The following is a 225,684-nucleotide window of genomic DNA, read 5'->3' as shown; positions in this document are numbered from 1 at the left end:
GCTGTCGCATTTGGCCTTCATAGCCCTCTCCCCCGCCAGCATTATTGCACTGGCTGTAATGATGAACTGCCAAACCGGGTCATTCCGGTAACCGGCTGACGGGCGCACTCTCTGTGTGCGGATCGGGATGGTCCCGGCCGGCATCGCAGGAGTCAGCCATGAAGCTCTATCATCACCCGCTGTCGGGCCACGCGCACCGCGCCCGCCTGTTCGTCTCCCTGCTCGGACTGCCGCACGAGCTGGTCGAGGTCGACCTGAAGGCGGGCGCGCACAAGACGCCCGAATTCCTGGCGCTGAACCCGTTCGGTCAGGTGCCCGTGCTGGAGGACGACGGCGTGGTCGTCTCGGACTCGAACGCCATCCTGGTCTATCTGGCGAAGAAGGCCGGGCGCACCGACTGGCTGCCCGAGGACGCCCGGAGTGCGGCGGCCGTCCAGCGCTGGCTGTCGGTCGCGGCCGGCGAGGTCGCCTACGGCCCGGCGGCGGCGCGGCTGGTCACGGTGTTCGGCGCCAGCTTCAATCCCGACGAGGTCATCGGCCGCGCCCACACCCTGCTGAAGAGGCTCGACAGCCACCTGTCCGGCCGCGACTGGCTGGTCGGCGTCCAGCCGACGGTCGCCGACGTCGCCATCTACAGCTACGTCGCCCGCGCCCCGGAAGGCAATGTCGATCTGTCGGGCTATCCGGCCGTCAACGCCTTCCTCCGCCGGGTCGAGGCGCTGCCGGGCTTCGTCCCCTTCGCCCAGACGCCGGCGGGGCTCACCGCCGCTTGACGCTGCGTCCGGGCGCGCACCCCGCGCGCCCGCTTCCTTCACCGAGGAGACCGGACATGGGCGAGACCGCGAAGACGCTGCCGATCTGGCATGAGGGCGAGACGTTCCTGCAGGAGAAGGTCGGAGCCGGCGTCGCCGAACGGATGGCGATGGTGGGGCAGCGGGTCATCCGCGACTTCATGCCCGACCAGCACCGCGACTTCTACGCCCAGCTCCCCTTCATCGTGATCGGCAGCGCCGACCCGGGCGGGGATGCCTGGGCCACCGTGCTGGAGGGCCGCCCCGGTTTCCTGTCCTCGCCGTCGCCGACCGTTCTCGACATCGCCGCGCGGCCGAACGCCGGCGATCCCGCGGCGGCCGGCCTGACCGACGGCCAACCGGTCGGCCTCCTCGGCATCGAGATGAACACGCGGCGGCGCAACCGCATGAACGGCGTCGCCACGACGACGCCCGCCGGATTCCGCGTCGATGTCGACCAGAGTTTCGGGAACTGCCCCCGCTACATCCAGCTGCGCGACGCGACGCTGGCCCGCGATCCCGCCCAGCCCTTCGGCGGCGCCGTCGAGGAGCTGACGGCCCTCGATCCGGCGGCGCGGGCGGTGATCGAGGCGGCGGACGCCTTCTTCGTCGCCTCCTACGCCGACCGTGGCGACCATCGGCAGGTCGACGTGTCGCATCGCGGCGGCAAGGCCGGGTTCGTCCGCGTGGCCGAAGACGGAACGCTCACCATTCCCGATTTCGACGGCAACCTCTTCTTCGCCACGCTCGGCAACATCCTGCTCAACGGACAGGCGGGGCTGCTCTTCGTCGATTTCGCCAGCGGCGATCTGCTGCAGATGACCGGCGACGCCGCCGTGGTCCTGGAGTCACCGGAGATCGCCGCCTTCCAGGGCGCCGAGCGGCTGTGGACGTTCAAGGCGCGCAAAGTCGTCCGCCGGCGCGGCGCCCTGGCCCTGCGCTGGACGTTGCGGGCGGACGGCTGGTCCCCCAGTTCCCTGATGACCGGCGACTGGCGCCAGACCGCCGACCGGCTGCGCGCGGAGGAAACGGCAACGCGCTGGCGGCCGATGACGGTGACGGACATCGTCGAGGAAAGCGCCACCATCCGCTCCTTCCATCTGCGGCCGAACGACGGCGCCGGGCTGTTGCCGCATCTGGCCGGACAGCATCTGCCCATCCGCGTCACCCCGGCGGGCGCCGACACGCCGGTCGTCCGGACCTACACGCTGTCCGTCGCCCCATCGGACGGAACCTATCGGATCAGCGTCAAGCGCGAGGGCCTGGTGTCGCGGCACCTGCACGACCATGTCCGGGTCGGCGACGTCATCGAGGCGCGCGGGCCGGCGGGCGGCTTCACCATCGACGCCCGCGCGACGCGGCCAGCGGTGCTGCTGGCCGGCGGCGTCGGCATCACGCCGCTGCTCGCCATGCTGCGCCACGTGGTCTATGAGGGGCTGCGCACGCAGCGCATCCGCCCGACGATCCTGGTCCACGCGGCGCGCTCAAAAGCGGAGCGTCCGTTCGACCGGGAAATCACCGACCTCGTCACGGCGGCGAACGGTGCCGTCCGGCTCGTCCGCGTCCTCAGCGATCCCGGCGATGCCGCACAGGGAGTCGATTACGACGCGGTGGGCCGCATCGACATGGCGCTGCTGACGCGCGTCCTCGGTTTCAACGATTACGACTTCTATCTCTGCGGGCCGCCCGCCTTCACCCAGGCCCTCTACGACGGCCTGCGCGGCGTCAACATCGCCGACGACCGGATTCACGCGGAAGCGTTCGGGCCGTCGTCCCTGAAGCGGACGGGCAGGACCACGGAAGCCGTCGCCGCACCGCCGCGCCGGCCGCCCGCGACCAGGCCGGTGCCGGTCGCCTTCATGGACACGCTCAAGGAGGCGCGCTGGACACCCGGTTCCGGCACGCTGCTCGACTTGGCCGAGGCGCGCGGCCTCGATCCCGCCTTCAGTTGCCGCGAGGGGACCTGCGGGACCTGCCGCACCAAGCTGCTCAGGGGTGCGGTGACCTACGTCAAGGAGCCGAGCGCGGCGGTCGCCGCGGACGAGGTGCTGCTGTGCTGCGCCGTCCCCGCCGAAGCGGAGACCGGCGAGAACGCTCCCCTTCAGCTCGCGCTCTGACCTGCCCCTTCACCCCTCCCCTCCCCCAAGAAACGACAGGAGTTCGCCATGTCCCGTCCCCCTCTGCCCCCCTTCAATGAAGAATCCGCCATCGAAAAGGTCCGCTTGGCGGAAGACGGCTGGAACAGCCGCGACCCCGCCAAGGTCGCGCTGGCCTACACCACGGATACGCGCTGGCGGAACCGCGCCGAGTTCGCCAACGGCCGTGCCGAGGTCGAAGCCTTCCTGACCCGCAAATGGAACCGCGAGCTGGACTACCGGCTGATCAAGGAGCTGTGGGCGTTCGGCGGCAACCGCATCGCCGTGCGCTACGCCTACGAGTACCACGACGACAGCGGCCAGTGGTTCCGCGCCTACGGCAACGAGAATTGGGAATTCGCCGAGGATGGGCTGATGCGCGTCCGCCACGCCAGCATCAACGAACACCCGATCGCCGAAGCCGACCGCAAGTTCCGTTGGCCGCTGGGCCGTCGTCCGGACGACCATCCGGGCCTCAGCCATTTCGGCTTCTAACCCGGCGGCGCAGGCGGAGGTTGCTATCCGGGGCGGGTTCGGCCACAGACTGTGACGGGGACGTGGCGAAACGGAGGGCGCATGGACCGGCTGCAGGCGATGCGGATCTTCGTGAAGGTCGCGGAAACGGAAAGCTTCGCCGAAACCGCCCGCCATCTGCATCTGAGCGCGCCCGCGGCAACGCGCGCCGTGGCGGCCCTCGAGGATCTCATCGGCGCCCGCCTGTTCGTCCGCACCACGCGCTCGGTCAAGGTGACCGAAGCCGGGGCGCGGTACCTCGAGGACTGCCGCCGCATCCTGTCGGACATCACCGAGGCGGAGGCCGCGGCGGGCGGCGTCTACGCCACCCCCACCGGGACGCTCGCGGTCACCGCCTCCGCGCTGTTCGGGCCGATGCATGTGCTGCCGATCGTGACCGAGTATCTGGACCGCTATCCCGGCATGCGCGCGCAGACCTTCTTCGTCGACCGCCCGGTGAACATCGTTGAGGAGGGCATCGACGTCGCGGTGCGCATCGGGCACCTTCCGGATTCCGGGTTCACGGCCATCCGGGTCGGCACGGTCCGGCGCGTGGTCTGCGGCGCCCCGGCCTATTTCGAGCGCCACGGCGTCCCGCAGACGCCGGCCGACCTCCGACACCACCGCATCGCCGTGTCGACCGGCGCCTGGGCCTCGCCGGAGTGGCGGTTCGCCCGCGACCAGCGGGTGACCATCGACCCGGTCCTGCAATGCAACACCAACGAGGCGGTGATCGCGACCGCCAGGGCGGGCTGGGGCCTCACCCGGGTGCTCCATTACCAGATCGGCCCGGCCCTGCTCGCCGGGGATCTTCGGATCGTGCTCGCCGACCATGAGGAACCGCCCCTGCCCATCCACGTCCTCCACCCCGAGGGACGCCACGCGCCGGCCAAGGTGAGGGCCTTCGTGGACCTCGCCGTGGCCCGCCTGCGCGAGAACCGCTTCCTCAATTAGGCCGGGAGACAGGTCAGGGGATGGTCGGCGCCGGCGTGCTCAGGCTCCACATCGCGTCGAACATGGACGCCTGGAAGGCCGCGAAATCGGCGCTGTCGAGGATCAGCCCGTAGCTCTCGCGCGCCGACGAGATGACCGAAACCTTGCTGCCGTGGATGAAGCAGGTCATCGCGAGGTTGTAGGTGGCGGGCGCGTAGCGCAGTTCGCGTCGCTCCTCCTGGCTCGACGGCCAGATCGGCGCGATGTCGCGCTCCTCCGAGCGGATCACCCGCAGCCAGATGCCGCGCCGCGCCCGCTCCTTGAGGTAGCGCTCCATCTCCTCCAGCCCCGGCTCGACCATCAGTTCCCGCATGGACAGGGTGGCGCGCAGCTCCTTCTCGTCGCCGCTCAGCGTCTCCCACAGGACGGTGCGGATGCCTTCGGGACCGGGGTGGAAGCGGACGTTCGGCTGGCCGTTCTCGTGATGGTACATCGACCGCAGCACCGGCATGACGTCTTCGAGCATCTGCCGCCGCGCCTCGCTGCGCTCCAGCAGGATGCCCGGGTCCTGGGCGACCACGAAGCGGCGCTTGCCGTGATCGACGAAACGAACAAGCCCCTCCGCCTCCAGCTTGGCGAGAGCGTCGTGCGCCGTGGTGCGGGCCATGCCGGCCCCCGCGGCCACCTCCGTGACGGAGCCGCCGCCGAGGCGGATCGTCGTCAGATAGAGCTTGTAGAGCGTCCCCGATATGCCGATCCGGGACAGCTTCTCCTCAAGATTCACCCACGTGCTCCCTTTTGAATCGCGTCGCAACATGCCCGATTTCGCGCCACCCGTCCATCGTCGGTTTTTGCCGATAAAATCCCGACATCCAGCGGCACCCATTTGGCGCAGAGACGATAAAATGGGCTTTTCTCCGGCCAAATGCCCGTTAAAACGGCAAGTTTAGGCCTGAGGAACGGCATTCATTTGTATTTTTCGAATTGACGGATTTTTCCGACACTGTCATCGTTTTGTCGTCGTCCAAGGACGCTGACGTCCCACGAGGCGGCGCCGAACGGTGGAACGAGGGAAGGTGATGGAAGCGAACACGAAAGCCCATGCGGCGGCACCGCCTTTCATGCAGAGGGCGCCGCGCCGCGCCGTGACCCCGCGCATTCTCACGGACCGGTCCTTCCGCGCGGCGATGGGCCTCACGGCCTTCTTCGCCGTCTGGCAGGCTCTGACCTCGCTCGGCATCATCGACGCCTTCCTTCTGCCCTCGCCGGTCGCGGTGGCGGGGGCGCTCTGGCAGATGGCGCTCGACGGCTCGCTGTGGGTCCATCTCGGCGCCAGCCTGCAGCGGGTGGCCGTCGGCTTCGCGCTGGCCTGCGTGGTCGGCATGGCGCTGGGGCTGATGTGCGGCTGGTGGCGCGGCGTCGCGGATTTCGTGCGGCCGGTGGTCGAGGCGCTTCGCCCCATCCCCCCGCTCGCCTGGATCCCGATCACCATCCTGTGGTTCGGGCTCGGCGACGCCGCGTCCTACTTCCTGGTCTTCCTGGGTGCCGTCTTCCCGGCCTTCGTCGCCACCTACACGGCGGTGCGGGGCCTCGACCGGAACCAGATGAACGCGGCGCTCTGCCTCGGCGCGACGCCCTGGCAGCTGTTCACCGACGTGCTGATCCCCGCCTCCCTGCCGATCATCCTGCCGGGCCTGCGGATCGCGCTGGGCGTGGGCTGGATGTGCGTGGTGACCGCCGAGCTGATCGCCGCGCAGACCGGCCTCGGCTACCTGATCCAGCAGTCGCGCATGCTTTTCCAGATCAACAACGTCGTCGCGGGCATGGTGGCCATCGGTCTCGTCGGCTTCGCCATGTCCGCCGTCCTCGAACGGATCGAGCGTCGGGTGAACGCCTGGGCGCCTTCCGAGCGCAACTGAGCAGGAGGCGAAGAACATGGCCGCCAACACCGCACTCAAGACCCCCCACCCGCCCTCCGGCGCGCCGCAGGCCCAGCCGGCCGACATCCAGATCGACATCCGGAATCTGGGCAAGGTCTATGGCGGAACCTCGTCCGACAACATGGTGGTCGCGCTCGACGGGGTCGATCTGCGCATCCGCCGCGGCGAGTTCATCTCGCTGCTCGGCCCCTCGGGCTGCGGGAAGTCGACCCTGCTCGGCATCGTCGCCGGCTTCCAGTCGGCGTCGAGCGGGACGCTCCTGCAGAACGGCCGCCCCATCGTCCGGCCGGACCCGTCGCGCACGGTGGTTTTCCAGGACTACGCGCTGTTCGGCTGGATGACCGTGCAGGAGAACGTGGAGTTCGGGCTGAAGGCCAAGGGCATGGCGAAGAAGCAGCGCGCGGAGATCGCCCGCTCGCTGATCGACATGGTCCGGCTGACCGGCTTCGAGGAGAAGTATCCGCACCAGATCTCCGGCGGCATGAAGCAGCGGGCGGCCATCGCCCGCGCGCTCGCCCCCGACCCCGACATCCTGCTGATGGACGAGCCGTTCGGCGCGCTGGACGCGCAGACCCGCGTGCTGCTGCAGGAGGAGATCGCCCGCATTTCGTCCGAGGCCGGCAAGACGGTGATCTTCGTCACCCACGGCATCGACGAGGCGGTGTTCCTGGCCGACCGCGTGGTGGTGATGAGCCCGCGCCCCGGCCGGGTGCGCGAGGAGGTCGCCGTGCCGCTGCCGCGGCCCCGCACGGCCGAGATGCGCTCCGATCCCTGGTTCGTCTCCACGGTCAACGACCTGTGGGAGACCCTGAAACCCGAATGGCAAAAAGGGGAATGAACGTGACCTCGACACTCTCTCGCCGTCGCTTCGGCCAGCTCGCCGCCGGCGTCGTCGCCGCCGCTACCCTCGCCAAGCCGGCGATCCTCCGCGCGCAGGGCGCGGACGTCGTCAAGATGGGCTGGTTCAACACCACCACCGTGTCGGCACAGATCGCCCATGTGCTGATGCGCACGGACATCGCGGCCCGCAACGGCCTGCGGATGAACATGATCCAGCTCAACGCCTCGCCGGCGGTGAACGAGGCGATCGTGTCGAACGCGGCCGACGTCGGCACGCTGTCCGACTTCGCCGCCGTCACCACCATGGCCGTCGGGGCGCCGGTCACCACCATCGCCTCGCAGGCGCGCTTCCGCTCGGCGGTGCTGGTGACCAAGAAGTCGGGGATCACCGACGTCGCCGGGCTGAAGGGCAAGCAGGTCTACGGCACCTTCGGCATCACCGCCTTCCAGAACGCCCAGGAGGCGATGATCAAGGCCGGCCTCACCCCCGGACGCGACATGACCTTCGTCAATGTCGGGCCGGCAGAGCTGGCCGACGCGGTGGGCGCGCAGCGCATCGACGCCTTCTTCACCTACGACCCGTTCGTGAGCTTCTTCGAGAACGCCGGCTTCGCCCAGGTCGTCTCGGAGAACCTGACCCCGGTCATCGTGCTGACCGCGAACAACCGCTTCTTCAAGGACCGGCCCGAGGTGGCGGAGCGCTTCCTGCTCGCCAACTCCCAGGCGCTGTACTTCGCCAGCCAGAACCACGACCTCGTCAACGGCTGGTTCCGGTCGCTGGAGCCGGCGAAGAACATCCCCGAGGCCGTGCTCGAAAAGGCATCGGGCTACGACCCCGCCTGGAACGCCAAGGCGCCCACCGACATCAGGGCGGCGCTCTCGGACGAGCAGATCCGGAAGCTGAACCAACTCGCCGAATGGGGCGTCGAGGCGAAGCTGCTGCCGCGCCTGCCGGACGTCTCGAAGTTCGTCGACACGACCATCGCCGGCAAGGTGGACGCCGCCTTCGCCGCTCAGGCTTTCGATCCGACGACGGTCAAGATCGCCGGCTGAGCGGCCGGCAATCCCGACGCATCGCGCAGGACGGGGCGGCGGCCGTGCCGGGCCGCGCCGAAGGAGACTTCATGACTCTACAACTTGACGACGCGGCACAACTTGACGACGCGGCCCGGCCGGGCACCGACGACGCCGCCATCCCTGCCTCCGCCATGCGCCATTTCGACTTCGCCACGCTTCCGGCGCCCGACCGTTACCGCCTTCTGACCGCCGCGGTCCTGCCGCGGCCGATCGCCTGGGCGGTCACCCGCTCGGCGGAGGGCCGGGTGAACGCGGCCCCCTACTCCTTCTTCAACGTCTTCGGCTCCGACCGGCCGGTGGTCTGTCTCGGCGTGCTCGCGCGCCCCGACCGGCCGAAGGACACGGCGGTCAACATCCGGGCGACGCGGGAGTTCGTGATCAACCTCGTCCCCTTCGCGCTCGCGGAGGCGATGAACCTCACCTGCGTCGAGGCGCCGCCCGAGGTGGACGAAACCCGGTTCGCCGGGCTCGCCACCCTGCCGAGCGTCGCGGTCCGGCCGCCGCGCATCGCTGCCTCGCCGGTCGCCTTCGAATGCCGTCTGATCCACGAGTTCGAAAGCGGTCCCGGACAGTGGCTGTTCGTAGGCGAGGTGCTGCACGCCCATGTCGCGACGCGCGTCCTGACCGGCAACCCCGAACGCCCCCGCATCGACCATGAGGCGCTCGACCTCGTCGCCCGCATGCACGGCCCCTCGGCCTATCTGCGCACCCGCGACGTCTTCGATCTGGCGAGGCCGGTCTGGGCCGACACCGCGCCCCGATCCAACGAACCACACTGCAAGGAACGACAAGCATGACCAAGGTTAAAGTGGCCGCGGTGCAGGCGGCGACGGTGCCGTTCGACGCCGCCGCGGCGACCGCGCGCACGGTCGACCTGATCGCCGAGGCGGCGGCCACCGGCGCGTCGCTCGCCGTCTTCCCGGAAGCCTTCATCGGCGGCTACCCGAAGGGGCTCGACTTCGGCTGCTCGATCGGCCGGCGCACGGCGGAGGGGCGCGCCGACTTCGCCCGCTACGTCCGCGGCGCGATCACGGTGCCGGGACCGGAGACCGAGACGCTGTCGGCGGCCTGCGCGCGGCACGGCATCCACGCGGTCGTCGGCGTCATCGAGCGCGACGGCGGCACGCTCTACTGCACGGTGCTCTACCTGTCGCCGGACGGCCGGATGGGCAAGCACCGCAAGGTGATGCCGACCGGGTCGGAGCGGCTGGTCTGGGGGTTCGGCGACGGCTCGACCCTCACCGTCATGGACACGCCGTTCGGCCGTGTCGGCGGCGCCATCTGCTGGGAGCATTACATGCCGCTGATGCGCGCGGCCTACTACGCCAAGGGTGTCCAGCTTTGGGCGGCGCCGACGGCGGACGACCGCGAGAGCTGGATCGCCACCATGCGCCACGTCGCCATGGAGGGCCGCTGCTTCGTGATCGGCGCCTGTCAGGTGATGCGCCGCTCCGACTTCCCGGAGGACTACGCCAGCCGCATCGACGCCGGGCCGGACGAGTGGATGATGCACGGCCGCTCGGTCATCGTCGGGCCGCTCGGCGAGATCCTGGCCGGCCCGCTGGTCGACGCGGAGGGCATCCTGACCGCCGAGGTGGACGTCGAGGATCTGATCGGCGCCAAGCTCGACTTCGATCCGGTGGGCCATTACGCGCGGCCGGACCTGTTCAGCATGCGCGTCGACGAGACCCCGCGCGCGCCGGTCGCCACGGTGCGCGAGGCCGCCCTTCCGGAGCGCAACGAGACGGTCGAAGAAGCGGCCTGACGGGCAGGGTGATCGCGTTTAAAATTCCCTCTCCCCTCTGGGGAGAGGGCTATAAAGGTCAAATGCGATTGCCCTGGCCCGCGCGGCGATTAATGCCGGTTAATGATCGGCACCTTGTAACTGATAATGCTTCTCATGATCATTTGCGGGAGATTTGGCCCTGTCCGGACGGGCCGACCACACCGCATCTTGTCAAGGGAAGCCCCCAATGCCCGACACCCGCCTGCCAATCGTCGATCCGATCCTGTCCACCCTCCCCGGCTGGGAGAACAGCGCCGCCGCCCGTCCGACGCGGCTCGAGGTGGACTGGACCGACGCCCTGAGGAAGCTGGACGTCCTGGGGACGGTCCGGGTCGTCACCGGCAACCGCAGCATCACCCACGGGAAGACCGGGCGCTTCGGCAACGTCGACGGCAACGGCCCGGCCCTGATCGTGCTGAACCGCGAGGTCGATCTGCGCGTCTTCCCGCGCCACTGGGCCATCACCGTCCACACGCCGGAAAGCGAAGGCGAGGCCGAGGCCATCCGTGTCTTCAACCGGCACGGCCGCGCCGTCCACGCCATCCACCGCACCGCCGAGACGAACGCCGCCGCCTGGGACGCCTTCCTGATCCTGCACCGCGCCGCCGACCAGGACGCGCCGGCCCTGGAGCCGCTGCCCGCCCCCGCCGCCGAGCGGCCCGACGCCGAGATCGACGTGGAGGGGCTGCGCGCCGCCTGGAGCGCGATGACCGACGTGCACGAGTTCTTCGGCATGCTGAAGACCTTCGGGGTCGGGCGCCGGCAGGCGCTGCGCCTCGCCGGGCCGGGCTTCGCGCGGGAGCTGCCGGCCGCCGTCGCCCTGCCGCTGCTGGAGGCGGCGCGCGACCGCCGTCTGGACATCATGATCTTCGTCGGCAACGCCGGCTGCATCCAGATCCACACCGGCACGGTGGACCATCCGGCGGCGGCCGACGGGCTGCTGCGCATCGACGATCCCGGCTTCACCCTGCGCGCCGTCCAGGGGCGGCTGTCCAGCGCCTGGATCGTCCACAAGCCGACCGACAAGGGCGGCATCACCACCGTCGAGCTGTACGACGACCGGGGCGACAACGCCGCCATCCTGTGCGGCCAGCGCGACGAGGACAAGCCGGAACGGGCGGAGTGGCGCGCGCTCGCCGCCGAGCTGCCGGCGCTCGCCGCGTCCCTGTGAGGGGCGGGGACCGGCCGATGAGACGCCTGCGTTTCCTTCCCGCGGCGGTCGCCGCCTCCCTCGCCCTCACCGCCGCCACCCTGGCCGGGGCGGCGGAGCGGCGCATCGTCACCGTCGGCCCGCCGGTGACCGAGCTGGTCTACGCGCTCGGCGACGGCGGCTCGGTCGTCGGGCGCGACACCAGCAGCCATTACCCGCAGCCCGTGAACGGCCTGCCCGATGTCGGCTACATGCGCGCCCTCTCGGCGGAGGGGGTGATGTCGCTGGCCCCGACCCACGTCCTGGCGATCCAGGGCGCCGGCCCCGAGACGACGCTCGACCAGCTGCGGGCGCTCGGCGTCACGGTGGAAGTCGTGCCGGAAACGCCGACTTTGACCGGGCTGCTCGACAAGGTGGAGCGGGTCGCCCGCCTGCTCGGCCGGGAGGCGGAGGGGCGGCGCCTGGCGGACTCGCTGAATCGCGACCTCGCCGCGCTGGCCGCCGTCGCCGCCAAGTCCGACGCCAAGTCCGGGACAAAGGACGGCGCACCGGTCGTGCTCGGCGTGGTCGGCGGCGGACCCGGCGGGCTGATGGCGGCAGGCAGCCGCTCCGTCCCCGCCGCGCTGATCGCCATGGCCGGCGGGCGCAACGCCCTGGCGGTGGAGCGCGACTATGTGCCGATGTCGTCGGAGGCGGTTTTGGCCGCAGCACCCGACGTGCTTCTGGTCAGCCGGTCGCTGATCGACCGTTCGGGCGGGCTCGACCCGTTCCTGGCGACGCCGCAGCTCGCCCTGTCCCCGGCGGCCAAGGCCCGGCGGGTGGCGGTGGTGGACGGCGCGCTGCTGATGGGGCTCGGCCCCCGCACGGCGGAGGCGGTCGCCGAACTCAGCCGCGTGCAGGGCACCTCTTCCCAAGGACAACCATGAGCCTCACCCTGACCATGCCGTCCTCCCGGAAACAAGACCGGGCGGCGCCGGCCGTCCGCCGCCCGCCGCTCGTCCCCGTGCTGGCGGCGCTGGCCGTGGCGCTGGCGCTGGCCGTGCTGACCGCCGTCGCGACGGGCGGCGTGTCCGTCCCGCTCGACCGCAGCCTGTCCCACCTCGCCTCCCTGCTCGGCCTGCCCGGCACGCCGCTGTCGGAGCGCGACTGGATGGTGCTGACCATGTTGCGCCTGCCGCGCATCGTCCTGGCCGCCGCGGTCGGGGTGACGCTGGGCGTGGCGGGGGTGGCGCTCCAGGCCGTCTTCCGCAACCCGCTGGCCGATCCGGGGCTGGTCGGCGTGTCGAGCGGCGCGGCGCTGGCCGGTTCCGCCGCCATGGTGCTGGGGGTGTCGGGGCTGGGGCTGGCGCGCAGCGGCCTGTCGCTCGCCACCGTGCTGCCGCTGGCCGCCTTCCTCGGCGCGCTGGCCGCCACCGTGCTGATCCTGGCGATCTCCCGCCGCGACGGGCGCAACTCCCCCGCCACCATGCTGCTGGCGGGCATCGCGGTGAACGCCATGGGCGGGGCCGGCATCGGGCTGTTCAGCTACCTCGGCGACGATCTGGCGCTGCGCCAGATGACCTTCTGGATGATGGGCGGCTTCGGCGGCTCGGGCTGGGCGCAGATCGGACCGGCGATGCTCCTGATGGGGCTGGCGACCGCCGGGCTGCTGGCCGGGGCGCGGCGGCTCGACCTGTTCGCCATGGGCGAGCGGGAGGCCTTCCTCCAGGGCCTCGACCCGCACCGCTTCGCCGTGCGCACGGTGCTGCTGGTGGCGCTGGGCGTCGGGGCGGCGGTGGCGGTGTCCGGCCTGATCGGCTTCGTCGGGCTGATCGTGCCGCACGTCATGCGGATTCTTCTGGGGCCGGTGCACCGCCGGCTGATGCCGGCGACGGCGCTGGCGGCGGCGGTCCTGCTGGTCCTGGCCGACACGGTGGCCCGCAGCATCGCCGCCCCGGCCGACGTGCCGGCCGGCCTGCTGCTGGGCGCCGTCGGCGGTCCCTTCTTCCTGTGGCTTCTGCGCCGCCGCGCCGGCGCGCTGGGAGGGGCCTGACCATGCTGGAAGCGATCGACGCCGGCCTGACCATCGGCCGCGCCCGCCTGCTCGACGGCGTGACCGCCGCGGTGCGGCCCGGCCGGGTCCTGGCCATCCTGGGCCCCAACGGGGCCGGCAAGTCCACCCTGCTCTCCCTCCTGTCCGGGGAGCGGCGGCCGACCGCCGGGCGCGCCCTGCTCGACGGAGTGGCAATGGCGGCCATCCCGGCGCCGCGGCTGGCCGTCCGCCGCGCCCTGGTGGCGCAGCACCAAGCGGTCGCCTTCGCCTTCTCGGTGGAGGAGGTGATGGAGCTGGCGACCGAGCCCTGGCTGATCCGCCCCGGCGACCGGCGGGCGCTGATCGCCGACTGCCTGATGCGCGCCGGGGCCGGGGGGCTGGCCGGCCGGTTGATGCCCCAGCTCTCCGGTGGCGAGCGCCAGCGCGTCGCCTTCGCCCGCGCGCTCGCGCAATTGGCCGCCGGTCGGCACGGGCGCGACGTGGCGGGGCCGTCCTATCTGCTGCTGGACGAGCCGACGGCCAGCCTCGACCCCGCCCACCAGCACCATCTGCTGCGGGCGGCGCGCGACTGGGTGGAGCGGACCGGCGGCGGCTGCGCGGTGATCCTGCACGACCTGACGCTGGCCGCGCGCTACGCCGACGACGGGCTGCTGCTGGCCGGCGGGCGCGTCGCCTGGACCGGGGCCATGACCGGCCTGCCGGTGCCGGTGCTGGAGCGCGTCTTCGGCACGGCCTTCGTCCGGCTCGACCTGCCGGAGGCGGAGGGCGTGGTCTACGCCGCCACGGGGCGCGCGGCGGCGTCTGGAAAAATCAATTGCGAATGATTATTAATAGCAAATAAGGGACGGGATGGGCGCCCGAGAGAGGCGCCCCGGAAAGGCGTTGGGGGAGGGGACGGTGCGTGTTCTGATCGTTGAGGACGACGCGGCGGTCAGCTACTGGATCGGGGCGAAGCTCGGCGGCTCCGGCCATTCCTGCCGCTTCGCCGGCGATGGCGAGGACGCGCTGCGCCTGCTGCGCGAGGAGGCGTTCGACGTGGTGGTGCTGGACCGCATGCTGCCCAAGCTGGACGGCATGGAGGTGCTGAGGCGCCTGCAGGGCACCCGCCACCCGCCGGTCCTTGTGCTGTCCGCCCTGGACGAGACGACGGAGCGGGTGGCCGGGCTGCGCGCCGGGGCCGACGACTATCTGGGCAAGCCCTTCGACTTCGCCGAGCTGCTGGTCCGGCTGGAGCATCTGGCGACCCGCCGCGCCGCCCTCGCCGGGGCCGGCGACGTGCTGGAGGTCGCCGATCTGGTGATGGACGTCACCCGCCGGCATGTGACCCGGCGCGGCGTGCCCATCGAGCTGACCGACAAGGAGTTCAAGCTCCTGCACATCCTGATGAGCAACCCCGGCCGCACCGTGACCCGCAGCATGCTGCTGGAGAAGGCCTGGGGCTACGGCTTCAACCCGCCGACCAATCTGGTGGAGGTCCATGTCTTCAAGCTGCGGGCGAAGATCGACAAGGATTTCGACCCGCCGCTTCTGAAGACCGTGCGGGCCATCGGCTATGTCCTGGGCTAAGCCGCGCGACGTTGGCCCATCCTGGGTCCGGAGAGTCCGCCGCCATCTCGACACGCGCAGCTTCCGTCAGGCCATGGCCATCGGCGCGGTCTTCCTGGTGGTGGCCGGCGCCGCCGTGCTGTGGAGCCGCGCCCTGCTGGTCGAGCTCGTCAACGAGCATGTCGGCGACCTGCTGGAGCGCGACCAGGAAACGCAGCGCCTGCACGGCGGCTTCGGCGACGCCGCCGCCCTGGTCGCGGAGCTGCGCCGCCGCGAGCGCTTCGCGCCGGAGGGCACGCGGCGGCGCATCGTGATCGACCGCGACGGCCGCGTGCTCTACGGCGACGAGGCGATGGCCCGGCGCCTGCTCGCCGTCATCGCCTGCGGCGGACCGGCCCCCTGCGAGACCGGCCGCATCGACCAGCGCGGCGACGGCTGGAAGGTGCGCGGGATGGTGGTGCGGCTGGGCGACGGCGGGCGCTACGTCAACGCCTACGACCTCCAGCCCATGCTCGACCAGCTCCGCGCCGTGCCGCTGGCGGCGGGCTGCGGCGTGCTGGTGTTCCTGCTGACCAGCGTCGCCTTCGGCATCCGCTTCAGCGCGGGCACGCTGCGCCGGGTGTCGGCCATCACCATGGCGCTGACCTCCTACGCGGCGGGCGACCGCGACCGCCGCGTCGCCATCACCGGCCCGGACGACGAGTTCGCACGGCTCGGCCGCGAGATCAACCGCACGCTCGACCGCGTGACCCGGCTGGTCGAGGAGGTCTCCAGCGTGTCGAGCAGCATCGCGCACGAGATGCGCACGCCGCTGACCCACCTGCACAACCGGCTGGTCACCATCGCCGAGAACTGCCCCGACGACGCCCTGCGCCGCGAGTTGGAGGAGGGGATCGAGGAGACGCGGCGCATCCAGCACCTGTTCCGCGCCATCATGCGGCTGGGCGAAATCGAGACCGGGCGCTGCACCCTGGCGGTGGAGCCGCTCGACGCCAAGGCGCTGCTGGACGAGGTGGCCGAATCCTACCTGCCGCTGGCCGAGGGCACCGGCACCGTCATCACCGTCGCCGTGGAGCGCGACCTCGATCTGCGCGGCGACCGCACGCTGCTGTTCCAGACCATCGCCAATCTGGTGGACAACGCCCTGAAATACGCGCCGGGCGAAGCGCTGCACCTGTCGGCCGGGCGGCGTGACGGCTGGAATGAGATCGTGGTGGCCGACCGCGGCCGGGGCTTGGCGCCCGGCCAGCGCGCGCTCGCCGTGCAGCGCTTCTGCCGGCTCGACCCGTCGGACCGGGTGCCCGGCCATGGGCTCGGCCTCGCCATCGTGGACGCCATCGCCCGGCTGCACGGCGGCGCCCTGCGGCTGGAGGACAACGGGCCGGGCCTGCGCGCCGTGGTCCGGCTGGAACGCCGGGGCCGCCCGGTGACCGCCCCTCCCCTGCCCCCGCCGTTCCCGGCGCCATCACCGTCCTTCTCCATTAAGCGAAATTAAGCGAAGGGCCGTTGAGCCGATTTGCGAATGCGAATTATTCTCAAACTAGTTCGCAACCGACGCTTCGGACCGCCTCCATGCCGCACAGCCCCCAAACCGCTCCATCCCCCGACACGCTCGCCGCCCTGCGCGGGCGCCTCGCCGCCGCGCCGAACGGCGTGCTGGAGGCGGTCGCGGCGGAGAACCGCGTCAGCCTGCTCACCGTCACCGAATGCCTGCCGGACGCCTTCCGCGCCTTCGCGCCGGGAGAAACCGCCGAGGCGGCGATGCTGGACATGGCGGAGTGGGGCACGGTCACCGTGCTGGTGCACAGCGCCGACCTCGTCCTGGAATGCAAGGGACCGCTGCCGCGCGGGCAGTTCGGGCGCGGCTTCTACAACCTTGCCGGCGGCAGCCCGATCGGCGGCCACATCCGGCTGGACCGCTGCCGCACCGTCGGCTTCGTCCGCCGGCCCTTCATGAGCAGCGCCGACAGCGCCTCCGTCGTCTTCTTCAACGGTGATGGGGAGGCGATGTTCAAGGTCTTCGTCGGCCGCGACGACGCCCGCCAGCTTCTGCCCGATCAGGTGGAGCGGTTCGAGTCCTTGAAGGCCCGCCTGTGTGGGGCGCCGGGCCAGACCGCCTGAATTGGCGCCGGGCCGCCCGGCGGCTTCAGCCGATCAATTGCGAATAATACGCAATCGCATTTCAGCAAAGAACAACGCGCCAAAAAAACCTCGTGCAGAGAGACAGAGATGATCGAGCCACCCGTGTCGCACCGCCCTCCCCTCCGCCCTCCTGCCCTCCGGCCTCCTGCCCTCCAACCGGCCCGCTCCCGCCTGCGCGCGGCGCTGTGGCTGTCGGCCTCCGCCCTGACGCTGCTGGCCCCCGCCGCCCAGGCGCAGCAGCAGAATCAGCAAACCGCCACCCAGACCGCGCAGGCGACCACGGCACCGGCCCCGACCATTCTCGACGCGGTGACGGTCTATGGCGAGCGCGGCCTGCGCAGCGTGGGCGAGAACACGGGCACGGTGTCGGTCATCCCGGATTACGAGCTTGAGAAGCGCGGCGTCCACCGCCTCCAGGACCTGCCGCGCTACGAGCCCGGCGTGACGGTCAGCAACTCCCCGTCCCGCGCCGGGGCCGGCGGCTACACCATCCGCGGCATCAGCAACAACCGCATCCTGATGCAGGTCGACGGCACGCGCCTGCCGGAATCGCCGGCCTCCGCCGCACCCTCCGCCGGCTACAACCGCGACGTGGTCGATCTGGACTCGGTCAAGCAGGTGGAGATCGTGCGCGGCCCGGCCTCGGCGCTCTACGGATCGGACGCGCTGGGCGGCGTGGTGACCTATGTGACCAAGGACCCGGCCGATTATCTGCGGCCCGGCCGCGACAGCTTCGTATCGCTGAAGACGACCTACGACAGCGTCGATTCCAGCCTGTCGGAAACCGGCACGGGCGTGCTGCGCTCCGGCGACTTCTCCCTGCTCGGCATCTACACGCGCCGCGACGGGGAGGAGTACAAGTCCAAGGACAAGGCCTTCCGCAACCCGCAGGACTATGAGGGCAACAACGGCCTCGCCAAGCTGGTCTGGGACCACGGGCCGGACAAGGTGACGCTGACCGGCGAGTATTTCCACCGCAGCACCGACACGACGCTGCGCAACGACGTCGGCGGCAGCGCCAGCTACATCTTCTCCATGGTGCCGATGCGGATGACGCGCGGCGCCTTCACCGGCTCCACGGCCGACGACACCGCGACCCGCTGGCGCGTCAGCCTGGAGCACGCGCACGACGCGCCCATCGGCTTCATCGACCACATCGACTGGCGCCTCTACGGCACCCAGTTCGACCGCGAGGAGAAGCGCACCCGCAACGCCCGCGTCGCCACCTCCACCAGCCCGCTGTTCACCGCCGGCAGCGCCCTGCGGGAATCCACCAGCAACGAATCCAAGCAGACGATCATCGGCGGCGCCGTCAACCTGCGCTCCGACACCCAGCTCTTCGGCCTGCGCAACAGCATCTCCTACGGCTTCGGCCTCGATTCCATCCGCACCGAGCGGATGCGCGACGTGACGCTGACCAACCTCGCGACCGGGGCCACCGCGAAGAGCTACAACGGCGACACCTACCCCAGCCGCACCTTCCCCAACACCGACACGCTCATGGCCTCGGCCTATGTGCAGGACGAGATCACCATCGACCGGCTGCGGCTGGTGCCGGCGCTGCGGCTCGACTATTACCGGATGGACCCGGACAAGGACGCCGCCTATTTCGCCGCCCGGCCGTCCACCCAGCCGGAGAAGCTGGACAAGCTGGCCCTGTCGCCGAAGTTCGGCGCCACCTACGACCTGACCAGGGAATACGCGCTGTTCGGCCAGTACGCGCACGGCTTCCGCGCGCCGCCCTACGACGACGCCAACCTCGGCTTCTCCAACCCGACCTACGGCTACGAGGTGCTGCCCAACGCCGACCTCAAGCCGGAGACCAGCGACGGCGTCGAGGCCGGCCTGCGCGGCAAATTCAGCGACGGGTCGAGCTTTCAGGTTTCCAGCTTCTACAACCGCTACAGCGATTTCATCCTGCAGAAGGCGGTCGGCACCGGCAGCGGCGGCATCCTGCGCTATCAGGCGATGAACGTCTCGAAGGTCGAGATCTTCGGCGCCGAGGGCAAGGGCGAGTGGCGGTTCCGGCCGGGCTGGGCGCTGTTCGGCGCGGCGGCCTTCGCCCGCGGTTTCGACATCGACGCCGGCACCGCCATCGACGAGGTGGCGCCCTTCACCGTCAACGCCGGCCTGTCCTACACCGCGCCGGATGATTTCTGGGGCGCCCAGGTCGCCACCACCCACGTGATGGCGAAGACGGCGAGCGACGTGAGCAACCCGACCTACCTGAAGGCCCCGGCCTACACCACGGTGGATCTGGCCGCCTACGTCAACCCGACGGAAAACATCAGCCTCGGCACCTCGGTCTACAACCTGTTCAACCAGGGCTATTACAACTACGTCAACGTCGTCGGCGTCAGCGAGACCTCGGCCGACCGCCGCCGCTATCTGGAGGCCGGCCGTTCCTTCCTGGTGCACGCCACGCTGAAATGGTGATGGTCCGTTCCTGACCCTTGCCGATCCGCGCCGGGATCGACCGGCGCGGCTCACGACATCTGGCTGATGGCCTTGCGGAAGCGCGCGAGCGACAGGCTGAACAGGATCACGCCGATCCCGATGAGCGCGAGGAATTGCGGCCAGACCACGTCGAGGCCGGCGCCGCGGTACAGGATGGCCTGGGCCAGCGTGACGAAGTGCGTCGTCGGCGCGGCGAGCATCACGTCCTGGACGAGGGCGGGCATGCTCTCGCGCGGCGTCATGCCGCCCGACAGCATCTGCAGCGGCACCATCACCAGGATCAGCAGCATGCCGAACTGCGGCATGCTGCGCGCCACCGTCCCCAGGAACACACCCATCGAGGTGGTGGCGAACAGGTGCAGGGCGGCGCCGGCGAGGAACAGGGCGACGGAGCCGCCGATGGGGACCGCCAGCAGCCCCTGGACGACGAAGACCAGGGAGACGGCGCAGGCAACGAGCACGACCAGGGCCATCGACCAGATCTTGCCCACCATGATCTCGGCGGGCGTGACCGGCATCACCAGCAGATGCTCGATGGTGCCGTGCTCGCGCTCCCGGATCAGGGCGGCGCCGGTCAGGATGATCGACAACATCGTCACCTGATTGATGACCTCGATCACCGATCCGAACCAGCCCTTGTTCATCTCGGGATTGAAGCGGACCCGCAGGGCGAGGTCGACCGGAAGCGCCGTCTCCCCCCGGTAGCGCTGCACGAAGGCGGTGACCTCCCCGCTGACGATCTGCTGGATGTAGCTGCTCCCTGTAAAGGCCTGGGTCATCCGGGTCGCATCGACGTTGAGCTGGATCGCCGGCTGGCGCCCGGCGAGGACGTCCCGCTGGAAGTCCGGCGGAATGTCGAGCGCGAAGGTGTCGAGCCCGGCGTCCATGCGGGCGTCCATCTCGGCGGGCGTGATGAGGACCGGCGGCAGGAAATAGGGAGGGTAGAAGGCGCCGACGATGCGGGCCGACAAGGGCGAGCGGTCCTCGTCGACGATGGCGATCGCCGCCTTGTTCAGCGTCTCCGGTATGGCGGTGGCCGCCGTGTAGATCGCCAGGGTGAAGGAGTAGACGATCAGGACCAGCAGCATCGGATCGCGGGCGAGGCTGCGCAGTTCCTTGATGCCGAGATTCAGGACGTTGGACGCCTGCATCGCTCAGCTCTCCTGCTTCTTCAGCAGCAGCGCGCTCGCCCCGATCAGGACCGGCACGGCGACCAGCAACGCGACGAAGGCGGCGTGCAGATCGCCGAAGCCCAGGGCTTTCGAGAAGACGCCCCGCGACATGGTCAGGAAGTGGGTGGTCGGGTAGATCTCCCCGATGACCGCCGCGGCGCCTCCCAGGGACGAGACCGGATCGATCATGCCGGAATACTGCGTCGCCGGGATCAGCGTCGCGATGGCGGTGCCGAAGATGGCGGCGATCTGGCTGCGCATGAAGCTGGACATCAGAAGCCCCATGGCCGTCGCCGCAACGGTGTAGAGCACGGCGCCGCTGGACAGGGCGAGCAGGTTCCCGGTCAGCGGCACGCCGAAGGCGGTGACCGCCAGCCCCACCATCAGAAGGAAGTTGAGCATGGCCAGCCCGACATAGGGCAGTTGCTTGCCGAGCAGGAACTCCAGTTTGGTGACCGGCGTGACGTAGAGGTTGATGATCGAGCCGAGTTCCTTCTCCCGCACGACGCTGAGCGCCGCCAGCATCGCCGGAATCAGCAGCAGCAGGATCGGGATGACCGCCGGCACGATGGCCTTCAGGCTCTCGACGTCCGGGTTGTAGCGGAAGCGCGTCTCGATGGTGGCGAGGCCGGGCGTCTGGCTTCGCGAGGCCAGCCACTGGCTGTGCATGCCCTGGACGTATCCGTTGACCGTCTCGGCCCGCGTCGGCATGGCGCCGTCGATCCACGCCCCGATCTGGACCGGACGCCCGCGGGCGACGTCGCGCCCGAAGCCCGGCGGGATTTCCAGCGCCAGCGAGAGGTCGCCCGCCCGCATGCGCCGGTCGAGATCCTCGTAGTCCGTGATCGGCGCCTGTTCGACGAAATAGCGGGAGCCCGCGAGGTTGAGCGTGTAGTCGCGGCTCACCGTCGTCTGGTCCCGGTCGAGGACGGCGAAGGACAGGTCCTCGACGTCCATGTTGATGCCGTAGCCCATGATGACCATCAGCAGGAGGCTGCCGACGAGGGCCAGCGTCGCCCGGATCGGATCGCGCCGCAACTCCAGCGCCTCCAGCAGTGTGTAGCTGAGCATGCGCCGCGGGTTGAAGAGCCGGCCCGCCGCGCGTTCGCCGGAAGGGGCGGCGGCGGGCGGCGGGGCCTGCCGGCGATCGTCGGGGACCGCCGCCGCATCGCTGTCCCGGCCCTCCGCCACGGCCTCCTCCAGATAACCGATGAAGGCCTCCTCCAGCGTCGCGGCGCCCCGCTTCGCGACGAGCGCCGCCGGCGTGTCGCTGACCAGCACGCGGCCGGCGTGCATCAGCGAGATGCGGTCGCAGCGTTCGGCCTCGTTCATGAAATGCGTCGAGATGAAGATCGTCACCCGGTCCCGGCGGGCCAGCCCGATCATGATCTCCCAGAACGCGTCGCGCGCGATCGGGTCGACGCCCGACGTCGGCTCGTCGAGGATCAGCAGGGCGGGCTCGTGGACCATCGCGACGGCGAGGGACAGGCGCTGGCGCTGGCCGAGCGGCAGCCGGTCCGGCAACGCCTCCATCGCGTCGGCGAGGCCGAAGCGCTCCGCCACCGCCGCGACCCGGCCGGGCAGGACGTCCTCGGGCACCTGGAACAGGCGGGCGTGCAGCTCCAGGTTCTGCCGGATCGTCAGTTCCGAGTAGAGCGAGAAGGCCTGCGACATGTAGCCGACGCGCCGCCGGGTCTCGATGTTCCGGGCGTCCACCGCCTCCCCGAACAGCCGGGCCTCGCCCTCGCTCGGCGGGAGAAGGCCGGTCAGCATCTTCATCGTCGTCGTCTTGCCGCAGCCGTTGGAGCCGAGAAAGCCGAAGATCTCGCCGCGCGGGATGCGGAAGCTGACATGGTCGACCGCCACGAAATCGCCGAACCGCATGGTCAGGCCCTTCGCCTCGATGGCGATGTCCCCCGCGTCCCCCGCGCGCGGCACGATCGCGACGGCCCTGTGCCCGCGGCGCTTCTCCTCGGGCATCAGCGCGACGAAGGCCGCCTCCAGCGTCGCGGTCCCGGTGCGGTCGAGCAGTTCCCGCGGACGGCCGGTGGCCAGCACGCGCCCCTCGTCCATGGCGACGAGCCAGTCGAAGCGCGCCGCCTCCTCCATGTAGGCGGTGGCCACCACCACGCTCATGCCGGGCCGGTCCGCCCGGATGCGGTCGATCAGCTCCCAGAACTGCCGCCGCGACAGCGGGTCCACGCCGGTGGTCGGCTCGTCGAGGATCAGCAGGTCCGGATCGTGGATGAGCGCGCAGCACAGGCCGAGCTTCTGCTTCATGCCGCCGGACAGCTTGCCGGCGGGCCGGTCGAGGAACGGCGCCAGACCGGTGCTGCTCGTCAGGTCGGCGATGCGCCTCCGGCGTTCGACGCGGCCCTGCCCGAACAGCCGTCCGAAGAAGTCGAGATTCTCGGCGATCGACAGCGTCGGATAGAGGTTCTTGCCGAGGCCCTGCGGCATGTAGGCGATGCGCGGGCACACGGCGCGGCGGTGGCGCGCCTGGGCCATGCTGCCGCCCAGCACCTCGACCGTTCCCTCCTGCAGGGCGCGCGCCCCCGACATCAGCGACAGCAGGCTCGACTTGCCGACGCCGTCGGGACCGATCAGGCCCGAGACGCGCCCGGCCGGAACGTCCAGGCTGACCCCGTCGATGGCCCGGACCTTTCCGTACAGCAGACGGACGTCCCGCAGACGGGCGACGGGCGGTCGCGCGACGGGTGGGGCGGCGGAGCGGTCGGCGGCGGCGCTCATGGCACGAGGTTTTGCAGGTTGGCCGGCCATTCGGTGTCCGGATCGATCCGCACATAGGCCACCCCCGGCAAGCCGGTCTTCACGTCGCGGATGTATTTCTTGAGCAGCGGAGGGGGAATCTGGGCCTTGATCCGGAACATCAGCTTCTGGCGTTCGCTGGCCGTCTCCACGGTCTTCGGGGTGAACTGGGCGACGTCGGCGACGAAGGTGGCCTTGGCGGGGATGACGTATTGCGGGAAGGCGTCGAGAGCGATCCGCACCTCCGTCCCGATCCGCACCCGCCCGGCAGCCTCCGTCGGCAGGAAGAAGGTCATGTAGACGTCGCTGAGATCGACCATGTTCAGCACCCGCCCGCCGGCGCCCAGCACCTCGCCCGGCTGCGCCACCCGGAACTGCACCCGGCCGTCGCGCGGCGAGCGGAGGGTGCTGTCCCGGATGTCGGCCTGGATGCGCTCGATGGTGGCCGCGGCGGCGTCGACCGCCGCCCCGGCGTTGACGACCTGGGCCTCGGCGGTGGCGATGGCGGCGTCGGCCGCGGCGACCTGGGCCTTCGCCGCGCTGACCGCGGCGTTCGCGCTTTCGAAGCGGGCGCGGTCGGTGTCGAGAACCTGACGCGACGTCGTGCCGCGCGCCTCCAGCTCCTCGGACCGGGCGAGCTGCTTCTGGGCGACGTCCCGCTCGGCCTCGCGCTGGGCGACCAGGGACAGCGCCGACTGGCGCTCGGCCCGACGCTGGAGCACCTGATGGCGGGCGGTCTCGACGCCGATGACCGCCTGCTGCTTCTGCGCCTCGGCCTGCTTGGCCTGGGCCTGGAGCACGTCGGTGTCCATGTGGGCGAGCACCTGGCCGGCGGTGACGAAATCGCCCTCGTCGACCAGGATGTCCTCGACCCGGCCGGCGGTTTTGGTGGCGATGTCGATCTCGACCGCCTCGATCCGGCCGTTGCCGCTGGCCAGACCGGCGGGCAGCCCCCTGGGCTGCAGGAACGACCACACGCCATAGAGGATCACGACGACGGTCAGCGCGGCTGCGGCCTTGAGCAGCCACCGGCTTGGCTTCTTCATCATCCACCAATCCATTCGCTTGCAGGCAACGCCTTCAAGGGCATCCAGCCTATCAGGCCACCCGCGCAGCGCCACCGGCTTTTCCAGCCCGACGTGGAAGGCGCTGCTTTTCGCCGCATCGGCTCAACCGCGCGCCTTTGCCTGGGAGGAATGTCGCCCGGCGACGTTCGCTCACTCCTCCTTGGCCGGGACGCCGCGGATGTGCCCGGCATTTCCCCAGTCGGCCGAGGATGCCCCTCCGGCGGGGGCCCGGCCGGGCGCCTCCGTGCCCGGGGCGGGGTGCTGGTTGACGGCCAGCGGCCCGCTGAACAGGCGGCGGATCACCGTGTAGAACACCGGGGTGAAGATCAGGCCGAACAGGGTGACTCCCAGCATTCCCATGAACACCGCGGTGCCCAGCGACTGGCGCATCTCCGCCCCCGCACCCTGCGCGATCATCAGCGGCACAACGCCCAGGATGAAGGCGAAGGACGTCATCAGGATCGGGCGAAGCCGGGTGCGCGCCGCCGCGACCGCGGCCTCGAAGCGGTCCTTGCCCTCGAACAGCTCGTTTTGGCGCGCGAACTCGACGATGAGGATGGCGTTCTTGGCGGCCAGCCCGACCAGCACGACGAACCCGACCTGCGCCAGGATGTCCACCGCCAGCCCGCGCATCAGCAGGCCGGTCACCGACGCCAGGAGGCACATCGGCACGATCAGGATGACTGACAGCGGCATCGCCCAGCTCTCGTACTGCGCCGCCAGCACCAGGAAGACGAAGACGACGGACAGCCCGAACACCAGCAGGCCGGTGTTGCCCGCGGCCTTCTCCTGATAGGCCAGCTCAGTCCATTCGAAGCCGAATCCGTCCGGCAGGGTGTCGGCCGCCGCCTTCTCCATCGCCGCCAGCGCGTAGCCGGTGGAGAAGCCGGGCAGCGTGTTGCCCTGAAGCTCCGCCGCCGGATAGAGGTTGTAGCGGGCGACGCGGTAGGGTCCGGTGATGTTCTGGAACTCCGCCACCGCGCCGATCGGAACCATGTCGCCCTGCGCGTTGCGGGTCTTCAGGTTGGCGATGTCGCGCGGGGTCTGGCGGAACCGCCCGTCGGCCTGCGCGGTCACCCGGTAGGTGCGGCCCAGCAGGTTGAACTCGTTGACGAAGGCGGAGCCGACATAGATCTGCAGCGCCTCGAACACCTGATCGGCGGTGACGCCCAGCATCTCCGCGCGCTGGCGGTCGATGTCCGCGAAGACCTTCGGCGTCTTGGTGTTGAACAGCGAGAACACGCCGACGAGGCCCGGAATGCGGTTCGCCGCGGCGGACAGCTCGTTCACCGACTCCTCCAGCGCGGGCAGGCCGCGGCCGCGCTTGTCCTCGATCATCATCTTGAAGCCGCCGGAATTGCCGATGCCGCGCACCGGCGGAGGCGGGATGGTGATGATGAAGGCGTCCTCGATGGCGCCCAGCCGGGTCCTCAGGTCGCCCAGGACGGAGTCGGCGGTCTGGCCCTTCGGGATGCGGTCCGCGAAGGGGGCGAGCGTCACGAAGATCGCTCCGGCGTTCGGCGCGTTGGTGAAGGTGGCGCCGTCGAAGCCGGCGAAGGGCACGGCGTGGATCACCCCCGGCGTCTTCAGCAGCGTGTCCACCGCGGTGCGCACCACCTCGTCCGTGCGGGCCAGCGACGAGCCGGGCGGCAGCTGCACCACCGTGATGAGATAGCCCTGGTCCTGGTTCGGGATGAAACCCGTCGGCGCCCGGCTGAACTGCCATGCCGTCAAAGCGAGCAGCACCCCGTAGACCGCCAGCACGATCACCGGCAGCCGCACCAGCCGCCCGGTCAGTCCGGCGTAGCCGTTGGACAGCCGGTCGAAGCCCCGGTTGAAGCCGCGGAAGAAGGCGTGGACCGGCCGCGTCAACGGCGACGGCTTGGGCGGGTTTTCCTCGTGCGGCTTGAACAGCAGCGCGCACAACGCCGGGCTGAGGGTCAGCGACACCAGACAGGAGATCACCGTGGCGGTGGCGATGGTCACCGCGAACTGGCGGAAGAACTGGCCGGAGATGCCGCTGACCAGGGCCGCCGGGATGAACACGGCGGTGAGCACCAGGGCGATGGCGATCAGCGCGCCGCCGACCTCGTTCATCGTCTCGTGCGCGGCGTCCTTGGGCTTCATGCCCTGGCGGATGAACCGCTCCACATTCTCCACGACGACGATGGCGTCGTCCACGACGATGCCGATGGCCAGCACCAGCCCGAACAGCGACAGCGTGTTCAGCGAATAGCCCAGCGCGGCCAGGACCGTGAAGGTGCCGATCAGCGAGACGGGAATCGCGGCGATCGGCACGATGGAGGCGCGCCACGTCTGCAGGAACAGGATGACGACGACGACGACCAGCGCCACGGCCTCGAAGATCGTCTTGTAGACCTCCTCCACGGACTGCGCGATGAACTCCGTCGGGTTGTAGACCACGTCGTAGCGCATGCCGCTGGGGAAGCTCCTGGAGAGATCCGCCATGGTCGCCAGGATGCGGTCGGCGGTTTCCAGCGCGTTGGAGCCCGGCCTCTGGAAGATGACCAGCGGCACCGCCTGCTGGCGGTCCAGATAGGCGTTCAGGTTGTAGTCCTGCGCGCCCAGCTCGACGCGCGCCACGTCGCGCAGGCGGGTGACCGCGGACCCGTCGGTCTTGACGATGATGTTGCCGAACTCGCGCGGGTCGGTCAGGCGGCCCAGCGTCTCGACGTTGAGCTGGAAGGCGCCGGGCGTCGGCACCGGCGGCTGGTTGATGACGCCGCCCGACACCTGGACGTTCTGCGCCTGGATCGCCCGCACCACATCGCCGGCGGTCAGGCCGCGCGCCGCCACCCGGTCGGGGTCGAGCCAGACGCGCATGGCGTAGTCGCGGGCGCCGAACACCTGGATGTCGCCCACCCCGTCCAGGCGCGCCAGCACGTCCTTGATCTGCAAGAGCGCGTAGTTGGACATGTAGAGCTGGTCGCGCGTCCCGTCCGGCGAGTTCAGGTGGATCACCATCAGCATGTCGGGCGAGTTCTTGCGCACGGTCACGCCGATGCGCCGCACGTCCTCCGGCAGGCGGGGCTCGGCCACGGCGAGGCGGTTCTGCACCAGCACCTGCGCGGTGTCGAGGTCGGTGCCCAGCTTGAAGGTGATGGTGAGCTGGAGCCGCCCGTCGCTGGTCGCCTGCGAGGACATGTAGAGCATCTCCTCGACGCCGTTGACCTCCTGCTCGATGGGGGCGGACACGGTGTCGGCGACCACCTGCGCCGACGCGCCGGGATAGGTCGCGTTGACCACGATGGTCGGCGGCGCGATCTCCGGATACTGCGCGACCGGCAGGGTCAGATAGGCGAAGACCCCGATGAGCGTGATGAAGATCGACAGGACCGCCGCGAAGATCGGCCGGTTGATGAAGAAATGCGAGATGTTCATGGCCCCGGCTCCGCTCAACCGGCCGGCGGCTTGGCTGGCTCGATCCGTCCGTCCTGCGGGGTCACCTTGGTTCCCGGCCGGGCCCGGACGAGGCCGTTGATGATGACCTTGTCCGTTTCCTCCAGACCGGAGCGCACGACGCGCAACCCGTCCTCGATGGGGCCGAGGCGCACCGGCTTCGGCACCACCGTACCGTCGTCGCCGACCGTCAGGACGATCTTGTTGGCTTGATCGCTGACCACCGCCTGATCGGGGATCAGCGTGGCGGTGTAGCGGTCCGACCCCGGCAGGCGCAGCCGTCCGAACTGGCCGGGCGTCAGCAGCAGCGACGGGTTGGGAAAGACGGCGCGGGCACGGATGGTGCCGGCACCGGGGCTCACCTGGTTGTCGATGAAGTTGAGCGTGCCCTTGAGGGGCCAGCTCTGCTCGTCGAACAGACGGCCCTCGACCGCGACGCCGCCGTCGCGTTGCGACTTCAGCACGCCGCGCGCCGCCGCCCGCTGGTAGGCGAGGTAGTCGGACTCGCTCATGTCGAAGATGAAATAGATCGGGTCGAGCGAGACGATGGTGGTCAGCAGGGTCGTCGTCCCGCTGTCCCCGCCGACGATGAGGTTGCCGACGCTGACCTCGCGCCGGCTGATGCGGCCGGCGATCGGGGCGGTGATGCGGGTGAAGTTCGCATTCAGCTCCGCCGTGCGGACGGCGGCCTTCGCCACCTCGACCCCGGCGGCGTCGACGCGGACCTGCTGCTGGCGCTCGTCGAACACGCTGGCCGCGACGTTGTCGCTGCGCCGCAGCTCCGACGCGCGGGCGAGCTGGCGGTTCGACAGGTCCAGCTTGGCCTCGGCCTGCTGCTGCTCCGCCCGCGCCGAGGCCAGCGCCGCCTCGAACGGGCGCGGGTCGATGACGAACAGCGGATCGCCCTGCTTGACGATCTGGCCGTCCTGGAAGGCGATGGAGTCGAGATAGCCGCTGACCCGCGCCCGGATCTCCACGAAGTCCACCGCCTGGAACTGGCCGGTGAACTCGTCCCATTCGACGATCTCCTTGCGCAGCGGCGGGCTGACCGTCACCGGCGGCGGAGCGTTCTGGGCATTCTGCGCGGTCTCGGCGGCGCGGGCGCCGTCGCCGGACGAACCGGCCACCGACAGGCCGCCGACCACCGCGATGGCGGCAAGCAACAGCACCAAGCCGGCCATCACCCGGCGAACGGATGCAGCCCTGCCTGTCCCAACCGCCATCATGACCGTCTCCGTTCCCGTTCCCGGAATACGGATGGTTGCATGGATCGGCAAAGTCCCACAGGACGCGAAGGTTGCAACCGCTAGCCCTTATAAAGGGGGAGAATCACCAAAACCGCTCGCAAAGCTGGCGAGGCGAACCGAGGGCCGGCGGTGCGGCGGAGCCGCGGAATCGGATCTCGCCGCGGCACCACTCCCCCGTCGATCTGTTCCCGCACTGTGTCACAGGCAGGAGGCCACCATGGCATCGCGCGCCGAGCGCTCCGACCCCGGTTTGTGGGAAAAGGTCAAGGCAAGCATTCAACACGGTGACAAAGGCGGCGAGCCCGGCCAGTGGTCCGCCCGCAAGGCCCAGATGGCCGTCCAGGAATACAAGCGGCGCGGCGGCGGCTACGAAGGGCCGAAGAGCGCCGGCATCAGCCTGAAGCAATGGACCGAGGAGGAGTGGGGCACGCGCTCCGGCAAGCCGAGCGCGGAAACCGGCGAACGCTACCTCCCCCGGCAAGCCCGCGAGCACCTGTCCAAAGCCGACTACCAGCGCACCAGCGACAAGAAGCGCGCCGACACCAGGAAGGGCAAACAGTTCTCCGAACAGCCGGACGACGTGGCCCGCAAGACGGCGCCCTTCCGGCACCACACCGACGGGGAATGGACCCGCGCCGCCCTCTACGAGAAGGCAAAGCAGCGGAACCTGCCCGGCCGGTCCCGCATGAGCAAGGAGGAGCTGCGCAAGGCGCTCTCCTGACCGAGCCCCCCGCAAGACAGCCCACGGCGGCACGGGCGGCGGCACGTCCCCAGACTGCCTGTGGGCTTGTACTTTTTGTCGACACCCTTGCCGGAAATTGGCGTTTGAGGTGAATCGCGACGCTGCCTAGCCTGCCACCTGTCCACGACGCGACGTGACCGCTCCACACCACATTGCGGGCTTGAATGATGAAGGAACTTCCGGTGGCAGGCACCGATTCGATCGCCGATCTCGTGATCCACGGGGGTGAGGTCGTCACCTCCGCGGCGCGCTTCCCGGCCAGCATCGCCATCAGCAACGGCCGGATCGCCGCCATCGGCGCGCCGGAGACGATGCCGCCCGCGGCCGAAACGCTGGACGCGACCGGCCTCGCCATCCTGCCCGGCGGGATCGACGTCCATGTGCATTTCCGCGATCCCGGCTACACCCACAAGGAGGACTGGGCCAGCGGCACCAGCGCCGCGGCCTTCGGCGGCGTGACGACCGTCTTCGACATGCCCAACACCATCCCGACCGTGGCCACGCCGGAGATCCTGGCCGCCAAGCACGCCATCGCGGACGAGAAGGCCTTCGTCGATTACGGCCTCTACGCGGTGCTGGGCGAGGAGTCGCTCGACCACGTCGAAGCGCTGGCCGAGGGCGGCGTCATCGGCTTCAAGCTCTACATGGGCAACACCTTCGGCCGCATCCCGTCGCCGGACACCGGCGCCATGCTCGAACTGTTCGAGCGCGTCGCGCCGACCGGCAAGCGCGTCAGCCTCCACGCCGAAACCAACACCATCATGGAACGGCGGGAGAAGCGCCTGCGCGAGGCCGGCCGCAACGACCCGCTCGCCCACCTCGACTCCCGCCCGGCCGTCGTGGCGGTGGAGGCGGTGGAGCGCGCCGCGACCCTGGCCGAATGGACCGGCGCGCGCATCCACATCCTGCACATCTCCTCCAAGGAGGAACTCCGGCCGCTCGCCGAGGCGAAGGCCCGCGGGGTGGACATCACCGGCGAGACCGGCCCGCATTACCTGATGCTGAGCACCGACGACTACGCGCGCTGCAAGGGCGTCATCCGCGTCAACCCGCCGGTGCGCGAGGCCGACTGCCACGAGCCGCTGTGGAACGCCCTGAAGGACGGCACGATCGACATGATCGCCACCGACCACGCGCCCCACACGCCGGAGGAGAAGACCCGCTCGGTGATCTGGAACTGCGACTGCGGCTTCCCCGGCGTCGAGACCCAGATGCCGCTGATGCTGACCGCCGTGGCGGAAGGCCGGATGGACCTGCGCGACTATGTCCGCGCCAGCTCGGAAGCCCCGGCCAAGAGCTTCGGCCTCTACCCGCAGAAGGGCGCCATCCTGCCCGGCGCCGACGCCGACCTCGCACTGTTCGACCTGTCGGAGGAATGGGTGATCGACGACTTCAAGCTGCACTCGCTGTCGCGCATCTCCCCCTGGCACGGGCGCACGGTGAAGGGAAAGCTGAAGCACACGCTGGTCCGCGGGGCCTTCGTGGTGCGCGACGGCGCCCTGGTCGAGACCATGAGGGGCCACGGCCGCTCCGTCCACACCATCCAGCGCATGCCGCCGGCCGAGCCGCGCAACACCCACAAGACCATCGCGGCGGTCACGGCCGCCACGCCGGAAGCGTGACATGAGCGACCTCCTCATCACCGCCGGCCCCTTCCGTTTCGACGCGCGCTTCGAGACGGACGGGGCGCCGAAGACGGTGGCCGCGCTCCGCGCGCGGCTTCCCTTCCGCAGCCAGATCGTGCATGTCCGCTGGAGCGGCGAGGGCGTGTGGGTGCCGCTGGGGGAGACCGACTTCGCCGTCCCCTACGAGAACCACACCAGCCACCCGGCGCCGGGGCAGATCATCCTGTACCCCGGCGGCCTCAGCGAGACGGAAATCCTGCTGGCCTACGGCGGCGTCAGCTTCTCCAGCAAGGTCGGCCAGCTCGCCGGCAACCACGTCATCACCCTGACGTCCGGGCTGGAGAATCTGCCGGAGCTGGGTCGCCTGGTCCTGTGGGAAGGGGCCAAGGAGTTCGAGATCGCCCTGCGCTGACCGCCCCGCCCTCTCCTCCGCCAGTGGGAGAGGGCGCGCCGGCCGGCTCAGGACGCGCCGGCCAGCGCCCAGCGCGGCAGCAGGGCGTGGATGCCCTTGTGCCGGTTCACCAGCTGCGTCACCCGCAGATCGGCGGCGACGCTGCACAGGCGGTAGGCCTCCTCGGCGGACAGGCCCGTGCGTTCGGAAATCAGACCGATCATGGCGCGGAGCGCGATCCGCGCCGCCTCGTCCAGGTCCGGGTCGAAGCCCATGGTGATGACGTGCTCCGCCGTCTCCGCCCAGGGCCCGGCCAGACCGGCCCCCTTCACCAGCTCGACGCGGAAGCGCCCGGTTAGGCCGGTCTCGACCGCGGTCAGGCAGACCTCGCCGTCGCCCTGCGCGGCGTGGCCGTCACCGACGGACAGCAGGGCGCCCGCGGTCCACACCGGCAGGTGAAGCACCGCACCCGCGGTCAGCTCCTTGTTGTCGATGTTGCCGCCGAAGGCGCCGGGCACAATGGAGGTCAGCCGCCCGTCGGACGGCGGCGGCGCCGTCCCGATGACACCGAAGAAGGGGCGGGCCGGAATCGCCAGACCCCAGGGCATCCGCACCGTGCCGAGCGCCCGGTCGATGGGCAGATGGATGCGGGCCCCCCCTGGCGCCAGATCGGGCACCAGATCGGGCAGCGCCCCGGCGCCGGGGCGGATCAGGTTGAACCCCCAGTCGTCGCGCAGCGACACCTCCAGGATCTCCACCCGCAGCGCGTCCCCCGGCTCCGCCCCGCGGACGGCGATCGGCCCGGTCATGATGTGCGGTCCCGGCCCCGGCGCCACGGCGGCGAGAATGCGCCGGTGCTCCGGCCGGACGGTCATGCCGATCCCGTCCGGCGGCAGATCCTCCGTCCCGCCGCTGACGGTGTGGATCGTCACGACGTCGCCGCTGGCGATCTCGGCGACCGGCGGCAGCGTTCCGTCGAAGAAGCCCCAATGCACGCATTCGGGAGTCGGGAATAGGTCGAGCGGCATGGGAGCGTCCTGGGAAAAAGCGGGCGTTCGGTCAACAGCAAGGGGTGGCGGCGTAGTAGCGCCGCATGGCGTCCTCAAGCGCCGGCAGGGCGGCCTGGAGCGCGGCGCTGCCGGCCATGCCGTGGCGCAGCCGGGCCAGCAGCTCCGCCTGAACCGCCGGGTGGTCGATGCCGGTGACCCGGCCCCGCCGCACGACGGTCCGCCCGGCAACCACCAGCTCGGCGATGTGGCCGGCGCCGGCGCGGGCGAACAGCAGGTCGCGCAGGCACAGCCCATCAAGCAGCCGGTCGGAATCGAGCGCGCCGGCGTCCAGCAGCAGCAGGTCGGCCGGCTGGCCGGGGGCGATGACGCCGCCCTCCTCCCGCCCGGTGACCGACGCCCGCCCGTTGGCGAGCGCGATGCGCAGCATTTGCGCCTCGTCCACCGCGCCCTCGAAGCCCCAGCCGCGGTGCAGCGCGTTGGCGAGGCGCATCTCGCACAACGCGTCGTCGTCCTCGTTCAAGGCAAGCCCGTCGAGGCCGAGCGCCACCCGGCAGCCCCGCGCCACCATCTCCGCCAGCGGCGCGATGCCCGACCGCAGGCCGAGGTTGGAGCCGGTGTTGACCGTCACGGTGACGCCCGTCTCGGCCAGGATGTCCATCTCCTCCGGCCTGATCCAGGTGCAGTGGGCCAGGGTGAGACGCGGCGACAGCAGGCCGATGCGCTTCAGATAGGGAAACAGCCCGTCGGGAAACGCGCGGTCCGCCCATTCCCGCTGGTAGCGTGTCTCCAGGCAGTGCATGTGGACACGCCGTCCCGTGCGGGCGGAGGCATCGGCCACCGCCTGCAACAGCTCCGGCGAGCACCACTGCACGCCGGTCGGGCCGTACTGCACGTCCACCAGTTCGCCCGCCGCGGCGGCGGCCACCTCCTCGACCAGCCGGATCTGCTCGGCGGGGGATGGCGGCGGCGCGGCGGTGCGGCGGGCGAACTCCCGCCGCGCCTCGTCGGGCAGCAGGGCCAGCAGCTCCTCGGACGGGCCGTAGACCAGCGGGTTGCGGTCCTTCAGCGCCACCGCGAAGGCGATCCGCAGCCCCACGTCGCGGGCGGCGCGGGCGACCTCCGCCGCTTCCTCCGGCAACGGAGTCAGCCCCTGGGTGCGGGTGTAATGCACCATGACGGCCCCGGCGCCGCCGAGCGCGCTGCGCCCCAGCGACGCGGCGGCGGCCAGATAGGGATCGACCGCCGGCAGCAGGGCCAGATAGTGCAGCCAGACCTCCAGCGGCTTGCCCGCCGCCCCGAAGGAGCTGGAGCGGACCGGCCGCCCGTGGTCGTGCGCGTTGACCGGCGCCGGCAGGGCGAACAGCGGCTCTCCGGCCTCCTCGACCCCATCCAGCGCCTCCACCGCCGCGATCCGCCCGTCGCGGAGCGTCAGCCGTCCCGGTCCCCGTGGCGTGTAGCCGGGCCCGTCGAGCCGGGCGGTGCAGGCGATGGAACGGACCGTCATGGCAACCTCATCCGGCGGTGGGAGCGATGCGCCGCTCCGTTTGGGGCGGCAGGAAGGAGCGGTCGAAGATCCGGCCGGGCGCCGGCTGGTTCGGCAGCTTGTAGGCCGCGGCCATCACCGCGATGGAGCGCGCCAGCCGGTCGTCCGACAGGTCGCCCAGCCCGATCTCGCGCGATTCCGGGGTGATCATCATGGCATCGAAGGCGAACCGCAAGCGGCGCTGCTCGCTTCCGGCGTCGATCAGCGGCTCGACCTTGACCAGCGTCTTCACGGCGGCGGCCGGGTCGGCCATCACGTCCAGGACGGCGCGGTTGATGGCCCGCACCAGCCCCTTCACCGCCTGCGGCTTGTCGCGCGCCAGCGCCTGGGACACCATCACGCCGTTGGAATAGAGGTCGAGACCGTGATCGGCGTAGCTGATCCAGCGGAAGCCGGTGTCGGGATTCTGCCCCTGCTGGATCAGGTTGACGTAGCTGGTGACGTTGAAGACCAGCGAGGCGGCGACCTCGCCGCGGATCAGCATCTGCTCCTGCAGGTTGGGCTGCATGTTCAGCACCTCGACGCCGGACGGGTCCAGGCCGTTGCGCTCCAGCAGGGCGGGCAGCAGGCGGGTGGCGGCGCTGCCGGCCGGACCGCCGACCTTCTTGCCGACGAGGTCCTTCAGCCCGGTGATGCCGCTGTCCGCCTTGGTCAGCACCGCGAAGGGCGGCTTGTTGTAGATGTGGTAGACCATCACCGGCGCCTCGGCGGGCTTCTGGGCCGCTTGCTGGATCACCGCGTTGATGTCGCCGAAGCCGGCGTCGTAGGCCCCCGACATGATGCGCGTGACGGTGGCGGAGGAGCCTTCGCCCTGGTCGATGGTGACGTCCAGCCCCTCCTCGCGGAAGTAGCCCTTCTCCTGGGCGACGAAGTACCAGGCGTGGATGCCCTGATACTTCCAGTCCAGCGTGAAGCGGATCGGCGTGCGCTCCTGCGCGGCGGCCGGGAAGAATGGAGCGGCCAGGGAGAGGCCGAGCCCGGCCAGAAGCGCGGCGCGGCGGGTGATGGTGAACATGCCTGTCTCCATACCGAGGATTTATGGGCGGAAGATGTGCGGGCCAGGGAGGTGCGGAGCCCGGTCAGCCGGCCGCGAACTCCGACTTGCGGTTGGCCCAGCCGGTGACGCGGCGCTCGATCAGCGAGAAGATCACGTAGAGGGCGACGCCCAGCCCGGCCAGGATGAACAGGCCGGCGAAGACCAGCGGGACGTTGAAGTTGGAGGAGGCGATCAGCATCATGTTGCCGACGCCGCGGTTGGAGGCCACCGTCTCGGAGATCACCGTCCCGACGAAGGACAGGGTGACGGCCACCTTCAGCGACGCGAAGAAATAGGGCATCGCGCGGGGCAGCCCGACGTTCAGCAGGATGTCGCGCTTCGACGCCTTCAGGGTGCGCAGCACGTCCTCCAGCTCCGGCTCGGTGGTGGCGAGACCGGTCGCCATGTTCACCACCACCGGGAAGACGCAGATGATCGCCGACGTCAGCACCGCCGGCACCGTGCCCGAGCCGAACCACAGGACGAAGATCGGCACCACCGCCACCTTGGGGATGGAGGAGAAGCCGACCAGCAGCGGGAAGGCGACGTTGTAGGCGAGGCGGGAGGAGCCGATCAGCAGCCCGATCACCACCCCGGCCCCGACGCCCAGCGCGAAGCCGACCAGCGTGGTGTAGAGCGTCTGCACCGCGTGCGGCATCAGCGCCGGCCAGCGGTCGATCAGCGTGGCGATGATCTGGCTGGGCCGCGGCAGGATGATCTCGCTGATGCCGAAGACCAGGCAGGAGACCTCCCACAGGACGAAGACGCCGACGATCAGGGCGGCGGAGGCGAGCTTCTCGCGGTTCACGGCTCTCATGAAAGTCCTCCAGCACCGCTCCGCGCGGCGACGATGAGGCTGCGCAGCGTGTGCGTCAGGCTGGTGAATTCCGGCTGGTAGGTGGTGTCCAGCGTGCGCGGCCGTGGGAAGTCCACCTGCTCGTCCACCAGGATGCGGCCGGGACGCGCGCTCATCACCATGATGCGGTTGGCCAGGAACGCGCTTTCCCGCAAGTCGTGGGTGACCAGGAGAACGGTCGGCCGACGCTCCATCCACAGCGTCTGCAGGGTGGCCCACAGCTCCTCGCGCGTGAACTGGTCCAGCGCGCCGAAGGGCTCGTCGAGCAGGAGCAGCGTCGGATCGTGGATCAGGGCGCGGCACAGCGAGGCGCGCTGCTGCATCCCGCCGGACAGCTGCCAGGGGAACTTGGTCGCGAAATCCTGAAGCCCGACCTTGGCGAGCAGGGCGTCGGCGCGGTCGCGGTACTCGGTCTTGCGCTTCTGCCGCCACTCCTCGCGGAAGGGCCGCGCGATCTTCAGCGGCAGCATCACGTTGTCGCGGATGCTGAGCCAGGGCAGCAGCGTCGGATTCTGGAAGGCCATGCCGATGCGCACGTCCTCCGCCCCGACCTCGCGCCGGGCGACGAAGACATGGCCGCTGGACGCCTTCAACAGCCCGCCCACCAGCTTCAGGATCGTGGATTTGCCGCAGCCGGAGGGGCCGACCAGGGCGATGAAGTCGCCGTGGTCGATGCGGAAGGTGCTTTCGGCGAGCGCCTGGGTCGCCGCGGCGTCCCGCCCGTAGGAGACCGTGACGCGCTCGAACTCGATGATGGGCCGCGCCCCGCCCGGCGGCTTGAGGCCGGTCGGGGTGGTCAGCTCGGCCGTTTCGGCCGGTGTGGCGTTCTGCAGGAACATGGTGTGCCCTTCCGTCTTCGGACCCGCCGGGAGCGCGGTCACAGCGCCGCCCATCCGCCGTCGACCGGAAGGTCCACGCCGGTGATCTGCCGCGAGGCGTCGCTCGCCAGGAACAGGCAGGCGTTGGCCACGTCCTCGCCCGTGGAGACGCGGCGCAGCGCGTAGTCGGCGGCGTGGCGCTCGGCGGCGGCCTCCTCGCTGATGCCCAGGCGGCGGGCCATCTCCGGCACGACCTTGCCGCGGAAGCGCGGCCCTTCGACCATGCCGGGGGCGACACAGTTGACGTTGACGTTGAAGGGGCCGGCCTCCAGCGCGAAGGACTTGGTGATGCCGCGCAGGCCCCACTTGGACGCCGAATAGGCCATCCGGCCCGCCCGCCCGCGCATCCCGAAGGTGCCGCCGACGTTGACGATCTTGCCGTAGCGCTGGGCGGCGAAGGTCGGCATGACGGCGCGCATGGTGTTGAAGCAGCCGGTCATGTTGAGGGTGACGATCTCGTTGAACTCCTTCTGGCTGGTCTCCCATCCCGTCTTGCCGATGGGGCCGGAGCCCCCGGCGACGTTGACCAGCACGTCGATGCGGCCATAGGCCGCCAGCGTGCGCTCCGCCGCGCCCTGGCACTGCCGCTCGTCGGTGATGTCGCAGGGGATGACGATGGCCTCCCCGCCCGCGGCGCGGACCCGCGCCGCGACCGGTTCGATGGCCGTGGTGTCGCGCCCGACCAGCGCCAGGCGGCAGCCCTCGTCGGCGAAGGCCATCGTCACCGCCTCGCCCATGCCCTTCGCCGGGCCGGTGATCAGGACGACCCGCCCCTTCAGTTCCAGATTCATCGTCATTGCTCGTCGTCTTGCTGTTGGGGCGGTGTTACGGGGCGACGCGGCTCGGCCGGTCGGCGCGGGGCGGCAGGTAGGCATCGGTGAAGACCTCCGACGCCTTCGGCGTCCGCTCCAGCCCGTTCGCCTTGACCACGATCTCGATGGAGCGCTGGAAACGCTCCGGATCGACGTCGCCCAGGCCGATCCGCGCGATCTCGGGGTGGTTCATCTCCTGCCGGATGGTCGCCTCGGTGCGCTCGATCTCGACCGCCTCGTTCAGCAGGGGTTCGCGCTTCATCACCGAGCCCACCGACTTCGCCGGGTCGGCGATCATGTCCTTGGTGGCGCGGTTGATGGCGCGCAGCAGGCCCTTCACCGCCTCGCCGTTCTCTTTCGCGAAGGCGCGCGAGACGACGATGGCGTTGGAGTAGAGGTCCATGCCGTAGTCGCCGTACTTGATGAAGCGGAAGTCCTTGTCGGGATTCATCCCGGCGGCCTTGGCGCCGAAGGTGATGGTGTTGACGTAGCCGAGCACGCCGTCCACCTGCCCGCGCATCAGCATCTGCTCGCGCAGGTTCGCCTGCATGTTGGTCAGCGTCACCTTGCCGGCGTCGATGCCGGCCATGGTGGCGAAGGCGGGGAACAGCTTCAGGGCGCCGTCGCTGGCCGGGCTGCCGATGGTCTTGCCCTCCAGGTCCTTGGGCGTGCGGATCGGCCCGTCGGCCTTCACGGCGACGGTGAAGGGCGGCGTGTTGTACATCATGTAGACGGCGATCGGCGCCTCGTCCGGCGACTTGGCGGCGAGCGTGATCAGGGAGTTGATGTCCCCGAAGCCGACGTCGTAGGAGCCGGTCGCCACCTTGGTGATCGACGCGCCGGAGCCCTCGCCCTGGTCGATGGTGACCTTCAGCCCCTCCGCCTTGAAGTAGCCGTTGTCCTCGGCCAGCAGGATCAGCGCCTGCGGACCCTGATACTTCCAGTTGAGCACCAGCTTGACCGGGGTTTCGGCCATCGCGGCGGTGGAGCCGCCGGCCACGCCGCCGACCGCGCCAAGGAGAACGCCCGCCAACGCCGCGGACCAAGTGTGCAACCGCTTGTCCATGAGGCCGTCAACTCCCGTAAGGTGTGACAGGAAGTCCGTCGCCCCCGCCGATCCGGCATGGCGCTTCCTGGTTACGGGAGGAGGCTAAGCGGGCGCGAACAGCACCTCAAACGCTGATTTTCTGTTAGGGTGGTGACGAAAAGTATACACCGGGGGATCGGCCGGCATGCGGCACATGCGGATTTGGCGCTACGTGGACGAGGCGGCCCGCTTCGGGTCCCTGCGCAAGGCGGCGGAGCATCTGAACATCACGCCCTCCGCCCTGCAGCGGCGCATCCAGGATGTGGAGGAGGATCTGGGGGCGACGATCTTCGAACGGTCGGCCCAGGGCATCCGCCTGACGGCGGCCGGCGAGAGCTTCATCCGCTGGGTGCGCGCCCAGTCCGCCGATCTGGAGCGCGTGCGGTCGCAGATCGAGGACCTGTCGGGCATGCGGCGCGGCCAGGTGCGGATCGCCTGCAGTCAGGCGCTGGTCAGCTCCTTCCTCGCGGAGGAGATCTCGTCCTTCCGCGAGAGCTTCCCGCTGGTCAGCTTCGAGATCCTGGTGGTCGACCAGGGCGCGGCGCTGAAGATGCTCGCCGACTTCGAGGCCGACATCGCCATCATCTTCAGCCCGCGCCGGACGGCGGAGTTCCAGCCCCTGATGACGCTCGGCCAACGCGTCGTCGCCATCATGGCCGCCGACCATCCCCTGGCGGGACGGCCGAGCCTGCGCCTGCGCGACTGCGCGCCCTACCCGATCGCCCTGCCGGACGCCAGTTTCGGGACCCGCAACATCCTGGACAAGGTGCTGGCGGTCAGCTCGACTAAGCTGTCGGTCGAGCTGGAATCGAATTCCTTCGAGATGCTGCGCAACCTCGCCCGCATGGGCCAGGTGGTCACCTTCCAGATCGAGATCGGGGCGCCCTCGCCGACCCTGGAGCCGGGCCTCGCCGTGATTCCCTTGAGCGATGTCGATCTCGCCCATGGCCCGCTGGTGCTTGGGCAGCAGAAAGGCCGCACCCTGCCGGTCGCCGCCGCCAAGTTCGCCGAGCAGCTGTCCCGCCGCCTCGACGAGATGCGCCGGACGCCGCAGTTCGCCTGACCCCAGCGGGCCGGCCGGATGTCAGGCCCCCGTGGGGCGCCGGCCCTCGGCGGGCACGGCGATCTGGGTGCGGTGCATGCGGCGGCGCTGGTCCTCGGGAAAGGGATCGCGGCGGTGCATGGTCCAGCGGTTGTCCCACATCACGAGGTCGCCGACCCGCCATCGGTGGTGCCAGGACAGCTCCGGACGCACCGCCGCCGCCCAGAGCGCGTCGAGCAGCGCCTCGCTCTCCGCCAGCGGCAGGCCGGGGATGCAGGCGTGCGGGCGGCGCCCGAGAAGCAGCGCCTTGCGCCCGCTCACCGGGTGGGCGATGACCAGCGGGTGCACCGTGCCCGGCGAGGTGGCGAGGTCGGTCGGCGGCGCGAAGCCCTGGCGCAGATAGCCGCCGCTGTTGGTCGTGCTGTCGTGCTTGATCGACAGCCCGTCGATCCGCCGCTTCAGACCCTCCGGCAGCGCGTCATAGGCCGCGAACATGCTGATGAACCCGGTGTCCCCGCCCTCCTCCGGCACCTCCAGTGCGTAGAGGCTGCTGGCGTAGGGCGGCGTCTCCAGATAGGTCATGTCGGCGTGCCAGACCGACTCCCCCGCCCCCAGCGCGCCGATGGGACGGCCCCGCTCGGTGACGTTGGAGATGACGTAGACCTCCTCGAAACCCGGCGCGTGCAGCCGGCCATGCTCGGTGATCGGCGCCTTGTCGAGCGGCCCGAAATGGCCGGACACCCGGACGAGGTCGGCGTCGGACAGGGTCTGGCCGCGGAACACCAGCACCAGATGGCGGTCCAGCGCCGCGGCCAGCGCGTCGGCGGCGGCGTCGAGGGGCTGCGAGAGGTCGATCCCGCGGATCTCGGCCCCCAGGGTGGGCGTGACCGGATGGATGGTGAAGGCGGGGTGGGTCATGCGATCGCCCTCAGCTTCCGGTGCGGTCGTGGATGTCGGCGAAGAACAGGTCGCGCCAGTCGGCGGGCCGGTTGCGGATCGAGCCGATGCGCGCCATGAAGTCGGTGAAGATGCCGATGCCGCGCGGGGCGAGGTCGTAGGACACCTCCGGATGCGCGATCATCGCCGCCACCTCCTCCTCGCCCAGCTTGGACTTTTCGATGCGGATGTAGGCGCGGGCGGCCTCCCTGGGGTCGGCCTTGATCAGGGCCACCGCGTCCTCCAGCGCCGCCAGCACCGCCTTGGTCAGCCGCGGGTTGGCGTCGTGGAAGGCGGCGGAGGTCCACAGCGCGCTGAAGGACGCCGGTCCGCCCAGCACGTCGTAACTGCTCAGCACCTTGTGGATCTTCGGGTCGCGGAGCTGCTGGTCCTGGAAGGGCGGGCTGGTGAAGTGGGCGGTGATCTCCGTCCGGCCGGACAGCAGGGCGGCGGTGCCGTCCGGGTGGGCCAGCGACACGGTCAGCGGGTCCAGCCGCGCGTGCTGGCCGGGGCCGAAAGCCTGCTCGGCGGCGATCTGGAGCACGATGGCCTGATAGGAGGCGCGGACCGACGGCACGACGATGCGGTCCTTGTCGGTGAAGTCCTTCAGGCCCTTCACCTCGGGCCGGTTGGTGTTGAGGTAGGCCGGCTGGGCGTTCAGCGCGGCCAGCCCGCGCAGGTTGGCGTTCCCCTTCGTCTTGTCCCAGGCGATGATGAAGGCCGGCACGCCCGCCGCCCCGAAATCGGCGTTGCCCGACAGGGTGGCCTCGGTGATCGTCGTCGGGTTGCCGAGCGGGGTGTAGCTGGCCGTCACCTCGCCCAGCCCGGCGGCGCGGGCGTGCTTCTCCACCAGCCCCTTGTCCTCCATGACGTAGAGCGGCAGGTAGCCGAGGCCGAGGTTGCGGGCGAAACGGACCTGCGTCGCCTCGGCCTTCGCGGCGGTCGGCGTCAGGCCGGCGAAGCCGGCGGCGAGCAGCAGCGCGGTGCCGAGCAGCGTCCGGCGGCCCAGCGTGGCGAAGCGCATGGAAAGGGTCATGGCGTGTCCCGTGATGAGGATCGTCAGATGACGCGGAAATTGTGGGCGCCGTCGCGCTTCAGCTCGTCCACCAGCTCAAGCTCCCAGTCGATGTAGCCCTGCATCGCGGCGGCGCTGTTGTCGGTGCCCTCATAGGGGCGCTTGTAGACGTCGTCCGGCTCCGGCCCCAGCCGCTCCAGACCGGCGCTGAGCGGCAACCCGGCCGCAACCCAGCCCTTCGTGCCGCCCTCCAGCAGCAGCGGGACCGCTCCGGGCGGGAAATCGGCGGCGGCGTAGCGGGTCAGCGTGCCCTCCCAGCAGGTCAGCACCGGGCGCACGCCCTTCGGCAGGCGGGCGATGGTGCCGCCCAGCCGGGCGCGGGTGGAGAACCAGGCCCCCGGAATGTGGCCGGCGCGGTAGCGCGGGCTGCGGGCGATGTCGATCACCGCCGCCTCGCCGTTCTCCAGCAGGGCCAGCAGGTCGCGCGGCGCCACGGTCTCCGCCCCGGCGTCCGGGACGGGGGGCAGGGGCCGGCGGTCGGGACCGCTCTCGCGGCCCAGCGACGCCACGTCGCCCTCCAGCACGTGCACCTCCCAGCCGAGTTGCGCCAGCCAGGAGGCCGTCATGTCGGCCCGTGGGCCGCCGCCGCCCGCCGGGTCGTCGGCCAGCACGATGCGGGCGCCGCGCACCGCCACATGCTCGTCCGTCGCCTGGACGAGCTGGCCGCCCGCCGCGTGGCGGAAGCCCGGCAGATGGCCCGCCTCGTACTCCTCCGGCGTGCGCACGTCGAAGAGGTGCAGGGTGCGCCGCTCGTCGCCGCGGAAGGCGTCCAGCGCCACAACGCCGATGCGCCCGACGCCGGCCCGGTCGGCCACCGCGCGGGCCGCCTTGCGGCCCTTGGCGTCGCCCTCCGGCGACACCGCCGGAAAGCGCCCGTCACGCCCGCGGTCCAGTTCCAGCCCGGCCAGCGTCCAGCCGATGGTGCCGTTGCGCAGCGCCGCCACCCGGTTGGGAATGCCGGCGTTCACCAGCGACTGGGCCCCGATGATCGAGCGGGTGCGCCCGGCGCAGTTGACGACCACCAGCGTCTCCGGCTTGGGCGCGATGTCGTGGACGCGCTTGACCAGCTCTGCCCCCGGCACGCTGATGCCGCCGGGAATCGCCATGGTTTGGAACTCCTCGTACCGGCGGGCGTCGAGGATGACCAGATCGGCCCCGGTGTCGATCAGCGTCGTCAGCTCGTCGGCGGACAGCGACGGGGTGTGGCGGTGATGCTCCACCCACTCGCCGAACGCCTTGCTGGGAACATTGACGTCCCGGTAAAGCTCGAACCCGGCGGCGGTCCAGCCCGCCAGCCCCCCCTCCAGCAGCGTCACGTCGCGGTAGCCCAGGGCCAGCAACCGCCGCGCCGCGGGCTCGGCGTAGCCTTCGCCGTTGTCGTAGACGGTGATCGGCACGCCGCGGCGCGGCAGCAGATCATAGGCCAGGAGTTCCAGCCGGCTGAGCGGCACCGACACCGCGAACAGCGGGTGGGCCAGCGAATAGGGCCCCTCCTCCCGCGCGTCGAGGAGGGCGACCTCCCTGCGGTCGATCCAGTCGCGGCGGATGTCCGCCGGTGTGCGGGTGGCGAGCGGTGCGCTGTCGGTCATGGTGGGCGTCCGTCCGGGAAGTGAGGTGCGGCCGAGGCCGGGCGCGGCGCATTAACAACGTCCGCACTGCGTATAAATAATCTCATTCCATACAGGAAAATAGGATTTAAGGTCGGCGTCAAGCGCGCGCTTCGGTGTGGACGAGGATTTTCCGTCCGCGGCGCTTGTCGCCTCCCCTCAGGGCGCGGGGGACGGCGCGCCGTCGGGCGTCAGGGCCGCCCGCGCACCGGCGAGGCGAGCACGTCCTTGACGACGTCGAGGAACGCCCGCAGCGCTGGCGGCACGCTGCGATGGCCGGGGTAATAGACCGCCGCCCTTTCCGGCTTGTGCATCCAGCCCGGCAGCACGCTCCGCAACCGCCCCTCCGCGAGGGCGGCTTCGGCGGCCCAGCTCGCCACATAGGCGATCCCCAGGCCCCGCAAGGCGGCCTGCACCATCAGTTCCTCGTCGTCGAGAACCACCGGCCCGTTGGTGTCGATGGTCAGTTCCTGCCCGGCCCGCTCGAACTCCCACCGGTACAGCCGGCCACCCGGCAGGCGGTGGCCGATGCAGCGATGACGCCGGAGATCGTCCGGCGTCGCCGGTTCGCCGGCGCGGTCGAGATAGGCGGGGGACGCGACGCAGACGAACCCGATCGGGACCGGGAAAGGCACCGCGATCATGTCCTTCGGAATGGAATCGAGCAGGCGGACACCGGCATCGAAGCCGCCGGACACGATGTCGATCAGCCGCCCCTCGACGACCAGATCCACCGTCACGTCGGGAAACCGCTCCGCCATGCGCGGGAGGACGTCGCGGACGAGCACGGTCGCGGCCACCCGCGGCGCGTTGATCCGAACCCTGCCCGCCACACGGCCGCGAAAGGCGGTGGCGGCGTCCAGCGCCTCGTCCAGGGAGGTCAAGGCAAGCTGCAGCCGGCCGAGCAGTTCAAGCCCCGCTTCGGTCGGCGACACGCTGCGGGTGGTGCGGTTGAGGAGGCGGACGCCCAGCCGTTCCTCCAGACCCCGCATCGCGTGGCTCAACGTGGAGGGCGCCGTTCCGAGTTCAACCGCCGCCCGCCGGAAGCTGCGATGGGTCGCGACGGCCACGAAGGCGGTGAGGTCGTTGAGGGAGGGGCGCGTCATTGATGGCGATCTTGCATCAGCCCGTGCCGATTTCAACGTCTAATCGCGCAGACGGCGGGCCGCTATCTCCTGCTCCGGTTCCAATCCGAACGGGAGACCCCGATGCCCAAACGCGACGCCATCCTTCCTGCCGGCCGGCAGGCGCTCTACGAGATCCACCGCTACTCCGCCGCCATCCGATCCGGTGATCTGCTCTTCGTCTCGGGGCAGGTCGGCAGCCGCGAGGACGGCTCCCCCGAGCCCGATTTCGCGAAGCAGGTTCAACTGGCGTTCGACAATCTTGGCGCGGTCCTCAAGGCGGCCGGCGCCACGTTCGACGACATCGTGGACGTGACGACGTTCCACACCGATCCGGAGGCCCAGTTCGAGACCGTCCTGTCCGTCAAGAACAAGGCGTTTCCCCACCAGCCCTATCCCAACTGGACGGCGGTCGGCGTGAACTGGCTCGCCGGCTTCGATTTCGAGATCAAGGTGATCGCACGGGTCCCGCAGACCCCTTAATCCGATTGCCTGAACCGACTGCCTAAACCGACTGCCGGCATGCCACGGCGGTTGTTTTCCGGTTTCCCTCGGGCCCGCACATGGCCGAAGGGAAACCGGCGGCACGCCGGGCGCGCTCCAGAGGGGCGCAGGGGCCTACAGGATCGGGCCGGGCACCGACAGGAAGCCATCCATGGCCAGCGCGATGCCCCCCATGGGGACGGCGTCCGGGCCGAGCGGCGAGACGAGGAGCCGCAGGTCGCGGCGCAGCGGTTCCAGCGCATGCTCGTCGAGGGCGGCGTTCAGCGTCGGCAGGACGAACTCCGCGACGATCGACAGGTTGCCGCCCAGCACCACCAGGCCCGGATTCGTCAGGTTGACCATGTGGGAGAGCGCGATGCCCAGATGCGCACCGGCGGCCTCCAGCAGGGTCCGCACCACCGGGTCGCCGTCACGCGCGGCGGCGGCGGCGGCCCAAAGGTCGGGCAGAGCGCGCCCCCGCTCGCCGGCCTGGGCGAGGATCGAGGTTTCGGAGACGTAGGTTTCCAGGCAGCCCCGCTTGCCGCACCCGCAGGGACGGCCGCCCGGCACGACGGTCAGGTGCCCGATCTCCCCGGCGAACCCCTGCGCGCCGCGGTAGAGCCGCCCGCCGAGGAACAGCCCGCCGCCGACGCCCGAATGGCCGGTCAGATAGACGAAGTCCTCCACCCCCCGGCAGGCGCCGAACAGCCGCTCGGCCATGGCGGCGGCCTTGGTGTCGTTGTCGACATGGACCGGCGCGCCCAGCGCCTCCTCCAGCAGCGGGCGGATCGGCGTGTCGCGCCAGCCCAGGTTGGGCGCCAGGACGAGCCGGCCCTCGCGGTCCATCAGCGCCGGAATGCCGATGCCGATGCCGCGCAAGGGCGGCGACGCCGCTCCGCCCTCCGGACGGCTCGCCGCCACGACCGCGTCGATGCCCTCGTGCAGCCGGCGCAGCGCCGTGGCGAGGTCGGTGCTGCCGGGGATCTGCGACTGCTCCACCACCGTGCCGGCCAGCGTGGTGGTGACGATGCGGATCGTCCCCGGCTCCAGCCGGGCGCCGACCAGCAGACCGGCCGACGGGGCGATGCCGAGCGCGGTTTCCGGCCGCCCGATGCGGCGCGCGCGCGGTGCCTCGGTCCGCTCGACCAGCCCCTCCTCGATCATCTGCGCCACGATGGCCGAGGTGGTCGCCTTGTCCAGGCCGGTCAGCCGGCTGAGATCGCGCTGCGCGCAGCTCGGGTTCTCCCGCAATGCGTGGAAGACACGGACGATGTTGAGGCGGCGGATCGCGGCCGAGTTCACCCTTGGCAGCATGCGGATTCCTGTCTCGCGCGTCTTGCGGCAATCGTTGGGCGCCGGGCGGGGCATACACCGAAAAGGTGGGGGATGTCGCCCCGACATGGCTTGACGCGGGCTGATTCGAATCATACGCTCCCATTTGTTAGACCGTCTATCTAATTCGCGGCCACACGAGAAGCCGCAATCCAGGGAGGGGGCGACCCCATGGCCGAGCCGCTTTTGGCAGCGTTCGGCGTCACGAAGAGCTTTGGGCCCGTCGAGGTCCTCCATGGGGTGGATTTCACCGTCCAGCACGGTGAGGTGCACGCCCTGGTCGGCGAGAACGGGGCCGGCAAATCGACGCTGATGAAGATCCTTTCCGGCTTTCACCAGCCGACATCGGGCGCCGTGCGCGTGGACGGGCGGCCGATGAGCTTCTCCGGCATCGGCGCCGCCGAGGCGTCGGGCGTCGTGCTGATCCACCAGGAATTCAACCTCGCCGAACATCTGACGGTGGAGGAGAACATCTTTCTCGGGCGCGAGCTGCGGCGCGGCCCGTTCCTCGACAAGCGCGCCATGAACGAGCGGTCCCGCGCCATCCTGGCCGAACTCGCCTGCCCGGTGGACCCGCGCGCGCGGGTGCGCGACCTCGCCGTGTCGGAGCGGCAGATGGTCGAGATCGCCAAGGCGATGTCGCGCGAGGTCCGCGTCCTGATCATGGACGAGCCCACGGCGGTGCTGACCGGCACCGAGTCCGCCGTGCTGTTCGGGCTGATCCGCCGGCTGCGCGACCAGGGGGTGGGGATCGTCTACACCTCCCACAAGCTGGACGAGGTGCGGGCCATCACCGACCGGGTGACCGTGCTGCGCGACGGCCATCACATCGCCACCCGCCCGACCGCCGAACTGACGGAGGACGGCATCGCCCAGCTCATGGTCGGGCGGGCGATCAGCGACCTGTTCCCGGCCAAGACGCCGCCGGCGCCGGACGCGCCGGTGGTGCTGGAGGTGCGGGGGATCGACGTTCCCGGCTGGGTGCGGGACGCCGGGTTCGACCTGCGCCGCGGCGAGATCCTGGGCTTCGCCGGGCTGATCGGCGCCGGGCGGACGGAACTGGCCGAGGGGCTGCTCGGACTGCGACGTCGCACCGCCGGCACGCTGTCCCGCAACGGGGAGCCGCTGCGCGTCCGCCGGCTGGAGGACGCCGTGGCCGCCGGGATCGCCTATCTGACCGAGGACCGCAAGGGCAAGGGCCTGCTCCTCGCCAAGGGCCTGCAGCCGAACCTGACGCTGCTGGCGCTGGACCGCTACGGCCGGGTCTTCGTCGACGAGCGGCGGGAGGCCGCGGCGCTGGAGCGCGCGGTGCAGGAGTTCGACATCCGCGTCCGGACGCTGGACGTGCCGGTCGGCAGCCTCAGCGGCGGCAACCAGCAGAAGCTGCTGCTCGCCAAGACCATGCAGGTCGATCCCGACATCCTGATCGTCGACGAGCCGACGCGCGGCATCGACATCGGGACCAAGCAGCAGATCTACCAGTTCCTGCACGACTTCGCCCGCCGGGGCGGGTCGGTGATCCTCATCTCCTCGGAAATGCCCGAGATCATCGGGCTGTCGCACCGGGTGGTGGTCATGCGCTCCGGCGTGGTGACCGGCATCCTGGAGGGGGCCGACGTCGAGGAGGGCGAGATCGTCCGCTACGCCACCGGCCTGAAAGGCCGCACGGTCAACAGCCTGAAAGGCCGCACACCAGAAGGAGACGCGCATGACGCCGTCGGTCATGCCTGAGGCCGCGCGGAAGCCCTCCTCCGGCTTCGATCTGAAACTCTACGGGCCGTTCCTGGCGCTGGCCGCGCTGATCGTGCTGGGCACCATCGTCAACCCGGTGTTCCTCAGCCCGGGCAACATCGGCAACGTGCTGACCCGCACCGCCTTCATCGGCATCATCGCGGTGGGCGCCACCTTCGTCATCACCGCCGGCGGGATCGACCTGTCGGTCGGTTCGCTGGCCGCTTTCGCGTCGGGCGTGATGATCGTGGTGATGAACGCGCTGGTCGGCTCCATGGGCGCCGGGCTGCCGGTCATCCTGGTCGGCGTCCTGGTGGCGCTGGGGCTCGGGCTGGCGGCGGGGCTGGTCAACGGGCTGCTGGTGACCAAAGGACGGATGGAGGCGTTCATCGTCACGCTGGGGACCATGGGCATCTTCCGATCCCTGGTCACCTACATCGCCGACGGCGGCACGCTGTCGCTGAATTCGGAGATCCGCACGATCTACCGGCCCGTCTATTACGGCGGCGTCTTCGGCATCTCCTACCCGATCCTGGCCTTCGCGGCGGTGGCGCTGATCGGCGCCCTGATCATGTACCGCACGCGCTTCGGCCGCTACTGCGCCGCCATCGGCTCCAGCGAGGACGTGGCGCGCTATTCGGCGATCAACGTGGACCGGGTCAAGCTGCTGGCCTTCGTGCTGCAAGGCATCTGCGTCGCCATCGCGGTGGTGATCTACGTGCCGCGCCTGGGCTCGGCCTCGGCCACCACGGGCCTGCTGTGGGAGCTGGAGGCCATCGCCGCCGTCATCATCGGCGGCACCATGCTGAAGGGCGGCTACGGCCGCATCTGGGGCACGGTGGTGGGCGCCGTCATGCTCACGCTGATCGACAACATCCTCAACCTGACCGGCGCCGTCAGCGTCTACCTGAACGGCACCATCCAGGGGGTGATCATCATCGTCGCGGTGCTCCTGCAACGGGGAACCGTGGCGCGTCGCTGAAATAATACGAAGAGGGAGGAATCGACCATGACGTTCCGTTTCGGTCTGGCCGCGGCGCTGGCCGCGGGCCTGATGGTGGCGCCGGTCGCCGGCTGGGCGCAGCAGAAGATCAAGATGGGCGTGTCCATCCCCGCCGCGACGCACGGCTGGGCAGGCGGCCTCAACTGGCACGCCCAGCAGGCCGAGAAGCGGCTGGAGAAGCAGTACCCGAACCTCGACGTGGTGATCGTCACCGCCCGCGACGTCGGCCGGCAGGCCAACGACCTGGAGGATCTGGTCTCGGTGCAGCGGATCGACGCGCTGGTCATCCTGCCCTTCGAATCCGCGCCGATGACCGATCCCGTGCGCGCCGTCAAGCAGGCCGGCAAGTTCGTCACGGTGGTGGACCGCGGCCTGACCGACCCGTCCATCCAGGACCTCTACGTCGCCGGCAACAACCCGCAGATGGGCGAGGTCTCCGCCCGGTTCATGAAGGAGAAGATGGGCGGCAAGGGCGACATCGTGGTGCTGCGCGGCATCCCGACCGTGATCGACAACCAGCGCGTCGACGCCTTCATGAAGGAGATCGAGGGCACCCAGATCAAGGTGCTGGGGATGCAGTACGCCAACTGGAACCGCGATGACGGCTTCAAGGTGATGCAGGACTTCCTGTCCCGCTTCCCGAAGATCGACGCGGTGTGGGCGCAGGACGACGACATCGCTCTCGGCGTCATCGAGGCGGTCAAGCAGGCCGGCCGCGAGAAGGAGATGTTCATCCTGGGCGGCGCCGGCATGAAGGACATGATCAAGCGCGTCATGGACAAGGACGTGCTGGTCCCCGCCGACGTCCTCTACCCGCCCGCGATGATCGCCGAGGCCATGGAGATCACCGCCAGGCATCTGGTGGAGAAGGCGCCGATCCAGAAGGAATACATCATCGAGGCGACGCTGGTGACGCCGGAGAACGCCGCGAAATACTACTACCCGGACTCGCCGTTCTAAGAACCTCTGCCCCCTCCCTGGCCCTCCCCCGCCTTTGGCGGTGGAGGGGACACCAGCACACTCATGGGGAGACCCATCATGAAAACGATCAAGGGGCCGGCGATCTTCCTCGCGCAGTTCGCGGGCGACGCGGCGCCGTTCAACAGCCTTCCGGCCATCGGCGCCTGGGCCGCCGGGCTGGGCTTCAAGGGCGTGCAGATCCCCTCCTGGGACGGCCGCCTGTTCGACCTCGCCCGGGCCGCGGAAAGCAAGGGCTACTGCGACGAGGTGAAGGGCGTGCTGGCCGAAGCCGGCGTGCAGATCACCGAGCTGTCCACCCATCTCCAGGGGCAGCTCGTCGCCGTGCACCCGGCCTATGACGAGGCCTTCGACGGCTTCGCGGCACCGGAGGTGCGCGGCAACCCGAAGGCCCGCCAGGAATGGGCGGTCAACCAGCTGCTGATGGCGGCCAGGGCCTCGGCCAACCTGGGGCTGACGGCGCACGTCACCTTCTCCGGCGCCTTGGCCTGGCCCTACGTCTATCCCTGGCCGCAGCGGCCGGCGGGGCTGATCGAAACCGCCTTCGACGAGCTGGCGCGGCGCTGGCGGCCGATCCTCGACGCCTTCGACGCGGCGGGGGTGGACCTCTGCTACGAGATCCATCCCGGCGAGGACCTGTTCGACGGAGCCACCTTCGAGATGTTCCTGGAGCGCGTCGGCAACCATCCGCGCTGCAACATCCTCTACGACCCCAGCCACTTCGTCCTGCAGCAGCTCGACTATCTCGGCTACATCGACGTCTATCACGAGCGGATCAGGATGTTCCACGTCAAGGACGCGGAGTTCAACCCGTCGCCGCGCCAGGGCGTCTATTCCGGCTACCAACCCTGGATCGGCCGGGCCGGGCGCTTCCGCTCGCTGGGCGACGGGCAGGTCGATTTCGGCGGCGTCTTCTCCAAGCTGACCCAGTACGGCTTCGACGGCTGGGCCGTGCTGGAGTGGGAATGCGCCATGAAGCACCCCGAGCAGGGAGCCGCCGAAGGCGCGCGGTTCATCGACGCGCACATCATCCGGGTGACCGAGAAGGCTTTCGATGACTTCGCCGGGGCCGGAACCGACGATTCGGCCAACCGGCGCATGCTCGGCATCGGCTGAGCGGGAGGAAGACATGACCATCGAAGGGAAAACGGCCTCCGGGCCGAACCGCCGGCTGCGCCTGGGCATGGTCGGCGGCGGGCGGGGCGCCTTCATCGGGGCGGTGCACCGCATCGCCGCGCGCCTCGACGACCGCTACGAGCTGAGGGCCGGGGCGCTGTCCTCCGATCCGGAGCGCTGCCACGCCAGCGGCGCCGACCTGTTCCTGCCGCCGGAGCGCTGTTACGCCAGCTTCGCCGAGATGGCGCGGGCCGAGGCGGCGCGCGACGACGGCATCGACGTGGTCAGCATCGTCACGCCCAACCACCTGCACCACGACGCCGCCAAGGCGTTCCTGGAGGCGGGCATCCACGTCATCTGCGACAAGCCGATGACCACCACGGTGGAGGACGCGGAGGATCTGGCGGCGGCGGTGGAGCGCAGCGGCCTCGTCTTCGCGCTGACCCACAACTACACCGGCTACCCGATGGTGCGGCAGGCCCGCGCCATGGTGGCGGCCGGCGATCTCGGCACCCTCCGTGTCGTGCAGGTCGAGTACCCGCAGGACTGGCTGAGCACCCGGCTGGAGGAGAGCGGGCAGAAGCAGGCGGAATGGCGGACCGACCCGGCGCGCAGCGGCATCGCCGGCTGCGTCGGCGACATCGGCACCCACGCCTTCCAGTTGGCGGAGTTCGTCACCGGCCTGCGCTGCACGCGGGTCGCCGCCGACCTGACCGCCTTCGTGGAGGGGCGCCGGCTCGACGACAACGCGCACATGATGCTGCGCTTCGGCAACGGCGCGCGGGGCATGCTGTGGGCCAGCCAGGTGGCGCCCGGCCACGAGAACGGGCTGCGCCTGCGCGTCTACGGCGACAAGGGCGGGCTGGAGTGGTTCCAGGAGCAGCCGAACCACCTGCGGTTCACCCCGCTCGGCGAGCCGCCGCGCACCATCACCCGCGGCGGCGCCGGGTCCGACGCGGCGGCAGCGCACGCCACGCGCATTCCGTCGGGCCATCCCGAAGGCTATCTGGAAGGCTTCGCCCAGATCTACCGCGACGCCGCCGACCTGATCACCGCCCGCATGGGCGGTGCCGCCGCCGGTGAGCAGGCCGCCCTTGTCCCCACTGTCCGGGACGGTGTGCGCGGCGTGCGCTTCATCCACGCCGCCGTGGAATCGAGCCGCCGGGACGCCGCCTGGGTCGAGATTTGAAAGGATTTGTCATGACCGAAGCCTATTTCACCGGCGTCGAGCGCGTCCGCTACGAAGGGCCGGACAGCGACAATCCGCTGGCCTACCGCTGGTACGACCCCGGCCGCATGGTCCTGGGAAAGCGCATGGCCGACCACCTGCGCGTCGCCGTCTGCTATTGGCACAGCTTCTGCTGGCCCGGTTCGGACCCGTTCGGCGGCGGCACGCTCGACCGGCCCTGGATGGGCGGCGGCGACCCGGTGGCGCTCGCCGAGGCGAAGATGGACGTGGCGTTCGAGCTGTTCGAAAAGCTCGGCGCGCCCTTCTTCACCTTCCACGACCGCGACGTGGCGCCCGAGATGGGCTCCTTGCGGGAAACGCAGGCGACCTTCGCCCGCCTGACCGAGCGGTTGCAGGGCTGCATCGAGCGCAGCGGCGTGAAGCTGCTGTGGGGCACCGCCAACCTGTTCTCGCACCCCCGCTACATGGCCGGCGCGGCCACCAACCCCGACCCGGAGGTCTTCGCCTGCGCCGCGGCCCAGGTGCGCGACGCGCTGGAGGCGACGCACCGGCTGGGCGGCGTCAATTACGTGCTGTGGGGCGGGCGCGAGGGCTACGACACGCTGCTCAACACCGACATGGCGCGCGAGCTGGACCAGCTCGGCCGCTTCCTGACGATGGTGGTCGAGCACAAGCACAAGATCGGCTTCACCGGCACCATCCTGATCGAGCCCAAGCCCATGGAGCCGACCAAGCACCAGTACGACCACGATGTGGCGACGGTCTACGGCTTCCTGAAGCGCTACGGGCTGGAGAAGGAGGTCGCCGTCAACATCGAGGTGAACCACGCCACGCTGGCCGGCCACAGCTTCGAGCACGAGGTGGCGACGGCGCTGGCGCTGGGCGTCTTCGGCTCCATCGACATGAACCGGGGCGACCCGCAGAACGGCTGGGACACCGACCAGTTCCCCAACGACCATGTGGAGCTGGCGCTGCCCATGGCCCGCATCCTGGAGGCCGGCGGCTTCACCACCGGCGGCTTCAACTTCGACGCCAAGATCCGGCGCCAGAGCGTCGCGCCGGACGACCTGCTGCACGCCCATGCCGGCGGCATCGACACGCTGGCCCGCGCGCTGCTGGCCGGCGCGCGCCTCGTCGAGGACGGCCGGCTGCACCGTCTGCGCGCGGAGCGCTACGCCGGCTGGACCGGCGATCTCGGCCAAAGACTGCTCGGCGGGCTGGATCTGGCCGGCGCGGCGGACGCCGGTCTCGGGCTCGATCCCCGGCCGCGGTCGGGCCGGCAGGAGATGCTGGAGAATCTGGTGAACCGCCTCGTCTGAGGCTGCCGGCTGATTGGGGGGGAGGGGCCATGTATCTCGGCATCGACCTGGGGACGTCCGGCGTCAAGGCGGTGCTGGTCGACGAAGCGCAGCGCCTCGTCGGCCAGTCCACCGCCCCGCTGGAGGTCAGCCGCCCGCAGCCGCTGTGGTCGGAGCAGGACCCGGAGGACTGGTGGGCCGCCACCGGGCGCGCCGTCGCCGGCCTGCGCGCCGCGCATCCCGACGCCATGGGAGCGGTGCGGGGGATCGGGCTGTCGGGACAGATGCACGGGGCGACTCTACTCGACCGGCAGGACCGTGTGCTGCGCCCGGCCATCCTGTGGAACGACGGGCGCAGCGGCGCCGAATGCGCGGAGCTGGAGCGCCGCGCCCCCACCCTGCGCGCCATCGCCGGCAACCGCGCCATGCCCGGCTTCACCGCGCCCAAACTGCTGTGGGTCGCGGCGCACGAGCCGGAGCTGTTCACGGCGACCGCCAAGGTGCTGCTGCCCAAGGACTGGCTGCGCCTGCGCATGACCGGCGACCACGCCTCGGACCTCTCGGATTCCGCCGGCACGCTGTGGCTGGACGTCGGCCGGCGCGCCTGGTCGGACGAGCTGCTGGCCGCCACGGGCCTCGGCGAGGCGCACATGCCGAGGCTGTACGAAGGGTGCCAGCCCACCGGCACCTTGCGGGCGGAGGTCGCCGCCGACTGGGGCGTTCCGCCGGGGACCGTGGTGGCGGCCGGGGCCGGGGACAACGCGGCAGGTGCGGTGGGGGTCGGCGTGGTGGCGCCGGGCAGCGCCTTCCTGTCGCTGGGCACCTCGGGCGTGCTGTTCGTCAGCGGCGAGCGCTTCGCCCCCAACCCGGAGCGCGGGGTGCACGCCTTCTGCCACGCCCTGCCCGGCCGCTGGCACCAGATGTCGGTGATGCTGAGCGCGGCGAGCTGCCTGTCCTTCGCCGCGCGCCTGACCGGCACCGGGGACGAGGCGGCGCTGCTGCGCGAGGCCGAGTCACACGGCGACGACCCTGGCGCCCTGGTCTTCCTGCCCTATCTGTCGGGGGAGCGCACCCCGCACAACGACCCGCACGCCAAGGGCGTCTTCTTCGGCCTGACCCACGACACCGATCGCGGAGCGCTCGCCCGCGCGGTGCTGGAGGGGGTGGCGTTCGCCTTCGCCGACGGGCTGGAAGCACTGGAGGAGGCGGGCGGACGCGTCGAGCGCTTCCTGGTGATCGGCGGCGGCGCGCGCAGCGCCCTGTGGGGCCGCATCCTGGCCGGCGCGCTCGACCGGCCGCTCGACTACCCGTCGGGGGGCGAGGTCGGCCCGGCCTTCGGCGCCGCCCGTCTGGCGCGCCTCGCGGTGACGGGCGAGGAGCCGGAAACCGTGTGCCGGCCCCTGGAGATCCGCCACACGGAGGAGCCGGACCCGGCCCTGGCCGCCGCCCTGGCGCCGCGCCGCCGCCTGTTCCGGCGCCTCTACACCGACCTCAACGCCGCCTTCCTGGAGTCCGATGGGCTGTGAGGCTTCTCAGCTCTTGGCGATCTCGCCGAGGACGTCCTTGGCGAGGCTGCGGATGTGCCCCTCCATGGCGGCGCGGGCCTGCGCCGGGTCGCCGGTTTCCAGGGCGGCGATGACGTCGAGATGCTCGTCGCAGTCGGGACGGATGCGCGACGGCAGGCCCGACAGCTCGAACAGGCGCGTGGTCACCCTCAGGTCGCGGATGATCTGGGCCAGCACGGCGTTGCCGGACGCCTCGGCGATCAGGGTGTGCAGTTCCTCGTCGGCCGCCCAATGGTCCTCGAAGCGGATCTTGGGCTCGTCGCGCAGCCGCAGCATCTCGGCCTTGATCGCCTGCAGGCGGACCGGGTCGATCCGCGACGCGGCGGCGGCGATCGCCTCCCCCTCCAGGATCTCGCGCAGGCGCATGCTCTGGAAATACTCGCGGTTGGAGACCTCGCGCACCCGGTAGGGGCGGTTGAACTCCTTGCGGATCAGCCCCTCGCTGGCCAGCCGGACCAGCGCCTCGCGGATCGGCGTGCGCGAGATGCTGAGCGCGGTGGCCAGCCGGTCCTCGACGATCACCTCTCCGCTGGGGATGCGGCGGTCGAGGATCATCTCCAGGATGGTCCGGTAGGCCATGCTCGCCAGATTCACGCCGGCGGTTGCCGGGCTCGCGGTTTTCGGGCCGTCCATGTCCGTGCTCATACCAAGTCCTGCCACCTGACGCTGATTTCTTCCTAACAAAGCAGACGAATCGTAGTCCTGCAAAGCTTCTCGACGATCCGTCCGGATGGCGGGATGCGGCGCTGCGCCCTTCTCAGTGCTGAAGGATCTTGGCGAGGAACTGGGTGGCGCGCTCCGAGCGCTGGGTCTCGAAGAACTCGGTCTTGGTGCAGTCCTCGATGATGCTGCCATGGTCCATGAAGATCACCCGGTGGGCGACCTTGCGGGCGAAGCCCATCTCGTGGGTGACGCAGATCATCGTCATGCCCTCGTTGGCCAGCTCGACCATGACGTCGAGCACCTCGTTGATCATCTCCGGGTCGAGCGCCGAGGTCGGCTCGTCGAACAGGATGGCGATCGGGTCCATCGCCAGGGCGCGGGCGATGGCGACGCGCTGCTGCTGCCCGCCGGAGAGCTGGCCGGGATACTTGTGCGCCTGGCTGGCCAGCCCGACCCGCGCCAGCAGCGCCTCGCCCTTGGCCTCGGCCTCCGCCGTCGCGCGGCCCAGCACCTTGCGCTGCGACAGGGTCAGGTTCTGCATGATGGTCAGGTGGGGGAACAGCTCGAAGTTCTGGAAGACCATGCCGACGCGGGCGCGCAGCGCCGTCATGTTGGTGCCGCGCCCACCGACGTCGATGCCATCCACCTGGATGCGGCCGGACTGGAAGGGCTCCAGCCCGTTGACGCACTTGATCAGCGTCGACTTGCCCGAGCCGGAGGGGCCGCAGACCACCACGACCTCCCCCTTCCGCACGGTGGTCGTGCAGTTCTTCAGGACCTGGAAGGTGCCGTAGTGCTTGCTGACGTTCTCGATGGCGATCATGCGGCTTCTCTTGCGGATGGGCGGCGCCGCTGCGGCGCCGGACGTTGGATGGGAAGGAGCGGTCAGCGAAACCGGTCGAGCAGGAAGGGCGTCGGGTCGATGTCGGTGCGGCCGTCGAGCAGCAGGTCGGCGGTCATGCGGGCGACGACCGGGGCCAGCGTGTAGCCGTTCGACGTCACCGTGTTGAAGAATCCGGGCAATCCCGGCACCGGGCCGAGGATCGGCGCGCCGTCGATGTTGATGTTCATCGCCGCCCAGGCGCGCACCACATGCAGCCCGGCGATCTGCGGCAGCACATGGCGGGCAACCCACAGGTTGCCCTCGATGCTGGAGCGCGACACCGTGTTGAAGCGGCGCGCCGGGTCGAACACGGCGGTCCAGGCGCCGCCGATGATCAGCCCGCCGGTGGCCGCCTGCTTCAGGCTGAGATGGCGGTCGGCGTGGGCGACGAGCTGGCTGACCAGCTTGGGCGCCGGCTCGGTGACGATCATCTGCAAGGGCGCGCTGTGCACCGGCACGTCGATGCCGACCAGCCGCCCGGTCTCGCGCGCCCAGGGGCCGCTGGCGTTGATGATCTGCTTGGCGCGGATGCGGCAGCGCGGGGTCTCCACCCGCCATCCACCGCCCTCGACCGCCGGAGCCGCGGCGATGCCGGTGACGTTGACCCCGCGCAGGAAGCGGGCGCCCTGGCGGCGCGCCTGCTCCAGCACGGCGTAGGTCGCGCGCAGCGGGTTGATCTTGCCCTCCTGCGGAGCGTATTCGGCGCCGACCAACTCCTCCGACAAAGCAGGGGCGAGGCGGCGCAGCTCGGCCGCGTCGATGATGGCGTTCTCGACGCCGTAGCGCCGCTCCAGCGCCGCCTTGGCGCGCAAGAAGTCCATGCCGGCCGGGCTGTCGGCGACCATCAGGCCACCGGTGACAGCCAGCTCGAAATCGACGCCGCAGGCGCGCTCCAGGTCGCGCCACAGCGCGATGGAGCGTGGGCCGAGCGCCAGCGTCGCCGCCGCCGGGCCGCCGCCCGCCTCGGCCTTGGCGCCGAAGTCGAAGGACAGGAGCTGGACGTGCAGGCTGCCGGCGTTGGCGCCCGACGCCTGCAGGTTGGTGTCGCCACGCTCGACCACCAGCACGTCGCGACCGGCCTGGGTCAGGTAGTAGGCGAGGCAGGCGCCGACCACGCCGCCGCCGACGATCAGGATCTCGGCCTCCTGGTCGGGCAGCGGGCCGTCCTCCAGCGGGCGGGCCAGGTTGGGGGTGATGGCGCGCTGGTGGCCGCCCCATTCCGGCTTCTCGAAGGCAAAGGCGCCAGCCGGGGTCGGCTTGGCCGGCAGGCGCGGCGCCAGATACTGCTCGGCGGCGCGCGGCCGGCCGGTGGCCTGCTCCAGCAGCAGGGCGGCGGTCGCGGCGCAGTAGCGGCCCTGGCAGCGGCCCATGCCGAGCCGGGTGTTGCGCTTCAGCGCGGCGAGGCTGTCATGGCCGGCGGCGATCTCGGCGCGGACCTGGCCGAAGGTGACCTCCTCGCAGCGGCACAGCACCGCCTCGTCCGGCACGGCGTCGAGGCGCGGCGGCGGTGCCTGGTAGATCGACCACAGCGCGGCCTGGAAGCCTTCGGCCCGCCGCAGGTCGGTCCGCGCCCGCCGGCCCTGCTCCGGGTCGCTGTCGGCGAAGCCGAGCTGGGTGGCGGCGGCGATCCCGGCGAGGGTTCCCCGCGCCTGCGCCACCTTCGACCCGCCGAGATCGACGCCGTCGCCGACCGCGAAGACGCCGGGCAGGCTGGTGGCGCCGTCCTCCGCCGTCTCGGTGGCGAGGTAGCCGAGATGGCGGTCGACCAGCCGGTGGGCGCAGCCGAGCGCGCGGGCGATCTCGGTCGAGGGGATGAAGCCGTAGCCCAGGCACAGCGCGTCGGCGGCAACGGTGACGGACTCGCCCAGCCGCGGCGCGCCGTCGGCGCCGAGCGGGGCATAGCGCACATGGTCCAGACGCTCCGCGCCCTCAGCCGCGCCCTCAGCCGCGCCCTCAGCCGCAACGACCCCGTGCGACCACAGGACCGGCACCCCGGCGCGGCGCAGCCGCAGCAGATAGCGGGCGCCGTCGCCGATCAGGCCGGGGGCCGAGCGCACGGCCGTCCACAGGGCGCGCCACTGGGCGGGCGACGGGCGCGGCGCGCTTTCCAGGACGGCGGCCACCGTGACGCCGCCCTCCACCAGTTCGCAGGCGAGTTGCAGGTTGAGCGGGCCGTTGCCGGCGATCACCACCCGGCGGCCGGGCGCCACGCGGTAGGCGCGCGCCAGGGTCTGCCCGGCCCCGGTGGTCATCACGCCGGGCAGCGTCCAGCCGGCGAAGGGCGCCGGCCGCTCGTAGGCGCCGCTGGCGATCACCAGCCGGCGCGGCCGGTAGACGGTCTCGCGCCCGGCGACGACGGCGACCACCTCGTCGGGGGCGTGGGCGCCCCACACCGTCGCCTCCTGGACGATCGTCGCGCCGGCCAGCCGCGCCGCGTCGACCAGGGCGCGGCCGGCGCGGAACTGGCGGTCGGTCGGCCGGTCGGCGTGGTGCGAGGGGGCGAGCGGCTTGAAATACTGGCCGCCGCTCTGCGGCCGCTCGTCGAGCACGACCACCTCGGCGCCGCGCCGCGCCGCCGCTTCCGCCGCCGCCAGACCGGCCGGGCCGGCGCCGAGCACCAGCAGGTCGGGTGTCCGCTCCTCCGGCGCCGCGCCCTGGGGCGGCGGCACCAGCGGGGCCAGCGGATCGGCGGCGGTGCCGGCCGGCGGCTGCGAGCGGACGACCTGCCCCTCGGCCACCTTGGTCAGGCAGGCGCGCTGGCTGGCCTTGCCGTCCACCGTCACCAGACACTCGAAGCAGGCGCCCATCCCGCAATAGAGGCCGCGCCGCCCGCCGTCGCGGGTGTGGCGGTAGGCGGCGACGCCGTGCGCCGCCAGGGCGGCCGCCACGGTCTCGCCGGCCAGCGCGGAAATCCGCTCGCCGTCGTAGGTGATCTCGATGGGGGCGCCGTCGCGGCGGACGCTGGGATGGTCGAGGCGCATGGGCGGGCGGCTGTGTCCGGATTGCGGTGGAAAGCGGCATTTCGAGGGTGCGTCAAAATGCGCTGGATTCCTGTATACAGATAGTATACGAGTAGTATTTAGGCAAGGTCAAAAATTAGGCAGGAGCTTGGGGGAACCCATGACGGCATTGCGCGGCACCTACACGGTTCTCATCACCCCCTTCACCGCCGACGGCGGCGCTGTGGACGTTCCGGCCTTGAAGAAGCTGGTGAACTGGCAGATCGAGCAGGGCATCCACGGGCTGATCCCGCTCGGCAGCACCGGCGAGTTCCTGTCGATGACCCCGGAGGAGCGGGCCCAGGTCATCGAGATCTGCGTGCAGGAGTCGGCGGGCCGCGTGCCCGTGCTGATCGGCACCGGCGCCGAATGGACCCGCGACGCCGTCGCCCACGCCAAGGAAGCGGAGCGGATGGGTGCCGACGGGATCATGGTGATCCCGCCCTATTACAGCTCCCCGACCCCCGACGAGCTGTTCGAGCATTACCGCCGCATCGGCGAGGCGATCTCGCTGCCGGTGATGATCTACAACAACCCGGCGACCGCCAACGTCGACCTCACCCCGCCGATCGTCGCGCGGCTGAGCGAGATCGACAACGTGCTCTACATCAAGGAATCGACGCTGGAGGTGACGCGGGTCCGCGACATCATCGAGCTGTGCGGCGACCGCATGACGGTGTTCGCCGGCATCCTCGGCTACGAATCCTTCTGGCTCGGCGCCCAGGGCTGGGTCGCCGTCTGCTCCAACCTGATCCCGCGCGATTCGGCCCGGCTGTTCGAGCTGGTGGCCGACCACAGCGACAAGGAGCAGGCGCTGGCGCTCTACAAGAAGATGCTGCCGATCGTCCGCTGGGTCGGCGGCCACCGCTACGTCGCCGCGTCGAAGACCGGGCTTGGCATGATGGGCCTTCCGGTCGGCGACCCGCGCGCGCCGCGCCTGCCGCTGCCGGCGGGCGACGCCGAGGCCCTGCGCGCCGATCTGGCGGCTTACGGGCTGATCAACTCCCTCGCCTGATCACTTCGCCTGAACACGAGAGAAGGTGACCACGATGACCATTCGTACGCTGCTGATCGCCGCCGGCCTGACCCTGTTCGCGCTGCCGGCCGCCGCCCAAACCGCCTGCAAGCCGGCGGTTGCCGATTCCGAGCTGGTCAAGCCCGGCACGCTGGTGATGTCGACCAACCCGACCCTGCCGCCGATGCAGTTCGTCGATTCCAACGGCGTGCTGAAGGGCATGCGCATCACGCTGGGCAACGAGATCGCCAAGCGTCTCTGCCTGACACCGGAATATGTCCGCATCGAGTTCTCGGCGATGATCCCCGGCCTCCAGGCCGGGCGCTGGGACCTGATCAACACCGGCATCTTCTGGACCGAGGAGCGGGCCAAGATGATGCCGATGATCAACTATGAATCGCAGGCGATCAGCATCTCGGTGTCCAAGGGCAACCCGCTGAAGATCACCAAGCCGGAGGACCTGTCGGGCCGCCCGGTCGGCGTCGAGCTGGGCGGCTTCGAGGAGCGCAAGCTGCGCGAACTCGACAAGATGATTGTCGCCAAGGGTCTGAAGCCGATCGAGATCAAGACCTTCGACAACTTCGCCACGGCCTATCAGGCGTTGCGCGCCGGCCAGACCGAGGCGTCGGTGGCCATCGACCCGACGGCGGCCGAATACAGCAAGCGCGGCGACTTCGACCGCGCCCTGCACGGCCTGTTCCCGACCCCCGTCGCCCTGGCGATGAAGAGCAAGGCGCTGAGCGAGGCCGTGGTCGGTGTCCTCAACGACATGCAGAAGGACGGCTCCTACAAGGCCCTGATGGAGGAGTACGGCCTGCTGCCCAACGAGGGCGCCTTCAAGGTCAACGGCCCCGGCATGTGAGTGGGTGCGGGCGGCGGCGGGGCTTGCTCCGCCCGCCGCCCGCACGGCGGATAAGAGCGAAAGGGTGACGGAATGACCAGCGGCTGGAACTGGGACGGCTTCTTCGACTACCTGTTCAACGGTTACCTGCTCAGCGGAGCGATCACGACCCTGTGGCTGACGCTGGCGGGCATCGCCGGCGGTCTCGTGGTCGGCTGCCTGCTGGCGCTGCTGCGGCTGTCGCCCTACCGCTGGGTGTCGGCCGCGGCGCAGGCCTACATCTGGGTGTTCCGCGGCACGCCGCTGCTGGTCCAGCTCATCATCATCTACACCGGCCTGCCGCAGATCGGCATCAAGCTGTCGGTGACGGAATCCGCGCTGATCGGCCTGATCCTCAACGAGGCGGCCTATCTGGCCGAGATCATCCGCGGCGGCATCCTCGGCGTCGCCGCCGGGCAGAGCAACGCCGGCCGCGCGCTCGGCCTGAACTCGGCCCAGGTGATGGTCTACATCGTGCTGCCGCAGGCCATCCGCATCATCATCCCGGCGCTCGGCAACAGCGTGAACGGGCTTCTGAAGACGACCTCGGTCACCTCGGTCATCTCGATGGAGGAGCTGCTGCGCAGCACCCAGCTGCTCATCCAGGAACGCTTCATGGTGCTGGAGCTGTTCACGGTGGCCGCGCTCTACTATCTGCTGATGACCTCGCTGTGGGACATCGTCCAGCGCCGCATCGAGCGCCATTTCGGCCGCGCCTACCGCAACATCGCGATCGTCGACGGCCAGTGAGGCCCCGCTCATGACCCCTCCCCCGACCGACCCGCTGTTCCCCCGGCCCGCCAACCTCGGCGACCAGACCTACGGGCATCTGCGCGAGCTGATCCTCAGCCGCCAGATCCCCGGCGGCGCCGAGGTGCCGGAGGGGCGGCTGGCCGAGCGGCTGAGCGTGTCGCGCACCCCGATGCGCGAGGCGCTGGTCCGGCTGGTCGGCGAGGGGCTGCTGGAGCGCACCAGCGAGCGCAGCTACCGCGTCCGCGTCGTCTCGGCCCGCGAGTTCTTCGAATGCATGCAGATGCGCGAGCTGCTGGAGTGCCACGCCATCGAGACGGCGGTGCCGCTGGTCGGCGACGCCGACCTCGCCGAGCTGCGGCGCGGGCTCGACGCGCTGGACGGCGGCGAGGACGACATGGAGCACTGGCGCTACGACAACCATTTCCACAGCTTCTTCGCCCATGTCAGCGGCAACGCGACGCTGGCCGAGACCATCACGCGGATGCGGGTGGTCGCCCGCCTGTTCCGCATCTCCAGCAGCTTCCACCGCAAGGGCGAGATCGACACGGAGCACCGGGCGGTGCTGGATGCGGTGGAGCGGCGCGACGCCGCCGCCGCCAAGGCCGCCATGCTGGCGCATCTGCGCAACCTCCAGGACGACGCCCGCCGCGCCATCGCCGCCGAGGCCAATCCGGGCGGCTATTTCCTGTGATTCCGGCCCCCATCAGGACCTATGGGCGCCGGCTTTGCCCTCTCCCCGGAGAGGAGAGGGTTCGGTTTGCGCCCATGCCCATCAGGACCGCCCCCAAAGGAGCAAGGAGAGTTCCATGCCGCAGTTCGACACCGTGATCCGCCATGGCACGCTGGCCACCGCGTCCGACGTGTTCGCCGCCGACCTCGGGGTGATCGGCGGCCGCATCGCCGCCATCGGCACCGGGCTCGGGCCGGGCGCCCGCGAGATCGACGCGACCGGCAAGCTGGTGATGCCCGGCGGCGTCGACGGCCATTGCCACCTCGACCAGCCGACCAGCGACGGCTCGCAGTCGGCCGACGATTTCGAGACCGGCACGCGCTCCGCCGCCTGCGGCGGCACCACGACGGTCATCCCCTTCGCCTGCCAGTTCAAGGGCCAGTCGCTGCGCGACGCGGTGACCGACTACCACCGGCGGGCCGACGGCAAGGCGGTGATCGACTACGCCTTCCACCTCATCGTCAGCGACCCGACCGACCAGCTCCTCGGCCAGGACCTGCCGGCGCTGATCCATGACGGCTACACGTCGTTCAAGATCTACATGACCTACGACGACATGAAGCTGAACGACCGGCAGGTGCTGGAGCTGCTGAGCGTCGCCCGGCGCGACGGCGCCATGGCGATGATCCACGCCGAGAACGCCGACTTCATCGGCTGGCTGACCGACAAGCTGCTCGCCGCCGGCCACACCGCGCCGCGCTACCACGCCGACTCCCGGCCGATGCTGGTGGAGCGCGAGGCGACCCACCGCGCCATCGCCATGGCGGAGCTGGCCGACGTGCCGATCCTGATCGTCCACGTCTCGGGCCGCGAGGCGATCGAGCAGATCCATTGGGCGCAGGGCCGCGGCATGCGCATCTACGCCGAGACCTGCCCGCAATACATGGTGCTGACCGAGCACGACCTGCACGGCCATGGGATGGAGGGGGCCAAGTGCATCTGCAGCCCGCCGCCGCGCGACAAGGCCAACCAGGCGGCGGTCTGGGACGCGCTGGCCGGCGGCACCTTCCACATCGTGTCGTCCGACCACGCGCCGTTCCGCTACCAGGACCCCAAGGGCAAGATGCTGCACGGCGCCAACACGCCCTTCAACTGGATTCCCAACGGCGTGCCGGGCATCGAGACGCGGCTGCCGATCCTGTTCTCGGAAGGCGTCAAGAAGGGCCGCATCAGCCTGCAGCGCTTCGTCGAGCTGTCCTCGACCAACCCGGCCAAGATGTACGGCCTGCACCCGCGCAAGGGCAGCCTCGCCATCGGTGCCGACGCCGACATCGTGATCTACGACCCGGACCGCAAGGTCACCATCACCAACAGCATGCTGCACCACAACGTCGACTACACCCCCTATGAGGGGCTCGAGGTGACCGGCTGGCCGGAGACCGTGCTGTCGCGCGGCGAGGTCGTGGTGGAGGGCGGCGCCTGCGTGGCGCAGCCCGGCCGCGGCGCCTTCCTGCGCTGCGACACGCCGGATCTGGCGCGGCCGAAGGTGGCGACAGCCTGAAAAAGCGCTTTCCCCCCAAGCACATTCCCCCCACAAAGCACATTCCCCCCACCCTAACTCTCCCCCGCCAGGCCGGAGAGGGTTAGGGTGGGGACCATAAGAACCAGGACACGAGGACCACGACACCATGGACGCCCTGACCATCACCGCCGGCCCCTTCACCTTCGGCGCCCGCTTCGAGTCGGCGGCGGCGCCGAAGACCTGCGCCAAGTTCCGCAGCCTGCTGCCCTACGATGGCCAGATCGTCCATGTCCGCTGGAGCGGCGAAGGCGTTTGGATTCCGCTGGGCGACACCGATTTCGGCCTGGGCTACGAGAACCACACCAGCCACCCGGCGCCGGGCCAGATCATCCTCTATCCGGGCGGCATCAGCGAGACCGAGATCCTGCTGGCCTACGGCGGCGTGCAGTTCTCCAGCAAGATGGGCCAGCTCGCCGGCAACCACTTCATCACCATCACCGAAGGGCTGGAGAATCTGGCCGAACTCGGCAAGCGCACCCTGTGGCAAGGCGCGCAGCCGATCCGCTTCGAACTGGCCCGCTGATCCGCGCGAGGCGCCGCCGTGCCTCGGCGCACGGCGGTTCCGCACGCGGAACATACCGTTGAGAATGATACGCATTCTAAGTATATTATCGCCGTCATGCACCGGTCATGGCGCGGCCGAGCCGCTTTTCCGTGGAGAAACAGGGCGACGCCATGCCCGATCTGCATTGCATCCCCGATCTGCATTGTATGAAGGCGCCGGTTTCGGGTCCGGTGGCGCATGGCTGACACCGCCAAGCCGTCGCTCGACGCTCTTTTCATGGGACACCGGAGCGCGCTGGTCCGCCTGCTGTCCCGCATGGTCGGCAGCGCCGCCACCGCCGAGGATCTGGCGCACGAGGCCTATCTCAAGGTGAGGGCGGCGGAACGCGACCGGCCGGTGGATCATCCCCTGCCCTTCCTGTTCCAGACGGCGCGCAATCTGGCCTTCGACCATCTGCGGCGCGAGCGGCGGCTCGCCGGGGTGGTCGTGCAGGACGCCAGCGCCGAAGGGATGGAGGAGGTTGCCGCCCCCCTGCCCTCCCCGGAAACCCAGGCCGGCGACCGCCAGCGGCTGGCCCGGATGAACGCCGCGCTGGCGTCCCTGTCCGAACGGCAGCGCCGCATTCTTCTGCTGAACCGGATGGAAGGGCTGTCCCACGCGCAGATCGCCGAGCGGCTCGACGTCTCGGTCAGCACCGTGCAGAAGGATCTGAAGGCCGCCCTGCTGGCCTGCCTGGAGGTGTTCGCCCGGCTCGACCGGGAAGGATTGCGGGTTTCCGCCGGCTCGAACGTCTTACAAAGAGAAAGACCGTGACGGCACCACCCGCGACTCCCATGCCCGGCCCCATCCCCGACGACACCGACCCGTCCTTACCGCTGGAGCGGGCGCTCGACTGGTTCATCCGACTGCAGGCGGAGGACGCGGGAGACGCGTGCCGGCAGGCCTGCGCCGACTGGTGCGCCGCCGATTCCCGCAACGCCCGCGCCTGGGCCCTGGCGCAGGATATGTGGTCCTCGCCCCTTCTCAGCGAAGCGCTGGCGGCCACAACGGTTTCGGCCACCGCCGTTCCCGACGCGGCGCCGCGCGACGCCGCTCCGGCGGTGCCCCTCCGGCCGTCGCGCCGTTCCCGGCCGCTGGCGCGCCGGGCGATGGCGTGGGCGGCGGGACTCCTGGTGGCGGTCGGCCTCGGGCTGGCCGCCGACCTGCCGCTGCGCCTTCAGGCCGACCACCGCACCGCGACCGGCGTGCAGGAACGCCTGCAACTGGCCGACGGATCGCGGGTGCTGATGGACACCGGGACGGCGCTCGCCACCGACGTCGACGGGGCCGAGCGGCGGACCCGGCTGCTGCGCGGGGCCGCCTTCTTCGAGGTGACGCCCGACCCCGCCCGCCCCTTCCGCGTCGCCGCCGGTCCCGCCGTGGTGACCGTGGTCGGCACCGCCTTCGCCGTCCGTTACCTGGACGAACGGGTGACGGTGACGGTGCGCCACGGCACCGTGGACGTCGCGCGGCCCGGCGGCCCCGCCGTGCGCCTGCGCGCGGGCGAGGAGGTGGTGGTCACCGCGTCGGGCGTCGGCGCGGAACACCCCGCCGACCTGTCGGCGGCGCTCGGCTGGGTCGATGGCCGGCTGGTCTTCGAGGACCGCCCGCTGGGCGAGGTCATGGACGAGCTGGACCGCTATTATCCGGGACTGATCATGGTTCCCGACTCCCTCGCCGACCGGCGGATCACCGGGAACTACCGGCTGGACGATCCGGCGCGGACGGCGACGGCCCTGGCCGGGCTGGTGCGGGCCGAGACGCTGCGGGTGTCCGACGCCCTGCTGATCCTGCGCCCGCGCCCCTGACGCCGTCGGTCTTCCCGGCCCGCGCGACCTCCCCCGAAAAAAATTTCCGCTTTTCACGATCCTCAAACGTCAGGTCGGCACGGCATTTAGGAATGCGTCGCAATTGCAATAAGGCGGCGCGGGTCCGGCCGGTTGAGACGTCGCGATCATGGGGAATGCGTTACGATGGGTGCGGGGATGATGGATCGGGGTTCGCGGGGGCGCCGGGGGACGGCCCTGCTGCGGGCGGTGCTGCTGTCGTCGGCGGTGACCGGGGTGGGCGTGGCGGGGGGTGCGTCGGGAAGCGCCGCCCTGGCGGCGCCGGCGACGACCGGCGGACAGATGGCCCAGGCATCCGGGCAGATGGGCGGACAAACGGCGGGGCAGCGGTTCGACATCGCACCGCAGGGGCTGGTCACGGCCCTCAACGCCTTCAGCACGGTCAGCGGCTGGGAGGTCGGCTTCCCGGCCGAGGTGGCGCGGGGACTGTCCTCCCCCGGCGTGTCGGGCACCATGAGCGCCGACGAGGCGCTGCGCCGCCTGCTGTCCGGCACCGGCGTGTCGTACCAGATGACCGGCCCCGGCCGCGCCGTGCTGTCGCGGCAGCAAGCCGGCGAGACGGTGCTGGACCCGGTGACCGTCGAAGGCACGCGCGAGCGGGCGACCGGCCCGGTGATGGGCTACGCCGCCCGCCAGAGCGCCACCGCCACCAAGACCGACACGCCGATCCTGGAAACGCCGCAGTCGATCTCCGTCGTCACCCGCGACCAGATGGACGCCCAGGCGGCGCGGAGTCTGGCCGACGTCCTGAACTACACATCCGGCGTGACGACCGCCCGCAACGGCGGGTCCTCCTCCTTCGGCGGCGACGGCATCTCGGTGCGCGGCTTCGGCGGCAACGGCACCACCGGCGTGTCCTTCAACGAGTATCTCGACGGGCTGCGGCTGAAGGGCAGCGGCTTCCTGACCTCCGGCATCGACCCGTACCTGTTCGAGCGGGTCGAGGTGCTGAAGGGTCCGGCCTCGGTGCTGTTCGGCCAGACCAGCCCCGGCGGTCTGGTCAACATGGTGACCAAGCAGCCCTCCCCCGACGCCCGGCATGAAATCATGCTGCAGACCGGCAACCAGGGCCGCAAGCAGGCCGCGCTGGACATCGGCGGCGACGTGACCGGCGACGGCCGGCTCTCCTACCGCTTCGCCGGCGTCGCGCTGGACACCGAAACCCAGACCGACATCGCGGAGCGCCGCCGGCTCGCCGCCGCCCCGACCGTGACCATCCGGCCGTCCGACGACACCAGCCTGACCCTGATCGGCCTCTACCAGCGCGACAATTTCGACGATTCACCGCTGAACTACCTGCCGGCCCAGGGCACCGTGCTGCCCAACCCCAACGGCACGCTGCCGACCAAGCTCTTCACGGGCGATCCCAACTTCAACGCCTGGGACCGCAAGACGATGAGCGTCGGCTATCGCTTCGAACACCGGTTCGACGAGCGCTGGACGGTGCGGCAGAACGCCCGCTACCTGCACAACGACCTCGACCTCAAGCAGGTCTACGCGTCCGGCCTGCTGCCCGACCTGCGCACCACGCGGCGCACCACCTTCTCGGCCCGCGAGCGCGCCAACGACCTGACCGTCGACAATCAGGTCCAGGTGACCGTCGACACCGGTCCGCTGCGCCACACCGTGCTGGCCGGCGTCGACCACCAGCGGCTGCGGAGCGACACGCTGCGCGGACAGGCGGCGGCACCGAACCTCGACCTGTTCAACCCGGTCTACGGGCTGCCGATCGCCACCCCGCCGATCTACCAGAACACCGCCACCCGCATCACCCAGACCGGCGTCTACGCCCAGGACCAGATCAGGTGGGGCGGCCTCGCCGTTCTGCTGGGCGGGCGGAAGGACTGGGCCGAAACGCAGCAGCGGAACCGGCTGAACCAGGCGCGGACGTCCCAGCAGGACGACGCCTTCACCGGCCGGGTCGGGGCGCTCTACCTGTTCGACAACGGTCTGGCGCCCTACGCCAGCTATTCGGAATCCTTCGAGCCGACCTCCGGCAGCGATTTCTTCGGCAACCCGTTCGAGCCGACCACCGGCCAGCAGTACGAGGCCGGGCTGAAGTACGAGCCGCCGGGCTCCCGCAGCCTGTTCACCCTGTCGGCCTTCACCATCACCCAGCAGAACGTCACCACCGCCGACCCGCTGCACACCAACTACAACATCCAGACCGGCGAGGTCCGCTCGCGCGGTTTCGAGGCGGAGGCGCGCGTCAGCCTCGCCGACGGGCTGAACGCGGTGGCCAGCTACACCTTCCTCGACGCCGAGGTGACCAAGAGCAACGGCGCCGACCGCGGCAAGCGGCCGGTCGCCGTGCCGACCCATTCGGCCTCCGCCTGGGGCGACTACACGGTCCAGGACGGCCCGCTGGCCGGCCTGGGCGGCGGCGTCGGCCTGCGCTACGTCGGCTTCACCTACGGCGATCCGGCCAACAGCTTCAAGGTGCCGGCCCACACGCTGGTCGACGCCGCCCTGCGCTACGACCTGTCCTATCTGAACCCGCAGCTTCAGGGCATTCAGGCGGCGATCAACGCCAGCAACCTCTTCGACAAGGAGTATGTCGCGGCCTGCTCGCGGGCGACCAACTGCTATTACGGCCTGCGCCGCACCGTCGTCGGCTCGCTGAAGTATTCCTGGTGAGACGGTCACGGTGACGCGAAAAACAGAGATCACGCTGCGGGTCGTGACCGCCGTCGTCGGCGGCTACGCCCTGGCGGCGGGAACGGCGGCGGCGCTGTCCCTGGCGCTGCCGGCCGTGCAGGACCGGGCGGAGGCGGTGCTGACCGCCACCATGGCGGCGCTGCTGCCCTGCGTCCTCACCGTGGTGATGGTCTTCGCCGCGGCCAGCGCCCTGCGCGCCCTGGCCTGGACCGCCGGCCTGACGACGGCGGTCTGGGCGGCGGTCTGGGCGGCGGTCTCACTGTTGAAAAGCATGACGGGAACCGGGGTATGAACGGCAGTTTCCGCCTGTCGATGACGTGGCTGCACAATTGGGGCGGGCTGGTGGTCGGATGGCTGCTGTTCTGCGTCTTCCTGACCGGCACCACCGCCTACGCCCGCTTCGAGATCACCCGCTGGATGCAGCCCGAGCGGGTCGAAGCGACCAACAGCCCCGACGCCGCTGCGGCGGCGATCGCCACCCTGTCGCGCGAGGCGCCGCAGGCCCGCCGCTGGCTGATCACGCTGCCGGACGAGCGGCGGACCGCGACCCAGGTCTATGTCTACAACCCGCCGGGGATACAGCCCGCCTTCCGCAAGCTGGCGCTGGAGCCGGCGGACGGGCGCCCCTTGCAGGCGCGGGCGACCTTCGGCGGCGATTTCCTCTATTACTTCCACTTCGACCTGCGCGTTCCCGGCCTGGTGGGACGCTACCTGATCGGCGCCGCCGGGGTGGCCCTGCTGGTGGCGCTGATCACCGGCTTCGTCATCCATCGGCGGGTCTTCTGGGATTTCTTCGCCTTCCGCCCCAACCGCTCGCGCACGCGGCTGTGGATGGACGTGCACAACGCGCTGGGCATCATCGTGCTGCCCTACCACGCGCTGATCACCGTGACCGGGCTTGTGCCGTTGATGCTGCTCTACATGCCCTGGGGGTTGCAGGCGGCCTTCGGTGACCGGCCGGCCGCCTTCAACACCGCCGTTTACGCCGAACCGGTGCCGCCGGCCGCGGCGGGACGGGCCGCCCCCCTGACCGCCATCGCGCCGCTGCTGGCGGAGGCGGAGCGGCGGTGGGACGGCGGGCGGCCGGGATGGATCGTCATCGACAACCCGGGCGACGCCGCCGCCACCATTCTCCTCAAGCGCACCGATTCCGACCGGGTGGTGATCACGCCGGAAGCCATCCTGTTCGACGGCACGACCGGCGCGGTGCGCACGGTCTGGGACGGAACGGGCGGAGCCGCCGCGACGCGGGCCGGCGCCTACGGCCTGCACATGATGCGCTTCGCCGACACGCCGCTGCGGCTGGCGATGATCCTCTGCGGGCTGGCCGGCACCGCGATGATCGGCACCGGGCAGGTCTATTGGATCATCAAGCGGCGCAAGCGGGAGGCGACCCCGTCCTTCGGCCTGCGGCTGGCCGACGGCGCCAATCTGGCGGTGATGGTCGGACTGCCCATCGCCATCGCCGCCTATTTCTGGGCCAACCGGCTGCTGCCCGCCGGGCTGGCCGGGCGGGAGACCTTCGAGGCCCTCGCCTTCTTCGCCACGTGGTTTCTGGCGGCCCTGCACCCGGCGCTGCGCGGCGTCCAGCGGGCCTGGGGCGAGCAGCTGGCGGCGGCGACGCTTCTCTGGACCGCCCTGCCCCTGATGAACGCCCTGACCAGCCAGGCCCATCTCGGGGTGACGCTGGCGCGCGGGCTGTGGGGGGTCGCCGGCATCGATCTGACCGCCCTGGCGACGGGCGCGCTGTTCGGTCTGCTGGCCTGGCGCCGTGCGCGCGCAGGGCGTTGGCGGAACGCGCCCGGACGGGTCCCCTTGCAGGACGCCGCGGCGCGCGTTAAGTAATACCGGACATCACTCCGGTATTACCGAGGCGCCCATGGCCACGACGCTCACCACAAAGGGACAGGTGACCATTCCGAAGCCGATCCGCGACCGGCTGGGACTCGGTCCCGGCAGCGCCGTGGAGTTCGAGATCGCCGAGGACGGGCGCGTTGTCCTGAGCAGGGCGGATCGGGCGGTGGCGGCGAGGAGCCGGTTCGAGCGCCTGCGGGGCCGAGCCACCGCCGGTTTGAGCACGGACCAGATCATGGCGCTGACCCGCGGCGAGGATTGAGCGCCGATGACGCTGGTCGACACCAACGTGCTTCTCGACCTCACCACGAATGATCCGGTGTGGGCGGATTGGTCCGTCCGGCAGTTGGACAGGGCGGCCGCGAAGGGGCCCTTGATCATCAACGGCGTCGTCTATGCCGAATTGTCGGTGGGTTTCGAGCGGATCGAGGAGATGGACGTCCTGCTCGACGAGGCCGGCATCGCCATGGAAGAGATTCCCCGCGACGCTCTTTTTCTGGCCGGCAAGGCGTTCCGGCGCTACCGGTCCGCGGGCGGCATCCGCCCGGGGGTGCTTCCGGATTTCTTCATCGGCGCTCACGCCGCCGTGCTCGGGCTGCCGCTGCTGACCCGCGACGCCAAACGGTACCGTTCGTACTTTCCGTCCGTCCATCTCATGACACCGGACTCGCCATAGGAACGACGGCGAGCAACCGGTCCCCAAGCCGTCGGCACCGGCGCGTCTCCCCTGCCCTACTTGACGATGTCCAGCAGAGGCATCTGCCCGTCGCCGCCCTTCGGCAGCGCCGCCCGGCGGCGGCGGCGGCTTTGATTGGCCGTTTCCGGGGTGACGGGAACGAAGCGCTTGGGACGGCCGGTCTCGTCGAGGTCGCCGTTGTCGACCACCAGGGTGAGTTCGCGCTCGTTGACCGAGCGCTCCGCCACGGCCCGACGGATCTGGTCGAGGAAGGACTGCGAGGGGTACAGGTTGTACTCGACGTCGACGTATTTGCGCCCTTCCTTGATCTCCTCGATCTCGATGCGGTCGAGGGCGCCGATCTGGGTGTCGGCCAGCGCCTTGACGACGTCGTGAATCCGCATGCGCATGTCGCGGAACCGCGACCACTCCGCCATCCCGGAATCGCGGATGATGTCACGGGCGGTGATGTGCACCACGGACTGCGATGGGTCCTGGCGCAAGGTCTCGGCGATGCGCTTGAACAGCCAGCGCGAGAAGGGGTTGCGGATCTTCATCAGGGCTTCGTAGGAAATCGAATGCCAGTCGACCCGGCGGATCGCCTCGCGAAGCATCATGTTGAACTGCACGAAGGTTTCCGCATCGCCGCTCTCGTCATCGAGAATGGACGCGTCGTCGGCGTCGTCCGTCTCGCTGGGACGCTGCCGCAGCCCGAGCCCGGCGAAAATGCCCGAATCCATCATCACCTTGCGGCGGCCGCGTCGCTCGATCTGGACCGTGCAGCGCCGCATGACCATCAGCGCTTCCTTGATCTCGGGGATGCTGAGGGTGTGCCGGACGGAGCGCAGCTCCTGCCAGACCTCGTAGAGCGAGAAGCGCAGGATCGCCTCGCCGTTGTCCACCGACAGGCGCGCCGGGTCCGAGGCCAGCTTGCGGATGACGTCCTCGATGATCTGTTCCCGCTCGCCCGGATAGGCGTCGATCTCCTCCACCACGTGGGCCCCGCTGGAATCGCGGACGAAGCGGCCATCCCTGCCCTTCACCCGGCGCTGGATGCGCGCCGGCACGACCGTGAGATGGTAGATCTGGTCGGCGAAGGAGAATTGCCGATGGATCATCGGCAGCCGGTCGTCCTGAACCGACGGGTCCCTCGGTTCCAGATTGTGCGCCGCCTGTCCGTTGGCCTTCGATTCGGGGCTGTCGAACACGTATTTCGGGGCCAGATCGTACAGAGAGACCATGTTGACGCTGTGCCGCCGGCCCGTCGTGGCGTCGATGTGCTCGAACAGCGTGCCCTGGAGAGTCTGCCCCTGGGTCTCCGTACGGCGCTGCTTGACGACGATCTGCCCCGACATCTGGTGCCTCTCCACAATCCTGAACACAAAGCCTATGCCGCTTCCGTCGTCCAACGCAACGATGTCGCGCGTGGTTCCGTAGGTGGCAGGCGCACATCCGGTAGGTGGCAGGCGCGCTTCCCATAGGTGACGGGCGCGCAGGCCGTAGGTCACAGGCGCGTTTGCCGGACAGGAGGCCCGGCCTGAGCGCGAATCGGCCATGATCCTTGCGGAAGCCGGCCAGGAATCGGCCGGCCCGGAATCGGATTGCGGCTCCCCCTGCCCGTCCGCATCGCACAAGCTGCGCCGGGGGAGTCTTTCGGCGCACCACAACCGGGACATCCGGCTCGGCCATGAAGCGCGCCTGTGACCTACCGTCCACCCCGGATCGCCAAGCGCGCCTGCCACCTAGAGAATCGGGCGATTCGAAACGCGCCTGCCACCTTCATGGCCGGCGGCGGACCAAGCGCGCCTGTGTCCTATCGTTATGACCCCCGAAAAGCGCCTGTGACCTATATGATCCGGCCCCGGTCCGGCGCGTTCGAGGCCGTCGCGATGACTCGATAGGTTGCAGGCGCGTTTCGGCGCATCCCGAGTCGCGGTGCAACCGCGCCTGTGACCTTCATGTCCGCGCCTGTCGCCTGCAGAAGGCGCGCCTGCGACCTCAGCAAGTGCGCCTGCCTCCTACCACAAACGCGCCCGCCACCTGTCGATAGGACACGGGCGCGCTTTGGAGACTCCGGTGAAGTCGGGGAATCCTGCCCGCAAGACCGCCGGCCCATTGCCGGTTTCACGACTTTGCGGGAACGCCGGATGACCATCACGACCGACAACGCCAGCCGCTGGGGAAAGATACCCGCTTGGTGGCTCGACCACCCCGATCTCGACGCCGACGGATTCGCGGTCCTTGCCGCCCTCGCCACCTTCGCCGATGAGAACGGTGTCTGCTGGCCGTCGCAGTCGACGCTTGCCGCGAAACTGAAACGCTCACGCCCGACCATCAACCGCATCCTGCAGCGTCTCGACGATATCGGCTTGGTCGGCATCGAGCACCGCCGCGGCCGTGACGGCTCCCGGCTGTCCTGCCTGTACCGGCTGCGCACCACGCCGAACGAGGCCGTCGCCGCTCAACCCGACGCGCGCGGTGTTCCAGGCGCCGACAGGGATGACTCGCCGGTGAACGCCCCCTGTCCAGCACCGAGTCAGGAACAGCTCCATTCCGAACAGATTCCGGACTCGCACGCTTCGGGCGGGCGCGGGCCGGTGCGTGACGTGCCTGCGGATTGGATGCCGACCGCCGACGACCTCGCCTGGGCCCGCAGCCGCTTCGGCGCTCTCGACCTCGACCGGCACGTCGAAGGGTTCGTCCTGCGCTGCCAGGCACACGGTTACCGCTATCGCAACCTCTCCGCCGCGTGGCGCGCCTGGTTGTCTCAGGACGTGGCGGCCGGCAAGGCCCCTCCGGAGAAAGCCCCTGTGTCCGCCGGAAGCCCCATCGCAAGCGGCGGCCCTGCCCGTCAGAACGCGGCCGAACAACGCGTCAACGCCTGGATGACCGTGGCCGCCCGGCTCAAGGACGCCCGCAGCACCCCGCCCACCACCCGCCCCCGTTTCTGAGGAGGTCCCGATGTCCGTCGCCATGATGCCGTTGCCGGATCGCTCGCCGCTGCCTTTCGACCCCATGATGGCGCCGGCGGAGCGTTCCCGGCTTCTCGTCGCCGCGTTCCCGGAAGCGTTGCGGGAGGTCCTCGCCGCCGGTCGCCTGGACCATCGGCCGCGCTTCGGCGAGAACGGCTTCGACGGGCTTCAGGAAATCTGGTCTCCGCCGTCAACCGTTTCGGACCGGCAGGCCGCCATGGCGCGACGAACGCTGCATGAGCTGGAGGATTCCGTCCTGGCTCCGGCCGAACCCGACCGCCTGCTCGGCCGGGTGCTGGCCCTGCTGTCGCATTACCCGGCCAAGGGGCTGACGCCCGACGTCGAGCAGCTGGTGGCGATGGATTGGGTGGAGGATCTCGGCGAGTTCCCGGTCTGGGCCATCGACGCGGCGGCGCGTGCATGGCGCCGGACGAAGAAGTGGAGGCCGAGCATCGCCGAGATGCGGGCCTTGTGCGAGGAGGCCTGTGCGCAGGAGCGCGTCATGGCGCAACGGCTTCGGCAGATCGCCGGAACCCGGCAGGGCGAGGTGATTCCCGTCCGCCGGATCACGGGCTAGCGGAAGCGCGCCGGTGCGATATCGCACCGGCTGGCCTCGATGGCGGTTGGGGCACCGAGCGGGTGGGAAGCGCCCTGCACCGTCCCGGATGCGGCCGGTCGGCTGCCGGCGGCTCCGTGATCTTCAATCGCGGTGCGACGTCGCACCGTCGCGCGTCACTTCGCCAGAAGGGAGTCGATGCGATCGCGCAGGTCCCTCAGAACGTCGCGCTGATCGTCACCCAGGGTGGCCCCCTGCTCCCGCACGGCGTCGATGGCCTTGGCGGTCTTCCGGACGCTGGCCTCCATGCGGCTCACGGCGGAGGCGCGGGGGAGCCGGACGGCGGCTTCACGCTCTCCCTCCCGGATGTCCGCATCCACCGCAAGCTCTTTCCTTGCGGATCGGAGAGCCGCGACGGTGGCGCCGCCCTTCGCCATGTCCCACATCCGGAGCTGAAGCGCCGGATCGTCGGTGTCGACCAACTCGAACAGCGCGGATTTGCCGACGCCACGACGGTGGGCCGGGTATTCCTCGAGGATCGGGGAGGGCAGGGCGAGGATGCCCAGAGTCCGCGTCACTTCGGTTTTGCCAAGGCCGCTGGCGGCCGCGAGCTGCTCGTGGGTGTAACCATGCTGCTGCCGCAGGGCGGCGAGCCCGGAGGCGGTTTCCATGGCATCGAGATCCTCGCGTTGCAGGTTCTCGACCAGCGCCAGTTCGGCGCCGTTTCCGTCCTTGACCAGGAGCGCGTAAATCGTGCTCTTGCCCGCCAGCCGGGAGGCACGGACCCGCCGCTCTCCCCAGACCAGCGTGTAACGCCCGCCCTCGCCCTTGCGGACGCCGATGGGCTGCCGGACTCCGACACGGTGAATGGATTCGGCGAGCGCCTGCAACGCCGCCTCGTCGAAATGCCGGCGCGGCTGGTGCGGGTTCGGGTCGATCCTGTCGAGGTCCAGTTCCACGATCTCGGGATGGTCGGCGGACACCCGGAAGCGCGGGTCGCTCGACACGGCTTCGGACGCGCCGGTCACCGCCTTGGTCAGCATCTTCGACTTCGTCGCCTGGGCAAGAAGCTTATTGGCCATGGATCGCCTCCTCACGCTTGGCGCGCAGCGCAATGAGCGCGTCCGCGACTTCCTGATAACTTTGGGCGCCGGGCGCCGTCGGGATCGCCTCAAGGGTCGGGCGGCCGGCCGCCGATCCTTGCGGGTATTGGGTGGACGAGGGAACCGGGGAGAAGATGCGGGTCTTGGCGCCGTACAGATCGTGCAGCTGCGCCAGGGTCAGCCGGTCCATCGAATGGCGTTCCGCGTACATGGTCGGCAGGATGCCCAGCACCTCCACGCCCGGATTCACCCGGCGGCGCACCTTGGTCAGCGTGTTGTCGATCAGCATCGGCACGCCGAGCGCGGCCATCGGTTCCGTCTGGACGGGCACGAGCACATAGTCGGAGCAGTTCAGCGCGTTGATGGTGACCTGCCCCAGGTTCGGTGGGCAATCCATCACGATGGCGTCATAGGCGCTGTCGATGTCTCCCAGCTTCTCGCGCAGGGCCAGATTGCTGTTGGGGTCTCCGGCCATTTCGCCGTCGGCCTGGGACAGGGTCAGGCTCGACGGCAGCAGGTCGAACAGTCCGCCGCAGACCGCGACGATGGTCTTCTCGATCGGACGATCCTTCAGCAGCACGTGGTAGAGCGTCGCTCCGTCACGGTCGAGCGCGTAGGCGTCGACGCCCAGATGCATGGTCGCGTTCGCCTGCGCGTCGGCATCGATCAGCAGAACTCTCATTCCCGCTTTCGCCAGCAGGAAGGCGAGGTTGACGGCGGTCGTCGTCTTTCCGACGCCGCCCTTCTGATTGGCGACGGACACCTTCGTCGCAATCCGCGGAGCGCCGGTGCCGCCGCCGATGACGGTTCCGCCGGGAAGCCCCTTCGGTCCGGCGGTCATTTTGTCGCTGATCGATATCAGCTGGGCGACGATCTGCGGAACCCGCTCGCTGCCATTTTCCCAACGGCTGACCCGGTTCCGGTCGTAACGCCGGCTGAGCTGGCCGTTCAGCCAGTCGGCCATTTCCTGCTGACCCATGTTCCGGCCTTCGCGGAACGCCCGCAGTTGTTCACCCTTGATGAATTTGGAAATCACGGCACCAACCCGTTCTGGGAGCGTTGGGGCCAGCTTGTCGGCACGTGACAAAATCGTCAACTCGTCACGGTGACGTTGTTGGTGATTGGCTATGTCCGGATGTGGAGTGCGCCATAACGGTCACACTCCGGGCAGCGTTTTGCAGCGGATGGCTGGGCTGAGAGAGGCGGGGCTTCGCGCCTCGTAATCCGGGATCGTCCGCCACGCCGCACAAGGCCAACCCCGCCCGCCGGCCCCGCACTGACCCCGCGCGCCGTGTTCCGCTTGGCCTTGCGATAGACGGAAGGTCTGCTCAGTTCGGTCGTTCCTCCGACGCCGGTCGGGCTGTGCGCCGACGTGCGAACGGAACAAGGGCCATCAGTGTCGCCCCAAGAAGCACCCATTGTTCCGGGGAGCCCATGCCGTTCAAAGTCACCCAGCTGGCGAGGCACCATGCCGTCGGCACGGCGAGCAGCAGCCACGACCATCGCCCGTCGGCCATCATGATCAAGCCGATGGTGGCGATCGCGGTCGGGTCCGGTGTGATTCCGAAGACCTCGGCTCCGCGCAGGGGCCGTCCGGCGAGGAGCGCCGCCAGTGGATGCAGGACAAGCGCATAGAGGAAGAGTGCAAACCCCATGGGTGCCAGCCCGGCTCGCGAAAGCGACCAGTGAAGCCGGCCACCGACCAAGGCCAGCAGGACGGCTTGGAGCACGAAAAGCGGGGCGGCATAGGATGCTGCCCAGTTGATGGTGGCGTAGCGTTCCCATAGGAAGCTCCAGGCCAACCAGGCCCACAGGACCGTCAGGGTCCCTGCGATCACGCGATGCGACCATGGGCGGGGCCGGACAAGCCACAGCAGAATGGCGGCGCCGAGCATCATCATCAGGACATGCGCCGGCCAGAGCGCCTCGTTGTGCCGTTCGATCAGCCGCCAATAGGTGCGGGGGCTGAAGAGCAAGAAGTCTTCGGTCGAATAGGTCCACCATTCCGGCATCAGAGGTCCCTTACATGATCAATCATGCGCCGCCGCATCGCGGCATCGGGCATCGGCCCCGCCATCGCGGCCATGTTTTCGCGCACATGGGCGACTTGACTGGTCGCGGGGATGGCCACGGTAACGGCGGGATGGGAGATGATGAACTTCAGGACGAACTGCGCCCAGCTGGATGCGCCGATGTCGGCGGCCCAGGAGGGCAGGGGACGGCCCGCCAGCCGGCGGAGCAGCACGCCCTGCTGAAACGGCCGGTTGACGATGACGCCCATCCCGTGGTCTGCCGCCAGCGGCAGGATGCGCTCTTCCACCTCGCGGTCGACGATGTTGTAGGTAAGCTGCACGAAATCGAGAGGCTGTCGGCGCATGATCTCTTCGAACAGGTCGTGGCGCCTCCCCTCCGAGGTTGTGATGCCGACGTAGCGGAGCTGACCGGCCGCTTTCATGGCGAACAGCGTCTTGAGATGCTCCTCCCAGGACAGAAGGTTGTGCACCTGAAGCAGATCGAAGCGCGGCACGTCCCACAGGCGGCGCGATTCTTCGATCTGCGACGGCCCGCGCGTACCCGAAGAAATCCAGACCTTGTCCGCCGCGAACAGGGCAGGGGAGTGCCCCAGCTTTCGGAGGCCATCTCCGACCACCGCCTGGGAGGAGCCGTACATGGGTGAGGAGTCGATCATCCGGCCCCCCATCTCGAAGAAGGCCTGCATGACCGCCGCGCATTCCCCGCGCAGTTCGGGATCATCGCCGACATTGAACGTGATCCAGGTGCCCAGGCCCACGGGAGGAATGACCTCTCCCGAGGATGGAATGCGTCGAACCGGCACCTCACCGCCTTGTGCCTGGATGCGCAGCGGCGTCATCAGGGCGGCTCCGGCCAGAACACCGTGAAGAACGGCGCGTCGTGTCGCACTCATGCTCTTACCCTTTCGTCTCCGTTGTCGCTACGCTCCTCGACGGCTTCGGCTCCTGTATTCGGCGAAATGCGTCGGTGTGATCCAAGAGGCTTGTGAACAGGTCTGGTATGGAAAGCCATGCCTTCGGTGAGATCTGTCCTCCCATCCCGGTAGCAACCCGACAGCACATGGGAAATCCCGGCAATTTTCCAGGATTTCGCACTCTAGCAGGCCGCGGAAAAAGGCTGTGCGTAGCCGGCCGGTCGTGATTCTCTGGGGTCGTGGAGAATGCAGCCAGCGAGGGGGGCGATGCGGGGCTCGGACGAACGCAGCGAGGGTCTGTTCAGCTACGTGAGCTGCGAGGCGCGGGTTCCGGCCGATCACCCGCTGCGGCCGATCCGGGCCATCGTGGATGAAGCGCTGGAGGTGATGTCGCCGGCGTTCGAAGGCCTGTACTCGAAGATCGGGCGCCCCTCGATCCCGCCGGAGAAGCTGTTGCGGGCGCTGCTGCTCCAGGCCTTCTACTCGGTGCGCTCGGAACGCCAACTGATGGAACAACTCGACTACAACCTGCTGTTCCGCTGGTTCGTCGGCTTGTCGATGGACGCCCCGGTGTGGGACGTGACCGTGTTCACCAAGAACCGTGAGCGCCTGCTGGCCGGCGATGTGGCGGGCAAGTTCCTGGCCACCGTGCTGGGTCAACCCCGGGTCAAGGCGCTGCTGTCTGACGAGCACTTCTCGGTGGATGGGACGCTGATCGAAGCGTGGGCCTCGGTGAAGAGCTTCCGGCCCAAGGACGGCAGCGGTGAGCCGCCGGGGCCGGGACGCAACGGCGACCGCGACTTCCATGGTGAGAAGCGGTCCAACGAGACCCATGCCTCGACCAGCGATCCCGAGGCGCGGCTGTACCGCAAGGGCAACGGGCAGCCGGCGAAGCTGGCCTTCATGGGCCACGCCCTGATGGAGAACCGGAACGCCCTGGTGGTGAATGTCCGGCTGACGGCAGCCACCGGCTTGGCCGAACGCGAGGCGGCGGTGTCCATGGTCGAGGCGATCCCCGGCCGCCACCACATCACGGTGGGCGCCGACAAGGCTTACGACACCAAGGATTTCGTGGCGAACATGCGTGAGTTGGGTGCCGCTGCGCACATCGCGCAGAACACGAGCAACCGCCGCTCGGCGATCGATGGCCGGACCACCCGCCACCCTGGCTATGCTGTGTCCTTGCGCATCCGCAAACGGATCGAGGAGGTGTTCGGCTGGATCAAGGGAGCCGGTTTGCGCAAAACGCGTCATCGCGGCATGGCCCGCGTCGGTTGGATGTTCACCCTGACCGCCACCGCTTACAACCTGATCCGCCTGCCCAAGCTGCTGGCTGCGGCATAATCACGCCCGCAATCCGCCTGAACGGGGGTTCCGGGGGCCTCAGAGCGAGGAAAAACGCTCCGTCCCGACCAAATCGCCCGCTGAAACCCGCATTTTCAGCCTCAGCGGAGGCAAAAGGCCGGAATATGTTCGTTTTTCCGCACCCTGCTAGAGCGGTTCGCGGCAAGGCGGGGGAGCCTGTCGGGAAACAGGTGTTTTCCGATGCCTGAGCCACCGCGATGTCGGCCTCTTTGGGTCCAGCCTTGAAGAGCCGGGCTGATCGTTCGCTCCGTTTCTTCACCATCGGTGGTCGTTTACCATGGCGCATGCCGCACAGCCGAGGGCACGCCAGTGGGCCAGGGCACCATCCGGAACGAGATTTGGATCCGGCCGATCTCCGCCGTTCTCGAAAGCCTTGAAACGACCGCCGCGGGGTTGAGCCGGACCGAGGTGGACGCCCGCCGTCGCCGATACGGCCTCAACCAGCCGTCGGCGCACCGTCGCCGGCCGTTGTGGCTGCAATTCCTGACCCGTTTCCTCAACCCCCTGGTGCTGATCCTGCTGTTCGCCAGCGGCCTGTCGGCGGCCACCGGCAACATCGCCAGCTTCATCATCGTCATCGTCATGGTCGTGCTCAGCGTCACCTTGGACTTCGTCCAGGAAATGCGAGCCGAGAACGCCGTGGAGGCGTTGCGCCGCACCGTCGCCGTGCGCGTCCAGGTCCGCCGGGACGGCGTGGAGGTGTCGGAGCCTGTGGATCAACTGGTCCCCGGCGACGTGGTTCGTCTGGCCGCCGGCGATCTGGTCCCAGCCGACTGCCGCCTCATCGAGGCGCGCGACCTGTTCGTCAATCAAGCCATGCTGACCGGGGAGCCCTACCCGGCGGAGAAACGCGCCGATGCCCCCGCCACTCCGGCCGAGGATGCCGGCGAGGCGCTCAACACCGTCTTCATGGGCACCTCGGTGATCAGCGGCAGCGCCATCGCCGTGGTCTGCCGGACCGGCGACGCCACGGCGTTCGGCCAGTTGAGCGGCACCCTGCAGGCGCCCCCGCCGCCCACCGCCTTCGAGCTGGGCATCCGCCAGTTCGGCTTCCTCATTCTGCGCCTGACGATCTTCCTGGTGCTGTTCGTGCTGGCCGTGAACGTGCTGTTCCACCGGCCCTGGCTGGAATCCCTGATGTTCGCCCTAGCCTTGGCGGTCGGGCTTACGCCGGAACTGCTGCCGATGATCGTCACCGTCACGCTGGCGCGCGGGGCGATGCGTCTGGCGGGGCGCCGGGTCATCGTCAAACGGCTGCCCGCCATGCACAACGTCGGCGCCATGGACGTGCTGTGCACCGACAAGACCGGGACGCTGACCGAGGCGACGATCCGCATGGTCCGCCACCTGGACTTCCGCGGCGAGGACAGCGAACGGGTTTTCCGCCTCGCCTACCTGAACAGCCATTTCGAAAGCGGCATCAAGAGCCCGCTGGACGAGGCCATCATCGCCTTCCGCACCCTGGACGTGACCGGCTGGCGGAAGATCGACGAGGTGCCCTTCGACTTCGAACGGCGGCGCGTCTCGGTTCTCGTCACCGATGGCACCGAGCGGCGGCTGGTGGTCAAGGGGGCGCCGGAAGACGTTCTGCGGCAATCCACCCATTACGAAGGAGCGGGAGGCGTCGAGAGGCCGCTCGACCCGGCGGCGCGGGCCGAGCTGGATGCCCTGTTCCAGAAGCTGGGAGAGGACGGATTCCGGGTGCTGGCGATCGCCTCCAAGGCGATGGGGCCGGAGCACACCTCCGCGGCGCTCGGGGACGAAAGCGAACTGGCCTTCGCCGGTTACGCGGTTTTCCTCGATCCGCCCAAGGCCAGCGCGATGGCGGCGATCCGCGATCTGACCGCAGCCGGGGTGGCGGTGCGCATCCTGACCGGCGACAACGAGCGGGTGACCCGTCACGTCTGCACGGAACTCGGCCTGCCCGTTACCGGCCTGCTCACGGGCGACGATCTGCGGGCGATGAGCGAGGAGGCGTTGCGCGCCCGCCTCGCCAAGGTCAACGTGTTCTGCCGGGTGACGCCGGCGCAGAAGGAACGCGTGCTGCTGGCCTTCAAGCGGTCCGGCCGTGTGGTCGGCTTCCTCGGCGACGGGATCAACGACGCCTCGGCCCTTCATGCCGCCGACGTCGGCATCTCGGTGGACAGCGCCGCCGACGTCGCGAAGGAGGCCGCCGGCCTCATCCTGCTCGACCACGACCTGTCGGTGGTGCACGAGGCGGTAATGGAGGGGCGCCGGACGGTGCAGAACGTCACCAAGTACGTCCTGATGGGAAGCAGTTCGAATTTCGGCAACATGTTCAGCATGGCGGGAGCCTCGCTGTTCCTGCCCTTCCTGCCGATGCTGCCGACCCAGGTGCTGCTCAACAACCTGCTGTACGACGCGTCGGAGGCCGGCGTTCCGCTCGACAACGTGGAGGCGGAGGCGCTGGCCCTGCCGGTGCGGTGGGATCTGCGGCTGATCCAGCGCTTCATGCTGGTGCTGGGTCCGGTCAGCTCGCTGTTCGATTTCCTGACCTTCTACGCGCTGCTTCACCTCTTCAACGCCGGCGAGGCGCTCTTCCAGACCGGATGGTTCGTGGAGAGCCTGGCCACCCAGGTGCTGGTCATCTTCGTGATCCGCACCCGCCGCAGCCCTTGGCGCAGCCGACCCAACGCGGTCCTGACCGGGTTGACGCTCGGGGCCGCCGCCGTCGGCGCGCTGCTGCCGCTGACGCCGCTGGCATCCTTCTTCGGCTTCGTGGCGCCGCCGGCGTCCTTCTATTTGTTCCTGGCCGCCGCCGTCGCCACCTATCTGGTCCTGGTGGAGATGATCAAGCGGCTGTTCTTCCGCTGCGTCGCTCCACGGCAGGGGGTGAAAAGCCGGGCCTCGCCGCACCGCTGACCGTCCACGGCCCTTCCCGTGGCGCCATCATCCGAGCGCCTCGGCACCGTGCGGAGGGTTCGACGCCTTCCCATTGATGCAAGTCATGGCCCTTTCCGCGTCCCCGGCCGACCCTTGTCCAACGCACTTGGCGGAAGAGGTCGTGATGACTGAACTCTTGCCACGGAAAACGGCGGTGGAGGTCGATGCGCTTCTGGGGCTGGACCGTTCGCCCCGGACCGTCTCGGGCGCTGCGCGCATCGGACGCAAATGGCTGCTCGCCATCCTTCTGCTCGCTCCGCTGGCCGTGGCCGCCCACCTCCTGCTTCGCTCCTCCGCCGACACCCCCCGCTACGCGACCGAACCGACGGTCCGCGGCGACCTGCACGTGATCGTCACCGCGACCGGCAGCGTCCAGCCGACGAGCCAGATCGAGGTCTCCAGCGAGCTGTCCGGCACCGTGCGCCGGGTTCTTGTCGATTACAACAGCGTGGTCGCCGCCGGCCAGATGCTGGCGGAACTGGACACCGACAAGTTCAAGGCCAGCGTCGACAGCTCCCGCGCCAAACTGACCGCCGCCAAGGCGAAGGTCGTCCAGGCGGAGGTCACCGTCGTCGAGACCGCGCGCGAACTCGACCGCAAGCAGTCCCTGGTTCGCTCCCGCGCCGGCACGCTTCAGAACCTGGACGTGGCGAGGGCGCTCCACGACCGGGCCGTGGCGGCGCTGGCAAACGCCAGGGCCGATGTGGGGGTGGCCGAGGCGGAGCTGACGCTGAACGAATCGAACCTGCACAAGACGGGCATCGTTTCCCCCATCGACGGCATCGTCCTGAAGCGCAACGTCGATCCCGGCCAAACCGTGGCGGCCACCCTTCAGGCGCCGGTGCTGTTCTCGATCGCCGAGGATCTGCGCCGGATGGAGGTGCAGGTGGACGTGGACGAGGCCGACGTCGGCAAGGTGCGGGAAGGACAGTCGGCCCGCTTCTCCGTCGACGCCCACCCCGATCACCATTTTCCCGCCGTCATCCGCGACCTGCGCTACGCCCCGGAGACGGTGCAGGGCGTCGTGACCTACAAGGCGATACTCACCGTAGACAACAGCGCCATGCTGTTGCGTCCGGGCATGACCGCGACGGCGGAGATCGGCGTGCAGGACGTGGCGGGCGCGCTCCTCGTACCCAACCCTGCCCTGCGCTTCACGCCGCCGGCGGAGGCGGCGGGCAAAGGCGACCTGCTGAAACGGATGATGCCCGGCATGCCGCAGTTCCGCCCTCCCAGCCCGCAAGATCCCAGCGGCCCGTCGCGCACGGTGTGGACGCTGCGCGACGGTGTGCCCGTGGAGGTGGCGGTCGTCACCGGGGCAAGCGACGGTCGGAGGACCGAGATTCTCCAGGGCGATCTGACGGAAGGCGCGGCGGTGATCGTGGACACCGCCACGCCCCGTTGAGGAGGCCATCATGCCCAGAGACGGCGAGCCGCCGTTCATCGAGTTCCAGGGTGTGAGCAAGATTTTCGGCACAGGACCCGCCGCCGTCCCGGCGCTGAACGCGGTCGATCTGAGCATCGGCCGAGGGGAATTCGTGGCGATCATGGGGCCGTCGGGGTCCGGCAAGTCGACGGCGATGAACATTCTCGGCTGCCTCGACACCCCGACCTCCGGCACCTACCGCTTCATGGGCGTCGATGTCGGCGGCCTGGACCGCCGCCAGCGCGCCCTGCTCCGCCGCCGCTACCTGGGCTTCGTCTTCCAGGGCTTCAATCTGCTGGCCCGCACCAGCGCCGTGGAGAATGTGGAGCTTCCTCTGGTCTACCGGGGCGTTCCCGTCACCGTCCGCCGCCGGCTTGCGCGGGAGGTTCTGGCCCGTGTCGGGCTGGACGGGCGCGAGGACCACACGCCGGGCGAGCTGTCCGGCGGCCAGCAACAGCGCGTCGCCATCGCCCGCGCCATCGTCACCGACCCCGCCGTCCTGCTGGCCGACGAGCCGACCGGCAATCTCGACAGCCGGATGAGCCTGGAGATCATGAACCTTCTGGTGCGGTTGAACCACGAACAGGGCATCACCGTCATCATGGTCACGCACGAGCCGGACATGGCCGCCCACGCACGGCGCATCATCCGGTTCGTCGATGGCCGCATCGACAGCGACGCCCCCGGCGAAAGGGCTGCGTGATGCTCGTCGAAGCCGTCAAGCTCGCGCTTCAGGCGATCCGCCGCAACGCGCTGCGCTCCTTTCTCACGGTGCTCGGCATCATCATCGGCGTCGGCGCCGTCATCGGGATGGTGACCATCGGCAACGGCACCACCGCCCGGATCACCGCCGACCTCGCCAAGCTCGGCACCAACCTGCTGTTCGTGCTGCCCGGACAGGCCGGCCCCGGACGCGCCAGCTCCGACGCCAAGCCCTTCAACGCCCGCGACGTCGAGGCGATGCGGGCGCAACTGCCCGGCGTGCAGGCGGTGGCGCCGGTGGCGCAGAAATCGGTGCCGGTGATCTATGGGGCGGAAAACCGCAACACCGTGGTGACGGGCACCGACGGCGGCTACTTCGTCGTGCAGAACTGGGCGCTGGCGCGGGGGCGCGGCTTCCACGAGGGCGAGGAGCGCGCCGGGCGCGCCGCCTGCGTCATCGGCCAGACCGTGCGCGAGAAGCTGTTCGGCCGCGCCGACCCCGTCGGCGAGACCATCCGCGTCCACAACGTCCCGTGCGAGGTGATCGGCCTTCTCGAGGCGAAGGGGCAGTCGAGCTTCGGCACCGACCTGGACGACACGGTGCTGATGCCCCTGCGCGCCTTCCAGCGGCGGATCGCCGGCAACATGGACATTGCGCGCGTGTACGTCTCGGCCCGCAACGGGGTCGACACGGCCAAGGTGCAGACCGGCATCGAGCGCCTGTTGCGGGAGCGGCGCAACATCAGCACCGGCAAGGAGGACGATTTCTCCGTCCGCGACATGAAGCAGGTCGTGCAGGCCACCGCTGGAGCGACGGCGGTTCTGACCGGCCTGCTGGGCGCGGTGGCGGCGGTCAGCCTGCTGGTCGGCGGGATCGGCATCATGAACATCATGCTGGTGTCGGTGACCGAAAGGACGCGGGAAATCGGGATACGCCTCGCCATCGGCGCGCTGGAGGGGCAGGTGCTGATGCAGTTTCTTGTGGAGGCGGTGGTGCTGTCCCTGTTCGGCGGCATCTTCGGGATCGCCCTCGGGCTTGGGCTGGCGGTCGCGGCGACGGCGGCGCTGAACGTCCCGTTCCTTGTCGATCCCATCATCGTCCTCGTGGCGTTCGGCTTCTCCGCCGTGGTCGGAATCGTCTTCGGCTACATCCCGGCCCACCGCGCGGCCCGCCTCGATCCGATCCAGGCGCTGCGCCATGAGTGACGGCCGCTTCCGTTCAGGCGCGCGCGGCGCGAAGGTCGGCGCCTGATTCCGTCGGCGACCCTTTACCTGGGTTAAGGCTCCGCCGCCCTGGCACCCCGATGATGATCCCGGCGGCGCTGCGGGCGACGGCGCCGTGACGGAGGAGATCCCGAGGTCGCCGTTCGCGACGCGTTCGACGCGATCCGCCGGGAACTGGAGGATTACGCGCGTCGCCGCAGGCAGGACGTGAAGACGCACACGGCGTGACCAACGCCCCGCCTTCGCTCCCCGCCCGAGATCATCGAAGCGGCCGCCGCCGCAGGCCACGCTTCCGGCGCCGGCGTCATCACATTGGGAGGCCGCCCATGCCGGACACCTCGTACATCCGCTGGTTTTCCGACCTTGGCCGCGACGACGTCGCCCTGGTGGGCGGCAAGAACGCTTCGCTCGGCGAACTTTGCCGACGCCTGAAGCCGCTGGGGGTGGAGGTGCCGGACGGCTTCGCCCTGACCGCGGCCGCCTTCCGCGACGCGCTGACCGCCGCCGGCGCCTGGGACGGCCTGCACGCGCTGCTGGACGGCCTGGACAAGGCGGACGTGGAGCATCTTGCCCGAGCCGGGGCCGGCGCCCGCGAGATCGTCTACGCCGCCGGCCTGACGCCGGCGATGGAGGAGCAACTGCGCGCGGCCTTCCGCGCCCTGCTCGCCGAATATGGTGAGGGCCTGACCGTGGCGGTGCGCAGTTCCGCCACCGCTGAGGATCTGCCGACGGCCAGCTTCGCCGGCCAGCACGAGACCTACCTGAACGTCGCGGGCGAGACGATGCTGCTCGACGCCGTGCGGCGCTGCCACGCCTCGCTGTTCACCGACCGCGCCATCTCCTACCGGATCGACCAGGGGTTCGACCATTTCAAGGTCGCGCTGTCGGTCGGCGTGCAGAAGATGGTGCGTTCCGACCTCGCCTCGGCCGGGGTGATGTTCACGCTCGACACGGAATCGGGGTTCCGCGATGCCGTCTTCATCACCGGCGCCTACGGGCTGGGGGAAACGGTCGTCCAGGGCGCGGTCGATCCCGACGAGTTCTACGTGCACAAGCCGACCTTCCGGCGGGGCCACCGCGCGGTGCTGCGCCGGCGCCTGGGCGAGAAGCAGGTGAAGATGGTCTACCGCCTGGGCCGCACGCGCGAGCCGACGCGCACCATTCCCACCCCCGGCGCCGACCGGGAGCGCTTCTGCCTGACCGATGGGGAGGTGCTGCGGCTCGCCGAGCAGGCCATCCGGATCGAGGATCATTACGGCCAGCCCATGGACATCGAATGGGCCAAGGACGGGCGCGACGGCGGTCTCTACATCGTCCAGGCGCGGCCGGAGACGGTCGCCTCCCGGCGCACGGCCCTGGAGCTGGAGAGCTTCGTTCCGGAAGGAAAGGGCATCGCGCTCGTGACCGGTCGCGCGGTCGGCGGGCGCATGGCCACCGGGGCCGTGCGTGTGGTGACCGACGCCCACCGGCTGTCCGCCTTCCGTCCGGGCGAGGTGCTGGTGGCCGACACCACGACGCCCGACTGGGAGCCGGTGATGAAGACGGCGGCTGCCATCGTCACAAACCGGGGCGGCCGCACCTGCCACGCCGCCATCGTCGCCCGCGAGTTGGGCATACCCGCCGTGGTCGGGACCGAGCGCGCGACGGAGGCCCTGAGCGACGGCCGGACCGTGACCGTCTCCTGCGCGGAGGGCGACACCGGCAAGGTCTATGACGGCACCGTGCCGTTCCGCGTGGAGCGCATCGACCTCGGCCAGCTGCCGCGCCCGCGGACGCGCATCATGGTGAACCTCGGCAACCCCGACCAGGCCTTCCAGACCGGCCAGCTTCCGGTGGACGGGGTGGGGCTGGCGCGCATGGAGTTCATCATCAGCGAGGCCATCAAGATCCATCCGATGGCGCTCGTCCACCCGGAGCGGGTCGAGGACCCCGACGCGCGCGCCCACATCGCCCGGCTGACCCGCAGCCACCCGGACGGCAGCGCCTATTTCGTGGAGCGGCTGTCCGAGGGAATCGGCACCATCGCGGCGGCTTTCCACCCGCGCCCGGTCATCGTCCGCCTGTCGGACTTCAAGACCAACGAATACGCCTCCCTCATCGGCGGGCGCTGGTTCGAGCCGGTCGAGGAGAATCCCATGCTCGGTTTCCGGGGCGCGGCGCGTTACGCCCACCCCGCCTACGAGGAGGGCTTCGCGCTGGAATGCCGGGCGCTGGCCCGTGTGCGCGCGGAGATGGGGCTGACCAACGTGCAGGTCATGGTGCCCTTCTGCCGCCGCCTGGAGGAGGCCGACCGGGTGATCGCCGCCATGGCCCGCCACGGGCTGGAACGCGGGCGCGACGGGCTGCAGATTTACGTGATGTGCGAGATCCCCAACAACGTCCTGCTGGTGGACGAGTTCGCCCGGCGCTTCGACGGCTTCTCCATCGGGTCGAACGACCTGACCCAGCTCACGCTCGGCGTGGACCGCGACAGCCCGCTCGTCGCCTTCGACTTCGACGAGCGCGATCCAGGCGTTCTGGCCTTCCTGCGCCAGGCCGTGGAGGGCGCGCGGCGCAACGGGCGGCCCTGCGGCATCTGCGGCCAAGCGCCCTCGGACTATCCGGAGATCGCCGAGTTCCTGGTGCGGCTCGGCATCGACTCCATCAGCCTGACGCCCGACAGCGTGCTGAGGACGCTGCGCGCCGTCGTGGAGCTGGAACGGGAACTCGGCCGCGCCCCGCGGGACCCTGAGACGGGAGGACCATCATGAGGCACGTCGTCGTTTTCGCGCATCCGCGCTCCGGCAGCTTCATCCGGCAGGCCGCGGGGGCCTATGTGGACGAGCTGGAGCAATGCGGGCACACGGTCGAGGTGCGCGACCTCTACACCATGGGCTTCAACCCGGTCCTCTCGGAGGAGGAACTGGCCGGCAAGGGGCCGGTGCCCGAGGACGTCCGGCGGGAGCAGGCCATCATCGCCGGGTCGCAGGCGGTCACCTTCCTGTTTCCGATCTGGTGGGCTGGAATGCCCGCCATGCTCAAGGGCTATGTGGACCGGGTCTTCACCCACGGCTTCGCCTGGGACATGCGCGGCGAGGCGATCGAGGGCAGGCTGCACGGGCGCAAGGGGCTGATCGTCACCAGCTCCGGCGCCCCGCTGGACTATCTGGAAGCGGTCGGGGAAATGCAGGCCTTCAAGGTCACGCAGGATGCCGCGATCATGGGGCTGTGCGGCATCAAGGTGGTCGAGCATGTTCATTTCGACGATCTGGGGCCGCACACCACGCCCGAGCGGATCGACGACAACATCCGCCGCATCCGCGCCGCGGTGCGCGTCCATTTCTGAACTGGTGCCGAAACGGTGGTTGGCCTCAGTCACTGCTCACAGCGCATGATCCGATGTCGAGGCGGGCGTAGGGTGTGGATGTGACGCCTCACCCAGCAGGCGAACGACCTCGGCATCATCGAGCTGGTGAAAGTCCTCGTAGAAGGCGCCGATGGCGCCGAACGGATGCGGGACCTGGAGACAGACGACCTCATCAGCTTCGTTCCGCAGTTCCGACAGGATGTCAATCGGCGCCACCGGCACCGCCAGCACCAGCCGCTTCGGGTTCGCGCGGCGCACCGACCGCAGGGCGGCGAGCATCGTCGCCCCGGTCGCGATGCCATCATCCACGAGAATGGCGGTGCGCCCGGCGACCGGCACGCGCGGACGGTCGCCGATGTACACGGCTCGCCGGCGTTCGATCTCCCGAAGCTGACGCCGCTACTCCTTTTTTATCCAGGCTTCGGGCACGAAGTCCGCAACATCCGGGTTGATAACGGTTTCGACATGGCCGCAATCGGCCACGGCACCGACGGCCAGCTCCGGCTGGAACGGCGCGCCGATCTTGCGCACGAGCACGATGTCGAGCGGCGCATGGAGTGCTCCTGCCACCTCGACCGCCACCGCGACCCCGCCGCGCGGCCGAGTCAGGACGACCGGCTTCTCGTCGCAGAGGTGTGTCAGCCGTGCGGCGAGGCCTCGGCCAGCCTCGTTCCGGTTGCGGAACCGGAAGGGAATGCCGGGGCCGCTCATCGTTGTTGATCCTGGCGTCATGCTGTCCCCCGCTTGCCACTGTTCGACGTGTTTAAGCGTCCTTTGGGGAAGCTCTCTTCACACAGGTTAAGGGCACCTCCGGCAACAGGAGGTGGGGCTACCTCCCCATCGCTTGGTCTTGGTCCGGGGGATGCTTGATCCAAGTTAACGTGCCTGAGCCGCTTTTGGTCGATAGAGGAGACGGCGCACACGCCACCGTAACAAGCAGGAGGCACTCCCATGGCCGACACGAACGTGACGGAAAATCCCAAACAGGACGAGACCTCCCGGCGGGACATCACCTCCACCGGCGCGGCGGCTCAGCAGATCGCCGCCCGCAACCGGCACCCGATCCTGGCATTGCGCGACGAATTCGACCGGTTGTTCGACGAGGCGTCGTCAATGTTCCGCTTCCCGTGGAGCCGGCGTTCGCCGTTCGATCTGGAACCGTTGCTGCGCGCGGAGTTGGAGGGCGCCGCGTTTGCGCCGCCGGCCGAGGTCGAGGAGCGGGCGGATGAGTATCGGGTGACCATGGAAATGCCCGGCATGGACGAGCAATCCGTGGACCTCAGCGTCCAGGACGACGTCCTGTCCATCAAGGCCGAGAAGAGCGAGGAAAAGGAGGAGACGGGCGCCAGCCGTTACGTCTCGGAGCGCCGCTACGGCCTGTGCGCGCGGTCGTTCCGCCTTCCCGCCAATGTGGACCGGGACCGCATCGCGGCCAGCATGAAGAACGGGGTCCTTACCATCGCCCTTCCCAAGACCGAACCGGGTCAACCGTCCAAGCGGAAGATCGACATCGCGAAGGCCTGAACGGCACGGAGTCGCGGCACGGAGTCAACGAGTGCCGGGCCACGCCGGCACTCCCTTTCCTTCACCGGTAGGTTCACCATGGGCGAGCACATCCACGAACCGCGTCCCCGCGATCAGCGTCCGCAACCGGCCCGCCGCGACCGTCTGATCCAGGAGCATGTCCATGACCCATACAAGCGGGCGGCTAAGCTGTCCGATCCGACGGTCTGTCCGCAATGCGGTGCCGTTTACCACCACGGGCGGTGGAGCTGGGGGCTGCCCGCCGTCGATGCCGTGAAGGAAGTGTGCCAAGCCTGCCACCGCGCCAACGACCGTTACCCTGCTGGCACCGTGACCCTGTCCGGCGGCTTCCTCGGCTCGCATCGCGACGAGATCCTGGCCGCCGTCCATCACCAGGAGCGCCTGGAAAAGGACGAGCACCCCCTGCACCGGATCATCGACGTCGAGGATCGCGACGGCAACGTGGTGGTGACGACCACCGACGTGCATCTGCCCCGCCGTATCGGTGAGGCCCTGCACCACGCCTATGCTGGCGACCTCGACTTCCACTACGACAAAGATGCCTACTATGTCCGCGTCGCCTGGAAGCGCGACTGAACCGGGGCCACGGCATCCCCCATCGCGACGACGGTGGCTCTCATGAGCATGACCGAAATGCCCATGCTTGTCCGCGGCTTTTACTGCGAGGGCTGGCAGCCGTCCCGCGCGCCGTACCGCGACCGCTCGCTGGAGGACTTCCTTCAGGTGGTCCGCACCGGGATGCACGGCTACTCCGAACCCGACGCCGTCCGCCTGAGCGGTGCGGTCTTCGACCTGCTGATGGCTCGCCTGTCCTACGGCGAGCTTGAGAAGGTGGTGAGCGCGTTGCCCCGCGACGTTCGGGACCTGTCGGGCATTTGCGCCTGAAGGCGAGGGAAGGGACGACCATGCCGGAGCCGGACGGATACAGGGATGGCAACAGCCTGCTGCTGACGGACTATTACCAGCTCGCCATGGTCCAGGCCTATGTCGAGCGTGGTCTGACCGACATCGCGTCGTTCGAGCTGTTCGTGCGAAAGCTGCCGCCGGGGCGGAACTTCCTGATGGCTGCCGGGCTCGAACAGGCGGTGGCTTTCCTGGAGAGCGCCCGGTTGAGCGCCGACGAGATCGCGTGGCTCCGCGCGGAGGGCCGCTTCTCGGACGCGGCCGTCGCGGCGTTGGCGGGCTTCCGCTTCACCGGGAACGTGGAGGCGCTGCCCGAAGGGACGGTCTTCTTCGCCCACGAACCGATCCTGCGGGTGACGGCACCCTTGCCGCAGGCGCAGCTCGTCGAAAGCCGCCTGATCAACCTGATCCATCTGCAGACCGTCATCGCGTCGAAAGCGGCACGGCTGGTGCTGGCGGCGCGGCACCGCCCGCTCATCGATTTCGGGCTGCGCCGCGCGCATGGAGCGGAGGCGGCGCTGCTGGCCGCGCGGGCGAGCTATCTGGCGGGGTTCGCAGGAACCGCGACGGCGCTGGCCGCCATGCGCTTCGGCATCCCCGCCGTCGGCACCATGGCCCATTCCTTCATCCAAGCCCACGCCACGGAGAGGGACGCCTTCGCCAACTTCGCACGCTCCCGCCCGCGCCGGCCCGTGCTGCTCCTGGACACCTACGATACCGAAGCGGCGGCGAGGTCGGTGGTCGCGCTGGCCCGCGATCTGGCCGCCGAGGGCATCCGAATCGACGGCGTACGGCTCGACAGCGGCGATCTGGCCGCGCTCTCCCGCCGGGTGCGAGACATCCTGGACGAGGGCGGCCTTTCCGAGACGCGCATCATCGCCAGCGGCGGCCTGGACGAGACGGGGATCGCCGACCTCCTGGACGGAGGGGCACCCATCGACAGCTTCGGTGTCGGCACCAGCCTGGGGACCTCCAGCGATGCGCCGGCGCTGGATTGCGCCTACAAACTGGTGGAGTACGCCGGCCTGCCGCGGCGCAAGCGGTCCGCCGGCAAGGCGACGTGGCCCGGACGCAAACAGATCTTTCGGCGCTACGGGCCGGATGGGCGGATCGAGGCCGACCGGCTCTCGACCATGGACAACGACGAGGAGGGCCGGCCCCTGCTGGTTCCGGTGATGCGCGGCGGTCAGCGGGTGGCGCCTCTGCCGGACCTTCAGGCGATCAGAGCCCACGCGACGGCAGAACTGGCATCCCTTCCGGAGGACCTGTCCCATCAGACGTCCGGGCGTCCTCTCCTGGTGGAGATCGCTCCGGTTCTGGAACGCCTTGCCCGGGAGGCGGACCGGCGGGTCGACACCGCGTGAAACGGAGCCACGGCCGAAGGGTCGTGGCGGAACGGATGGGGGGGTGTCATGCATTCCTGTCTGCATCTGAAATACATCGTGGAGCGGCAGCGGAAAGCGTGGACCGTGTGCATGCAGGGCGGCACCTGCGCCGGCTTCTTTCCGTCCCGGCGTGACGCTCTCAGGGCGGCGCTTGGAGATGCGGAGCGGGTGTGCGATCTCGGCCACGAGGTGGAAGTGTACGCCAGGCGTATGGACGGCAGTCTGAGACGGGTTGCGGCCCGCCCCGCCGATCAGCCATGAGCCGTGTCCGGCCAGAGGAGGCTCCCATGGGAAACGATGGCATCCTGCTGTTCGATCTGGACCCGGACTGGGGACATGGGGCGCGGATCGCCGAGGGCCTGGGGGTGCCGGCGGGCCTTCATGAGGAGCGGAGCTTCGAAGACGGTGAACTCAAGGTCCGTCCGCTGGTGGGGGTGCGCAACAGGGACGTCTACGTGGTGCAGTCCCTTCACGGCGACGCCGGGCGCAGCGTGCACGACAAGCTGTGCCGGCTGCTGTTCTTCGTCGGCGCCGTGAAGGACGCTTCCGCCGCGAGCGTGACCGTCGTTGCGCCCTATCTGGCCTACGCGCGCAAGGATCGCCGGACCAAGCCGCGCGATCCCGTGACCCTGCGCTACCTGGCCGGAATGATGGAGGCGGTCGGCGTGGACCGGGTCATCACGGTCGATGTCCACAACGAGGCGGCGTTCGAGAACGCCTTTCGCTGCCGGACGGAGCATCTGGAAGCGCGCAAGCTGTTCACGGCGCATCTGGCGTCATTGGTCGGCCAGGGGGGCGTGTCCGTGGTGTCTCCGGACGTCGGCGGGGTGAAGCGGGCCGAACGGCTCCGGGAGTCCCTGGAGCGCGCCCTGGGCCGCGACGTCGGGCTCGCCTTCATGGAGAAGACGCGGAGCGGCAGCGTGGTGCGGGGCGGGACGCTGGTCGGTGACGTCCAGGGGCGGACGGTGGCGATCCTCGACGACCTGATCAGCACCGGCACCACGATGATGCGCGCCGCCTCGGCCTGCCGCGCGGCGGGCGGAGGCCCGGTCTTCGCCCTCGCCACGCACGGGCTGTTCGTCGGCGGCGCCCCGACGGTCGTCGCGTCGCCGCTCTTCGACCATGTCGTCGTCACCGACACGCTGCCGCCGTTCCGCCTGCCGGAGAAGCTGGTGTCCCGCCGCGTGACGGTGCTGGGCACGGCGCCGCTGCTCGCGGAGGCCATCGCCCGCATCCACGGAGGCGGGTCCGTCAGCGATCTGCTGGCCGATTGATCTCCCGGTCATCGTTCCCTGGCCGTCCGGGTATGAGGTCTCGCTTCAGGATCTTCCCGATCGTCGAGGTCGGCAACGTCGTGCGGAACTCGATCCGCTGCGGCTGCTCGAAGCGTGACAGGCGATCGGCGAGGAAGGCGCGCAAATCCGCTTCCGACAGCGTGGCCCCGGACTGCGGCACGACGAAGGCGCGGATCGCCTGCCCGCGCACCGGGTCGGGCTCGCCGACCACGGCGGCATCGGCAACCTGCGGATGCCGCTTGATGACCGCCTCGACGGCACGCGGGTAGACATGCTGCCCGCCGGCGACGATCAGATCCTTCAGACGGTCCACGATGTGCAGGTAACCGTCGGCGTCGAGAAAGCCGATGTCCCCCGTGTGCAGATGGCCGCCGTCCATCGCCTGCGCGGTCGCCGGCACGTCCTGCCAATAGCCGGCCATCAGTTGCGGCCCGCTCACGCAGACCTCGCCGATGCGGCCCGGGGATTGGAGCGTGCGGCGATCGTCCAGCGAGACGATCTCGACCAGCGTGCCCGGCAGCGGCAGGCCCGCCGAGCCCGGCTTGTTGAGTCCACTGAACGGGTTGCAGGTCACCACTGGTGAGGCTTCCGTCAATCCGTAGCCTTCGGCCAGATAGGCCCCCGTGAGCTGCTGGAAGCGCTCCAGCAGAAGCGGCGGCAGGCTGTCGCCTCCCGACACGCACAGGCGCAGCGACGACAGATCGTAGCGACTCAGACGAGGAAAGGCGGCAATGGCCTGGAACAGGCGCGGCACGCCGCTGAGAATGGTCGGGCGTTTGCGCTGGATGGTGTCCAGAATCTCGCGCACGTCCACGCGCGGCAGCAGGATCAGCTCCGCCCCCAGCGCCAGGGCGAAGTTCATTACGCCGGTCATGCCGAACACATGGAAGAAGGGCAACACCGCCAGCACCCGTTCGCGGCCCGGTTCGGCGCCGGTGAACCAACGGCGGCACTGGATGGTGTTGGCGTACAGGCCTGCATGGGTCAGGAGGGTCCCCTTGGGAACGCCGGTGGTGCCGCCCGTGTATTGCAGCACCGCGGGGTCGGCGCGCGGCTGCACCGCCACCGGCCGAGGCGCGCCACGGTCGGCGAGCAAACGGCGGAAGCACACATGCCGGTCGTCCCGGGGGATGCGGGCGACATCCCGATGTTTGAGCAGCCGATAGGCCCAGTTCCTTGGAAATGGCAGGGCGTCGGCCATGCGCGCCACGACGACCGTTCGAAGCCGGCCCGGCCATCCCAGCGCGTCGAGCTTGGCGCGGAACGGGACGAGGTCCAGCGTGATCAGAACCTCGGTCCCGGAATGTTCGATCTGATCGGCCAACTCGGCGATGGAGGCGAGCGGGTTGAGGTTCACGACAACGCCGCCGGCCTTCAGGATGGCGTGAAACGCGATCACCGAATAGGGACAGTTCGGCAGCAGAAGGGCCACCTTGCCTCCCTTTTCGACGCCCAGGTCCTGAAGCCCGCGCGCGGCGCGGTCGATCAGGCCGCTGGTTTGTCGGTAGGTGATCCGCTTTCCATAGAAGTCGAGGCAGACGGTGTCGGGAAAGGCGGCGCAGGCCTCCTCCACCAGCCGGTGCAGCGGCTGCTCGGGGATGGGGGTGCGCCAGTCGAGCCCGGCCGGATAGGACGCTTCCCAGGGCTGACATCCGTTTGTCGGCGGTTCCGTCGCGCTGTCCATGGCGTGCCCCTGCGTTGATGGGAACCATCGGAAACCCGGTGCGGGTGCGTTTTGGCGGACGTCACATCATGTCGCCCGCCCCCGTCTCCGCTTCGAAGGGGTTGATGCCCGGCCGTCCCGGCCGCCCCGCCACGCAGTCGAGCAGGGCTGGAATGGCCTTGCTCGTCCCGCTCAGCAGGATGGATACCGTGCTGCGCCGTCCGTGGACGGACAGGCTCGATCCGCGCATCAGGGCATCGAGCAGGTCGCGCGTCAACGGCAGGCCCAGGTTGAAGATGTCCGGCACCGGGACCTCGACGATGCCTTGCCCGGTCCAGCGCCGGTCGATGCTGACGACGGCGTCATAGACGGCGCCGACCGACAAGGCGAAGTCCGCGCGGAAGACATGCAGCCGGAACGTCCTGAAATCGCCGGTGACCGACATTGCGATGGCGGCATCGATCTCCGGGCGTCCGCCGATCCGGTATTCCGACAGGAGCAGGCAATAGCCCGCGCCATCGCGTTCCAGTCGCCAGCCCACCACCCGGTCCTTGCCGTAGGCCAGTTCCGGAGCAAAGCCGGTCGTGGCGATCAACAGCGCGAGCGTGCACCATAGGGATCTACGCTCCATTGTCGGAAGCTCCTAGGCCTCGGGCTTGCGCAGAAAGGCGATCTTCGCGTCCAGAGGGACGCGGGCCTCCCCCGTCTCCTGTGGCGCGGCGATGGTGTGCGGGTCCGCCACGGCTCAATGCACCATCAGCACCGGCCGATCGGCGGTTTCCAGCACATGGTGCGTGGCGCCTCCCAAGGCTTGTTCGAACACGCGGGCGTGGCCGTAAGCCCCCATGACGAGGAGATCCGCCTCCACCGCGCGGGCCTGGGCGAGAATCGCTCCGGGCGCTTCGAACTCGGCGGCGAAATTGATCCGCGCGTCCGCTTGGATGCGGTGCGCCTCCAGATAGGCCAGGGCGCGGCGGTCGGGCGCGTCGTCGTACCCCGGCGGGTGCACGGAGAGCAGGATGGTTTCCTTGGCGTGACGCAGGAATGGCAGCGCGCCGTGCAAGGCGCGGCCGGCCTCGCGGCGCTCGTTCCACGCAACGAGCACGCGTTGCGGCCGGAACGTTTCCTCCGGCCCCGGCGGGACGATCAGCAGCGGCGCGCTGGCGCTCAGCACCAGTTGGGCGAGCGCGCGTGGCGACAGTCCGCCCTTGCCTTTCGGGTCTCCATCACCGCGGCCGGCGACGATCAGGTCGGCGTAACGGCTGTGGAAGGCCAGCCGCTCGGGCAGGAAGCCGTGATCGGCGATCCAGTCGCCTTTCAGGCAGGCGGCGCTGCACCGGGCGATGAAGCTCTGTTCCGCTTCGGCCGAGGGCTGATCGGGAACCGGTGGATCGGGCATCGGTGGGATGGCGACCGGTGCCGCGATGTACCAGGGCAGGGCGGTCTCGGCCGGACAATGGAGGCCGACGAGGCGCGCGCCCATCAGGCGCGCCACCGCGATGGCCGTCGAAAGGCCGGCGCTCGTGTGCAGATCCCGGGCGAACGGCACGAGGATCGTCTTGATGTCCATGATGACCTCCCGGTCTTGCCCGCATCGGTATGCCCGTCGCCGAAGCGTCAATGGGACATCAGCACCGGGACGGTCATACGGTCGAGGATCGAGCGCGTCGCTCCGCCGAGCACCCATTCGCGGGCGCGGGAGTGACCATAGGCACCCATGACCAGCAGATCCGCATCGTGGTCGAACATCCAGTTCAACGCCACATCCGCCACGTCGCTGCCCTCCGACGACAGGGAGGCCACCTCCACCGTCACGCCGTGGCGGGCCAACAGGGTGCCGATGTCCGCCCCCGGCAACGCGCCGTGACCGCTTGGCGTGGATGCCGCGTCGACCACCAGCACCGTGACCGATGTCGCCTTTTCGAGCATGGGCATGGCATCGGCGACCGCGCGCGCCGCCGCCCGGCCCGCGTCCCAGGCCACCACGATCCGTTTCCCGATGGTGGGGCGGAGGCCGGCTTGGGGAACCAGCAGCACCGGCCGCCCGCAGGACATCACCACCGTTTCGATCTCCAGGCGGCCGACGAGCGCCGAATGGCCGGGCCGCGCCTGGCCGAGGACCAGAAGGTCCGCGTAGCGGGCGTTCAGGGCCAGAGCCCTGTCGATCGCCGTGTCATCGCACTTGCAGATCCGCCGTTCCGCCACGCACCGCTGCCGGTCGAGCAAGGCGTCGATCCTGGCGACCGTGCGCTCCGTCTCCTCCGCCGCGGACCGGTTGAGCGTCTCGGTCACGAATTGCGGAACGCCGCCGTCGATGGACATGGGAATGCGCGGCCGAATGTCGAGCACGAGGCCGGTCAGGTGCGCCGTATGCTGCTCCGCCAGGCGCATGGCCGCTTCGACCCGTGCCGCGCCGGCCGGGCAATCATCGAACTGGACGAGAATTTCCCGGTAGGACATGGCCGCGTCTCCTGGTCGTGTGAAGGGGCGTTGTCGCCCGACGAGCATCGTGAGACAGCATTGGCACGTATGAGGATCGCGACATTAACCTGGATAAAGACGGGAACCTGGATAAAGACGGGGGCGGCGCGGACGCCGGGACCGTCACGGCGACCGTCCGCACCGAAAGGAATTCATGGCTCCAGCACGTAGCGGCCCGGAGCCGGCCCCAGGGGTGGGTAGCCCCGTTCAGGTTCGCCAAAGGTCGGTGGGGGCGGATGCTTGGACGAGGATCGGCGCATCAACCAATCGGTCCATGCCGGCCACCAGGAGCCGGAGCGCAGCGGTGCCGTCGCGATCCAGGTGTCGGGATCGGTGTAGCGGGCGTCGGCCTCGCGTTCCGTGAGGCGGAAGTGGATTTTGGGGTTGTCGGGCCCCGCGATGATGCCGGTTTTGTGTCCGTGCATGGTCCAGTCGGCGAAGGCGAGCGCCAAGGTCGCCGGAGAAACCGACAGTGTGAATCGGCTCTGCCAAGCGTGCACGAGGTGGTCAATCAACTCACCGCGGATCGGCAGGTAGGGAAAGCTGTAGGCGGGGCTTCGGCGGGCGGTGGCGCGGCTGCGGGCCGGCGGGCTGGGAAAAGCCCCGTCCTGAGGCCCCGGCGCGGCTGCGAGCCGGGGCGGTGCGCCGCCCTTGGCGGTCCGCAAGTCGTCCCTGTCAGGCGATTGTGTGGTGACCATCGCCCTCTCCCTTGCGCACCGCTTCCTCGTTCTCGTGATGGCGGACGTAATGCGCCAGAACGATCTTCAGGATACCGGCGCGCTTCATGTCCCGGCAGGCCATGGCATGGGCAATGTCATCCTCGATCATGCGGCGGATGGTGCGTTGTCCCTCCGGGGTCTGGTCGAGGTAGGAGCCGAGTTCCGCGGCGACGATCTCCGGCAAATGCTCATGCTCGGCGATGGCGTCGATCTCCTCGCGGGTCAGCCCACTCAGCCCGATGCAGTCCTCGATCGTGATCATCATGACGGCCTCCCTGGTCACGGGTGTGACTGCAGTCTGGCCGGATCGAACCGCGTGGACCTTAACCCAGGTTAGCAAGCCCCGGCTTCAATCGGTGTGTCCTGCGTCTCCGATGTGAAGGGTCAGCCGCAAACTGGTTTGCGGCGAGGTTGTCCACACCGACTCCGCGCCAACCTGCTCGGCCAGCATGGTGATCAATTCGAGGCCGGAGGACCGTACCCGCTCCGGCGGCAGGCCAACGCCGTTGTCGGACAGCCTCAGATGGATCTTCCCTGGCTTCGTCACGAGTAAGGCGAGGGTGATCGTCCCGCTTCCCTGTGGGAACGCATGCTTGGCACTGTTGGTGATGAACTCGTTGGCGATCAGCCCGAGTGAGACGGCGGTGTTGTGGTCGACATACACATGGTCGACGCTGGCTCGCAGCGCGATGCCACCGGCAAGGCCGCGTCCATGAAGGGCTACGGCGTTGGCGCACAATTCCACAAGATAGTCTCCCAACTCCACGACGCCGACCTGGCTGGCCTCATACATGCGCGAATGGACGAGGCGAAGCGCCTCGACCCGTCCCTGAAGTTCTTCCAGGATGCGGATGGTTTCTTCGCACTTGGCTTGGCCGCCTTCCAACGCAAGCAGGCTCAGGATCGCCTGGAGGTCGTTCTTGACCCGGTGCTGAAGTTCGCGCATCGACATGATCCGCTGGTCTTCCGCCCGGCGCAGGAGCACGCTGGTGTTCCGCATCGTGTCGTAGACCGAGGCCAATTCCTCCAGGTTGGTCGGCGGCGGCGGCGGCAACGCCGCTCCGGGTGTCTGCAACGCTGCCGCAACCTGCGCCAGCCCGGTCACCGACCTGGACAGCCGACGGGCGTAGCGCAGCACCAGGAGGGAGGCGCAGCCGAGCGCAAGGGCACTGATGGGGGCCGCCGACCACAGCGATCGCCGCAGGGGCTCCTCGAACACGGAGGCCGGCGCGGCGAACGCGACCGTCCATCCCGACACCTTTGAACGCGAGAAAACGAGCTCCAACGGCTCTCCCTCCAGAGCGGGGCCGGTTGCCTGCCCGGTCGGCGCCGTCTGGATCGCCTTTTGAACCCACCCGGGGGCTGGTTTGCCGACGAACCGTTCGGCAGCGCGCGTTCGCGCGACGACCACCCCGTTCCGGTCGATGATCCCAGCCACCCAACCGTCGGAGATCGGCTGCTCGCGAAGGAGGGTTTCCCATTTCGAGGTCGTCACCACCGCGATGAGTGCGTAACGCTTGCCTTCCTTTGCCTGAATGGGCATCAGGACGGCGCCGACATGCTCGTTGGCGATGGGTCCGTACAACAGGCCGGAAATCTGCGGTTGTCCGGTGGTCGTCGCCTTGGCCAACTCGGGGCTGATGTCGGCAACCGTCGGCACGGGCGTTCCGTATGGAACTTTGGTGCTGAACACCACGCTTCCATCGGCATCGCGAAGCGTTATGTGCGACCAGTGGGAATGCTTGTCCTTGACCGCCTGAGCGACGCGATAAAGCCGTTCCGGATCGCCATCCACGACCATCGTCGCGGCAAGCCCCTCCAGGGCCGAGGTGGTGACGAGCAGTTGCTGATCGAGAGCCGCCGCGATGGCGCGGACCGTGATGGCCATCTCGGCGGCGGCAAACCGGCGCTGTGTTGCCAGATTCCAGGCGACCAAGCTGACGGCAATGACCGCCATGGCCGCCAAGGCCGTGACCACGACGCTGAGAAGATGGCGGCTGATGTTCCGTCGCGCCAAACCTATGGGAGGTGGAGAGTTCGGCGAGATGCTGGCTAAGAGTTGCATTGCCAAACCTCTTGGTCATCAAAAAGTTGCCGTTAATATTTTAAATGCTATACTATTTATACTCTTCCTGACAAGGTATGCAATAATTTCATAATCCAGAACATTGTTGTTTGTTCATGATTTGTCATAACATGAATCATGTATTTCGTGATAGTTCTTCTTATTATATCTGGCATTGATGATGCTACTAATTGCGTATGCTGCAAACGGTATGATGGAGTCTCGTCGGCCTATTTTGCGGTTATGTTTTGTCTCATTAGAATAGCCGTGTCGGATGGTGATCCAGATCAAGTCAATCAGCGGCACAATGAGGGACTGTTGCCGTGATGAGCCCAAGCGTTGAAAGATCGGCGGCGAAAAACCCGTGGCTGCGCCTCAGCCCCAACCGAGTTTTCGAAGCCACTTTTTCCTGATGAGGGCGGTGCTCAAGCTTAACCCCGTGCATTGCACAGGAGGCGGCCATGATGCCAACCGGTGACCTTGCGGAAGTCGATCATCTCCATGCCGAACTCATGAACGCGATTGCCTTGGCCCTGGCGAGCGGCAGGCATCGCGATCAGGATTTGCTGTTTCTCTTTCAATGGGTACACGAGGTGGGACAGGCCGAAGCAATGGACCGCGTCCGGTCCGTTGCAAGCGAGGCGCCGGACCGGACAATGGAGATGGACTGCCAGAGCGTGTTGCGGTCACTCGTCTGCACGCCGGCACACACGCCTCTCGGGATCGCCGCGAAGCTGGCGGTCGCATGCGCGATGTTCGATGCTTTCAAAGTGGCTCAGGAGGCGCCGGGAGGTCCTGTGGCGCCCCATGTCATTCTGTCCGCTTTTTTCGACGCCATGGCCCAGGCTCAGCTGCTTCCGCTGGAGCGGCCAAGCCTTTCGCACTGACTCCAGGCTGAGGAGGCGGTCATGCAATCAGACTGCCAAGCGTGCCCGCTGCGACGTGACGGGTTGTGTGCAAGCGTTGCGGATGAACAGTTGCCCAGCTGGGCGGCGATCAAACGCCCGGTCCGCACCATCCGTGCCGGCGCCAGTTTGTTTGTCGAAGGTGACGAAAACGAGATGGTCTACATCGTTCGCCGTGGCTGGGCGCTGGCGTCCATGATGCACGAGAACGGTCGGCGCCAAGTGCTGCGTTTCGTCATGCCGGGAAACCTGATCGGTTTCGAGCGGGCTCCCGACGGTGGCATGCCCTGCACGGTTGAAGCGCTCACCGATCTGATCGTCTGTCCGATGCCACGCCATTCCCTGATGCGCTTTTGCCAACAGGTGCCGAACGTTGCCTTGCGGATGGCATCCTTGCTCGCTGCCGAAACGATCTCTGATTGGCGGCTCCTGGGCGGGCTCGGCACCCGCACCGCCACGGAGCGGATTGCCCGGCTTCTCCTTGCCCTTTACAATCGGCAACGGCAAAGAACCGCACCGGACATTTCGGACGTGACGCTGCCGATCAGTCAGGTTCTCATTGCCGATGCCACAGGGCTGACACCGGTCCACGTCTGTCGGACGCTCAAGGAGATGCGTACGGCTGGGCTGCTGTCCTTTGCGAAAGGCCACCTGCGTGTGCTCGATTGGATGCGGCTCACTGAACTGGCCGAGATGAACGACGCCACGGCACCTCAGCCACTGGCCAAGCAGGACGTGTCGTTGCCACTCACCAATCCACGGGACCGCGGTCGATTGCCACAAGATTTCCGGGAACCCTTCTTGGACGCGCCTGGGGCGAGCGGAAGTCAGGTTATGGAGCTTCCCAGTCGATCCGCACCGGATTGACTCTGTCATCAGTAATTCTTAATCGACTTCGGCCGTTGATTTAAATGCTGTATGGCAAGGACCGGGAGAGCAATTCTGAATTCGAACGGGTGCCAGCAGCGACAGCACAGCGCAATGCTGCGTCGACAAACGTGGCAGGCCGTCAATTCCACCGCCAGGGCAGACTTGAATCGGAACCGCGGCAACATGTGGAGCAGCGTTGTGTGGTCGACATGAGGGGCGCACAGCGGGAGGACGCCATCTCAGACGGTCAGCACCGCCGCTCCGGTGACGGTCCCGCAGCGCAGCGCTTCCACAGCTTCATCGGCCTGGGCGAGGCGAAAGGGCGTTGTGCGGGTCCGTACGGGGATGCGGGGCGCAAGGGCCAGGAACTCCTCCCCGTCCCGGCGGGTGAGATTGGCGACGGAGCGGATCACCCGCTCACCCCATAGGATGTCATAGGGGAAGGAGGGTCTGTCGCTCATGTGGATGCCGGCGCAGACGACGGTGCCCCCCTTCACCACCGCCCGCAGCGCCGTTGGAATCAGCGCGCCGACAGGGGCGAAGAGAATGGCGGCATCCAGAGGCTCCGGAGGGGGCTCTCCAGACCCGCCGGCCCATGCCGCGCCAAGATCACGGGCCAGGGCCTGTGCAGCCTCATCCCCAGTCCGCGTGAAAGCGAAAACCCGCTGACCCCGGTGCCGGGCAATCCGGATGACGATGTGCGCAGCGGCCCCGAAGCCGTATAGACCCAGGCGTTCCACCTCCCCGACGGCCCGGAGGGCGCGGTAACCGATCATGCCAGCGCACATCAGCGGTGCCGCTTCGATGTCCGTGTAGAATCGGTCGACAGGAAAGGCGTAGCGAGCGTCGGCAACCGCCATCTCGGCGTAGCCGCCGTCGATCTGATAGCCGGTGTAGCGCGCGGTCGCACAGGTTCTCGCGTCCCGAGCGGCAATAGACGCATTCGCCGCAACTCCAGCCGAGCCAGGCGATGCCCACGCGGTCCCCAAGATGAAGGCGCTCCACGCCTGGCCCGGTTTCGAGGATGCTCCCGAAGATCTCATGGCCGGGAATAAGTGGCCGTTTGTGATGTGGCAACTCGCCGTCCATGACGTGCAGGTCGGTTCGGCACACCGCGCAGGCGTGCACAGTGATCAGGATTTGGCCCGGTCCTGGTTCTGGATCGCAGCGAGGCGGGAATCAGCGATGCGCGCGGCTGCGGCAGGATCATCGCTCTCATGCTCAGCCCTCCATGTGAAGGTCTGCTTCACGATCGTTCTGGACGTTGGCGGCCTCCTGCGACCTTGATCCAGGCCCGCCGCGCGGAGTGGTTGGGCTCGCGTTAGCGCGACATCCCTTGCAGATAGGCGATAACGTCATCGATCTCCGAGCGTGAAAGGTGCAGGTCCGGCATCGGCGGGTGAGGAAAGGTCAGCCATTGCCGCAACCAATTCGGACTGCGATTCGGATCGCGCGCGATGCTGGCCAATGTCGGAACCGCGTCGGTGCCGCGCACGACATGGCTGTCCGCATTGCTGTCCGAAGTCAGGTGGCAGGCGGCGCACCAACGCTCGGCGATGCTTCTGCCCGCTTCCGCGTCCGCCGCCTGTGTCACGTCCGCCATGGCGAAAAACGTCATCAACACCCCCGCGCATAGCCCCGTCTTCATTGCAAGTCTTTCTTTAGGGACATCAGGTACGCGACGACATCGTCGGTTTCTTCCATGGACAGACGGATGTTCGGCATGACTGGGTGGGATGTCCGCAGGTAGCTGCGCAGGGCCATTTCGGTCACCCCTGGATCGCGCATTCGCTCCACCAGGTCGGGCGCAGCAAGCTCCTCCTGCATGGGGGGCGGCTTGGCCGTTGGCGGTTGCGACACGCGGTGGCACTCACCGCAGACCTCCTCGGCCAAGTGGCGCCCGAAGCCGATGCTGCCTGGTCCATCGGACGCGGCGTGCGCGGACGCGGCAACAATCGACGAAACGATGATTGCTCCGACCGCTAGGCTGGGCAGTCGGCACGGAGTGTCGACCATGTCAGGCCTCCCTGTGCCACTGGGCTGGTGCAATTTGTAAAGCGTCTTGTGCAGAAACGGCCGCCCGCCCGAAGCCGGCGGCAAGCCGCAAAGGTTCTGCGATGATCAGCTGCATGCTATGGCTGGGACGCTCAGGAAGTCCACTCTTCGTACGAGGTACATGGCTGCCCGCGCCGTATCTTCGCCGAACGCCTGCCCATCGCCGCTCTTGCTCAGTTCTGCGTCGCGATCCTGCAGATCGAACAGTCCAGGTTGCCCGGCCATGCTTCCGTCCTCCCTCGCCTTCAGGACACACGAACGGCTTTGTCACGTGAACTGAACCATCGCACCGGAAGCCCGGAGCCCCTGACGGGTTCATGCCGCGGCGGTCGCGGCCTGCCAATCGGTCATCGCCTGCACCCGGACGGTGCGCAAGGTGCGGCGGGAAACCAAGTGGCGCTATAGGTTGAAGGTGTTGCAGGCGGCGTGCATCGCGACGAAGCGCTGGGCGGACCCGGGTGATTTGAACCGCTGCATCTTGCGTTCGCAGCGACGCAGCGGCTGGTGCGAGACCTCGGCCCGGTTGTTTTTGCGGCGGCCCTGCTCGTGGCGGGCCGATAGGCAAATCTCATGGAAGGCGGCTTCATAGAACCGTAGCTCACCGGTGGTGACCTGGGTGGGTGCGAATCCGTATTCCTTGAGCCGCTTGCGTATTGGAGCGGCCCCCGGAGGCTCGCCGATGAGGGGGGTGCTGTCGACGTGACCCGACGGGGCTGGAGAGTTGCGGGGGTGAACCAAGAATTTTCCGGAAATTCGGCAGATTTCCGCAACAATTAAGGGAAAAATCTAATAATTCCGGATACAAATGCGGAATTTTGCCCGCTAACCTTGCCTATGGGACCGGTGCATCAGACGCACCCATAATCAAAGAACAGGGGGCATTTCATGATTTCTTCGATCAAGAGGATCGGCTTTACGCTTGCTATGACTTTGTTGTGCGGAACGTATGTTTTTTCCGCCCAGGCCGAGCCGGTTTCCATCGGCGCGGTGATTCCTCTGTCCGGCGCCAGCGCCACCATCGGCGCCGACCAGCTCCGCGGCATCGAGATCGCGACGGAGGAGGTGAACGCCAACGGCGGCGTGCTCGGCCAGCCGCTGAAGGTGATCGTGGAGGACTCCGGCGGGCGCCCGCCCTCCGCGCTCGACGCCGCGCGCAAGCTGGTGACGGTCAACAACGTGCCGCTGGTGATCGGCGAATATTCGTCGGGCAACACCCTGCCCATCGGCCAGTATCTGGTGCAGCAAAAGCGCATCCACCTGAACCCGGCCAGCACCAGCGGCCTGCTGCGCGACCTGGGCGAGGGGCATTTCAGCTTGGTCGGCCTCGACCATGTGACCACGAAGTTCGCCGCCGACGACATCATGGCCCAAGGCTGGCGCAAGGCGGTCATCATCGCCCCCAACAACGCCTTCGGCCAGGGCGTGATCGAACAGTTCACCAAGCATTTCAAGGCGGTGGGCGGTCAGGTGCTGGCCTCCATCGCCTATCCGGAGGGGCAGACCACCTACCGGCGCGAACTCCAACAGCTCGCCCAGGCCAAGCCGGACGTGTTCGTCTACTCCGCCTACAGCCGCGAGGGTGCCGTCATCAACCGCGAGGCGTCCGAGCTGGGCCTGAACGAGACGCCCTGGTACGGCTATCTCTTGTCCATGTCCACCGCCGACAGCGACCCGAAGACCAAGCAGGGCCAGTACGGGCTCGAGGTCAACTACATCGGCCCGAACGGCGGCGCCTACCAGGACGCCTACAAGAAGAAGTACGGCGAGGACTTCCGCACGACCTGGAACGGTTACACCTACGACGCCGTGAAGATCGCCGCCGCCGCCATCAACAAGGCGGGCAGCACCGACCCGGCCGCCATCGGCGCGGCGCTGAAGGAGCTGGGCAAGGGCTATGAAGGCGCCACCGGCCAGATCACCTTCGACGCGAACCGGATGCGCGACAGCCAGCCCTATCTGAAGATGAAGGTGGACAACGGCAAGCTCGTGCTCCGCTGAGCGCGCCGGGGCCGGGCGCCGCGGCGTCCGGCCCCCGACCGGATCGCACGAGGGGTCTTCTCACGATGGTACAATTCTTTTCCGACGTCCTCATCCGGACCGTCGATCTCGCCCTCATCGCGGTGGGGCTGAGCTGCGTCTACTCCCTCATCCGCTTCCCCAACATCGCGCTCGTCCAATACGCGGTCGCCGGGTCCTTCCTGGCGCTGCTGCTGCAAGGCACCGGGTTGCCGCTGCCGGTGGCCGGGCTGCTCGCCTGCCTGCTGGTCGGCGGCCTCGCCGTGCTGCTGAACGTGACGGTGTTCGAACGGCTGCTCGCCTCCGGCTCGGCCATCGCCATGGTTGGATCGCTGGCCGTCACGATGATCCTGTCGGCAGTCTTCCTGGTGGTCTTCGGGCCGGACTCCCGTCGTTTCGACCTGAACAGCCACCCGGTCATCCGTGTTCTGGACGCCCGGCTGACGGTTCACCAGCTCACCGCCGTCGGACTGACCGCCGGGGCCGTGATCGTTCTGGCGCTGCTGCTGTTCCGCACCACGCTGGGCCGCTCCATGCGGGCGACGGCGACCAACCGGGTGCTGGCCGCCGCCACCGGAATCGACGCGCGCCTCATCACCAACACGGTGGTCTTCCTCAGCGGCGTCCTGGCCGCGCTGGGCGGCATCGGGCTGGCGCTGAAGGGCGAGATGAACATCCAGCTCGGCATGGACGTGCTGCTGCCGGTCTTCGCCGCGGCCATCCTGGGGGGTCTGGGCAACACGCTGGGCGCGGTGGCCGGGGCGGTCATCATCGCCACGGCGGAGACGCTGGTCACCAACGTCAACCTCGGCCCGCTGGTGGGAGAGCCGCTTCTGTTCCTGCCGGCCAGCTACGCCACGGCGATGTCCTTCCTGATCCTGGTCGCCGCCCTGCTGGTCCGCCCCCACGGCCTGTTCGTCAGCGAGGTGAAGCGTGTTTGAGTTCCTGATCCACGTCTCCACCATGGCCTGCCTGTTCGGGTTGCTGGCGCTCAGCCTCAACCTCCAGGTCGGCTTCGCCGGTCTGGTGAATTTCGGCCACATCGCCCTGTTCGGCTGCGGCACCTACGGTGCGGCCATCGCCTTCGCCAACCAGTGGGGCCCGGTGGCCGGGCTGCTGCTGGGCGGTGCTGCTGCGGCGCTGCTCGCGCTGGCCTTCGCGCGGTTGGGGCGCAATCTGGGCGCGGACTATTGGGGCATCGCCACCCTGTCCATCGCCGAGATCCTGCGCACCTTCGCCACCAACGAGCAATGGCTGACCGGCGGCGCGCAAGGCATCCACGGGCTGCCGATGCTGTTCGGCTCCCTGCCGGCGCCCTGGGGGCCGCTGGCCACGCTGGCGCTGTGCGCCGTTCTGCTGGCGGCCTGCTGGGCGCTGTGCCAGCGCCTCGTCAACGGGCGCTACGGGCTGGCGTTGAAGCTGCTGCGGGAGGAGCCGCAACTGGCCTCATCGCTCGGCTACGACCTCGCGGCGCTGCGCCGCACGCCGCTGGTCATCAGCGGGCTGATCGCCGCCATCGCCGGCTTCCTGTTCGCCCATTACGCCACCTTCGTGGGGCCGGACCAGCTCTACAGCGCCGAGACCTTCCTGATCTGGTCCATGCTGATCGTCGGCGGGCTGGGCAACAATCTGGGGGCGGTGGCCGGAGCCTTCCTCATGCAGTTCCTGCTGGCCTACGTGCCCTTCGTGAAGGACGCGCTGGGCCTGCCGTCGGAGTTCGTGGCGGCGATGCGGCTGACCCTGGTCGGCGGCGGTCTGCTGGCCTTCCTCCTCTGGCGCACCCAGGGCCTGATCCCCGAGCGCATCGGAGGGCGCCATGCTTGAGACGATCCTGTCCACTGAATCCATCCGGAAATCCTTCGGCGCCCATTGCGTGCTGGACGGCGTGTCGCTGTCGGTCCGCAAGGGGGAGATCGTCGGGCTGCTCGGCCCCAACGGCTCGGGCAAGAGCACGCTGCTGAACATCCTCTCGGGCTTCACGCCCAGCGACGGCGGCGCGGTCAATGTGGACGGCCACGACGTGACCGGCCTTCCGCCTCACGCCATCGCCCGGCTGGGACTGGTGCGGACCTTCCAGTTGCCGTCGATGCCGCACCGCATGACCGTGCGGGAGGTGCTCCAGGCCGGTTGCCGGCGCGAGGCGGGCCTGGGCGGCGCGCTGCGGCGCTGGCGCTACGACGCCGAGGTGGCGCGGCTGCTCGACCAGTTCCTGCTGACCCGCGTGCAGGACCAGCCGGCCAGCGCCCTGTCCGGCGGGCAAAAGAAGCTGCTGTCCATCGCCACGGCGCTGCGCAGCCGCCCCAAGCTGCTGTGCCTGGACGAGCCGACGGCGGGCGTCCACCCCAACCTGCGCAGCCGCATGGTGGAACTGCTGAAGGCGGTCAACGCCCAGGGCGTGACCATCCTGGTCGTCGAGCACGACATGGAGTTCATCCGCGAGCTGTGCGGCCGCTGCGTCGTTCTGGACCGTGGCGCGCTGATCGCCGACTGCGCCCCGCGGGAGCTGGTGGAGAACCCGCGGGTGGTCGAGGCCTATCTCGGCAAGGCCGTGGAGAAGGGGAAGCTGACGGCATGATCGATGTATCCAACGTGCGGGCCGGCTATGGCGACGGCGCCGACATCCTGAACGGCATCTCCCTGCACGCCGCGGGAGGCGAGATCGTCACCATCCTGGGGCCGAACGGCTGCGGCAAGTCCACGCTGCTGAAATGCATCGCCGGATTCCTGGCCCCGCGCGCCGGCACCATCGCAATCGACGGCGAGGACGTCGGCGCGGTGCCGGTCCACCGCAAGGTGCGCGGCTACGGCGTCGGCTTCGTGCCGCAGACGGACAACGTCTTCGCGACGCTGAGCGTGTCGGAGAACATCCGCCTGGGCGCCCGCCACCTGCCGCGGGCGGAGCGGGAGGACCGCTTCGACGCGCTGATGCGCCAGTACCCGACCCTGGCCGCCAAGCAGAACCGCAAGGCGTCGGCCCTGTCGGGCGGCGAGCGGCAGATCCTGTCGCTGGCGCGGGCGCTGATCGCCGGGCCGAAGATCCTGCTGCTGGACGAACCCTCCGCCGGCCTGTCGCCGCTGATGATGCACGAGGTGTTCGACGCCATCGCGGGCATCCGCGACGACACCGGCATGTGCATCGTCATGGTCGAGCAGAACGCCTTCGAGGCGCTGGGCATCGCCGACCGCGCCTATGTGCTGACTCTCGGCACGGTGGCGATGGAGGGCTGTGCCCGCGATCTGCTGGCCGACCCGTCGATGCGGGAGCTGTATCTGGGCGGCAGCGTCGCCGGCTGACGAAACGGGAAGGGCGCGCCGTGGCCGTCAGAGCGGCAGCGGCGCGTCGTTCTTGACCTCCTCCATCACCGCGTAGGTGCGGGTTTCCCGGACGCCGGGCAGCGGCAGCAGAACGTCGCCCAGGAAGCGCCGGTAGGCGGCCATGTCGGCCACGCGGGTCTTCACCAGATAATCGAACCCACCGGCCACCATGTGGCATTCCAGCACTTCCGGCGCGCGGCGGATGGCCTGGGCGAAGCGGTCGAACACGTCGGGCGTGGTCTTGTCCAGCAGCACCTCGACGAAGACGAGGAGTCCGAAGCCCAGCCTCTGGGGCGCCAGACGAGCGCCGAATCCTTCGATGTAGCCGTCTTTCTGCAGGCGCTTGAGCCGCTCGCCGGTCGTGGTGGGCGACAGGCCGATGCGCTCTGCCAGTTCGACCGCGGCGATCCGCCCTTCGACCTGGAGGACCGACAGAATGCGGCGGTCGATCTTGTCAATGTCCGACATGCTCAATTTCCCGATACACTGTGTCGTATATTATATCGTATACTTTATGAGGTGAAGGGCAATCCGCGGTGGTTGCGGCAAAAGTCCGGGAGGGATGCGGCGGGTGCCGCTCCCTCCCGGACATTCTCGCCTGGGCACGGTTCAGGGGAACAGGCCGCGGGTCTTCTTGGCGTCGCGGACCTTGGACACGCCGATGGCCATGGCGGCGACGCGGGTGGACACGCGCTCGCGCGCGGCGCGTTCGGTGACCTGATGGAACACGCGGTCGAGATGGCCGTACAGCCGCCCGATCACTTCGTCCCGGCCCCAGAAGAACTGCTGGAGATCCTGCACCCACTCGAAATAGCTGACGATCACGCCGCCCGAGTTGCACAGGATGTCGGGGATGACGAACAGGTCGTCGCCGCGCTCGGCCAGGATGCGGTCGGCCTCCGGGGTGGTCGGGCCGTTGGCGCCTTCGGCCAGGATGCGGCAGCGCAGGCGGGCGGCGTTCCGCTCCGTGATGACCCGTTCCATGGCCGCCGGCACCAGCACGTCGCAGGGCTGGAGCAGCAATTCCTCCCGGTCGATGCGCAATTCGTTCGAATAGCCGGCCAGCATGCCGTGTGCGGCGACGCGGCGGAGCAGATCCGGAACGTTCAGCCCCCGCGGGTCGAAATAGGCGGCCGTGTGGTCGCTGACGCCGAGGACGCGCACCCCTCGGGCGTGAAGCTCCTCCATCGCGACTCCGCCGACGTTGCCGAAGCCCTGCACGATGGCCGTCTCCGTGCACCAACGCCCATCGGCATGGGACCATGGATGCGGATGGCGCATAAGACGCGCCGGAACTCCAGCGCCGCCTGATCGCCATGCGTTTATCCCAATTATTCTGAACCAAAATAGGGGTGATCAAACCCACTTACGGAAGAACCGGCAAGCCCCTTTCCTTTGCATCGCGAACCTTTGTGTTGCGATACCCTTCTTGTTAGGCGCGTGGCGACTTGAAAGGTTCTTCCATGACCACTTGGACCCCCGATCCCAGCTTCTATCCGTCCCCACGCATGGCGATGCAGGCTCCCCCGGAGCGGCTGGCCTATGTGGCGATGTTGAACACGGACACCACCGCCCGCCCGGATGCCCTCGGTGTCGTTGACGTCGATCCCGGCTCTTCGGGTTACGGCCGGATCATCAGCCGCCTCGACATGCCAAATGTCGGTGACGAGTTGCATCATTTCGGCTGGAACGCCTGCAGTTCCGCTTTGTGCCCTTACGCGCCTCATCCGCACGTCGAGCGTCGCTACCTCATCGTACCTGGGCTGCGGTCCTCGCGTATTCACATCGTGGACACCAAGGCAGACCCAGCCCATCCAAAGATCGTCAAGGTGATCGAGCCGGAGCAGCTGGCCGCTCGCGCCAACTATTCCCGTCCCCACACGCTGCATTGCGGTCCTGAGGGCATCTATGTCAGCGCGCTCGGCAACGGCGAGGGCAATGGCGGTGGGCCGGGCGGTGTGTTCCTTATCGACCACGAGGCGTTCGACGTGCTCGGCCAATGGGAAATCGACCGCGGCCCGCAGTTCCTCTCTTACGACCTCTGGTGGCATCTCGGCCAGGATACGATGATCACCAGCGAATGGGGTACGCCCGACATGATCGAGGACGGCCTCAACCCGGAACTTCTGCTGGGTGCGAAGTATGGTCGCCGAGTCCACTTCTGGGACCTGCACCGCCGCCGGCACCGGCAGTCCATCGATTTGGGGCCGGAGTACCAGCTGGCACTGGAGTTGCGGCCGGCGCACGATCCGACCAAGGCGCATGGCTTCATGAACGCTGTGGTCAATCTGAAGGATCTCTCCTCGTCGATCTGGCTGTGGCATCGCGACGGCGGACAGTGGGCGATGCGGAAGGTCATCGACATCCCGGCTGAACCGGCCGACCCAGATCAACTGCCACCCATTCTCAAAGGCTTCAAGGCGGTGCCGCCGCTGGTCACCGACATCGACCTGTCACTGGACGACCGTTGGCTGTACGTGTCGTGCTGGGGCACCGGAGAGATGCAACGCTACGACGTCTCCGATCCCTTCCGACCCAAACTGACCGGCTCGGTCCGGTTGGGCGGGATCGTCGGGCGCAGCCGACATCCAAGCGCTGAAGGAGAGCTCAACGGCGGTCCGCAGATGGTCGAGGTCAGCCGTGACGGCAAACGGGTCTACTTCACCAACTCGCTGTACCGGAGCTGGGATGAGCAGTTCTATCCCGCGGGCATCAAGAGCTGGATGGTCAAGCTCGACGCCTCCCCGGAGGGTGGCCTGAGCATCGACGAGCGGTTCTTCCTGCGTTTCGACGACGGTTTCCGCGGACACCAGATCCGGCTGGAAGGCGGCGACGCGTCCTCGGACTCGTACTGCTATCCATGAGCGATGCGTGGCAGTGGCTGGCGCTGATCGGCCTCGGCGCATTCCACGGGGTCAACCCGGCCATGGGGTGGCTCTTCGCCGTAGCTCTCGGACTTCAGGAAGGCCGCCGCGGGGCGGTGATCAAGGCGCTGCCACCCATCGCGCTGGGCCACGCGCTATCAGTGCTGGTGGTGGTGATCAGCTTTACCATGGTCCAACTGGTCACCGCGCCGGATCTCCTGAAGCCGGCCATGGTGACGGTGCTGATCGGCCTTGGTGGCTATCGGCTGTTACGCGGCTACCGGCATCGGGTGCGGGTCGGCATGCGCACCGGTTTTGCCGGGCTGACGCTGTGGTCGTTCCTGATGGCATCGGCGCACGGGGCCGGGCTGATGCTCTTGCCCCTGCTGCTGGGCATGCTGGCGCCGGCCCAACTGATGGCGCTGTCGCTGTGTGGACCGGGAGCCGAGATGACGAGCACGATCGCCGCACTTGGGTCAGCGGCCGCCGGGCTGGCTGTCGTCCTGGTGCATATGGCAGCCATGCTGGCGGTAATCGCAATCGTGGGGCTGGTGGTCTTCGAGACCGTCGGGCTCGGCATCCTGCGCCGTGGCTGGGTGAACTTCGATCTGGTGTGGGCGGGCGCTTTGATCGGCACCGGGATTGGTCTCCTCCTCCTGGGATGACTGGCTTTGGCGCGACCAACGGACGATGGGAGGCACATGATGACGACGTATGTGATGCTGGCGAACTGGACCGATCAAGGGGTTCGCAACGTAAAGGATTCACCTGAGCGGCTGGACATGGCGAAGGCGGCCCTCGAAGAGATGGGTGGGCAGTTCCAGGCCATCTACATGACGATGGGCGAGTACGATCTGATCGCCGTGTATGACGCCCCTGACGATGCCATTGCCGCGCGGTTCGCATTGTTGCTCGGAGGGTTTGGCAACGTGCGAACCAAGACGCTCAAGGCGTTCCCCGAGCGGGCCTATCGCGAGATCATTGGGTCGCTCGGTTAGGGAGCAAATGGCTTTCTCCGGGTAAGGGCGGAGCCCGGCCGCCGCCTGCGGGGACATCCCCTTTCACCACCCTCCCTTCGGGCGGCTACCGAACCGAGATGGGTCGGCGAGGTCCTCGATGGCGTCGATCGCCTCCGCGGGGGTACCGTGCCACAGCAGCCGGCGTTGGTGCAAAAAGGACGGCTGATGACGCCGCTGCCGGAGATCCGGGTTCCGAGGACGGGGTACGTCGCGCTTGTTCCCCGCCACGCCGCTGCCGGAAACATGGTCGCCGGCTTCGTCGACTGGCTTGTCGCAGAAACCCAAGGATTACGGTGACGAGCCGGGCAGATCCGCGGTGCCGTAGCCGAATTTGAACATGGGGTGCAAAACCGACGCTGGATCTCGACGACGCGTTGGTCTTTTAATCTGTGCGAACCGGAAGCGGGCACGAAAACCCCAGGAGGTTCGCACGTCATTCTCATCAGTGACTTGTGCCGTTCTGACACCAAAGTGGCCGCTTCTCCGGCCGCTTCGGATGGAGGTTCGCACCGGTTAGGGGATTGCGGGTTGTTGGACAAGTGCATACAGATGAGGAGTCGCCCTCCGCACGAGGGCGTGGGTTGAAACTTACGTTTGCGCAGGCTGTTGCCTGGCCTTGATCGTTGCCCACCCGCACGACCATCACCTCGACGGAGCGCCTTTGCCGGGTTTGGATCGCCCCGGCCTCGCCGCGATCTCGGTCACGCCAGCCGCGCGAGCAACGCATCCAGCATTTGATCGCAGGCGGCCAACTGATCCTCCGCGACGAACTCGTCCGGCTTGTGGGCTTCGCCGATGCTGCCGGGGCCGCAGACGACGGTGGGAATGGACAGGCGCCGCTGGAACAGGCCGCCTTCGGTGCCGAAGGAAATCTTGCCAAGGCTGTTGCCGCCGGTGAGCGCCTTGACGAAGGACACCACCTCCGCATCCTCGTCGGTGTCGAGGGCGGGGTAGCTGGACAGCTCCGTGATGTCCACGGCGGCGGCGGGGAAGGCGGTCCGCAGACGCTTCTCCATGGCGTCCGCCTCGGCGCGGACGGCGTCGAGCAGAGGGTCCACCGGGTCCTGCGGCAGGTGGCGGATCTCCATGTCGAGACGGCACTGGTTGGGCACGATGTTCAGCGCGGTGCCGCCCTGGATGACGCCGGCGTGGATGGTGGTCCAGGGCACGTCATAGCCGGCGTCGCGCGCCCCCTCGGTCTGGACCCGCTCCTGAAGGCGGCGCAGACCGGTGAGCATGTCGCAGGCCATGTGGATGGCGTTCAGCCCCTGCGGCGCGAGGCTCGAATGGCATTCGGCGCCCCGGCAGTCGATGCGCAGCGCCGTCTTGCCCTTGTGGGCGGTGACCACCTGCATCAGCGTGGGTTCGCCGACGATGCAGAAGCGCGGGCGGACCGGCAGGGCGGCCATCATGTCGATCAGGCGCCGCACGCCCAGGCAGCCCACCTCCTCGTCATAGGACAGCGCGAGATGAAGCGGCTGGCTGAGCGTCCGCCCGGAGGCCCGCTCGGCCAGGGCCATCGCCGCGGCGATGAAGCCCTTCATGTCGGCGGTCCCGCGGCCGTAGAGATTGCCGGCCCGGCGGGTCAGGCGGAAGGGATCGCAGGTCCAGGCCTGCCCGTCCACCGGCACCACGTCGGTGTGGCCGGACAGCAGGATGCCCGGACGGTCGGCCGGCCCGACGCTGGCGAAGAGGTTGGCCTTGCGCCCGTCCTCGCTCGGCACCAGCCGCGTGGTGGCGCCGGCCGCCTCCAGCCGCTCCTTGGCCCAGAGGATGAGGTCGAGGTTGCTGTCGCGGCTGACCGTGGGAAAGGCCACCAGCCGCTCCAGAATGTCCAGCGTCGCGCCCATGGCGGTCATGGTCCTTCCTCCCTGGTCTTCGATCAGTTCCGGCTTTCCCAAGCCGGCGGTGCCGTCGGGACGGAGGTGGCCGTCGGCCGGCCTCCTCCGTTCCTCGTCAGGTGGCTCGGCTCACTTGGCGTCGAAGTAGCCGGCCTGGATGGTCTTGCCGATCAGGTTGCAGATGATGCGCCCGGCGGTGATGGCGGTGATGCCATTCACGTCCTTCTTCGGCGTGATCTCCACGATGTCCATGCCGACCACGCGGCCTTTCTTCACCAGACCGTGGATCAGCGTGCGGATCTGGGGATAGGTCACGCCGCCCGGCGCCGGGCCGTTGACGGCCGGCATGATGGTCGGGTCCATGCCGTCGGCGTCGATGGTCAGGTAGTAGCGCCCGCCGTCGGGAATGCGGTCGAGCACCGCCTTCATGCCGACGTCCTGCAGCTCCACGTCGGGGATCAGCACGGCGCCGTAGGCCTGGGCCGCCTCCACCTCCTCCGGCCGGGCGCTGCCGGCGGAGCGCAGGCCGATCTGGAAGATCTGCCCGACATGGTCCATCTCCGCCGCGCGCCGGATCGGGCTGGAATAGCCGCCGCGGGCGCCGTTCACATGGTCGCGCCAGTCGAGGTGCGCGTCGATGTGCACGAGCGTGATCGGACCCTGGTCGTCGTAGGCGCGCAGCACCGGGATCGGGATGCCGTGGTCGCCGCCGATGATGATCGGCAGCATGCCCTTGGCGAGCATCGCCCGCACCACCGCCTCGGCGTTGCGGTAATGCAGGTCGAGGTCGCGCGGGTTCGCCTTCACGTCGCCGCAGTCCACGACCTTGATGTCCTTCCCGCCGAGCAGCGGACCGCCGATGTCGAAGTCCCAGCGCTCCAGCTGGCGCAGCGCCCGCTCGGTGTAGCGGCGGACCCAGGTGGGCGCGTTGGTCTGGTCGTTGGTCACCTCGTCGATCGAATAGGGATCGCCGTAGGGGATGCCGAGGATGCCGATGTGGCCGTCGAGCTGGTCGAGATCCGTGCAGATCGGGAAGTCGAGGAAGCTCTGCAGTTCACGGCGCGGCGGGTTGGTCAGGGTGCTGCTCATGGCGGGCGTTCCAGGTTTCTTCTGAGAAATGCGGGAAGGGTTCAGGTGGCGTCGGGGATCACGGCGATGGCGTCGACCTCCACCACCCACTCCGGCCGCGCCAGGGCGCTGACGACGATGCCGGTGGAGACGGGGTGGACGCCCTTCAGCCACTTGCCGATGGTGCGGTAGACCGGCTCGCGGTAGCGCGGGTCGGTGATGTAGACGGTGATCTTGCAGATGTGCTCCATCGTCGCGCCGGCTTCGTCCAGCAGCATCTTGATGTTGCTCATGGCCTGCTCGGTCTGGCCGGCGGCGTCGCCGATGGCCACGCTCTCGCTGGTGTCGAGGTTCTGGCCGATCTGGCCGCGCACGAAGACCATCGTCCCGCGGGCGACGACCGTCTGGCAGAGGTCGTTGTCCAGCGCCTGCTCGGGATAGGTCTTCTTGGTGTTGAACTTGCGGATGCGGGTGTGGGTGGTCATGGGTCGGTTCTCTCTTGGGTGAAGGGGTGCGCCGGGCATGGAGAGGGCGTGTCCGGGAGGCCGAAGCCGCCCCGGGGCCGTCACGCCGCCCGGAAAAGGGGGGTGTTGGTCAGGCGGTGGGGTTCAGGCGGTGCGGGTCAGGCGGTCAGTGCAGGGCCGCCAGTTCGGGAAAGACCGACGCCCGTTCCGCCAGCTCGGCCAGGGGGATGTGGCAGGCGATGCGGTGGCCGTCGGACGCCGTCTGCACCGGCGGCGCGCGCTCGTCGCAGATCGCGCCGAGCTTGCGCGGGCAGCGGCCGCGGAAGGCGCAGCCCCCGCCGCCGGGCGGAGCGGTGGAGTCCTCCAGCAGGATGCGCTCGGGCTCCGGGCCGTCCTCCGCTCCGCTCAGCCGCGGCACGGCCGACAGCAGCGCCTCGGTGTAGGGATGGTAGGGCGGGCGCAGAACCCGGCCGATCGGACCCTCCTCGCAGATGGTGCCGCCATAGACGACCAGCACGCGGTCGGCGATGTGCGACACCACGGCGATGTCGTGGGTGATGAACAGGTAGGACAGCCCCAGCTCGTCCCGCAGGTCGGCCAGCAGGTTGAGGATGTTCGCCTGCACCGAGACGTCCAGCGCCGACACCGCCTCGTCGCAGACGACGAACTCCGGATCGGTGGCCAGGGCGCGGGCGATGTTGACGCGCTGCCGCTCGCCGCCGCTCAGCTCGTGCGGGTAGCGGTCGGCGTAGGCGGCGGGCAGGCCGACGCGGGTCAGCAGCGCCGCGATCATCTCACGGCGTTCCGCCTCGCCCTGGCGACCGGCGAGAACGAGCGGGCGCTCCATGGCCGCCCCCACCGTCTTGCGCGGGTTGAGCGACGCGGCCGAATTCTGGAAGACCAGCTGGGCGCGGCGGCGCAGGTCGCGGTCGCCCTCCTTGGCCTGCTTGACGAAGTCGGCGCCGTCGAACAGCACCGTGCCGGCGGTCGGCTCGATCAGGGCCAGCAGTGAGCGGCCGATCGTGCTCTTGCCGCTGCCGCTCTCGCCGACCACCCCCAGCACCTCGCCGCGCCGGATGGTGAAGGAGACGTCGTCGACCGCCACCGTGCCGTCGCGGCGAAGCCACGGCAGGATCGACCGGCGCTCGCCGAAGACCTTGCGCAGCGCATCGACCTGCACCAGCGGGGCGGTGCGGGCCGGCGGCGCCGCCTGCGGACGGGACGCGGTCGACTCCTCCGGCCACGGGGTGCCGGACAGCGCCTCGGCCTTCCAGCAGCGCACGCTGTTGCCGGCGGCGTCGCCGCGCAGCGCCTGGGGCAGGCGGCGGCAGGTCTCCTCGGCGAACGGACAGCGCGGCGCGAAGACGCAGGATTCAGAGGCGCCCGACAGCTTGCTGACCGTGCCAGGGATCGAGGACAGGCGGTGCCGGCGGTCGGTGGTGATGCGCGGCAGCGCCGCCACCAGCCCCTTGGTGTAGGGATGGACCGGCCGGGCCAGCACGTCGCGGGTGCGCCCGGTCTCCACGACCTCGCTGCCGTAGAGCACGCAGACCGAATTGCAGATGCGGTTGACGATGCCGAGGTTGTGGGAGACGAACAGGGCGCTCAGATGGTGGCTCTCGCACAGGCCGGCGAGCAGCTCGATGATCCGTGCCTCCACCGTGACGTCGAGCGCTGTCGTCGGCTCGTCGAGGATCAGCAGCTTGGGGTCGCAGCCCAGCGCGGTGGCGATCAGCACGCGCTGCTGCATGCCGCCCGACAGCTGGTGCGGGTAGGATTGCGCGATGCGCCGCGGCTCGCGGATGCCGACCTCGGCCAGCAGCTCCTCCACCCGTGGTGCTGCCTGCCGGGCGGTGAAGCCCTTGTGCTGGACCAGCGGCTCGGCGATCTGCCGCCCGACGGTCAGCGCCGGGTTCAGCGAGGTGAAGGGGTCCTGGAAGACCGCGGCGATGCGGTCGCCGCGCAAGCGCCGGCGGTGCGCGGCGGACAGGCGGCGCAGGTCGGTCCCTTCGAACAGGATCTCGCCGCCGTCGATGCGTCCGGCCTCGCCCAGCAGGTCGAGGATGGCCATGGCGACGGTGCTCTTGCCCGAGCCGGACTCGCCCACCAGCCCCATGACCTCGCCCGGCCGGATCGCGAAGCTGACGTCGCTGGCGGCGCGCAGCGTGCCGCGCGGGCTGGCGTAGTTGATGGTGAGGTTGCGCACCTCCAGCAGGGCGGCGGCCGAGGCGGTCGCGGAGGCCGGGGTCGGGTCGGAAGACGCGGCGGCGGAAAGGGGGACGAGAGCGGTCATGATGTCAGTGTCCTCCCGTGTTGCGGGGGTCCAGCACGGCGCGCAATCCATCGCCCAGCAGGTTGATGCCGATCACGGTGATGCCCATGGCGATGCCGGGGCACAGCGCGATCCAGGGTGCCTGCTCGACGAAGGGCCGCGCCTCGCTGATCATCAGGCCCCAGTCGGAGGAGGGCGGCTGGGCGCCCATGCCGATGAAGCTGAGGGCGGCGCCCAGCAGGATGGCGAAGACGACTCGCAGGCTGGACTCGACCGCCAGCGGCGGCCAGATGTTCGGCAGGATCTCGTGGAACAGGATGTAGGCGGTGCTCTCGCCGCGCAGCCGGGCGGCGGTGATGAACTCCTCCTGCATCAGCTCCAGGGTGATGGCCCGGGTCAGGCGGACCACCTGCGGCACGTAGACGATGCCGATGGCGACGACCGCCTTCCACAGGGCCGGCGGCGTGACCGCCAGGACGAGGATGCCCAGCAGGATGGGCGGGAAGGACATCAGCACGTCCATGCAGCGCATAATGATCTCGTCGGTCCGGCCGCGGCCGTAGCCGGCGACCAGCCCCAGCGGCACGCCGACGAGCAGGCTGATGGCGGTGGCGGCGACGCCCATGACCAGCGAGTTGGTCGTGCCGACGAGGGTGCGGCTGAACACGTCGCGGCCGTACTCGTCGGTGCCGAACCAGAAGTCCGGCCCCGGCGGCTGCAGCCGGCTCATGATGTTCATCTCGTCGTAGGGGTAGGGGGCCAGCCAGGGGCCGGCCACGGCGACCACCAGCAGCGGCGCCAGCAGCGCGATCCCGAGGACGAGCGAGGTGGGCCAGCGCTTCGGCGCGGAGCGGGGGGGCGCTGCGCGGGTTTGGCTCGCGGTGGTCATGTCAGGCGTTCCCCATGCCATGGCGGATCTTCGGGTTGACGAACGCGTAGAGGAGGTCGGCCGCCAGGTTCGCCAGGCAGTAGGCGGTCGAGATGATCAGGATGGTCGCCTGGATCAGCGGCAGGTCGTGGCGCTGGATGGCGAACAGCAGCAGCCGGCCCATGCCGGGGAAGGAGAAGACCGTCTCGATGACCACGACGCCGCCGAGGATCAGGCCGAAGTCGATGGCCAGCACGGTGATGGTCGGCAGCAGCGCGTTGCGCAGCGCGTGGCGGACGATCACCACCGTCTCCGGCAGGCCCTTGGCGCGGGCGTATTTCACGTAGTTGGTCTGCAGGACGTCGATCATGCTGGAGCGGGTCAGCCGCGCGATGCGGGCGATCAGCATCAGCACCAGCGTGACGACCGGCAGGACCAGATGCGACGCCCAAGGCACGAAGCCGTCCGAGAGCGGCGCGTAGCCGCCGGTCGGCAGCCATTTCAGATAGCTGCCGAAGACCAGCACCAGGACGATCGCCCAGAAGAAGTCGGGCACGGCGATGCCGAGATAGGACACACCCGAGACCATCTGGTCGGCCAGACGCCCGCGGCGCACCGCAGCCAGCACGCCGAGGCCGATGCCGATCACCGTCACCACCGCCAGGGCCACCACCGCCAGGACCAGGGACCGGCTCAGCGCCTCCATCAGGATCGGCGCGACCGGTTGCTCCAGCACCAGCGAGCGGCCGAGATCGCCCTGCAGGATGCCGGCGGCCCAGCGGCCGTACTGCACGATCAGCGGCTGGTCGAGACCGAGCTTGACCGTGATGGCGTCGATCACCTCCTTCGAGGCGAACTGCCCGGCGATCATCGACGCGACGTCGCCCGGCATCGCCTGCGTCACGAGGAAGACGAGGATCGACATGACGACCAGCACCATCGCCAGATAGGCCAGCCGGGTGAGTGTGTAGAGGAGCATGCGGAGAGCTTCCCTTGGCCTGGGGCCGCCGGGAGCGCGGCGGGCGCTCCCGACGCCGTCGACGGCTCTACTGGCCGACCGAAACGTTGCGCAGGTCGAGGAACATCATCGGGTGGGAGGTGAAGCCCTGCACCCGCGCGCTCACGCCGTTGACGTGGTTGATGACGTAGGGGATGACGCCGGGGGCGTCCTGGACGGCCAGCGCCTGCACCTCGCCGTAGAGCTTCTTGGCCTCCTCCTCGCTGGTCGCCTGACGGGCGCCGTCGAGCAGCTTGTCCATCGCCGGGTTCGCGTAGTTCCACAGCGCGGCGTTCCACGACCCGCGCGAGTGGTACCAGGGGTAGACCGAGGTATCGATCGTCGGGCGGCTGAAGAAGCCGTCGATGTAGAAGCCCGCCTTGCCCTCGATGTCCTTCAGGAAGACGTCGAAGGGCACGCGCTGCACGTTGACGGTGATGCCCGCCGGCTTCAGCAACTCGCGGACCGCCAGCCCCAGACGCTCGCGGGTGGCGCGGCCGGCCGGGGTGTAGAGCGTGACCTCGAAGCCGTTGGGATAGCCGGCCTCGGCCAGCATCTTCTTCGCGGCCGCCGGGTCGCCCTTGGCGATGGGCAGGTCCTTGTTGAAGTAGGGGTGGCTTGGCGGGATCGGCGAATGGGTCGGCGTGCCGTAGCCGAACAGGGCGATCTGGGTGATGGCCTGCTTGTCCAGCGCCGTCGCCACGGCGCGGCGGACGCGCACGTCGTCGAACGGCTTGGTCGTGCCGTTCATGATCACGCCGTCCCAGGTGGAGGTCGGCACGGCTTCGGCCTTCAGGTTCGACGTCGCCTTGACCTTGTCCACCGCCTCCGGCGGCAGGTTCCAGGCGAGGTCCAGCTCACCCGTGGTCAGCGCCGCCACTTGGCTGGCCGTCTCGGGCAGGATGCGGATCACCACCTCGTCCAGCTTGGGTAGACCGGCCTCGAAATAGGTCGGGTTGCGCTTCACCACCATGCGGTCGCCGGGCGCGAAGGAGACGAACTGGAAGGGGCCGGTGCCGACCGGGTTGGAGGCCAGAGTGTCGAGGCCGTCGCGCGGCACGATGCGCGCCTGACGCTCGCCGAACAGCTCGGCGAAGCCGGAGTAGGGCGACTTCAGCGTGAATTCCACCGTGTGGGAATCCACCGCCTTCATCGACTCCACGATCTCGAAGTTCACGCGGGCGGTGGAGCCGGTCGCCTTGTCCTGGATGCGGGTGATGGTGGCGAGAACGTCCTCGGCGTCCATCTCGCGGCCGCTGTGGAACTTCACGCCCTTCTTCAGGAAGAATGTCCAGGTCTTGAGGTCGGCGCTGTGCTCCCAGCGCTCGGCGAGGTCCGGCTTCAGCGTCATGTCGGCGGCGATCGCCGTCAGGCCGTTGAAGAGGAGGTAGGCGGCCACATACTCCTGGCCGCCCTTCATCTTGGCGGGGTCGAGGGTGTTCAGGTTCGAATCGACCGCCACCTTGAGCGTGCCGGCGGCCTGCGCGGACAGCGCCGTGCCGGAGAGGAGGAAAGCCGAGAGCACAGCCCGTGCCACCAACCGTTTCACCATGATGAAGCCTCTCTGCTTGCGGGGTCCGTTGTGGACCTTGGTTCCTGTTGCCTCGACGCTCTCACAGACGGGTCATGAACGGAACGACCGAGGACGCGCCGTCCAGTGGTCCAGAATATGCCTAAAATATACTCATTTTTGCAGATGCGAGCGGGATGCCTGATTTTCGACCACAGACAAAGTCCGGATTTCTTCGTTGGGATTTGGTTCGTCCCGCCGATAATCATGCCTAAAAATTAGGCTCACTCATCGGCGCTTGTCCCGTACCATGAATGTTTTTTGTCGGCACCATGAATGCATCCGTATGGTATCGGAGCGAGGATCAGTCCGTGCCGCCGTCCAGCAACCCGTCCAGCAACCCGTCCAGGCCGGAGAGGTCGTCGATCGCCAGCAGGCGCCGGTGGAGCCGTTGCGCCGCCGCGGGTCCGATGGCGCGGCCGGCGCAGGCAAGGAACTTCGCGGTGTGGGCCTCCATCGACAGGGGGCGGGCGACGGTGCCGCGCGCCGAGGCGCAGAAGCGGCGGACGCTTTGCCCCGTCCGGGTCTCCACCGTCACGTCGGCGCCTTCCGGGGCCAGCCGTGCCCGGTCGGGATCGGCGCCCCAACCGGGATCGGGCCGCAGGCTCACACGCTCCATCGCCGCGCGCAGGCGCGGGTCGGCCAGCGTCGGTCCGCTCAGATGATCCAGCGTCAGGTCGCCGTGCAGCATCACGCAGGCCACCGCGAAGGGCAGGCTGAAGCGGGCTTCGCCGGGGGTGGCGGGGCGGTCGTAGGTGAGGTTGGCGGCCACCACCGGTGGCACGACGCAGCGCACCGCCGCGATGTCCGACGGGTCCAGCCGGTGCTCCGCCATCAGGTCGCGCACCGCGTCGGCCGCGGCATGCGAGGAGAGGCAGACCGGATAGGCCTTGGTGTCGATGCCGGGGTCGAGCAGGTGCCACCGCCGGCCCAGGGCGTCCAGCGCCGTGGCGTCGAAACGACCCTGCGCGACCAGCCGGGCGAAGCCGCGCGGGTCCTCGACCACACCGTGCGGCACGGCCCCGCCGCGCATCGCCAGGCGCGCCGCGCGCAGCCCGTTCGCAGCGGCCTGGGCGGCCAGCAGCGGCTTGGCGCCCGTGCCGAAGCAGGCCCGCAGGCCGCCGGCCCCGCAGAGCGCGAAGGCGATGGCGTCGGCGGCCCGGTCGCCGTCCAGCCGGAAGGCCTTGGCCGCGGCCGCCGCGGCACCGACGGCGCCGAACAGAGCGGTGGTCCACCAGCCGGCTTCGTACACGCCGTTGCCGAGGGCGATGGCCAGCGCGTATTCCACCTCCGACCCGGCCACCACCGCGGTCAGCAGATCGGCCCCCGTCCCGCCTGCGGCTTCCACCGCGGCCAGGGCTGTCGGCACCACCACGGCGGAGCCATGGACGAAGCCGGCGTAGCAATTGTCGTCGAAATCCAGCGCGTGGGCGGCGGCGGTGTTCGCGAAGGCGGCCCCTTCGGCGCACAGCCGCCCGCCCCTCAGCAGGGTGGACGGGCCGGCGGCGTGGATCTCCAGCGCCTCCTGGCGCGCCATGCGGGCGGCGTCGGCATCGGCACCAGCCAGAGCCACGCCCAACGTGTCGATGATGCAGCCACGGCCGACCGCGGCGACCTTCTCGGGAATGCCGGCCCGTTCCAGACCGGCCAGCCAATGGCCGATGAGCCGGGCGGCGGGCGGGGAGGAGGGACGGGCGGAGGAAGAGGTGGTCATGGCGGAACCTCGCGCGGAAGGGGCGGACGATCCCGCAAGGCTGCCAGCGACCCTCGACCCCCGTCAGATCAAGAAAGGACTTTCATGGTCGGGATGAATTGGATTCATAATGCGGCGCCCCCTCGGGCACCACCGTGCCCACCGACCGACGGAACCCGCCATCGCCATGCGCCACCGCGACTTCGACCTGGATTCCCTTGAAGTGTTCGTGACGGTGGCGGAACTGGGCAACATGACCCGCGCGGCGGGCCAGCTGGGGCTGACCCAGTCGGCCGTGTCGCACGTGGTGCGTCAACTGGAAACCGCCTTCGCCACCCAGCTCTTCGACCGGAGCATCCGGCCGATGGCGCTGACCGCATCCGGCCACCGGCTGTGGCACTGGAGCAAACGGATTCTCGGCGACGCCCGTCAATTGCCGGCGGTGATCGGCGGCAAGGACGCGCTCTTCGTGCCGGAGCTGCGGCTCGGCTGCATCGACACGCTGGCCGCTCCCTTCATGCCGCGGCTGCTCCAGCAGCTGCGCGACAGCGTGCCGTCCTTCAGCATCGCGGCGGGGCTCAGCCGCCAGTTGCGGGAGCAGTTCATGGCCCGGCGCCTGGACGTGATCTTCACCAACGAGTCCTTCGACGACCTGGATCAGCTGGACAGCTTTCGGCTGCTCAGCGAGCCCTTCGTGCTTCTGGTGCCCCGCAGCGCGCCGGACGTCGCCGACGAGGCCGGGCTGCGCGCGCTTTCGCAGGCCCTGCCATTGATCCGAAACACGGTGGACAGCAGCCTGGGCCGGATGGTGGACCAGCACCTGCGCCGGCTGGGCATGGAGATTCCGCGCAGCTTCGCCTTCGACGCCGTCGACACCATGATGGCCATGGTGGCCGAAGAGATGGGGTGGAGCCTGCTTCCGCCGACCGCGCTGGTGAAAAGCCGCCAGCATCTGGGGCGCCTGAAGGTGCTGCCCTTTCCGGCGGCCAGCTTCCGCCGGTCCGTCTTCGTGGTGGCCCGCAAGGGCGAGCTGGGGGCGCTGCCGGCGCGCATCCACAAGGCTGGCCGTGCCATCCTCACCCAGGGCTATTTCACGGATGTCTTCGCCTCGTCGCCATGGCTGAAACCGATGATCGGACGCTGACGACCGGCACCCCCTCCGCCCCGCTCATCCCAACATCATCCGTCGGCGCGTGGCCGGCTCTTGCCTTGGCGCCGCCCTCCGGGCGAGATCCTGGTGCTGCAGGCACTGTACGGTCTGTCTGACGAGCAGGCCGAGTATCAGGTGCGTGACCGGCTGTCGTTCATGCGGTTCCTCGGTTTGGGGCTGCTGATCCCGGCCTTCGGCGACAAGTCGCACATCACCATCGGCCTGGGGCGCGCGACGGTCAAGATCGGCCTCGCCAACCCCGCCTACAATGTCCGACGCCTGATCTGGCTCGAGGGGCGAACTGCGCCCGTATAGCTCCAAAACCGCTGCATATTTCCGCATTGCCGCAAGAAATTGGCACTTCAGCGGCCAAGATCGCCGGCTTCTCATCGGTGTGCACCCTTTCAGCGCCCTCAACCGCCCATCAAGGCCGGTTTATCGAGGCGTTCAAGTGCATTCACGCTGCACCGAAAACGCAGGAGCCCCCCGAACTGCCCCCGTGGTGACACGAGGAACTGCTCTTAGCGCTTGCGCTTGCGCCAGGACCAAACCGCGGTGAGCACGGGGACCGACAGTGCCGCCCAGGACACGGCGTCCACGACGCCGTCATCCAGCAGCGCGCTGATCAGCCCGGCGGTGGTGACAAGCGCGATTGCCATGGGAACCCCGAAGATCGCCAGCAGTCGGTAGGGAGTGCGTGGCGTCATTCCGCAGCCTCTCCGGCGGTGGTCCGTAGGCCGGAGCCTGTGGCGGCATGATCCTGGACACGGCGACTGCGGGCGATCCACAAATACAGGCCGCTGCCAAGGATGACGATGGTCAGCAGGTCCAGCACCGCCCACAGGATCTTCATCGGCAGCCCGCCATAGTCGCCGAAATGCAGCGGTTGCGACAACCGCAGCGCCAGCATGTACCAGGGCATGGAGCGCATGTCTGTAAAGGCCCCCGTCTCGGCGTCGATCAGGGCAGGAGTCAGAATCCGGTTGGTGGCCGGCGTGGCTCCCTTCAGCCACACCGCGTAATGGTGGTTGCTGGAAAACCGCACGCCGGGGAAGGCGACGAATTGCGGCCGCATGCCGGGGGCGGCCTCCATGGCGGTGCGGACGGCCGCGTCGACGGAGGCGAAGCGCTCCGGAACCGGCTTGCCCTCATAGGGGGCGATCATCGCCGCAAGCTCGTTGGCGCGCCAATAGGCGACCAGCGGCACGGACAAGGTGTTGATGACGCCGGTCAACCCGACCACCACCACCCACATCAGCGTGACGATGCCCAGCATGTTGTGCAGGTCGAGCCATTTCAGCCGCCGGCCGCGCCCGGCGCGCACCGTGCCGAAGGACAGCTTGCGCATGAAGGGGGCATAGATGACGACCCCCGACAGGGTGGCCAGGAACAGCAGGAAGCCCATGAAACCGAGGAACAGCTCGCCGGGCAGACCTGCGAACAGGTCCACATGCAGGCGCAGCATCACATGCATGAACCCGCCGTCGTCGTTCAGGTCGGCCAGGATCCGCGTGGTGCGCAGGTCGATGGCCGAAATGTGCATCTGCGACACCGGCGGGCGGGCCCCCGGGCCGGTGGTGACGTTCACCACCGGCCGGTCCACGTCGAAGCTGAGGAACAGCGGACGCTCGCCGGGGTAGGTCGCCAGCGCCGAGGCCACAGCGTCGTCCAGCGACTTCAAGGGCGTGTCGGCCGGCATGGGCGGAAGGGTGTCCTCGGCCGTCAGCGCCTCGATCTCGTCATGGAAGATCAGCGGCAGGCCGGTCAGGCACAGCAGCAGCATGAAGATCGTGCAGATCAGGCTGGTCCATTTGTGGATCACAGTCCAAATCCGGATGGTTCGGTTGGTCATCGTGGCCCCCTCATGCCGCCGTCATGGCTTCGCCGGGTCGGAAATCCACCCTCAGAAATCCGTCCTCAGAAATCGACCGACACCGACAGCTTGGCCGTCAGCGGGTTGCCCTGGCTCAGATAGCCGCCGGCGGCCGACGCCCAATAGGCCTTGTCGGTCACGTTCTCGACCGCCGCCCGGATGGTGACCGGACGGTTCTGCACATCGGCGATCATCCGCGCGCCGACATCGAAGCGGGTCCAGCTGGGAATCCTCAGCGTGTTGGCGGTGTTGAGATACTGCGACCCGGTGTGGATCATGCGCCCGGTCACCGTCACGGTGGGGAAGGACGTGGGGAGGAAGGGCAGGTCCCATTCGACGTTGGCGTTGAACTGGTGGCGCGGCACGCCGACGGCGTCCTTGCCCTCGGTCGCGGCGCTGCCGGTGTCGCTCAGCTCCGGATCGATGAAGGTGGCGCCGCCCAGCAGCCGGACGCCCTGCACCGGTTCGCCGTACAGCATCAGTTCGATGCCGCGGTTGCGCTGTTCGCCGGACACGCTGTAGACGCGGGTGAACGCGTCGGTGACGCCGCTGGGCTGCGTGGTCTGGAACAGCGAGAGCGAGCCGCCGAAGCTGCCGAAATCCAGCTTGCCGCCGACCTCGTACTGGACCGACCGGTAGGGCTCGAAGATCTCACCGGAATTGGCCGCCGTGGACGGAGCGGTCGGCCCCTGCGCCAACCCCTCGATCCGGTTGGCGTAGAGCGACAGCGCCTCGACCGGCTTCACCACCAGCCCGACCACCGGCGTCAGCGCCGACTGGTCGTAATCGGAGGTGCGGGCGCCGTTGGCCCGGTTGTAGCCGCGAACCTGGATGTTCTGCTGGCGCAGGCCGGCGGTGACCATCACCCGGTCGTTCAGGATCGACACGGTGTCCGACGCGTAGACGCTGCGCAGCACCGACTCGCTGACCTTCGGCAGATCGCCGACCATGCCGCTGGCCGAGGTCGTCGCCGGGCGCGGGAAACCGACCATGTTGTAGAGGTTGATGGTGGAGGTCGTGCCGAATTCGAAGCCGTTGTTGTTGGTCGTCCGCAGCGCGGAGGCGCCGGCGTTCAGCTGGTGCCGGAGCGGGCCGGTCTGCAGGTCGGCCCGGACGCCGGCCTGGCCGGTGACGGTGTCATCCTCGCGCGGGACGGTCAGGCGCCGGACCGTGCCGGTGCCGTCGGGCCGCGTGATGGTGGGGGAGGCGTAGTCGCCGTCCTCGCGCATGCTGCGCAGGCCGAAGGCGCCGTAGGCGGTCAGGTTGGGCAGGAGATCGTATTCGGCGCGGATCTGGCCGAAGGTGTCGCGCATCCGCGAATAGCTCCAGGGCTGCGCATAATTCTGCGAGGCCGACGGCACCGCCGGCACGAAGCTGCCGACATAGACCACGGGGCGGCCCTGCTCCACGCGTTGGGTCTGGGTGCCGACGTCGAGCGTCACGCGGGCGCGCTCGCCGCGGTAATCCAACGCCAGGGAGCCGAGCTTCATCGTCCGCTCCTCGTCGTCGATGGCGGTGTCGCCGCCGCGGACCGCGGCGTTGGCGCGCACGCCGAACTGCTTGGCGTCGCCGAACCGGCGGCCGACATCCGCGGACAGGCCGAGCCGGCTGTCCATGGCGTAGCTGGCGGTCAGCCGGGTCAGCGGGTCGTCCTCCGCCCGCTTGGGCACGAGGTTCACGCCGCCGCCGATGCCGGACCCGCTGGGGGCCGCGCCGTTGAGGAAGGCGTTCGCGCCCTTCAGCACCTCCACCCGTTCGAACATGTTGGTGGCGACGATCTGGCGCGGAGCCGTGCCGTAGAGGCCGTCGACCGACAGATCCTCCCCGGCCAGCTGGAAGCCGCGGATGACGAAGCTCTCCGCGAAGTTGCCGTAGCCGAGGCTGCTGCGCACCGCCGGGTCGTTGGCCAGCACGTCGGCGATCGTGTCCGCCTGCTGGTTGCGGATGGTTTCGGCGGTGTAGCTGGTGATGGAGAAGGGGACGTCCATCGCGTCCTGGTTGCCCAGCGCGCCGATGCGCCCGCCGCGCGCCACCTGACCGCCGGCGTAGGCCGGGGGCAGGGCGCCGGGGCCGGTGGCGCCCCGGCTTCCTTCGACCTGCACCGGGTCGAGCAGGACGGCGTCGCCGGCGGCCACGCGCTCGACCGTCACGGTTTCGGCGTTGAGGAAGCGGGCGGCCAGCCCGGTGCCGGACAGCAGGCGGTTCAGCCCCTCGCGCACGGTCATCGATCCGCTGACGCCGGGAGAGTTGACGCCCTGGGTGACCGCGCCGGGGGTCAGCACCTGGATGCGCGTGGCGGTGGAGAAGGCGGCAAGCGCCCCGTCCACCGACTGTGGCGCAATGGCGAAGGTCACCGGGCCGGCCGGGATCGACTCCTGGATCGACTGCGCCATGGCCGCGGGGGCGCTGAACAGCGGAAGGCCCGGCACGATCAGCATCGTCGTCGCCAGGAGCCGTCCCGGGAGCCGCCCCGTGAGCACGCGCCCCAACCGGCGGCCCTGGACGCTGTCCCGGCGTCCGTTCGTCACACCCGTCGCTTCACACTTCACCGATGTCATCGCTCGCCTCTGTCGTCCGGTGAGAGAGCGCGCCGCTTTCTGCGATTGCGTCTCATTCTCTCCTTTCCCGGACATGACGACGGGCGCGCGGAGAACCCTGGGAAGTTTTTTCAGGTCCCGCCGATTTTTTTCAGCGGAGCAGGGTCAGGTAGGGGGTGATGCGGGTAGCGCGCACGCCGAGGCCGCGCTCCAGCGCGTCGATCACGGCGTCCGGCCGGTCGAGCGCGAAGACGCCGGACACGACGCGCTCCGCCGCCTCGTCGTTCAGCAGGACCACCCGGCCCGGCCATTGCCGGTTCAGGGCCGCGATGACGGAGGCGAGCGGCTGCTGGCGGAAGACGATCTGGCCCTGGCGCCACGCGAAGGCGACGGCGGGGTCCACCGCCCGTGGCCCGGTCAGGCCGTTGGCGTCGGCCTCCGCGCTCTCGCCGGGGTGCAGGCGGACGCTGTCGGGCCAGGGGGCGTTGCCGTCGGCGTTCCGATGGGCGACGACCTCCACCAGCCCTTCGCCCACGGTGACCGTCGTGCGGTCGTTCTCGCGCCGGACGCTGAACTGGGTTCCCAGCACACGGGCGGCCCCCGCCCCGCCATCGACGACGAAGGGATGATCGGGATCGCGCGTGACGTGGAACCACGCCTCGCCGCGCAGAACCCGGACGCGCCTTTCGCCGTTTCGATAATCGAGCGCCAGCGCGGTGTCGCCGTTCATGTCGACCGTGGAGCCATCCGGCAGGGTCAAGGTCCGGCGCTGCCCGGTCGCGGTCACCTGATCCGCGACGGCGTTCTGGTACAGCGTCGGTCCGTGCCAGACGCCGAGACCGCCGACCATCAGCAGGATGGTCATCGCCGCGGCAAGGCGCCGCACACCGGCCGCCGTGGGGCGTCGGGGAGACGCGCTGCGGGACTCGGCATAAGCGGCGCGGGCGGGTTCCTTCAGGTCGTGGAGCAGGGTCTGCAGGCCGGCCCAGGCGCGGGCGTGAGCCGGACTGCGGGCCAGCCATTCGGCGAAGGCGGCGCGCTCCGCCGGCCTGACGTCGTCGGATTGCAGGCGGAAGTGCCACGCGTTGGCTTCCGAGAACAGCCGGTCCTCGTCCGGTCCGCCGTCCGCCGGCTCGCTGCGCTGTCCGTCCTGATGATCCATCGCGTCCCGCTGAGCGCTCCTGTTGCCTCGTGTTTGGATAGACGGCCGAGGGCGGCCGATCCCGCAAAGAAAATGACCTGCCGGGACCTTGGCCCGGCCCATCATCGCAGCGGACGCCGCTTCATGTGCGCGCGGCACTGCTCCAGCGCCGTGCGCAGATGGTACTCCACCGTGCGGGGGGAGATGCCGAGCCGTTCCCCAATGGCGCGGTAGGACAAGCCTTCGACATGGTAGAGAAGGAAGACGTCACGGGTTTTGGGCGGCAGGGAGTCGATGGCGCCGCGCAGCCGGGCCATGGTCTGGTTCCGCTCGACCACCATGTCGGCACCGGGGCCGGAGGAGGGAAACTCCTCGTCAGGCGGGCCGGCCTCACGCAGGCGCTGGCGCTTGGCAGCCCGGCAATGGTCCAGCGCCACGCGGTCGGCCACCACATACAGCAGGCCGGCCGGATTCTGGATCGCCTCGCCATCGGGCAGCCGGGCCAACCGCAGGAAGGCATCCTGCGCGAGATCGCCCGCCGTTTGCGGATCCCCGGTCCGCCGCGCGATGGCACGCTCCACGCGCAGTCGATGCGCATCGAACAACTCAGCGATCTTGCGCGCCCAAGAGCCTACGGAGCCCGTCATCGGGCGCTCCAGGAGTGGGTGTCGTCAAGCAGCGGAGGGCGGTGGGTGTCGGTCACAGAGGCGCGGAATGGCGGATGTAAAGAAACCAGCGCCCGTGGGGCCATCGCCCAGGATGCCGGTCACACCGGTATAGCCGCATCGAACCCATAATGCGAACTATTCTTATTATCAAAAAATGCCCCTAGGTTGCGGACCCCGCTTTGGACAAAGGGTTATTTCCGTTGCAAAGTTCTACAGTTGAGGTTGCCCGGCCATGGGCTGGTAAACCCAGTGGTACGCACGCGCAGCCTCAACTGCAGGAGGAATATTGCTTATTGAAACGATATAGTTCGGCAATGCGATGCATGGATGCGTCATTTAAAAGGTTCCGTCAGCCCTTGCGCCATCTTGCTCGCAACCGTGGGGCTGACGTGGAGGATCACCTCCACTCTGGAGGAAATGGATGCGCTGCCCGCACTGCCACTCGACCGCAACCTCGGAGCGTTCGGACCGAACGGCGCATGGCTATCGCCGCTTCCGTTGCCGCAAATGCCGGCGCGATGGGAGCAGGGTCCGACGCCGATCCCGTTGCTCACTTTCCGCCGGTGACGTCGAGGAACGTGCCGGTGATGAAGGAAGCCTCGGCGCTTGCCAGCCATAGGATCGCCCGCGCGACCTCCTCGGGCTGACCGCCTCTTCCCATGGGGATCGAATCCTTGACGCGATCCACCCGGCCCGGCTCTCCACCGCTCGCATGCATGTCCGTGTAGATGTGACCGGGGCGGATGCAGTTGACGCGGATGCCATCCCGCGCGACCTCCTTGGCGAAGCCGGTCGTGAAGGTTTCGAGGGCCCCCTTCGAGGCGGCGTAATCGACATATTCGTTCGGACTGCCGAGCCGGGCCGATGCCGATGAGATGTTGATCACCACGCCGCCCCGCCCGTTGTGGCGATAGGACATGCGCTTCGCTGCCTGCTGCGCGCAGAGGATCGGGCCGATCGCGTTGACCGCGAAGATGCGCTGCATCCGCTCGAAGTCGAGATCCTCGGTCCGGGACTGCCGCGCGAGCACAGCGGCGTTGTTGACCAGGACGTCGATCCGGCCGAACTCCCGGTCGATCGCGGCGAACAGTTGGACGACCTGCGCCGGATCCGCGCTGTCGGCACGCACGGGCAAGGCCCGGCGCCCCAGAGCTTCCACATCCGCCGCCACCGCACGGGCGGCTGGCTCGTTGGCGACGAAGCTGATGGCGACATCGTAGCCCTGTGCGGCGGCAAGCCTTGCGGTCGCCGCGCCGACGCCACGCCCTCCACCCGTTATCAGAATCAGCGGTGCCTGAGAAACGGTGTTCATCGGAAGAACCTTATCTTGGGAGGCGAAACGTTCATGCGGGTCCGGGAGCGGCGGACTGCCGGCGGCTCATTGCCGGCCTTGGCCGATCCACCTCAACATCCGGTGTCGGGAGAAGCCGGGCCGCTCTTGCGGTCCCGCGGTGGCGCCGCTCAGATGCGGCCTCAGGGTCAGAACAAGCGGAACGATCAGAGCGGCGGTCGCCGCCGAGGCCAGCACGCCGATCGTCTGGGTGCTGTGATCGGCAATCGCGCCGTAGAGGATCGGTGCCAAGCCTCCGGAACCGATGACGCTCGTGTAGAAGACCGCGAAGGCCCGGCCCGTATCGCCGTCGGAAAGCTCCGGCACGGTGCCGTAGAGCACCGAAGAGGTGCCGTTGAGCACGATGCCGAGCAACGGCAGCAGGATGAGCGTAGGCGTCAGCGACGCGAACAGCGTCGCCGCGATCAGCAAGGCGGTGGCGGCCTCGGTCACCATGACGCTGCCGACGACACCCAGCCGCTCCCCGAGCCAGCTGCACGTCGCCTTTCCGAACGCGCCGCCGACGAACAGCAGGGCAAGGGCAAGCCCGACCGTCGCCGTATCCCCGCCCTGTCCATGGATGAGGAAGGGGAGAAAGAGCAAATAGCCCATGCGGGTCGCCGTATCGAGCGCGCCGATCGTCGTCAGAATGCCGAAGCCGCCGCGACCCTGGCCGGACGCCGTCCTCGTCTTGGCGGTCCTGGCGATGGGGGTCGCCGGCACCAGTGGCACCAGGGCGACCGACAGGACGATGCCAAGCACCGCCATCAGACCCAGCACCGGCTGCCAGCCGAGAATGGGCAGCAGCACCGCGACGAGTGCTGGCAACGCGGCTTTTCCAAGATCACCCGAAAAGTTGTAGATGCCGAGCGGATGTCGCGATGCCGAGCCATAACTTACGGTGACGAGCATCGAGCCACATGGGTGCTGGATGCTCGATCCGATGCCGGCCACGATGAGGCCGATGCAAAGACCGGCAAAGCCGAACGGCGACGCCATGATCAGCAAGCCCGTCAATGCGAGGACGGTCGACAGGATCAGCGCCGCTCGCGGTGACAAGCCGCGGAGAACCCGGTCAGCCGGGATTTGCAGGCCCCCCATCGTTCCCGAATAGAGAGCGCGAACGATGGCAAGCGCCGCATAGGAAAGGCCGAATTGTGCCTGCCACACCGGCAGAAAGACATAGAGTGCGTCGGTATACCCATCATGCAGCGCGTGGGCGAGGCATGCACCCGTCAAGCTTTTCCTTTTCTGATTCAACCAATCTCTCGATTTCATATTTGATGGCTTCCTCGGAGGCGGAACAGGCATTGCCCGGCTGGGTCCGTAGCGAAGGCATGGTATACGTGTGATGTTTCATCGACTAGTATGCTTTGAATCACGGATACCGTTCGTTTTTCTCACGGATCGCACATGCGCCGCCTTCCTCCCTTGAACGCCCTGCGCATTTTCGAGGTCGCGGCCCGGACCGGCAGCTACGCCGAAGCCGGAGCCGAACTCGGCCTCACCCATGGCGCGGTGAGCCGGCAGATCGCCGCGCTCGAAAGCTGGCTCGGGCAGAGGCTTTTCATGAAGGAGGGGCGCCGCATGGTCGCGACGCCGATGGCGAGAATCTTCGCCGCCGAGGTCGGTCTTTCCTTCGATCGCCTGGCTGTCGCGGCGGAAGCGTGTGGCCGGCCCAACGCGCGACGCATCTTGCGTGTAAGCGCTCCGACCAGCTTCGCGATGCGCTGGCTGATCCCGCGCCTTGATCGCTACCACGCCGACCATCCGCATGTCGAAGTCGCGGTTACGACGGTTTCCACCGTGCTCGAGGAATTGCGCGGGGGTGTCGACGTGGCGATCCGGCGCGGCGTTGCCCGGGAGCATGTGTGGCCTCAGCATCGCGTCGTCCCGGTGCTGGATGACGTGGACACGCTGATCATGAGCCCGGCGCTGTTCGCGCAACGGCCGATCCTGAAGCCCGCCGACATCGAGGGACATACGTTGCTTGCAAGCGAAACCCGGGCCGGCGACTGGGCGAACTGGCTCGAGGCGGCCGGGCTCCAGCACCTTGCCGGGCGTCCTCGCCAGATGTTCGATCACTTTTTCGTAACCCGTCAGGCGGTGGAAGATGGGCTTGGCATCGGCATCGGCCCTTTGCCGATGCTGGAGATCGACGTTGCCAGCGGACGGCTGATGACGCCGCTGCCGGAGATCCGGGTACCGAGGACGGGGTACGTCGCGCTTGTTCCCCGTCACGCCGATGCCGGAAACATGGTCGCCGGCTTCGTTGACTGGCTTGTCGGAGAAACCCAAGCATTACGGTGACGAGCCGGGCAGATCCGCGGTGCCGTAGCCGAGTTCGAGCGCTTGCTGATCCGCGACTGAACCAGGGCCGATGTGCGGACCGCCAAGGCGATCTGCAAGCACCCGGCAGCGGACTTCCCCAATACCAGACTTGTTCAGTCAATCGATGCTTATTTCGATGGTGAAAGCTTTTCCGCCCTGCGTTGCGCGAAGTATTGCGCCGGTGTGCTTCCTAAAGCCTTCTTGAACATCGTGATGAAGGCGTTGACCGATTCATAGCCCAGTTCGGCGGCCACGTTCTGAACCGTCGCACCGCTGGCCAGTTCCCGAAGTGCGATAACAAGGTGAAGCTGCTGCCGCCAGCGTCCAAACGTTAGACCCGTCTCGCGGATCATCAGACGCGCCAGCGACCGTTCGCTCATTGCCACGCGCTTGGCCCATGCGGCTGATGTGCTGCGGTCGGAGGGTTCCATCGTCAAGGCATCCGCGATCGCACGGATCTTCGGATTGCCGGAGATTGGGAGATTGAAGCGCTCACGCGGCATTTCCGCCAGTTCATCGAGAGTCACCCGCGCAAGCCGGGCCGCATGGCCATCCGGCGGATAATCGGCGGGCTCGTGAGCCAACCGATCGACCATTTCCCGGATCAGCGGGGAGATGGACAGAGTGCAGCAGTCCTCGGGCAAGGCTGCTGCCCCTGGCTCCACGAACAGGTAGTTGAGCCGCGCGTTTGCTGTTGCGCGTGCGCTGTGCGGCACACCGCCCGGAATCCACACTCCGCAATTGGGCGGTACGATCCAGATCTCCTTGTCCGCGGTGCAGGTGACGGCGCCATGCAGCGCGAGGATCAACTGGCCTTTGCGATGCGTGTGCATCGGCACTTCAGCCTCGTGATCCGCGAAGTTGAGCTGCCGTGCGACCGCCGGCCGATCCATGAGATCGGGGTCGAAGGCAGAGACGGCTGATCGTGAAGACGGCATCGATTGGCAGCTTTTCGATATTTTCTGACAGAATACCGAATTTATCTAATTTTGCAAATCGGTCACAACTGGCGGCATGATCACCGAGAACGCCGCGAACACCCTCTTGCGAAAGGCCGATGCCGCCATACGGCGTGCAGGCCGCAACGTCCTCCACACGCCCGCCATGAGGGCGGACGCGGATGCGGTCCTCTTTTCAATGAAGAGTTTCGCCGCGGCGATGCTGGCCTGCTACATCGCGTTGCGTATCGGCCTTCCCAAGCCATTCTGGGCCATTGTCACCGTCTACATCGTCTCGCAGACCTCCGTCGGAGCATCGCTCAGCCGGGGCGTCTATCGCTTCGCGGGGACAGTGGCCGGTGCCGTGGCGACGGTGGTGATCGTTCCGAATGTCGTGAACGATCCGATCGCGTGCAGCGCCGTCCTGGCCTGCTGGATCGGTCTGTGCCTGTTCTTCTCGCTGCTTGATCGCACGCCGCGAGCCTACGCTTTCGTTCTTGCCGGCTACACGGCGAGCCTGATTGGCTTCCCCAGTGTCCTCGATCCGGGCGCGGTCTTCGAAACGGCCTCGGTGCGGGTCCAGGAGATATCCATCGGGATTCTCTGCGCCATCCTGATCCACCGCTACGTCGTGCCGAAGCGCATGACGGGCCAGTTCACCGGCAAGCTGTCGGCAACGCTGCGGGACGCGCGGCGGCTGGCGGCGGATGTGCTCAACGGAACGCCGGGGGAGAACCGTCGGGACCGCAACCAGCTTGCGGCGGACCTTCTTGTCCTGCAAGGGCTTGCAACTCATCTGCCGTATGACGCGGCCCCCACGACGCCGCGCCGTGAAAAGCTGCAGCTGGTCCATGACCGGCTTGCACGACTGCTTCCGCTCGCGACGGAGATCGAGGACCGGATACACGTCCTTGGCGCCGGGAACGGCAGCGCGCCCGATGAACTGACTGTGTTGCTCGGTGACGTCAGCGCCTGGATCACATCCGCCGGGACGGCCGAGCGGGATGGCTCCGCAGCCCACCTGATTGGCCGCGCCCGCTCGATCCGGAAACGTTTCGGCGCAGACGCCTCCACGTTCGGCGACAGGCTGGCCGCCAATCTCGCCGGGCATCTGGCGGAAATGATCGGCCTGCTCCAGGACTGCGACAGGCTCGTGCGAAACATCGAGACTGTCGACCGCTCGCGCGAGGCGGCGTCGCTTCATGGACCGCTGCGTGCGAAGGGCTACGTCTATCACCGCGATCCCTGGATGGCGGGCCGGGCCGCGATGGGGGCCATCGTCGGCATTCTCATCGGTTGCGTCCTCTGGATCTGGTCGGCTTGGCCGGAGGGTGGGACGGCCGTATCCATTCTCGGCGTATGCTGCACGCTGTTCGGGAATGTCGACACGCCGGTGCCCAACGTCATCAAGTATATGGTCGGCTCGATCTACGGGGTGGTGATCAGCCTCGCCTACAGCCACGTCATCCTTCCCCAGGTCACGAGCTTCGTCGTTCTTGTCTCGGTTCTCGCCCCGGCGTTTCTGTTCGCCGGTTCCCTGCAGGCACGGCTCCCGACGACGTTCAGGGCGCTCGGCATCACCCTCACAATTCCGATCCTCTCCGGTCTGGGCACCCACTACACCGGCGATTTCGCGGCGTCCCTCAACATGGCGATCGCGCTTTTTGCGGCGGTCGGATTTGGGGCGGTAAGCATGTCCCTGTTCCAGACCGTGCCGGTCGACACGGCGATCAACCGGCTGCTTCACCTAAGTCGGCGGGACGTCGGGCGTCGAGCCCTGGGTGCCGCGCCCGACGAAGCACACTGGACGAGCCTCATGATCGATCGGACGGCGCTGCTGCTTCCAAGATTGCGGGTGTCCGGGAACGCCTATTCGGACGTCCTCGACGACACGCTGCACCATCTTCGCATCGGTCACGCCGTAGGTCGGCTCCGCAAGACGATGCCACGGCTCGAGGGCGATGTCGGCGACACGGTGAGAGAACTGCTTCTGGCGATCGCCGCAGGTTTCGGCACGGGAGGCCAGACCGGTTCCGTCGATCTCATCGATCTTGTTCGGCGCATCGAGGCGCTGGCGGCACAGATCGCCGGCAGCCCGGTCAAGGACCGCTTGCGGATGCTCGACCTGCTCATCGACCTTCAATTCGCGCTCGGGTCCGGTGAAACGGCGCAGGGAGAACGCAGCTCATGATCGTTGACCTCAGTGTTGGGGGCGTCCTCCTCCCCGGTCTGTTGGTGCTCGCGTTCGCCGCCCTGGCCGCCACCATGGCGGTGGTCCGCTTCCTCGGCGCCACCGGCATCCACCGCCTGTTCGCTTATCGGCCACTCGCCGAGCTTGCCATCTTCGTCCTCATTTACGGTCTGCTCGTGCAGTGCCTGCCCTCCGTTGGAACATTGCCATGAAGCCTGTCCTGTCCCTTCTCGGCCGCTATGCCCTGACCCTCTGCCTCGTGGCGGCCTCCGCTTTCATCGCGTTGCAGGCGTGGAACCGTTATGAGCGGACGCCCTGGACCCGCGACGGGCGCGTGAGCGTGGATGTCGTGCAGATCGCACCGGAAGTCTCCGGCACCGTAAGCGCCGTATCCGTTGTCGATAATCAGTACGTCCATCAGGGCGACATTCTCTACGTGATCGATCCTGAGCGGCTCCGGCTCGCTGTGGAGCTGGCAGAGGCTGACGTCGAAGCCAAACGGCAGGATATGCTCGTTCGGCAAGCGACGGCGCGGCGACACAACCAACTGCGGGATGTCGTGTCCCAGGAGGCCGTGCAGCAGTCGGGTGGTGCGGCCACGGTGGCGAGAGCCGCCTATCAGGCGGCGGTGGCGGCTCTCGATCTCGCCAAACTCAACCTCGCGCGCTCCACCATCCGCTCACCGGTCGATGGTTATGTTACCAATCTGAGGCTGCGGCCCGGTGACTATGCTACGGCCGGCGTGACAAAGGTCGCCGTTCTCGACGCAGCCAGCTTCTGGATCACCGGCTATTTCGAGGAAACGAAGATCCGGCAAATCCGCGTCGGCAGCCCGGCGGAGATCATGCTGATGGGCTTTGATCAGCCAGTGTCGGGCCATGTCGAAAGCATCGGCCGCGGTATCGAAAACAGCAACGACACGCCGGGTCATCTCGGCCTGCCAAATGTGGCGGCGACATTTTCGTGGGTGCGGCTCGCCCAACGCATCCCGGTCCGCATCCATATTGATCAGGTGCCGCCCGAGGTCGAGCTGGCGGCGGGCATGACAGCGACCGTCGAGATTATCCTTGCGGGCTCCGAAACGACCACGGGCGCTCATCGGCCCGATCACGGCGTGAGAGTGCCTGGTGCTGCCTCAGGGCTGAATTGATGGGTGGATGCTGCGGAGCGCCCGGCTCCTCCTCCACCGTCAGCGTCGCACGATGCTTCTTCATGGCCGCCCTCCCCAGCGCGGCGTTCGCTTCCAACAGGAGGACGGCCTTCTGCCTTCGTGCACCGACACCTCAACCGGTTGCGTCCCGCGTCTTGAACACATCCTTGTGCAGCGAACTGAGTTCGTTCTTTAGGATCTTTCCCATGGCGTTCCGGGGCAGGGCGTCCTGGACGATCACGGCCTTGGGCAGCTTGTATCCGGCGAGTTCGCGCGCCGCCCGTGCGAGAATGGCGGCCGGATCGAGCGGCTCGCCGCCCGGTTGGCGTTCGACGGCGGCCACCACGCCCTCGCCGAAATCGGGGTGGGGAACGCCGAAGACCGCCGTCTCGCCCACCCCCTCGATGCGGTTGAGCACGATCTCGACCTCGCGCGGATAAACGTTGTAGCCGCCGGAAATGATGATCTCCTTCGCGCGGCTGACCAGCGTAAGACGCCCATCCGGCGCGGCGCGCGCCAGATCCCCCGTCATGAAGAAGCCGTCCGGCCGGAATTCCGCCGCCGTTTTCTCCGGCATCCGCCAATAGCCCTTGAACACATTCGGACCGCGCAGTTCGAGACCGCCGACCGTGCCCGCGGGCTGCGGCTGTCCGGCGGCGTCCACAATCCGGACCTCCAGCCCCGGCAGCGGGTACCCGACCGTGCCGGGCAGACGCTCGCCGTCGAGGGGATTGGAGGCAATGATCGTGGTTTCCGTCATGCCGTAGCGTTCGAGAATCCGATGCCCCGTGCGGGCCTCGAAAGCCTCGAAGATTTCCCGTGACAGAGGAGCCGAGCCACAGGTGAACAGGCGCATGGTCCCGCACCGCTCCCGGTCGAGCCGCGGGTCGGCAAGGAGGCGCGTGTAGAGCGTCGGGACACCCATGAACACGGTGCTGTGCGGCAGATGCTCGATCACGGCGTCGGCCGTGAATTTGGGAAGGAACACCGAGGACGCGCCCGCATACAGCATCGAGTTCAGGGCGATGAACAGCCCGTGCGCGTGGAAAATGGGCAGTGCATGCAGCAGCACATCCGCTTCGGAAATGCCCCAGAGCGCGTTCAGCGTGCGGGTGCCGAAGGCCAGATTGCCGTGGGAGATCATGGCGCCCTTGGGCCGCCCCGTCGTTCCGGAGGTGTAGAGGATCGCCGCCACCGCGTCGGGCTCCACCTCGGCGACCCGCTCCCGGGGCGGCCGTCCGCGGCACGCCGCCGTCAGGCTTCCTTCGCCGTCCGGATCGAGCGTGAAGGTTCGGCACCCGGCCGGCGGCACCAGATCGCCGACGACCGGAGTCTGCCCGACGAACACCGTGGGTTCCGCGTCGTCGAGAAAGTAGCGCAGTTCGGTCAGCGTGTAGGCCGTGTTGAGCGGCAGGTAGATCGCCCCGAGTTGCAGGACGGCGAGATAAAGGCACACCGCCTCCGGCGACTTCGCCACCTGCACGGCGACCCGGTTTCCCGGACCGACGCCGGCCTCGTGAAGGACCTGCGCCATGCGTCCGGCGGTCCGCCGCAGGTCCGCGTATGTCCATGCCCGTCCCGTGTCGGTTGGCATGTCGGTTCGCAGGGCCACCCGCGCATCGAACGGCGCTCCGGGTTTCAAAAGCAAGCTGTAGAGATTGTGCGTCATTCCGGTGTTCCTGTCGCCGCGATGCGGGTCATGTCATGCCGAAGCGAAGGGCGGTTCGCTTCAGGGAATGAGCACGATCGGTCCCGTCGTGCGGCGGGCTTCCAGGTCGCGGTGCACCGACGCGGCCTCGGTCAGCGGCGCCCGGTGGGCGATGCCGACCTGGACCCGTCCCGAGGCCAGGGCTTCGAACAGCCCGCCGGCCAGGGCCTCGATGTCGCCGCGGCTGCGGGTGACCGTGGCCAGGGTCGGCTTGGCGAGGAAGATCGAGCCCTTTTGCGCCAACACGCTGATATCCAAGGGCGGCACCGGGCCGCTCGCCTGCCCGAAGCTGACCATCAGGCCGAAGGGCTTCAGACAGTCCAGCGACGCCATGAAGGTGTCCTGCCCGACGGAATCATAGACCACGTCGACACCGCGACCGCCGGTGATGTCGCGGACGCGCGCGGCGAAATCCTCCTCGCGGTAGAGGATGACGTGATCGCAGCCGGCGCCCCGGGCGATGGCCGCCTTTTCCGGCGAGCCGACCGTGCCGATCACCGTCGCTCCCAGAGCGTGCGCCCACTGGCACAGCAACTGGCCGACGCCGCCCGCCGCAGCGTGCACGAGAAGAGTGTCCCCCGCCTTCACCGGATGGACGCGATGCAGCAGATACTGCGCCGTCGTCCCCTTGACCATCGCGGCGGCGGCCACCTCGTCCGACACCGTGTCCGGCAGTTTCACCAGGCGGTGCGTGGGAACGATGCGCCGTTCGGCGTAGGCGCCGAGCAGCATCCAGTAGGCGACGCGGTCGCCGGGCGCCACATCGGTGACGCCGGGGCCGACCGCCTCGACGACCCCGGCGCCCTCCACGCCCAGCACGGCCGGGCGCGGGATCGCGTACTGCCCGGAGAGGGCCGAGCGGTGATAGGTGTCGATGAGGTTGACGCCGATCGCCGTGTGGCGGACCAGGGCCTCCCCCGGGCCGGGCGGCGGCACGGCCACCTCCTCCCAGACCAGGGCTTCCGGACCGCCGGGCTGGTGGACGCGGATCGCATGAACCATGATCGGTTTCCCTTTCACGCCGAGGTCAGCCGCCCGCCGATGTCAGCCGTCCGGTGATCAGGGCGAAGACGGCGCTGAAATCCTTGTTTCCGTGACCGTGCTCCACAAGCATCTGGTAGAGCGCGGCGGCGCTGCCGGCGAGCGGCGTGGCGGCGCCGCTGGTGGCGGCCGCGTCCTGGGACAGGCGCATGTCCTTCAGCATCATCGCCGCCGCGAAGCCCGGCTGGTAGTCGCGGTTGGCCGGCGATGCCGGCACCGGGCCCGGCACCGGGCAGTAGCTCTGGAGGGCCCAGCAATTGCCCGAGGACACGGTCATGACGTCGTAGACCGTCTGGTGGTCGAGCCCGAGCTTCTCGGCCAGGGCGAGCACCTCGCTGATGGCGACCATGCTCATGCCCGCCATCATGTTGTTGCAGATCTTCAGGGCCACGCCGTTCCCGGATGCGCCGACATGGAAGATCTTGGGCCCCATGGCGGCCAGCACCGGGCGGGCGCGCTCGAAACCCTCGGCGGTGCCGCCGACCATGAAGGTCAGGGTCCCGGCCTGGGCCGCCGGGACCGCGCCGGACACCGGGGCGTCCACCATGACGAAACCGGCCTCGGCCGCCGCCTTGCTGACCGCCCGCGCGCTTTCCACGTCGATGGTGGAGCAGTCGATCAGCATCGTGCCCGGACGGGCGTGCGCGAGCACGCCGCCCTCGCCGTCGCCCTGACCCTCGCCCTTACCCTCGTAGGCGGCCCGCACATGCTTTCCCGTCGGGATCATGCTGATGACGGTGTCGGCATCGGCCAGCGCCTCGGCCAGCGTGGCGGCCACGCGGCCGCCGGCGGCGGCGTAGGCGTCGCGCGCCGCCGCCACCACGTCGTACCCGACGACGTCGTGCCCGGCCTTGGTCAGGTTGTCGCACATGGGACGGCCCATGTTGCCGAGTCCGATGAAAGCAATCCGCGCCATGACATTCCTCCAGAAGAGTCTCTCAGTGGGTCACTTCTTGACCAGGGAGCACTTGCTTTCGCTCAAGGGGATCGCCGCCTGGTCGCCGGGGATGGTGCGCTGGACCTTGTAGTAGTCCCAGGGTCCCTTGGACTCGGCCGGAGCCTTGACTTCGATCAGGTACATGTCACGGATGACCCGGCCGTCCTCGCGGACCTTGCCGCCCTTGGTGATGAGATCGTCAACGGGAAGATCCCGCATCTTGGCGGCGACCACGGTGCCGTCGTCGGTGCCCGCCGCCTGCATCGCCTTCAGGTAATGCGTCACCGCCGAGTACACGCCGGCCTGGACCATGTTGGGTTTGCGCTTCATGCGCGCCTCGAAGCGCTCGGCCAGCTTGCGGCTGCCCTCGTCGCGATCCCAGTAATAGGCCGTGGTCGCGATGAGGCCCTTGGCGTTTTCCAGGCCGAGCGCGTGCACGTCGCTGATCAGGACGGCCAGCCCGACGAGCTTCTGGCCGCCGCTAGTGATGCCGAACTCCGCCGCCTGCTTGACCGCGTTGGTGGTGTCCGTCCCGCCGTTGGCGAGCCCGATGATCGCGGCCTTGGACGCCTGCGCCTGGAGAAGGAAGGACGAGAAATCGGCGTTGCCGAGCGGGTGCCTGACCTGCCCCAGCACCTTGCCGCCGTTCTCCTTGACCGTCTTGTCGATGTCGGCGGCCATCTGATGGCCGAAGGCATAGTCGGCGGTCAGCATGAACCAGTCCTTGCCGCCGTCCTGGACCACGGCGCGGGCGGTTCCGACCGCCTGGGAATAGGTGTCCCACATCCAGTGGAAGCCATTGGGCGAGCAGTCTTCGTTGGTGAGGCGCGTCGTCCCCGGACCGGTGGCCAGGGTGACCTTCCCGCGTTCGCGGGCGAGGTTCTGGACCCCGAGGGCGATGGCCGAATTGGTCAGGTCGGCGATGGCATGGACGCCCTGGGTGTCGAACCATTCGCGGGCCTTCGCCAGCCCGATGTCGGGCTTGTTCTGGTGGTCCGCCGACAGGATCTCGATCTTCTTGCCCAGGACCTGGCCGCCGAAATCCTCGACGGCCAGCCGCGCCGCCTCGACCGAACCGATGCCGCCGAATTCGCTGTACAGGCCCGACTGGTCGTTCAGAACGCCGATCCGGATGACGTCGGCGGCCTGGGCCGCGCCCGCCACCAAGGTCGTCGTGGCGAGAAGGGCGGCGATGAAGGACGTGCGCATTCTTGTTTCCTCCCTAATTTTTGTGAGTTCTTGGTCAGTCCATGTTGAGGATGACCGTCTTCTTGTGCGTGAAGTGATCGAGCATCGCTTCGAGGGATGCTTCCTTTCCAAGGCCGGACTGCTTGAAGCCGCCGTAGGACAAGCCCGGCTGAACCACGAGGTTCTGGTTGACCTGCACGAAGCCGGCCTGGAGCCGCCGGGTCGCGTCGAGGGCGGTGCGGAGGTCGCGCGTCCAGATGGTCGCGGCGAGGCCGAAATCGCTGTCGTTGGCCATGGCCAACGCGTCCTCGTAATCGCGGAAGGCGATCACGCAGGTGACCGGTCCGAAGATCTCCTCGCGGGCCAGCCGGTGATCGTTGGCAAGGCCGGTGAAGAGGACCGGCTGCACGAACAGGCCGCGGGCCAGCCGCTCGTCCGTCGGCAGGGCCGAGCACCGGTGCGCCACCGCGCCCGCCGTCGTCTCGCCGAGCGCGATGTAGGACTGCACCCGGTCGAATTGCTGTGGCGAGATGATGGTGCCGATGTCCGTCGCCTCGTCCAGCGGGTCGCCCATGGTCATGGCGTCGACCTTCGCCTTCAGCTTGTCGAGGAAGGCGTCGTGAAGGCTCTCGTGGACGAAGATGCGCGAGGAGGCCGTGCAGCTCTGGCCCTGCCGCGTGAAGCGCATGCCCGCCACGGCGCCGTCGATGGCCTTGTCGAGATCGGCGTCGCCCATCACGATCATCGGGCTTTTGCCGCCCAGTTCGAGGGTGACGGGGATCAGCTTGTCGGCCGCCAGATGCGAGATGATCTTCCCCGTCTCCACCGAACCGGTGAAGGTCACCTTGCCGACCCCCGGATGGGTGACCAGGGGCGCGCCGCATCCGGGGCCGTCGCCCGACAGGATGTTGAGGACACCCGCCGGCAGAACCTGATTCATGACCTGGACGACGCGCAGGGCCGCGAGAGGCGCCTCCTCGGCGGATTTGACGATCACCGCGTTTCCGGCGACCAGCGCCGGCGCGATCTTGAGCGCCATCAGGTACAGGGGCACGTTCCACGGAATGATGGCGCCGACGACGCCGATCGGTTCGCGCTGGGTGAAGGTCAGCATCTTCGGGTGGAACGGCACGGTTTCGCCCTTCAACTCGGACGCGAGCCCGCCATAGAAGGTCAGGGTGTCCGCCACCAGCGACGCCTCGACCCGGCTTTCGGTCCGAATGGCCTTGCCCGTCTCCAGGGCGAGCAGGCGCCCGATCTCCTCGGCATGGGCGACCAGACGGCGCCCGCATTCGACCAGCAGCCGGCCCCGCTCGCGCGCCGAAAGGCGAGCCCAGGCGCCTTGCGCCGCGACCGCCGCGCGGACGGCGTCGTCGACGTCCCGCTCGCCACCCTCCGCCGCCGTGGCGATCACGTCGCCCGTCGCGGGGTTCACGACGTCGAAGGTCTTTCCCGTGGCCGCCGGCCGGAGTTCGCCGCCGATCAGCAGCAAACCCGACAGCTCGCGCGCGAGGGCATGGGGGGTCGTGTTCAGAACCAGGTTCTGGTCGGTCATGGACGGTCTCTTTTCGAATGGAGCTGGTGTGCCGATCCGGCGCGCGCCGGGGAGCGGAGGCGGTCAGGACGCCCGGCGTTGCAACCAGACCTTCAGGGCGTTGGCGAACTCGTCCGACCGCAGGCTCGCGGCGAAGGCCGCCTCCGCCGCCCGATCGTCCAGTTCGCCGCGGGCGATGTCGTTGAGCGCGCGCTTCATGCCGGCGATGGCCTGCGGCGCGCAGGCCGTGATGCGTCCGGCCAGTTCGTCCACGGCGGCCTGGAGGTCGTCGGGAGCGACGACCCGGTCCAGGAAACCGATGCTCAGCATGTCGTGGTCGGCGATCGTTTCCGCCGTGAGAAACAGGCGCTTGGCCGCGTTGAGGCCGAGCCGCGACACGTAGCGGCGAAGGCCGCTGGGGTAGAATTGTATGCCAAGCTGCCCGGCCGGCATGCGCATGCGCATACCCGTCACGCCGATGCGGAAGTCGCAGGCGAGCGCCAGATCGGTGGAGCCGCCATAGACGCTGCCGTTGAGGGCGCAGATCGTCGGGACACGGACCGCTTCGACGCGATCGCACAACCGCGCGAAGGCGTTTTCCCCGTCGTGGCCGTCCGCTCCGCCGCGCTGGGACGATTGGGCGGCGCTCAGGTCGTACCCGGAGGAGAAGCTCGGCCCCGTCGCGGTCAGCACCAGCACGCGAACGGACGGGTTCGCTTCGGCGGCCGCGATTTCTTCCTGAAGAATGGCGATGTCCGCCACGTCGATCCGGTTGTGCTGAAGCGGACGGTTGAGCCGGATGGTGCCCACCGCGTCCTTCACGGTCAGTTGGGGGGCTGTCGCCGGCCCGTCTGATTGATCCCGTGGCGTCCCGTTCATTGTTTCCTCCCAGGCGCCGTCATTGGCGACGGCGCGGCCCTGTGGATACCGCCTTTGTTTTTCTAAAGAACCATGATCGACGTTATGCATACCAGGGAGTGATAATGGAATGCAACATGGAAAGTTTGGCACGCTTATGGTTCGCGTTCTGTGCAATCGGCTGTGGCGGTTTCCGATCGTGCCTTTGCACGTTGGAAGGCGCTCAGAGCCTCGGCCGGGGGAGGGTGGGGCGGGCACCGCTGCGGCGTGATTTCTCTGCCAACCGTGGCAGTCCGGTCGACCAAAAGCGAGTTTTGGCATACCACGACATTGACGCTGGCCAGCGGACGCGTTAATGTCGGCCGACCCCGATTTGCCAACGGATCATGCCATGCAGGCGGAAAAGCCAAGCCGCGTAACGGAAATGCGGCAGGTGCTCGAACAGGAAATTCTGGGCGGGATCATCCCGCCCGGCGAGCGCCTGGACGAACGAGCTTTGGCCGAACGGTTCGGTGTGTCACGGACGCCGGTGCGCGAGGTGCTGTCCCAGCTCGGCTCGAGCGGTCTGGTCACGATAAAACCGGGCGCGGGCGCCTCCGTATTGCGGATGTCCGCCAAGCAGCTTGTCGGCATGATGGAGGTTCTGGTCGAACTGGAATCCCTGGCCGCCAGCCTTGCCGCCCGCCGCATGGGAATTGCCGGGCGCAAGCGTCTTCTGGAAGTGCACGAGGCGAGCCGCGCCGCCGCCGAGGCCAGCGACATCGAGGCCTACGACAATCTCAATCGCGAACTGCATGAGCTGATCTACGCCGGAAGCCGGAACGAGCATCTGGAGCATCAGGCGAAACTCATCCGCAGTCGTCTGCGCATCTACCGCCAGTATCCGTTCCAGCACACCGCGCGCCCTTTGAAGTCCTACACGGAACACGACCTTTTCGTGAAAGCGATCCTGGAAGGGGATGGCGAGGCCGCGCGCCGGCACATGCACGACCACATGACCACGGGCGGAAGCATTTGGGTGGACATGGTGGTCTCCATGCCGCCGGTCGGTGACCATGAGTAGGGCACTGTTTTTTTGAACATGTTTGCGGCGCAGAGTGGCGGGACGGCGGTGTCCACTGCGCGGCAGCGGTGATCTTGTTCAACGATACTATCGAGATGCGTGACGTGCCGTAGCTTGGCAAAGCGTCAGAGCGCGCCGTCCTTCCTCATCAGCTTGGTCGCGCTCGGGCAGACGGCGTTCTCATCGCCCGTGAGGGCGGGCGGATGCGCGCCGCCTCGGCAACCTCCCGCGCCGACGCTTGCCCGACCGCTCGGGAAAGCGCCTCATCCCCCCTCTCAGCGCGTTCGGGTCGTTACAAAAGATTTCGACGAGGAAGCATTGTTTCCCCGGAGAAACTTAAAGATTGTCTTATGAAAGATATCAACAATTGCAAGTAAGCGCCTCTTGGCTTTAATCTCCGCAAGCCAATTGGGGGCTCGGGCGGGTGATCGGGTGAAGGAGTACGGCGCGGTGAAGGCAGGTTTGTTGAAAAATGGGCTGGCCCGGCTGGGCGGGGCGTTCCTGATCGCGCCCTTGATTGCGATGACGGCTCTGGCGGGCTCCGGAGCGCTGCAGGGAGCCAGGGCGGCATCGACGCTGGTCTTCTGTTCGGAAGGCAACCCGGACAATCTGGCCCCGGCGCTGGCCCGCACCAACACCAGCTTCGACGCGATCCTGCACGCCTACGACACGCTGGTGCGATTCGATGCGGAGTCGAAGAGCATCGTGCCGGCGCTGGCGGAGTCCTGGACCATCTCGCCGGACGGCACCGTCTACACCTTCAAACTGCGGTCCGGGGTGCGCTTCCACGACACGCCCGGCTACACGCCGACGCGCACGCTGACCTCCGCCGACGTGCTGTTCAGCTTCTTCCGGCAATGGCACAAGGACCACCCGTACCATTCGGTCGGAAACGGGGCCTACAACTACTTCAACGACCTCTCCATGGGGTCGATCCTGAAGTCGATCGAGGCGGTGGACGACCTGACGGTGCGCTTCACCCTCAACCGGCCGCAGGCGCCCTTCCTGGCCAACCTGTCGATGGTCTTCGCCGCCATCACTTCGGCGGAATACGCCGACACCATGACCAGGCGCGGCACGCCGGAGCTGTTCGATCTGGAACCGGTGGGGACCGGCGCCTTCCAGCTCCTCTCCTATCAGAAGGACAATCTGCTCCAGTACAAGGCGTTCGAGGGGCACTGGGCCGGGCGTCCGCCGCTGGACAACCTGGTCTTCGCCATCACCCCCAACGCCACGGTCCGGCTGAACCGGCTGCAGGCCGGCGAATGCCACGTCATGCCCTATCCCAACCTGACCGACCTGCCGAAGATCCGGAACAGCCCGTCGCTGACCCTGATGCGGCAGGAGGGCTACAACGTCGCCTTCCTCACCTTCAACGTGGAAAGGAAGCCGCTGGACGACGTGCGGGTGCGCCGGGCGATCAGCATGGCCATCGACAAGGAAACGCTGGTGGACGCGCTCTACGGCGACACCGGGCGCACGGCGAAGAATCCGTTGCCGCCGACGAGCTGGGGCTACAACGACGCCATCGCCGACATCCCCTACGACCCCAAGGGCGCGAGCCAGCTCCTGGCCGAGGCCGGCTACGCCAACGGCTTCGAGATCGAGCTGTGGCACATGCCGGTGGCCCGGCCCTACATGCCCGCCGGCAAGCGGGCGGCGGAAATGATGGCCAACGATCTGGCCCAGGTCGGTGTCAAGGCGACCCTGGTGACCGACGACTGGTCGGTCTACATGAAGCGGCTGATGAACGGCGACCACCAGCTGGGCATGATCGGCTGGACCGGCGACAACAGCGACCCGGACAATTTCCTCTACACGCTGCTGAGCTGCGAGGGAGCGCGCAAGGGCGGCGGCAACATGGGCAAATGGTGCGACCGCTCCTTCGACGACATCATCATCGAGGCCAAGCAGACCACCGACGTCGCCAAGCGCACCGCCCTGTACCACCGGGCGCAGGAGATCTTCAAGGATCAGGCGCCTTGGCTGCCGCTGGCCCATTCCATGGTGTTCATGGTGCTGCGCGAGGAGGTGAAGGGCTATCGGATGAATCCCTTCGGCCTGCACCTGTTCCACCGCGTCGATCTTGCCCCGTGAGCGGCGGCGCGCGGTGATGATCCGCACCAACATCGCCCAGCGGATCGCCGCGGTCGGCGGCATGCCGGTGCTGGTGGCGGCGGCCATCGCCATCGTCGCGTGGTTCCTGCTGCAGCAATCCGACCGCGCCAACGGTTCGGTGGTCACCGCCGGCACGATCTACCGCGAGCTGATGGGGGCGGAGGCGGCGCGCTCCGACTATCTGAACACCGCGGCCAGCCGGCGGACGGCGCAGGCCGTCCGTTTCGACGCCCACACCGGCGAGGCGCGCCGCCATCTGGACGCCCTGGCCGACGCCACCGAAGACGATGCGCTGGAAAGCGCCGTCAATGAGACGCGGCGGATTCTGGACCGCTACACCACCCAGATGCGGGAACTCAAGGCGGTCACGGAGCAGAACGACGCCCTGAACGGCGCCATGGCCCAGCAGGCGGCCCGGCTGATCGACATCACCGACGCCGCGCGCCAGCGCCAGAATCTCGCCAACCTCGGCTATGCCGAGACGGTGGCGGACTCCGACCGCCGCCTGACCCTGCACCGCGACGTTCTGGACAACGCCCGCAGCATCTACGCCGCGCTGGCCGGGCTGTGGCGGCACGAGGCGTCCCGGCTGTCCCGGGAACACGGTCAGACTCAAGGCGGCGGCGCCACACCCGCCGGTTCCGGCGCGCACGACACCGGCGTGCTGATGCTGCGCCTGAGCAACAGCGCGGAAGCGCTGGAGGACGCGCTGGAGCGGGCCGCCGCCGCGGAAGGACGCGGGGGCCGGGGGCAAAAGCGCATCGTCGCGGCGGTCTCCCAGGTGTCCAGCGCGTTGATGGACGGCGGCGACATCCGGAACAGCGCGCAGGAACTGGAAAAGCGCATCGACCAGATCCTGAACATCTACGGCACGGCCTACGCCGCCACGCTGAACGAGGTCACCGAACTCACCGCCCACGCCGTGTCGGCCAACGAGACCGAGCAGCAGGCGCAAGGCGTGACCATCGCCGTGCTGAAACTGGCGCACGCCACCGCCGACGCGGTGAGCCACCGGGACATCGGCGCGACCATCGCGCTGATCGCGGACGGCGTGGCGGTGGAGGAGGAGATCGCGCGGATCGCGCTGCCGCCGCTGGTTCGCGGCGGCATGATGTCCGCCGTGGCCGGCTGGCGGGAAAGCCTGGACAAGGTGCGCGAGGGGCTGAGCGTCCAGGACCTGGTGATCGCCCAGATGGACGCGGACGCGAAGGAGATGGCGTCGGGCGCCAGCGCGCTGAACGACACCTTCCGCAGCAACGCCGAAACCATCGGGGCCTTCCTGCGGTCCGCCCTCGTGCTCGGGGCCACCGCCGGCCTGCTGCTGGCGATCGCCGGGGCCTTCTACGCCGCACGCTCGATCACCCGTCCGCTGGACCGCCTGCAAAGGCAAATGGTGCATCTGGCCGGAAACCCGCTGACCGGCGCCATCGTGGACACCGGACGCCGGGACGAGGTCGGGGCGATGGCCCGCTCGGTGCAGCATTTCGTCACCGAGATCGCCCAGCGGGAAACCGCCCTGCACGAGGCCAAGAACCAGGCGGAGGAGGCGACGCGGGCGAAGTCCTCCTTCCTGGCGGTGATGAGCCACGAGATCCGCACGCCGATGAACGGCGTGACGGCGATGGCCGAGATGCTGGACCAGACCGACCTGACCGAGGAACAGCACGGCATGCTGGGCGTCATCCGGTCGTCGGCCCAGGCGCTTCTCATCATCATCAACGACATCCTCGACTTCTCGAAGATCGAGGCGGGGAAGATGGAGATCGAATCCGTCCCCTTCTCCCCCTTGGAGGTGGTCGAGGAGTCGGCGGAGCTGGTGGCCGGGCGCATCGAGGAAAAGGGGCTTCAGCTCTCCGTCGACGTCGGGCCGGGCGTTCCCGACCGGCTGACCGGCGATCCGACGCGCGTGCGTCAGATCCTCATCAACCTGATGGGCAACGCCGTCAAATTCACCGAGAAGGGCAGCGTCGCCGTGACGGTGACCGCCGGACCGTTCCCGGAGGGGAACGGCGGCGTGATGCTGCGCTTCGCCGTGACCGACAGCGGGATCGGCCTGACCGAGGAGCAGCGGGCCAAGCTGTTCCAGCCCTTCCAGCAGGCCGACAGTTCCACCTCGCGCCGCTTCGGCGGCACCGGGCTGGGGCTGACGATCTGCCACAAGCTGTGCACCATGATGGGGGGCGGCATCGGGGTGGATTCGGTGTTCGGCGAGGGCTCCACCTTCTGGTTCGAGCTGCCCTTCGCGGTGGCCGCCCCGACCGCCGACTGCCCGCAGCCCCGGACGCCGGCGGCCCCGGCGGTGGCGGTGGGCGACGCCCGCGTGGTGGCCGTCGGCTTCGACGACGCCGGCCGCCGGGCGCTGCAGGGCATCCTGGCCGCCGCCGGCATCGACCCGCTGGGCTGGTACGATCTGACCGGCGGCCTTGAGGCGGTGACCGACACCCAGGGCGGTCCGGCGGCGGCTTCCGCCTCCGGCGGCGAGGCCGGGCGGCTGGTGGTTCTGGTCAACGGCGGGGTCCAGTCCGAAACCGCCATCGCCTGCTGCCGCGCCATCGTGCAGTCCCCCGCCTTCGCCGACGGTCCGGTCCCCGCGGTCATCCTGGCCGTGCCGCGGGCGCTGGCCTCCACCATGTCGGAAGCCGACCGCATCGGGCTGCTGTGCGCCGTCAATCTGCCTCTGCGGCGGCGGCGGGTCTGGCTGGCCATCGCGGCGGCGCTGGGCCGGGCCAGCCTGGAACGGCGGTCGGAGCCGCGGGAGCACGACGCCACGGGCTGGGAACCGCCGCCCATCGAGACCGCCATCGCGGCCGGGGCGCTGATCCTGGTGGCGGAGGACAACCCGATCAACCAGACGGTGATCCGCCGCATGCTGAACAAGCGCGGCTACGCCATCGAAATGGCCGACAACGGCGCCCGCGCGCTGGAGATGCTGCAGCCCGGCCGCTATGGCCTGCTGCTGACCGACTTCCACATGCCGGAGATGGACGGCTTCGGCCTGACCCACGCCATCCGCGCCCGCGAGCGGGAGGTGGTGGAGGCGTTGGGCGCCGGTGCCGTGACCCGCCTGCCCATCGTCGCCCTGACCGCCGATGCCCTGCCGGGCACGCAGCAGCGCTGCCTGGAAGCGGGGATGGACGGCTATCTGACGAAGCCCATCGAATCCCGGCTGCTGGCCGAAACGCTGGACCGCTTCCTGCCACAGGCCCGCTCGCTGCGCCTGCCGGCCCGCCGGGCGCCCGCCAAGCCGGAGCCGGCGGCCGTCGCCGCAGCGCCGCCCACGCCGAGCTGGGCGGACGCCGACATCGACCCGCAGATCTTCGACCTCGGCCAGCTGAGCCAGAATTTCGGTCGCGACGACCCGGACGCCATGGTCTTCCTTGGCGATTTCCTGGCCATGGCGCCGGGGCTGATCCAGGCCGCCGTGACGGCGCTGGAGGCCGGAGCCGCCGGGGAGGCCCGCGACGCGGTCCACACGCTGAAGGGGGCGGCCCTGTCGATCGGGGCGGCCCGGCTGGGCCGGCTGGCCGGCGACACCCAGGACCTGCTGGACGCCGGGGACGCGGAGACCGCCGCGCTTCTCGCCAGCATGCTGGACGCCACCCTCGACGAGCTGATCACCGCGACCGCCGCGATGCGGGCGTCGCACAGTCCCGCACCGACGTCTTGAACAAGGGCAGCCCACCATGGCGGTAGATTATTCGAAGCTGAGCATCCTGATCGTCGAGGACGACAACTTCACCCGCGGCCTGATCCGCAAGGTGCTGAAGGAAATCGGTGTCCGCTCGATCCTGGAATCCTCCAACGGCAAGGATGGGCTGATGGAGGTGGTGCGGACACGCCCGGACATCGTCTTCTGCGACATCCACATGGCGCCGATGAACGGCAAGCAGTTCCTGCAGGGCGTGCGGGGGATCAAGGTGAAGGAGGTGGACAAGACCCCGGTGATCTTCCTCACCGGCGACGCCGACCTCAGCACCGTGCGCTTCGCCAAGGAGCACAACGTCAACGGCTATCTGGTGAAACCGATCAGCCTCGCCAAGCTGCGCGACAGCATCGACGCGGTGGTGTCCAGCAACGTCGGAATGACGCAATGGCTGACCTGAAACCAGCCTGATCCCGCCATCGCAAACACCCTGAAGCCGGCTCGTTTCCAGTTACGCCAAGAGCTGCATAATCTGCTGAGAATTGGGCTGTGAGTTGGCAGGCACCTCCCCGAAACACGCTGCCGCCGTCCGGGGTCAGCACACCGCGGCCTCTTCCACGCGCCGCGTCGACAGGAACGGCCAATAGACCTTGAGCCAGAGCAGGAAGGCCGCCGCCCAGAGCAGCGCGGCCAGCGCGTGGGGCGGTCCGGGCGGGATGGGCAGGACACCCAGTTCCGGCAGAACCCGCAGGGCCACGGCCGCGACCAGCAGCGGAACGGCCAGCCGCGCCGCCGCCGGAAGGGGAAAGGTCCGGCCGGTGTGGAACAGCCCGGCGATGGCGAAGACCGCGAGCACGCCGAGGCCCAGCCCGCCCATCAGCGCCAGATGCAGCGCCGGCGTTTCGGCAAACCCCGCCCCCAGCCGGGAGGCGCCGACCAGCAGCAGCCCGGCGCCCGCCATCAGGCTCGCCCCGGCCAGCGCCAGGATTTCCGTGCGGAAGACGGCGCGGCCGATGAAGGACTCGGCGACCCGGTCGAGGAAGGCGGCCCCGGCGGCGATGAAGAGATAGGCGCTCACCGCGGGCGACAGCCCGGCGATCTCCCCGGCAAGGGCGATGGCGACCAGACCGGGCGCCAGATTGAGGCGCCCCGGATGGGGCCGGTAGGGCGAACTGCCCTGGCTGGGGTCGAGGACGAGATTCGTGACGGGCACCGAAATGCGCGCCAGAACGAGGCCGAGCAGCCCGAGCAGCACCAGACCGGCGGCGTGCAGCCCGGCCTGCGCCAGCGCCACGTCACCGATGACAAAGGCGGCATGCACCGCGCCGCCCGACACCGCCAGCGCGCACAGCCAGAGGAGGACGCTGGCCAGCCGGCTCGTGCGCTTGCGCCAGGACACCGCCGCGGCATAGACGGGCAGGGCGACGAGCCACGCCGTGTCGGCCACCGCGGCGACAACGGCCGCGCCGTCGCCGCCGGTCAGCCCGGCGACCCGCCCGGTTCCCCAGAGGGCGGCCAGCGCGAAGAGGGCACGCCCCTGAAGCCGCCGGCTGTCGGTCCATTCCGGGATGGCCGTGGTGATGAAGCCGATCACCGCCGCGCCGAAGGAGCCGAACAGCATCTCGTGCGCGTGCCACAGCCCTGCCGGGATCGCGCCGTCGACGGGCAGGGCGAAGCCGTTGACCACCGCCCACAGCACCGGCCACAGCGCGGCGTGCAGCGCCGACAGCGGGAAGAACAGCCGCAGCCCCTCGTCGCCGAGGATTCGCAAGAGGGCTGGCGCGCGGGCGGTTCGGATCATGTCCGTCATGGGGTCCGCCTTTCGTCGATGTCGTGGATGTGGCGGAACAGCGGGTCGTCGGACAGGAATCCGGCGACCAGCCGGTAGACGGTGCCGTCGTCGCGTCCGCCCGGTTCGCCGGGAACGGCGCGCGTCCCGGCGATGCCGCGCCCCTGGGCGTCCATGACCACGACCCGGTGGGCGATGCGCACCGCCTCCATCAGATCGTGGGTGATGAACAGGGCGCCGAACCGCGCCCCGCGCGCCGCCTCGATCACCAGATCCTGCATGCGGCGCTTCAGGGCGACGTCGAGCGCGGTGAAGGGCTCGTCGAAATAGACGAAGTCGGGGTCGGTCGCCAGCGCCCGCGCGATGGCCGCGCGCTGGCGCATGCCCCCCGACAGCTCGATGGGATACTTGTCGAGGTCGGCGCGGTCGAGCGCCACCCGCTTTGCTGCCTCCTCCGCCCGCTCCCGCCGTTCGCGGCGGGGCAGGCCGAGCAGGCGCAGCGGGTAGGCGATGTTGGCCCGCGCCGTCGCCCAGGGCAGCAGGCGCGGGTCCTGGAACACCATGCCGTGGCGGCGGTAGCGCCGCGCGACGCGGCCCCGCGACGGCTCGACCACCCCGGCGGCGATGTGCGCCAGCGTGCTCTTGCCGCAGCCCGAGGGGCCGACGAGCGCCGCCACCTCGCCCGCCGCCAGCGACAGGTCCACGGCGTCGAGCACCGTGCGGCCGAGATAGGCGTGGCCGATGCCGGTCAGCGTCAGGGAGGGGGCGGTGCCCGTCGTTTCCCGGGTCATGGCGGGGTGCCTTTCACAGGTCGGATGTCAGAAGCTGACCTTCAGGCCGGCGTAGAAGGCCCGCCCGTCGCCCGGCAGATAGACCGCCTGGGTGGGCGACGCCTGATCGACGATCAGGGTCGAGGAGGCGTAGGTCGCGTCGAAGATGTTGCGCGCCTCGCCATAGACGCTGACATGCTCGTTGATGGCGTAGGTGCTGCGCAGATCGACGGTGGCGTAGCCGTCGGTGTAGACGCTGTTCATGTTGTCCACCGGCGTCCGGCCGGGATACCAGTCCACCTCCGCCCCCACCGACAGCGCCGTCGTGATGTCGTAGCGCGCCGAGGCGTTGATGACGTGGCGCGGCGCGCCGGCCAGCCGGTTGTCGCCGCGCACCGGATCGTCCTGGAAGCGGAAATCCTGGAAGGTGTAGGCGATCCGCCCGCTCAGCCGGTCGGTGAGGAAGGCCGACAGCCCCAGATCGACGCCGAAATGCCGCGTCCGGTCGGCGTTCACCGCGCCGAGCGAGGCCCCGGTGGCATCGCGCAGGCTCAGCAACTCGTTCCTGACCCAGGAGTAATAGGTCCCCGCATCGACCGCGACGGCACCGAAACGGCCGCGCCAGCCCGCTTCGACGGTCGTCGCCGTCTGCGCTTTCAGGTCCGGCGTGCGGTAGGCGGTCGAGACGAGGCCGGGCTGGGCCGGGTTCGGGCGACCGGCGCTGCTGTTCGGCGTGCCGTTGACGGTGGCGATCAGGTCGTCGTGGGTCGGCGGCTCGAAGCTGCGGCTGACGGCGGCGTAGAGGGTGTGGTCCTCCTGCGGCGTCCAGGTCAGGCCGAGGCTGGGGCTGACCCCGTCGTAGCTGCGGTCGTAGCTGGTGTCCCCGGCGGGGATCGAGCCGGCGGGCAGCGCCACCCGCGGGTTGGCCGGGTTGAAGGCGATGGTCGGCCGCCGCGCCGCGCCGAAGGTGTCGTCGTTCTCGCGCGTGGCGTGGGTGAGGGTGACCGCCGGGGACAGGGTGACCGCGTTGCCGAGCGGCAGGTTCAGGCCGCTGTGCAGCGCCAGGGTGGAGGCGTCCATCGTGCTGCGCCCGAACAGGGCGCCCCGGCTGCCGGCGTTGTTCAGATAGTCCTCGCGGTCCGCCGATCCGACGACGTAGCGCAAGGTCGTCTCGAACAGCGGCAGAGGCTGGCTCGCGTCGGGGCTGTAGGCGTAGCGCGCGACGGCGGTGACGTCGCCGCCCTCCGTCTTGCGGATGCCCGAGGAGATCGGGAAGCGGAACGTGTCGTCCGTGTGGGTGTAGCCCAGGGCCACGTCCAGCAGGTGCGACCCGAAGGTCGCCGTCGTCCGGTTGCCGACGCGGAACTGCTTCGCCTCACGTTCGGGCCGGTCGCGGATGACGTTCGGCCCTGGATTGGTGGCGACGCCGCCGACCACGCGGGGGCCGGCGTAGACCGCCTTGGGGTTCGATTCCAGAAGCTGGCGGGTCAGCGGGCCGGCCACGTCGAAGGACAGGTCGGTGTAGCCGGCGAAGAAGCGGGTGGTGACATGGTCGGACAGCACGGCGCCCGCGTTGGCGTCGAAGCCGGTGCGTTCGGAGCGGTTGTAATCGCGGTAGCCGTCGCGCTGGCTGCGCTGGACTTGGACCAGCCCGTCGAGCGTTCCGGCGCTGCCGCCGGCCTGCAGGCTGGTGTTGAACTGGCCGAAGCTGCCGCCCTCGACGCCCAGCCGGTAACCCGGCGCGGAGGAACCGGTGGGGGAGATGACGTTGATCGCCCCGCCCAGCATGCTGGCGCCCAGCCGGTTGGCGGTGTAGCCGCGGTAGATCTCGGTGAATTCCGCCTGACGCAGGTTGGCCAGCCCGACGATGTAGGAGCCGTCGGCCCGGTTCAGCGGCAGGCCGTTCTGCAGGGCCAGGATGCCGCGTTCCACCGGATTCTGCTGAAGCCCGGAGCCGCGGATCTGGATGCGCGGCTGGTCGTTGCCGCCGAAGAAGTTCTGCACCACGACGCCGGGCACCCCGGACAGCGCGTCGGACACCGTGACGTTCGCCTTGCCGGCCAGATCCTCCTCCGCCACCAGGGCGGTGCCGCCGGGGATCGCCTCCAGACGGCGGCGGGCGGTCGCTTCGGCGCTGTCGGCCCGTCCCTCGACCATGACGGGTGAGAGGACGACGGCGGCCCCCGGCGCCGCCGACTGCGCGTGGGCCGGCTGCGGTGCCGCGGCGCCCAGGGAGGCCAGGGCCAGCCCGGCCAGAAGGATGGGCGCGCGGCTGGCGGTGTCCGCTCGCGCGGTTCGGAACGCCGCTTGGCCGGCCTGTCCCCGTGTCGTCATGTGCTCGTTTCCCCGAAAAAGCCGATGTCTCGGACTTAAATGCGAATGATTGTCGTTCGCATTCTAGCGGCCTTTCCCGAGCGTTGTTTGTCCGCGGTCAAGTTCGAGGCGGAAAAGCAGGGTGCACGATCGATTTTTCCGTCCCGATTTTTTCTGCCGGCGCCTGCACCCACAGTCAGCGCTTGACGCCCCAGGGGCGCGCGGCGTTGCGCCAGCGTTCGAACTCGGAGCGGATGGGGTGGACCAGCGTGTATTCGACGACGATCAGCCCGGTCACCGCGATCAGCACCCAGGCCAGCGCCTCGGCCACGTCGAGGTTGGCGCGGGCGGCGGCCAGCGCGCCGCCGATGCCGCCGGTGTTGGCGAGAAGCTCGGCCATCACCGCCACCTTGAAGGCCGAGCCGAGCGCCACGGTCAGCGCCGGGAACAGGAAGGCGGCGACGTGGCGCAGCCCGAGCGTGGTCAGGCGGGCGAGCGGGCCGGCGCCGAAGGCGCGGGCCATGTCGTCCAGCCCGCGGTCGCGGGTGACCGCGCCCTCGGCCACGCCGACGAAGACCACCGGGGTGGCGGCGACCAGCACCGTCGTGATGATGGTTCCGTCGGTGGAGCCGAACCAGATCATCGCCAGCACGATCCAGGCGATGGGCGGAACCCCCAGCAGGACGGTCAGGATCGGGCGGGCCAGCCGCATCGTCGCCGGCGAATAGCCGGCGGCCAGCCCGCCCGCCGCGCCGGCAAGGGCGGCCAGCGCGAAGCCCTCGACGGCGCGCAGCGTGGTCTGCCCGGCCAGCTCCCAGGCGGCGGGATCGCCGGCGATGGTCAGGCCGGCGGCCAGCGTCGCCAGCGGGGCCGGCAGGATGAAGTCGCCGTAACGCTCATGCCCGGCCTGCCAGAGCGCGGCGAACAGGGCCAGCCCGGCCAGCCCGGCCCAGCCCGACCAGAGAAACTGCCCGACCCGGCCCAGCCGGTCGAGAACCGCGTCGGCGCGCGCCGTCGTCATGCCGCACCTCACAGATAGAAGTCCGCCGCCGGCAGCGCGCCGCCGATGATCTTGGGATCGAACTCCGCCAGGGCGCGGAAGACGGCTTCCATCGGTTCGCGGACGGCGCTGGCGCGCTGGGCGACCAGATTGGAGTGGGGGATCGCCTGCTCGATGACCGGCCCGGGCAGGCCGAGCGGCGCCGCGGCGTCGTTGGCCGCCCGCGGCGGATCGGCGTTGACCGAGGCGGTCGCCTTGGCCAGCGCGTCGTGCAGCGCCTCGACGGTGGCGGGGTGCTCCGCCAGGAAGGCGCTGGAGACGCCGAGCCCTGCCTGCGGCAGCACGGTCGCCAACCCGGTGGCGGCGCCCCAGGCCTTCTGGATGTCGAGGACCCGCGTCACCGTCCTGCCGGCCATCCCGGCGCGCAGGATGGCGGCGGAGGCCATCGGCTCGGGCAGCAGGGCGGCGTCGGCCCGTCCGGTGACGAGAAGCTGGATCGCCTCCATCGGCGTGCCGGTGAACTGAAGGGCGACATCGCCGTCGGCCGTCAGCCGCTCCGCCGCCAGCAGGCGCCGGAACACGTATTCCGGCGTGTCGTTGCGGAAGGGAATCGCGACGCTCCGGCCCTTCAGCGCGGCCACCGAGGTCAGCCCCGGGTCGGCGGACAGCAGATGCAGCAGCCCGTTGGTCATCACGTTGACCAGCCGGACGCCGAGCCCCTTGTTGAACAGGTTGGCGGCGGACTGGGTCGGCAGCACGAAGGTCTGCATGGTGCCGGAGGTCAGGCCGGCGCGCAGCTCGTCCGGGGTGCGCCACGCCTTGAACACCACCGTTTCGGCGACCGGCTTCAGCAGCCCCGAGGCGATGGCGTGGACCAGCGTGATCGACGGGCCGGCCGGCGGCCCCCACAGCGTGAGTTGGGGCAACGGTGCGGCCGCGGCGGCCGGACGGCGCAGGGCGGGGGCGGCCAGAAGGGCGGCGAGCCCCGCCAGCGCGACGCGGCGGTTCGGCAGGATCATCGGAAGCGCCCTCAAGGCCTTGCCGTCCTGCCGGCGGCGGGGATGCCGTCGGCGGCGTGATGATGATGCGGAGCGATACGCTTGGCTGCGCTGGGCATGATGGTGTCTCCAACCGGGGCCGCATGGTCATGAGCGGTGTCGAAGACGACGGTGCCGGTCGGGCCGCCGGGGATCGTTGCGCCAGAGCAAGCAGGCGCACGAAAGACATTCGTCTCCCAGCGTGTTCCAGACCGGAATTGGGGGGGCCCTAAACGCTTTTGTTCAGTGACGACAGAAACTCCTCCTCCCACTGCCGTCCCGCTTCCAGCTCGCTGAACAGCCATTCGCGGAACAGCCGGATCTTCGGAAGGTTGGCGGTCGATTTCAAAGTTACGAAGCCATGCCCCTGCGCCCGCAGGCCGCGGGTGGGGAAGGGGATGATGAGCCGCCCCGACAGCAGTTCCTGCCGGGCGAGCAGCAGGCTGTCCAGGCACACGCCCATGCCGTTCGCCGCGGCGTTGATCGCCATGAAGGAGCGGTCGAAGCGCAGGCCGCGCTCCATGTCCAGCTCGACGCCGCGATGCCGGGCCGCCCAGTCGCGCCAGCCGACGATGTTGATTTCGGAATGGATCAGGATGTGGCGGCTGATGTCCGAGGGCTTGCGGATCGGGTTCAGCCCGTTCGCCAGCGCCGGGGAGCACATCGGCACGATGACGTCGTCCGGAAACAGCTCCAGCACGCAGCCGGCGGGCGGCGGGCCGGGGTTGTAGCGGATGTCGACATCGACCGCCCCCGTCGTCAGGTCGATGGGGGACACCGACGCCCGCAGGCGGATGTCGATGGCGGGATGGATCTCCTTCACCCGCCCCAGACGCGGCATCAGCCATTGCGCGGCGAAGCTGGGCATCGAGCGCACGGTCAGGGTCGTGGTGCCGCTGCCCGTCGTGGTGACGTTGCGGGTCGCCGTGTCGATCCGGGCGAAGGCGGCGATGATTTCCGCGGCGTAGGCGCGTCCGTCGTCGGTCAGCGCGACCGAGCGGTGCACCCGGTGGAACAGCCGAAGGCCGAGCTGCTCCTCAAGAATCTTCACCTGATGGCTGATCGCCGAGGGCGTCAGGCCGAGATCCTCCGCCGCCGTTGCGAAGGAACCGAGCCGCGCCGCCGCCTCAAAGGCTTGCAAAGCCTTGATGGAAATCCGTTTCCGCATCGCACCATATTCATGAATTCATTTCATCATTCGGCAATCTTATTCGTTTGTCGAATTCATCTCAAGACCATAGGATGACTTCAACGATCGGAGCGACCAACCATCAGTCCTCCGTACCGAAAAATCATCAAAACCGAGCGAAAACGACGCTCCGCCGCGGCATTCCCAGGGCCGCCACGCCCACGGCCGTCACATCCACGGCCGCCATGGCGGAGCCAGCTTCGAACAAAGGGAGCGAGCATGTTGCTGTCCAACAAGGTGTGCGTGATCACCGGAGCGGCGTCGCGCCGCGGCATCGGTCTGGCCACGGCGCGGCTGTTCGCGCTGCATGGCGGGCGGGCGATCATCCTGGACCTCGACGGCGGTCAGGCCGCCGAAGCCGCCGCCGAGCTGGGCGAGGCGCACCGCGGCATCGCCTGCGACGTGACCGACAAGGCCGCCTGCGCCAACGCCGCCGCCCGCGTGGTCGAGGAGTTCGGCCGCATCGACGTGCTGGTCAACAACGCCGGCATCACCCAGCCGCTGAAGTTCATGGACATCGAGCCGAAGAACTACGAGGCGGTGACCGACGTCAGCCTGCGCGGCACGCTCTACATGAGCCAGGCGGTCGTCCCGCACATGCGCGCCCAGAAGTCCGGCTCCATCGTCTGCATCTCCTCGGTGTCGGCGCAGCGCGGCGGCGGCATCTTCGGCGGCCCGCACTACAGCGCCGCCAAGGCCGGCGTGCTCGGCCTCGCCAAGGCGATGGCGCGCGAGCTGGGTCCGGACAACGTCCGCGTCAACTCCGTCACCCCCGGCCTGATCCAGACCGACATCACCGGCGGCAAGCTGACGCCCGAGCTGCGCGCGGACATCCTCAAGGGCATCCCGCTGAACCGCCTGGGCGACGCCGAGGACGTGGCGCGCTCCTGCCTCTTCCTGGCGTCGGAGCTGTCGTCCTACGTCACGGGCGCCACGCTCGACGTCAACGGCGGCATGCTCATCCACTGATCCCGAAACGCTGGAGACGACTCCCGTGGACACCACCCAACTGGGCCACAACGTTCCCCTGACCGAACGCGCCTACCGCATCCGCCGCAACGCCGTGCTGATGGGCGAGGTGCAGGGCCAGGGCTACATCGGGCAGGCCCTGGACATCGCCGACGTGCTGGCCGTGTCCTACTTCCACGCCATGCGCTACCGGCCAGAGGACCCGCACTGGGAAGGCCGCGACCGCTTCCTGCTGTCCAACGGCCATTACGCCATCGCGCTCTACGCCGCCCTGATCGAGGCCGGCATCGTCCCGGCCGAGGAGCTGGAGACCTACGGCAGCGACGACAGCCGCCTGCCCATGTCGGGCATGGCCGCCTACACGCCGGGCATGGAGATGTCGGGCGGCTCGCTCGGCCTCGGCCTCAGCATCGCGGTCGGCATCGCGCTCGGCCTGAAGCGCAAGGCGTCGGACAACCGCGTCTACACGCTTTTCTCCGACGGTGAACTGGACGAGGGCTCGGTCTGGGAGGCCATCATGTCGGCGGCCCACTACAAGCTCGACAACCTGATCGGCATCGTCGACGTCAACAACCAGCAGGCCGACGGCCCGTCCACCCAGGTGATGGCCTTCGAGCCGCTGGTCGACAAGCTGGAGGCCTTCGGCTGGTTCGTCCAGCGGGTGGACGGCAACGACATGGACGCCGTGGTCGCCGCCTTCGACGCCGCCCGCGACCATCCGGAGCCCAAGCCCCGCATGATCGTCTGCGACACCAGGATGGGCAAGGGGGTGCCCTTCCTCGAAGCCCGCGAAAAGAATCACTTCATCCGCGTGGACGCGCACGAGTGGAAGCTCGCCCTCGACGCGCTGGACGCCGGGAGGACCGCATGAGCACCGCCACCGCCTCTGCCGCCACCACCGCTGCCGCCACCGCCTCTGCCGCCGCCAAGCCGCGCCTGAAGACCTCCGCGATGATCGCCTCGATCGCGGGCGAAGGGCAGCGCACCAAGCCCGCGCCCTTCGGCCACACGCTGGTCGAGCTGGCGAAGGCCCGTCCGGAGATCGTCGGCCTCACCGCCGATCTGGCGAAATACACCGACCTGCACATCTTCGCCCAGGCCAACCCGGACCGCTTCTATCAGATGGGCATGGCCGAGCAGCTGCTGATGGGCACCGCCTCCGGTCTGGCGCACGAGGGCTTCATGCCCTTCGTCACCACTTACGCGGTCTTCGCCTCGCGCCGGGCCTACGACTTCGTGCACCAGACGATCGCGGAGGAGAACCGCAACGTCAAGATCGCCTGCGCCCTGCCGGGCCTGACCTCGGGCTACGGCCCCAGCCATCAGGCGGCGGAGGATCTGGCGCTGATGCGCGCCATGCCGAACATGGTGGTGATCGACCCCTGCGACGCCCTGGAGATCGAGCAGGCGGTGCCCGCCATGGCCGCCCACCAGGGGCCGGTCTACATGCGCCTGCTGCGCGGCAACGTCCCGCTGGTGCTCGACGAGTACGACTACACGTTCGAGCTGGGCAAGGCCAAGTTGCTGCGCGACGGCGCCGACGTGCTGGTCATCTCCTCCGGCATCATGACGATGCGGGCGCTGGAGGTGGCGAAGGCCCTGGAGGCCGATAAGGTCGGCGTCGCCGTGCTGCATGTCCCGACCATCAAGCCGCTCGACACCGAGACCATCCTGGCCGAGGCCGGGCGCAGCGGGCGCATGGTCGTCGTCGCCGAGAACCACACCGTCATCGGCGGTCTGGGCGAGGCGGTGGCCGGCACGCTGCTGCGCGCCGGGGTCGTCCCCAGCGCCTTCCGCCAGATCGGCCTGCCCGACGAATTCCTGAAGGCCGGCGCCCTGCCGACGCTGCACGACCTCTACGGCATTTCCACCGATGCCATGGTAACCAGCATCAAGGGGTGGCTGTAAGCCGCCCCCCAACCCCCGTCGCCCACCCCACCCCGGCTGTCGCAGAAGCGAGGACACCCTTAAGAACCGCGCCGCGCCCGTTCCCGATACGCTGAACGACAAAAGACCACAGGAGAGGAAACAATGGACAAGAAGCCGCCCAAGAACCCCGCTCACTCGACCCTGGGCCTTCTCCGCCCGAGCCGCCGCGCCGTTCTGGCCGCCGCCGCCGCCGTGCCGCTGGTGACCATCCTGAAGCGCCCGGCCAACGCCGCCGAGTTCCAGTTCAAATACGCCACCGGCCAGGACCCGACCCACCCGGTCAACATCCGCGCCCAGGAAGCCATCAACCGCATCCGCGAGGCGACCTCCGGCCGGCTCGACATCAAGCTGTTCCCGGCCAACCAGCTCGGCAGCGACACCGACCTGCTGGGGCAGGTGCGCAACGGCGGCGTAGAGATCTTCAACCTCTCCTCGCTGATCCTCGCCACCTTCGTCCCGCTGTCCGGCATCACCAGCATGGGCTTCGCCTTCAAGGACTACGACGCGGTCTGGCAGGCGATGGACGGCGACCTCGGCAAGCATGTCCGGGCGGAGATCGCCAAGACCCCGATCATGACGCTCAGCAAGATCTGGGACAACGGCTTCCGCCACGTCACCTCCTCCACCCGCGTCATCAAGACGCCGGAGGACATCAAGGGCTTCAAGATGCGGGTGCCGCCGGCCCCGGCCCTGACCTCGCTGTTCAAGGCGATCGACGCCGCCCCGGCGCCGATCAACTTCAACGAACTCTACTCCGCGCTTCAGACCACCGTCGTGGAGGGGCAGGAGAACCCGCTGGCGATCATCGCCACCGCCCGCCTGTACGAGGTGCAGAAGTCCTGCAGCCTGACCGGCCATGTCTGGGACGGCTACTGGGTGCTCGGGAACAAGCGCGCCTTCGCCCGCCTGCCCGCCGACATCCAGGCCATCGTCACCCGCGAACTGGACCGTTCGGCGGACGACCAGCGGGCCGACATCGCGGCGCTCACCGAATCGCTGCAGAAGGACCTGTCCGCCAAGGGGCTGACCTTCCACACCGTCGACCGCGAACCGTTCCGCAAGGTGCTCGCCGGGACGAACTTCTACGCGGAGTGGAAGGAGAAGTACGGGACCACCGCCTGGGACCTGCTTGAGAAGGTGACCGGCAAGCTGGGCTGACGCGGTCCGCCGACAGCGGAGGGATGGCGTTTGGCCTTCGTAGCCCTCTCCCCTCCGGGGAGAGGGTGGCCCGAAGGGCCGGTGAGGGGGATGTGCATGGCGGTACGTCCGGCAAGAGCGCAACCCCCTCACCCTAACCCTCTCCCCAGAGCGGAGAGGGGAAATCAAATGCGACCGCCGCTTCCCCATCACCGATCGTCCATGCGAAGGGCTGGTTACCATGAACACTCCCGTCAACACGGCGGACGCCGCCGTTCACGGCGCCGGGCGGCCATCGGGCGCCGGCACCGGCTGGCTCGACCGGCTGGACCGCGGCATCGGGCTGCTGGTCGAGACGCCGGCGGCCCTGCTGGTGCTCGCCGAGGTCGGCGTGCTGCTGATCGGCGTCATCTGGCGCTATCTCCTGCACAGCCCGATCATCTGGTCGGACGAGCTGGCCTCCATCCTGTTCCTCTGGCTCGCCATGTTCGGCTCCGTCGTGGCGCTGCGCCGGGGCGAGCACATGCGGATGACCGCGATCGTCGGCATGCTCCAGCCCCGCACCCAGGCGTTCCTCGACGTGGTGGCGATCACCGCGGCGCTGGCCTTCCTGCTGCTGATGGCCGAGCCGGCCTACGAGTTCGCGGTGGAGGAGGTGTGGGTCACCACCCCGGCGCTGGACATCCCCAACTCCTGGCGGGCGAGCGCGCTGCCGGTGGGCTTCGTCCTGATGATCGCGGTGGCGCTGCTCCGGCTGGCGCGGCTGGGCCGCCCGTCCGACGTGCTGCGGGCGGTGGTGGCCGTGACGGCGGTGGTCGGCGTCATGGCGCTGGCGGCGCCGCTGTTCGCCGGGCTCGGCAACTACAACCTGCTGCTCTTCTTCGTGGTGGGCGTCGGCGCGATGGTGTTCCTCGGCCTGCCCATCGCCTTCGCCTTCGGTCTGGCGACCTTCGGCTATCTGGCGCTCGCCACCTCGACCCCGGCCATCGTCATGGTCGGCCGCATGGACGAGGGGATGAGCCACCTGATCCTGCTGTCGGTGCCGCTGTTCGTCTTCCTCGGCCAGCTGATCGAGATGACCGGCATGGCCCGCGCCATGGTCGGCTTCCTGGCCAGCCTGCTCGGCCACGTGCGCGGCGGCCTGTCCTACGTGCTGATCGGCGCCATGTACCTCGTCTCGGGCATTTCCGGGTCGAAGGCGGCGGACATGGCGGCGGTCGCCCCGGTGCTGTTCCCCGAGATGAAGGCGCGCGGCGCCAAGCCCGGCGACCTCGTCGCCCTGCTGTCGGCCACCGGCGCCCAGACCGAGACCATCCCGCCGTCGCTGGTCCTCATCACCATCGGTTCGGTCACCGGCGTGTCCATCGCCGCCCTGTTCACCGGCGGCCTGCTGCCGGCCGTCGTCCTGGGCGCCGCGCTGGCGGCGCTGGTCTGGTGGCGCTACCGCCACGAGGACCTGTCCCACGTCCGCCGCGCCAGCAAGGCGGAGATCGGCAAGGCCTTCCTGATCGCGCTGCCGGCCATCGCGCTGCCCTTCATCATCCGCGCCGCGGTGATCGAGGGTGTGGCGACCGCGACCGAGGTCTCGACCATCGGCATCGTCTACGCGGTGGTCGCCGGCCTGCTGATCTACCGCCAGTTCGACTGGCGCCGCATCTACCCGATGCTGGTCGAGACGGCGTCGCTGTCCGGGGCGATCCTGTTGATCATCGGTGCGGCCACCGGCATGGCCTGGGCGCTGACCCAGTCCGGCTTCTCCAGCTCGCTGGCCGAGGCGATGCGGGCCCTGCCGGGCGGCGTGCCGGTCTTCATCGTGGTGTCGATCGTCGCCTTCATCATCCTGGGCAGCGTGCTGGAGGGCATCCCCGCCATCGTGCTGTTCGGCCCGCTGCTGTTCCCCATCGCCCGCCAGCTCGGCGTGCATGAGGTGCACTACGCGATGATCGTGATCCTGGCCATGGGCATCGGCCTGTTCGCCCCGCCCTTCGGCGTCGGCTACTACGCGGCCTGCGCGATCAGCCGGATCAACCCCGACGAAGGCATGAAGCCGATCATCGGCTATCTGGTGGCGCTGACCATCGGCCTGATCGTCGTCGCGGCGGTGCCGTGGATCTCCATCGGTTTCCTGTGATCCGCCTTCCTGTGATCCGCCTTCCGGCCCGGTCCCCTGAATTTCCGATGGGTGGACCGGGCCTTCTCTCCCTTTTCAGTTCAGGAAAGTGATACGGCCATGACGACGGTGGGAACGACGGTGGGCTTTATCGGCCTCGGTTCCATGGGCATGCCGATGGCGTGCAACCTGCTGGCCCGCGGGTTCGATCTGCGCGGCTTCGACGTGCGGCGCGAGAGCGTCGCGGCGCTGGAGGCCCGCGGCGGGCGGGGGGCGGACAGCGCCGCCGCCGCCGCCGAAGGGGCCGACGCCCTGGTCCTGATGGTGGTCAACGCCGCCCAGGCCGACTCCGTCCTGTTCGCCCAGGGCGCGCTGGACCGCCTGCCGGACGGCGCCACGGTGATCCTGATGGCGACCTGTCCGCCGGACGCCGTCGCCGCGCTCGCCGCGCGGGTCGAGGCGGCGGGGCGGCGCTTCGTGGACGCCCCGGTGTCGGGCGGGACGGTCGGCGCGGTGGCCGGAACGCTGTCGATCATGGCGGCGGCCCCGGCGGCGACGGTGGAGCGGGTGCGCCCGGTCCTGGCGGCGATGGGCGACAAGGTCTTCCACGTCGGCGAGGCGCCGGGGCAGGGCGCCACGGTGAAGACGGTCAACCAGCTGCTGTGCGGCGTCCACATCGCCGTGGTGGCGGAAGCCTTCTCGCTGGCCGCAAAGGCCGGCGTCGATCTGGCGGTCCTTCTGGAGATCATGAGCGGTTCCGCCGCGTCGAGCTGGATGCTGAAGGACCGTGGCCCGCGCATGCTGGAGGCCGAGCCGGGCGTCACCAGCGCCGTGGACATCTTCGTCAAGGATCTCGGCATCGTCCTGGAGGCCGGGCGCGGCGCCAAGGCCGCGCTGCCCCTGGCCGCCGTCGCCCACCAGATGTTCCTCTCCGCCTCCGGGCGCGGCGAGGGCGCGATGGACGACAGCCAGGTGATCCGCAGCTATCACCTGCTCAACGGCGTCGCGCCGGGGTGAGGCGGCCCAGACGGGCTTTTCAGCCGACCCCCGTGACGGCGGACCGTTCCGGAGCCGGGCGCGGGGCCGCCGGGAATGTTCAGGGACCGGTGGGGCGGTCGCCCAGGACGGTGGCGCGGTGCATGAGCCGGCTGTGCGGCAGATAGTCGTTGACCGCATAATGCTGGGTGGAGCGGTTGTCCCACAGCACGAGGTCGTCCGGCTTCCACTGCCAGCGCACGGTGAATTCGGGCCGGCTGATGTGGTCGAACAGAAAGTCGAGGATGGCGGCGCTCTCCCGGTCGCTCAGCCCGACGATGCGGGCCGTGAAGTTCTCGTTCACGAACAGCGCCTTGGCGCCGCTGACCGGGTGGATGCGGATCACCGGATGGACCACCGGCGGGTGGCGGTCGCGCGCCGCGCGCCAGCGCGCGTGCGTCTCCGGATCGCCGTTGTGCCGCCATTCCGGGAAGGACTTGGTGAAGTCGTGCAGCGCGCTCAGCGGCTCCAGCAGGCGCTTCAGCGGTTCCGACAACGCGGCGTAGGCGGCGATGTTGCTGGCCCAGACGGTGTCGCCCCCGCTCGGCGGGATGCGCTTGCCGGCCAGCGCGACGATGGCCGGCGGCGTCTCGATGCAGGTGACGTCGGTGTGCCAGACGTCGTTGTCGGTCGGGTTGTGCGGCCCGGTGTCGAGCACCATGATCTCCGGCTGCTCCGGCACGTTCGGGTAGACGGGGTGGATGTGCAGGTCGCCGAAGCGCGCGGCGAAGGCACGCTGCGTCTGCGGCGTCAGCGGCTGGTTCTCGAAGAACAGCACCTGGTGGGTGACGAGCGCCCGCTGGAGCGCCGCGGCCTCCGTGTCGCTCAAGGGGCGGGTCAGGTCGAGGCCGGTCACCCGCGCGCCGATGGCCGGGCTGACGGGCGTGATGGACAGGGTCGGCAGGGTGATGTCGGGCATGGCGGATCCCTATGGACGGTGTGTTGTCTTCCGATCAGGCGTTCGGGACATCGGGCGGCACCGGCTCGGACGCCGGAAGGCGGGCCAGCGCCTTCAGCGTGTCCTCCGCCACGCCGAAGTTGCGGACGTAGGAGGTGGCGGCGCTGCGGTGAGGCTGGAAATCCCAGGGCGTGTGCCGCCCGGTCAGCAGCACCTTGTGGATGAACAGGCGCCGGTTCTGGCTTTCGATCACCGCCCGGCGCAGGGCCGGCGCGTTCCAGCGCCGCGCGACGGATGCGGCCAGATCGGCCTCGATGGCGGCGAGATCGCGCGCGCCGGCGCGGTTGACCAGCTCCTTCGGGTCGGCCTCCAGGTCGTAGAGCTGCGGCGGGTCGCCGTCGCAGGCGATGTATTTGTAGCGGCCGCGCCGCACCATGAAGGCTGGGTTCAGCGTCCCTTCCCCCAGATACTCCGCGAAGATGGTGCGGCCGGCGCCGCGCGCCGAACCGGCCAGCAGGGGCAGCAGGCTTTCGCCGTCGAACGGGTCGACCGGCAGCGGCGCCCGGCCGTCGAGCAGGTCGAGGATGGTGGGGAACAGATCCACGTGCGACACCGGGGCCGACACCCGGCGCGGTGCCCAGCGTCCCGGAGCGTGGACGAGAAGCGGCACGCGGGACGACCATTCGAAGAAGCTCATCTTGTACCACATGCCCCGCTCGCCCAGCATCTCGCCATGGTCGCCGGTGAAGACGATGATGGTGTCCTGGGCCAGCCCGGCGCGTTCCAGCGCCGTCAGCAGGCGCCCGACCAGCTCGTCCACATAGCTGATGGAGCCGTAATAGGCGTGGCGGGCGGTGCGCACCCGCTCCTCTGTCAGGTGGTAGCGGTGCAGCCCGTCCATATAGTGGAGCCGCCGGCTGTGCGGATCGAGCCGCTCCGGCGGGATGGGAGGCACCGAGGGCGGATCGATCTCCGCGTGATCGTAGAGGTCCCAATGCTCGGGCAGGCAGTTGAAGGGGTCGTGCGGGTGGGTGAAGGACACCGCCAGGAGGAAGGGCGCACTGTCCGCCGTGTTAGCCGCGGTGCGGCCGTAATCGTAGATCTTCTGCACCGCCTGATGGGCGGTCTCCTCGTCGAAGTCGATCTGCAGGCTGCGGTGGCAGGGACCGGCCTCGACCACGCTCGCCATATGATGGGACCAGTCGTAGGCCAGCGCCCCGTTCCCCCAATCGGGCGTCCAGCCGAAATCGGCGGGATAGACGTCGGTGGTCAGCCGCTCCTCGAAGCCGTGGAGCTGGTCGGCGCCGACGAAATGCATCTTGCCCGACAGGCAGGTGCGGTAGCCGGCGGCGCGGGCGTAATGCACGAAGGTCGGCACGGAGGAGGCGAACTCCGCCGCGTTGTCGAAGGCGCCGATGGCCGAGGGCAGCCGCCCCGACAGCAGGGCGAAGCGCGACGGCGCGCAGAGCGGGTAGTTGCAGTAGGCGTTGTCGAACACCACGCCTTCCGCGGCCAGCCGCGACAGGTTGGGCGTCCTGACGACCGGGTGACCATGGAAGGGCAGGGCGGGGGCCGCCATCTGGTCGGCCATGATGAACAGGATGTTGGGGGGCCGCGACACGGCGAGGAAACTCCAGTTCGGAAAAGCGTCAGGTCTTGCCCTTCCAGGGCACCAGCCAGGATTCCAGCAGGCGCATCCCGTAGGAGAAGGCGAAGGCCCAGGCGGCGATGATGCCGATGCCGACGAACACCACGTCGGTGGCCAGGAAATGCGAGGCGGACATGATCATGAAGCCGATGCCGCGCGTCGCCGCGATCAGCTCCGCGGCGACCAGCGTGCTCCAGCCGACGCCGATGGCGATGCGCAGGCCGGTCAGGATCTCCGGCAGGGCGCTGGGCAGCACGATGGAGCGGAAGAGCTGCCAGCGCGTGGCCCCCAGCGAGAGGGCGGCGTTGACCCGCTCGATGGGCAGCGACCGCACGCCGGCCTGGGCCGACAGGCAGATCGGGGCGAACATCGCCAGCGTCAGCAGGGCGATCTTCGACACCTCCCCGATGCCCAGCCAGATGATCATCAGCGGCAGATAGGCCAGCGGCGGCAGCGGCCAGTAGAACTCGATGGGCGTGTCGAGGATGCCCTTGGCCCAGCGGTTCAGCCCCATCGCCAGCCCCAGCGGGATGCCGAGCGACGCGGCGATCAGCGCCGCGGCGAGGATGCGCAGCAGGCTGGCCGACACATGCTCGCCCAGGGTGGCGCCGGCGTAGCCGTCCTCCAGGATGGAGAGGAACTGGGCGGCCACCTCCCCCGGTGACGGAAGGAACAGGGGCGTCACCAGCCGGTAGTGCGACACCAGGAACCAGACGGCGATCAGCAGCAGCCCGGTGACCGCGCTGATCGGGCCGGTGCGCGCCCCGTCCAGCCCGAAGGGCCGCAGGGCGACGGTCCGCGGCCGGGCGGCGGGCTCGGCCAGGGGGCCGGCGGTGGAGCGGGCGGCGTCGGTCATTGCAGCGTCTCCCCGCGCTGGACCGCCGTGTGGTGGGGGCGGTGGACGAGATCGCGGATGCGGTTGTGCAGGTCCCCGAACTCCGGGTCGGACAGGATGGCGCGCACGTCCCGTTCGGCGGCGAAGCGCCGGACGAAGTCGAGGTCGAAGCGGGCGACGATCCGGCCGGGCCGCGGCGACATCACCACCACCGTCGTGCCGAGGAACAGCGCCTCCTCGATGGAATGGGTGATGAAGAAGATGCGCTTGCCGGTGCGCGCCCAGACGTCGATCAGCAGCTCCTGCATCTGCTCCCGCGTCAGGCTGTCGAGCGCGCCGAACGGTTCGTCCATCAGCAGGATCTTCGGGTCGGTGGCCAGCGCGCGGGCGATGCCCACGCGCTGGCGCATGCCGCCGGACAGCTCGTGCGGGGCGGCCTTGGCGAAGCCCTCCAGCCCGACGAGGCGCAGCAGCTCCGCGGCGCGGTCCCGCCGTTCCCGCAGGGTGAGGCCGGCGAAATCCAGGCCGAGCGCCACATTGTCCAGCACGCTCTTCCAGGGCAGCAGCGTGTCCTTCTGGAACACCACGCCGCGGTCGGCGCCGGGGCGTTCCACCGGCTGGCCGTCCAGCGTGATGCTGCCGTCCGACAGGGGAAGGAAGCCGGCGATGGCGTTCAGCAGCGTGGACTTGCCGCAGCCCGACGCGCCGAGCGCGACGACGATGCTGTTGGCGTCGATGTCCAGCGACGCGCGGTCCAGCGCGTGGATCGTCCCGCCGTCACGGCCTGGAAAGAACACGCTGGCGTTCTGCACCCGGAGCATGGCGCGCCTCCCGTCCGGCCGCGCGTCAGGGCAGCGCCTTGACGTAATCCGCGGTGACGAAGCCGCCGTAGCTGGGCAGCACGGTTGAGACCTTCTTCTGCTCCTTCAGGAACTCGGCGGTTTCCTTCAGGATTCGGGCGGTGCCGCTGTTCTCCCCGCCGTCCAGCCAGTCCTTGGTGGCCTGCTGCTTGGCCGGGATCAGCGACAGGTTGTTCAGCGCCGACGCCTGATCGGACGGCGTGCCGCCGAGAAGCCCGGCCAGCGTCTTGGCGTTCTGCGATTCCGGCCCCCAGGCGGCCTTGTCGTCGCGGAAGGAGACGCTGTAGCGCTCCACCACCCCGGCGAAGCTCTTCAGGAAGGCCGGATTCTCCTTGGCGAAGGCGGCGGTGGCGACCCAGGCGGTGAAGGTCGGGGCGCCGCGATCGGCGACCTGCCGGGAGGTCAGAAGCACCTTGCCGGTCTTCTTCAGCTCGGTCAGCGCCGGGTCCCAGACAAAGGCGCCGTCCAGGTCGCCGCGGTTCCAGGCCGCGACGATGTCGGGCTGCGGAATGGCGAAGACCTGGGCGTCGCGCTCGCTCAGCTTCTCCTGCTTCAGCACGGCGAGGAGCTGGTAATGGTCGGTCGAGACCGGGGCGGCGGCCAGCTTCTTGCCCTTCAGGTCGGCGGGCTTCTCGATTCCGGAGCCGTTGCGGACCACCAGCGCCTCGTCGGTGCCGGAGGAGCTGGCGAGGTAGAAGGCCTTCACGTCCAGCCCGCGGCTGACCGCGGCGGCGAAGGGGCTGGAGCCGACATAGCCGACCTGCACGTTGCCCGCGGCGATGGCGGCGAAGATGTCGGCGCCCGAATTGAACTTGCGGAAATCGATCTCGCTGCCGGTCGCCTTGGCGAAGTCGCCGTTGGCGATGGCCACCGACGACGGCAGCGCGTCGGTCTGGTAGGCGACGACGATCTTGCCGGCGGCCTCGGCGGAGAGGGGCGCCAGGGTGGTCAGCGCGAACAGGGCGATGGAAGGCAGGAACTGCTTCATGGTGGCGTATCTCCCCCGTCTTCACCCGGCGGCGCGGTCGTCCGCCGGTGAAGAAACTCTACATATTAAGAAGGGAAATAAGCAACACCTCAGGAGAGCGTGTGTGTATTATTTTTCTATAACAACAAAAATGAATAGTCTAATTTCTCCGGGATGAAGGGAACGCCGATGTCCCTCCCGGGACGGAAGGGGAGCGTCACCCCGCGCGGTATGTGCCCTCGGACACGAAGGCGGTCAGCGGGCGCCGACCGCTCGGGGTTTCCTGTTGCCGGAACTCCTCGGGCAGCGCATCGACGGCCCCTTGCCGCCCGACGGCGATGAGAATCTCCACGGCGACCCCTTCCGGCACGCCGAGCAAGCCACCCGCCGCGGCGCGGTCGAATCCGCCGATGGCGCGGCTGTGCCAACCCGCCAGGAACAGTTGGTGCGCGAGGTTGGCCCAGGCCGCTCCGGCGTCGAAGGAATGGGTGTGGTTCGGCGACCCGTCGTCGTGGGTCGTCTTGGAAAGCACCGCGATCAGGGCCGACGCCCTGTCCGCCCACAGCCGGTTGCGCCCGTTCAGCAGGCCGAAGACGGCCTCCCACGACGAGGACTGGCGTTTGCTGTAGACGAAGCGCCAAGGCTGGGCGTTGCGGGCGGATGGCGCCCAGCGCGCCGCTTCGAAACCCTGCTCCAGAATGGCGTCGGGGATTTCCTCCCCGGTGTAGGCGCGCGGCGACCAGCGGTTCACGAACAACGGGTCGATGCCGTGGTCGGGGTGGCGGTGTTCACGGACGGGCATGGCTCTGTTCTCCGGCGGAACGGCGACGGTGGACGGTTAAGAAAACCGGCCACCGGATTTTCCAAGCCGCCCCCGCCAAACACATAAATTCAAGGTTGTTCATGCGTCGGGAAGGCCGGCCGCCCACTCAGAAGGCCTTGTCCTCGCCGAAGGTGACCCGGTGGAGCAGGCGGTACTCGGTGTAGTCGGTCACCGCGTAATGGACGGTGGCGCGGTTGTCCCAGATCGCCACGTCGCCGTTCCGCCAGCGCCAGCGCGCCTGGGCCTCGGGCTTCTCGAACAGCCCGAACAGGAAGGTCAGCAGCGCGTCGCTCTGCTGGCGCGACAGGCCGCGGATGCGCAGGGTGAAGTTCGGGCTGACATAGACCAGCTTGCGGCCCGTGACCGGATGGGTCTGGACGACCTTGTGCACCACCGGCAGATGCTCGGCGCGGGCCTGACGGTACAACTCCTCCCCGTTGGGCTGGGTGCGGAACCACTCGGGCCAGCCGCTGTGCTCGATGCTGTGCACCGCCTCCAGCGTTTCCAGATAGGCGCGCAAGGCCGGGTCGAGGCGGTCGTAGACGTAGGTTCCGCTGGCCCAGGCGGTGTCGCCGCCGACGGACGGCACGTCGCGCGCATGCAGGACCGTGCCGGTGGGCGGGTTGGCGGAGAAGGTGACGTCGGCGTGCCATTGATCGGTGCCGTAGCCCGGCTGCCCCGGCGTGAACTCGATCAGCTCGACGAGCCGGTTCGAGTCGTGTCGCTTGAAATAGGCCTTGGCCTTGTCGGGATCGCCGAAGATCCGGGCGACATCGACCTGCTGCTCCGGGCTCAGCGCCTGGCCGCGGAAGAACAGCACGCCATACTCGGCCAGCGCCCGGCGCAGGTCGGCGCGGACCTCCTCGCCGGTGGACTCCCTCAGGTCGATTCCGTCCACCACGGCACCGATGAAGGGGTTGTAGGGCGTCAGCGTGAAGTGGCGGAAGCCGTCTTCATGAGGGGTCTTCGTCGTCATCGGATCGTCCTTCGGCCAGGGCAGCGGACCGGAGCGCCCGCTCGAATAAGGCTATTCATCAACTAGGCAAATACGGCCATGTTCGTTGATATGGATCAATCGACAGCATCAATTGCGCTTTCTTGTAAAAAATTACACGTTCTAATCGCCTATAACGCGAGGGCGTATTGACATTCGAACGTGTTAAATGGAATACGAACATCCACATCGCGAATGGGGAAATGGGCGATCCGGGAGCCGGCGACGCGCGGTCAAGCCAGAATCCCCCGATCCCCACCCCATAACCCGAGCATCAAGCGAGGTATCGACCATGGCCGTTTCCAGATTTGTCGCCTTGGCCGTCGCGGCCGCCATCGGCCTCGGGCTGGCCGGAACCGCCACCGCCTCCGCCGCTGCCGACGATCTGCGCATCGCCGCGCAGCCCTTTCCCCTCTATGCGCCCCTGTTCGTCGCCAAGCAGAAGAAGTGGCTGGACGAGGAACTGGCCAAGGTGGCGCCGAACGCCGCCGTCAAGTGGTCGCTCTTCCCCGCCGGTCCGCCGATCAACGAATCCTTCGCCGCCGGACAGCAGGATGTGGGCTTCGTCGGCGACACCCCGGCGCTGGTCGGCAAGGCGGCGGGGCTCGACACCAGCGCCATCGCGCTGACCTCCGACGGTCCGAAGAGCTTGGCGGTCATCGTCGGCGGCAGTTCTCCCATCGCGTCGCCGAAGGAGCTGAAGGGCCGGAAGGTGGCGGTGACCAAAGGGTCCTACGCCCACCATCTGCTGGCGCTGGTGCTGGAGCAGGGCGGCCTGACGCTGAACGACGTCGAGCTGATCAACCTGCCCGTGGCGGAGATCCCGCCGGCCATCATCGCCGGCACCATCGACGCCGGCGCGGTGTGGGAGCCGATCCTGACCCGCTTCGAATCGCAGAAGGCGGTCCGCGTGCTGGCCGACGGCACCGGCATCAAGAAGGGGCTGCTGCTGATCGTCGCCGACAACGGCTTCCTGAAGGCCCGGCCCGAGCAGGCGAAAGCCCTGCTGACGGCGTACAAGCGCGCCTCGGACTTCATCACCGCCAACCCGAAGGAGGCGGCGGAGCTGATCAGCGGCGACGTCAATCTGGCGCCCGACCTGCTGGTCCAGGTCCTGCAGCGCATGAACTACTACCCGGCCATCCACGACGACGACGTGGCCGAGGTCAAGAAGACCGAGCAGTTCATGCGCACCCACGGCCTCATCAAGACCGCGGTGGACGTGGACGCCTTCTTCAACCGCAAGCCGGCGGACGAGGCGGGTCTGAAATGAGCGCCGGGCTGGCTTCCGACGCGCCTCCGGCGCAACGGGCCGACGCGCCTCCGGCGCAATGGGCCGGCGCGCCTCCGGCGCAACGGGCCGGGGGAAGGGCGGGGGCGAAGGCGCGGCTTCCGCGTTCCCGTCCGGGCGCCCTGCTGCGGGGCCTGCCGGGTGCGCTGGGGCGGGCGGCGCTGTATGTGGCGCTTCCCGTGGCGCTGCTGGCGGCGTGGCAGGCCGCGTTCGAGCTGGGCTACATCCGTCCCATCCTGCTGCCGCCGCCGACCAGGGTGGGCAAGGCCTTCGTCGATCTGGCGGCCAGCGGCGACCTGTTCCGCCATCTGGGCGTCAGCCTGCTGCGCGTGCTGGAGGGGTTCGCCATCGCCGCGCTGGTCGGCCTGCCGCTGGGCATCGGGATCGGCCTGTCGCGGACGCTGGACCGGCTGACCGACCTGATCATCCAGCTGACCAAGCCGATCCCGCCCATCGCCTGGATTCCGCTGGCCATCCTGTGGTTCGGCATCGGCGAGGCGGGGAAGGTCTACATCATCTTCCTCGGCGCCATCTTCCCCATCCTCGTCAACACCATCGACGGCATCCGCCAGACCGACCACCGCCATGTCGAGCTGGCGCGCGTGCTGGAGGTGACGCGCCGCCGCTTCATCCTCCAGGTCGTCCTGCCTGGGGCGCTGCCGAACATCATGACCGGCCTGCGCGTCGGGCTGATGGTGGCCTGGATCTGCGTGGTCGCCGCCGAGCTGATCGCCGCCTCGTCGGGCCTCGGCTACCTCATCATGGACGCCCGGCAGATGAGCCAGACCGATCAGGTTCTGGTGGGCATGATCACCATCGGCGCCATGGGCAAGCTGCTGGACGTCGTGCTGCGCGCCGCCGAGCGCCGCCTGATCACCTGGAAATCCACCTTCTCGGGGAGCTGACCGCCATGGTTGCCACCGCTGTCCGCAAGGCGGGCGACGAACGGGCCGCCGACCGCGCCGCCGGCCTGCGCATCGGCCCGCTGTCCAAGACCTACACGCTGAAGACCGGCCCGCTGAGGACCGAAACGGTCCAGGCTCTCGGCGACATCCGGCTCGACGTTGCGGGCGGGAGCTTCGTCAGCATCGTCGGCAGCTCCGGCTGCGGCAAGAGCACGCTTCTGCGCATCATCGCCGGGCTGGAGACCAGCTATGACGGGACCGTCACGCTCGGCGGGCGGCCCATCGGCGGTCCCGGCCTCGACCGCGGGGTGATCTTCCAGGAGCACCGCCTGCTGCCCTGGCTGACGGTCGAGCAGAACATCGCCTTCGGGCTGAAGAACCTGCCCAGGGCGGAGGTCGCCCGGCGGGTGCGGGAGCATCTGGAGCTGGTCGGGCTGGAGGGTTTCGCCAAGGCCCACCCGCACCAGCTCTCCGGCGGCATGGCCCAGCGCGTCGCCATCGCCCGCGCGCTCGTCAACCAGCCGCGGGTGCTGCTGCTGGACGAGCCGTTCGGCGCGCTGGACGCCCTGACCCGGATCCAGATGCAGCAGGAGATCCTGCGCATCTGGGAGGCGCAGCGCACGACCATGATCCTCGTCACCCACGACATCGACGAGGCCGTCTTCCTCGGCGACGAGGTGGTGGTGATGTCGTCGCGGCCCGGCACCATCCGCAAGAGGCTGCCGGTTGGTCTGCCGCGCCCCCGCGACCGGTCGAGCCCGGACTTCATCGCCTTGCGCAAGGAAATCCACCGCGAGTTCTTCACCGCGGCGGAGCTTCCGTTCGCCTATGAAATTTAAGGGCAAAATCTGAGGGGAACCATCATGAGCTTCTACCGCGACTTCCACGACAAGACCGCCATCGCCGACTGGAGCCGCCGCGAACGGCCGGGCTACGACAGCATCGCGGTGCGCCCGCTGTCGCCCATCCTGGGGGCGGAGGTCGAGGGCGTGGACCTGTCCCGGCCGTTGAGCGACGCGCAGTTGGCCGACATCCGCAAGGCCATCGCCGACCATCTGGTGCTGGTGTTCCGCGACCAGGACATCACCGCGGAGGACCACAAGCGCTTCGCCCGCCATTTCGGAACGCTGCACCGCCATGTGCTGGGGGGCGCGCGGCAATTGTCGTCGAACGACCATGACCCGGAGATCCTGGCCTGGCGCACCGGCCCCGAAGCCCGCTACACCGCCGGCGACGCGTGGCATTCCGACGTGACCTGCGATCCCGAGCCCATCTGGGGCTCCTTCCTGCGGGTCACCAGACAGCCGGAGATCGGCGGCGACACCGCCTTCGCCAACATGTACCTCGCCTATGATTCGCTGTCGGAGAAGGTCAAGGCGCTGCTCGACGGTCTGACCGCCGTCCATGACGGGGGCAAGGCCTGGACGGCGGGCTACGGCGCCACGCCGCAGCCGGGCCAGACCTTTCCGTCCACCGAGCATCCGGTGGTGGCGCGCCACCATCTGACCGGGCGCAAGTACCTGTTCGTCAACGAGGCCTTCACCAGCCACATCGTCCAGCTCACGCGCACCGAGAGCGACGCCATCCTGGCCCTGCTGTTCCGCCACATCGAAAGGAACCTGGCCTTCCAGACGCGCATCCACTGGCGTCCCAACAGCTTGGTCTTCTGGGACAATTGGGCCACCCAGCACCACGCCGTCTGGGACTACTACCCGCATGAGCGGTGGGGCGAGCGCGCCTCGGCCTTCATCGGCTCCGCACCGCAGCCCTGACCGCATGGACCGGACGGCCTGCGTGGCCTTCCGCGGCACGAAGTGCGCTGCCGGAGCGTTTGCCAAACCCGAGGCCTTTATGCTTCAAGGATGGGCAACGCAGCCTGCGTCCTGTCCGGTGCTGCGCGGGATCACGGGGGAACGGAACTCATGAGCAAGCGGAACGGCACGGACTTCCTGGCCGCCGACGTGCACGCCCGGCTCCGGTCGAAGATCCTGACCTTCGAGATCAAGCCCGGCACCCGACTGGTCGAGGACGAGATTTCGGCCTCGATGAGCGTCGGCCGCACCCCGGTGCGCGAGGCCCTGCTGCGCCTTCAGGGCGAGGGGCTGGTCAGCCGCGAGAAGGGCTGGGTGGTGGAGAGCACCGACCCGTCCAACATGGACGCCATCTTCGAAAGCCGCATCGCCATCGAAGGCTACGCCACGCGGCTCGCCGCCACGCGCGTCACCGACGCGGACATCACCGAACTGGCCGCCCTGGTCGATGAGATGGCGCGGTTCGAGCAGATGAACCGCGCCCAGCTGAACCAGCTCAACCGGACCTTCCACCGCCGCATCATCGAGATGGCCGGCAACCCCTTCTTCCTGGAGATGCACGAGAAGACGCTGTTCTATTATTGGAACATGCGGCTTCCCGTCATCTTCACGAAAGACCAGACCCAGGAAGCGAACGACCAGCACAAGGTGATCCTGAGCGCGCTGGCGGAGCACCGCGCGGACGCCGCCGAGGAGGCCGCGCGGGAGCATGTCCGGACCACCCACCGGATCGTCAAGGACGCCCTGGAAGGCTTCTGACGCTTGCCGCCTCAGGGCGCCGTCTTGCGGATCTCCAGCACGATGCCGGCCTCCGCCCGCGTGTCGAAGTAGCAGAATCCCGACCCGTCGGCGCGGCGTCCGCGGGCGACCACTCCCAGGCCGAGCCGGCGGCCCTCCGCCTCCGCGGCGTCGCGGTCCGGCACCTCGAAGCCCAGATGGTAGACGCCCTCGCCCCGCGCGTCGAGGAAGCGGCGCTGCGGGGAATCCAGCTCGCCCGGATCGCACAATTGGATCTGCATGTTGGCGAGGTCGGCGCATTTGTAGCGCATGGCCTTGGACGCGGCCTCGTTGGGAACCTCGAACTCCACGTAGGGGCCGCTCTTGGGATAGTCGTACCAGGGGCCGACGCCGAGCGATTCATAATAGGCGACCGCCTTGTCCAGATCGCGCACGACGATGCAGACATGGTGCAACGTGTTGAAGATGCTCGTCATGGGGCGTACCAGCTCCTCGTTCGTGTGGTTTGTGATCTACGGTTTGGTGTTCGGAAGTCGGGACGCTGACGCGCTCCGCACCGCGCTTCGGAAGCGTTGGGGATGGACGGCGGCCAGCAGCCCCCCCGACAGGATCAGCGCGGAACCGGCGAAGGCCATGGCGTCCGGCAGTTCGGCGAAGGCCGCGTGGCCGAGAATCACCGACCAGACGACCTGCGCGTAGGAAAAGGGCGCCAACTGCCACGCCGGATAGCGGCGGTAGGCGAGCACGATCAGGAAATGCGCGCCGGTCCAGGCCGCCGCCATGCCGGCGGCGACGATCAGCTGCGCGCCGTCCAGGGGCGAGAAGACGAAGGGCACCGCCAGGCTCGCCGCGGCGAACCCCACGGCCACCGACCAGACCAGCGTCGTCACGGAGGAGTCCGCGCCGCCGATCCGCCTTGTGCAGATCATGCCCGCCGCCCAGCCCAGGGAGGACAGGATGGGCAGCGCCACCGCGGGCGACAGCGTGCCGAAGCCGGGCCGCACCACCACCGCCACACCCGCCAGCCCGATGGCCACCGCCGCCCAATGGGCCCGCGACACCCGGTCGCCGAAGATCAGCGCCGACAGCGCCGTCAGGAAGAAGGGCGACATGAAGACCAGCATCGTCGCCTCGGCCAGCCCGAGGGTGCGGAACGCGGCGATCAGCAGCGTCGTCGAGACCAGCAGGCACAGCCCGCGCAGGATCTGAAGGCGGGGCTTGGCGCTGCGCAGCACGATGGGGCGCGCGGCCACCACCGGCGCCAGCAGCAGCACGGCCCCCAGGCAGCGCAGCCACGCGATCTCGATGGGGTGCACCGACTGGGCAAGCTGCTTCGCGAAGACGTCGGACAGCGTGAACAGCAGCATCGAGACGACGATCAGCGCGATGCCTTGGGCGATGGGCGGATGATGATTCTGATGCACGGTCCGGCGCTCTTTTGCGGTGTTTTCGGAGGGCATTGACCTTGCCCCCACCCCGGCCCTCCCCCGCTCTCGGCGGGCCTTCGGTCCGCCTGCCGCGTCACCGCTAACCTTCGGTTTGCGCGAGAGCTGACGCAGGGGAGGGAGTTTTTTTCGAAGCGGCGGCGGTCCCCTCCCCTGCGAAGCGGGGGGAGGGTTAGGGTGGGGGCCCGTCCGCCAGCCTCGCCTTCGCCCGGAAGGAGAGCGTCCCGCCGATGCCGGCCATCTCGACCAGCCACCGCTTCGCCGGGATGGCGGTGCCGCGGGCGGTCGTGTAGCCGTCGACGGCAAGCCGCCATTCCGTTCCGCCTTGGGGCGTCAGGGTGCCGGCGGCGAAAGCGCCGTCGCTGAACACCACCAGGCAGGGGGACGGCCGGCCGAACGGGGCCGCCGACAGCCGTCCGTCGCGGACCGTGCCGCGGGCCCCGACATGGAGGTGCGTGCCGCCCGCTTCCAGGGTGATGGTCATCCGTCCAGCGCGTCCCGGACGATCCGGTGGGTCGTCTCGACATGCGCGCGCGCGTGCCGTTCCGCGGCGTCCGGGTCGCGGGCCTCCAGCGCGTCGACGATCCGCTTGTGCTCCTCGTTCGCCACCACCGCCTGCTCGCGGGTGAAGAGGACGGGCAGGCGCATGTTCCAGTAATGGAACTGCGTGCGCTCGTGCATCTCCACGAAGAAGGGGTTGCCGGACAGCCCGACGATCCGCTCGTGGAAACGCCGGTTGAGCAGGTTGAGCTGGGCGCGGCCCATCGCCTCGAACCCGTCCATTTCCTCGGCCAGCCCCCGCAACTCCCGGATGTCCGCGGGCGTGGCGCGCAGCGCGGCGACATGGGTGGCGTAGCCTTCGATGGCGACGCGGCTTTCGAAGACATGGTCGATGGACGCGGCGTCGGTGCTCTCCACCACCCAGCCCTTCTCGCGGCTGACCAGCCCCTCGCCCTGAAGGCGCAGCAGGGCCTCGCGCACCGGGGTGCGGCCGACGCTCATCGAGGCCGAAATCTCGTCCTCGACCAGTCGGGTGCCGGGCTTGATCTCGAAGGTCAGGATCTTCGCCCGCAGCCAGCCGTGCACGTTGGCGGCCAGCAGGTCGCTGCCGACCCGCTTGCGGGGGCGGCCGCTGAACGGATCGGCGGGCGGATTGTCAGGCGGCTGGTTGGGCGGATCATTGGGCGGCAGGCGCTCGATGCCGTCGGGCATGGTCGTTCCTCCGTTCAGCCCGCGTGGCGGGCGACGAACTGCCGGCTGCGCTCGTGCCGGGGGGCGCTGAAGAAGGTGCGGGCGGGAACGTCCTCCACCACCTCCCCCTGCACCATGAAGATGACGCGGTCGGCGAATTCCTTGGCGATGGCCATTTCGTGCGTCGCGATCAGCATGGTGTAGCCCTGCTCCGCCAGACTCCGGATGGTCAGGATCACCTCCTGCGACAGTTCCGGGTCGAGCGCGCTGGTCGGCTCGTCCAGCAGCATGACGCTGGGCGACAGGGCGAGCGTGCGGGCGATGGCGACGCGCTGCTGCTGACCGCCCGACAGTTCGGACGGGTAGCGGTCGGCCTTGTCGGGCAGGCCGACCTTGGCCAGAAGCTCCCGCGCCAGCGCCTCGGCCCGGGGTTTGGGCATGCGCAGCACATGGACCGGTCCGCTCATCACGTTGTCGAGCACGGTCATGTGGCGGAACAGGTTGAAGCTCTGGAACACCATGCCGATGGAGCGGCGCTGGGCGCTGATCTCCCGGTCGGACAGCTCGTGCAGGGTATCGCCGACCTCGCGGTAGCCGATGAGCTGGCCGTGCACGTAGATGCGGCCCGCGCTGATCGTCTCCAGATGGTTGATGCAGCGCAGCAGGGTGGATTTGCCGGCCCCGGACGGGCCGAGGAGGGTGACCACCTCCCCCGGCGCGATGGAAACCGAAACGTTCTTCAGGATCTCGATCGAACCGTAGGATTTCGAGACGGACTCGAGAACCACGGCCGCGGCCTTGACGGGGCTGTCCATAGGGACCTCTGGGGGGCTTACCGCTGGGGGAAGGTCTTTTCGAGCGCGGCCTGAACGGCGGTGGCGAAGGCGGTCATCACCAGATACCAGAAGGCCGCCACGGCCAGCAGTTCCACGACCATGAAGTTGGACGAGTAGATGTCCGTGGTGATGCGCAGCAGTTCCAGGAAGCCGATCGCCGAGGCCAGCGAGGTGGACTTCAGCAGCATGATGTACTGGTTGCCGCCCGCCGGAATGATGATGCGCCCGGCCTGCGGGATGACGATGTGGCGCAGCACCTGATACTCGGTCATGCCGATGGCGCGGGCCGCGGCGCGCTGCCCTTTGTCCACCGCCAGGATTCCGGCGCGGATGATCTCCGCCATGTAGGCCCCTTCGGCGAGGGCGAGGCCGGCCAGCGCCGCCACGAAGGGCGTGACCACCGCCGTGGTCGGCGCGTCCAGCAGCACGATGTCGGTGAAGGGAACCGCCAGATGAACGCGCTGGAACATGGTCGGCAGCGCGTTGAACCAGAACAGCAGCTGGATCAGCATCGGCGTGCCGCGGAAGAAATAGACGTAGGTGGCCGACAGGGCGGACAGGATCGGGTTGCCGCTGACCCGCATCAGCGCGACGACCAGACCGATGACGCTGGCCACCACCAGCGCCAGCGTGCCGAGGATCAGCGCGTTGCGCGCGCCGATCAGCACCTGCTCGCTGGTCAGGTAGGAGAGGAAGACCTCCACATTCATGATCTGCGCGCGGACACCCGCGGTGATCAGCATGGACACGACCAGAAGGACGACCGCGCTGAGGAGCCAGGCTCCCCAACGCAGGCGGTGCTTCACGCGGACAGCCCGGGGCTCGGCCATGGCGCAGCTCGCGACCACGGTCACATCCTCTTGCTGGCGGGCAGGTTGATGGTGATCTCGGGCAGCGCGCCGCCGTCGATCTCCCATTTGGCGAGGATGGTCGTGTAGGTGCCGTCGGCCAGCATGCTCTGCGTGGCCTTCCGGACCGCCTCCTTCAGCGTGGAGTTCTTCGGGAAGCCCCAGGACGTGACGTAGGGCGTCAGAATGTGGTTGCCGCCGGCGATGGCGTATTTGCCGGGCATCTGGCTCTTCATGTAGACCAGCGCCGGGAAGTCGCCCAGATAGCCGTCCACGCGCCCGAGGTCGAGCTGCATGCGGGCGTCCGGGGCGGCGGGAAGCTGGTTGGCGGTGATCGGCGGCTTGCCGCCGGACACGCAGGCCTCCGACGCCTTTTCCACCGCGGCCATGATGACCCGGCTGCCCAGCAGCGTGGCGACCGACTTGCCGCAGAAGTCGGCGATGGTCGCGTATTTCTGGGCGTCCGCCGCGCGCACCAGGATGCTGCCGCCGGACATCATGTAATTGACGAAGTCGACCTTCTGCTCGCGCTCCTCCGTGTCGCTGATGCCGCCGGACGCGACGTCGAAGCGGCCCGCCTCCAGGCCGGGGATCAGCGCCGCGTACTCGCCGTGCACGAAGGTGATGGAGAGGCCCAGCCGCTTGCCGACCTCGGTGAGCAGGTCGACGGACACGCCCACCGGCTCCGTCTTGCCGTCCTGGCGGAACTCCACCGGCGGGAAGGTCTGCTGGGAGCCGACGCGCAGGGTGCCGGCGTCGCGGATCGGCTTCGGCACCAGACTGGCGGCTTCGGGGTTGGTGGGAGCCGAACCGCCTTGGGCATGGGCGGCCGTGTGCAGCGACATCGAGAACACGCAGGCGGCCAAGGCCGCGAAGACGGCGGGCTTGGCGTCACAGGATAGGCGCATCGCAGAGATCTCCTGGTTCCGAAAACGGTGAGAACGTGAGGTGCTGCGCACGGCGCGGGGCGGCGGCCCCGCTCCGGATCTCGGTTCAGCGGCGCCCGCTCCGGACATCGGGCGCGGAGCGGGCGCGGCGCCTCACCGCGTCTCGGCGGAGCGCCCGGGAACGGCCGACGGGTTCGGACGGTCGGCGCGCGGGCAGGCGGCCGCCTCCTCGTGCATCGCCAGCACGGAGCGGACGTAATCGTCCGGGAAGCCCCAATGCGCCATGCCGGCGGGGATGTGGTCCCAGTAGAAGTTCGGCGGGCGCATCGCCACGCCCGGCGTGATCAGGCGGTAGGTCCAGCATTCGTAGAGCTTTCCGTCATCGCCGCGCGCGGTGACGAAGCAGCGCTCGAAGTCGTCGTAATCCTCTTCGAAATGATGGTCGGGATGCTCGACGACGATGCCCAGCACGTTGTTGCCCCAGGCCCGCCCGGTGTTGGACAGGTGGCACCAGCCGCGGTCGGTGCGCGTGCCGGCGGCGTGGAACTCCAGCTTGTGGTTCGCGACGTGGCCCTTGGTGATCACCTTGGCCTCCGGGAAATAGCGGTGAAGCTCCGGCGGATTCAGCCACGTGCAGTATCCGAAATAATGCATCTCGACCTCGATTTGGGTGGTGCGGAGCGGGCGGTCGGTCCGTTCACCGACCGCCTCATTCCGTATACATTAAAATATACGAAGACGCATACGACGACAATGGGGAATCTGACGGCGCCATGGCGAAGGCGATTCCTGCGATGGGATTGCTGCCCCGGAACGGGGTTTCGCCGGGGATCGCGCGGTTCTTCCGGCGGCGCCCGCGCGCCGTCAACGCCGCCGGCCGCCCGCCGGGGCGCGGCGTTCGGACCGGACGGTCCGGGAGTGTCGCTGTTTCTGTTGCTTTGGACTGGACCGTCGAGGACGAAGCCGTCGGGCTCTCACGGCGGGCCGGAGACAACGCGTCTTCGCGGCGATGGTCAGTTCGACGTCATCACGGTGCCGTTTGCCGCCTCGGCGGGGGGCGGCACCGCCCCGATCCTTCCGGGAAGGCTTCGGCGGTTTAATCGATTAAACGCGCCAGCTCGTCGTCGATCCTCTGGATTTCGAGGAGCAGCCTGGCGCGGCGCGCTTCCAACTCCTCGCGCCGCGTGGCGGTCGAGGGGGACGGCGCCCTCACGTCCTTCCAGAACGCGCGAATTTCGGACTGCCGGACGTCCGGACGCAACAGGCCGCGTTCCGCCGCCTGCTGGCGTTCGGAATCGGTGAGCCGGGCCAGCATGTAGACGGTGCCGTAGCCGGTCGCCGCCAGTTCCGGAGGAACCACGTTGTCCCGAATGGCCCGGTACGCGCTCATGAGCTGGGAGCGGGCCGATTTTCCGAAACGCCGGTTCAGCCCCTCGTGCAACGCGGCGCGCTCACCCTCGCCCAGGCGCGTTTCGGCGATCGACAGCAATTCCCCGATGCGCAGGAACCGCTGCTGCGCATCTTCCCACAGTTCCGAGATCCGGGTCAGGAACTCCTCCACCGTCTGGGGAATGCGGCTTTCGGGCAGGGGAGGGAACAGGTCGCCGTCCAGCGCCACCGGTTCCGGCGGCGGCTCGACCGGCGGTGCGGCCTCGGCCATCACCGTGGCGAGGTAGGCCGACATCGCGAGGGAGGGCGGCGGCTCCTTCGGTTTGCGCAAGCGCGGCTTCCGCACCACCTCGAAGTCCTTTCCGGCGACCTTTGCCTCGCGCTTAGCCACGGAAAGTCTCCAGCAGGGCCAGGGCCTCCCCGCCGATCGCCTCGATGTCGTCGGCCATGGCGGAGTAGGGCGCCGGCTTCTGCGCGAAGCTGGCGTGGTTGACCGACGCCTTCAGCCCGATATCCGCCTTCAGCGTCGGGATCGACAAACCTTCAAGCTGCCTGCGCGCGGTCTGGTCGACGCTCGCGCGGCGGTCGATCTGCGAGAGCACCGCGGCCGCGGGAATGAACGCCTTGGGGGAAAAGCGCCGGGCCTTGGTGATGGCGTTGACCACATGCTGGTACGTCCGGAACGCTTCCACGACGTCCTTGGCATCGGCCTTGGTCGGGATGAGCACCAGCGACGAAATGTCGATCGCGTTGACCAGCGCCGTGCTGTTGGCCCCCGGCACGTCGACCAGCAGGAAGTCGTTGCTGGCCGACATTTCATTGGCCACCTGCACGAGGTCGTCGGCTTGAACCACCTGGAATTCCACCATCCCGGTGGCGGACAGCCAGCCGCTCAGGTTCTTGTTCGGGTCGGCATCGATGCAGAACACCGACGCGCCGCGGCGTTTGAGGAATTCGGCAAGCGCGTTGACGAGCGTCGTCTTTCCGACGCCGCCCTTGCTGCTGCCCACGGTGATGATCTGGCCCATTGCAACCCCTGCCGGCTTCGCCGGACAGGCCGGCGGCACCTCTACCGCTCCGGAAACGGAGCTGGACGACGACTTTGGGCGAAAGGTGCGCGATAGGGCAGGGGCCGTCAAGGCGTGGGGTTGGGCGACCGGTCGTTTATCCCCACGCCATCACGCCGCGAGGCGGGCGGCGTCCAGGGCGCGACCGCCTCCGGCGGTTCATTCCGCGACCGCCTCCGGCGGTTCATTCCGCGAACACGCGCTCGCGGCCCTGGCGGATGGTGGGGAGGATGATGGCGGCCAGCAGCAGGCCGGTCAGGATCAGCAGCGCGAGGCTGATCGGCTCGCGCAGGAAGATGGTCGGATCGCCGCGCGACAGGATCATGGCGCGCCGCAGATTCTCCTCCATCATCGGTCCCAGCACGAATCCCAGGAGCAGCGGCGCCGGCTCGAAGCGCAGGGCCTGCAGGACCCAGCCGAGAAGCCCGAAGACGGCCGTCGTCACGAGGTCGAACGCGCTGTTCGACACGCCGTAGACGCCGACGCAGCTGACCAGCACGATGGTCGGGTAGAGGAAGCGGTAGGGCACGCGCAGCAGCCGCACCCACAGCCCGACCAGCGGCAGGTTCAGCACGATCAGCATGGCGTTGCCGATCCACATGCTGGCGACGACCCCCCAGAACAGGTCCGGCTCGGCCTGCATGATGCGGGGACCGGGGGTGATGCCGTGCAGCATCAGCGCGCCGATCATCAGCGCCATGACCGCGTTGGACGGCAGCCCGAGGGTGAGCAGCGGAATGAAGGAGGTCTGCGCCGCCGCGTTGTTGGCCGATTCCGGACCCGCCACCCCTTCGATGGCGCCGCGCCCGAAGCGCGAGGGGTCGCGCGCCAGCTTCTTCTCCACCGTGTAGGAGGCGAAGGCGGCCAGCGCCGCGCCGCCGCCGGGCAGCAGCCCCAGCGCCGACCCGATCACCGATCCCCGCGCGATGGCGCCGGAGGAGGAGCGCAGGTCCTGCCGGCTCGGCATCAGGGAGCCGTGCGGGATGACCTGTCCGCCGTCGCGCTCCTGCCCGATCAGGATGCGGATGATCTCGCCGATGCCGAAGACGCCCAGCGCCACCGGGACGAAGCCGATGCCGTCCGCCAGGGCCTGGATGCCGAAGGTCAGGCGCTGCTCCCCGCTGTTGATGTCGGTGCCGACGAGGCCGAACAGCAGCCCGAGGACGATCATCGCCAGCGCCTTGACGAAGGACCCCTGCGCCAGGACGATGGCGCCGACCAGCCCGAGCACCATCAGCGAGAAATAGTCGGCCGGGCCGAAGCGGATGGCCACGCCGGCCAGGACCGGGGCGAAGAAGGCGACGATCCCGGTCGACAGCGTGCCCGCGACGAAGGAGCCGATGGCGGCCACCGCCAGCGCCGGCCCGCCGCGCCCCTGGCGCGCCATGGCGTGCCCGTCGATGCAGGTCACCACCGACGAGGTCTCGCCCGGCATGTTGAGCAGGATCGACGTGGTCGACCCGCCATACTGGGCCCCGTAATAGATGCCGGCCAGCATGATCAGGGCGCCGGTCGGCTCCAGCGAGAAGGTGAAGGGCAGCAGGAGCGCGATGGTCAGCAGCGGCCCCACCCCCGGCAGGACGCCCACGAAGGTGCCGAGCAGCGCCCCGGCGAAGCAATAGAGCAGGTTGGCGGGAGCGGCCGCGATCGACAGCCCGTGCGCGATTCCCCCGAGCGAATCCATCATGACGGCGGTCGATCCTCTCTCTTACAGCGCCGGCCAGATCTTCAGCGGCATGCCGAGAATCCCGACGAACAGGGCCGGCACCGCGAGGGCGAGAACCGCCGCCAGCGCGGCGATCTCCCGCTTGCGCGTCCGCCGGCTGGCCAGGGCCGAGCCGACCACCGCGACGGCGCTGGCCGGCACGACGCCCAGCGTGTCCACCAGCCCGCCAAACAGCAGGATGGCCCCCAGGATCAGCCCGGCGGGCCGCAGCGCGGCGCGCAGGTCGATCCCTTCGCCATGGCCGCGCTCCCACAGGCCCCGGACGGCGATGACGCCGCCCAGCAGGACCAGGGTCAGCGCGACCAGGGCGGGCATCGCCCCCGGCCCGAGCTGGCGCGCCGTGCCCAGCGGGTGGCTGGCGACGATGACGGCGCCGGCCGCCACGCCCAGGGCGGCCAGCGCGAGGCCGGACGCCAATTCCTCAGTTCTGCGGATGTTCGATGCCATGCCTTTGCTCCGTGGGATGCCGGCGCCCGAGCGCCTCGTCGAGAAGGGCCACCGCGTCGGACAGGGATGCCGGAGGGACCCCGCCCAACCGCTCCTTGAGGCCGAGTCCGGCGAGCTGCGACAGGCGGGCGGCCACCGCGCGGCTCATCGCCGGCTCCAGCCCGGCCACGGCCACGGTGTCCGCCGACTGCGCGGCCTCCAGCGCGCGGCGCCCCGCGTGAACCGTGTCGGAACGCACCAGGAAATCGACGAAATCCAGCGCCGGACGCCGGTCGAAGATCTCCAGGAAGCTGTTCAGCACCTCCGCCTCGACGCCGTGGCGCCGCGCCGCGGTCAGCGCCTCCACCAGCAGGGTTTCCAGCCCCTTGGTGATGACGCTGCGCAGGATCTTCACCGCCGCCGCCCGGCCCGGCTCGCGCCCGACGACGCGGATGTCGGTTCCGAAGGGGGCCAGCCGTCCGGCAAGCTTCGCCGCGCGCTCGCCCGCCGCCAGAAGCGGCACGCGGTGCAGGCCGGACACCGGCGCCCCCATGATCGCCACGTCCACGAAGCGTCCGGGAATGGCGTCCAGCACCCCGCCGACCGCGGCCTTCACCGCCGGCGACAGCGAGTTCACGTCGGCGTAGATCGCGTCCGCCGCGAGGTGCGGCGCCACCGTCGCCGCGGCGTCGCCCGCCGCGTCCTGCGTCACGCTGGAGAACAGGATCTCCCGGTCGGCGAGCGCCGCCGGATCGAAGGCGAGGGCAAGGCCCAACTCGCCCGCCCGGCGCAGGGCGAGGCCGCGCTCGGTCGGGCCGGGCGGCGCGTCGTAGGCGACGATGTCGCCCGCCCCGTCGGCGATCAGGCCCCGCGCGAAGCTCGATCCCACCTCGCCGAAGCCGATGATCCCGATGCGGGGGCCGCGCACGCCGCTCACCATTTGCTGGGGTGGAGGATCGCCGCGGCCTCGCGCGCCGACCCGCCGGAGGACAGGGCGCCGAGAAGCGCGCTTTCCTGGCCGGCCGCCGCCTCCGCCCGGTCGATGACCTCCAGGATCAGCGCGGCGGGCACGAAGATCAGCCCGTCGTCGTCGCCCAGCACCAGATCGCCGGGATGCACCTGGACGCCGGCGATGGTGACCGGGCCGTTGAACTCCGCCAGCTCCAGCCGGTGCTTGCCGGTGCGCGGCGTGACGCCCGCCGACCAGACGGCGAGGCCGCCCGCCGTGATGCTGGCGCTGTCGCGCACCGCGCCGTCCACGACGATGCCGGCCAGACCGGCGGCGATCGACGCGGTGGCCAGGATGCCGCCGAAGCTCGACGCCTCGGCCACGCCGCCGGCGTCGATGACGAAGACGTCGCCGCGCCGGGTCAGGGTGATCTGGTCGATGCCGCCGCCCCGCGGCCGGTGGCCGGAGGCGATGGAGAAGCCCGGCGCGTGCGCCGCCGGAATCTGCCGCGCGGTGACGGCGGGACCCGCCACGCGCCGTCCCCCCTCCAGCGGCGGCAGACGCCGCCGGGGCACCGCGCTGTCGTAGCCCAGCCCGTCGAGGATGTCGGCGACCTGGGAGGTCAGGTCGGGCAGGGCGAGATACCGCTCGATGACCGCGGCGTCGGGCCGGTCGATGGCGACGCGGCGGACGATGGCGGGGTCGAGCAGGCCGAGCAGCCGGTCGGAATAGGCGGCCAGCTCCTCGGCGATTTTCGGGTCGGTCATCGGTCCCCTCAGCTCGGCTTGATGCCGGCGGTCTGGATCACCTGCTTCCACTGCGCGTAGCCGGCGGCGATCTCCGCGTCGAAGGCGGCGGGCCCCTCGTTGACCAGGGCCATCCCCGCCTTTTCGGTGATGGCGACGTAGTCCTTGTCCTTGGCGAAGCCCACGATGTCGGCGTGCAGCCGGTCCACGACCGCCGCCGGCGTCGCAGCCGGGGCCAGCAGGCCGAGCCAGGAGCGGGCGGCGAAGTCCTTCAGCCCGGCTTCGCCGAAGGTCGGGATCTCCGGCGCGAAGGGGCTGCGCTCCGGCAGCGCCACGGCCAGCGGGCGGATCTGGCCGGAACGGAAGTAGGGCAGGGCCGTGGACAGCACCAGGAAGCCGGCCTGGATGCGCTTGCCCAGCAGTTCCGAGATGATTTCGCCCTGCCCCTTCAGCGGCACGTGGACGATGTCGATCCCGGTGAGCTGCTGGAGGAAGGCGGTGCTGAGATGCTGGCCCGACCCGATGCCCGCCGTGCCGTAATTGTACTTTCCGGGGTTGGCCTTGATGTGGGCGAGGACCTCCGCGACGTCCTTGCCGGGCAGCTCCGGATCGACGGCAAGCACGCTGGCCTGATCGGCGACCAGGACCACCGATTTGAAGTCCTTGAAGATGTCGTAGCGCACCGCCGTGGACAGCGCCGGCACCGTCACATGATTCGACGAGGCGAACAGGAAGGTGTGGCCGTCGGTGGACTTGGCGACATAGTCGGTGCCGACCGCCGCACCGGCGCCCGGCCGGTTCTCGACCACGAAGGGCTGCGGATATAGCTTCGACAGCCGGTCGGCCAGCGCGCGGGCCAGCAGATCGGTGCCGCCGCCGGGCGGGAAGGGAACGACCAGCCGCACCGGCTGCGTCGGCCAGGAGGCGGGGGACGCGGCCCGCGCCGCCGGGGCGGCAACCCCAACCAGGGTGGCCGCGGCGGCGCCGGTCAGGGCGGCGGTCAGGAAGGAGCGCCGGTCAAGCGCGGGAAACCGATCTCGGAACATGACGGTCCTTCGTCTTTCGTCAGCGGTTGGCGTCGAACGGTTCGGGGTTGGGGTGGACGCCCAGCGCGCTGTTCACCCGGTTGGAGAAGTTGAAGTAGGCGGCGATGGCCGCGGCCTCCAGAATCTCCCGCTCCGACAGGCCCGCCGCGCGCAGCCCGTCGAGGTCCGCCGGTTCGATGGTCCAGGGACGCTCGGTGATCAGCACGGCGTAATCGACGATGGCCCGCTCGCGCGGCGTCAGGTCGGCGCGGCGGTAGTTCACCTCGACCAGCCCGACGAAGCGGGGGTTGCCGGTGATCTCGCGCAGCTTGGCGGCGTGCCCCCAGACGCAGGGCTCGCAGCGGTTCTGCACGCTGACGGCGAGCGCGATCAGCTCGCGTTCGCGGCCCGTCAGCCCGTCCGTGAAATCGACGGTCACCGACCGGCTGAGCGCTTCCTGCGCCAGGACCAGCGCCGGGATGTGCGCCAGCACCGACTGGGTGTTGCGGATGTAGCCGCGGACGGACACCGAATGCTCGAACAGGGCGTCGGTGCGGTCGTCCTGGGGCGGCGCCGGCAGGCGCAGCCAGGACACGCTTTCGGCGGCGGGGGCGGAAGCCGTCTTCTTCTTCACAGGCATGGTTCTGCTCCTCCCGTTCACGCCTGCAGGCTCTGGCCGGTCTGGGCCAGCAGCGCGTCGTAGTTGCCGATGTCCCAGGTGGTCTTGCCGGTCTGAAGGTCGGCGCGCAGGCGCTCCTCCTTCTCCAGCCGGGCGCGGGACGCGGCCAGGACGGCCTCGACCTCGTCCAGCGGAACCACGACGAGGCCGTCGTCGTCGCCGACGATCAGGTCGCCCGGCTGGACCGTGACGCCGCCCAGCACGATGGGTTGGGCGATCGGCCCCAGCGTCGCCTTCACCGTCCCCTTGATGGAGATGGCGCGGGAGAAGATCGGGAAGCCGATGTCGCGGATCGCCGCGGCGTCGCGGACGCCGCCGTTGGTGACCAGACCGGCGAGGCCCAGCGACTGGGCGGAGGTCGCCATCACGTCGCCGAACGAGCCCTGCTCGGGGTAGTCGCCGGCGTCCACGACCAGCACGTCGCCCGGACGGGCCAGCTTCATCGCGGCGTGGAGGGTCAGGTTGTCGCCCGGCTGGGTCTTCAGGGGGAAGGCGGCCCCGACGATGCGCAGGCCGGGCCAGATCGGCTTGATCGCCGAATCCACGGCGCCGCGGCGGCCCAGCGCCTCATGGACGGTGGCGGCGCCGATCGTCGCGAAGGCCGCGACCTGCTCGGGGGTGGGGCGGGGAAAATCGGTGCGGATGCTGGTCATGTCGGAACGGCTCCCAAGCCCGCGTCACGCGGTCGCGGCGATTTTGAAGGTGGAGGGGGGACCGCGGCGGGGGAACTCGTCGCGGTGATCGCGCAGCCCCTTGCCCGACAGCGGTTGATAGGGGTGCCGGCGCAGCACCTCGACGTCGAGGTCCACGCCCAGGCCCGGCGTGTCGGGGATGTCGACATAGCCGTCGGCGATGGTCAGCCCCTGCAGGGCCAGCTCGCGCGTCGGCTCGACGAGGTTCACGAACAGTTCGGCGATGGTGAAGTTGGTGACCAGCGCCGACAGGTGGACCGTCGCGGCCAGACCGACGATGGGGCTGTTGAAGTTGTGCGGGCTGACCGCGATGGAATGCGGCTGCGCCAGCGCGGCGATGTCGAGCATGGCGAGGATGCCGCCGACGGCGCTGATGTCCGGGTTGATGATGTCGGCGGCACGCTTCTCGAACAGCGGCAGATACTGCTCCTTGGTGTAGAGCGCCTCGCCCGACACGATGGGCACGTTGGTCGTGCGCCGCACCTCCGCCGTCAGGTCGAGATTCTCCGGCGGGCAGGGCTCCTCGTACCAGGCGATGCCGAACTCGCGCAGGCGCTCGATCAGGCGGATCGCGTTGTTCGGCGACAGGCGGCGGTGGCCGTCGATGAGCAGCTCCACGTTCGGTCCGACCGCCTCGCGCACCGCGCGGACATTCTCCACGGCGTGGTCGAGGTCCTTGGGATCGACGTAGTTGCGCCACGGGCCGGGGATCGGATCCCACTTGAGCGCGTCGTAGCCCTGCGCCACCACCGCCGCGGCGCGGTTCGCGGTGTCGTCGATGGAGGACGCGCCGAACCACCAGCCGTTGGCGTAGACCCGGATCTTCTCGCGGACGGCGCCGCCCAGCAGCTTGTGCACCGGCAGGCCGGCGCGCTTGCCGACGATGTCCCAGGACGCGATCTCGACCGCGCTCAGCGCGCACAGGAAATCGACGGAGGTCCGGCGGATCGAGAAATCGTCGAGCAGCGTCTGGGCGAGCTGGCGGATGTTCCAGATCTCGCGCCCGATCAGATGCGGCGCGATGGCGTCCACATAGGCGGCGACCACCTTTTCCTTGCCCGCGGTGACATAGCCCTCGCCCCAGCCGTAAATTCCGCTTTCCGTTTCGATGCGAACGAAAAGAAGATTCTTGGCGCAGCCAGGATTGAAGAAAAAGCTCTCAACCCTCGCGATCTTCATAAGAACTCCCGAGACATGGGGCGTCACCGTCGAGTGGGCGGTCACGCGCAGTCGATATGATGACTTTGGCCGCCATCGAATGATGCCGGGCATTGTCTGAAAGAGCGGTGATTTGTCTTCGGGCGAGGAAACCACAAGGTCGCCCTGTTTCTGAAATGAACTATTGCCTATAGACGGAGTAGGAATCAAGAGGTAAATTACAAATCAGCCGCTGGTCGGCAGCCGCCCGATCTCCCAACGTCAAAATGTGCAAAAGCACCCCCAGAGTTGCAACCATGACGTTATTCGCTTTCATGCTGCGGCGGACGCTGGCGGCCGCGCCGATGGTCGTCGTCATGATCGTCGTGAACTTCCTGCTGCTGAAGGCGGTCCCCGGCGATCTGGTCGATGTGATGGCCGGCGAGAGCGGGATCGCCACGGCGGAGCAGATGGCCGACCTGCGCGCGCGGTTCGGGCTGGACCGCTCGGCGCTCGACCAGTTCCAGGCCTATCTGTCCCAGCTCCTGCAATTCGACCTGGGCTTCTCCTTCCGCTACAGCCGGCCCATCGCCGACCTCGTGCTGGAGCGGCTGCCGGCGACGGCGCTGCTCGTCACCGTGGCGGTGCTGGCGGCGGTGGCCGTCGGCGTGGCGGCGGGCGTCCTGGCCGGGCGCCGTCCGGGAGGCCGCTTCGACCGGGCGGTGTCCGTCCTGTCCTCCCTGATCTTCGCCGTGCCGTCCTTCTGGATGGGGCTCGTCGGCATCGTGCTGTTCGCCGTGCACCTGCGCTGGCTGCCCATCGGCGGCTACGCCACGGTTGGGGCGCCGGGCGCCGGCTGGCCGCACGCGGTGGACGTCGCCGCCCATCTCGTGCTTCCCGCCGCCACGCTGGGGCTGGGCTACGCCGCGCTCTACGCGCGGGTCACGCGGGCCGCGGTGATCGAGACGAGCCGGCTGGATTTCGTGCGCACCGCGCGGGCCAAGGGCATTTCCGAAACGCGGGTGACCCTGCGGCACATCCTGCGCAACGCGCTGCTTCCCGTGGTGACGCTGAGCGGCCTGAAGCTCGGCTCCATGCTGGGCGGGGCGGTGGTGGTGGAGACGGTGTTCTCCTGGCCCGGCCTGGGGCGCCTCGCCTTCGAGGCGGTGGCCGACCGCGACGTGAACCTGCTGCTCAGCCTCTTCCTCTGCAACTCGCTTCTGGTGATCGTCATGGGCATCCTGGTCGACGTCTCCTACGCCGCGCTCGACCCGCGCATCGAGGTGACGGCGTGAGCGCGCGCTTTTCCGTTTCCACGCTGCGGCTGGGCGTGTTCTGCGTGGCGCTGCTCGCCCTTCTGGCGGCGGCGGCGGGCCTGCTCCGGCCGGGCGATCCCATGGCGATGGCCGGGCCGCGCGGCCTGTGGCCGCTGACCGACGGCGCCTTCCCGCTCGGCACCGACCAGCTCGGTCGGGACGTGGCGGCTCAGCTCCTGTTCGGGGCGCGGGTGTCGCTGGCGGTCGGCGTCGGGGCCGCCGCGGTGGCGACGCTGATCGGCGTCGGGCTGGGTGCCGTGGCGGGCTATTTCGGCGGGGTGGCGGACCATCTGCTGTCGCGGCTGTGCGACTATGTCCAGACGCTGCCGTCCTTCCTGCTGTCGATGGTCCTGGTCGCCGTTCTGGCGCCGTCCATCGGCAGCGTGATGATCGCCATCGGCCTGACCTCCTGGCCGGAGATCGCCCGGCTGACGCGGGCGGAGGTGCTGCGGATACGCAACGCCGACTGGGTGCTGGCCGCCCGCACGATGGGGCTGGGCCACGGCCACATCCTGCTCAACCATGTGCTGCCCAACGGCATCGCCCCGGTGGTGGCGATGATCGCGGCGGTGGTCGCCCACGCCGTGCTGGTGGAGGCGGCGCTGGCCTTCCTCGGCCTCGGCGACCCGAACCTCGTGTCCTGGGGGGCGATGATCGGCAACGCGCGGCCCCTGCTGCGCACGCTGTGGTACCTGATGGCGCTGCCCGGCCTCGCCATCTTCGCCACGGTGATGGCCTTCACCCTGCTGGGCAACGGCCTGTCGGAGCGGCTCGACCCGCGGGGGGCGGCGCGATGACCCCTGGGAAGCCGTTTGCGAACGATCCACTGATCGCGGTGCGCGACCTGTCGATCGCCTTTGCGGGCGCCAGGGCGGTGGACGGCCTCTCCTTCACCGTGGCGGCGGGCGAGGTGACCGCGCTGGTCGGGGAGAGCGGCAGCGGCAAGACGGTGACCGGCCTGACCATCGCCGGGCTGGCCCCGCCGGAGGCGCGGATCACCGGCCGGGTGACGCTGGCCGGAGCGGACATCCTCGGCCGGACGCCCCGCGAGCGGCGGCTGGCCGGGCATTCCGCGGTGTCGATGGTCTTCCAGGACCCGCAGGCGGCGCTCAACCCCGTTCTGACCATCGGCGAGCAGATCGTCGAGGCCGTGCGCGCCGACGGGCGGACCGGCGCCCGCGCCGCCGCCGCCCGCGCGCTGGAACTGCTCGATCTTGTGCGCATCCCCGAACCGGGGCACCGCTTCTCCGAGTATCCGCACCGCCTGTCCGGCGGGATGCGCCAGCGGGTGGTGATCGCCCTGGCGCTCGCCGCGTCGCCGGTCGCGCTGGTCGCCGACGAGCCGACGACGGCGCTCGACGTCACCATCCAGGCGCAGATTCTTCAGCTTCTCATCCGCCTGAAGGACGAGCTTGGCATGGCGCTTCTGCTCATCACCCACGACCTGGGCGTGGTGGCCGAGGCGGCGGACCGCGTGCTTCTGATGCGCGACGGGCGGCTGCTGGAGGACCGCGGCGTCCGCGATTTCTTCGACGGTCCCCGCCACCCCTACGGCCGCGCCCTGCTGGCCGCGCGGCCGGGACGCCGGACGCGCGGGGAACCACGGCCGCGCCTTGCCGACACCTCGGTTTCTGATAGGGCGGCGCCCTTTGTGATCTCGGGGGAGGGGGGCGGCGCGTGCTGACCATCGAAAAGCTCCACGTCACCCACCGGACGCGCAACGGCACCGTTCACGCGGTGGACGGGGTGGACCTCACCCTGCGGCGCGGCGAGACGCTCGGGCTGGTTGGGGAGTCCGGCTGCGGGAAGTCCACGCTGGCGCGGGCGGTGATGCGCCTGACCGCCCCGGCGTCGGGCCGCATCCTCCTCGACGGGATCGACGTGACGCGGCTGACGGGGAGGGCGGCGGCGCCCTTCGCCGCCAGGGTCCAGATGGTCTTCCAGGACCCCGCCGCCTCGCTCGACCCCCGCTACACGGTGGCGCGGGCCATCGCCGAACCGCTGTTGCCCACCGTCCGCGACGCGGCGGAGCGGGCGCGGCGGGTGGCGGCGCTGATGGACGACGTTGGGCTGGCCCGCGCGCTGGCCGACCGTTTCCCGCACCAGCTCTCCGGCGGGCAGAGGCAGCGCGTGGCCATCGCCCGCGCCATCGCGCCCCGGCCCGACTTCGTGGTCCTCGACGAGCCGGTCTCGGCGCTCGACGTGTCCCTGCAGGCCCAGGTGCTGAACCTGCTGGTCGATCTCCAGGAGCGGCACCGGCTGGCCTACCTGTTCATCGGCCACGACATCGGCGTCGTCCGCCACATGGCCGACCGGGTGGCCGTGATGTATCTCGGCCGGGTTGTCGAGATCGGCGACTGGTTCGACGTGGTCGATGAGTCCGCCCATCCCTACACCCGCGCGCTGATGGCCTCGGCCCCCGCCGCCCATCCGGACGCGGGGCGCGCCGCGACCAGGACCATCCTGGCGGGCGAGTTGCCCAGCCCCTTCGCGCCGCCGCCGGGCTGCGCCTTCCACACCCGCTGTCCGCTCGCCGTCGAGCGCTGCCGCCGCGAGGCGCCCGCCCTGCGCGCCGCCGCCGACGGCCGCCGCGTCGCCTGCCATCTGGCCCAGACGCATCCGGCCCAGACGAATCCGGCCCAGACGAATCCGGCCGGGACGAATCCGACCGAAGCCAACATTATCCGTCCCCTGAGGAGACTTCCGTGATCCCCATCGAACGCCGTTCCTTCCTCGCCCTGACCCTCGGGGCTTCCGTCCTTGCCGCCGGGGCGGGGCGCGCCTTCGCCGCGGCGGGGCCGGTGAAGGGGGGGACGCTGATCGCGGTCATCAACCCGGAACCCCCGATCCTCACCAACACCGTCAACAACCACTTCAGCGTCAACGTGGTGTCGCCCAACATCTACGACGGGCTGCTGAGCTACGATCAGCAGATGAACCCGATCCCCGCCCTGGCGGAGCGGTTCGAGGTCTCGCCGGACAAGCTGTCGATCACCTTCCACCTGCGCAAGGGCGTCACCTGGCACGACGGCACGCCCTTCACCTCCAGGGACGTGGCCTACAGCGTGCTGGAGCTGTGGAAGAAGCACCACCCGCGCGGCCGCACCACCTTCGGCGACGTGACGGCGGTGGACACGCCGGACGCCGCGACGGCGGTCCTGCGCCTGTCCCGCCCCTCGGCGATCATCCTGAACGCGCTGTCCGCCGCGGAATCGCAGGTGCTTCCCGCCCATCTCTACGAGAACACCGACGCCCGCACCAACCCGCGCAACATCAACCCGGTGGGCACCGGCCCCTTCCGCTTCGTGGAGTGGAAGCGCGGCGAATACATCGCCTTGGAGCGCAACCCCACCTATTGGGACGCCGGCAAGCCGTACGTGGACCGGCTGATCTTCCGCATCATCCCCGACGCGGCGTCGCGCGCCGCGGCCTTCGAGACCGGGGAGGTGGTCTATGGCCCCTTCGACCCGATCCCGCTGGCCGACGCGGCCCGCCTGCGCGCCAACCCCGAGCTGGCGCTGACCACCGCCGGCTACCAGTGGCTGTCGCCCTTCTTCACCTTCGAGTTCAACGTCAAATCCAAGATCGCCGGCGACGTGCGGGTCCGCCGCGCCATCGCCCACGCCATCGACCGCAAGGGGTTGATCGAGGCCGCCTGGTACGGCTTCGGCACCCCGGCGACCGGCCCGATCCCGCATTACCAGAAAGCCTACACCAAGGACGTCGCCGGCTATCCCTTCGACCCCGCGGCGGCGGAACGGCTGCTCGACGAGGCGGGCTACAAACGCGGCGCCGACGGTGTCCGCTTCGCGCTGTGGCACGACTATTCCAACGACACCGAGTCCCAGCAGAACACGGCGGAGTTCCTGCGCCAGAACCTGAAGGCGGTGGGCATCGATCTGAAGCTGCGCGCCGCCGACCTGCCGACCTATTACAAGCGGGTCTACACCAACTACGACTACGACACCCGGTCCGGCCAGTTCTCGGCGATGATCGACCCGTCGCTGGGGCTGTACCGGCTCTACGCCACCAGTTCCATCGCGCCGGGCGTGCCGAACACCAACGGCGCCCAGTATTCCAACCCCGAGCTGGACGCGGTGATCGAGACGGCGCTGCGCGAATCCGATCCGGCCAGGCGGACGGAGGCGTTCCACGCCTGGCAGCGCATCGCCATGACCGACCTGCCGAACATCCCGCTGTTCGAGCTGGAGCGCGTCACGCTGCACAACCGCAAGGTCAAGGGGCTGGAGGACCGGCCCGACGCCGCCTTCTCCTCGCTGAAGAACCTGTGGCTGGAGGGCGGGGCGTGACGGCGACCGTCCCGCCGCGGCCCCGCATCGCCGTGCTGGGGGCCGGTGCGGTGGGCGGCTACATCGGCGCCCGTCTGTTCGCCGAGGGCGAGGACGTGACGCTGGTCGACGGCTGGGCGGAGCATGTGGCGGCGGTCGCCCGCTCCGGCCTCGCCATCACCGGCGCGCGGCCGGAGGAGGACGAGACCGTGCGCGTCCCGATCCTGCCGGAGGACCGGCTGGCCGACTTCGGCCCCATCGACATCGCCATCGTCGCGGTCAAGTCCTGGGACACCCGGCGGGTGGCGGAACTGGTCCGCCCCCGGCTGGCCCCCGGCGGCTTCGTCGTCTCGGCCCAGAACGGCCTGAACGAGCCGGTGATCGCCGAGGTGGCGGGGGAGGACCGCGTCGTCGGGCTGATCGCCGCGCGCATCGGGGTCGAATTCGACGGCGCCGGACGCATCCTGCGGCGGGTGTCCCGCGGCAGTCCGGGCATCCCCGTCTTCCGGATCGGCGAGCCCGACGGGCGGACGACGCTGCGGATCGGGGCGCTGCGCGCCCTCATCGCCAAGGTCGATTCCGTGACGGTGACCGGCAACCTGACCGGCGAGCGCTGGTCGAAGCTGGCGGCCAACGCCATGCGCAACGGCCTGTCGGCGGCGACCGGCCTGCCGATCGACGCGATGGACCGCGACCCCCTGCTGCGCCGCTTCGGCATCCGGCTGGCCGGGGAGGCGGTGCTCGTCGGCGAGCGGCTCGGCCTGCGGCTGGAGGGGATCGGCGGCACGCCCGCCGCCCTGTTCGCCCGCGCGGCGGAAGGCGACCGCGCGGCCCTTGCCCGGATTGAGGAGGCGCTCCTGGCCTCCGCCGTATCCGGCAAGGCCGCCGGACAGCGCCCCTCCATGGGGCAGGATATCCTCAAGGGCCGGCGGACCGAGGTCGAGGAGATCTACGGACCGGTCCTCGCCCGCGCCGAGGACACCGGCGTCGACGCCTGGGCCAACCGGCGGGTTCGCGACGCGGTGCGCCGCATCGAGAGCGGGGCGGCGCGTCCGGACCCCGCCTTTTTCCAACTGGACCCCTTCGGCGATACCGCGACCGAAGCCCGTGACTGAGAAGGACCGACCGAGCATGACCAGCCGACCCGATACCAAGCGAGCCGACTTCGACTTTCCCCGCCCCACCCCGGCCCAGATCGCGGCCTTTCAGGGGGTGACCGCCGCCACCGCGCACGAGGCGCAGGGCCGGCGCGGCGCGCTCGATTCCGTCATCAAGCCGCTGCGGCCCGGCTTCCGCATCCTGGGGCCGGCCTTTCCCGCGCAGGGGCAGCCGGGCGACAACCTGACCGCCCATGCGGCCATCTCCTTCGCCCGCCCCGGCGACGTGATCGTCTATTCGGCCGGCGGCTTCGTCGACGGCGCGTCCTTCGGCGACACCATGGCGACGGCGGCGCTTACCCGCGGTTTGGGCGGCGTGGTGATCGACGGTGCCGTCCGCGACGCCGCGGAGCTGCGCAAGCTGGACCTTCCGGTCTTCGCGAGCGGGGTCAGCCTGCGGTCGCGCGGCGACAAGGCGCGGCTCGGCCCGCTCGCCCAGGCGGTCGAGGTGGGGGGAATCCGGGTCGAGCCCGGCGACCTGATCATCGGCGACGACGACGGCGTGGTGGTGATTCCGCTGGCCGATCTCGACGAGGTGGCCCGCGTCTCGCGCGAGAAGGAGGCGAAGGAGGAGGAGTTCCGCAGCCGGTTCCGCGCCGGCGGCGCCACCACCTGGGACCTGTTCGGCGCCGGGATTCTGGCGAAGAGCGGCTACCGGCTGGCCTTCACCGAAAGCGGGGCCGACATCGTTCCGGTGTAGGGGTGGGATAGGGGGCTCTCAGCCCCCTCTTCTGAAAGGGGGCTGCACCGGCGCCAGCCGAAACGGAAAAACGTCACTCAACCCGTCACCCTCGCGAAGGCGGGAATCCAGCACGTTCAAGTGCTTATCTGCGGAGTTTCCTGGACCCCCGCTTTCGCGGGGGGTGACGAATAATGAGGTGGTCGCGCGCCGGAACGGGGCCTTATCCGCCCTGTCCGGCGCTGCGCGTTTCTGCCCAGATGCCTGCATGCGCATGTTCATCCGAGCACAAACGCTGTTCAATTTTGGACGATTGCGCGAACTCAACAAGCAAATAGGATGAATAAAAATGATTTAGCGAAATAATTTGGTGATTGGACGCCGCCGGCGGTCCCGTCACCCCTGCCGTGGAGAGACTCATGGATCGCCGTACCTTCCTGGGTGCGATGGCCGGGCTGGTGCCCGCCGCCGCCTTCACCCGCACCGCCGCCTTCGCCCAGAGCAACCCCGCGGCCTCCTCCGGCGCCCGCCCGCTCTCCATCGGGGCGATCTCGGCCCCGAACTCGCTGGACCCCCATTTCTACCAGTCGCCGACCAACAACCAGACCCTGCGGCAGATCTTCGACCCGCTGGTGACCGAGGACGCGACGGGAACGCTGCGCCCCCTGCTGGCCGAATCCTGGCGGGCGCTGGACGAGACCACCTGGGAATTCAAGCTGCGTCCGGGAATCCGCTTCCACGACGGCACGCCGCTGACGCCGGACGACATCGCCTTCACCATCGAGCGGGTGCCCAACGTCCCGAACAGCCCCGGCTCCTTCGTGCCCTACGTGCGCAACGTCGCGGCGGTGGAGGTCGTCGACGACCGCACCTTCCGCATCCGCAGCAAGACGCCGAACCCCTTCCTCGACCGCGACTTCACGAACCTCTACATCCTGTCGCGCAAGCTCCACGCCGGCGCCGAGACGGCGGATTTCACCTCCGGCAAGCTGGCCGTCGGCACCGGCGCCTTCCGCTACGCCGGCTTCACCGTCGGCCAGCAGATCGAGCTGGAGCCCAACCCCGCCTATTGGGGCCGGACGCCGGGCTGGAGCCACATCCGCACCCGCTTCATCCCCGATGCCGGGGCGCGCGTCGCCGGGCTGCTGTCGGGCGACCTCGACCTGATCGACGGCGTGCCGGTGCAGGACGTGGCCCATCTGACCGCCGACAGGAAGGTGGAGATCTTCAGCGTCGCCAGCGCGACCAGCGCCTATCTGTTCCCCGACACCAGCCGCGATCAGGCGCCCTTCGTCACCGACCGCGCCGGCCGGCCGCTGGACCGCAACCCGTTGAAGGACGTGCGGGTGCGCCAGGCGCTGTCGCTGGCCATCGACCGCAAGGGCATCGTGGAACGGCTGCTGCTCGGCCAGGGCACGCCCGCCGACCAGTTCGCCCCGCCGCCCGCCCCGGACCGGCTGCCCAACCGCGCGCCCATCGCCGTGGATGTCGCCCGCGCCAAGCGGCTGCTGGCGGAGGCCGGCTATCCCGACGGCTTCGGGCTGACCATCCACGGGCCGAGCGGCTTCTTCACCGGCGACGTCGCGGTGCTCCAGGCCATCGCCCAGGGCTTCTCGCGCATCGGGGTGGAGACCAAGGTGGAGACGCTGCCCATCGCCACCTTCTTCTCCCGCGCCACCAACCGGGAGTTCGCCCTGTTCCTGACCACCTACGCCACCACCAACAGCGCGGAGCTGCTGCGGCAGGTGGTGCTGACCAAGAACCAGGACACCGGGGCCGGTCCCTTCAACCGCCAGCGCTATTCGAACCCCAAGCTGGACGCCCCGCTGCTGGCGGCACTCGGCGACTTCGACGCCGAACGGCGGGTCGCCCGCATCCGCGACGCGCTGGCCGCGCTGGAGGAGGACGTGGGCGTCATCCCGGTCTTCTACCCGCGCTTCAACTGGGCGGGGCGCAAGGGCTACGTGCGCTTCGTTCCCGGCAACGCCTTCGGCCACACCAACGCCGTCTTCGCCGAGCCGGTCTGAGGAATCCCGCCATGTCCCTGTTTTCCGACTATCAGGCCCACGACGCGGTGGGCCTCGCCGCCCTCGTCCGGCGCCGCGAGGTGTCCCCGGTCGAGCTTCTGGAATCCGCCCTGGCCCGGCTGGAGGCGGTCAACCCGCTGATCAACGCCGTGGTCGACCGGTTCGCCGAGGAGGCCTTCGCCCAGGCCCGCGGCCTGACGGGGGAGGAGCCGCTGGCCGGCGTGCCCTTCCTGCTGAAGGATCTGAACATCCAGGTGCTCGGCCGGCGCACCAGCAACGGCAGCCGCCTGTGGCGCGACCACCGGGCGGTCAAGGATTCCACCATCACGGCGCGCTACCGAGCCGCCGGGCTGGTGCTGTTCGGCTTCACCAACACCGCGGAACTCGGGCTGGCCTGCGAGACCGCACCCGCCCTGTTCGGCCCCACCCGCAACCCGTGGAATGTGGAGCGCAGCGTCGGCGGCTCCTCCGGCGGGGCGGCGGCGGCGGTGGCGGCGGGCATCGTCCCGGCGGCCCACGCCACCGACGGGGGTGGCTCCATCCGCATCCCCTCCTCCAACACCGGCACCTTCGGGCTGAAGCCGACGCGCGGGCGCAACCCCTTCGGCCCCGACCTGGGGGAGGGCTGGAACGGCCTGTCGGTGCACCACGCCATCACCCGGTCGGTGCGCGACAGCGCCGCCCTGCTCGACGCCACCCACGGGCCGGAGCCGGGCGATCCCTACGCCGCGCCGCGCTTCGACGGGCGCTACCTCGACCTCGTGGAGCGCGATCCAGCGCCGCTGCGCGTCGCCTTCCAGACCGTGGACCATGAGGGGCGCGCCGTCGATCCCGCCGCCGCCAAGGCGGTGACCGACGCGGCGGCGCTTCTCGAATCGCTCGGCCACCGGGTGGAGGAGGCCAGCCCCGGCGTGGACGGCGCCGCGCTGAAGCGGACGACGCGCATCATCGTCGCCTCCAACATCGCCAACGTCCTGCGCGCCCGCGAAGAGGCGCTGGGCCGGCCCATCGAGCCGGACGAGCTGGAGCCGATCACCCGCCTGTGGGCCGGGGAGTCCGCGAACTACACCGGCGCCGACCTCGCCCGGTCCATCTGGACGATCCACGGCCTGTCGCGCCTGTTCGGCCGCTTCTTCCAGGGTTACGACGTGCTGCTGACCCCGACCTTCGCCGCCCCGCCGCTGCCCATCGGAACGGTGGACATGCAGAGCACGGATCTCGACGGCTATTACGAGACGCTGCGCCGCTACAGCGCCTTCACCTCCGTCTACAACAGCGCCGGCATCCCGGCGGCCAGCGTGCCCTTCGCGCTCGCGGACGGGCTGCCGGTCGGCGTGCAGATCGCCGCCCCGCTGGGCGAGGACGGGCGGGTGCTCCAGCTCGCCGCGCAGATCGAGCGCGCCCGGCCCTGGGCCGGCCTGTACCCGTCGCTTCCGGCGTAGGCGCCCGATGACGGGTTCGATGACGGGTTCGATGGCCGGTTGGCTGGTGCGGCGGTCGGCGCAGGCCGCCCTGGTGGTGCTGGCGATGACGGTGATCGTCTTCGTCGGCCTTCATGTCGCGGGCAACCCGGTGGACATCCTGGTTCCGCCCGAGGCCGACGCGGCGGAGCGGGCGCGCATCGCCGCGTCCTTCGGCCTGGACCAGCCGCTGTGGCGGCAGTATCTGCTGTTCGTGGCGCGTGCGCTCCAGGGTGATCTGGGGCGCAGCTTCATCTACAACCAGCCGGCCCTGGCGCTGGTCGTCGAGCGGCTACCGGCGACGCTGGAGCTGTCGCTGGCCGCCCTGGTCCTGGCCGCCGGGCTGGGGATCGGCCTCGGCCTCTACGCCGGGCTGCGTCCGCGCGCGGCGGCGGCGCGTCTCATCATGGCGGGCAGCGTGGTCGGGCTGAGCCTGCCCGGCTTCTGGGTCGGGCTGATGCTGGTGATCGGCTTCTCGGTGCGGCTCGGCTGGCTGCCCAGCTCGGGGCGGGGGGAGACGGTGGCGGTGCTGGGGGTGGGCTGGTCCTTCCTGACCGCCGACGGTCTGGCCCATCTGATCCTGCCCGCCGCCAACCTCGCCCTGTTCAAGCTGGCGCTGATCCTGCGGCTGACCCGCGCCGGGGTGCGGGAGGTGGTGCATCTCGATTACGTCCGCTTCGCCCGCGCGCGGGGGCTGGCCCCGTCGCGGGTGATCGGCGTGCACATCCTGCGCGCCATCCTGATTCCCATCGTCACGGTGATCGGGCTGGAGTTCTGCTCCACCGTCGCCTTCTCCATGGTGACGGAGAGCATCTTCGCCTGGCCCGGCATGGGGCGGCTGATGGTGGAGAGCATCCATGTGCTCGACCGGCCGGTGATCGTCGCCTATCTGGTCGCGGTGGTCCTGCTGTTCGTCGCGGTGAACCTGCTCGCCGACATCCTCTACCGGCTGCTCGACCCGCGCGTCGGCACCGCCGGGGCGGGGAGCGGAGCATGAGCAGCCTTGCCGAAGACGGTCCACCGCCCGCCCATTCCGTCGCCGAACCGTCCCCGTCGCCGCCCTTATCACCAATGGGCGTCCTGTGGCGGGACTTCGCCGCCTCGCGGGTGGCGCTGGGCAGCCTCGCCGTCGTCCTTCTGCTGGTGGCCGCCGCCGTTCTGGCCCCCTGGATCGCGCCGCAGAACCCCTTCGACCTGACCCAGCTTGACCTGCTCGACGGGCGGCTGCCGCCAGGGGCGGAGGGGGCGCTGGTCGGCACCTACTGGCTGGGCACCGACGACCAGGGGCGCGACATGCTGTCGGCCATCCTGTTCGGGCTGCGGCTGAGCCTGCTGGTCGGCATCGGCTCGGCGGTGGTCGCCGGCGCGCTCGGCACGCTGGTCGGGCTGGCCGCCGCCCATTCCCGAGCCCAGGGGGGCGGGCGCGGCGACGCGGCGCTGATGCGGCTGGCCGATCTGCAACTGTCCTGTCCCTCCATCCTGATCGCGCTGATGGTGATCGCCTTCCTCGGCCGCGGCACCGGCAACGTGCTGCTGGCGCTGGTGCTGGTCGAATGGGCCTATTACGCCCGTGCCGCCCGCTCGGCGGCGCTGGTGGAGCTGAAGGCGGAGTATGTGGAGGCGGCGCGCGGACTCGTCCTGCCCTCCTGGTGGATTCTGCTGCGCCACGTCCTGCCGAACTGCCTGCCGTCGCTGGTGGTGATCGCCACGACCCAGATCGCCCGCGCCATCGCGCTGGAGGCGACGCTGAGCTTCCTCGGCCTCGGCGTGCCGGTGACCGAGCCGTCGCTCGGCCTGTTGATCGCCAACGGGCGGCAGTATGTGCTGTCCGGGGAGACCTGGATCAGCCTTTACCCCGGCGTGGCCCTGCTGCTGCTGATGGCCGCGATCAACCTGGCCGGCGACCGCTTCCGCGACGCCCTGAACCCGAGGCTCGGCCAATGACCGCCACCCTCCCGTTGCTGGAGGTGCGCGGCCTGCGCACCGAGCTTCCCGCGCGCCGGGGCGCGCTGAACGTGCCCCTGAACGTTCTGGACGGGGTGAGCTTCTCCCTCGGCCGCGGGCGCATCCTGGGTCTGGTCGGCGAGTCCGGGTCGGGCAAGTCGGCCACCGCCTTCTCCATCATGGGGCTGCTCGACCCGCCGGCGCGGGTGGCCGGCGGCTCGATCCGCTTCGCCGGTCGGGAGCTGGCCGGCCTGCCGGAGCGGGAACTGCGCCGCCTGCGCGGCAACCGCATCGCCATGATCTTCCAGGACCCGATGATGACGCTGAATCCCGTGCTGACCATCGGCGCCCAGATCGTCGAGACCGTGCTGGCCCACGCCCGCGTCGGCCGGGCCGAGGCGCGGCGGCGGGCGCGCGACGCGCTGGGCCGGGTCGGCGTGCCGGGGCCGGAGGAGCGGCTGGACGCCCACCCGCACGAGCTGTCCGGCGGCCTGCGCCAGCGGGTGGCGATCGCCATCGCGCTGCTGCACGAGCCGGACCTGATCATCGCCGACGAGCCGACCACCGCGCTCGACGCCACTATCCAGGCGCAGATCCTGCGGGAGATCCGCGGGCTGGCCGGGGGAGCGTCCGGTGGGGGCGGGCGGACGGCGGTGCTGTGGATCACCCACGACCTGTCGGTGGCCGAACAGCTTTCCGACGAGATCGCCGTGATGTACGCGGGCCGCATCGTCGAGCAGGCTCCGGCGGGAGAGCTGCTGTTCCGCCCGGCCCACCCCTACACCGCCGGGCTGCTTGCCAGCCTGCCGCGGGGGCCGCGGGGCAGCCGGCTGACGCCGATTCCCGGCCTGCCGCCGACGCTGTCCGGCCGCCCGGCGGGCTGCGCCTTCCGCCCGCGCTGCGCTGCCGCCGTGCCGGCCTGCGCCGCCGACCCGCCCTGGCGGGGGCGGGTGGACGGGCGGGGCGGCGTGCGTTGCCTGAATCCCGGTCCGGAGGGGCCGCGATGAGCCCGCCCCTGGCCGAGCTGCGCGGCGTCTCGCGGCTGTTTCCCATTCCGGGGCGGCGGGGCGCCGTCCTGCGCGCCGTGGACGGGGTGGATCTGGCGGTGCGGCGGGGGGAACTCGTCGGGCTGGTCGGGGAATCGGGCTGCGGGAAATCGACCGTGGCGCGGATCGCCGCCGGGCTCCTGCCGCCCAGTGCCGGCCGCGTGCTGATCGATGGGCAGGATCTCGCCGAACGGCCCGCCGCCGAGGCGCGGGCCGCCCGGCTGCGCGTCCAGATGGTCTTCCAGAACCCCCACGCCAGCCTGAACCCGCGCTTCACCGTCGAGGAGATCGTCGGGGAGGCGGTGCGCTTCCACCGGCTGGTGCCGCGCGCTGCGCTGGCCGACCATGTGGCGGCGCAGCTGCTGCGCGTCGGTCTCGACCCGGCGCTGCGCCGCAACCACCCCCACCGCTTCAGCGGCGGGCAGCGCCAGCGCATCGGCATCGCCCGCGCGCTGGCCGTGCGGCCCGACCTGCTGGTCTGCGACGAGCCGGTGACCGCGCTCGACGTGTCGGTGCGCGCGGGCATCCTCAACCTGTTCCTCGACCTGCGCGACCAGGGCGGTCTGGCGATCCTGTTCATCAGCCACGACCTGTCGGTGGTCGGCCACATCTGCGACCGGGTGGTGGTCATGTATCTCGGCCGCGTGGTCGAGGAGGGGCCGGTGGACGCCCTGTTCGACCGCCCGCGCCACCCCTACACCCAGGCCCTTCTGGCCGATTCCCGAAGCGCCCTGCCGGAGGGAGCCGTGCCGGCGCGCGGCGAGGCGCCGTCCCTGGCGCAGCGCCCCGAGGGCTGCCCCTTCCACCCGCGCTGCCCCATGGCGGTGCCGGACTGCGGGCGCGCGGTGCCGGCGTTGCGCGGGGTGGGGGAGGGGCATCGGGTGGCCTGTCTTCTGGCGGGGTGAGTGGTTCGGGCGGGTGGAGCGGTTGCCCCCACCCTTCCCACGGCTTCGCCGCGGGCCCCTTCCCTCCCCCGCTTCGCAGGAGAGGGAGTTTTATCCCCTCCCTCGCGAAGCGGGGGAGGGTCAGGGAGGGGGCAAGGACTTACCGCCCCCCGGCACCGACCGCTACCGGCGTCAGCGCGCCACCGCCACCCACCGCCCGCTCCGCCCGGCGGAAGCGGAAGAAGCCGCGGCTGTTCAGGTTGTTCACCACGAGCGCGCCGATGGTCAGCCCGGCGCCGGCCAGTTCCACGTCGCCGAACGCCCGGCCCTGGGCCAGCCCGATGGCGAAGGCGGTGATCGGCACGAGGTTGATGAACAGCACCCCGTTCACCGGCCCCAGCAGCTTGATCCCGATGTTCCAGCTGAACACCGCCAGAACCGCCGCGATCAGCACCAGATAGGCGATCTCCGCCCGCACCGACCACACCGTCTCCAGCGACGGCACGGCGACCAACCCCGCCGCGGTGGCCAGCGCCGTCACGGCGGCGATGGTGACGGTGCCCAGCGCCGCGCTGACCGTCGTGTAGCGCAGCGGCGACCAGCCCGGCACCGTGGCCGCGCCCAGCGTGTAGACGACCCAGCTCGCCGCCCCGCCCAGGATCAGCAGATCGGGCAGCAGGGCGCCGCCGTCCAGCGCCGACAGGCTGCCGCGCGTCACCACCAGCGCCACCCCGGCCAGCGCCGCCGCGATGCACAGGAAGGTCACCCGGTTCGGACGCACCCCCTTGATGGCCCAGGTCAGCAGCGCGGTGATCAGCGGCATCAGCGCCATGATGATCGCGCCATGCTCCGCCTTGGACTGGGCCAGACCGACGAAGGCCAGGATGCTGAAGCCGGCGAAGCCCATGGAGCCGTAGAAGAACAGCTTGCCGCCGTGGCCCTCCGTCGCCAGCGCCCGCCAGCCCTCCACCCGGACCAGGATGCCGATCAGGATCAGCGAGGCGAAGCCGTAGCGCAGCAGGGTCAGGTAGAAGCCGTCGATGCTCGCCAGGGCCGCCTTGGCCACCGGGAACATGCCACCCCAGGAGATGGCGGTCAGCGCCAGCAGCGCGATGCCCAGCAGCACGCCGTCCACCGTGCCGCCGGTCCGCGCCTTCGGGGCAACGGCCGCCTTGCCGGCCGCCGGCTTGCCCAAACCGGACTTGGCGGCCTCCTCCCCGGCGCGGCCGATGGCCTCCTCCAGCGCCGCCGCGCGGACCTTGCCGGACGGGCTGTAGGGAATCTGGTCGAGCGGCTCGAAGCGCGCCAGGGCGATCCGCTCGCGCCGCAGGATCTCGGCGGCGCGGGCCCGCACCTCGTCGGCGGCTCCGGCCCCGGCGGACGCCTTCAGCACCACCGCGCAGTCCACCGCCACCGGTCCGGCCCCGGACCGGCGCAGCAGCGCCACGTCCTCCACTCCGCGGATGTGGCGGATGGCGTTCTCCAGCGCGTAGAGATTCACGCTGTCCGCCCCCTGCGAACGGTTGAGCAGGTAGAGCCGCCCGTCCTCGTCCAGATAGCCGGCCTCCGACGTGATCAGGTAGCGCTCCCCGTCGATCTGCACCCGGTTGGCCGGGGCGCCGAGATAAGTGTCCATGTTCATGTAGCTGGCGATGGCCACCGACCCGACGATTCCCGCCGGCACCGGCTTGCGCTCCGGGTCGAGGATCAGGATGCGGTTGCCGTCATAGACGCGCCCGACGCTGGCCGGGTGGGTCAGCAGGTCCGCCGGCTCGGCGATGGTGTTCACCCCGGTCTCGGTGGTGCCGTAATACTCGTAGACGACCGGACCCAGCACCTGCAGCGCCTCCTGCTTGGCCGGGGCGGGGAAATGCTTGCCGCCGACCAGGACAAAGCGGAGCTGGTTGGGCGTGACGCGCGCCCGGCCGCGGGCGACCTCGCGCAGCACGCCCGACAGGATCGGCGGGGTCATGGTGCTGGAGGTGATCCACTCCCGGCGGATCAGTTCGGCGGCCTCCAGCGGGTCGTCGGGCGGGGCCAGCACCAGCGTCGCGCCGAGCTGGAGGAACAGCCGCGCCCAGCCGCCGCCCGCCGCGTGGTAGAGCGGGATGGTGGCGAGGTGACGGTCGGCGGAGGAGAAGCCGTAGCGCGCCGTGAAATAGGCGAAGCGCCGCGCGTCGAAGGAGGCGGTGCGGATCACCGGCTTCGGCGTGCCGGAGGTGCCGGAGGTGAAGGAGATGGCGCGGAACGGCCGGGCCGGAGCGTTCGGCGTGCGCCGCCCGGCGGCCAGCCCGGCGAAGGCGGCGTAGGGCGTGGCGCCGGGCAGCCGGCTGTCGAGATCGATCACCGCGCGGCCCGCCGCCAGCGTGCGGACGTTGATGCCGCGGTCGGCCAGGAAGCCGGAGGAGACGATCAGCAGGTCGGCCTCGATGCGCTCCAGCAGCTCCGCCAGGGCGGCCTGCGACAGGGAATAGTCGAGGCCGCACAACGTCGTCTTCAGCGTGGCGGCGGCGGAGGCGGCGACCACCAGCTCCGCGCGGTTGTGCGACAGGAAGGCGACGGTGCGCAGCTCGTCCAGCGCGACGGCGCCGGCCAGCCCTTCCGCCGCGTCGCGCACGGCGTCGGCGTACTGGCGCCAGCTCAGGGTCTCGGCACCGGCGACGATGGCCGCCAGATCGGCGCGCGAGGCGGCGATTTCCTCGATTCGGGACAGGGGAATCATGGTCGTCTCTCAGCGTGGGCGGTGTTCGATGGTGTAGATGCGGGCGCCGGCGGATCGGATCGCTTCGATCCGGCGCAGCGTGTCGCCGCCGATCTCCTCGCCGGGGACGATGATCGGCACGCCCGGCGGGTAGGGGATGATGAAGGAGGTGGACACCCGCTTCTCCTCGGTCTTCTCCACAGTGGGCGACAGCTCGCGCTGGATCGCGCGCAGGGTGTCGAGCAGGACCTCCACCTCCTCCTCGCCGATGCCGATGTGCAGGTTCAGCAGCAGCGAGGTCCGGGTGCAGCGGTTCACGTAGAGGCCGTGCCGGCTGTACAGCCGCTCGCGCAGCTCCGGCGCGTCGATGGGCAGGCCGGAAACCTTCAGCGACAGCTTGGTCGGGTCGATGGCGGCGTGGCCGGCGAAGGCGTCCGGCACGGCGGGGGCGTTGACCGAGAAGGCGCTCAGCGCCGGGTCGCCGGCCACCGTCTCGCTCACCCGCCGGGCGAGCCGCAGCGAGCGTTCGACCAGATCCCGCCCCTCCAGTTCCATCTGGGCGCGGGCGAGGTCGAGCGAGGCGAGGATCGGGTAGCTGGGCGAGGTGGTGTGGTGGCGGTAGCGGCCGAGCCGCAGCCGTTCCGCCAGCTCCGGATCGCCGCTGAAATGGATCAGCGAGCCCTGGCGCAGCGCGCTCAGCGACTTGTGGGCGGAGTGGGTGGCGACGACCGTGAAGCGCTCCAGCGCCGGGTCGGCGGCGCGGGCGTGCAGGGCGGTGCGCCCACGCGTCGTCTCGTGGAAGTAGCTCCAGGCGCCCCACGCCTCGTCCACGAAGACGGTGGTCAGCGACGGGCTGGCCTCCGCCAGGGCGGTGAGGATGGCCCGGATGTCGTAGACGACGCCGTCGTAGGACTGGCCGTTCAGCACCAGAAGCTCGTAGGGCGCGCCCGCGCGCTCCGCCGCCGCGGCCTGCTCCAGAAGCGCGGGCAGGGACAGGGCCGCGCGTTCCGAATGCTCGCAGAAGACGCGCGGCTCGATGTAGTGCACCGCCGCGTGCTTGTCGGACAGGGCGAAATGGATCGACTGGTGGGTGCCCTTGTCGGCCAGCACCCGGACGTCGGGGCGGGTGATCAGGGCTTCCAGCGCGATCAGGTTGGCGGTGGTCGTCCCGGCGGTGACGAACAGCGTGCCCGTCGCTCCGAAGGCGAGCGCCGCCAGCTCCTCCGCGCGGGCCAGCGAGCGGTGCGGGAAGAAGAAGCTGTCGAGCGGCGGGGCGGTGATCGTCGCCTCGCTGAACAGGCCGCGCCCGAACAGGGCGTCGTAGGCATCGGCGAAGGCCGACTCCCGGATGGAGCCGCGCCGGCTGACCGGCAGCGCGTGGAACGACGCGCGGGTGCTCCCGGCGGCCGCCAGCAGGGCGTCGGCGAGCGGTGTTTCCGGGATGGCCGGAGGCCCGTAGGCGTTTCGGGCGGGGGACTTTTGAGTTGGCGGGCGTTGGCCGGCAGGGTCTGACATTGGGAACTCGCTCGTGGTGGCGGCCTCCACTGGGAAGGCGTCCGTGTGAAGCACCGATCCTGCATGTTGTTTGAATATATTTACGCAGTGATCCGATAGAGAATTCAGTCGAAGGCCCGACCACTGTCCAATAAATAATTCCGAGCCCCAATATCGCAGAAATTGATGGGTGAGCCGATCCATACGAATGTGTTTTTAAATAATGATGAAAACAAATCATCGCCGAGTGTTCGCGTAAATACTCTGTATGTTTGAGTCATTGATTGTCGTCGATGGCTGTAAAATATTCTTAACGCCGCGGGATGGCTGAATCTTGTGCAAAGACACTTGCGGTATCGTATGATGCTGTCCCGGCGACCGTGCCGGGGGGAGGGCAAGCCGGACGGCGGAACGCTCATGGAACTGCACCATTTGAAGACCTTCGCGACCGTGGCGCGCGAGGGCAGCCTGACCCGAAGCGCGCAGATCCTGCTGCTCAGCCAGCCGGCGGTCAGCGGGCACATCAAGCTGCTGGAGGAGGAGCTTGGCACCGTGCTGTTCGAACGCACGGCCAAGGGCATGCAGTTGACCCGCGAGGGGCTGATCCTGCTGGAGGAGGCGGAGCGCACGCTCGACGCCGCCAAGACGCTGGTCAACCGCGCCCGCGGCCTGCAGGGCGACGCCGCCGGGCCGCTCGCCCTGGGCATCGCCAGCGATCCGGCGGCGTTGCGGCTGGGGACGCTGCTGTCCACCCTGCTGGCCACGCACCCCCGGCTGCGCCTGCGGGTGTCGCACCACCTGTCCGCCGACGTGGCGGATCAGGTGCAGGACGGGCGCCTGGACGCCGGCTTCGTGCTGGAGGAGCGGCCCGACCGGGCGCTGCGCCATCTGCCGGTGGCGCCAGTGCGGCTGCGCGTCGTCGGGCCGGCTGGCTGGCGGGACCGGCTGGCCGGGGCGGGCTGGAGCGATCTGGCCGCCCTGCCCTGGGTCGGTACGCCGCCGCGCTGCAGCTTCCACCTGATCGCCGCGCGGGCCTTCGCCCGGAACGGCGTCGCCCCCGGCACGATCATCGAGGTCGATCAGGAAAGCGCCCTGAAGGGGCTGGTGACCGAAGGGCTGGGCCTCGCCCTGCTGCGCGAGGAGCAGGCGCTGGCGGCGGCGGCGGCGGGGGAGGTGGCGCTGTGGCCCGGCGAGGCCCTGCGCAGCCACCTCCATCTGATCCTGCCGCTGGACAAGGAGGGCGAGCCGGCGCTCCAGGCCCTGCGGGCGGCGGTGCGGGCCGTGTGGAAGGAGACCCTGTGGCAGGACCCGCCATGACCCGCCAACCCGCCTCGCGCCGTCCTTACGCCCAGGCGCGGCTGTCCTTGACCACCACGGCGAAGCGGTCGGCCAGGGCGGCGAGGTTGGCGCGGTGCAGCGCCTCGGCCGGGATCACGCCGCCGGCCCCGTCGGGGAGGTCGCGGGTGGCGCTGGCCGCGTCCACGACCGTGGTCCGCCAGCCGAGGTCGAGGGCGGCGCGCACCGTGCTGCTGACGCACATGTGGGTCTGGAAGCCGGCGACGATCAGCTCCTTGCGCCCGGTGGCGCGGATCAGGGCGTCGAGGTCCGTCCCGGCGAAGGCGTTGGGCAGGTGCTTCACCACCACCGTCTCGCCGTCCAGCGGGATCAGCGGGGCGACAATGCCGGACAGCGGGCCTTCCGGGTTGAACAGGGCGCCGCCGGGCTTGCCGTGGTGGACGATGTGGAAGACCGGGGTACCGGCCTTGCGCGCCAGTTCCAGCAGACGCGCGGCCTCGGCCACCGCGGCCTCCACCCCGACCAGGGGAAGGGCGCCCTCGGTGTATTCGCGCTGGGCGTCGATCAGCACCAGCACGGCGGAGTCGAGCGGGCTCGGCGTGGCGGGGGCTCCGGCGAGGGCGAGCAGGGTCTTCGGGGTGGCGCTCATGGTGGTTGCGGCTCCGGAAAAAGGAAGGGTCGGGGCGCAGTGTGCCCTGTGTGCTTTTGGCCGGACATTCGATAGGTTTGCGCAATGACTGTTCATAAACAGACAGGCACCCCGAAACAGATGGGCACCCTGAACTGGGACGATCTGCGCATCTTCCTGGAGCTGGCCCGCACCGGCAGCCTGTCGGCGGCGGCCCGCGCGCTGCGGATCAGCCACGCGACGGTCGGGCGCCGGGTCGCCGCGCTGGAGGAGGGGCTGGGCCGCAGTCTGGTGGATCGGCGGGCCGACGGTTACAGCCTGACCGCCGACGGCGAGGCGGTCTTCGCGCTGGCCGACGGGATGGACGAGCGGGCGCTGGCCATCCTGCGCCAGGTGTCGAGCCAGGGCGGGCGGGAGGCCGGGCTGACCGGCACCGTCCGGCTGACCACCACCCAGGCTTTGGCCGACCGTTTCCTGATGCCGCGGCTGGGGCCGTTCCGCGCCCGCCATCCGGGAATCGACCTGGAGGTGACGGTGGACAACCGCTCGCTCAGCCTCGCGCGGCGGGAGGCCGACATCGCCATCCGGCTCGCCCGGCCGCAGCGCGGCGACCTGATCGCGCGGCGGCTCGCCACCATGGGCTACGGCCTGTTCGCGGCCGCCGGGGCGCCCGACACGGTGATCGGCTACGACGAGGCTCTGGCCGACCTGCCGGAGGCGGTCTGGCTGGCCCGCCACATGGCCGGGCGCCGCGTCGCCTTCCGCTCCAACAGCCTGCAGACCCAGCTCGCGGCGGCGAAGGCGGGATTCGGGGTGGCGCTGCTGCCCTACTGGCTGGCGGCGGGGGAGCCGGACCTGCTGCCGGTGCCCTGCGACGCCCCGCCGCTGGAGCGCGAGGGGTGGCTGGTGCTGCACCCGGACCTGCGCGACGTGCCGCGGGTCCGGGCGGTGATCGAGCATCTGGTCGCGCTGTTCACGGCGGAGTTCGCCGCGGAGTTCGCCGCCGGCCCCGCACCGGCCGGTTGAGGGGACGGTTACTTCCGCGGCGCGCCGGTCTTGGGCGGCGCGTCCGGGCGCGGCGCGAAGAAGTCGGACAGTTCGACGGGGAAGCTGTCGAGGATCTTCTTCAGCGACGCGACGGACGGGCTGGTCTTCTCCTTCTCGATCAGCGAGATCAAGGCGTTGCTGATGCCCGCCCGGCGCGCCAGGGCGCGCTGTGACAGGCCGTGCGCCTCGCGCAGATCCTGCAACTTTCTTCCGATGTCGAGCATGCTGGATACACCCGGCTGGCGATGGAAACGGAAGGCTGTGCCGCAAGGATAGGCGATCCCGCTCTCCTCTTCCATAAAAAGTGTGATTTGCTGACAAACAACATTATTTATTAGTTTAATTTAGCGGCGGTCAGGCGATGTAACCGAAATCGGCGTCCACGATGCTGCGGACCGGATAGCGCTCGGACACCAGCCCGGTGGCGGCCATCCAGTCGATCTGGTCCTGCACGCTGTCGAGGATCAGCTTGCCGTCGGCGCGGATGAAGGGCAGCGTCTCGGCGATCCGCTCCACCGGCTGGCGCGAGTGGCGGGCCAGCACCTCCAGCAGGGGGCGGGTGGCGGCGTCGATGGGGGCGGTGCCGTTCACCCGCGCGGCCAGCAGGGTTCCCGCATAGGTCTCGCAGCCGCGCCGGTAGACCTGGAGGATGCGCGCCGCCAGGGCGCGGTCGGCGGCCACCCGCTGGGACACGAAGACCCCGCACATCTGCCAGGGCGTCTCGTCCCCCACCCAGCCGAGCAGATGGGCGGCTCCCGACCGCACCAGATCGGGCAGGATGGTGGTCGGCAGCAGCGCCGCGTCGACCCGCCCGCCGGTCAGGGCGGAGGTCATGTTGGACAGGCTCTGCAAGGGCTGGAGCCGGACCGTCCCCAGGTCGAAGCCGTATTTCCGCGCCAGCAGATGCAGGGAGTAGTGGTAGCTGGACCCGACCTGGGTGATCGCCACCGACCGGCCGGGAAAGTCGCGCAGGCTGGTCAGCCCGGACTCGAAGGCGGCCCGTCCGGCCAGATAGCCGACCAGCGGGAAGCCCGGCGCCTCCGGGCTGCCGCCGGCGACCACGGTCAGCGCCCGCTTGCCCGCCAGATTGAACAGCCCGCCGGTGAAGGCGCAGCAGCCGATGTCGATGTCACCCCCCGCCGCCGCGACCGCGATGGGCTGGGCGGCGTCGAAGAAGACCAGTTCCGGCTCGAACCCGGCCTCCGCGAAATAGCCGAGGTCGTGCGCCAGGAACAGCGGGGCGGAGGAGATGGGGCGCAGCGTCCCGATGCGCAGCCGTCGCGGCGCTTCGCCCCTGGCCGCGGCAAGAGGGGTGGCGAGGGCGGCGGCTGCTCCGCCGAGGAAGAGACGACGAGAAACCATGGCCGGAACTCCGTTGGATAAGCCGTCGGACGGACGAACGATGTTTGCATTGCAAATAGTGAATTCGGGCAGTAGTCATCGGCGCCAGCGAAGCCACCGCCGCCGGGGAGAGAGCATGCCGAAGGCCGCCGCCAGGGAACCGAAAGAGGGCGAGGCGCAGGAGGACGGCGCCAAGGACCGGCAGTTCGTCACGGCGCTCGCCCGCGGGCTGGAGATCCTGCGCTGCTTCTCGCTGAACCGGCGGGAGCTGACGACGGTGGAGATCGCCGCCATGACCGGCCTGCCGCAGCCCAGCGTCTGGCGGCTCAGCCACACGCTGATCGAATGCGGCTATCTGCTGTCCGACCCCGCCAGCCGGAAGCTGTCGGTCGGTCCGGCGGTCCTGGCGCTCGGCTTCGCGGCGCTCGGCAACCTGGGCTTCGCCGACGCGGTGAACCCCTACCTGCGCCGCATCGCCGAGCGGTTCGGCGGGGCGGCCTCCCTCGGCCTGCGCGAGCGGGACGGCGTGCTGCTGCTCCAGCGCTGGCAGGCGGAAACCATGCTGACGCTGAACCTGTCGGCGGGCTCCACCGTGTCGCTGTCGCGCTCCGCCATCGGCTGGGCGCACCTCGCCGCCCTGACGGAGAAGGAGCGGGCGAAGCTGCTGGCCGAGCTGAAGGTGGCGGAGCAGGAGGGCGGTCCCCGGCTGCTGGAGGACATCGCCCGCGCCATGGCCGATTACGCCCGCGACGGCTTCGTGGTGAATTGCGGGACGTCGCAGGCGCTCATCAACGGCGTGTCGGTGCCGCTGCGCGTGCCGGGCCGCCGGACCGTGTATCTGCTCGGCTGCGCCGGGGCGGCGACCGACTTCACCGAGGCGAAGATCCGGGCGGAGGTCGGGCCGATGCTGCGCGACATGGCCGCCGAGCTGTCGGTGCTGATCGGCGACATCACCGCCGCGTCCGGAGATGTGCCCGGCGCCCGGCGCCCGGCGGGGCGGCGCAAGTAGGCGGTTCGGTCCCCTCACGGGCCACCCCCCTCCGCCTTATCGCCCTCCGCCTTGCCGCCCTCCGCCTTCTCGCCAAGCGCGCGGCGCAGCCCGACCAGCCGCTCCAGGGCGATCACCAGAGCCAGCGTGCCCAGCACCAGCAGGGCCGCCACCGCCGCCACCAGCGGGTCGCTGCGGCTCTCCACATGGCGGTAGAGCGCGACCGGCAGGGTGGTCAGCCGCGGCCCGGCGACGAACAGCGAGACCACCACCTCGTCGAAGGACACCAGGAAGACCAGGATGGCGGCGGCGGCGAGGCCGGGTGCCACCAGCGGCAGGGTGATGCGCAGCGCCACCGCCGCCGGGCGGGCGCCCAGGCTGGCCGCGGCCTCCTCCACGCCGGGGGGAAGGGCGCGCAGCGCCGTCTCCAGCACCCGCAGCGCGTAGGGCAGGGTGATCAGCAGATGGGCCACGGCCATGCCCGGCCAGCTTCCCACCAGCCCCAGCCGGACGAACAGGACCAGCAGCGCCAGCCCGAGCACGATGGAGGGCAGCAGAAGCGGCAGGGTCAGCAGCACGGCCAGCGCCGCCAGCCGCCCGCGCGCCAGGGCCAGCGCCGCGGGAAAGGCGATCAGCAGGGCCAGCGCGGTCACCGCCGCCGCCAGCAGCAGGCTGTTGCCGAGCGCCGCGATCATCGCGTCGTCCGCCAGCAGGGCGGCGTACCAGCGCAGGCTCCAGCCCGAGGGCGGCCAGGACAGGTCGGCGTCCGCCGACAGCGACATGGGAAAGACCAGCAGGACCGGCGCCAGCAGGAAGGCCGCCAGCGCCGCAACCAGCAGCCCGTGCAGGACCCGCAGGATCGAGCCGGTCACCGCCCCTGTCACTGCGCCCGTCATCGCGCCGCCTCCTCGATCCGCCGGGCGACGGCGCCATAGGCGGCGACCAGCGCGCCGAACAGCAGCAGGGTCAGCAGCGACAGCACCGCCGCCACCGGCCAGTCCAGGGTCACCGCCGCCTGGTCCTGGATCTCGGTCGCGACCAGCGGCACCCGCCCGCCGCCCAGCAGCTTCGGCGTCACGAAGCTGCCGACCGTCAGCACGAAGGTCAGCAGCAGGCCGAGCAGCGCCCCCGGCGCGCTCAGCGGCAGCACGACGTGCCGGAACACCGCGAGGGGCGGCGCGCCCAGGCTGGCGGCGGCCTCCTCGTACTCCGGCAGGACGCGCCCGAAACCGGCCAGAAGCGACAGGATCATGTAGGGCATCAGGATCTCGACCAGCCCGATCACCACCCCGGTCGTGTTGAAGACCAGCGGCGGCGGCTCGATCCCCAGCGGGCGCAGCAGGCCGGGCAGGAATCCCCGGTCGCCCAGGATGAGAATCCAGCCGTAGGTGCGCACCACCGCGGACAGCAGCAGCGGCGCCACGCAGACCACCACCAGCCGGTTGCGCCAGGGCGGCGGGCTGCGGTGGATGAACAGGGCGAGCGGATAGGAGGCGAGCAGGCACAGCGCCGCCACCCCGGCCGCCAGCCCCGCCGTGCGCAGCGCCACCGCGGCGTACCAGCCGTCGCCCAGCACCTTGCCCCAGCTCGCCAGGGTCCAGCCGTCGCCGACCACGCCCCCGGCGGCCCCCTCGCGGAAGGCGTAGCCGGCGAGCGTCAGCATCGGCCACAGGAAGGCCAGCAGGTTGACGGCCAGCGCCGGAAGGACCAGCCCGGCCAGGGACAGGGGGCGGGGAGCGGTCATGGTGGAGCGTCCGCCGGGCCGGTCGCGGCGAAGACCGCCATGTCGGCGGGGTCCCAGGACAGCGCCACGGTTTCCCCCGGCGCCAGGGCCGGCGCCAGGGCCGCCCCCGGCGCCGGAGGGGCGGCCTCCACCGGCCAGTCCACCGTGACGGGCACGCCGCCGACCTCCAGCGACAGGGCGATGCGGTCGCCGAGGAAGGCCGTGCCGCGCAGCACAGCCGGAAGGCCGCCCGCGCATCCGGCCGCTCCGACACGGATGCGGTGCGGGCGGACGAACAGGGCGACCGGCCCGGCGGGACCGTCCGATGCCACCGGCAGCAGGGTTCCGCCGACGCGCAGCGCGCCGCCGGCCAGCCGTTCCGCCGGGATGCGGTTGGTCCGCCCGACGAAGCCGGCAACGAAACCGCTGGCCGGACGGTCGTGGACCTCCCGCGGGGTGCCGACCTGCTCCAGCCGGCCGTCGCGCAGCACGGCGATGCGGTCGCAGACGGCCAGCGCCTCCCCCTGGTCGTGGGTGACGAACAGGGCGGTGATGCCGAGCCGCCGCTGGAGCGCCCGGATCTCGGCCAGAAGCTCCGCCCGCAGCCCGGCGTCCAGGTTGGACAGCGGCTCGTCCAGCAGGAGCAGGGTCGGCCGGATCGCCAGGGCGCGCGCCAGCGCCACGCGCTGCTGCTGGCCGCCGGACAGCGCGCGCGGCTTGCGTCCGCCGAGATGGGACAGCCGCACCATCGCCAGCGCCTCCGCCGTGCGGGCGCGCCGCTCCGCCGCCGGCAGGCCGCGCATGCGCAGGCCGAAGGCCACGTTGTCCGCCACCGTCATGTGCGGGAACAGCGCGTAGTTCTGGAACACCAGGCCGATGCCGCGGGCGTGGGCGGGCAGGGCGGTGATGTCCCGCCCGCCGACCAGCACCCGCCCGCCGCTGGCCGGGGTCAGCCCGGCGATCAGGCGCAGCGCCGTCGTCTTGCCGCAGCCGGACGGGCCGATCAGGCCGAGCAGCTCCCCGCCCGCGACGTCCAACGACAGCGCCTCCAGGGCGGGCGCTGCGGCGCCGTAGCGCTTCGCCAGCCGGTCCAGGGCCAAGGGAACGAGGGTTTGGGGCGCGCTCATCCGCGGGCGATCACGCCGCGGCGCCACGCCTCGTGGATGCGCTCGCGCAGCGGTCCCAACTCCAGCCAGTCCACGGGCAGCCAATCAGCGGTCTGCTCGGGTCGCACGATGCGGTCGCGCGTCGCCTCGG

General features: G+C 69.4%; 206 protein-coding genes and 2 pseudogenes (1 of these 208 only partly in view). 104 read left to right on the top strand and 104 right to left on the bottom strand.

Annotated elements, in window-relative coordinates; genetic code table 11:
- Positions 1 to 158: 158 nt before the first annotated feature.
- From TSH58p_RS31860 to TSH58p_RS31845, 4 genes are all read left to right on the top strand, one after another.
- The gene (locus TSH58p_RS31860; RefSeq protein WP_109069004.1) at positions 159 to 773 is read left to right on the top strand and encodes a glutathione S-transferase family protein; all 615 of its coding nucleotides are present in this window, start codon (positions 159 to 161) and stop codon (positions 771 to 773) included.
- Positions 774 to 829: 56 nt separating this feature from the next.
- On the top strand, positions 830 to 2,908 hold the full coding sequence (locus tag TSH58p_RS31855; protein WP_109069003.1) for a pyridoxamine 5'-phosphate oxidase family protein: 2,079 nt from the start codon (positions 830 to 832) through the stop codon (positions 2,906 to 2,908).
- 48 nt (positions 2,909 to 2,956) lie between these two features.
- Positions 2,957 to 3,421: a nuclear transport factor 2 family protein gene (locus tag TSH58p_RS31850; RefSeq protein WP_109069002.1), complete on the top strand. Its 465-nt coding sequence runs from the start codon at positions 2,957 to 2,959 to the stop codon at positions 3,419 to 3,421.
- 81 nt (positions 3,422 to 3,502) lie between these two features.
- On the top strand, positions 3,503 to 4,393 hold the full coding sequence (locus TSH58p_RS31845) for a LysR family transcriptional regulator (protein ID WP_109069001.1): 891 nt from the start codon (positions 3,503 to 3,505) through the stop codon (positions 4,391 to 4,393).
- A 13-nt stretch (positions 4,394 to 4,406) separates the two neighbouring features.
- Here the strand turns inward: TSH58p_RS31845 and TSH58p_RS31840 are convergent, their stop codons facing one another.
- A complete protein-coding gene (locus tag TSH58p_RS31840; RefSeq protein ID WP_199230067.1) occupies positions 4,407 to 5,156 on the bottom strand; it encodes a TrmB family transcriptional regulator in 750 nt (249 codons plus the stop codon).
- 295 nt (positions 5,157 to 5,451) lie between these two features.
- On the opposite strand from TSH58p_RS31840, the gene TSH58p_RS31835 reads away from it, so the two are divergent.
- From TSH58p_RS31835 to TSH58p_RS31775, 13 genes are all read left to right on the top strand, one after another.
- A complete protein-coding gene (locus TSH58p_RS31835) occupies positions 5,452 to 6,291 on the top strand; it encodes an ABC transporter permease (RefSeq protein ID WP_109069000.1) in 840 nt (279 codons plus the stop codon).
- Between the two features lie 16 nt (positions 6,292 to 6,307).
- Positions 6,308 to 7,150, top strand: a complete 843-nt coding sequence (locus TSH58p_RS31830) for an ABC transporter ATP-binding protein (RefSeq protein ID WP_109068999.1) — start codon at positions 6,308 to 6,310, stop codon at positions 7,148 to 7,150.
- Positions 7,147 to 8,205 carry an ABC transporter substrate-binding protein gene (locus TSH58p_RS31825; protein ID WP_247873915.1) on the top strand — a complete coding sequence of 353 codons (1,059 nt, stop codon included), beginning with the start codon at positions 7,147 to 7,149 and terminating at the stop codon, positions 8,203 to 8,205. The genes TSH58p_RS31830 and TSH58p_RS31825 overlap by 4 nt, the downstream gene beginning before the upstream one ends.
- 71 nt (positions 8,206 to 8,276) lie before the next feature.
- Complete coding sequence (locus TSH58p_RS31820; protein WP_348981722.1) at positions 8,277 to 9,026, top strand: flavin reductase family protein; 750 nt, start codon at positions 8,277 to 8,279, stop codon at positions 9,024 to 9,026.
- Complete coding sequence (locus TSH58p_RS31815) at positions 9,023 to 9,994, top strand: carbon-nitrogen hydrolase family protein (protein WP_109068996.1); 972 nt, start codon at positions 9,023 to 9,025, stop codon at positions 9,992 to 9,994. The genes TSH58p_RS31820 and TSH58p_RS31815 overlap by 4 nt, the downstream gene beginning before the upstream one ends.
- Before the next feature lie 208 nt (positions 9,995 to 10,202).
- Positions 10,203 to 11,186: a ChuX/HutX family heme-like substrate-binding protein gene (locus tag TSH58p_RS31810; RefSeq protein ID WP_109068995.1), complete on the top strand. Its 984-nt coding sequence runs from the start codon at positions 10,203 to 10,205 to the stop codon at positions 11,184 to 11,186.
- Positions 11,187 to 11,203: 17 nt separating this feature from the next.
- Positions 11,204 to 12,091, top strand: coding sequence for a hemin ABC transporter substrate-binding protein (locus TSH58p_RS31805; protein WP_109068994.1), 888 nt, complete (start codon positions 11,204 to 11,206; stop codon positions 12,089 to 12,091).
- Entirely contained in the window at positions 12,088 to 13,197 is a 1,110-nt protein-coding gene (locus tag TSH58p_RS31800; RefSeq protein WP_109068993.1) for an iron ABC transporter permease, read from the top strand. The genes TSH58p_RS31805 and TSH58p_RS31800 overlap by 4 nt, the downstream gene beginning before the upstream one ends.
- A gap of 2 nt (positions 13,198 to 13,199) precedes the next feature.
- Positions 13,200 to 14,021, top strand: coding sequence for an ATP-binding cassette domain-containing protein (locus tag TSH58p_RS31795; protein WP_109068992.1), 822 nt, complete (start codon positions 13,200 to 13,202; stop codon positions 14,019 to 14,021).
- A 73-nt stretch (positions 14,022 to 14,094) separates the two neighbouring features.
- A complete protein-coding gene (locus TSH58p_RS31790) occupies positions 14,095 to 14,763 on the top strand; it encodes a response regulator transcription factor (protein ID WP_109069082.1) in 669 nt (222 codons plus the stop codon).
- A 73-nt stretch (positions 14,764 to 14,836) separates the two neighbouring features.
- Positions 14,837 to 16,237: a HAMP domain-containing sensor histidine kinase gene (locus TSH58p_RS31785; protein ID WP_247873914.1), complete on the top strand. Its 1,401-nt coding sequence runs from the start codon at positions 14,837 to 14,839 to the stop codon at positions 16,235 to 16,237.
- Between the two features lie 77 nt (positions 16,238 to 16,314).
- Positions 16,315 to 16,863: a heme utilization cystosolic carrier protein HutX gene (hutX, locus tag TSH58p_RS31780; protein WP_199230066.1), complete on the top strand. Its 549-nt coding sequence runs from the start codon at positions 16,315 to 16,317 to the stop codon at positions 16,861 to 16,863.
- Positions 16,864 to 16,971: 108 nt separating this feature from the next.
- A complete protein-coding gene (locus tag TSH58p_RS31775; RefSeq protein WP_109068990.1) occupies positions 16,972 to 19,320 on the top strand; it encodes a TonB-dependent hemoglobin/transferrin/lactoferrin family receptor in 2,349 nt (782 codons plus the stop codon).
- A 50-nt stretch (positions 19,321 to 19,370) separates the two neighbouring features.
- Here TSH58p_RS31775 and TSH58p_RS31770 read toward each other — a convergent pair whose 3' ends face one another.
- From TSH58p_RS31770 to TSH58p_RS31750, 5 genes are all read right to left on the bottom strand, one after another.
- A complete protein-coding gene (locus TSH58p_RS31770; protein WP_109068989.1) occupies positions 19,371 to 20,492 on the bottom strand; it encodes an ABC transporter permease in 1,122 nt (373 codons plus the stop codon).
- A gap of 3 nt (positions 20,493 to 20,495) precedes the next feature.
- Positions 20,496 to 23,264 (bottom strand): ribosome-associated ATPase/putative transporter RbbA, encoded by a 2,769-nt coding sequence (gene rbbA, locus TSH58p_RS31765; protein ID WP_109068988.1) that lies wholly within the window; start codon positions 23,262 to 23,264, stop codon positions 20,496 to 20,498.
- Complete coding sequence (locus tag TSH58p_RS31760) at positions 23,261 to 24,331, bottom strand: HlyD family secretion protein (RefSeq protein WP_109069080.1); 1,071 nt, start codon at positions 24,329 to 24,331, stop codon at positions 23,261 to 23,263. Before TSH58p_RS31760 ends, rbbA begins: the two co-directional genes overlap by 4 nt.
- A 168-nt stretch (positions 24,332 to 24,499) precedes the next feature.
- Positions 24,500 to 27,751, bottom strand: a complete 3,252-nt coding sequence (locus TSH58p_RS31755; protein ID WP_158282573.1) for an efflux RND transporter permease subunit — start codon at positions 27,749 to 27,751, stop codon at positions 24,500 to 24,502.
- Positions 27,752 to 27,765: 14 nt separating this feature from the next.
- Complete coding sequence (locus TSH58p_RS31750) at positions 27,766 to 28,950, bottom strand: efflux RND transporter periplasmic adaptor subunit (RefSeq protein ID WP_247873913.1); 1,185 nt, start codon at positions 28,948 to 28,950, stop codon at positions 27,766 to 27,768.
- A gap of 283 nt (positions 28,951 to 29,233) precedes the next feature.
- On the opposite strand from TSH58p_RS31750, the gene TSH58p_RS31745 reads away from it, so the two are divergent.
- From TSH58p_RS31745 to TSH58p_RS31735, 3 genes are all read left to right on the top strand, one after another.
- Positions 29,234 to 29,737, top strand: coding sequence for a hypothetical protein (locus TSH58p_RS31745; RefSeq protein WP_109068986.1), 504 nt, complete (start codon positions 29,234 to 29,236; stop codon positions 29,735 to 29,737).
- A 203-nt stretch (positions 29,738 to 29,940) separates the two neighbouring features.
- The gene (allB, locus tag TSH58p_RS31740; protein ID WP_247873912.1) at positions 29,941 to 31,380 is read left to right on the top strand and encodes an allantoinase AllB; all 1,440 of its coding nucleotides are present in this window, start codon (positions 29,941 to 29,943) and stop codon (positions 31,378 to 31,380) included.
- A gap of 1 nt (position 31,381) precedes the next feature.
- Positions 31,382 to 31,795 carry a DUF3830 family protein gene (locus TSH58p_RS31735; RefSeq protein ID WP_109068985.1) on the top strand — a complete coding sequence of 138 codons (414 nt, stop codon included), beginning with the start codon at positions 31,382 to 31,384 and terminating at the stop codon, positions 31,793 to 31,795.
- A 47-nt stretch (positions 31,796 to 31,842) separates the two neighbouring features.
- Here TSH58p_RS31735 and TSH58p_RS31730 read toward each other — a convergent pair whose 3' ends face one another.
- The 7 genes from TSH58p_RS31730 to TSH58p_RS31700 all read right to left on the bottom strand — a co-directional run bounded on the left by TSH58p_RS31730 (position 31,843) and on the right by TSH58p_RS31700 (position 38,975).
- A complete protein-coding gene (locus tag TSH58p_RS31730) occupies positions 31,843 to 32,802 on the bottom strand; it encodes an acetamidase/formamidase family protein (RefSeq protein ID WP_109068984.1) in 960 nt (319 codons plus the stop codon).
- Positions 32,803 to 32,833: 31 nt separating this feature from the next.
- Positions 32,834 to 34,288, bottom strand: a complete 1,455-nt coding sequence (locus tag TSH58p_RS31725) for an amidohydrolase family protein (protein WP_109068983.1) — start codon at positions 34,286 to 34,288, stop codon at positions 32,834 to 32,836.
- A 7-nt stretch (positions 34,289 to 34,295) separates the two neighbouring features.
- Positions 34,296 to 35,342: an ABC transporter substrate-binding protein gene (locus tag TSH58p_RS31720; RefSeq protein WP_199230065.1), complete on the bottom strand. Its 1,047-nt coding sequence runs from the start codon at positions 35,340 to 35,342 to the stop codon at positions 34,296 to 34,298.
- A 64-nt stretch (positions 35,343 to 35,406) separates the two neighbouring features.
- Positions 35,407 to 36,180: an ABC transporter permease gene (locus tag TSH58p_RS31715; protein WP_094302818.1), complete on the bottom strand. Its 774-nt coding sequence runs from the start codon at positions 36,178 to 36,180 to the stop codon at positions 35,407 to 35,409.
- Complete coding sequence (locus TSH58p_RS31710) at positions 36,177 to 37,058, bottom strand: ABC transporter ATP-binding protein (RefSeq protein ID WP_109069078.1); 882 nt, start codon at positions 37,056 to 37,058, stop codon at positions 36,177 to 36,179. The genes TSH58p_RS31715 and TSH58p_RS31710 overlap by 4 nt, the downstream gene beginning before the upstream one ends.
- A 38-nt stretch (positions 37,059 to 37,096) precedes the next feature.
- On the bottom strand, positions 37,097 to 37,888 hold the full coding sequence (locus TSH58p_RS31705; RefSeq protein ID WP_109069077.1) for an SDR family NAD(P)-dependent oxidoreductase: 792 nt from the start codon (positions 37,886 to 37,888) through the stop codon (positions 37,097 to 37,099).
- A 34-nt stretch (positions 37,889 to 37,922) separates the two neighbouring features.
- On the bottom strand, positions 37,923 to 38,975 hold the full coding sequence (locus TSH58p_RS31700; protein WP_109068981.1) for an ABC transporter substrate-binding protein: 1,053 nt from the start codon (positions 38,973 to 38,975) through the stop codon (positions 37,923 to 37,925).
- A gap of 166 nt (positions 38,976 to 39,141) precedes the next feature.
- On the opposite strand from TSH58p_RS31700, the gene TSH58p_RS31695 reads away from it, so the two are divergent.
- Positions 39,142 to 40,059: a LysR family transcriptional regulator gene (locus tag TSH58p_RS31695; protein WP_109068980.1), complete on the top strand. Its 918-nt coding sequence runs from the start codon at positions 39,142 to 39,144 to the stop codon at positions 40,057 to 40,059.
- Positions 40,060 to 40,080: 21 nt separating this feature from the next.
- On the opposite strand, the gene TSH58p_RS31690 is transcribed toward TSH58p_RS31695, so the two are convergent.
- From TSH58p_RS31690 to TSH58p_RS31675, 4 genes are all read right to left on the bottom strand, one after another.
- Entirely contained in the window at positions 40,081 to 40,956 is an 876-nt protein-coding gene (locus tag TSH58p_RS31690) for a TauD/TfdA family dioxygenase (protein ID WP_109068979.1), read from the bottom strand.
- 10 nt (positions 40,957 to 40,966) lie between these two features.
- Positions 40,967 to 42,010 (bottom strand): ABC transporter substrate-binding protein, encoded by a 1,044-nt coding sequence (locus tag TSH58p_RS31685; RefSeq protein ID WP_109068978.1) that lies wholly within the window; start codon positions 42,008 to 42,010, stop codon positions 40,967 to 40,969.
- A gap of 23 nt (positions 42,011 to 42,033) precedes the next feature.
- On the bottom strand, positions 42,034 to 43,638 hold the full coding sequence (locus tag TSH58p_RS31680; RefSeq protein WP_109068977.1) for a rhodanese-like domain-containing protein: 1,605 nt from the start codon (positions 43,636 to 43,638) through the stop codon (positions 42,034 to 42,036).
- 209 nt (positions 43,639 to 43,847) lie between these two features.
- Complete coding sequence (locus TSH58p_RS31675; RefSeq protein WP_109068976.1) at positions 43,848 to 44,762, bottom strand: LysR family transcriptional regulator; 915 nt, start codon at positions 44,760 to 44,762, stop codon at positions 43,848 to 43,850.
- 102 nt (positions 44,763 to 44,864) lie between these two features.
- On the opposite strand from TSH58p_RS31675, the gene TSH58p_RS31670 reads away from it, so the two are divergent.
- Positions 44,865 to 45,263, top strand: a complete 399-nt coding sequence (locus tag TSH58p_RS31670) for a RidA family protein (protein ID WP_109068975.1) — start codon at positions 44,865 to 44,867, stop codon at positions 45,261 to 45,263.
- A 135-nt stretch (positions 45,264 to 45,398) separates the two neighbouring features.
- Here TSH58p_RS31670 and TSH58p_RS31665 read toward each other — a convergent pair whose 3' ends face one another.
- Positions 45,399 to 46,577, bottom strand: coding sequence for an ROK family transcriptional regulator (locus TSH58p_RS31665; protein ID WP_109068974.1), 1,179 nt, complete (start codon positions 46,575 to 46,577; stop codon positions 45,399 to 45,401).
- A 189-nt stretch (positions 46,578 to 46,766) separates the two neighbouring features.
- Here TSH58p_RS31665 and TSH58p_RS31660 point away from each other — a divergent pair, with 189 nt between their 5' ends.
- The 7 genes from TSH58p_RS31660 (at position 46,767) to xylB (ending at position 55,436) form a co-directional block, all read left to right on the top strand.
- Entirely contained in the window at positions 46,767 to 48,326 is a 1,560-nt protein-coding gene (locus TSH58p_RS31660; protein WP_109068973.1) for a sugar ABC transporter ATP-binding protein, read from the top strand.
- Positions 48,304 to 49,308 carry an ABC transporter permease gene (locus TSH58p_RS31655; protein WP_199230064.1) on the top strand — a complete coding sequence of 335 codons (1,005 nt, stop codon included), beginning with the start codon at positions 48,304 to 48,306 and terminating at the stop codon, positions 49,306 to 49,308. Before TSH58p_RS31660 ends, TSH58p_RS31655 begins: the two co-directional genes overlap by 23 nt.
- A gap of 27 nt (positions 49,309 to 49,335) precedes the next feature.
- On the top strand, positions 49,336 to 50,289 hold the full coding sequence (locus TSH58p_RS31650) for a substrate-binding domain-containing protein (protein ID WP_109068972.1): 954 nt from the start codon (positions 49,336 to 49,338) through the stop codon (positions 50,287 to 50,289).
- A 78-nt stretch (positions 50,290 to 50,367) separates the two neighbouring features.
- On the top strand, positions 50,368 to 51,423 hold the full coding sequence (locus TSH58p_RS31645) for a sugar phosphate isomerase/epimerase (protein ID WP_109068971.1): 1,056 nt from the start codon (positions 50,368 to 50,370) through the stop codon (positions 51,421 to 51,423).
- A gap of 13 nt (positions 51,424 to 51,436) precedes the next feature.
- The gene (locus TSH58p_RS31640) at positions 51,437 to 52,612 is read left to right on the top strand and encodes a Gfo/Idh/MocA family protein (RefSeq protein WP_109068970.1); all 1,176 of its coding nucleotides are present in this window, start codon (positions 51,437 to 51,439) and stop codon (positions 52,610 to 52,612) included.
- Between the two features lie 11 nt (positions 52,613 to 52,623).
- Complete coding sequence (xylA, locus tag TSH58p_RS31635) at positions 52,624 to 53,931, top strand: xylose isomerase (RefSeq protein WP_109068969.1); 1,308 nt, start codon at positions 52,624 to 52,626, stop codon at positions 53,929 to 53,931.
- 29 nt (positions 53,932 to 53,960) lie between these two features.
- Positions 53,961 to 55,436: a xylulokinase gene (gene xylB / locus TSH58p_RS31630; RefSeq protein WP_109068968.1), complete on the top strand. Its 1,476-nt coding sequence runs from the start codon at positions 53,961 to 53,963 to the stop codon at positions 55,434 to 55,436.
- A gap of 6 nt (positions 55,437 to 55,442) precedes the next feature.
- Here xylB and TSH58p_RS31625 read toward each other — a convergent pair whose 3' ends face one another.
- The 3 genes from TSH58p_RS31625 to TSH58p_RS31615 all read right to left on the bottom strand — a co-directional run bounded on the left by TSH58p_RS31625 (position 55,443) and on the right by TSH58p_RS31615 (position 60,002).
- Positions 55,443 to 56,120 carry a GntR family transcriptional regulator gene (locus tag TSH58p_RS31625; protein ID WP_109068967.1) on the bottom strand — a complete coding sequence of 226 codons (678 nt, stop codon included), beginning with the start codon at positions 56,118 to 56,120 and terminating at the stop codon, positions 55,443 to 55,445.
- Between the two features lie 112 nt (positions 56,121 to 56,232).
- Entirely contained in the window at positions 56,233 to 56,961 is a 729-nt protein-coding gene (locus tag TSH58p_RS31620; RefSeq protein WP_109068966.1) for an amino acid ABC transporter ATP-binding protein, read from the bottom strand.
- A 62-nt stretch (positions 56,962 to 57,023) separates the two neighbouring features.
- Positions 57,024 to 60,002: an FAD-dependent oxidoreductase gene (locus TSH58p_RS31615; RefSeq protein WP_109068965.1), complete on the bottom strand. Its 2,979-nt coding sequence runs from the start codon at positions 60,000 to 60,002 to the stop codon at positions 57,024 to 57,026.
- A 139-nt stretch (positions 60,003 to 60,141) separates the two neighbouring features.
- On the opposite strand from TSH58p_RS31615, the gene dapA reads away from it, so the two are divergent.
- From dapA to TSH58p_RS31550, 13 genes are all read left to right on the top strand, one after another.
- Positions 60,142 to 61,035: a 4-hydroxy-tetrahydrodipicolinate synthase gene (gene dapA, locus TSH58p_RS31610; protein WP_109068964.1), complete on the top strand. Its 894-nt coding sequence runs from the start codon at positions 60,142 to 60,144 to the stop codon at positions 61,033 to 61,035.
- 34 nt (positions 61,036 to 61,069) lie between these two features.
- Complete coding sequence (locus tag TSH58p_RS31605; protein ID WP_109068963.1) at positions 61,070 to 61,897, top strand: ABC transporter substrate-binding protein; 828 nt, start codon at positions 61,070 to 61,072, stop codon at positions 61,895 to 61,897.
- Between the two features lie 72 nt (positions 61,898 to 61,969).
- Positions 61,970 to 62,665 carry an amino acid ABC transporter permease gene (locus TSH58p_RS31600; RefSeq protein WP_094305872.1) on the top strand — a complete coding sequence of 232 codons (696 nt, stop codon included), beginning with the start codon at positions 61,970 to 61,972 and terminating at the stop codon, positions 62,663 to 62,665.
- A gap of 10 nt (positions 62,666 to 62,675) precedes the next feature.
- Positions 62,676 to 63,359 (top strand): GntR family transcriptional regulator, encoded by a 684-nt coding sequence (locus TSH58p_RS31595; protein ID WP_109068962.1) that lies wholly within the window; start codon positions 62,676 to 62,678, stop codon positions 63,357 to 63,359.
- Positions 63,360 to 63,474: 115 nt separating this feature from the next.
- Entirely contained in the window at positions 63,475 to 64,899 is a 1,425-nt protein-coding gene (gene hydA / locus TSH58p_RS31590; RefSeq protein WP_109068961.1) for a dihydropyrimidinase, read from the top strand.
- 127 nt (positions 64,900 to 65,026) lie between these two features.
- A complete protein-coding gene (locus TSH58p_RS31585; protein ID WP_109068960.1) occupies positions 65,027 to 65,443 on the top strand; it encodes a DUF3830 family protein in 417 nt (138 codons plus the stop codon).
- Between the two features lie 219 nt (positions 65,444 to 65,662).
- Positions 65,663 to 66,238: an RNA polymerase sigma factor gene (locus TSH58p_RS31580; RefSeq protein WP_109068959.1), complete on the top strand. Its 576-nt coding sequence runs from the start codon at positions 65,663 to 65,665 to the stop codon at positions 66,236 to 66,238.
- On the top strand, positions 66,235 to 67,272 hold the full coding sequence (locus tag TSH58p_RS31575) for a FecR domain-containing protein (RefSeq protein WP_247873910.1): 1,038 nt from the start codon (positions 66,235 to 66,237) through the stop codon (positions 67,270 to 67,272). The genes TSH58p_RS31580 and TSH58p_RS31575 overlap by 4 nt, the downstream gene beginning before the upstream one ends.
- A 177-nt stretch (positions 67,273 to 67,449) precedes the next feature.
- Complete coding sequence (locus tag TSH58p_RS31570; protein WP_247873909.1) at positions 67,450 to 69,948, top strand: TonB-dependent siderophore receptor; 2,499 nt, start codon at positions 67,450 to 67,452, stop codon at positions 69,946 to 69,948.
- A 10-nt stretch (positions 69,949 to 69,958) separates the two neighbouring features.
- On the top strand, positions 69,959 to 70,261 hold the full coding sequence (locus TSH58p_RS31565; RefSeq protein ID WP_109068957.1) for a hypothetical protein: 303 nt from the start codon (positions 69,959 to 69,961) through the stop codon (positions 70,259 to 70,261).
- Entirely contained in the window at positions 70,258 to 71,814 is a 1,557-nt protein-coding gene (locus tag TSH58p_RS31560; RefSeq protein ID WP_247873908.1) for a PepSY domain-containing protein, read from the top strand. Before TSH58p_RS31565 ends, TSH58p_RS31560 begins: the two co-directional genes overlap by 4 nt.
- Positions 71,815 to 71,848: 34 nt before the next feature.
- A complete protein-coding gene (locus TSH58p_RS31555) occupies positions 71,849 to 72,085 on the top strand; it encodes an AbrB/MazE/SpoVT family DNA-binding domain-containing protein (protein ID WP_109068956.1) in 237 nt (78 codons plus the stop codon).
- Between the two features lie 6 nt (positions 72,086 to 72,091).
- A complete protein-coding gene (locus TSH58p_RS31550; RefSeq protein WP_109068955.1) occupies positions 72,092 to 72,499 on the top strand; it encodes a type II toxin-antitoxin system VapC family toxin in 408 nt (135 codons plus the stop codon).
- A gap of 56 nt (positions 72,500 to 72,555) precedes the next feature.
- On the opposite strand, the gene TSH58p_RS31545 is transcribed toward TSH58p_RS31550, so the two are convergent.
- A complete protein-coding gene (locus TSH58p_RS31545; RefSeq protein WP_109068954.1) occupies positions 72,556 to 73,854 on the bottom strand; it encodes a plasmid replication protein in 1,299 nt (432 codons plus the stop codon).
- A 792-nt stretch (positions 73,855 to 74,646) separates the two neighbouring features.
- On the opposite strand from TSH58p_RS31545, the gene TSH58p_RS31540 reads away from it, so the two are divergent.
- Entirely contained in the window at positions 74,647 to 75,450 is an 804-nt protein-coding gene (locus tag TSH58p_RS31540; RefSeq protein ID WP_109068953.1) for a helix-turn-helix domain-containing protein, read from the top strand.
- A 10-nt stretch (positions 75,451 to 75,460) separates the two neighbouring features.
- Positions 75,461 to 76,048, top strand: a complete 588-nt coding sequence (locus tag TSH58p_RS31535; RefSeq protein ID WP_109068952.1) for a hypothetical protein — start codon at positions 75,461 to 75,463, stop codon at positions 76,046 to 76,048.
- Positions 76,049 to 76,203: 155 nt separating this feature from the next.
- Here the strand turns inward: TSH58p_RS31535 and TSH58p_RS31530 are convergent, their stop codons facing one another.
- From TSH58p_RS31530 to TSH58p_RS31515, 4 genes are all read right to left on the bottom strand, one after another.
- Positions 76,204 to 77,109: a ParB/RepB/Spo0J family partition protein gene (locus tag TSH58p_RS31530; RefSeq protein ID WP_109068951.1), complete on the bottom strand. Its 906-nt coding sequence runs from the start codon at positions 77,107 to 77,109 to the stop codon at positions 76,204 to 76,206.
- Positions 77,099 to 78,109 carry a ParA family protein gene (locus tag TSH58p_RS31525; protein ID WP_109068950.1) on the bottom strand — a complete coding sequence of 337 codons (1,011 nt, stop codon included), beginning with the start codon at positions 78,107 to 78,109 and terminating at the stop codon, positions 77,099 to 77,101. Before TSH58p_RS31525 ends, TSH58p_RS31530 begins: the two co-directional genes overlap by 11 nt.
- A gap of 349 nt (positions 78,110 to 78,458) precedes the next feature.
- Positions 78,459 to 79,142: a DUF6064 family protein gene (locus TSH58p_RS31520; protein ID WP_109068949.1), complete on the bottom strand. Its 684-nt coding sequence runs from the start codon at positions 79,140 to 79,142 to the stop codon at positions 78,459 to 78,461.
- Positions 79,142 to 80,056, bottom strand: coding sequence for an aldo/keto reductase (locus tag TSH58p_RS31515; RefSeq protein WP_109068948.1), 915 nt, complete (start codon positions 80,054 to 80,056; stop codon positions 79,142 to 79,144). The genes TSH58p_RS31520 and TSH58p_RS31515 overlap by 1 nt, the downstream gene beginning before the upstream one ends.
- Before the next feature lie 288 nt (positions 80,057 to 80,344).
- Between TSH58p_RS31515 and TSH58p_RS31510 the strand changes: the two genes are divergently transcribed.
- The 7 genes from TSH58p_RS31510 (at position 80,345) to TSH58p_RS31475 (ending at position 91,023) form a co-directional block, all read left to right on the top strand.
- On the top strand, positions 80,345 to 81,421 hold the full coding sequence (locus TSH58p_RS31510) for an IS5 family transposase (RefSeq protein WP_109469318.1): 1,077 nt from the start codon (positions 80,345 to 80,347) through the stop codon (positions 81,419 to 81,421).
- A 330-nt stretch (positions 81,422 to 81,751) separates the two neighbouring features.
- Positions 81,752 to 84,325, top strand: a complete 2,574-nt coding sequence (gene mgtA / locus TSH58p_RS31505; protein ID WP_109070947.1) for a magnesium-translocating P-type ATPase — start codon at positions 81,752 to 81,754, stop codon at positions 84,323 to 84,325.
- A 145-nt stretch (positions 84,326 to 84,470) separates the two neighbouring features.
- Positions 84,471 to 85,751 carry an efflux RND transporter periplasmic adaptor subunit gene (locus TSH58p_RS31500; protein WP_109070946.1) on the top strand — a complete coding sequence of 427 codons (1,281 nt, stop codon included), beginning with the start codon at positions 84,471 to 84,473 and terminating at the stop codon, positions 85,749 to 85,751.
- Between the two features lie 10 nt (positions 85,752 to 85,761).
- Positions 85,762 to 86,475 carry an ABC transporter ATP-binding protein gene (locus TSH58p_RS31495; protein WP_109070945.1) on the top strand — a complete coding sequence of 238 codons (714 nt, stop codon included), beginning with the start codon at positions 85,762 to 85,764 and terminating at the stop codon, positions 86,473 to 86,475.
- Complete coding sequence (locus tag TSH58p_RS31490) at positions 86,475 to 87,680, top strand: ABC transporter permease (protein ID WP_109070944.1); 1,206 nt, start codon at positions 86,475 to 86,477, stop codon at positions 87,678 to 87,680. The genes TSH58p_RS31495 and TSH58p_RS31490 overlap by 1 nt, the downstream gene beginning before the upstream one ends.
- Positions 87,681 to 88,024: 344 nt before the next feature.
- A complete protein-coding gene (gene ppsA / locus TSH58p_RS31480; protein WP_109070943.1) occupies positions 88,025 to 90,448 on the top strand; it encodes a phosphoenolpyruvate synthase in 2,424 nt (807 codons plus the stop codon).
- Complete coding sequence (locus tag TSH58p_RS31475) at positions 90,445 to 91,023, top strand: NAD(P)H-dependent oxidoreductase (protein WP_109070942.1); 579 nt, start codon at positions 90,445 to 90,447, stop codon at positions 91,021 to 91,023. Before ppsA ends, TSH58p_RS31475 begins: the two co-directional genes overlap by 4 nt.
- 36 nt (positions 91,024 to 91,059) lie before the next feature.
- Here TSH58p_RS31475 and TSH58p_RS34760 read toward each other — a convergent pair whose 3' ends face one another.
- Together TSH58p_RS34760 and TSH58p_RS34755 are read right to left on the bottom strand one after the other, a co-directional pair.
- The gene (locus tag TSH58p_RS34760) at positions 91,060 to 91,407 is read right to left on the bottom strand and encodes a phosphoribosyltransferase (protein ID WP_247874120.1); all 348 of its coding nucleotides are present in this window, start codon (positions 91,405 to 91,407) and stop codon (positions 91,060 to 91,062) included.
- 36 nt (positions 91,408 to 91,443) lie between these two features.
- Positions 91,444 to 91,755 (bottom strand): hypothetical protein, encoded by a 312-nt coding sequence (locus tag TSH58p_RS34755; RefSeq protein ID WP_247874119.1) that lies wholly within the window; start codon positions 91,753 to 91,755, stop codon positions 91,444 to 91,446.
- Between the two features lie 240 nt (positions 91,756 to 91,995).
- Between TSH58p_RS34755 and TSH58p_RS31465 the strand changes: the two genes are divergently transcribed.
- The 5 genes from TSH58p_RS31465 to TSH58p_RS31440 all read left to right on the top strand — a co-directional run bounded on the left by TSH58p_RS31465 (position 91,996) and on the right by TSH58p_RS31440 (position 96,151).
- Positions 91,996 to 92,568, top strand: coding sequence for an Hsp20/alpha crystallin family protein (locus tag TSH58p_RS31465; protein WP_109070941.1), 573 nt, complete (start codon positions 91,996 to 91,998; stop codon positions 92,566 to 92,568).
- A gap of 78 nt (positions 92,569 to 92,646) precedes the next feature.
- Positions 92,647 to 93,165: a BCAM0308 family protein gene (locus TSH58p_RS33475; RefSeq protein ID WP_158282631.1), complete on the top strand. Its 519-nt coding sequence runs from the start codon at positions 92,647 to 92,649 to the stop codon at positions 93,163 to 93,165.
- Positions 93,166 to 93,207: 42 nt separating this feature from the next.
- A complete protein-coding gene (locus tag TSH58p_RS31455) occupies positions 93,208 to 93,474 on the top strand; it encodes a DUF2267 domain-containing protein (RefSeq protein ID WP_109070939.1) in 267 nt (88 codons plus the stop codon).
- Between the two features lie 20 nt (positions 93,475 to 93,494).
- On the top strand, positions 93,495 to 94,856 hold the full coding sequence (locus TSH58p_RS31450) for a nicotinate phosphoribosyltransferase (protein WP_109070938.1): 1,362 nt from the start codon (positions 93,495 to 93,497) through the stop codon (positions 94,854 to 94,856).
- Between the two features lie 308 nt (positions 94,857 to 95,164).
- Entirely contained in the window at positions 95,165 to 96,151 is a 987-nt protein-coding gene (locus TSH58p_RS31440) for a ribose-phosphate pyrophosphokinase (protein WP_109070936.1), read from the top strand.
- Here TSH58p_RS31440 and TSH58p_RS31435 read toward each other — a convergent pair.
- From TSH58p_RS31435 to TSH58p_RS31405, 7 genes are all read right to left on the bottom strand, one after another.
- On the bottom strand, positions 96,129 to 97,856 hold the full coding sequence (locus TSH58p_RS31435) for a long-chain fatty acid--CoA ligase (protein ID WP_109070935.1): 1,728 nt from the start codon (positions 97,854 to 97,856) through the stop codon (positions 96,129 to 96,131). The two genes, TSH58p_RS31440 and TSH58p_RS31435, sit on opposite strands and share 23 nt — an antisense overlap.
- A 61-nt stretch (positions 97,857 to 97,917) precedes the next feature.
- Positions 97,918 to 98,466, bottom strand: a complete 549-nt coding sequence (locus tag TSH58p_RS31430) for a hypothetical protein (RefSeq protein WP_146205899.1) — start codon at positions 98,464 to 98,466, stop codon at positions 97,918 to 97,920.
- Positions 98,467 to 98,580: 114 nt separating this feature from the next.
- Positions 98,581 to 99,405 (bottom strand): universal stress protein, encoded by an 825-nt coding sequence (locus TSH58p_RS31425; RefSeq protein ID WP_158282630.1) that lies wholly within the window; start codon positions 99,403 to 99,405, stop codon positions 98,581 to 98,583.
- 47 nt (positions 99,406 to 99,452) lie between these two features.
- Entirely contained in the window at positions 99,453 to 100,295 is an 843-nt protein-coding gene (locus TSH58p_RS31420) for a universal stress protein (RefSeq protein ID WP_158282629.1), read from the bottom strand.
- Positions 100,296 to 100,468: 173 nt separating this feature from the next.
- Positions 100,469 to 101,014: a poly-beta-hydroxybutyrate polymerase N-terminal domain-containing protein gene (locus TSH58p_RS31415; RefSeq protein WP_109070932.1), complete on the bottom strand. Its 546-nt coding sequence runs from the start codon at positions 101,012 to 101,014 to the stop codon at positions 100,469 to 100,471.
- A complete protein-coding gene (locus TSH58p_RS31410; RefSeq protein WP_348981733.1) occupies positions 100,992 to 101,300 on the bottom strand; it encodes a hypothetical protein in 309 nt (102 codons plus the stop codon). The genes TSH58p_RS31415 and TSH58p_RS31410 overlap by 23 nt, the downstream gene beginning before the upstream one ends.
- A gap of 84 nt (positions 101,301 to 101,384) precedes the next feature.
- Positions 101,385 to 102,992, bottom strand: coding sequence for a sensor histidine kinase (locus TSH58p_RS31405; RefSeq protein WP_158282628.1), 1,608 nt, complete (start codon positions 102,990 to 102,992; stop codon positions 101,385 to 101,387).
- Here TSH58p_RS31405 and TSH58p_RS33470 point away from each other — a divergent pair.
- The 3 genes from TSH58p_RS33470 (at position 102,991) to TSH58p_RS31395 (ending at position 104,872) form a co-directional block, all read left to right on the top strand.
- Positions 102,991 to 103,194 (top strand): hypothetical protein, encoded by a 204-nt coding sequence (locus TSH58p_RS33470; protein ID WP_162600109.1) that lies wholly within the window; start codon positions 102,991 to 102,993, stop codon positions 103,192 to 103,194. The two genes, TSH58p_RS31405 and TSH58p_RS33470, sit on opposite strands and share 2 nt — an antisense overlap.
- A 367-nt stretch (positions 103,195 to 103,561) precedes the next feature.
- Entirely contained in the window at positions 103,562 to 103,987 is a 426-nt protein-coding gene (locus tag TSH58p_RS31400) for a hypothetical protein (protein ID WP_109070930.1), read from the top strand.
- Positions 103,988 to 104,077: 90 nt separating this feature from the next.
- A complete protein-coding gene (locus TSH58p_RS31395; protein ID WP_158282627.1) occupies positions 104,078 to 104,872 on the top strand; it encodes a Crp/Fnr family transcriptional regulator in 795 nt (264 codons plus the stop codon).
- Positions 104,873 to 105,114: 242 nt separating this feature from the next.
- Here TSH58p_RS31395 and TSH58p_RS31390 read toward each other — a convergent pair.
- The 4 genes and pseudogenes from TSH58p_RS31390 to TSH58p_RS31375 form a co-directional block, all read right to left on the bottom strand.
- Positions 105,115 to 106,094, bottom strand: a pseudogene (locus tag TSH58p_RS31390) (zinc-dependent alcohol dehydrogenase family protein).
- Positions 106,095 to 106,196: 102 nt separating this feature from the next.
- Positions 106,197 to 106,493 (bottom strand): c-type cytochrome, encoded by a 297-nt coding sequence (locus tag TSH58p_RS31385; protein ID WP_158282626.1) that lies wholly within the window; start codon positions 106,491 to 106,493, stop codon positions 106,197 to 106,199.
- A gap of 26 nt (positions 106,494 to 106,519) precedes the next feature.
- Complete coding sequence (locus tag TSH58p_RS31380; RefSeq protein ID WP_109070927.1) at positions 106,520 to 106,891, bottom strand: c-type cytochrome; 372 nt, start codon at positions 106,889 to 106,891, stop codon at positions 106,520 to 106,522.
- Positions 106,892 to 107,329: 438 nt separating this feature from the next.
- Positions 107,330 to 107,668 (bottom strand): DDE-type integrase/transposase/recombinase, encoded by a 339-nt coding sequence (locus tag TSH58p_RS31375; protein ID WP_158282625.1) that lies wholly within the window; start codon positions 107,666 to 107,668, stop codon positions 107,330 to 107,332.
- Between the two features lie 249 nt (positions 107,669 to 107,917).
- Between TSH58p_RS31375 and TSH58p_RS31370 the strand changes: the two genes are divergently transcribed.
- The 5 genes from TSH58p_RS31370 to TSH58p_RS31350 all read left to right on the top strand — a co-directional run bounded on the left by TSH58p_RS31370 (position 107,918) and on the right by TSH58p_RS31350 (position 112,240).
- The gene (locus tag TSH58p_RS31370) at positions 107,918 to 108,928 is read left to right on the top strand and encodes an ABC transporter substrate-binding protein (protein WP_199230163.1); all 1,011 of its coding nucleotides are present in this window, start codon (positions 107,918 to 107,920) and stop codon (positions 108,926 to 108,928) included.
- A gap of 65 nt (positions 108,929 to 108,993) precedes the next feature.
- The gene (locus TSH58p_RS31365; protein WP_109070924.1) at positions 108,994 to 109,887 is read left to right on the top strand and encodes a branched-chain amino acid ABC transporter permease; all 894 of its coding nucleotides are present in this window, start codon (positions 108,994 to 108,996) and stop codon (positions 109,885 to 109,887) included.
- Positions 109,880 to 110,770 carry a branched-chain amino acid ABC transporter permease gene (locus TSH58p_RS31360; protein WP_109070923.1) on the top strand — a complete coding sequence of 297 codons (891 nt, stop codon included), beginning with the start codon at positions 109,880 to 109,882 and terminating at the stop codon, positions 110,768 to 110,770. The genes TSH58p_RS31365 and TSH58p_RS31360 overlap by 8 nt, the downstream gene beginning before the upstream one ends.
- A complete protein-coding gene (locus TSH58p_RS31355; protein WP_109070922.1) occupies positions 110,763 to 111,521 on the top strand; it encodes an ABC transporter ATP-binding protein in 759 nt (252 codons plus the stop codon). Before TSH58p_RS31360 ends, TSH58p_RS31355 begins: the two co-directional genes overlap by 8 nt.
- Complete coding sequence (locus TSH58p_RS31350) at positions 111,518 to 112,240, top strand: ABC transporter ATP-binding protein (protein ID WP_109070921.1); 723 nt, start codon at positions 111,518 to 111,520, stop codon at positions 112,238 to 112,240. The genes TSH58p_RS31355 and TSH58p_RS31350 overlap by 4 nt, the downstream gene beginning before the upstream one ends.
- Before the next feature lie 27 nt (positions 112,241 to 112,267).
- Here the strand turns inward: TSH58p_RS31350 and TSH58p_RS31345 are convergent, their stop codons facing one another.
- Complete coding sequence (locus TSH58p_RS31345) at positions 112,268 to 112,729, bottom strand: Lrp/AsnC ligand binding domain-containing protein (RefSeq protein ID WP_094305433.1); 462 nt, start codon at positions 112,727 to 112,729, stop codon at positions 112,268 to 112,270.
- A 141-nt stretch (positions 112,730 to 112,870) separates the two neighbouring features.
- A complete protein-coding gene (locus TSH58p_RS31340) occupies positions 112,871 to 113,482 on the bottom strand; it encodes a Glu/Leu/Phe/Val dehydrogenase (RefSeq protein ID WP_199230162.1) in 612 nt (203 codons plus the stop codon).
- 242 nt (positions 113,483 to 113,724) lie between these two features.
- Here TSH58p_RS31340 and TSH58p_RS31335 point away from each other — a divergent pair, with 242 nt between their 5' ends.
- The 3 genes from TSH58p_RS31335 to TSH58p_RS31325 are packed head-to-tail and all read left to right on the top strand — an operon-like array spanning position 113,725 to position 116,123.
- Positions 113,725 to 115,125, top strand: a complete 1,401-nt coding sequence (locus TSH58p_RS31335) for a selenium-binding protein SBP56-related protein (RefSeq protein WP_109070919.1) — start codon at positions 113,725 to 113,727, stop codon at positions 115,123 to 115,125.
- The gene (locus tag TSH58p_RS31330) at positions 115,122 to 115,790 is read left to right on the top strand and encodes a hypothetical protein (RefSeq protein ID WP_109070918.1); all 669 of its coding nucleotides are present in this window, start codon (positions 115,122 to 115,124) and stop codon (positions 115,788 to 115,790) included. Before TSH58p_RS31335 ends, TSH58p_RS31330 begins: the two co-directional genes overlap by 4 nt.
- 39 nt (positions 115,791 to 115,829) lie before the next feature.
- The gene (locus tag TSH58p_RS31325; RefSeq protein WP_109070949.1) at positions 115,830 to 116,123 is read left to right on the top strand and encodes a GYD domain-containing protein; all 294 of its coding nucleotides are present in this window, start codon (positions 115,830 to 115,832) and stop codon (positions 116,121 to 116,123) included.
- A 722-nt stretch (positions 116,124 to 116,845) separates the two neighbouring features.
- Here TSH58p_RS31325 and argE read toward each other — a convergent pair.
- From argE to TSH58p_RS31280, 8 genes are all read right to left on the bottom strand, one after another.
- Positions 116,846 to 118,003 (bottom strand): acetylornithine deacetylase, encoded by a 1,158-nt coding sequence (argE, locus tag TSH58p_RS31315; RefSeq protein ID WP_109070917.1) that lies wholly within the window; start codon positions 118,001 to 118,003, stop codon positions 116,846 to 116,848.
- A gap of 111 nt (positions 118,004 to 118,114) precedes the next feature.
- The gene (locus TSH58p_RS31310) at positions 118,115 to 119,074 is read right to left on the bottom strand and encodes an agmatinase (protein WP_014199764.1); all 960 of its coding nucleotides are present in this window, start codon (positions 119,072 to 119,074) and stop codon (positions 118,115 to 118,117) included.
- Positions 119,075 to 119,115: 41 nt separating this feature from the next.
- Positions 119,116 to 119,538: a RidA family protein gene (locus TSH58p_RS31305; RefSeq protein ID WP_109070916.1), complete on the bottom strand. Its 423-nt coding sequence runs from the start codon at positions 119,536 to 119,538 to the stop codon at positions 119,116 to 119,118.
- Positions 119,539 to 119,683: 145 nt separating this feature from the next.
- Positions 119,684 to 121,810 (bottom strand): ABC transporter ATP-binding protein, encoded by a 2,127-nt coding sequence (locus TSH58p_RS31300; protein ID WP_247874118.1) that lies wholly within the window; start codon positions 121,808 to 121,810, stop codon positions 119,684 to 119,686.
- A 4-nt stretch (positions 121,811 to 121,814) separates the two neighbouring features.
- Complete coding sequence (locus TSH58p_RS31295; RefSeq protein WP_247874117.1) at positions 121,815 to 122,678, bottom strand: ABC transporter permease; 864 nt, start codon at positions 122,676 to 122,678, stop codon at positions 121,815 to 121,817.
- Position 122,679: 1 nt separating this feature from the next.
- Positions 122,680 to 123,636, bottom strand: coding sequence for an ABC transporter permease (locus TSH58p_RS31290; RefSeq protein WP_109070913.1), 957 nt, complete (start codon positions 123,634 to 123,636; stop codon positions 122,680 to 122,682).
- Positions 123,637 to 123,703: 67 nt separating this feature from the next.
- A complete protein-coding gene (locus tag TSH58p_RS31285) occupies positions 123,704 to 125,206 on the bottom strand; it encodes an ABC transporter substrate-binding protein (RefSeq protein WP_109070912.1) in 1,503 nt (500 codons plus the stop codon).
- Between the two features lie 322 nt (positions 125,207 to 125,528).
- A complete protein-coding gene (locus TSH58p_RS31280; RefSeq protein WP_109070911.1) occupies positions 125,529 to 126,938 on the bottom strand; it encodes an MmgE/PrpD family protein in 1,410 nt (469 codons plus the stop codon).
- 166 nt (positions 126,939 to 127,104) lie between these two features.
- Between TSH58p_RS31280 and TSH58p_RS31275 the strand changes: the two genes are divergently transcribed.
- Positions 127,105 to 128,061, top strand: coding sequence for a LysR family transcriptional regulator (locus TSH58p_RS31275; protein WP_282183621.1), 957 nt, complete (start codon positions 127,105 to 127,107; stop codon positions 128,059 to 128,061).
- 90 nt (positions 128,062 to 128,151) lie between these two features.
- Positions 128,152 to 128,247, top strand: a pseudogene (locus tag TSH58p_RS31270) (transposase); the annotation flags it as partial.
- Positions 128,248 to 128,588: 341 nt separating this feature from the next.
- On the opposite strand, the gene TSH58p_RS31265 reads toward TSH58p_RS31270, so the two are convergent.
- From TSH58p_RS31265 to TSH58p_RS31235, 7 genes are all read right to left on the bottom strand, one after another.
- Positions 128,589 to 128,774, bottom strand: coding sequence for a hypothetical protein (locus tag TSH58p_RS31265; protein ID WP_109070909.1), 186 nt, complete (start codon positions 128,772 to 128,774; stop codon positions 128,589 to 128,591).
- A complete protein-coding gene (locus TSH58p_RS31260; protein ID WP_109070908.1) occupies positions 128,771 to 129,919 on the bottom strand; it encodes a PepSY domain-containing protein in 1,149 nt (382 codons plus the stop codon). The genes TSH58p_RS31265 and TSH58p_RS31260 overlap by 4 nt, the downstream gene beginning before the upstream one ends.
- A 65-nt stretch (positions 129,920 to 129,984) precedes the next feature.
- Entirely contained in the window at positions 129,985 to 132,468 is a 2,484-nt protein-coding gene (locus TSH58p_RS31255; protein ID WP_247874116.1) for a TonB-dependent receptor, read from the bottom strand.
- A gap of 160 nt (positions 132,469 to 132,628) precedes the next feature.
- Positions 132,629 to 133,639, bottom strand: a complete 1,011-nt coding sequence (locus tag TSH58p_RS31250; RefSeq protein ID WP_109070906.1) for a FecR family protein — start codon at positions 133,637 to 133,639, stop codon at positions 132,629 to 132,631.
- A gap of 101 nt (positions 133,640 to 133,740) precedes the next feature.
- Positions 133,741 to 134,223, bottom strand: coding sequence for an RNA polymerase sigma factor (locus tag TSH58p_RS31245; RefSeq protein WP_247895578.1), 483 nt, complete (start codon positions 134,221 to 134,223; stop codon positions 133,741 to 133,743).
- Positions 134,224 to 134,836: 613 nt separating this feature from the next.
- Positions 134,837 to 135,598, bottom strand: a complete 762-nt coding sequence (locus TSH58p_RS31240; RefSeq protein ID WP_109070904.1) for an SDR family oxidoreductase — start codon at positions 135,596 to 135,598, stop codon at positions 134,837 to 134,839.
- Positions 135,599 to 135,664: 66 nt separating this feature from the next.
- On the bottom strand, positions 135,665 to 136,894 hold the full coding sequence (locus TSH58p_RS31235) for an MFS transporter (protein ID WP_109070903.1): 1,230 nt from the start codon (positions 136,892 to 136,894) through the stop codon (positions 135,665 to 135,667).
- A gap of 135 nt (positions 136,895 to 137,029) precedes the next feature.
- Here TSH58p_RS31235 and TSH58p_RS31230 point away from each other — a divergent pair, with 135 nt between their 5' ends.
- Positions 137,030 to 137,926, top strand: a complete 897-nt coding sequence (locus tag TSH58p_RS31230) for a LysR substrate-binding domain-containing protein (RefSeq protein WP_109070902.1) — start codon at positions 137,030 to 137,032, stop codon at positions 137,924 to 137,926.
- Positions 137,927 to 138,075: 149 nt separating this feature from the next.
- On the opposite strand, the gene TSH58p_RS31225 is transcribed toward TSH58p_RS31230, so the two are convergent.
- Positions 138,076 to 138,885: a helix-turn-helix domain-containing protein gene (locus tag TSH58p_RS31225; protein ID WP_109070901.1), complete on the bottom strand. Its 810-nt coding sequence runs from the start codon at positions 138,883 to 138,885 to the stop codon at positions 138,076 to 138,078.
- A gap of 76 nt (positions 138,886 to 138,961) precedes the next feature.
- Between TSH58p_RS31225 and TSH58p_RS31220 the strand changes: the two genes are divergently transcribed.
- Genes TSH58p_RS31220 through TSH58p_RS31210 form a run of 3 tightly spaced genes read left to right on the top strand, consistent with a single transcriptional unit; the run spans position 138,962 to position 142,226 of the window.
- Positions 138,962 to 141,076, top strand: a complete 2,115-nt coding sequence (locus TSH58p_RS31220; RefSeq protein WP_109070900.1) for an FUSC family protein — start codon at positions 138,962 to 138,964, stop codon at positions 141,074 to 141,076.
- A complete protein-coding gene (locus TSH58p_RS31215) occupies positions 141,073 to 141,288 on the top strand; it encodes a DUF1656 domain-containing protein (protein ID WP_109070899.1) in 216 nt (71 codons plus the stop codon). Before TSH58p_RS31220 ends, TSH58p_RS31215 begins: the two co-directional genes overlap by 4 nt.
- On the top strand, positions 141,285 to 142,226 hold the full coding sequence (locus tag TSH58p_RS31210; RefSeq protein ID WP_109070898.1) for an efflux RND transporter periplasmic adaptor subunit: 942 nt from the start codon (positions 141,285 to 141,287) through the stop codon (positions 142,224 to 142,226). Before TSH58p_RS31215 ends, TSH58p_RS31210 begins: the two co-directional genes overlap by 4 nt.
- Positions 142,227 to 142,359: 133 nt before the next feature.
- Here the strand turns inward: TSH58p_RS31210 and TSH58p_RS31205 are convergent, their stop codons facing one another.
- From TSH58p_RS31205 to TSH58p_RS31180, 6 genes are all read right to left on the bottom strand, one after another.
- Positions 142,360 to 143,895 carry an AMP-binding protein gene (locus TSH58p_RS31205; protein ID WP_109070897.1) on the bottom strand — a complete coding sequence of 512 codons (1,536 nt, stop codon included), beginning with the start codon at positions 143,893 to 143,895 and terminating at the stop codon, positions 142,360 to 142,362.
- Positions 143,896 to 143,955: 60 nt separating this feature from the next.
- Positions 143,956 to 144,936: a quinone oxidoreductase gene (locus TSH58p_RS31200; RefSeq protein ID WP_199230160.1), complete on the bottom strand. Its 981-nt coding sequence runs from the start codon at positions 144,934 to 144,936 to the stop codon at positions 143,956 to 143,958.
- 25 nt (positions 144,937 to 144,961) lie between these two features.
- Entirely contained in the window at positions 144,962 to 145,891 is a 930-nt protein-coding gene (gene mmsB / locus TSH58p_RS31195) for a 3-hydroxyisobutyrate dehydrogenase (RefSeq protein ID WP_109070896.1), read from the bottom strand.
- A gap of 30 nt (positions 145,892 to 145,921) precedes the next feature.
- On the bottom strand, positions 145,922 to 147,121 hold the full coding sequence (locus TSH58p_RS31190) for an ABC transporter substrate-binding protein (RefSeq protein ID WP_109070895.1): 1,200 nt from the start codon (positions 147,119 to 147,121) through the stop codon (positions 145,922 to 145,924).
- Between the two features lie 34 nt (positions 147,122 to 147,155).
- Positions 147,156 to 148,655, bottom strand: a complete 1,500-nt coding sequence (locus tag TSH58p_RS31185; protein ID WP_109070894.1) for an aldehyde dehydrogenase family protein — start codon at positions 148,653 to 148,655, stop codon at positions 147,156 to 147,158.
- A gap of 63 nt (positions 148,656 to 148,718) precedes the next feature.
- On the bottom strand, positions 148,719 to 149,513 hold the full coding sequence (locus TSH58p_RS31180; RefSeq protein ID WP_109070893.1) for an enoyl-CoA hydratase/isomerase family protein: 795 nt from the start codon (positions 149,511 to 149,513) through the stop codon (positions 148,719 to 148,721).
- A gap of 334 nt (positions 149,514 to 149,847) precedes the next feature.
- Here TSH58p_RS31180 and TSH58p_RS31175 point away from each other — a divergent pair, with 334 nt between their 5' ends.
- From TSH58p_RS31175 to TSH58p_RS31160, 4 genes are all read left to right on the top strand, one after another.
- Positions 149,848 to 150,555 (top strand): GntR family transcriptional regulator, encoded by a 708-nt coding sequence (locus tag TSH58p_RS31175; protein ID WP_247874152.1) that lies wholly within the window; start codon positions 149,848 to 149,850, stop codon positions 150,553 to 150,555.
- Positions 150,556 to 151,077: 522 nt separating this feature from the next.
- On the top strand, positions 151,078 to 152,652 hold the full coding sequence (locus tag TSH58p_RS31170; protein ID WP_371732469.1) for an ABC transporter substrate-binding protein: 1,575 nt from the start codon (positions 151,078 to 151,080) through the stop codon (positions 152,650 to 152,652).
- A 16-nt stretch (positions 152,653 to 152,668) separates the two neighbouring features.
- Positions 152,669 to 156,340, top strand: a complete 3,672-nt coding sequence (locus TSH58p_RS34625) for an ATP-binding protein (RefSeq protein ID WP_109071196.1) — start codon at positions 152,669 to 152,671, stop codon at positions 156,338 to 156,340.
- A 16-nt stretch (positions 156,341 to 156,356) separates the two neighbouring features.
- Positions 156,357 to 156,776: a response regulator gene (locus TSH58p_RS31160; RefSeq protein WP_109071195.1), complete on the top strand. Its 420-nt coding sequence runs from the start codon at positions 156,357 to 156,359 to the stop codon at positions 156,774 to 156,776.
- A 135-nt stretch (positions 156,777 to 156,911) separates the two neighbouring features.
- Here the strand turns inward: TSH58p_RS31160 and TSH58p_RS31155 are convergent, their stop codons facing one another.
- The 6 genes from TSH58p_RS31155 to gcvA all read right to left on the bottom strand — a co-directional run bounded on the left by TSH58p_RS31155 (position 156,912) and on the right by gcvA (position 164,393).
- On the bottom strand, positions 156,912 to 158,126 hold the full coding sequence (locus tag TSH58p_RS31155) for an NnrS family protein (RefSeq protein WP_109071194.1): 1,215 nt from the start codon (positions 158,124 to 158,126) through the stop codon (positions 156,912 to 156,914).
- The gene (locus TSH58p_RS31150; RefSeq protein WP_109071193.1) at positions 158,123 to 158,896 is read right to left on the bottom strand and encodes an ABC transporter ATP-binding protein; all 774 of its coding nucleotides are present in this window, start codon (positions 158,894 to 158,896) and stop codon (positions 158,123 to 158,125) included. Before TSH58p_RS31150 ends, TSH58p_RS31155 begins: the two co-directional genes overlap by 4 nt.
- 27 nt (positions 158,897 to 158,923) lie before the next feature.
- A complete protein-coding gene (locus tag TSH58p_RS31145; protein ID WP_109071192.1) occupies positions 158,924 to 161,209 on the bottom strand; it encodes a TonB-dependent receptor in 2,286 nt (761 codons plus the stop codon).
- A gap of 175 nt (positions 161,210 to 161,384) precedes the next feature.
- On the bottom strand, positions 161,385 to 162,209 hold the full coding sequence (locus tag TSH58p_RS31140) for an ABC transporter permease (RefSeq protein ID WP_109071191.1): 825 nt from the start codon (positions 162,207 to 162,209) through the stop codon (positions 161,385 to 161,387).
- 8 nt (positions 162,210 to 162,217) lie between these two features.
- Positions 162,218 to 163,207: an ABC transporter substrate-binding protein gene (locus TSH58p_RS31135; protein ID WP_109071190.1), complete on the bottom strand. Its 990-nt coding sequence runs from the start codon at positions 163,205 to 163,207 to the stop codon at positions 162,218 to 162,220.
- A 247-nt stretch (positions 163,208 to 163,454) separates the two neighbouring features.
- Entirely contained in the window at positions 163,455 to 164,393 is a 939-nt protein-coding gene (gcvA, locus tag TSH58p_RS31130) for a transcriptional regulator GcvA (protein ID WP_109071189.1), read from the bottom strand.
- A gap of 240 nt (positions 164,394 to 164,633) precedes the next feature.
- On the opposite strand from gcvA, the gene TSH58p_RS31125 reads away from it, so the two are divergent.
- From TSH58p_RS31125 to TSH58p_RS31100, 6 genes are all read left to right on the top strand, one after another.
- Positions 164,634 to 165,383: an SDR family NAD(P)-dependent oxidoreductase gene (locus tag TSH58p_RS31125; RefSeq protein ID WP_109071188.1), complete on the top strand. Its 750-nt coding sequence runs from the start codon at positions 164,634 to 164,636 to the stop codon at positions 165,381 to 165,383.
- 25 nt (positions 165,384 to 165,408) lie between these two features.
- Positions 165,409 to 166,254 (top strand): transketolase, encoded by an 846-nt coding sequence (locus TSH58p_RS31120; RefSeq protein ID WP_109071187.1) that lies wholly within the window; start codon positions 165,409 to 165,411, stop codon positions 166,252 to 166,254.
- A complete protein-coding gene (locus TSH58p_RS31115; protein WP_199230174.1) occupies positions 166,251 to 167,291 on the top strand; it encodes a transketolase family protein in 1,041 nt (346 codons plus the stop codon). The genes TSH58p_RS31120 and TSH58p_RS31115 overlap by 4 nt, the downstream gene beginning before the upstream one ends.
- A 123-nt stretch (positions 167,292 to 167,414) precedes the next feature.
- Positions 167,415 to 168,470, top strand: a complete 1,056-nt coding sequence (locus TSH58p_RS31110) for a TRAP transporter substrate-binding protein (protein ID WP_109071185.1) — start codon at positions 167,415 to 167,417, stop codon at positions 168,468 to 168,470.
- A 220-nt stretch (positions 168,471 to 168,690) separates the two neighbouring features.
- Positions 168,691 to 170,580: a TRAP transporter large permease subunit gene (locus TSH58p_RS31105; protein ID WP_109071184.1), complete on the top strand. Its 1,890-nt coding sequence runs from the start codon at positions 168,691 to 168,693 to the stop codon at positions 170,578 to 170,580.
- A 99-nt stretch (positions 170,581 to 170,679) separates the two neighbouring features.
- Complete coding sequence (locus TSH58p_RS31100) at positions 170,680 to 171,576, top strand: NAD(P)-dependent oxidoreductase (protein ID WP_109071183.1); 897 nt, start codon at positions 170,680 to 170,682, stop codon at positions 171,574 to 171,576.
- A gap of 79 nt (positions 171,577 to 171,655) precedes the next feature.
- Here TSH58p_RS31100 and tauD read toward each other — a convergent pair whose 3' ends face one another.
- From tauD to TSH58p_RS31065, 7 genes are all read right to left on the bottom strand, one after another.
- Positions 171,656 to 172,513 (bottom strand): taurine dioxygenase, encoded by an 858-nt coding sequence (gene tauD, locus TSH58p_RS31095; protein WP_109071182.1) that lies wholly within the window; start codon positions 172,511 to 172,513, stop codon positions 171,656 to 171,658.
- Between the two features lie 34 nt (positions 172,514 to 172,547).
- Positions 172,548 to 174,083 (bottom strand): choline-sulfatase, encoded by a 1,536-nt coding sequence (gene betC / locus TSH58p_RS31090; protein WP_371732468.1) that lies wholly within the window; start codon positions 174,081 to 174,083, stop codon positions 172,548 to 172,550.
- 58 nt (positions 174,084 to 174,141) lie between these two features.
- Positions 174,142 to 174,996, bottom strand: a complete 855-nt coding sequence (locus TSH58p_RS31085) for an ABC transporter permease subunit (RefSeq protein WP_109071180.1) — start codon at positions 174,994 to 174,996, stop codon at positions 174,142 to 174,144.
- Positions 174,993 to 175,796, bottom strand: coding sequence for a taurine ABC transporter ATP-binding protein (locus TSH58p_RS31080; RefSeq protein WP_109071179.1), 804 nt, complete (start codon positions 175,794 to 175,796; stop codon positions 174,993 to 174,995). The genes TSH58p_RS31085 and TSH58p_RS31080 overlap by 4 nt, the downstream gene beginning before the upstream one ends.
- Positions 175,797 to 175,821: 25 nt before the next feature.
- Entirely contained in the window at positions 175,822 to 176,823 is a 1,002-nt protein-coding gene (gene tauA, locus TSH58p_RS31075; protein ID WP_109071178.1) for a taurine ABC transporter substrate-binding protein, read from the bottom strand.
- A 196-nt stretch (positions 176,824 to 177,019) separates the two neighbouring features.
- Complete coding sequence (locus TSH58p_RS31070; RefSeq protein WP_109071177.1) at positions 177,020 to 177,604, bottom strand: nitroreductase family protein; 585 nt, start codon at positions 177,602 to 177,604, stop codon at positions 177,020 to 177,022.
- Positions 177,605 to 177,731: 127 nt separating this feature from the next.
- Complete coding sequence (locus TSH58p_RS31065) at positions 177,732 to 178,601, bottom strand: TauD/TfdA family dioxygenase (RefSeq protein ID WP_109071176.1); 870 nt, start codon at positions 178,599 to 178,601, stop codon at positions 177,732 to 177,734.
- Positions 178,602 to 178,911: 310 nt separating this feature from the next.
- On the opposite strand from TSH58p_RS31065, the gene TSH58p_RS31060 reads away from it, so the two are divergent.
- The 5 genes from TSH58p_RS31060 to TSH58p_RS31040 all read left to right on the top strand — a co-directional run bounded on the left by TSH58p_RS31060 (position 178,912) and on the right by TSH58p_RS31040 (position 183,385).
- Positions 178,912 to 179,892: an aliphatic sulfonate ABC transporter substrate-binding protein gene (locus tag TSH58p_RS31060; protein WP_109071175.1), complete on the top strand. Its 981-nt coding sequence runs from the start codon at positions 178,912 to 178,914 to the stop codon at positions 179,890 to 179,892.
- Positions 179,889 to 180,815 carry an ABC transporter permease gene (locus TSH58p_RS31055; RefSeq protein ID WP_247874149.1) on the top strand — a complete coding sequence of 309 codons (927 nt, stop codon included), beginning with the start codon at positions 179,889 to 179,891 and terminating at the stop codon, positions 180,813 to 180,815. The genes TSH58p_RS31060 and TSH58p_RS31055 overlap by 4 nt, the downstream gene beginning before the upstream one ends.
- 5 nt (positions 180,816 to 180,820) lie before the next feature.
- Complete coding sequence (locus tag TSH58p_RS31050; RefSeq protein WP_109071174.1) at positions 180,821 to 181,654, top strand: ABC transporter ATP-binding protein; 834 nt, start codon at positions 180,821 to 180,823, stop codon at positions 181,652 to 181,654.
- Positions 181,655 to 181,678: 24 nt separating this feature from the next.
- Positions 181,679 to 182,587, top strand: coding sequence for a TauD/TfdA family dioxygenase (locus TSH58p_RS31045; RefSeq protein ID WP_109071173.1), 909 nt, complete (start codon positions 181,679 to 181,681; stop codon positions 182,585 to 182,587).
- Between the two features lie 150 nt (positions 182,588 to 182,737).
- Entirely contained in the window at positions 182,738 to 183,385 is a 648-nt protein-coding gene (locus TSH58p_RS31040) for a GntR family transcriptional regulator (RefSeq protein WP_162600108.1), read from the top strand.
- Positions 183,386 to 183,396: 11 nt separating this feature from the next.
- Here TSH58p_RS31040 and TSH58p_RS31035 read toward each other — a convergent pair whose 3' ends face one another.
- From TSH58p_RS31035 to TSH58p_RS30950, 18 genes are all read right to left on the bottom strand, one after another.
- Positions 183,397 to 183,840 carry a VOC family protein gene (locus tag TSH58p_RS31035; protein ID WP_109072204.1) on the bottom strand — a complete coding sequence of 148 codons (444 nt, stop codon included), beginning with the start codon at positions 183,838 to 183,840 and terminating at the stop codon, positions 183,397 to 183,399.
- 36 nt (positions 183,841 to 183,876) lie between these two features.
- Positions 183,877 to 184,788, bottom strand: a complete 912-nt coding sequence (locus TSH58p_RS31030) for a DMT family transporter (RefSeq protein WP_158282651.1) — start codon at positions 184,786 to 184,788, stop codon at positions 183,877 to 183,879.
- 193 nt (positions 184,789 to 184,981) lie between these two features.
- Positions 184,982 to 185,293 (bottom strand): hypothetical protein, encoded by a 312-nt coding sequence (locus tag TSH58p_RS31025; RefSeq protein WP_109072202.1) that lies wholly within the window; start codon positions 185,291 to 185,293, stop codon positions 184,982 to 184,984.
- Complete coding sequence (locus TSH58p_RS31020) at positions 185,290 to 186,021, bottom strand: GntR family transcriptional regulator (RefSeq protein ID WP_109469630.1); 732 nt, start codon at positions 186,019 to 186,021, stop codon at positions 185,290 to 185,292. Before TSH58p_RS31020 ends, TSH58p_RS31025 begins: the two co-directional genes overlap by 4 nt.
- 14 nt (positions 186,022 to 186,035) lie before the next feature.
- Positions 186,036 to 186,815, bottom strand: coding sequence for an amino acid ABC transporter ATP-binding protein (locus tag TSH58p_RS31015; protein WP_109069334.1), 780 nt, complete (start codon positions 186,813 to 186,815; stop codon positions 186,036 to 186,038).
- A 17-nt stretch (positions 186,816 to 186,832) separates the two neighbouring features.
- Positions 186,833 to 187,666, bottom strand: coding sequence for an amino acid ABC transporter permease (locus TSH58p_RS31010; protein ID WP_109069339.1), 834 nt, complete (start codon positions 187,664 to 187,666; stop codon positions 186,833 to 186,835).
- A 20-nt stretch (positions 187,667 to 187,686) separates the two neighbouring features.
- Entirely contained in the window at positions 187,687 to 188,592 is a 906-nt protein-coding gene (locus TSH58p_RS31005) for an ABC transporter substrate-binding protein (RefSeq protein ID WP_199230087.1), read from the bottom strand.
- Between the two features lie 132 nt (positions 188,593 to 188,724).
- Entirely contained in the window at positions 188,725 to 189,225 is a 501-nt protein-coding gene (locus tag TSH58p_RS31000; RefSeq protein ID WP_109069333.1) for a gamma-glutamylcyclotransferase family protein, read from the bottom strand.
- Between the two features lie 442 nt (positions 189,226 to 189,667).
- A complete protein-coding gene (locus TSH58p_RS30995) occupies positions 189,668 to 190,351 on the bottom strand; it encodes a hypothetical protein (RefSeq protein ID WP_109069332.1) in 684 nt (227 codons plus the stop codon).
- Positions 190,344 to 190,988, bottom strand: coding sequence for a ParA family protein (locus tag TSH58p_RS30990; protein ID WP_109069331.1), 645 nt, complete (start codon positions 190,986 to 190,988; stop codon positions 190,344 to 190,346). The genes TSH58p_RS30995 and TSH58p_RS30990 overlap by 8 nt, the downstream gene beginning before the upstream one ends.
- Positions 190,989 to 191,211: 223 nt before the next feature.
- Positions 191,212 to 192,711 carry a tripartite tricarboxylate transporter permease gene (locus TSH58p_RS30985; protein ID WP_371732467.1) on the bottom strand — a complete coding sequence of 500 codons (1,500 nt, stop codon included), beginning with the start codon at positions 192,709 to 192,711 and terminating at the stop codon, positions 191,212 to 191,214.
- Between the two features lie 24 nt (positions 192,712 to 192,735).
- Positions 192,736 to 193,200: a tripartite tricarboxylate transporter TctB family protein gene (locus tag TSH58p_RS30980; protein ID WP_109069329.1), complete on the bottom strand. Its 465-nt coding sequence runs from the start codon at positions 193,198 to 193,200 to the stop codon at positions 192,736 to 192,738.
- On the bottom strand, positions 193,175 to 194,107 hold the full coding sequence (locus TSH58p_RS30975) for an NAD(P)-dependent oxidoreductase (RefSeq protein WP_247873949.1): 933 nt from the start codon (positions 194,105 to 194,107) through the stop codon (positions 193,175 to 193,177). The genes TSH58p_RS30980 and TSH58p_RS30975 overlap by 26 nt, the downstream gene beginning before the upstream one ends.
- Positions 194,108 to 194,112: 5 nt before the next feature.
- A complete protein-coding gene (locus TSH58p_RS30970; RefSeq protein ID WP_109069327.1) occupies positions 194,113 to 194,895 on the bottom strand; it encodes an RraA family protein in 783 nt (260 codons plus the stop codon).
- A gap of 8 nt (positions 194,896 to 194,903) precedes the next feature.
- A complete protein-coding gene (locus TSH58p_RS30965; protein WP_109069326.1) occupies positions 194,904 to 195,920 on the bottom strand; it encodes a tripartite tricarboxylate transporter substrate binding protein in 1,017 nt (338 codons plus the stop codon).
- 19 nt (positions 195,921 to 195,939) lie between these two features.
- Complete coding sequence (locus TSH58p_RS30960) at positions 195,940 to 196,539, bottom strand: peroxidase-related enzyme (protein ID WP_109069325.1); 600 nt, start codon at positions 196,537 to 196,539, stop codon at positions 195,940 to 195,942.
- A 17-nt stretch (positions 196,540 to 196,556) separates the two neighbouring features.
- Complete coding sequence (locus tag TSH58p_RS30955; RefSeq protein WP_109069324.1) at positions 196,557 to 197,231, bottom strand: 4-carboxy-4-hydroxy-2-oxoadipate aldolase/oxaloacetate decarboxylase; 675 nt, start codon at positions 197,229 to 197,231, stop codon at positions 196,557 to 196,559.
- 24 nt (positions 197,232 to 197,255) lie between these two features.
- Positions 197,256 to 198,449: a mandelate racemase/muconate lactonizing enzyme family protein gene (locus TSH58p_RS30950; RefSeq protein WP_109069323.1), complete on the bottom strand. Its 1,194-nt coding sequence runs from the start codon at positions 198,447 to 198,449 to the stop codon at positions 197,256 to 197,258.
- Positions 198,450 to 198,724: 275 nt separating this feature from the next.
- Between TSH58p_RS30950 and TSH58p_RS30945 the strand changes: the two genes are divergently transcribed.
- From TSH58p_RS30945 to TSH58p_RS30915, 7 genes are read left to right on the top strand one after another with little or no spacing between them, the layout of a single operon-like run.
- The gene (locus tag TSH58p_RS30945; protein ID WP_109069322.1) at positions 198,725 to 199,702 is read left to right on the top strand and encodes an ABC transporter permease; all 978 of its coding nucleotides are present in this window, start codon (positions 198,725 to 198,727) and stop codon (positions 199,700 to 199,702) included.
- The gene (locus TSH58p_RS30940; RefSeq protein WP_247873948.1) at positions 199,699 to 200,520 is read left to right on the top strand and encodes an ABC transporter permease; all 822 of its coding nucleotides are present in this window, start codon (positions 199,699 to 199,701) and stop codon (positions 200,518 to 200,520) included. The genes TSH58p_RS30945 and TSH58p_RS30940 overlap by 4 nt, the downstream gene beginning before the upstream one ends.
- Entirely contained in the window at positions 200,517 to 201,407 is an 891-nt protein-coding gene (locus TSH58p_RS30935; RefSeq protein ID WP_109069321.1) for an ABC transporter ATP-binding protein, read from the top strand. Before TSH58p_RS30940 ends, TSH58p_RS30935 begins: the two co-directional genes overlap by 4 nt.
- Positions 201,401 to 202,432 (top strand): ABC transporter ATP-binding protein, encoded by a 1,032-nt coding sequence (locus tag TSH58p_RS30930; protein ID WP_109069320.1) that lies wholly within the window; start codon positions 201,401 to 201,403, stop codon positions 202,430 to 202,432. Before TSH58p_RS30935 ends, TSH58p_RS30930 begins: the two co-directional genes overlap by 7 nt.
- Complete coding sequence (locus TSH58p_RS30925) at positions 202,429 to 204,033, top strand: ABC transporter substrate-binding protein (RefSeq protein ID WP_109069319.1); 1,605 nt, start codon at positions 202,429 to 202,431, stop codon at positions 204,031 to 204,033. Before TSH58p_RS30930 ends, TSH58p_RS30925 begins: the two co-directional genes overlap by 4 nt.
- Complete coding sequence (locus TSH58p_RS30920; protein ID WP_109069318.1) at positions 204,030 to 205,127, top strand: ketopantoate reductase family protein; 1,098 nt, start codon at positions 204,030 to 204,032, stop codon at positions 205,125 to 205,127. Before TSH58p_RS30925 ends, TSH58p_RS30920 begins: the two co-directional genes overlap by 4 nt.
- 16 nt (positions 205,128 to 205,143) lie before the next feature.
- Positions 205,144 to 205,869: an RraA family protein gene (locus TSH58p_RS30915; protein WP_247873947.1), complete on the top strand. Its 726-nt coding sequence runs from the start codon at positions 205,144 to 205,146 to the stop codon at positions 205,867 to 205,869.
- A 202-nt stretch (positions 205,870 to 206,071) separates the two neighbouring features.
- Here TSH58p_RS30915 and TSH58p_RS33465 read toward each other — a convergent pair whose 3' ends face one another.
- Positions 206,072 to 206,269: a hypothetical protein gene (locus TSH58p_RS33465; RefSeq protein WP_158282580.1), complete on the bottom strand. Its 198-nt coding sequence runs from the start codon at positions 206,267 to 206,269 to the stop codon at positions 206,072 to 206,074.
- Here TSH58p_RS33465 and TSH58p_RS30910 point away from each other — a divergent pair.
- The 6 genes from TSH58p_RS30910 to TSH58p_RS30885 are packed head-to-tail and all read left to right on the top strand — an operon-like array spanning position 206,268 to position 213,230.
- Positions 206,268 to 207,875, top strand: a complete 1,608-nt coding sequence (locus TSH58p_RS30910) for an ABC transporter substrate-binding protein (protein WP_109069316.1) — start codon at positions 206,268 to 206,270, stop codon at positions 207,873 to 207,875. The two genes, TSH58p_RS33465 and TSH58p_RS30910, sit on opposite strands and share 2 nt — an antisense overlap.
- An 11-nt stretch (positions 207,876 to 207,886) precedes the next feature.
- Positions 207,887 to 209,317 carry an amidase gene (locus TSH58p_RS30905; RefSeq protein ID WP_109069315.1) on the top strand — a complete coding sequence of 477 codons (1,431 nt, stop codon included), beginning with the start codon at positions 207,887 to 207,889 and terminating at the stop codon, positions 209,315 to 209,317.
- A gap of 31 nt (positions 209,318 to 209,348) precedes the next feature.
- Positions 209,349 to 210,332 (top strand): ABC transporter permease, encoded by a 984-nt coding sequence (locus tag TSH58p_RS30900; protein WP_109069314.1) that lies wholly within the window; start codon positions 209,349 to 209,351, stop codon positions 210,330 to 210,332.
- Positions 210,329 to 211,279 (top strand): ABC transporter permease, encoded by a 951-nt coding sequence (locus tag TSH58p_RS30895; RefSeq protein ID WP_199230086.1) that lies wholly within the window; start codon positions 210,329 to 210,331, stop codon positions 211,277 to 211,279. The genes TSH58p_RS30900 and TSH58p_RS30895 overlap by 4 nt, the downstream gene beginning before the upstream one ends.
- Positions 211,276 to 212,286 (top strand): ABC transporter ATP-binding protein, encoded by a 1,011-nt coding sequence (locus TSH58p_RS30890; protein ID WP_109069312.1) that lies wholly within the window; start codon positions 211,276 to 211,278, stop codon positions 212,284 to 212,286. Before TSH58p_RS30895 ends, TSH58p_RS30890 begins: the two co-directional genes overlap by 4 nt.
- The gene (locus tag TSH58p_RS30885) at positions 212,283 to 213,230 is read left to right on the top strand and encodes an ABC transporter ATP-binding protein (protein ID WP_109069311.1); all 948 of its coding nucleotides are present in this window, start codon (positions 212,283 to 212,285) and stop codon (positions 213,228 to 213,230) included. Before TSH58p_RS30890 ends, TSH58p_RS30885 begins: the two co-directional genes overlap by 4 nt.
- A 139-nt stretch (positions 213,231 to 213,369) precedes the next feature.
- Here the strand turns inward: TSH58p_RS30885 and TSH58p_RS30880 are convergent, their stop codons facing one another.
- A complete protein-coding gene (locus TSH58p_RS30880; protein ID WP_109069310.1) occupies positions 213,370 to 215,931 on the bottom strand; it encodes an AMP-binding protein in 2,562 nt (853 codons plus the stop codon).
- A gap of 9 nt (positions 215,932 to 215,940) precedes the next feature.
- The gene (locus tag TSH58p_RS30875; protein WP_109069309.1) at positions 215,941 to 217,425 is read right to left on the bottom strand and encodes an aminotransferase class I/II-fold pyridoxal phosphate-dependent enzyme; all 1,485 of its coding nucleotides are present in this window, start codon (positions 217,423 to 217,425) and stop codon (positions 215,941 to 215,943) included.
- Between the two features lie 396 nt (positions 217,426 to 217,821).
- Between TSH58p_RS30875 and TSH58p_RS30870 the strand changes: the two genes are divergently transcribed.
- A complete protein-coding gene (locus tag TSH58p_RS30870; RefSeq protein ID WP_247873945.1) occupies positions 217,822 to 218,721 on the top strand; it encodes a LysR family transcriptional regulator in 900 nt (299 codons plus the stop codon).
- 25 nt (positions 218,722 to 218,746) lie between these two features.
- Here TSH58p_RS30870 and TSH58p_RS30865 read toward each other — a convergent pair whose 3' ends face one another.
- Positions 218,747 to 219,349: a cysteine hydrolase family protein gene (locus TSH58p_RS30865; protein WP_109069308.1), complete on the bottom strand. Its 603-nt coding sequence runs from the start codon at positions 219,347 to 219,349 to the stop codon at positions 218,747 to 218,749.
- Positions 219,350 to 219,469: 120 nt separating this feature from the next.
- Here TSH58p_RS30865 and TSH58p_RS30860 point away from each other — a divergent pair, with 120 nt between their 5' ends.
- On the top strand, positions 219,470 to 220,354 hold the full coding sequence (locus TSH58p_RS30860) for a LysR family transcriptional regulator (RefSeq protein ID WP_109069307.1): 885 nt from the start codon (positions 219,470 to 219,472) through the stop codon (positions 220,352 to 220,354).
- Between the two features lie 8 nt (positions 220,355 to 220,362).
- Here TSH58p_RS30860 and TSH58p_RS30855 read toward each other — a convergent pair whose 3' ends face one another.
- The gene (locus TSH58p_RS30855) at positions 220,363 to 220,599 is read right to left on the bottom strand and encodes a helix-turn-helix domain-containing protein (RefSeq protein ID WP_109069306.1); all 237 of its coding nucleotides are present in this window, start codon (positions 220,597 to 220,599) and stop codon (positions 220,363 to 220,365) included.
- Positions 220,600 to 220,729: 130 nt separating this feature from the next.
- Positions 220,730 to 221,737: an ABC transporter substrate-binding protein gene (locus tag TSH58p_RS30850; RefSeq protein WP_109069305.1), complete on the bottom strand. Its 1,008-nt coding sequence runs from the start codon at positions 221,735 to 221,737 to the stop codon at positions 220,730 to 220,732.
- Between the two features lie 115 nt (positions 221,738 to 221,852).
- Here TSH58p_RS30850 and TSH58p_RS30845 point away from each other — a divergent pair, with 115 nt between their 5' ends.
- Complete coding sequence (locus tag TSH58p_RS30845; protein WP_109069304.1) at positions 221,853 to 222,725, top strand: IclR family transcriptional regulator; 873 nt, start codon at positions 221,853 to 221,855, stop codon at positions 222,723 to 222,725.
- A gap of 14 nt (positions 222,726 to 222,739) precedes the next feature.
- Here TSH58p_RS30845 and TSH58p_RS30840 read toward each other — a convergent pair whose 3' ends face one another.
- The 4 genes in view from TSH58p_RS30840 to TSH58p_RS30825 are tightly spaced (each overlapping or abutting the next) and all read right to left on the bottom strand, a layout consistent with a single transcriptional unit that may run on beyond the window.
- Complete coding sequence (locus tag TSH58p_RS30840) at positions 222,740 to 223,600, bottom strand: ABC transporter permease (RefSeq protein WP_204165735.1); 861 nt, start codon at positions 223,598 to 223,600, stop codon at positions 222,740 to 222,742.
- On the bottom strand, positions 223,597 to 224,448 hold the full coding sequence (locus TSH58p_RS30835; RefSeq protein ID WP_109069303.1) for an ABC transporter permease: 852 nt from the start codon (positions 224,446 to 224,448) through the stop codon (positions 223,597 to 223,599). Before TSH58p_RS30835 ends, TSH58p_RS30840 begins: the two co-directional genes overlap by 4 nt.
- Positions 224,445 to 225,554 (bottom strand): ABC transporter ATP-binding protein, encoded by a 1,110-nt coding sequence (locus TSH58p_RS30830; protein WP_109069302.1) that lies wholly within the window; start codon positions 225,552 to 225,554, stop codon positions 224,445 to 224,447. The genes TSH58p_RS30835 and TSH58p_RS30830 overlap by 4 nt, the downstream gene beginning before the upstream one ends.
- A protein-coding gene (locus TSH58p_RS30825) for an extracellular solute-binding protein (protein WP_109069301.1) crosses the window boundary here: on the bottom strand, positions 225,551 to 225,684 show its 3' portion. 925 nt of this gene lie beyond the right edge of the window; 134 of the gene's 1,059 nt are visible here — the last part of the coding sequence; its start codon lies off the right edge, out of view; it ends in the stop codon at positions 225,551 to 225,553. Before TSH58p_RS30825 ends, TSH58p_RS30830 begins: the two co-directional genes overlap by 4 nt.

This window comes from Azospirillum sp. TSH58 (genome assembly GCF_003119115.1).
Lineage (GTDB): Bacteria > Pseudomonadota > Alphaproteobacteria > Azospirillales > Azospirillaceae > Azospirillum.
The sequence above is the reverse complement of the archived record's forward strand: the minus strand, read 5'-3'. Positions and strand labels throughout refer to the sequence as shown.

Bases quoted from the DNA above. Each gene is read 5' to 3' on its own strand.
- TSH58p_RS31475 (WP_109070942.1), top strand. From the start codon at position 90,445: ATGAGGCACGTCGTCGTTTTCGCGCATCCGCGCTCCGGCAGCTTCATC.
- ppsA (WP_109070943.1), top strand. From the start codon at position 88,025: ATGCCGGACACCTCGTACATCCGCTGGTTTTCCGACCTTGGCCGCGAC.
- TSH58p_RS31815 (WP_109068996.1), top strand. From the start codon at position 9,023: ATGACCAAGGTTAAAGTGGCCGCGGTGCAGGCGGCGACGGTGCCGTTC.
- TSH58p_RS31805 (WP_109068994.1), top strand. From the start codon at position 11,204: ATGAGACGCCTGCGTTTCCTTCCCGCGGCGGTCGCCGCCTCCCTCGCC.
- TSH58p_RS31265 (WP_109070909.1), bottom strand. From the start codon at position 128,774: ATGACGCCACGCACTCCCTACCGACTGCTGGCGATCTTCGGGGTTCCC.
- TSH58p_RS31125 (WP_109071188.1), top strand. From the start codon at position 164,634: ATGTTGCTGTCCAACAAGGTGTGCGTGATCACCGGAGCGGCGTCGCGC.
- TSH58p_RS31605 (WP_109068963.1), top strand. From the start codon at position 61,070: ATGACCATTCGTACGCTGCTGATCGCCGCCGGCCTGACCCTGTTCGCG.
- TSH58p_RS31285 (WP_109070912.1), bottom strand. From the start codon at position 125,206: ATGGTGAAACGGTTGGTGGCACGGGCTGTGCTCTCGGCTTTCCTCCTC.
- TSH58p_RS31440 (WP_109070936.1), top strand. From the start codon at position 95,165: ATGGGAAACGATGGCATCCTGCTGTTCGATCTGGACCCGGACTGGGGA.
- TSH58p_RS31755 (WP_158282573.1), bottom strand. From the start codon at position 27,751: ATGAACATCTCGCATTTCTTCATCAACCGGCCGATCTTCGCGGCGGTC.
- TSH58p_RS31105 (WP_109071184.1), top strand. From the start codon at position 168,691: ATGAACACTCCCGTCAACACGGCGGACGCCGCCGTTCACGGCGCCGGG.
- TSH58p_RS31785 (WP_247873914.1), top strand. From the start codon at position 14,837: ATGGCCATCGGCGCGGTCTTCCTGGTGGTGGCCGGCGCCGCCGTGCTG.
- TSH58p_RS31135 (WP_109071190.1), bottom strand. From the start codon at position 163,207: ATGATCCTGCCGAACCGCCGCGTCGCGCTGGCGGGGCTCGCCGCCCTT.
- xylA (WP_109068969.1), top strand. From the start codon at position 52,624: ATGACCGAAGCCTATTTCACCGGCGTCGAGCGCGTCCGCTACGAAGGG.
- TSH58p_RS31600 (WP_094305872.1), top strand. From the start codon at position 61,970: ATGACCAGCGGCTGGAACTGGGACGGCTTCTTCGACTACCTGTTCAAC.
- TSH58p_RS31200 (WP_199230160.1), bottom strand. From the start codon at position 144,936: ATGGTTCATGCGATCCGCGTCCACCAGCCCGGCGGTCCGGAAGCCCTG.
- TSH58p_RS30950 (WP_109069323.1), bottom strand. From the start codon at position 198,449: ATGAAGATCGCGAGGGTTGAGAGCTTTTTCTTCAATCCTGGCTGCGCC.
- TSH58p_RS31580 (WP_109068959.1), top strand. From the start codon at position 65,663: ATGGCTGACACCGCCAAGCCGTCGCTCGACGCTCTTTTCATGGGACAC.
- TSH58p_RS31515 (WP_109068948.1), bottom strand. From the start codon at position 80,056: ATGAGTGCGACACGACGCGCCGTTCTTCACGGTGTTCTGGCCGGAGCC.
- TSH58p_RS31355 (WP_109070922.1), top strand. From the start codon at position 110,763: ATGCTTGAGACGATCCTGTCCACTGAATCCATCCGGAAATCCTTCGGC.
- TSH58p_RS31495 (WP_109070945.1), top strand. From the start codon at position 85,762: ATGCCCAGAGACGGCGAGCCGCCGTTCATCGAGTTCCAGGGTGTGAGC.
- TSH58p_RS31085 (WP_109071180.1), bottom strand. From the start codon at position 174,996: ATGACCGACGCCGCCCGCTCCACCGCCGGCCCCCTGGCCGAGCCCGCC.
- TSH58p_RS30990 (WP_109069331.1), bottom strand. From the start codon at position 190,988: ATGGGCCAGATCATCACCGTGGGCAGCAGCAAGGGCGGCGTCGGAAAG.
- TSH58p_RS30980 (WP_109069329.1), bottom strand. From the start codon at position 193,200: ATGGCATCGAACATCCGCAGAACTGAGGAATTGGCGTCCGGCCTCGCG.
- TSH58p_RS30985 (WP_371732467.1), bottom strand. From the start codon at position 192,711: ATGGATTCGCTCGGGGGAATCGCGCACGGGCTGTCGATCGCGGCCGCT.
- TSH58p_RS31720 (WP_199230065.1), bottom strand. From the start codon at position 35,342: ATGTTCACCATCACCCGCCGCGCCGCGCTTCTGGCCGGGCTCGGCCTC.
- TSH58p_RS31570 (WP_247873909.1), top strand. From the start codon at position 67,450: ATGATGGATCGGGGTTCGCGGGGGCGCCGGGGGACGGCCCTGCTGCGG.
- TSH58p_RS31280 (WP_109070911.1), bottom strand. From the start codon at position 126,938: ATGACCACCTCTTCCTCCGCCCGTCCCTCCTCCCCGCCCGCCGCCCGG.
- TSH58p_RS30955 (WP_109069324.1), bottom strand. From the start codon at position 197,231: ATGACCAGCATCCGCACCGATTTTCCCCGCCCCACCCCCGAGCAGGTC.
- TSH58p_RS31250 (WP_109070906.1), bottom strand. From the start codon at position 133,639: ATGGATCATCAGGACGGACAGCGCAGCGAGCCGGCGGACGGCGGACCG.
- TSH58p_RS31205 (WP_109070897.1), bottom strand. From the start codon at position 143,895: ATGACGCACAATCTCTACAGCTTGCTTTTGAAACCCGGAGCGCCGTTC.
- TSH58p_RS31225 (WP_109070901.1), bottom strand. From the start codon at position 138,885: ATGCCGTCTTCACGATCAGCCGTCTCTGCCTTCGACCCCGATCTCATG.
- TSH58p_RS31810 (WP_109068995.1), top strand. From the start codon at position 10,203: ATGCCCGACACCCGCCTGCCAATCGTCGATCCGATCCTGTCCACCCTC.
- TSH58p_RS30945 (WP_109069322.1), top strand. From the start codon at position 198,725: ATGACGTTATTCGCTTTCATGCTGCGGCGGACGCTGGCGGCCGCGCCG.
- TSH58p_RS31220 (WP_109070900.1), top strand. From the start codon at position 138,962: ATGATCACCGAGAACGCCGCGAACACCCTCTTGCGAAAGGCCGATGCC.
- TSH58p_RS31820 (WP_348981722.1), top strand. From the start codon at position 8,277: ATGACTCTACAACTTGACGACGCGGCACAACTTGACGACGCGGCCCGG.
- TSH58p_RS31540 (WP_109068953.1), top strand. From the start codon at position 74,647: ATGACCATCACGACCGACAACGCCAGCCGCTGGGGAAAGATACCCGCT.
- TSH58p_RS31705 (WP_109069077.1), bottom strand. From the start codon at position 37,888: ATGAATCTGGAACTGAAGGGGCGGGTCGTCCTGATCACCGGCCCGGCG.
- TSH58p_RS31235 (WP_109070903.1), bottom strand. From the start codon at position 136,894: ATGAAATCGAGAGATTGGTTGAATCAGAAAAGGAAAAGCTTGACGGGT.
- TSH58p_RS31625 (WP_109068967.1), bottom strand. From the start codon at position 56,120: ATGAGCACGGACATGGACGGCCCGAAAACCGCGAGCCCGGCAACCGCC.
- TSH58p_RS31680 (WP_109068977.1), bottom strand. From the start codon at position 43,638: ATGACCGACAGCGCACCGCTCGCCACCCGCACACCGGCGGACATCCGC.
- TSH58p_RS31735 (WP_109068985.1), top strand. From the start codon at position 31,382: ATGAGCGACCTCCTCATCACCGCCGGCCCCTTCCGTTTCGACGCGCGC.
- TSH58p_RS31005 (WP_199230087.1), bottom strand. From the start codon at position 188,592: ATGCGCCTATCCTGTGACGCCAAGCCCGCCGTCTTCGCGGCCTTGGCC.
- TSH58p_RS31080 (WP_109071179.1), bottom strand. From the start codon at position 175,796: ATGCTCCGGGTGCAGAACGCCAGCGTGTTCTTTCCAGGCCGTGACGGC.
- TSH58p_RS31430 (WP_146205899.1), bottom strand. From the start codon at position 98,466: ATGGAGCGTAGATCCCTATGGTGCACGCTCGCGCTGTTGATCGCCACG.
- TSH58p_RS31190 (WP_109070895.1), bottom strand. From the start codon at position 147,121: ATGCGCACGTCCTTCATCGCCGCCCTTCTCGCCACGACGACCTTGGTG.
- TSH58p_RS31850 (WP_109069002.1), top strand. From the start codon at position 2,957: ATGTCCCGTCCCCCTCTGCCCCCCTTCAATGAAGAATCCGCCATCGAA.
- TSH58p_RS31710 (WP_109069078.1), bottom strand. From the start codon at position 37,058: ATGTTCCTGCAGAACGCCACACCGGCCGAAACGGCCGAGCTGACCACC.
- TSH58p_RS31730 (WP_109068984.1), bottom strand. From the start codon at position 32,802: ATGCCGCTCGACCTATTCCCGACTCCCGAATGCGTGCATTGGGGCTTC.
- TSH58p_RS31640 (WP_109068970.1), top strand. From the start codon at position 51,437: ATGACCATCGAAGGGAAAACGGCCTCCGGGCCGAACCGCCGGCTGCGC.
- TSH58p_RS31045 (WP_109071173.1), top strand. From the start codon at position 181,679: ATGAGCTTCTACCGCGACTTCCACGACAAGACCGCCATCGCCGACTGG.
- TSH58p_RS30895 (WP_199230086.1), top strand. From the start codon at position 210,329: ATGAGCAGCCTTGCCGAAGACGGTCCACCGCCCGCCCATTCCGTCGCC.
- TSH58p_RS31150 (WP_109071193.1), bottom strand. From the start codon at position 158,896: ATGACCCGGGAAACGACGGGCACCGCCCCCTCCCTGACGCTGACCGGC.
- TSH58p_RS30865 (WP_109069308.1), bottom strand. From the start codon at position 219,349: ATGAGCGCCACCCCGAAGACCCTGCTCGCCCTCGCCGGAGCCCCCGCC.
- TSH58p_RS31425 (WP_158282630.1), bottom strand. From the start codon at position 99,405: ATGGACATCAAGACGATCCTCGTGCCGTTCGCCCGGGATCTGCACACG.
- TSH58p_RS31645 (WP_109068971.1), top strand. From the start codon at position 50,368: ATGAAAACGATCAAGGGGCCGGCGATCTTCCTCGCGCAGTTCGCGGGC.
- TSH58p_RS31560 (WP_247873908.1), top strand. From the start codon at position 70,258: ATGAACGGCAGTTTCCGCCTGTCGATGACGTGGCTGCACAATTGGGGC.
- TSH58p_RS31020 (WP_109469630.1), bottom strand. From the start codon at position 186,021: ATGCCCGACGGCATCGAGCGCCTGCCGCCCAATGATCCGCCCAACCAG.
- TSH58p_RS31180 (WP_109070893.1), bottom strand. From the start codon at position 149,513: ATGAACGGGACGCCACGGGATCAATCAGACGGGCCGGCGACAGCCCCC.
- TSH58p_RS31835 (WP_109069000.1), top strand. From the start codon at position 5,452: ATGGAAGCGAACACGAAAGCCCATGCGGCGGCACCGCCTTTCATGCAG.
- TSH58p_RS31535 (WP_109068952.1), top strand. From the start codon at position 75,461: ATGTCCGTCGCCATGATGCCGTTGCCGGATCGCTCGCCGCTGCCTTTC.
- TSH58p_RS30910 (WP_109069316.1), top strand. From the start codon at position 206,268: ATGGATCGCCGTACCTTCCTGGGTGCGATGGCCGGGCTGGTGCCCGCC.
- argE (WP_109070917.1), bottom strand. From the start codon at position 118,003: ATGACCGCCATGGGCGCGACGCTGGACATTCTGGAGCGGCTGGTGGCC.
- TSH58p_RS30965 (WP_109069326.1), bottom strand. From the start codon at position 195,920: ATGTTCCGAGATCGGTTTCCCGCGCTTGACCGGCGCTCCTTCCTGACC.
- TSH58p_RS30855 (WP_109069306.1), bottom strand. From the start codon at position 220,599: ATGCTCGACATCGGAAGAAAGTTGCAGGATCTGCGCGAGGCGCACGGC.
- TSH58p_RS31665 (WP_109068974.1), bottom strand. From the start codon at position 46,577: ATGCTGCCAAGGGTGAACTCGGCCGCGATCCGCCGCCTCAACATCGTC.
- TSH58p_RS31455 (WP_109070939.1), top strand. From the start codon at position 93,208: ATGAGCATGACCGAAATGCCCATGCTTGTCCGCGGCTTTTACTGCGAG.
- TSH58p_RS30900 (WP_109069314.1), top strand. From the start codon at position 209,349: ATGGCCGGTTGGCTGGTGCGGCGGTCGGCGCAGGCCGCCCTGGTGGTG.
- TSH58p_RS31010 (WP_109069339.1), bottom strand. From the start codon at position 187,666: ATGGCCGAGCCCCGGGCTGTCCGCGTGAAGCACCGCCTGCGTTGGGGA.
- TSH58p_RS31380 (WP_109070927.1), bottom strand. From the start codon at position 106,891: ATGGTCGACACTCCGTGCCGACTGCCCAGCCTAGCGGTCGGAGCAATC.
- TSH58p_RS31595 (WP_109068962.1), top strand. From the start codon at position 62,676: ATGACCCCTCCCCCGACCGACCCGCTGTTCCCCCGGCCCGCCAACCTC.
- TSH58p_RS31210 (WP_109070898.1), top strand. From the start codon at position 141,285: ATGAAGCCTGTCCTGTCCCTTCTCGGCCGCTATGCCCTGACCCTCTGC.
- rbbA (WP_109068988.1), bottom strand. From the start codon at position 23,264: ATGAGCGCCGCCGCCGACCGCTCCGCCGCCCCACCCGTCGCGCGACCG.
- TSH58p_RS30885 (WP_109069311.1), top strand. From the start codon at position 212,283: ATGAGCCCGCCCCTGGCCGAGCTGCGCGGCGTCTCGCGGCTGTTTCCC.
- TSH58p_RS31525 (WP_109068950.1), bottom strand. From the start codon at position 78,109: ATGGGTCAGCAGGAAATGGCCGACTGGCTGAACGGCCAGCTCAGCCGG.
- TSH58p_RS31700 (WP_109068981.1), bottom strand. From the start codon at position 38,975: ATGGACAAGCGGTTGCACACTTGGTCCGCGGCGTTGGCGGGCGTTCTC.
- TSH58p_RS31175 (WP_247874152.1), top strand. From the start codon at position 149,848: ATGTCGGCCGACCCCGATTTGCCAACGGATCATGCCATGCAGGCGGAA.
- TSH58p_RS31860 (WP_109069004.1), top strand. From the start codon at position 159: ATGAAGCTCTATCATCACCCGCTGTCGGGCCACGCGCACCGCGCCCGC.
- TSH58p_RS30830 (WP_109069302.1), bottom strand. From the start codon at position 225,554: ATGAGCGCGCCCCAAACCCTCGTTCCCTTGGCCCTGGACCGGCTGGCG.
- TSH58p_RS30915 (WP_247873947.1), top strand. From the start codon at position 205,144: ATGACCAGCCGACCCGATACCAAGCGAGCCGACTTCGACTTTCCCCGC.
- TSH58p_RS31745 (WP_109068986.1), top strand. From the start codon at position 29,234: ATGGCATCGCGCGCCGAGCGCTCCGACCCCGGTTTGTGGGAAAAGGTC.
- TSH58p_RS31855 (WP_109069003.1), top strand. From the start codon at position 830: ATGGGCGAGACCGCGAAGACGCTGCCGATCTGGCATGAGGGCGAGACG.
- TSH58p_RS31060 (WP_109071175.1), top strand. From the start codon at position 178,912: ATGGCCGTTTCCAGATTTGTCGCCTTGGCCGTCGCGGCCGCCATCGGC.
- TSH58p_RS31760 (WP_109069080.1), bottom strand. From the start codon at position 24,331: ATGATGAAGAAGCCAAGCCGGTGGCTGCTCAAGGCCGCAGCCGCGCTG.
- TSH58p_RS31615 (WP_109068965.1), bottom strand. From the start codon at position 60,002: ATGCGCCTCGACCATCCCAGCGTCCGCCGCGACGGCGCCCCCATCGAG.
- TSH58p_RS31670 (WP_109068975.1), top strand. From the start codon at position 44,865: ATGCCCAAACGCGACGCCATCCTTCCTGCCGGCCGGCAGGCGCTCTAC.
- TSH58p_RS31545 (WP_109068954.1), bottom strand. From the start codon at position 73,854: ATGTCGGGGCAGATCGTCGTCAAGCAGCGCCGTACGGAGACCCAGGGG.
- TSH58p_RS31530 (WP_109068951.1), bottom strand. From the start codon at position 77,109: ATGGCCAATAAGCTTCTTGCCCAGGCGACGAAGTCGAAGATGCTGACC.
- TSH58p_RS31800 (WP_109068993.1), top strand. From the start codon at position 12,088: ATGAGCCTCACCCTGACCATGCCGTCCTCCCGGAAACAAGACCGGGCG.
- TSH58p_RS31110 (WP_109071185.1), top strand. From the start codon at position 167,415: ATGGACAAGAAGCCGCCCAAGAACCCCGCTCACTCGACCCTGGGCCTT.
- TSH58p_RS31000 (WP_109069333.1), bottom strand. From the start codon at position 189,225: ATGCATTATTTCGGATACTGCACGTGGCTGAATCCGCCGGAGCTTCAC.
- TSH58p_RS31325 (WP_109070949.1), top strand. From the start codon at position 115,830: ATGACGACGTATGTGATGCTGGCGAACTGGACCGATCAAGGGGTTCGC.
- TSH58p_RS31585 (WP_109068960.1), top strand. From the start codon at position 65,027: ATGGACGCCCTGACCATCACCGCCGGCCCCTTCACCTTCGGCGCCCGC.
- TSH58p_RS31160 (WP_109071195.1), top strand. From the start codon at position 156,357: ATGGCGGTAGATTATTCGAAGCTGAGCATCCTGATCGTCGAGGACGAC.
- mmsB (WP_109070896.1), bottom strand. From the start codon at position 145,891: ATGGCGCGGATTGCTTTCATCGGACTCGGCAACATGGGCCGTCCCATG.
- TSH58p_RS31050 (WP_109071174.1), top strand. From the start codon at position 180,821: ATGGTTGCCACCGCTGTCCGCAAGGCGGGCGACGAACGGGCCGCCGAC.
- TSH58p_RS33465 (WP_158282580.1), bottom strand. From the start codon at position 206,269: ATGAGTCTCTCCACGGCAGGGGTGACGGGACCGCCGGCGGCGTCCAAT.
- TSH58p_RS31170 (WP_371732469.1), top strand. From the start codon at position 151,078: ATGACGGCTCTGGCGGGCTCCGGAGCGCTGCAGGGAGCCAGGGCGGCA.
- TSH58p_RS30835 (WP_109069303.1), bottom strand. From the start codon at position 224,448: ATGACCGCTCCCCGCCCCCTGTCCCTGGCCGGGCTGGTCCTTCCGGCG.
- tauD (WP_109071182.1), bottom strand. From the start codon at position 172,513: ATGCCCGACATCACCCTGCCGACCCTGTCCATCACGCCCGTCAGCCCG.
- TSH58p_RS31845 (WP_109069001.1), top strand. From the start codon at position 3,503: ATGGACCGGCTGCAGGCGATGCGGATCTTCGTGAAGGTCGCGGAAACG.
- TSH58p_RS33475 (WP_158282631.1), top strand. From the start codon at position 92,647: ATGGGCGAGCACATCCACGAACCGCGTCCCCGCGATCAGCGTCCGCAA.
- TSH58p_RS31140 (WP_109071191.1), bottom strand. From the start codon at position 162,209: ATGACGACGGCGCGCGCCGACGCGGTTCTCGACCGGCTGGGCCGGGTC.
- TSH58p_RS31770 (WP_109068989.1), bottom strand. From the start codon at position 20,492: ATGCAGGCGTCCAACGTCCTGAATCTCGGCATCAAGGAACTGCGCAGC.
- TSH58p_RS30890 (WP_109069312.1), top strand. From the start codon at position 211,276: ATGACCGCCACCCTCCCGTTGCTGGAGGTGCGCGGCCTGCGCACCGAG.
- TSH58p_RS31655 (WP_199230064.1), top strand. From the start codon at position 48,304: ATGACGCCGTCGGTCATGCCTGAGGCCGCGCGGAAGCCCTCCTCCGGC.
- TSH58p_RS31555 (WP_109068956.1), top strand. From the start codon at position 71,849: ATGGCCACGACGCTCACCACAAAGGGACAGGTGACCATTCCGAAGCCG.
- TSH58p_RS31500 (WP_109070946.1), top strand. From the start codon at position 84,471: ATGACTGAACTCTTGCCACGGAAAACGGCGGTGGAGGTCGATGCGCTT.
- gcvA (WP_109071189.1), bottom strand. From the start codon at position 164,393: ATGCGGAAACGGATTTCCATCAAGGCTTTGCAAGCCTTTGAGGCGGCG.
- TSH58p_RS31350 (WP_109070921.1), top strand. From the start codon at position 111,518: ATGATCGATGTATCCAACGTGCGGGCCGGCTATGGCGACGGCGCCGAC.
- TSH58p_RS31065 (WP_109071176.1), bottom strand. From the start codon at position 178,601: ATGACGACGAAGACCCCTCATGAAGACGGCTTCCGCCACTTCACGCTG.
- TSH58p_RS31685 (WP_109068978.1), bottom strand. From the start codon at position 42,010: ATGACCCTTTCCATGCGCTTCGCCACGCTGGGCCGCCGGACGCTGCTC.
- TSH58p_RS34625 (WP_109071196.1), top strand. From the start codon at position 152,669: ATGATCCGCACCAACATCGCCCAGCGGATCGCCGCGGTCGGCGGCATG.
- TSH58p_RS31830 (WP_109068999.1), top strand. From the start codon at position 6,308: ATGGCCGCCAACACCGCACTCAAGACCCCCCACCCGCCCTCCGGCGCG.
- TSH58p_RS30870 (WP_247873945.1), top strand. From the start codon at position 217,822: ATGGAACTGCACCATTTGAAGACCTTCGCGACCGTGGCGCGCGAGGGC.
- TSH58p_RS31400 (WP_109070930.1), top strand. From the start codon at position 103,562: ATGATGCCAACCGGTGACCTTGCGGAAGTCGATCATCTCCATGCCGAA.
- TSH58p_RS31550 (WP_109068955.1), top strand. From the start codon at position 72,092: ATGACGCTGGTCGACACCAACGTGCTTCTCGACCTCACCACGAATGAT.
- TSH58p_RS31420 (WP_158282629.1), bottom strand. From the start codon at position 100,295: ATGTCCTACCGGGAAATTCTCGTCCAGTTCGATGATTGCCCGGCCGGC.
- TSH58p_RS31335 (WP_109070919.1), top strand. From the start codon at position 113,725: ATGACCACTTGGACCCCCGATCCCAGCTTCTATCCGTCCCCACGCATG.
- TSH58p_RS31155 (WP_109071194.1), bottom strand. From the start codon at position 158,126: ATGACGGACATGATCCGAACCGCCCGCGCGCCAGCCCTCTTGCGAATC.
- tauA (WP_109071178.1), bottom strand. From the start codon at position 176,823: ATGAAGCAGTTCCTGCCTTCCATCGCCCTGTTCGCGCTGACCACCCTG.
- TSH58p_RS31230 (WP_109070902.1), top strand. From the start codon at position 137,030: ATGCGCCGCCTTCCTCCCTTGAACGCCCTGCGCATTTTCGAGGTCGCG.
- TSH58p_RS31295 (WP_247874117.1), bottom strand. From the start codon at position 122,678: ATGACCACCGCGAGCCAAACCCGCGCAGCGCCCCCCCGCTCCGCGCCG.
- TSH58p_RS31775 (WP_109068990.1), top strand. From the start codon at position 16,972: ATGATCGAGCCACCCGTGTCGCACCGCCCTCCCCTCCGCCCTCCTGCC.
- TSH58p_RS31040 (WP_162600108.1), top strand. From the start codon at position 182,738: ATGAGCAAGCGGAACGGCACGGACTTCCTGGCCGCCGACGTGCACGCC.
- TSH58p_RS31435 (WP_109070935.1), bottom strand. From the start codon at position 97,856: ATGGACAGCGCGACGGAACCGCCGACAAACGGATGTCAGCCCTGGGAA.
- TSH58p_RS33470 (WP_162600109.1), top strand. From the start codon at position 102,991: ATGGCCGCCAAGGCCGTGACCACGACGCTGAGAAGATGGCGGCTGATG.
- TSH58p_RS31365 (WP_109070924.1), top strand. From the start codon at position 108,994: ATGGTACAATTCTTTTCCGACGTCCTCATCCGGACCGTCGATCTCGCC.
- TSH58p_RS30840 (WP_204165735.1), bottom strand. From the start codon at position 223,600: ATGACGGGCGCAGTGACAGGGGCGGTGACCGGCTCGATCCTGCGGGTC.
- TSH58p_RS31115 (WP_199230174.1), top strand. From the start codon at position 166,251: ATGAGCACCGCCACCGCCTCTGCCGCCACCACCGCTGCCGCCACCGCC.
- TSH58p_RS30845 (WP_109069304.1), top strand. From the start codon at position 221,853: ATGCCGAAGGCCGCCGCCAGGGAACCGAAAGAGGGCGAGGCGCAGGAG.
- TSH58p_RS30905 (WP_109069315.1), top strand. From the start codon at position 207,887: ATGTCCCTGTTTTCCGACTATCAGGCCCACGACGCGGTGGGCCTCGCC.
- TSH58p_RS31825 (WP_247873915.1), top strand. From the start codon at position 7,147: ATGAACGTGACCTCGACACTCTCTCGCCGTCGCTTCGGCCAGCTCGCC.
- hutX (WP_199230066.1), top strand. From the start codon at position 16,315: ATGCCGCACAGCCCCCAAACCGCTCCATCCCCCGACACGCTCGCCGCC.
- betC (WP_371732468.1), bottom strand. From the start codon at position 174,083: ATGGCCGACCAGATGGCGGCCCCCGCCCTGCCCTTCCATGGTCACCCG.
- TSH58p_RS31015 (WP_109069334.1), bottom strand. From the start codon at position 186,815: ATGGACAGCCCCGTCAAGGCCGCGGCCGTGGTTCTCGAGTCCGTCTCG.
- TSH58p_RS31620 (WP_109068966.1), bottom strand. From the start codon at position 56,961: ATGATCGCCATCGAGAACGTCAGCAAGCACTACGGCACCTTCCAGGTC.
- TSH58p_RS31795 (WP_109068992.1), top strand. From the start codon at position 13,200: ATGCTGGAAGCGATCGACGCCGGCCTGACCATCGGCCGCGCCCGCCTG.
- TSH58p_RS31275 (WP_282183621.1), top strand. From the start codon at position 127,105: ATGCGCCACCGCGACTTCGACCTGGATTCCCTTGAAGTGTTCGTGACG.
- TSH58p_RS31715 (WP_094302818.1), bottom strand. From the start codon at position 36,180: ATGAGAGCCGTGAACCGCGAGAAGCTCGCCTCCGCCGCCCTGATCGTC.
- TSH58p_RS31520 (WP_109068949.1), bottom strand. From the start codon at position 79,142: ATGCCGGAATGGTGGACCTATTCGACCGAAGACTTCTTGCTCTTCAGC.
- TSH58p_RS31100 (WP_109071183.1), top strand. From the start codon at position 170,680: ATGACGACGGTGGGAACGACGGTGGGCTTTATCGGCCTCGGTTCCATG.
- xylB (WP_109068968.1), top strand. From the start codon at position 53,961: ATGTATCTCGGCATCGACCTGGGGACGTCCGGCGTCAAGGCGGTGCTG.
- TSH58p_RS31290 (WP_109070913.1), bottom strand. From the start codon at position 123,636: ATGCTCCTCTACACACTCACCCGGCTGGCCTATCTGGCGATGGTGCTG.
- TSH58p_RS31415 (WP_109070932.1), bottom strand. From the start codon at position 101,014: ATGGTCACCACACAATCGCCTGACAGGGACGACTTGCGGACCGCCAAG.
- TSH58p_RS31215 (WP_109070899.1), top strand. From the start codon at position 141,073: ATGATCGTTGACCTCAGTGTTGGGGGCGTCCTCCTCCCCGGTCTGTTG.
- TSH58p_RS31650 (WP_109068972.1), top strand. From the start codon at position 49,336: ATGACGTTCCGTTTCGGTCTGGCCGCGGCGCTGGCCGCGGGCCTGATG.
- TSH58p_RS31690 (WP_109068979.1), bottom strand. From the start codon at position 40,956: ATGACCCACCCCGCCTTCACCATCCATCCGGTCACGCCCACCCTGGGG.
- TSH58p_RS31345 (WP_094305433.1), bottom strand. From the start codon at position 112,729: ATGTCGGACATTGACAAGATCGACCGCCGCATTCTGTCGGTCCTCCAG.
- TSH58p_RS31450 (WP_109070938.1), top strand. From the start codon at position 93,495: ATGCCGGAGCCGGACGGATACAGGGATGGCAACAGCCTGCTGCTGACG.
- TSH58p_RS30875 (WP_109069309.1), bottom strand. From the start codon at position 217,425: ATGTCAGACCCTGCCGGCCAACGCCCGCCAACTCAAAAGTCCCCCGCC.
- TSH58p_RS34755 (WP_247874119.1), bottom strand. From the start codon at position 91,755: ATGAGCGGCCCCGGCATTCCCTTCCGGTTCCGCAACCGGAACGAGGCT.
- TSH58p_RS31240 (WP_109070904.1), bottom strand. From the start codon at position 135,598: ATGAACACCGTTTCTCAGGCACCGCTGATTCTGATAACGGGTGGAGGG.
- dapA (WP_109068964.1), top strand. From the start codon at position 60,142: ATGACGGCATTGCGCGGCACCTACACGGTTCTCATCACCCCCTTCACC.
- TSH58p_RS30880 (WP_109069310.1), bottom strand. From the start codon at position 215,931: ATGATTCCCCTGTCCCGAATCGAGGAAATCGCCGCCTCGCGCGCCGAT.
- TSH58p_RS31070 (WP_109071177.1), bottom strand. From the start codon at position 177,604: ATGCCCGTCCGTGAACACCGCCACCCCGACCACGGCATCGACCCGTTG.
- TSH58p_RS30860 (WP_109069307.1), top strand. From the start codon at position 219,470: ATGGGCACCCTGAACTGGGACGATCTGCGCATCTTCCTGGAGCTGGCC.
- TSH58p_RS31410 (WP_348981733.1), bottom strand. From the start codon at position 101,300: ATGATGATCACGATCGAGGACTGCATCGGGCTGAGTGGGCTGACCCGC.
- TSH58p_RS31385 (WP_158282626.1), bottom strand. From the start codon at position 106,493: ATGACGTTTTTCGCCATGGCGGACGTGACACAGGCGGCGGACGCGGAA.
- TSH58p_RS31490 (WP_109070944.1), top strand. From the start codon at position 86,475: ATGCTCGTCGAAGCCGTCAAGCTCGCGCTTCAGGCGATCCGCCGCAAC.
- TSH58p_RS31145 (WP_109071192.1), bottom strand. From the start codon at position 161,209: ATGACGACACGGGGACAGGCCGGCCAAGCGGCGTTCCGAACCGCGCGA.
- TSH58p_RS31660 (WP_109068973.1), top strand. From the start codon at position 46,767: ATGGCCGAGCCGCTTTTGGCAGCGTTCGGCGTCACGAAGAGCTTTGGG.
- TSH58p_RS31465 (WP_109070941.1), top strand. From the start codon at position 91,996: ATGGCCGACACGAACGTGACGGAAAATCCCAAACAGGACGAGACCTCC.
- TSH58p_RS31260 (WP_109070908.1), bottom strand. From the start codon at position 129,919: ATGACCAACCGAACCATCCGGATTTGGACTGTGATCCACAAATGGACC.
- TSH58p_RS31750 (WP_247873913.1), bottom strand. From the start codon at position 28,950: ATGGCCGGCTTGGTGCTGTTGCTTGCCGCCATCGCGGTGGTCGGCGGC.
- hydA (WP_109068961.1), top strand. From the start codon at position 63,475: ATGCCGCAGTTCGACACCGTGATCCGCCATGGCACGCTGGCCACCGCG.
- TSH58p_RS31055 (WP_247874149.1), top strand. From the start codon at position 179,889: ATGAGCGCCGGGCTGGCTTCCGACGCGCCTCCGGCGCAACGGGCCGAC.
- TSH58p_RS31310 (WP_014199764.1), bottom strand. From the start codon at position 119,074: ATGAGCAGCACCCTGACCAACCCGCCGCGCCGTGAACTGCAGAGCTTC.
- TSH58p_RS30970 (WP_109069327.1), bottom strand. From the start codon at position 194,895: ATGACCGACCCGAAAATCGCCGAGGAGCTGGCCGCCTATTCCGACCGG.
- TSH58p_RS31675 (WP_109068976.1), bottom strand. From the start codon at position 44,762: ATGACGCGCCCCTCCCTCAACGACCTCACCGCCTTCGTGGCCGTCGCG.
- TSH58p_RS30935 (WP_109069321.1), top strand. From the start codon at position 200,517: ATGACCCCTGGGAAGCCGTTTGCGAACGATCCACTGATCGCGGTGCGC.
- TSH58p_RS31510 (WP_109469318.1), top strand. From the start codon at position 80,345: ATGCGGGGCTCGGACGAACGCAGCGAGGGTCTGTTCAGCTACGTGAGC.
- TSH58p_RS30960 (WP_109069325.1), bottom strand. From the start codon at position 196,539: ATGCCTGTGAAGAAGAAGACGGCTTCCGCCCCCGCCGCCGAAAGCGTG.
- TSH58p_RS31305 (WP_109070916.1), bottom strand. From the start codon at position 119,538: ATGACCACCCACACCCGCATCCGCAAGTTCAACACCAAGAAGACCTAT.
- TSH58p_RS31695 (WP_109068980.1), top strand. From the start codon at position 39,142: ATGCGGCACATGCGGATTTGGCGCTACGTGGACGAGGCGGCCCGCTTC.
- TSH58p_RS31035 (WP_109072204.1), bottom strand. From the start codon at position 183,840: ATGACGAGCATCTTCAACACGTTGCACCATGTCTGCATCGTCGTGCGC.
- TSH58p_RS31330 (WP_109070918.1), top strand. From the start codon at position 115,122: ATGAGCGATGCGTGGCAGTGGCTGGCGCTGATCGGCCTCGGCGCATTC.
- TSH58p_RS31725 (WP_109068983.1), bottom strand. From the start codon at position 34,288: ATGACGGTCCGTTCCATCGCCTGCACCGCCCGGCTCGACGGGCCCGGC.
- TSH58p_RS31025 (WP_109072202.1), bottom strand. From the start codon at position 185,293: ATGACCATCACCCTGGAAGCGGGCGGCACGCACCTCCATGTCGGGGCC.
- TSH58p_RS31185 (WP_109070894.1), bottom strand. From the start codon at position 148,655: ATGACCGACCAGAACCTGGTTCTGAACACGACCCCCCATGCCCTCGCG.
- TSH58p_RS31300 (WP_247874118.1), bottom strand. From the start codon at position 121,810: ATGACCGCTCTCGTCCCCCTTTCCGCCGCCGCGTCTTCCGACCCGACC.
- TSH58p_RS31405 (WP_158282628.1), bottom strand. From the start codon at position 102,992: ATGGCGGTCATTGCCGTCAGCTTGGTCGCCTGGAATCTGGCAACACAG.
- TSH58p_RS30850 (WP_109069305.1), bottom strand. From the start codon at position 221,737: ATGGTTTCTCGTCGTCTCTTCCTCGGCGGAGCAGCCGCCGCCCTCGCC.